142 protein-coding genes, 8 tRNA genes and 2 pseudogenes are annotated in these 179,431 nt (G+C 57.6%); 74 read left to right on the top strand and 78 right to left on the bottom strand.

Features of this window, described 5'->3' with window-relative positions; genetic code table 11:
• Positions 1–10 precede the first annotated feature (10 nt).
• Together AB5Z02_RS10580 and AB5Z02_RS10575 are read right to left on the bottom strand one after the other, a co-directional pair.
• Positions 11–87 (bottom strand) — tRNA-Met (locus AB5Z02_RS10580).
• A gap of 93 nt (positions 88–180) precedes the next feature.
• Positions 181–257 (bottom strand) — tRNA-Met (locus AB5Z02_RS10575).
• Between the two features lie 196 nt (positions 258–453).
• Here AB5Z02_RS10575 and glgX point away from each other — a divergent pair.
• Positions 454–2,517 (top strand): glycogen debranching protein GlgX, encoded by a 2,064-nt coding sequence (glgX, locus tag AB5Z02_RS10570; protein WP_368215971.1) that lies wholly within the window; start codon positions 454–456, stop codon positions 2,515–2,517.
• A gap of 94 nt (positions 2,518–2,611) precedes the next feature.
• On the opposite strand, the gene AB5Z02_RS10565 is transcribed toward glgX, so the two are convergent.
• The 3 genes from AB5Z02_RS10565 to AB5Z02_RS10555 form a co-directional block, all read right to left on the bottom strand.
• Positions 2,612–3,331 (bottom strand): hypothetical protein, encoded by a 720-nt coding sequence (locus AB5Z02_RS10565; RefSeq protein ID WP_368215970.1) that lies wholly within the window; start codon positions 3,329–3,331, stop codon positions 2,612–2,614.
• 198 nt (positions 3,332–3,529) lie between these two features.
• Positions 3,530–5,167, bottom strand: coding sequence for an ATP-dependent endonuclease (locus tag AB5Z02_RS10560; protein WP_368215969.1), 1,638 nt, complete (start codon positions 5,165–5,167; stop codon positions 3,530–3,532).
• A 262-nt stretch (positions 5,168–5,429) separates the two neighbouring features.
• Entirely contained in the window at positions 5,430–6,308 is an 879-nt protein-coding gene (locus AB5Z02_RS10555; RefSeq protein ID WP_005352438.1) for a helix-turn-helix domain-containing protein, read from the bottom strand.
• 173 nt (positions 6,309–6,481) lie between these two features.
• Between AB5Z02_RS10555 and AB5Z02_RS10550 the strand changes: the two genes are divergently transcribed.
• Both AB5Z02_RS10550 and AB5Z02_RS10545 read left to right on the top strand, forming a co-directional pair.
• Complete coding sequence (locus AB5Z02_RS10550; protein WP_236380729.1) at positions 6,482–7,399, top strand: DMT family transporter; 918 nt, start codon at positions 6,482–6,484, stop codon at positions 7,397–7,399.
• A 69-nt stretch (positions 7,400–7,468) separates the two neighbouring features.
• Positions 7,469–8,335, top strand: coding sequence for a LysR family transcriptional regulator (locus AB5Z02_RS10545; RefSeq protein WP_368215968.1), 867 nt, complete (start codon positions 7,469–7,471; stop codon positions 8,333–8,335).
• A gap of 76 nt (positions 8,336–8,411) precedes the next feature.
• On the opposite strand, the gene AB5Z02_RS10540 is transcribed toward AB5Z02_RS10545, so the two are convergent.
• From AB5Z02_RS10540 to AB5Z02_RS10525, 4 genes are all read right to left on the bottom strand, one after another.
• On the bottom strand, positions 8,412–9,188 hold the full coding sequence (locus AB5Z02_RS10540; RefSeq protein ID WP_005333472.1) for a TSUP family transporter: 777 nt from the start codon (positions 9,186–9,188) through the stop codon (positions 8,412–8,414).
• Positions 9,189–9,389: 201 nt separating this feature from the next.
• On the bottom strand, positions 9,390–10,145 hold the full coding sequence (locus AB5Z02_RS10535) for a tRNA-uridine aminocarboxypropyltransferase (RefSeq protein ID WP_368215967.1): 756 nt from the start codon (positions 10,143–10,145) through the stop codon (positions 9,390–9,392).
• 174 nt (positions 10,146–10,319) lie between these two features.
• On the bottom strand, positions 10,320–11,531 hold the full coding sequence (locus AB5Z02_RS10530; RefSeq protein ID WP_005333476.1) for an ROK family transcriptional regulator: 1,212 nt from the start codon (positions 11,529–11,531) through the stop codon (positions 10,320–10,322).
• 132 nt (positions 11,532–11,663) lie between these two features.
• Positions 11,664–13,331, bottom strand: coding sequence for a methyl-accepting chemotaxis protein (locus tag AB5Z02_RS10525; RefSeq protein WP_231720857.1), 1,668 nt, complete (start codon positions 13,329–13,331; stop codon positions 11,664–11,666).
• A gap of 123 nt (positions 13,332–13,454) precedes the next feature.
• Here AB5Z02_RS10525 and AB5Z02_RS10520 point away from each other — a divergent pair, with 123 nt between their 5' ends.
• The 13 genes from AB5Z02_RS10520 to AB5Z02_RS10460 all read left to right on the top strand — a co-directional run bounded on the left by AB5Z02_RS10520 (position 13,455) and on the right by AB5Z02_RS10460 (position 27,828).
• The gene (locus AB5Z02_RS10520; RefSeq protein WP_074045197.1) at positions 13,455–13,910 is read left to right on the top strand and encodes a YchJ family protein; all 456 of its coding nucleotides are present in this window, start codon (positions 13,455–13,457) and stop codon (positions 13,908–13,910) included.
• Positions 13,911–14,153: 243 nt separating this feature from the next.
• A complete protein-coding gene (glpA, locus tag AB5Z02_RS10515) occupies positions 14,154–15,827 on the top strand; it encodes an anaerobic glycerol-3-phosphate dehydrogenase subunit A (protein WP_368215966.1) in 1,674 nt (557 codons plus the stop codon).
• Positions 15,817–17,082, top strand: a complete 1,266-nt coding sequence (gene glpB, locus AB5Z02_RS10510; protein ID WP_368215965.1) for a glycerol-3-phosphate dehydrogenase subunit GlpB — start codon at positions 15,817–15,819, stop codon at positions 17,080–17,082. The genes glpA and glpB overlap by 11 nt, the downstream gene beginning before the upstream one ends.
• Positions 17,083–17,133: 51 nt before the next feature.
• A complete protein-coding gene (gene glpC / locus AB5Z02_RS10505) occupies positions 17,134–18,336 on the top strand; it encodes an anaerobic glycerol-3-phosphate dehydrogenase subunit GlpC (RefSeq protein ID WP_368215964.1) in 1,203 nt (400 codons plus the stop codon).
• Between the two features lie 517 nt (positions 18,337–18,853).
• Positions 18,854–20,296, top strand: a complete 1,443-nt coding sequence (nrfA, locus tag AB5Z02_RS10500; protein WP_368215963.1) for an ammonia-forming nitrite reductase cytochrome c552 subunit — start codon at positions 18,854–18,856, stop codon at positions 20,294–20,296.
• A 53-nt stretch (positions 20,297–20,349) separates the two neighbouring features.
• Entirely contained in the window at positions 20,350–20,949 is a 600-nt protein-coding gene (gene nrfB, locus AB5Z02_RS10495) for a cytochrome c nitrite reductase pentaheme subunit (protein ID WP_368215962.1), read from the top strand.
• A complete protein-coding gene (gene nrfC / locus AB5Z02_RS10490) occupies positions 20,946–21,638 on the top strand; it encodes a cytochrome c nitrite reductase Fe-S protein (protein ID WP_368215961.1) in 693 nt (230 codons plus the stop codon). The genes nrfB and nrfC overlap by 4 nt, the downstream gene beginning before the upstream one ends.
• A gap of 90 nt (positions 21,639–21,728) precedes the next feature.
• Entirely contained in the window at positions 21,729–22,682 is a 954-nt protein-coding gene (gene nrfD, locus AB5Z02_RS10485; RefSeq protein ID WP_368215960.1) for a cytochrome c nitrite reductase subunit NrfD, read from the top strand.
• 149 nt (positions 22,683–22,831) lie between these two features.
• Positions 22,832–24,799 (top strand): heme lyase NrfEFG subunit NrfE, encoded by a 1,968-nt coding sequence (gene nrfE, locus AB5Z02_RS10480; RefSeq protein WP_368215959.1) that lies wholly within the window; start codon positions 22,832–22,834, stop codon positions 24,797–24,799.
• Positions 24,796–25,398: a DsbE family thiol:disulfide interchange protein gene (locus AB5Z02_RS10475; protein ID WP_219263790.1), complete on the top strand. Its 603-nt coding sequence runs from the start codon at positions 24,796–24,798 to the stop codon at positions 25,396–25,398. Before nrfE ends, AB5Z02_RS10475 begins: the two co-directional genes overlap by 4 nt.
• A complete protein-coding gene (gene nrfF / locus AB5Z02_RS10470; RefSeq protein WP_219263789.1) occupies positions 25,395–26,600 on the top strand; it encodes a heme lyase NrfEFG subunit NrfF in 1,206 nt (401 codons plus the stop codon). Before AB5Z02_RS10475 ends, nrfF begins: the two co-directional genes overlap by 4 nt.
• Before the next feature lie 91 nt (positions 26,601–26,691).
• A complete protein-coding gene (locus AB5Z02_RS10465; protein WP_368215958.1) occupies positions 26,692–27,228 on the top strand; it encodes a DUF2268 domain-containing putative Zn-dependent protease in 537 nt (178 codons plus the stop codon).
• 147 nt (positions 27,229–27,375) lie between these two features.
• Positions 27,376–27,828 (top strand): NUDIX pyrophosphatase, encoded by a 453-nt coding sequence (locus AB5Z02_RS10460; protein ID WP_368215957.1) that lies wholly within the window; start codon positions 27,376–27,378, stop codon positions 27,826–27,828.
• Between the two features lie 98 nt (positions 27,829–27,926).
• On the opposite strand, the gene phnX is transcribed toward AB5Z02_RS10460, so the two are convergent.
• The 3 genes from phnX to phnW are packed head-to-tail and all read right to left on the bottom strand — an operon-like array spanning position 27,927 to position 31,337.
• Positions 27,927–28,766 carry a phosphonoacetaldehyde hydrolase gene (phnX, locus tag AB5Z02_RS10455; protein ID WP_368215956.1) on the bottom strand — a complete coding sequence of 280 codons (840 nt, stop codon included), beginning with the start codon at positions 28,764–28,766 and terminating at the stop codon, positions 27,927–27,929.
• The gene (locus tag AB5Z02_RS10450; protein ID WP_368215955.1) at positions 28,759–30,198 is read right to left on the bottom strand and encodes an aspartate aminotransferase family protein; all 1,440 of its coding nucleotides are present in this window, start codon (positions 30,196–30,198) and stop codon (positions 28,759–28,761) included. The genes phnX and AB5Z02_RS10450 overlap by 8 nt, the downstream gene beginning before the upstream one ends.
• Entirely contained in the window at positions 30,195–31,337 is a 1,143-nt protein-coding gene (phnW, locus tag AB5Z02_RS10445; RefSeq protein ID WP_368215954.1) for a 2-aminoethylphosphonate--pyruvate transaminase, read from the bottom strand. The genes AB5Z02_RS10450 and phnW overlap by 4 nt, the downstream gene beginning before the upstream one ends.
• Before the next feature lie 265 nt (positions 31,338–31,602).
• Between phnW and phnR the strand changes: the two genes are divergently transcribed.
• From phnR to AB5Z02_RS10415, 6 genes are all read left to right on the top strand, one after another.
• Entirely contained in the window at positions 31,603–32,310 is a 708-nt protein-coding gene (phnR, locus tag AB5Z02_RS10440) for a phosphonate utilization transcriptional regulator PhnR (RefSeq protein WP_368215953.1), read from the top strand.
• 120 nt (positions 32,311–32,430) lie between these two features.
• Positions 32,431–33,450, top strand: coding sequence for a putative 2-aminoethylphosphonate ABC transporter substrate-binding protein (locus tag AB5Z02_RS10435; RefSeq protein WP_368215952.1), 1,020 nt, complete (start codon positions 32,431–32,433; stop codon positions 33,448–33,450).
• Between the two features lie 271 nt (positions 33,451–33,721).
• Positions 33,722–34,816, top strand: a complete 1,095-nt coding sequence (locus tag AB5Z02_RS10430) for a putative 2-aminoethylphosphonate ABC transporter ATP-binding protein (RefSeq protein ID WP_368215951.1) — start codon at positions 33,722–33,724, stop codon at positions 34,814–34,816.
• Positions 34,813–36,549 carry a putative 2-aminoethylphosphonate ABC transporter permease subunit gene (locus AB5Z02_RS10425; protein ID WP_368215950.1) on the top strand — a complete coding sequence of 579 codons (1,737 nt, stop codon included), beginning with the start codon at positions 34,813–34,815 and terminating at the stop codon, positions 36,547–36,549. The genes AB5Z02_RS10430 and AB5Z02_RS10425 overlap by 4 nt, the downstream gene beginning before the upstream one ends.
• A gap of 18 nt (positions 36,550–36,567) precedes the next feature.
• Positions 36,568–37,974 (top strand): FAD-dependent oxidoreductase, encoded by a 1,407-nt coding sequence (locus tag AB5Z02_RS10420; protein ID WP_368215949.1) that lies wholly within the window; start codon positions 36,568–36,570, stop codon positions 37,972–37,974.
• A gap of 897 nt (positions 37,975–38,871) precedes the next feature.
• Positions 38,872–41,490, top strand: coding sequence for an AAA family ATPase (locus tag AB5Z02_RS10415; protein WP_368215948.1), 2,619 nt, complete (start codon positions 38,872–38,874; stop codon positions 41,488–41,490).
• Positions 41,491–42,234: 744 nt separating this feature from the next.
• On the opposite strand, the gene AB5Z02_RS10410 is transcribed toward AB5Z02_RS10415, so the two are convergent.
• From AB5Z02_RS10410 to AB5Z02_RS10395, 4 genes are all read right to left on the bottom strand, one after another.
• The gene (locus tag AB5Z02_RS10410) at positions 42,235–42,642 is read right to left on the bottom strand and encodes an H-NS family nucleoid-associated regulatory protein (protein WP_368215947.1); all 408 of its coding nucleotides are present in this window, start codon (positions 42,640–42,642) and stop codon (positions 42,235–42,237) included.
• 93 nt (positions 42,643–42,735) lie between these two features.
• Positions 42,736–43,566, bottom strand: a complete 831-nt coding sequence (locus AB5Z02_RS10405; RefSeq protein ID WP_368215974.1) for a DUF6216 family protein — start codon at positions 43,564–43,566, stop codon at positions 42,736–42,738.
• 274 nt (positions 43,567–43,840) lie between these two features.
• Positions 43,841–44,605, bottom strand: a complete 765-nt coding sequence (locus AB5Z02_RS10400; RefSeq protein WP_368215973.1) for a zinc-dependent peptidase — start codon at positions 44,603–44,605, stop codon at positions 43,841–43,843.
• A 76-nt stretch (positions 44,606–44,681) separates the two neighbouring features.
• Positions 44,682–45,119, bottom strand: a complete 438-nt coding sequence (locus AB5Z02_RS10395; protein ID WP_368215946.1) for a GNAT family N-acetyltransferase — start codon at positions 45,117–45,119, stop codon at positions 44,682–44,684.
• Between the two features lie 348 nt (positions 45,120–45,467).
• Here AB5Z02_RS10395 and AB5Z02_RS10390 point away from each other — a divergent pair, with 348 nt between their 5' ends.
• From AB5Z02_RS10390 to AB5Z02_RS10380, 3 genes and pseudogenes are all read left to right on the top strand, one after another.
• Positions 45,468–46,967, top strand: coding sequence for a sodium:alanine symporter family protein (locus tag AB5Z02_RS10390; protein WP_213387817.1), 1,500 nt, complete (start codon positions 45,468–45,470; stop codon positions 46,965–46,967).
• 289 nt (positions 46,968–47,256) lie between these two features.
• Positions 47,257–48,513: pseudogene (locus AB5Z02_RS10385) on the top strand (replication endonuclease); the annotation flags it as partial.
• 395 nt (positions 48,514–48,908) lie between these two features.
• Positions 48,909–51,803, top strand: coding sequence for an SIR2 family protein (locus AB5Z02_RS10380; RefSeq protein WP_368215945.1), 2,895 nt, complete (start codon positions 48,909–48,911; stop codon positions 51,801–51,803).
• 98 nt (positions 51,804–51,901) lie between these two features.
• Here AB5Z02_RS10380 and AB5Z02_RS10375 read toward each other — a convergent pair whose 3' ends face one another.
• The 3 genes and pseudogenes from AB5Z02_RS10375 to AB5Z02_RS10365 all read right to left on the bottom strand — a co-directional run bounded on the left by AB5Z02_RS10375 (position 51,902) and on the right by AB5Z02_RS10365 (position 53,563).
• Positions 51,902–52,153 (bottom strand): ogr/Delta-like zinc finger family protein, encoded by a 252-nt coding sequence (locus AB5Z02_RS10375; protein WP_302245476.1) that lies wholly within the window; start codon positions 52,151–52,153, stop codon positions 51,902–51,904.
• A 58-nt stretch (positions 52,154–52,211) separates the two neighbouring features.
• Positions 52,212–52,738 (bottom strand): annotated as a pseudogene (locus AB5Z02_RS10370) (phage portal protein); the annotation flags it as partial.
• Positions 52,739–52,756: 18 nt separating this feature from the next.
• A complete protein-coding gene (locus AB5Z02_RS10365; protein WP_058057481.1) occupies positions 52,757–53,563 on the bottom strand; it encodes a crotonase/enoyl-CoA hydratase family protein in 807 nt (268 codons plus the stop codon).
• 168 nt (positions 53,564–53,731) lie between these two features.
• Here AB5Z02_RS10365 and AB5Z02_RS10360 point away from each other — a divergent pair, with 168 nt between their 5' ends.
• The 5 genes from AB5Z02_RS10360 to AB5Z02_RS10340 all read left to right on the top strand — a co-directional run bounded on the left by AB5Z02_RS10360 (position 53,732) and on the right by AB5Z02_RS10340 (position 59,987).
• A complete protein-coding gene (locus tag AB5Z02_RS10360; RefSeq protein ID WP_368215944.1) occupies positions 53,732–55,519 on the top strand; it encodes a putative nucleotidyltransferase substrate binding domain-containing protein in 1,788 nt (595 codons plus the stop codon).
• A 2-nt stretch (positions 55,520–55,521) separates the two neighbouring features.
• Positions 55,522–56,148: a 3'-5' exonuclease gene (locus AB5Z02_RS10355; RefSeq protein ID WP_139429650.1), complete on the top strand. Its 627-nt coding sequence runs from the start codon at positions 55,522–55,524 to the stop codon at positions 56,146–56,148.
• A gap of 105 nt (positions 56,149–56,253) precedes the next feature.
• The gene (locus tag AB5Z02_RS10350; RefSeq protein ID WP_005336970.1) at positions 56,254–56,565 is read left to right on the top strand and encodes a DUF485 domain-containing protein; all 312 of its coding nucleotides are present in this window, start codon (positions 56,254–56,256) and stop codon (positions 56,563–56,565) included.
• An 11-nt stretch (positions 56,566–56,576) separates the two neighbouring features.
• The gene (locus tag AB5Z02_RS10345) at positions 56,577–58,229 is read left to right on the top strand and encodes a cation acetate symporter (RefSeq protein ID WP_026035062.1); all 1,653 of its coding nucleotides are present in this window, start codon (positions 56,577–56,579) and stop codon (positions 58,227–58,229) included.
• A 165-nt stretch (positions 58,230–58,394) separates the two neighbouring features.
• Positions 58,395–59,987, top strand: coding sequence for an ABC-F family ATPase (locus AB5Z02_RS10340; RefSeq protein WP_005336974.1), 1,593 nt, complete (start codon positions 58,395–58,397; stop codon positions 59,985–59,987).
• Between the two features lie 193 nt (positions 59,988–60,180).
• On the opposite strand, the gene ppiD is transcribed toward AB5Z02_RS10340, so the two are convergent.
• From ppiD to tig, 6 genes are all read right to left on the bottom strand, one after another.
• Positions 60,181–62,094 (bottom strand): peptidylprolyl isomerase, encoded by a 1,914-nt coding sequence (gene ppiD, locus AB5Z02_RS10335; RefSeq protein WP_368215943.1) that lies wholly within the window; start codon positions 62,092–62,094, stop codon positions 60,181–60,183.
• Between the two features lie 150 nt (positions 62,095–62,244).
• Positions 62,245–62,517, bottom strand: coding sequence for a nucleoid-associated protein HU-beta (hupB, locus tag AB5Z02_RS10330; RefSeq protein WP_005315375.1), 273 nt, complete (start codon positions 62,515–62,517; stop codon positions 62,245–62,247).
• A gap of 240 nt (positions 62,518–62,757) precedes the next feature.
• Positions 62,758–65,112 (bottom strand): endopeptidase La, encoded by a 2,355-nt coding sequence (gene lon / locus AB5Z02_RS10325; RefSeq protein WP_005336976.1) that lies wholly within the window; start codon positions 65,110–65,112, stop codon positions 62,758–62,760.
• A 141-nt stretch (positions 65,113–65,253) separates the two neighbouring features.
• Positions 65,254–66,528 (bottom strand): ATP-dependent protease ATP-binding subunit ClpX, encoded by a 1,275-nt coding sequence (gene clpX / locus AB5Z02_RS10320; RefSeq protein ID WP_005336977.1) that lies wholly within the window; start codon positions 66,526–66,528, stop codon positions 65,254–65,256.
• A gap of 70 nt (positions 66,529–66,598) precedes the next feature.
• Complete coding sequence (gene clpP, locus AB5Z02_RS10315; protein ID WP_005336979.1) at positions 66,599–67,222, bottom strand: ATP-dependent Clp endopeptidase proteolytic subunit ClpP; 624 nt, start codon at positions 67,220–67,222, stop codon at positions 66,599–66,601.
• A gap of 86 nt (positions 67,223–67,308) precedes the next feature.
• Positions 67,309–68,619, bottom strand: a complete 1,311-nt coding sequence (gene tig, locus AB5Z02_RS10310; protein ID WP_005345092.1) for a trigger factor — start codon at positions 68,617–68,619, stop codon at positions 67,309–67,311.
• A gap of 441 nt (positions 68,620–69,060) precedes the next feature.
• Between tig and AB5Z02_RS10305 the strand changes: the two genes are divergently transcribed.
• Both AB5Z02_RS10305 and yfbR read left to right on the top strand, forming a co-directional pair.
• A complete protein-coding gene (locus AB5Z02_RS10305; protein ID WP_005336982.1) occupies positions 69,061–69,495 on the top strand; it encodes a YccF domain-containing protein in 435 nt (144 codons plus the stop codon).
• Between the two features lie 92 nt (positions 69,496–69,587).
• Complete coding sequence (gene yfbR, locus AB5Z02_RS10300) at positions 69,588–70,178, top strand: 5'-deoxynucleotidase (RefSeq protein WP_047436789.1); 591 nt, start codon at positions 69,588–69,590, stop codon at positions 70,176–70,178.
• Between the two features lie 88 nt (positions 70,179–70,266).
• Here yfbR and lolE read toward each other — a convergent pair whose 3' ends face one another.
• The 3 genes from lolE to AB5Z02_RS10285 all read right to left on the bottom strand — a co-directional run bounded on the left by lolE (position 70,267) and on the right by AB5Z02_RS10285 (position 73,530).
• Positions 70,267–71,508 carry a lipoprotein-releasing ABC transporter permease subunit LolE gene (gene lolE / locus AB5Z02_RS10295; RefSeq protein WP_005360064.1) on the bottom strand — a complete coding sequence of 414 codons (1,242 nt, stop codon included), beginning with the start codon at positions 71,506–71,508 and terminating at the stop codon, positions 70,267–70,269.
• Positions 71,508–72,206, bottom strand: a complete 699-nt coding sequence (lolD, locus tag AB5Z02_RS10290; protein ID WP_005336988.1) for a lipoprotein-releasing ABC transporter ATP-binding protein LolD — start codon at positions 72,204–72,206, stop codon at positions 71,508–71,510. The genes lolE and lolD overlap by 1 nt, the downstream gene beginning before the upstream one ends.
• A gap of 88 nt (positions 72,207–72,294) precedes the next feature.
• Positions 72,295–73,530, bottom strand: coding sequence for a lipoprotein-releasing ABC transporter permease subunit (locus AB5Z02_RS10285; RefSeq protein ID WP_323969720.1), 1,236 nt, complete (start codon positions 73,528–73,530; stop codon positions 72,295–72,297).
• 76 nt (positions 73,531–73,606) lie between these two features.
• Between AB5Z02_RS10285 and AB5Z02_RS10280 the strand changes: the two genes are divergently transcribed.
• Positions 73,607–74,182, top strand: coding sequence for a hypothetical protein (locus AB5Z02_RS10280; RefSeq protein ID WP_005351323.1), 576 nt, complete (start codon positions 73,607–73,609; stop codon positions 74,180–74,182).
• Between the two features lie 55 nt (positions 74,183–74,237).
• Positions 74,238–77,705: a transcription-repair coupling factor gene (gene mfd, locus AB5Z02_RS10275; protein WP_368215972.1), complete on the top strand. Its 3,468-nt coding sequence runs from the start codon at positions 74,238–74,240 to the stop codon at positions 77,703–77,705.
• A gap of 100 nt (positions 77,706–77,805) precedes the next feature.
• On the opposite strand, the gene fbp is transcribed toward mfd, so the two are convergent.
• A complete protein-coding gene (gene fbp, locus AB5Z02_RS10270; RefSeq protein ID WP_005336993.1) occupies positions 77,806–78,840 on the bottom strand; it encodes a class 1 fructose-bisphosphatase in 1,035 nt (344 codons plus the stop codon).
• A 383-nt stretch (positions 78,841–79,223) separates the two neighbouring features.
• Between fbp and AB5Z02_RS10265 the strand changes: the two genes are divergently transcribed.
• Positions 79,224–80,840, top strand: a complete 1,617-nt coding sequence (locus tag AB5Z02_RS10265) for a peptide ABC transporter substrate-binding protein (RefSeq protein WP_019445875.1) — start codon at positions 79,224–79,226, stop codon at positions 80,838–80,840.
• Between the two features lie 103 nt (positions 80,841–80,943).
• On the opposite strand, the gene AB5Z02_RS10260 is transcribed toward AB5Z02_RS10265, so the two are convergent.
• From AB5Z02_RS10260 to sixA, 3 genes are all read right to left on the bottom strand, one after another.
• Complete coding sequence (locus AB5Z02_RS10260; protein WP_100653589.1) at positions 80,944–81,861, bottom strand: DMT family transporter; 918 nt, start codon at positions 81,859–81,861, stop codon at positions 80,944–80,946.
• Positions 81,862–82,025: 164 nt separating this feature from the next.
• A complete protein-coding gene (locus tag AB5Z02_RS10255) occupies positions 82,026–82,232 on the bottom strand; it encodes a DUF1107 domain-containing protein (protein WP_005336998.1) in 207 nt (68 codons plus the stop codon).
• A gap of 133 nt (positions 82,233–82,365) precedes the next feature.
• Positions 82,366–82,833: a phosphohistidine phosphatase SixA gene (gene sixA, locus AB5Z02_RS10250; RefSeq protein WP_021230584.1), complete on the bottom strand. Its 468-nt coding sequence runs from the start codon at positions 82,831–82,833 to the stop codon at positions 82,366–82,368.
• Positions 82,834–82,995: 162 nt separating this feature from the next.
• On the opposite strand from sixA, the gene AB5Z02_RS10245 reads away from it, so the two are divergent.
• Positions 82,996–85,782 (top strand): insulinase family protein, encoded by a 2,787-nt coding sequence (locus AB5Z02_RS10245; RefSeq protein ID WP_075115920.1) that lies wholly within the window; start codon positions 82,996–82,998, stop codon positions 85,780–85,782.
• Between the two features lie 331 nt (positions 85,783–86,113).
• Here AB5Z02_RS10245 and AB5Z02_RS10240 read toward each other — a convergent pair whose 3' ends face one another.
• Both AB5Z02_RS10240 and AB5Z02_RS10235 read right to left on the bottom strand, forming a co-directional pair.
• On the bottom strand, positions 86,114–86,761 hold the full coding sequence (locus AB5Z02_RS10240) for a thiopurine S-methyltransferase (RefSeq protein ID WP_005337003.1): 648 nt from the start codon (positions 86,759–86,761) through the stop codon (positions 86,114–86,116).
• 282 nt (positions 86,762–87,043) lie between these two features.
• The gene (locus AB5Z02_RS10235) at positions 87,044–88,414 is read right to left on the bottom strand and encodes a leucine-rich repeat-containing protein kinase family protein (protein ID WP_368215942.1); all 1,371 of its coding nucleotides are present in this window, start codon (positions 88,412–88,414) and stop codon (positions 87,044–87,046) included.
• Positions 88,415–88,735: 321 nt separating this feature from the next.
• Here AB5Z02_RS10235 and AB5Z02_RS10230 point away from each other — a divergent pair, with 321 nt between their 5' ends.
• Both AB5Z02_RS10230 and AB5Z02_RS10225 read left to right on the top strand, forming a co-directional pair.
• Complete coding sequence (locus AB5Z02_RS10230; RefSeq protein ID WP_368215941.1) at positions 88,736–89,500, top strand: SDR family oxidoreductase; 765 nt, start codon at positions 88,736–88,738, stop codon at positions 89,498–89,500.
• A gap of 51 nt (positions 89,501–89,551) precedes the next feature.
• A complete protein-coding gene (locus AB5Z02_RS10225) occupies positions 89,552–90,379 on the top strand; it encodes a bifunctional transcriptional activator/DNA repair enzyme AdaA (RefSeq protein WP_368215940.1) in 828 nt (275 codons plus the stop codon).
• 391 nt (positions 90,380–90,770) lie between these two features.
• On the opposite strand, the gene AB5Z02_RS10220 is transcribed toward AB5Z02_RS10225, so the two are convergent.
• The 6 genes from AB5Z02_RS10220 to AB5Z02_RS10195 all read right to left on the bottom strand — a co-directional run bounded on the left by AB5Z02_RS10220 (position 90,771) and on the right by AB5Z02_RS10195 (position 96,894).
• The gene (locus tag AB5Z02_RS10220) at positions 90,771–91,184 is read right to left on the bottom strand and encodes a hypothetical protein (RefSeq protein WP_194496297.1); all 414 of its coding nucleotides are present in this window, start codon (positions 91,182–91,184) and stop codon (positions 90,771–90,773) included.
• Positions 91,185–91,303: 119 nt separating this feature from the next.
• On the bottom strand, positions 91,304–91,750 hold the full coding sequence (locus AB5Z02_RS10215; RefSeq protein WP_194496296.1) for a hypothetical protein: 447 nt from the start codon (positions 91,748–91,750) through the stop codon (positions 91,304–91,306).
• A 358-nt stretch (positions 91,751–92,108) separates the two neighbouring features.
• Positions 92,109–92,381 (bottom strand): hypothetical protein, encoded by a 273-nt coding sequence (locus tag AB5Z02_RS10210; RefSeq protein ID WP_268011769.1) that lies wholly within the window; start codon positions 92,379–92,381, stop codon positions 92,109–92,111.
• A 379-nt stretch (positions 92,382–92,760) separates the two neighbouring features.
• Positions 92,761–94,350, bottom strand: a complete 1,590-nt coding sequence (guaA, locus tag AB5Z02_RS10205; protein WP_040066364.1) for a glutamine-hydrolyzing GMP synthase — start codon at positions 94,348–94,350, stop codon at positions 92,761–92,763.
• 84 nt (positions 94,351–94,434) lie between these two features.
• Positions 94,435–95,898 (bottom strand): IMP dehydrogenase, encoded by a 1,464-nt coding sequence (gene guaB, locus AB5Z02_RS10200; RefSeq protein ID WP_005360033.1) that lies wholly within the window; start codon positions 95,896–95,898, stop codon positions 94,435–94,437.
• 444 nt (positions 95,899–96,342) lie between these two features.
• Positions 96,343–96,894 (bottom strand): cytochrome b, encoded by a 552-nt coding sequence (locus tag AB5Z02_RS10195; RefSeq protein WP_368215939.1) that lies wholly within the window; start codon positions 96,892–96,894, stop codon positions 96,343–96,345.
• A gap of 290 nt (positions 96,895–97,184) precedes the next feature.
• Between AB5Z02_RS10195 and xseA the strand changes: the two genes are divergently transcribed.
• On the top strand, positions 97,185–98,564 hold the full coding sequence (xseA, locus tag AB5Z02_RS10190) for an exodeoxyribonuclease VII large subunit (protein ID WP_368215938.1): 1,380 nt from the start codon (positions 97,185–97,187) through the stop codon (positions 98,562–98,564).
• 116 nt (positions 98,565–98,680) lie between these two features.
• Here xseA and AB5Z02_RS10185 read toward each other — a convergent pair whose 3' ends face one another.
• The gene (locus AB5Z02_RS10185) at positions 98,681–99,400 is read right to left on the bottom strand and encodes a GntR family transcriptional regulator (RefSeq protein WP_005360030.1); all 720 of its coding nucleotides are present in this window, start codon (positions 99,398–99,400) and stop codon (positions 98,681–98,683) included.
• Between the two features lie 247 nt (positions 99,401–99,647).
• Here AB5Z02_RS10185 and mngA point away from each other — a divergent pair, with 247 nt between their 5' ends.
• The gene (mngA, locus tag AB5Z02_RS10180; RefSeq protein WP_368215937.1) at positions 99,648–101,594 is read left to right on the top strand and encodes a PTS 2-O-a-mannosyl-D-glycerate transporter subunit IIABC; all 1,947 of its coding nucleotides are present in this window, start codon (positions 99,648–99,650) and stop codon (positions 101,592–101,594) included.
• Between the two features lie 86 nt (positions 101,595–101,680).
• Positions 101,681–104,335, top strand: a complete 2,655-nt coding sequence (gene mngB / locus AB5Z02_RS10175) for a mannosylglycerate hydrolase (protein ID WP_368215936.1) — start codon at positions 101,681–101,683, stop codon at positions 104,333–104,335.
• A 170-nt stretch (positions 104,336–104,505) separates the two neighbouring features.
• Here mngB and AB5Z02_RS10170 read toward each other — a convergent pair whose 3' ends face one another.
• Positions 104,506–105,495, bottom strand: a complete 990-nt coding sequence (locus tag AB5Z02_RS10170; RefSeq protein ID WP_058057457.1) for a D-alanine--D-alanine ligase — start codon at positions 105,493–105,495, stop codon at positions 104,506–104,508.
• Between the two features lie 204 nt (positions 105,496–105,699).
• On the bottom strand, positions 105,700–106,308 hold the full coding sequence (locus AB5Z02_RS10165) for a 2OG-Fe(II) oxygenase (protein WP_058057456.1): 609 nt from the start codon (positions 106,306–106,308) through the stop codon (positions 105,700–105,702).
• Positions 106,309–106,658: 350 nt separating this feature from the next.
• On the opposite strand from AB5Z02_RS10165, the gene AB5Z02_RS10160 reads away from it, so the two are divergent.
• Positions 106,659–107,135, top strand: coding sequence for a glutathione peroxidase (locus tag AB5Z02_RS10160; RefSeq protein WP_368215935.1), 477 nt, complete (start codon positions 106,659–106,661; stop codon positions 107,133–107,135).
• 182 nt (positions 107,136–107,317) lie between these two features.
• Positions 107,318–108,721 (top strand): DEAD/DEAH box helicase, encoded by a 1,404-nt coding sequence (locus AB5Z02_RS10155; protein WP_167567691.1) that lies wholly within the window; start codon positions 107,318–107,320, stop codon positions 108,719–108,721.
• 111 nt (positions 108,722–108,832) lie between these two features.
• Here the strand turns inward: AB5Z02_RS10155 and hutW are convergent, their stop codons facing one another.
• A complete protein-coding gene (gene hutW, locus AB5Z02_RS10150) occupies positions 108,833–110,194 on the bottom strand; it encodes a heme anaerobic degradation radical SAM methyltransferase ChuW/HutW (protein WP_368215934.1) in 1,362 nt (453 codons plus the stop codon).
• A gap of 256 nt (positions 110,195–110,450) precedes the next feature.
• On the opposite strand from hutW, the gene AB5Z02_RS10145 reads away from it, so the two are divergent.
• Entirely contained in the window at positions 110,451–112,046 is a 1,596-nt protein-coding gene (locus tag AB5Z02_RS10145; RefSeq protein ID WP_064336256.1) for a methyl-accepting chemotaxis protein, read from the top strand.
• Between the two features lie 126 nt (positions 112,047–112,172).
• Here AB5Z02_RS10145 and aroG read toward each other — a convergent pair whose 3' ends face one another.
• The 5 genes from aroG to AB5Z02_RS10120 form a co-directional block, all read right to left on the bottom strand.
• The gene (gene aroG, locus AB5Z02_RS10140; RefSeq protein WP_042080388.1) at positions 112,173–113,228 is read right to left on the bottom strand and encodes a 3-deoxy-7-phosphoheptulonate synthase AroG; all 1,056 of its coding nucleotides are present in this window, start codon (positions 113,226–113,228) and stop codon (positions 112,173–112,175) included.
• A 220-nt stretch (positions 113,229–113,448) separates the two neighbouring features.
• A complete protein-coding gene (gene aroA, locus AB5Z02_RS10135; protein WP_159158784.1) occupies positions 113,449–114,732 on the bottom strand; it encodes a 3-phosphoshikimate 1-carboxyvinyltransferase in 1,284 nt (427 codons plus the stop codon).
• Between the two features lie 227 nt (positions 114,733–114,959).
• Positions 114,960–116,048, bottom strand: a complete 1,089-nt coding sequence (gene serC / locus AB5Z02_RS10130; RefSeq protein ID WP_368215933.1) for a 3-phosphoserine/phosphohydroxythreonine transaminase — start codon at positions 116,046–116,048, stop codon at positions 114,960–114,962.
• A 225-nt stretch (positions 116,049–116,273) separates the two neighbouring features.
• Positions 116,274–117,200 (bottom strand): electron transfer flavoprotein subunit alpha/FixB family protein, encoded by a 927-nt coding sequence (locus AB5Z02_RS10125; RefSeq protein WP_368215932.1) that lies wholly within the window; start codon positions 117,198–117,200, stop codon positions 116,274–116,276.
• Complete coding sequence (locus AB5Z02_RS10120; protein ID WP_368215931.1) at positions 117,197–117,949, bottom strand: electron transfer flavoprotein subunit beta/FixA family protein; 753 nt, start codon at positions 117,947–117,949, stop codon at positions 117,197–117,199. Before AB5Z02_RS10120 ends, AB5Z02_RS10125 begins: the two co-directional genes overlap by 4 nt.
• A 169-nt stretch (positions 117,950–118,118) precedes the next feature.
• Here AB5Z02_RS10120 and AB5Z02_RS10115 point away from each other — a divergent pair, with 169 nt between their 5' ends.
• The 3 genes from AB5Z02_RS10115 to AB5Z02_RS10105 all read left to right on the top strand — a co-directional run bounded on the left by AB5Z02_RS10115 (position 118,119) and on the right by AB5Z02_RS10105 (position 121,612).
• Entirely contained in the window at positions 118,119–119,762 is a 1,644-nt protein-coding gene (locus tag AB5Z02_RS10115) for an electron transfer flavoprotein-ubiquinone oxidoreductase (RefSeq protein WP_368215930.1), read from the top strand.
• Positions 119,763–120,054: 292 nt separating this feature from the next.
• Positions 120,055–121,002 carry a magnesium/cobalt transporter CorA gene (corA, locus tag AB5Z02_RS10110; protein ID WP_005337059.1) on the top strand — a complete coding sequence of 316 codons (948 nt, stop codon included), beginning with the start codon at positions 120,055–120,057 and terminating at the stop codon, positions 121,000–121,002.
• A gap of 148 nt (positions 121,003–121,150) precedes the next feature.
• On the top strand, positions 121,151–121,612 hold the full coding sequence (locus tag AB5Z02_RS10105) for a DUF2919 domain-containing protein (RefSeq protein WP_231720993.1): 462 nt from the start codon (positions 121,151–121,153) through the stop codon (positions 121,610–121,612).
• Between the two features lie 12 nt (positions 121,613–121,624).
• Here the strand turns inward: AB5Z02_RS10105 and AB5Z02_RS10100 are convergent, their stop codons facing one another.
• Positions 121,625–122,395, bottom strand: coding sequence for a hypothetical protein (locus AB5Z02_RS10100; RefSeq protein WP_231720994.1), 771 nt, complete (start codon positions 122,393–122,395; stop codon positions 121,625–121,627).
• 245 nt (positions 122,396–122,640) lie between these two features.
• Between AB5Z02_RS10100 and AB5Z02_RS10095 the strand changes: the two genes are divergently transcribed.
• A complete protein-coding gene (locus AB5Z02_RS10095; protein WP_005337065.1) occupies positions 122,641–123,192 on the top strand; it encodes a lipoprotein in 552 nt (183 codons plus the stop codon).
• A gap of 195 nt (positions 123,193–123,387) precedes the next feature.
• Positions 123,388–125,385: a hypothetical protein gene (locus AB5Z02_RS10090; RefSeq protein ID WP_231720995.1), complete on the top strand. Its 1,998-nt coding sequence runs from the start codon at positions 123,388–123,390 to the stop codon at positions 125,383–125,385.
• Between the two features lie 84 nt (positions 125,386–125,469).
• On the opposite strand, the gene glgC is transcribed toward AB5Z02_RS10090, so the two are convergent.
• Positions 125,470–126,744 (bottom strand): glucose-1-phosphate adenylyltransferase, encoded by a 1,275-nt coding sequence (gene glgC, locus AB5Z02_RS10085; protein ID WP_005337070.1) that lies wholly within the window; start codon positions 126,742–126,744, stop codon positions 125,470–125,472.
• Between the two features lie 189 nt (positions 126,745–126,933).
• Here glgC and AB5Z02_RS10080 point away from each other — a divergent pair, with 189 nt between their 5' ends.
• Positions 126,934–128,574, top strand: coding sequence for an EAL domain-containing protein (locus tag AB5Z02_RS10080; protein WP_252657003.1), 1,641 nt, complete (start codon positions 126,934–126,936; stop codon positions 128,572–128,574).
• Here the strand turns inward: AB5Z02_RS10080 and AB5Z02_RS10075 are convergent.
• The 9 genes from AB5Z02_RS10075 to AB5Z02_RS10035 form a co-directional block, all read right to left on the bottom strand.
• Positions 128,537–129,031 carry a hypothetical protein gene (locus tag AB5Z02_RS10075; protein ID WP_042055706.1) on the bottom strand — a complete coding sequence of 165 codons (495 nt, stop codon included), beginning with the start codon at positions 129,029–129,031 and terminating at the stop codon, positions 128,537–128,539. The two genes, AB5Z02_RS10080 and AB5Z02_RS10075, sit on opposite strands and share 38 nt — an antisense overlap.
• Positions 129,032–129,206: 175 nt before the next feature.
• Positions 129,207–129,569 carry a DUF2750 domain-containing protein gene (locus AB5Z02_RS10070; RefSeq protein ID WP_236367128.1) on the bottom strand — a complete coding sequence of 121 codons (363 nt, stop codon included), beginning with the start codon at positions 129,567–129,569 and terminating at the stop codon, positions 129,207–129,209.
• Positions 129,570–129,749: 180 nt separating this feature from the next.
• On the bottom strand, positions 129,750–131,054 hold the full coding sequence (locus AB5Z02_RS10065; RefSeq protein ID WP_005337079.1) for an inosine/guanosine kinase: 1,305 nt from the start codon (positions 131,052–131,054) through the stop codon (positions 129,750–129,752).
• Positions 131,055–131,240: 186 nt separating this feature from the next.
• Complete coding sequence (locus AB5Z02_RS10060; RefSeq protein WP_064336267.1) at positions 131,241–131,633, bottom strand: MAPEG family protein; 393 nt, start codon at positions 131,631–131,633, stop codon at positions 131,241–131,243.
• Positions 131,634–131,667: 34 nt separating this feature from the next.
• The gene (gene hemH, locus AB5Z02_RS10055; protein ID WP_368215929.1) at positions 131,668–132,642 is read right to left on the bottom strand and encodes a ferrochelatase; all 975 of its coding nucleotides are present in this window, start codon (positions 132,640–132,642) and stop codon (positions 131,668–131,670) included.
• 98 nt (positions 132,643–132,740) lie between these two features.
• On the bottom strand, positions 132,741–133,385 hold the full coding sequence (gene adk, locus AB5Z02_RS10050; protein WP_005337083.1) for an adenylate kinase: 645 nt from the start codon (positions 133,383–133,385) through the stop codon (positions 132,741–132,743).
• Positions 133,386–133,688: 303 nt separating this feature from the next.
• On the bottom strand, positions 133,689–134,447 hold the full coding sequence (miaE, locus tag AB5Z02_RS10045) for a tRNA-(ms[2]io[6]A)-hydroxylase (protein WP_005346385.1): 759 nt from the start codon (positions 134,445–134,447) through the stop codon (positions 133,689–133,691).
• 205 nt (positions 134,448–134,652) lie between these two features.
• Positions 134,653–136,173: an amidophosphoribosyltransferase gene (gene purF / locus AB5Z02_RS10040; RefSeq protein ID WP_042063846.1), complete on the bottom strand. Its 1,521-nt coding sequence runs from the start codon at positions 136,171–136,173 to the stop codon at positions 134,653–134,655.
• Positions 136,174–136,194: 21 nt separating this feature from the next.
• The gene (locus AB5Z02_RS10035; protein WP_005337086.1) at positions 136,195–136,683 is read right to left on the bottom strand and encodes a CvpA family protein; all 489 of its coding nucleotides are present in this window, start codon (positions 136,681–136,683) and stop codon (positions 136,195–136,197) included.
• 8 nt (positions 136,684–136,691) lie between these two features.
• Between AB5Z02_RS10035 and AB5Z02_RS10030 the strand changes: the two genes are divergently transcribed.
• Entirely contained in the window at positions 136,692–136,868 is a 177-nt protein-coding gene (locus AB5Z02_RS10030) for a hypothetical protein (RefSeq protein WP_155395816.1), read from the top strand.
• 2 nt (positions 136,869–136,870) lie between these two features.
• Here AB5Z02_RS10030 and serS read toward each other — a convergent pair whose 3' ends face one another.
• The 5 genes from serS to lrp all read right to left on the bottom strand — a co-directional run bounded on the left by serS (position 136,871) and on the right by lrp (position 143,786).
• A complete protein-coding gene (serS, locus tag AB5Z02_RS10025; protein ID WP_005351225.1) occupies positions 136,871–138,166 on the bottom strand; it encodes a serine--tRNA ligase in 1,296 nt (431 codons plus the stop codon).
• 306 nt (positions 138,167–138,472) lie between these two features.
• Positions 138,473–139,810: a replication-associated recombination protein A gene (locus AB5Z02_RS10020; protein WP_139411993.1), complete on the bottom strand. Its 1,338-nt coding sequence runs from the start codon at positions 139,808–139,810 to the stop codon at positions 138,473–138,475.
• Between the two features lie 76 nt (positions 139,811–139,886).
• Complete coding sequence (gene lolA / locus AB5Z02_RS10015) at positions 139,887–140,495, bottom strand: outer membrane lipoprotein chaperone LolA (protein WP_041202312.1); 609 nt, start codon at positions 140,493–140,495, stop codon at positions 139,887–139,889.
• 80 nt (positions 140,496–140,575) lie between these two features.
• Positions 140,576–143,092, bottom strand: a complete 2,517-nt coding sequence (locus AB5Z02_RS10010) for a DNA translocase FtsK 4TM domain-containing protein (RefSeq protein ID WP_368215928.1) — start codon at positions 143,090–143,092, stop codon at positions 140,576–140,578.
• Positions 143,093–143,294: 202 nt separating this feature from the next.
• Positions 143,295–143,786, bottom strand: coding sequence for a leucine-responsive transcriptional regulator Lrp (gene lrp / locus AB5Z02_RS10005; RefSeq protein WP_005300047.1), 492 nt, complete (start codon positions 143,784–143,786; stop codon positions 143,295–143,297).
• Positions 143,787–143,936: 150 nt separating this feature from the next.
• Between lrp and ald the strand changes: the two genes are divergently transcribed.
• From ald to AB5Z02_RS09990, 3 genes are all read left to right on the top strand, one after another.
• On the top strand, positions 143,937–145,052 hold the full coding sequence (gene ald, locus AB5Z02_RS10000; RefSeq protein WP_005351212.1) for an alanine dehydrogenase: 1,116 nt from the start codon (positions 143,937–143,939) through the stop codon (positions 145,050–145,052).
• 185 nt (positions 145,053–145,237) lie between these two features.
• Positions 145,238–146,188, top strand: coding sequence for a thioredoxin-disulfide reductase (gene trxB / locus AB5Z02_RS09995; RefSeq protein ID WP_042062225.1), 951 nt, complete (start codon positions 145,238–145,240; stop codon positions 146,186–146,188).
• 62 nt (positions 146,189–146,250) lie between these two features.
• Positions 146,251–147,498: a diguanylate cyclase gene (locus tag AB5Z02_RS09990; RefSeq protein ID WP_005351207.1), complete on the top strand. Its 1,248-nt coding sequence runs from the start codon at positions 146,251–146,253 to the stop codon at positions 147,496–147,498.
• Between the two features lie 108 nt (positions 147,499–147,606).
• On the opposite strand, the gene AB5Z02_RS09985 is transcribed toward AB5Z02_RS09990, so the two are convergent.
• Positions 147,607–148,077, bottom strand: a complete 471-nt coding sequence (locus AB5Z02_RS09985) for a glycine zipper 2TM domain-containing protein (protein ID WP_005337104.1) — start codon at positions 148,075–148,077, stop codon at positions 147,607–147,609.
• A 19-nt stretch (positions 148,078–148,096) separates the two neighbouring features.
• Here AB5Z02_RS09985 and aat point away from each other — a divergent pair, with 19 nt between their 5' ends.
• The 3 genes from aat to infA all read left to right on the top strand — a co-directional run bounded on the left by aat (position 148,097) and on the right by infA (position 149,804).
• Entirely contained in the window at positions 148,097–148,804 is a 708-nt protein-coding gene (gene aat / locus AB5Z02_RS09980) for a leucyl/phenylalanyl-tRNA--protein transferase (protein WP_019445527.1), read from the top strand.
• On the top strand, positions 148,801–149,517 hold the full coding sequence (locus AB5Z02_RS09975; RefSeq protein ID WP_005337108.1) for an arginyltransferase: 717 nt from the start codon (positions 148,801–148,803) through the stop codon (positions 149,515–149,517). The genes aat and AB5Z02_RS09975 overlap by 4 nt, the downstream gene beginning before the upstream one ends.
• 68 nt (positions 149,518–149,585) lie before the next feature.
• Entirely contained in the window at positions 149,586–149,804 is a 219-nt protein-coding gene (gene infA / locus AB5Z02_RS09970) for a translation initiation factor IF-1 (protein WP_005300033.1), read from the top strand.
• Between the two features lie 68 nt (positions 149,805–149,872).
• Here the strand turns inward: infA and clpA are convergent, their stop codons facing one another.
• On the bottom strand, positions 149,873–152,128 hold the full coding sequence (gene clpA / locus AB5Z02_RS09965) for an ATP-dependent Clp protease ATP-binding subunit ClpA (protein WP_005337110.1): 2,256 nt from the start codon (positions 152,126–152,128) through the stop codon (positions 149,873–149,875).
• 59 nt (positions 152,129–152,187) lie between these two features.
• Positions 152,188–152,505 (bottom strand): ATP-dependent Clp protease adapter ClpS, encoded by a 318-nt coding sequence (gene clpS, locus AB5Z02_RS09960; protein WP_005337111.1) that lies wholly within the window; start codon positions 152,503–152,505, stop codon positions 152,188–152,190.
• A gap of 229 nt (positions 152,506–152,734) precedes the next feature.
• Between clpS and cspD the strand changes: the two genes are divergently transcribed.
• Positions 152,735–152,953: a cold shock-like protein CspD gene (gene cspD, locus AB5Z02_RS09955; RefSeq protein WP_005300025.1), complete on the top strand. Its 219-nt coding sequence runs from the start codon at positions 152,735–152,737 to the stop codon at positions 152,951–152,953.
• 117 nt (positions 152,954–153,070) lie between these two features.
• Here cspD and folD read toward each other — a convergent pair whose 3' ends face one another.
• Positions 153,071–153,925 carry a bifunctional methylenetetrahydrofolate dehydrogenase/methenyltetrahydrofolate cyclohydrolase FolD gene (folD, locus tag AB5Z02_RS09950; protein WP_005346435.1) on the bottom strand — a complete coding sequence of 285 codons (855 nt, stop codon included), beginning with the start codon at positions 153,923–153,925 and terminating at the stop codon, positions 153,071–153,073.
• A 213-nt stretch (positions 153,926–154,138) separates the two neighbouring features.
• Here folD and AB5Z02_RS09945 point away from each other — a divergent pair.
• The 8 genes from AB5Z02_RS09945 (at position 154,139) to AB5Z02_RS09910 (ending at position 160,502) form a co-directional block, all read left to right on the top strand.
• Positions 154,139–154,215: transfer RNA gene (locus AB5Z02_RS09945), tRNA-Pro, on the top strand.
• Positions 154,216–154,252: 37 nt separating this feature from the next.
• Positions 154,253–154,329, top strand: a tRNA-Arg gene (locus AB5Z02_RS09940).
• A gap of 52 nt (positions 154,330–154,381) precedes the next feature.
• Positions 154,382–154,457 (top strand) — tRNA-His (locus AB5Z02_RS09935).
• Positions 154,458–154,772: 315 nt separating this feature from the next.
• Positions 154,773–155,483: a two-component system response regulator RstA gene (gene rstA, locus AB5Z02_RS09930; RefSeq protein ID WP_368215927.1), complete on the top strand. Its 711-nt coding sequence runs from the start codon at positions 154,773–154,775 to the stop codon at positions 155,481–155,483.
• Positions 155,484–155,504: 21 nt separating this feature from the next.
• Positions 155,505–156,830 (top strand): two-component system sensor histidine kinase RstB, encoded by a 1,326-nt coding sequence (rstB, locus tag AB5Z02_RS09925; RefSeq protein ID WP_368215926.1) that lies wholly within the window; start codon positions 155,505–155,507, stop codon positions 156,828–156,830.
• A 54-nt stretch (positions 156,831–156,884) separates the two neighbouring features.
• On the top strand, positions 156,885–157,067 hold the full coding sequence (locus AB5Z02_RS09920) for a hypothetical protein (protein ID WP_005337116.1): 183 nt from the start codon (positions 156,885–156,887) through the stop codon (positions 157,065–157,067).
• Positions 157,068–157,218: 151 nt separating this feature from the next.
• Positions 157,219–159,768: a bifunctional lysylphosphatidylglycerol flippase/synthetase MprF gene (gene mprF, locus AB5Z02_RS09915; protein WP_368215925.1), complete on the top strand. Its 2,550-nt coding sequence runs from the start codon at positions 157,219–157,221 to the stop codon at positions 159,766–159,768.
• An 11-nt stretch (positions 159,769–159,779) separates the two neighbouring features.
• Entirely contained in the window at positions 159,780–160,502 is a 723-nt protein-coding gene (locus AB5Z02_RS09910; protein WP_368215924.1) for an AcvB/VirJ family lysyl-phosphatidylglycerol hydrolase, read from the top strand.
• 292 nt (positions 160,503–160,794) lie between these two features.
• On the opposite strand, the gene AB5Z02_RS09905 is transcribed toward AB5Z02_RS09910, so the two are convergent.
• Both AB5Z02_RS09905 and dauA read right to left on the bottom strand, forming a co-directional pair.
• Positions 160,795–160,882 (bottom strand) — tRNA-Ser (locus tag AB5Z02_RS09905).
• Between the two features lie 183 nt (positions 160,883–161,065).
• Entirely contained in the window at positions 161,066–162,802 is a 1,737-nt protein-coding gene (gene dauA, locus AB5Z02_RS09900) for a C4-dicarboxylic acid transporter DauA (RefSeq protein ID WP_368215923.1), read from the bottom strand.
• A 487-nt stretch (positions 162,803–163,289) separates the two neighbouring features.
• Between dauA and AB5Z02_RS09895 the strand changes: the two genes are divergently transcribed.
• The 6 genes from AB5Z02_RS09895 (at position 163,290) to AB5Z02_RS09870 (ending at position 168,205) form a co-directional block, all read left to right on the top strand.
• Positions 163,290–163,365, top strand: a tRNA-Asn gene (locus AB5Z02_RS09895).
• A 4-nt stretch (positions 163,366–163,369) separates the two neighbouring features.
• Positions 163,370–163,445: transfer RNA gene (locus tag AB5Z02_RS09890), tRNA-Asn, on the top strand.
• A 281-nt stretch (positions 163,446–163,726) separates the two neighbouring features.
• Positions 163,727–164,977, top strand: coding sequence for an integrase domain-containing protein (locus AB5Z02_RS09885; protein WP_005361190.1), 1,251 nt, complete (start codon positions 163,727–163,729; stop codon positions 164,975–164,977).
• Between the two features lie 275 nt (positions 164,978–165,252).
• The gene (locus tag AB5Z02_RS09880; RefSeq protein ID WP_139460606.1) at positions 165,253–165,525 is read left to right on the top strand and encodes an AlpA family transcriptional regulator; all 273 of its coding nucleotides are present in this window, start codon (positions 165,253–165,255) and stop codon (positions 165,523–165,525) included.
• Positions 165,526–165,527: 2 nt separating this feature from the next.
• The gene (locus AB5Z02_RS09875) at positions 165,528–166,421 is read left to right on the top strand and encodes a toprim domain-containing protein (protein ID WP_157188046.1); all 894 of its coding nucleotides are present in this window, start codon (positions 165,528–165,530) and stop codon (positions 166,419–166,421) included.
• 80 nt (positions 166,422–166,501) lie between these two features.
• The gene (locus AB5Z02_RS09870) at positions 166,502–168,205 is read left to right on the top strand and encodes a DUF927 domain-containing protein (protein ID WP_368215922.1); all 1,704 of its coding nucleotides are present in this window, start codon (positions 166,502–166,504) and stop codon (positions 168,203–168,205) included.
• 42 nt (positions 168,206–168,247) lie between these two features.
• Here the strand turns inward: AB5Z02_RS09870 and AB5Z02_RS09865 are convergent, their stop codons facing one another.
• The 3 genes from AB5Z02_RS09865 to umuD all read right to left on the bottom strand — a co-directional run bounded on the left by AB5Z02_RS09865 (position 168,248) and on the right by umuD (position 170,957).
• Positions 168,248–168,754, bottom strand: a complete 507-nt coding sequence (locus AB5Z02_RS09865) for a hypothetical protein (protein ID WP_005361211.1) — start codon at positions 168,752–168,754, stop codon at positions 168,248–168,250.
• 519 nt (positions 168,755–169,273) lie between these two features.
• Positions 169,274–170,533 (bottom strand): translesion error-prone DNA polymerase V subunit UmuC, encoded by a 1,260-nt coding sequence (gene umuC, locus AB5Z02_RS09860; protein ID WP_368215921.1) that lies wholly within the window; start codon positions 170,531–170,533, stop codon positions 169,274–169,276.
• Entirely contained in the window at positions 170,514–170,957 is a 444-nt protein-coding gene (gene umuD, locus AB5Z02_RS09855; RefSeq protein WP_139746934.1) for a translesion error-prone DNA polymerase V autoproteolytic subunit, read from the bottom strand. The genes umuC and umuD overlap by 20 nt, the downstream gene beginning before the upstream one ends.
• A gap of 116 nt (positions 170,958–171,073) precedes the next feature.
• On the opposite strand from umuD, the gene AB5Z02_RS09850 reads away from it, so the two are divergent.
• The gene (locus AB5Z02_RS09850; RefSeq protein WP_368215920.1) at positions 171,074–171,262 is read left to right on the top strand and encodes a DUF3283 family protein; all 189 of its coding nucleotides are present in this window, start codon (positions 171,074–171,076) and stop codon (positions 171,260–171,262) included.
• A gap of 659 nt (positions 171,263–171,921) precedes the next feature.
• On the top strand, positions 171,922–173,154 hold the full coding sequence (locus tag AB5Z02_RS09845; RefSeq protein ID WP_216963221.1) for an EAL domain-containing protein: 1,233 nt from the start codon (positions 171,922–171,924) through the stop codon (positions 173,152–173,154).
• Positions 173,155–173,250: 96 nt separating this feature from the next.
• Here AB5Z02_RS09845 and AB5Z02_RS09840 read toward each other — a convergent pair whose 3' ends face one another.
• From AB5Z02_RS09840 to AB5Z02_RS09825, 4 genes are all read right to left on the bottom strand, one after another.
• Positions 173,251–176,880, bottom strand: a complete 3,630-nt coding sequence (locus AB5Z02_RS09840) for a transporter substrate-binding domain-containing protein (RefSeq protein WP_216963224.1) — start codon at positions 176,878–176,880, stop codon at positions 173,251–173,253.
• 3 nt (positions 176,881–176,883) lie between these two features.
• Positions 176,884–177,507, bottom strand: a complete 624-nt coding sequence (locus AB5Z02_RS09835; protein WP_139405446.1) for a response regulator transcription factor — start codon at positions 177,505–177,507, stop codon at positions 176,884–176,886.
• 118 nt (positions 177,508–177,625) lie between these two features.
• Positions 177,626–178,198, bottom strand: coding sequence for a cytochrome b (locus AB5Z02_RS09830; RefSeq protein ID WP_368215919.1), 573 nt, complete (start codon positions 178,196–178,198; stop codon positions 177,626–177,628).
• Between the two features lie 415 nt (positions 178,199–178,613).
• Positions 178,614–179,431, bottom strand: an 818-nt coding sequence (locus AB5Z02_RS09825; protein ID WP_368215918.1) for an Ig-like domain-containing protein, incomplete at its 5' end; no start/stop codon positions are given.

Raw genomic sequence — 179,431 nt, 5'->3', positions numbered from 1 at the left:
ACGAAAGAGTTGGTTGCGGGGGCCGGATTTGAACCGACGACCTTCGGGTTATGAGCCCGACGAGCTACCGAGCTGCTCCACCCCGCGTCCGAATTTTTCTCGAAGTGGCCGAGCAGTAGCCAGTTCGATTTCTCCTTTCCCACCAACCGGTTACACCGGCTTGACTGGTCGGATCTCAGATGGTTGCGGGGGCCAGATTTGAACTGACGACCTTCGGGTTATGAGCCCGACGAGCTACCGGGCTGCTCCACCCCGCGTCTGAGGTCGCCAATAATAGGCGCCAGCGCACAGATTGCAAGTAAATATCTCAAAAAATGTTTATTCGTAGATTAATCGGACAAATAGTGCGGTCATTAGCAGCATCATGCTGTTTTTTCAGGCAATCGAGTCCTTGCCAGGCATCCGGCACTACACTCAATAAGGTGAACACTCCTCATTTTGGGTAGGTAGAATATGCGCATCTCCGCCGGTCACTGCCGTCAGTTGGGGGCCACACCCGACAGTAACGGCGTCAACTTCGCGATCTGGGCACGCCTCGCCAGCCGGGTCGAACTGCTGCTCTTCGCAAGCGCAGACGATGCGACCCCCGAGGTGATACCCCTCTCCCCGCGCCTAAACCGCACCGCCTACTACTGGCATATCCATGTGGAGGGGATCTCGGTCGGGCAACGTTACGCCTATCGCATTCAGGGCCCGTGGCGCCCATATGGCGGCACCCGCTTCGATGCCGAGAAGGTGTTGCTCGACCCTTACGGCCGCAGCATCGAGCTTGGCGCCAATTACGATCGATGGGCGGCGGCCCGTCCAGGCTGCAATCTAGCTTGTTGCGCCAAGAACAAGGTGGTCGATACTCGCCACTACGACTGGGAAGGAGACAAACTGCCCGCTCACTCCCTCTCCCGCTCGGTGATCTACGAACTGCATCTGGGGGGCTTTACCAAGTCCCCGAGCTCCGGGGTCGATCCGGCGCTGCGTGGCACCTATCTCGGGCTGATTGAGAAGATCCCCTATCTGCAATCTCTCGGCGTCACCGCCGTCGAGCTGCTGCCGGTATTCCAGTTCGATCCTCAGGATGCGCCCAAAGGACTCTCCAACTACTGGGGTTACAGCCCCATGTCCTTCTTCGCCCCCCACGCCCAATACGCCTGCGGCGATGATCCGCTGACCGAATTTCGCGACATGGTCAAGGCGCTGCACAAGGCCAATATCGAGGTGATCCTGGACGTGGTTTACAACCACACCGCCGAAGGGGGTGATGATGGCCCCACCTTCTCGTTTCGCGGCATCGACAACGAGGCCTACTACATCCTCGACAACAACCAGAAGGACACCAACTATTCGGGCTGCGGCAACACCTTCAACGGCGCCCATCCGGTGGTGCTGCGGATGATCATGGACAGCCTCCACTTCTGGCGTCAGGAGATGCACGTCGATGGCTTTCGGTTTGATCTGGCTGCCATTCTGTCGCGGGATGAATCGGGTCAGCCGCAGGCCAATGCGCCTACCTTGCGCACCATAGATACCGACCCCAACATCGCCGACATCAAGCTGATTGCCGAAGCCTGGGACGCGGGGGGGCTCTATCAGGTGGGGTCACTGGCCGGCGCCCGCTGGCGTGAGTGGAACGGCCAGTTCCGGGATGATGTGCGCCGCTTCCTACGCGGGGATGACAACAGCGTCACCGCCTTTGTCGAGCGGCTCTGCGGCAGCCCCGACATCTACCACTATCACCACGCCGATCCCGAGAAGAGCATCAACTTCGTTACCTGCCACGACGGTTTTACCCTGTGGGACTGGGCCAGTTACAACAGCAAGCACAACGAGGCCAACGGGGAGGAGAACCGTGACGGCTGCGATCACAACTTCAGCTGGAACCACGGCCACGAAGGGGTGACGGAAGATCCTCAGATCAACGCCCTGCGGATGCGTCAGGCCAAAAACATGATGGTGGCGACCCTGCTCTCGGTGGGCTCCCCCATGCTGCTGATGGGGGATGAGCTGCTGCGCACCCAGCGGGGTAACAACAACGGCTACTGTCAAGACAATGCCACCTGCTGGATGAACTGGCTGCCCAATGCCCGCAGTCAGGAGATGTTCCGCTTTATGAAGGAGCTGATCCAATACCGCAAACACCTGTTCCAGCGCCCGGAGCAGGAGAGCATGCCGCTGTCGCTCACCGAGATCCTGCGCCACAGCGAGATCTGCTGGCACGGGGTCAACGCCGGGCAACCGGATTTCAGCCCCCACTCCCACGCCATCGCCATGTCGGCGCTGTCGAGCGAAACCAAGCTGGCGCTCTATGTGCTGTTCAACGCCTACTGGGAGCCCCTCACCTTCAACCTGCCGAGCCCCCCCAAGGGCGTCGGCGGCTACTGGCGGCGGATCCTCGATACCGCCCTCCCCTCGCCGCAAGATATCTGCACCTTCGGCATGCCGATGGAGGGACTGACCCGGGAGTATCTCGCCCAGCCGCGCAGCAGTTGCCTCTTTATCTGCGGGGCAGACGATTTCTATTGATCGATTGCTGTGAATTGATAGCAGCGATACCTGCAAGCCAGATATGCAAAAGCCCCGAGTGTTGGCTCGGGGCTTTCTCTTTTCAGCACCAGTGTCAGATCAGCTGGTGCAACACGCTGGTAGCGGCGATCTGGGCGATCAACAGGCCACACAGGGAGGTGGAGACCACCACTGGCGCTGTATCACGCTGCAAGTAGAGTGGGCTGAACCAGAGCAGCAGAGAGGCCACCAGCAGCGCTGCCTGGGTCACCACCGCCGGGATCAGGGCATCGAGATTGGCCTCACCCCCTTGCCAGCCCACCAGCACTGCCAGCCAGACAAGGCTGGCCATCGCCCCCACCAGACCGGCCAGCGGCAACAGGGTATTGAATGCCTTGAGACGATGACGGGCCCGCAGCAGCATCAGGTGGGCAAAGGCCGCCCCCAGCATCGCCATCTGCAGCAGACCGCTCACCCAGCCCTGCAGTTGCAGCAGCCCGAAACCATAGACAGCGAGCGGCAACGCAGGTAACCAGAGCAGTGTCGAGGGGACTGAGCGCTTGCCCTCCAGCCGTGACTGAGCCAACGACAAGCCAACCCCGAGCACCAGTGCGGCCCCACCACTCCAGATGAGCCAGCTGGCCGCCTTGGCCTCGACCGCCAACATCAGGGAGAGCGCAGTAATGACCCAGATGGAGAAGAGCTGCTGACTGATGCGCGAGCGCTGGCCAGGGCAGATATCACCGCGCCACAGCACGATACCGAGGGCGATCAGGGCGCCAAGCGCCATCAATCCGGTGAGGGGAAAGAGCCAAAAAGGGAGTTGGACGAACACGACGCCTCCAGCAGTAAAGATTCGAGGTGCGCCACCGGGGCGCCAGAGAGGGGTGAGTATACCCAAACCGGCGGCTATCCCCAATCGCGACAAACAATCGTGGGCAAACAATCCGGGGCAATTTGCTGCCAGCAGAGCCCACCTTGAGGGGCGCCCTGCAGGCAGTTATGCCCATAATAACGGGATACGGTGGTGGCGTTAGCCCTGACCGCGGGCCAGCGCCACCACCCGGGCAAACATCTGGCGGATCACCGGCGGAATATGCTCGGCGCCGAGCCGCTCCGCCTCTTCCACCACCGCCAGCGCCATTCCCGGCTTGCTGCGGTGATGGATCGCCTTGTTGATGATATGACTGGCGCTCCACATGGCGCGCCCGCCCACCCCGGCCTCGCGGCGAAACACAGCTTCAAAACCGTTGTGATAGAGGTAGTGCTCGATGTCGGCGGCAGGGAGCTGAGTCAAGCGGTCCCGCTCCCGCTCTCCCTTGAGCTGGCCCCGGGCCGAGGTGGCATACTTGAGCCCCGCCTCGTCCCCATCGGTCAGCAGGTGCCACTCGATGCCAAAATCCCGCGCCACCTTGATGAGCGGCGACTGGCCGCACTGGGCAAACTCGATGATCCGCACCCCTTCGGCCCGCAGACTGTAACCGCAGATCTGCGCAAGCTCGGAGAGCAGCCAGATCTCGGTCTCCCCCTCCACCAGCAGCCAGCAACGGGCAAACAGCGACATGGGGCGGTTGATCCGCACGTGGAAGGCGATCTTGCGCAGATCGTCGCTGCTGTAACGCTCGCCCCCCAGCTGGTGACAGAGGATATCCTGCTGACGGCGCACCAGCCGCCGCACCTGATTGAGTGGCAGGGAAGAGAGCAGATCTCCCGAGTTGGTGGTGAGCAGCTTCTGACCCGGCAGTTGTTCCAGCAGCCCCCACGCCAGCGCCAGCATGGTTGGGTGCAGCCGGCTCTCCGGATCCTCCAGGATCATGATGGGACGGGCCCCCTCCTCCAGCTCACGGTTGCCACGCGCCTGCAACAAGGTAGCCGCCATCCCCGCCATCGCCAGCTGCAGCGCGCGGTTATCGGCGCGGCGCAGCAGGGTATGCAGGTTGCCCGGATTGCGCAACGTCATGGGGCGATTGATGATATCGCGCTGACTGCGCGGCTTGTTCTTTATGGGGGCCAGGGCGTTGAAGTAGTGATCCATCAGCTGGCGCACCGCCTGCAACGCCTCTTTGAGCTCCGGCTCGCCGATCCGCTGGGGTTCGTCGATCAGCTTGTCCGCCAGCTCGCTCAGGCGATGCTCGGAGAGATCTCCCCACTGCAATGTCTCCACCCCGTTGCGAGCGGTACGGGCGTCCCGCAGCCGGAACACCGGGTTCATGGTGATGAGCATGCAGACCAGCTCGTGGGTATTGGCGATGGGCAGGCTCTTGCCTACCCCGTCGAGAAAGTCGTGAATGGTGAGCACAGAGCCATCCGCCTGCAGCTCGGCGCTGGCTCGATAGTGAATGCGGTGGAATTTGTCCTTGTGCAGCACCCAGGAGGGGCAAAGACGGGCCAGCCGACGGGAGTGCTGACACATCTGGGGTCTGTGCTCACTGAAGGTGAGCACCAGTTGCAAGTGGCGCGCCGGGGCCAATTCGGGATCTTCCGGTTGGTGAAAATCCTCGGCGGTGAACTGATAGGGCTCGGCATCCTGCCCCAGCAGACACCAGAGGGCGCGCAGCAGGCTCGATTTACCCCAGGTATTCTCACCGATCAGCACTGTGGTCTGATCCAGCCCGAGCGACAGGCGATTTATACCGCGAAAACTTTTGACTTCAATACGTTCCAGAAACATCCAGCCATGTCCACATCATTGTGATGGGGCAATAGTGGCAAAGTTACCGGAAAAATCCTATCGCAGGCGGGGCTTTTTCAACGTGAACTGTGAGGCACTGCAGGTTCGGGAGGGGTAACAACAGCGGTGCGATCTTGCGGGGCATTCCAGTGGCTGAACCAGAGATGACGGGTACGGATTTGACGTTTGCGATAATTCAATGGGCATTCCTTTCAATGGATAAGTGGTAGAGAGTACACCTCTTTTGCCCAAAGTCTCAGGGTTATCTGTGACGAGAAGATGACAATTGCGCCCGCCACTGCCCCGGCGTCAAACCAAACGCCTCGCGAAAACGATTGCCGAAATGGGCCTGGGAAGAAAAGCCACACTGACTGGCGATACTGGCCAGCGGCTCGGGGCCAGCCAACAGCTGCTTGGCCCGTTTGAGCCGCAGCCCAAGCAGATAGCGGTGGGGCGGGCAGCCGAGACTCTGACCGAACATGCGGGCAAAGTGATACTCGCTCAGCCCCGCCTGCTGGGCCAGCTCTGCCAGCGTGACCGAATCGGCCAGATGGGCCTGCAGATATTCCTGCACCCGCTTGATCACCACGGGCGCCAGCCCGCCGCGTAGAGGCGGCAGACCGGGAGCCTCCTCGGTGTGGTGGCGGTAGGCGTGGAGGATCAACATCCAGGCGCCGTGGGAGAGTGCTAGCCGATCGACCCCGTGCTGCCACTGAAGCTGCATCAACTGGCGCTGCACCAGCGAAGCCGCCTGCGGATCGTCGATAAAGGTCTTGTCCACCAGTTGCAGGTGGCGCCCCTCCTTGTCACACACCTCCTCGGCGATACGGGTGAGGTGAGCCGGGGTGAAGTAGAGATGAAAGAAGCGAAACTCTTCGCGCACCAGCCACTCGGATCTGTGGTGATCCGGCATGATGCACACCTTGCCGGTGCCGCCGTGGCCACCCGGCCCATCGAGTCGCTCGGTCTGCTCGCCTCCTTGCAGATAGACGCTCAGGGTGTGGTGGCCCGGCTTGTGATAGCGGGTCTGGTCATAGCAGTTGCGCCAACTAGCGACGCCAAGCCCGGGTTCTAGCCAGCAGGCGTCCTCCAGCCGGGCGCCGGTGCTGACCAGTGCATCAAATACCCCTGCTGTTTTCATTCGCCCCTGCCGCCTGTTCCGGTTATGTGTACGGGTTATCCCGCTGCCATCCATCTTACCGACCGCGCCCGCAGATGACAGCGCGTGACGATGAAAAACCGCAAGATGGTGCAATCCAGCCATCAGGGCTCGCCCCATAGTGGGTCATCTCTCCCTGACTCACCGGAACTGTGATGAATCTGATGCTCTATCTTGCCACCGTGCTTATCTGGGGCAGCACCTGGATTGCCATCGCCTGGCAACTTGGCCCCATCCCCATCGAGGTGTCGGTGCTCTATCGCTTCCTGCTGGCAGCGGTTGCGCTGTTTGCCCTGCTCACCGCCAGCGGCCGCTTTCCGCGCCTGCCGTGGCATGGCCAGCGCTATGCGGCGCTGCTCGGTGCCCTGCTCTTTTCCACCAACTTTCTCTGCTTCTACCACGCCACACGCTATATCCCGAGCGGCATGTCGGCGGTGATCTTCGCCAGTGCCAGCATCTTCAACGGCCTCAACCTCTGGCTGTTCGAGAACAAGCGCCCCACCCTGCGCTGGTTGCAAGGCTCCTTGCTGGGGCTCTTTGGCACCCTGTTACTGTTCTGGCCGGTGCTGGCAGATGCGCAATTGGGTGCAAACGGCTGGAAGGGGCTGCTGCTCGCCTGCGGCGGCACCCTCTGCTTTTCGCTGGGCAATCTGGTCTCGGCACGAGGCCAACGCCACGGCTACCACGTACTGCAACTGGTGCCCTGGGGCATGGTTTACGGCGTGGTGCTGTTGCTGGGCTGGGTCATATTGCTCAGGCAGCAACTGGTGGTGCCGACCGATGGCCACTATCTGGCGGCCATGGTCTACCTCGCCCTGTTTGGCTCGGTGATCGCTTTTACCGCCTATCTGACGCTGGTGGGGCGCATCGGTGCCAGCAAGGCCTCCTACGCCACCGTGCTCTTTCCGCTGGTGGCGCTTACCCTCTCCACCTTTTACGAAGGTTTTGTCTGGCAGCCGGTCTCGGTGGCCGGAGTGGTGATCAGCCTCATCGGCAATCTGGTGATCTTCGCGCCGCCCTTGAGCGAATGGCGCATTCGACCGGCCAAGGCAGCAAACGACCCTTGCTCCTGAGCCAGTCAGCCCCTAAGGTAGCGCTGATCAATCTGTGACGATCCTGATGGCGATAAACAAGGGGGCGAGATGTTACTGGAAGGGCTGGAGACGCTGAGCCTGCTGGCAAGTGAAGGAACCATGGCCAAGGTGGCCAGTCGCCTCTATATCAGCCAGTCGGCGGTGAGCAAGCGGATTGCCCAGCTGGAGCAACGCCTTGGCAAGAAGCTGATCGAGCCGGAGGGGCGCCAGATCCGCCTCACCCCGCAGGCAAAGGAGCTGCTTGAGCGAGTGGCCCCGAGTCTGGCAGAGATGAAAGGAGTGCTGGCCGATAGCCAGGATCTGGCGGATCAGAGTCCCCTCCCCATCGCCTGCTCCGAAACCCTGCTGGCCGGTTATCTCGCCCACTTTATGCGCGACTATCTGGAGCGCGATCCCCACCTTGCCCTCTCCACCCACCACACGCCGGTCATTCTGGCGCGGGTGCGCAGCGGTGATGCCCTGCTCGGCATCTGCGCCGGTCGGCTCCCGCCCGGCCATGGCCTCGGCGCCGACCTGCTGCTTGAGGAGCCCTTCTATCTGGTGGGCGAGGCGCAGCCGAGCCTGCCACCAGCCAACACAGAAAGCAGGCGCAAGATCCTCACCATGGATCTGGAGAACCCCTCCAACCGCTACCTGCGCGAACCGCTGGCTGATTTGGGGCTGGAGCCCGCCATGGAGCTCGACTCCTATCTGGCGCTCATCGAACTCGCCAAGGCAGGCATTGGGCCTGTACTGCTCCCCGCTGGCCTGCTGGGGCTGGTGGGAGAACAGGGGGAGACTGCCCGCCCACTGCCCGGACTGGGCCGCCCCCTGCATCTGGTCTACCGACCAAACAGCCTAAAGCGCGAGCGGATCGCCAGGCTGGTGAGCGCCCTGCACCAACACTTTCGCCACCGCAGCGTCACGCCGAGCTAACTGCTCAACCCAGCAGATGTGACAACGGGGCCCGAGGGCCCCGTTAACAATTGCGATGCGGCAAGCAAGGCACACATCAGATCCAGGCAAACAGCTCGGGATACTGGCTCCACACCAGCTTGGCAGACATCAGCAAGGAGACGGTCACCAGCAGCGGCTTGATCAGCTTCACCCCTTTTTTCAGCACCATTTTGGAGCCAAAACGAGCGCCGATAAACTGCCCCAACGCCATGCAAAAACCGACACTCCACACCACCTTGCCACCAAGCGCAAAGAACAGCAGAGAGGCAATATTCGAGGTGAAGTTGAGCAGCTTGGTATGGGCGGTGGCGCGCGCCATGCCAAAGCCTGCCAGCGCCACGAAACCGATGGCAAAAAACGAACCTGTGCCCGGCCCGAAAAACCCGTCATAAAAGCCGACCCCGCCCCCCACCAACAGCGCAAACAGCATGGGAGTCAGACGGCGGGAGCTCTCGGCATCGCTTACCCGCGGCGAGAAGTAGAAGTAGCAGGCAAAGGCCATCAGCAGGAAAGGGAGCAGGCGCTCGAGAATGGCAGCGTCTATGGTCTGCACCGCCAGCGTGCCGATGGCAGCACCAATAAAGGTGCAGATCACCGCAGGCCAGATCATGGCCCACTCCAACAACCCCTTGCGAGCATAGAACCAAGTGGCAGAGAAGGAGCCAAAACTGCTCTGCAGCTTGTTGGTGCCGAGCACCAGCGCGGGCGGCATGCCGGTGGCCAGCAGAGCAGGCACCGTCAACAGGCCGCCGCCACCGGCGATGGCATCGATAAAGCCGGCGACAAGCGCTACACCGAACAGGGCAAACAGGGTAACCAGTTCCAATTCCATCCATAGACCTCACGAGAGTGGGTTGCCCGAAGGGTCGAGCAACCGGATATAACCAAAACGACGTTGTGCGGGGGGGCACAGGCTGTCCGCTATCCTAGCGAGCCACTGACCATGAATCTAACGAAACAGTGGCAGCCAATTGATTCCTGATTTTCATTAATTTGAGCGGCCATGCCCCTGGCCCCCCCCTCAGAAGGCCAGTTAGCAAGCCGTTGAAGCGACGTTCGCTTCCTTGATGGCCGCCAGTGCCTCACAGAGATGCTCCTCATCGGCACCGGGGAAACGGCTGACCCGCCCGGCCATATAGCGGCTGCTGAACAGATTGAACCAGTGCTGCAGTGCCTGCCCCGCCTTGAGCTCTCCCGCTACTTCCAGCACGCAGGCCGCCACTTCGGCGGTGCAGAGGTGCTCCTCGCAGTTGGCGACCCGCATGCCGTAGGTGGAGAGCGTATCGGGTTTGATGGCGAGCACAGGAAAACCGTCCAGATAGGGGCTCTTGTTGAACATCTTGCGCGCCTCCGGCCAGGTGCCGTCGAGCAGGATAAAGAGCGGTTTTTTCCCCGGTGCCAGCGTCACCTCACCGGTCAGGCGGGCAGGCTCCTTCTCGCAAGCGGGAAAGACCACATAGGGCTGCCAGGCGGGATCGGCCAGCAAGGCCAGTAACTCGGGATGGGGCTGGGTGCGCGACCAGAGAAAGGCCCAGGTGGAATCCGGCAACACATCGGCGATGAGGCGACCGGTGTTGGAGGGCTTCATCGGCTCGCTGTCATACATCAGCAGGCAGAAACCGGCCTCCGCTTTGAGCTCGGGGCGCCACTCACAGGCACACCAATCCTCGCGCAGCTGACAGGCCGGACAGCGGGCCAGGGTGCCGCCACGGGCAAGAAACGGTCGGGTAGAGATACTCTTGCGCCAAGCCCGCAGGCGGTTGACGGCGTGATCAGGAACAGGCTTCATCTAGGTTCACAACTGGAGTCAAAACAGGAACGGCAGCGGAGCCAACATGTCATGGCGCCATAGGGCGCGATAACAGGGGGTCTGCCGCAAAAGCGCAAGATTGTAACGAGTTACGCGCTGGCGGAACAGCAATCCCAGCCCCTTTCGCCAGATGCAGAGCCAACTCCTCTTGCCTTACGACTCCTGACAGCTGCGCAGCAGCTCCAGCAACAGGCTGCCATCGCGCAGTGCCTTGTGCACCTGCACCGAGGTGGGCTTGGTGGGATCTTCGTAGAAGTGAGTGGATTCAATCTGCAGCCGCACCAGATATTCGGCGGGCAACTGGCTGGCCAGCGACTGGTGCAACATGGGGAACAGCAGCCGATCGGCACGGGTGATTTCCCCCCCCAGCAGCAGCTTGCCCGGATTGAGCAGGCAGATGAGGTTGGAGAGCACCTTGGAGAGGCGACCCGCCGCCTGATGGAGAATATCCTGACAGAGGCTGTTGCCTGCCAGCGCCAGCTCGCACAGCTCGCGGATGGTGACGCTCTCGGGCAAGTCGTGCTCCTGCATCCGCTCGCGCAGATCCCGGTATTGCGCCTCCAGCGCCTGATTGGTCACTAGCGTGCAGGCACAGCCAAAACCGCCGCAGTAGCAGCGCTGGCCATAGGGTTCGAGCTGCAGGTGGCTGAGATCCCCGAGCAGCGCATTCTCGCTCTCGATGAGTTGACCATTGACCACCATGCCGACCCCGATGTCGTTGTGGACAAACACCAGCACCGCATCGGCACAATTTTTGGCGGCCCCCCACTCCCGCTCGGCCTGGATCCAGGTGCGCACGTCACCGCTCACCAGCACAGGTACCGAGAACGCCTGTTGCAGAGTTGGGCCAAGGGGCCAGTTGCGCAGATCGTAGAAGGGGAAGTGCTTGACCATGCCGGAGTGGCGCTCTACCTGACCCGGCAGACAGAGGGCGATACAGGCCAGACTGAGGGACTTTCTCGGCAAAAACACCTTGATGGCATGCACCAGACTGCCCAGCAGATCGGCGCGCTCCTCCTCGGTAAAGAGGTGGCGCTGGCGGGCCAGCGAGCGGCCGGAGAAGTCAAACAGCGCCATATCCACGTAGCCACGGCCAAGACGCATGGAGAGAAACTGGAAGCGGCGCTCGTTAATGCGCAGCAAGGTCTGACGACGGCCGCGCCCCACCGAACTTTCACCACAGGTGACCACCAGACCCCCATCGAGCAGTTCCCTGGTGATCTTGGTGATACTGGCTGGCGAGAGGCCGGTCAGGCGGGAGAGATCGGTGCGCGACAGCTCCTTGTGCTCTTCCAGGCTGGCATAGACCAGGCCGTAGTTGAGCTGCCGGATCAAATCGATACTACCTTTCACGATCTCATTCATAGGGTATGGGACAAAGGCTGAAAAAAAGAGGCTGGCAATTTTCACACATTATTGGTCAATCCCCAAATAAAGTGCGGCCTGAACCGGGGGTCAGGCCGCATCTTGTGGTTGCCGTCACGGACCATTGCAAGATCAATAACGGAATTGCGAGACCAGTTTGCGCAATTTGTCACCGGTACTGGCCAGATCGCGAGTGGTGCTGTTGGATTCCACCGCCGCGCTGGTCAGCTCGCTGACAATCTGCTGAATGGCCACCAGGTTCTTGTTGATCTCCTCGGAGACCGCGTGCTGCTCCTCGGCGGCGGTGGCGATCTGGATGTTCATGTCGTTGATGGTACTGACCGCCATCACCATGCTGTCGAGGGAGCTGGCTATATGGCTCGCCTCCTGCACCGTCTCCTGGCTGCGATCCTCGCTCGCCTGCATCACCTCCACCGCCTGCTTCACCCCGCCCTGCAGACGTTGCAGCATCTCGTTGATCTCCTTGGTGCTCTGTTGGGTACGACCGGCCAGCGAACGCACTTCGTCCGCTACCACCGCAAAGCCGCGTCCCTGCTCACCGGCACGGGCCGCCTCAATGGCGGCGTTCAGCGCCAGCAGGTTGGTCTGCTCGGCAATGCCGCGAATGACCTCCACCACCGAGCCGATCTTGGCGGTCTCTTGCGCCAGCTGTTCGATAACGCCGGAGGCGGTATGCACCTCCCCCACCAGCCGGTTGATACTGTTGATGGCCCCGCTCACCACCCCCCGGGCGGCGTCCGATTCACGGGCCGCATCGCTGGTTGCTGTCGCGGCATTGGAGGCACTGGCCGCCACCTCCTGCGCGGTGGAGCTCATTTCTGTCACCGCTGTGACCACCTGATCGGTCTCGCGACTGTGACCCTGCATCTGATGGTCATAGTGCTCGCTCAGATGGTGCAACTTGTCGACGGCGCTGAAGAGGTGGTTGCTGGTCTCACCCACCTGACTCACCACCGACTGGATCCGCTCGACAAAGCGGTTGAAGGCGCTGGCCAGCTGGCCAATCTCGTCCTGACTCTGCACCTTGAGACGCTGGGTCAGATCCCCGTCGCCGTTGGCGATATCGTTCAATGCCAGCACCGCATCCGCCAGCGGCTTGGTGACCCGATTGCCCACCACGACGGTCGCCGCCAGGGTGATACCCAGGATCAGCAGGATCACCAGCACACTGCTCTGCAACGAGGCATGCATGTTGTTCTCGCGCTCTGCCCGCAAGGCCGCCAGCTCGTTATCGATATCATCGATATAAAAACCGGTACCAATGGCCCACTGGTATTTGTCCAGCACCAGAGTAAAGGCCAGTTTGGGAGCATCGCGACCGATGGAGGGCTTGGCCGTCCAGTATTCGGTAAAACCATCCCCCTGACGGGCCGACTTGAGGATCTCCTGGATCAGCAACTTGCCCTTGGCATCCTTGTCGTTCCAGCGGTTTTTCCCCTCCAGCTCGGTACGCACCGGCAGCAGTATGGTGTTGCCCTCGAAGTCATAGACAAAGAAGTAGCCATCACTGCTGTAACGCAGCGGCCTGAGCAACTCTTTGACCTTTTGACGATTTTCCGGAGAATCCGGCAGCGCATAAACGGCATCGACGGCGGTTTTGGCCATCATGATGTAACTGCTGAGCAGCGCTTTACGCTCCTTGATGGCATTTTCCCTCGCCACCACCAGATCAGACTCCAGATCGCGCTTGGAGACCATGTAGTTACTGAGATTGACCACCAGGGCCATCAACAGTACGGGGACTGCACCCAGTAACAGGATTTTCTGCTTTAGCGTCATCTTTCACATCCTTGCAGCTGTTTTTATTGGAATTCCTTGCTTACTCATCAGTATAGGTGCTGGTAGGGCGAGCCCAGCTTTCGTTACAATTCCCTTAAACAAATCGGCCAGAACGTGAAAATCATGAATCTTTGTCCTTGCGGCTCAACCCTTTCTCTCGAATTGTGCTGTGGCTCACGTCACAGTGGCGCAGTGGCTGACACCCCGGAGCAGCTGATGCGCTCGCGCTACAGCGCTTTTGTGCTCGGTCTGGGAGAGTATCTGGTCCATAGCTGGCACCCGGCCCACCTTGGCGGTCTCACCGCCGAAGAGCTTTCACGCATCGACACCCGCTGGGATGGTCTCGAGATCATCGCCAGCCAGGGCGGCCCGGAGGATGAAACCGGAATGGTGGAGTTTAAAGCCTGGTTTCTGGAGGGGGATGAGCGTCACTGCCTCCATGAGCGTTCCCGCTTCGTGCGTTATCAGGGGCGCTGGGTCTACACCGAGGGAGAGCAGGATCCGGCTCCCCTCAAAACCGGCCGCAACGATCCCTGCCCCTGTGGCAGCGGCAAAAAGCACAAGAAGTGCTGCGGCTGACGCATCACACACCCTCCAGACTCGTCAAACAGTGACAAGGGGCATCCGATGCCCCCTTTTTTGTGTCTGCCATTCGCCACCAGCCCATCAACAGATGCGATAACAAGCGTGACAAATGTCACATAATGCTCATTAACGCGCGAGCAAATGAGCGTTTGCGAGCACAAATTTGGCCCATATCAAACATTTTCACTCAGAAGTAGGCCACACTGGCCTCATCTGGAAGAGATGAGACGGGCAACAATGAAAAGAATAACTACACAAGTCGTCATCATAGGCGGCGGTGCCACAGGGGCCGGCATCATGCGCGATTGCGCACTGCGCGGCATCGACTGCATCCTGCTTGAGCGCGATGATATCGCCGCCGGCACCACCGGCCGCAACCACGGCCTGCTCCACTCCGGTGCCCGCTACGCGGTGACAGATCAGGAGTCCGCCCGCGAATGCATCCAGGAAAACCGCATCCTCAAGCGGATTGCCAGCCACTGTGTCGAAGACACGGGCGGCCTCTTCCTCACCCTGCCGGAAGATGACATCAATTTCCAAACCACCTTTATGGATGCCTGCGCCCTGGCCGGTATCGAAACTCGCCAGCTCGATCCCCGCGAAGCGCTGCTGCTCGAGCCCAACGCCAACCCGGCGATGATCGGCGCCATCCATGTACCGGACGGTACGGTCGACCCGTTCCGCCTCGCCGCCGCCAACGTGCTGGACGCCAAAGAGCACGGCGCGCGCATCTTTACCCACTGCAAGGTGCTGGGGCTGCTCCGCACGCAGGATCGGGTGCACGGGGTCAAGGCGATCAATACCCGCACCGGCGAAGCGTTCGAGGTGGAGTGTCAGGAGGTGATCAACGCCGCCGGCATCTGGGGCCAGCAAATTTGCGAATACGCCGATCTCGGCATCCGCATGTTCCCGGCCAAGGGCTCCCTGCTCATCATGGATTACCGTATCAACCAGCTGGTGCTCAACCGCGCCCGCAAACCGGCGGATGCGGACATTCTGGTGCCAGGCGATACCATCTCCCTCATCGGCACCACCTCGAGTCGCATCGATTACAACAAGATTGACCAGCTCACCGTCGAACCGGAAGAGGTCGAAGTGTTGCTGCGCGAGGGGATCAAGCTCGCCCCCATCATGGCCCGCACCCGTCTGCTGCGCGCCTACGCCGGGGTACGCCCGCTGGTGGCGGTGGACGGTGACGACACCGGCCGCAATATCAGCCGCGGTATCGTGCTGCTGGATCACGCCGAACGCGATGGCCTCAAGGGGTTCAACACCATCACCGGCGGCAAGCTGATGACCTACCGCCTGATGGCGGAGTGGGCCACCGATCTGCTGGCCAAGAAACTCGGCAACAGCAAGCCCTGCCAGACCGCCGAACTGAGCCTGCCCGGCTCGCGGGATCCGGAAAAGGTCTCCGCTCCCGGTCTCTCGGTGCCGGTCGAAGGCTCCGCCCAGTACCGCCACGGCGAGCGGGTCATCGCCTTCTTCCGTGACAATCCCAAAGCCAACGCCCTTATCTGCGAGTGCGAAATGGTCACCGCAGGCGAAATCGAATACGCCCTGCGCGAGCTGGATGTGGACAACCTCATCGACCTGCGCCGCCGCACCCGTCTGGGGATGGGGCCCTGTCAGGGCGAGTTGTGCGCCTACCGCGCCGCCGGTCTGATGCAGGAGTATGGCAAGGCTGACGGCCGTCAGGCCTGCGTCATGCTGCGCCAGTTCCTGGAGGAGCGTTACAAGGGAACCCGCCCCGTACTGTGGGGCGATGCCCTGCGCGAGGCCGAGTTTACCTACTGGATCTACGAAGGGCTGTTTGGCCTGGGGGAATGGACGGCGCCGCAGCTGGTTGCCGATACCCCATGCGGCCCAACCAGCGAGACCACTCACAAGGAGAGCCGTCATGAAGTTTGACAATATCGTTATCGGCGGTGGCATGGCGGGACTCTCGGCTGCCCTGCGGCTGGTAGAGGCAGGCCAGAAGACCCTGCTGATGGCCTCCGGCCAGAGTGCCCTGCACTTCTCCTCCGGCTCGGTCGATCTGCTCGAAAGCGAGGGGGATCCCCGCGCCGCCCTGCCTGCCTTTATGGCAGCCCATCCGGATCACCCCTACAGCAAGGTGGGGATGCAAAATATCGAAGCGAGCCTGGCCGATCTGCAGCGCCACTGCGCCGAGCAGGGATTGCCGCTGGTTCGCCACGACACCAATCACCAGCGTCTGACTCCCATCGGTACCCTCAAGCGCACCTGGCTCTCCCCCGATACCTGTGCCTGCGTGACCGATGCGCCGATCCCGGACGTGCTGCTGCTGGCCACCCTCGAAGGCTTTCGCGACTTTCATCCGGCACTGGCGGCCGCCAATCTGGCGACCCATCCGCGCTTTTCCCACTGCCGTATTCTGACCGGCGAAATCCGTCTGCCCCAACTGGCCGAATTCAGCCGCAACCCCCACGAGTTTCGCTCAGCCGATATCGCGCGCCTGTGTGACAAGCATCATCTGGTAGCGGACCTGGCCCGCGAGATCAGCCGCATGGTGCAGGAGAGCGGCGTACCCGGCTGCCGCCATATCGTGCTGCCCGCCTGCCTGTCGTTGGGGCTGGTAGGCCCGCGTCTGGCGGAGCTGGAACAGCGTACCGGCTGCACCATCAAGGAGGTGGCCACCATGCCGCCGTCTCTGATCGGAATGAGAATGCAGGAGGCGCTCAAGCGCCGCTTTATGGCCCTTGGCGGCACCTTCCTCACCAGCGAGCGGGTGCTGGGTGCCCGCTACGAAGGTGACCGGGTAGTCGGCGTACATACCCAGAATGGCGATGATCAGCTGTTTGAAGCGGACAACTTTGTGCTCGCCTCCGGCAGCTTCTTCAGCCGCGGGCTGGAGTCCCGTCTGCGTGGCATTCGCGAGCCCATCTTCGATGCCGATGTACTGAGTCTGGAGGAGCGGGACGCCTGGGCCGGTCGTCGGCTGTTTGACCACCACCCTTTCATGGGATTCGGGGTCAAGACCGACGACAAGCTCAGAGTGCTGCGCGGTGGCAAGCCGCTCGCCAACCTCTACGGCGCTGGCAGCGTGCTGGCGCACTATGACCCCATCAAGGAGGGGTCTGGTTCTGGTGTCGCGGTTGCTACCGGCTGGCAGGCTGCCGGCCATATTCTGGGCGCGGCCCAATGATTACTACGTCCCATATCCCGTGTCTTCATCATCGCCGGGAGGAGAACTGACATGCTACTGGATCATGCCAACCAAACTTTCGATCAGTGCATCAAATGCACTGTCTGTACCGCCTACTGCCCGGTGGCCAAGGCCAACCCCGCCTACCCCGGCCCGAAACAGGCGGGCCCGGATGGCGAGCGGCTGCGCATCAAGAGCCCCGAGCTGTTCGATAGCGCCCTCAAGCACTGCACCAACTGCAAACGCTGCGAAGTAGCCTGCCCGAGCGGAGTGCGCATCGGCGACATCATCGCCAAGGCCAAGCATCAGTACAGCGGTTTCAAACCGGGGATCCGCGAGTTCGTGCTCTCCCACACCGATCTGATGGGCAGCATGTCTACCCTGATGGCGCCGGTGGTCAACTTCACCACCGGCCTCAAGCCGATGAAGCTGGTGCTGGACAAGGCGCTGGGGGTCTCATCCCACCGCGATCTGCCCAAATACTCCCAAGGCACCTTCCGCGGCTGGTACAAAAAGCAGAAAGAGACTCAGGCCAGCTTTGCGCGGCAGATCGCCTACTTCCACGGCTGCTATGTCAACTACAACCACCCGCAGCTTGGCAAGGAGCTGGTACAGGTGCTCAACGCCATGAACATCGGTGTGCAGTTGCTTGAGCGGGAGAAGTGCTGCGGCGTGCCGCTGATTGCCAACGGCTTCATGGACAAGGCCAAGCAACAGGCGGCCTTCAACATCAAGCAGATGGAAAACTCCCTGCTGGGCAACGAGATGCCGCTGCTGGCTACCTCCTCCACCTGCGGCTTTACCCTGCGCGATGAATATCCCCACCTGCTGGAGCAGGACAACCACAAGGTGCGGGATCGCATCTCGCTGGTGACCCGCTTCCTGTGGAACGAGTTCTACAAGGGCAACAAACCGGCGATGAAGCCGCTCAATCTGCACATCGCCTACCACACCCCCTGCCACATGGAAAAAATGGGGGGCGTCATCTACACCCTCGAATTGCTGCGCGCCATTCCCGGGGTCAAGGTGACGGTGCTGGAGTCCCAGTGCTGCGGCATCGCCGGCACCTACGGCTTCAAGTCCGAAAACTACCAGACCAGCCAGACCATCGGCGAGGGGCTGTTTGATCAAATCAACCGCCTCTCCCCCGACCTGGTGATCACCGACTGCGAAACCTGCAAATGGCAAATCGAGATGAGTACCAGCTTCCGCTGTGAACATCCGATCCACCTGCTGACCCAGGCGCTGGCCTGAATCCCCCGGCCCTTGCGGCCGCATAAAAACAATCCACGCAGAGATAAACAAAGAGCCGGCAATTGCCGGCTCTTTCATTTCCAAGGTTCCATGGCGCTAGTCGACAAAGGGCGCGACATCGAATAAATATTCAAATTATGAAATATACCAATAAATAGACAAATAACATGTCATATTTTTCACCAACCCTTGCCACATCAAGCGTAGCAATCAATGTCACCTGTCGAAAATGAATAAATCTTGATAGTGCAGCTCAATCAGTTGAGTCAACGCATAATTTAACCAAGGTCTCATTTCCGCACTTTACCTCCCTAGCTAATTGATCTGGCGCAAATCAGCGCCTGATAAATCATTATTCATTTTACCCATTTGGTAATATCCACTTCGAGCAATTGCATAATTTCGTGATTTTTATTCACCAATAACAATGAATCGGCCTGTCTGCTCCCGCACTCTCGGGAGTCTATGTCCACCGCAAGGATGGCGCGGGCCTGGCAATGAGATTGATTCGGGAGTGATGATCGTGAGTTCACACAACAGACAGACCAAACTGGGCCTCGCCGCCCTGCTGCTGACTACCAGCCTTGGCACCAGCGGCTGGGCACTGGCTGATGACGCAACCACCAATGGCAAGATAGAGGCGCGCAGCGAGCTGTTCGCCAAGGATCACGCCGATCAGTTCACCAGCTGGCAAGCCACCAGCGAAAGCAAGGAGCGCACCGACGCGCTGGCGGAAGATCCCAACATGGTGGTGCTGTGGGGCGGTTACCCCTTTTCCAAGGATTACAACAAGCCGCGGGGCCACTTCTATGCGCTGACCGATGTGCGCGAAACCCTGCGTACCGGCGCCCCGAAAACAGCCGAAGATGGCCCCCTGCCCATGGCCTGCTGGAGCTGTAAAGGCCCGGACGTGGCCCGCGTCATCGACGAGAAGGGTGAAGATGGCTACTTCAAGGGGATGTGGGCCAAGGGTGGGCCGGAAGTAGTCAACACCATCGGCTGCGCCGACTGCCACGACACCGCCTCGAAGGAGTTCAAGGAGGGTAAACCTGCCCTGCACCTCTCCCGTCCCTATGCCGATCGGGCCATGACCGCCATCGGCAAGCCGTTCAAGGATCAGGGACGCTTTGATCAGCAGTCCCAGGTGTGCGGCCAGTGCCACGTGGAATACTACTTCAGCGGCCCCACCAAGGCGGTCAAATTCCCCTGGGACAAGGGCACCACGGTTGAGCAGATGGAGGCCTATTACGATGAAATCGGTTTTGCCGACTGGACTCATGCCCTCTCCAAAACCCCCATGCTGAAAGCCCAGCACCCCGAGTACGAAACCTGGCGCGCCGGCATTCACGGCCAGAACAACGTCGCCTGTGTCGATTGTCACATGCCCAAGGTGCAGAACGAGCAAGGCAAGGTCTACACCGATCACAAGGTGGGGAACCCCTTCGATCGTTTCGAGCAGACCTGCCGCAACTGCCACACCCAGAGCAAGGAGATGCTGCAAGGGATCGTCAAGCAGCGCAAAGAGGCGGTGATCGAAACCAAGCTGAAGGTCGAGAAGCAGCTGGTACACGCCCACTTTGAAGCCAAGGCGGCCTGGGATGCCGGCGCCACCGAGGCAGAGATGAAGGATATTCTGCAGGACATCCGTCACGCCCAGTGGCGCTGGGACTACGCCATCGCCTCCCACGGGGTGCAGATGCACGCCCCCGAAGTGGCCCTCAAGGTACTTGGCAGCGCGCTGGATAAAGCCGCTGACGCCCGCACCAAGCTGGCGCGCCTGTTGGCCAGCAAGGGGATCAGCCACGAAATCGCCATCCCCGACATCTCCACCAAGGAGAAAGCGCAAGCCGCCCTTGGCATGGATATGAAGCAGTTCAACAGCGACAAGGCCCAGTTCCTCAAGACCACGGTCCCCGCTTGGGATGCCGAGGCTAAAGCGGCCGGACGGCTGGCACAGTAACGGCGCCTGCGGGCCCGGCGCCAAGTCGGGCCCGCAGCGGATGGAGGCTTCCTATGGGTGATTTAACGATGGATTTTTTACGACTGATGCTGATGGCAGCCATGCTGCTCACCAGCCTGCAGGGTCAGGCAGCCGAGCCGGCAGCTGCCCCTGTTCCAGCTACACATGAGGTGGAATTTTTACGCAATCCCGACAAGGCCTGCACCGACTGTCACAAGGAGCAGAGCGAGGGAATGCACGGCAAGCATGGTCAGGCGACCAATCCCAACAACCTCAAGCCGGTGACCTGCACCAACTGCCACGGCCAGCCCTCCCCCCAGCACCGGGAAGGGGTCAAGGATGTGATGCGCTTCAGCCACAGCCAGAAGGATAAAGAGAGCATCAAGCTTTATCCCATCAGCGAGCAGAATGGCGTCTGCATGAGCTGCCACGAGCCCAAACCACTGCGCGAGGCGCTCTGGGCCCACGACGTGCACGCCACCAAGCTCACCTGCACCAGCTGCCACCAGTTGCATCCGGCCAAAGAGCCCATGGTGGGGATCCCGGAAAAATCCCGCATCAAGCTCTGCGTCGACTGCCACAGCAAGCAGCATGAGGCCAGCAAGGCCCGGCAGGAGCAGTCCAAACCGGCTACCGGCAAGGAGGCCTCATGAGCTGCTCTCGCCGTGACTTTATGGCGGGCATGGGCGCGGGGGCCCTTATCATGATGACGGGGACTGCTAGTGCCAACACCCGCTCCCTTGCCACCACCCTCGCCCATAGCCAGACCATCGACGGGATACGCTATGGCATGATCCACGATGAGACGGCCTGCATCGGCTGCACCGCCTGCATGGATGCCTGCCGGGAGGTGAACAAGGTGCCGGAAGGGGTCTCGCGCCTCGAGATCATCCGCTCAGGCCCGGTCGGTGAATTTCCCGACGCCGAGTACCGCTTCTTTCGCAAGTCCTGCCAGCACTGCGACAACGCCCCCTGCGTCCACGTCTGCCCCACCGGCGCCTCCCATATCCGCAAGGAGGATGGCATCGTCGATGTCGACGCGGATCTCTGCGTCGGTTGCATGTATTGCCTCGCCGCCTGCCCCTATCAGGTGCGCTTTATCAACCCGGTCACCCGAGTGGCAGACAAGTGCGACTTTTGCCGCAAGACCAACCTGGCGGCGGGCAAGGAGCCGGCCTGCGTGGAATCCTGCCCCACCAAGGCGCTGGTGTTCGGCAATCTGGATGACCCGGACAGCCCCATCGCCAAACGGCTGGTGAAGGAGACCACCTATCGCTACAAGCAGGCGCTCGGTACCTCGCCCAAGATGTACCGCGTGCCCAAAGGGGAGATAAAGTCATGACCATGCAAGCGGCGTTTCACTTCCCCTCGCTGGTGTGGGGATTTGCCCCATCGCCATCTACCACGGCAATAACCGATGGAGGGAATGACCATGTGGCATGACGCATTTCACTTTCCTTCCCTCGTGTGGGACTGGCCCATCGCCATCTATCTCTTTCTGCTCGGCATCTCCGCCGGGGCCACCACCCTCTCGGTGCTGCTGCGCCGCAAGGGGGCCGGCAGCGAGAGCGGCATCATCAAGGCGACCGCCATTCTGGCGCCGGTGAGCGTGGTGCTGGGGTTACTGATCCTCATCTTCCATCTGGCCCGCCCCTGGACCTTCTGGAAGCTGATGTTCCACTACCAGTTCGACTCCGTGATGTCGATGGGGGTCATGCTGTTTCAGCTCTACATGGCGGTGCTGTTCGCCTGGCTGGCGGTGGTGTTTCGCGCCGAGATTGAGACCTTGCGTCGTCACCTGCTGCAAGAGAAGTTCGCTTTTGTGGATGGCCTGATTGGCTGGCTCGCCCGCATCGAGCGGCTGCTGGCGCCGCTCTTGCTGCTGCTCGCCGTTCTGCTGGGTGCCTATACCGGCTTTCTGCTCTCGGCACTCAAGACCTATCCGCTCTTGAACAACCCGGTGCTGCCGGTGTTGTTTCTGGTCTCGGGCATCAGCTCAGGTATCGCCTCCACCATCTTGCTGGCGGTGACGCTCTTCAAGGAGAACCATCACAGCCAGGGAGTGAGCTTCGTGCATCGCTTCGAGCGACCCGTGCTGGCGGTGGAGGTGTTGCTGCTGGTCTGCTTCTTTACCGGCCTCTACTTCGGTGGCGGCCAGAAAGAGGTGGCGATGTGGGCCGCCATCGGCAGCGGCTTCTGGGCTCAGGTGTTCTGGCTCGGGGTGGTGGGGATCGGCATGCTGCTGCCCCAGCTGCTGGCCCTGCTGACCCCGGCGCCCCTGCGGGAGAGAAACGGCCATCTGGTGCTGGTCTGCAGCTTGACACTGGTGGGGATCCTGCTGCTGCGCTACTTCGTGCTCTATGCCGGCCAGATGACGGTCGTGTAACCGTATACTCACCGGCGCCAGCCACCTTCGGGTGACTGGCGCTTATTTGTTGCGATGAATTGTTGCTAGGAATGTGGATGTTATCCCCCAGCGCCGGTACGGTTCAGACGCTGCGGCATAACATAGACAAATGCTTGACTGGAGGTTGTGTGCTGGCGGAGCTCGGCTATCTCTCACTGTTGCTGGCGGCGGCACTCTCCTTGCTGCAGGGCACACTGCCTTGGCTGGGATTACGGCTCGCCTCCCCGACCCTGCTGCGCAGCGCCACGCCGCTGGCGCTAATCAATGCCATCCTGCTGTTGACCGCCCTGCTGCTGCTCGCCAGCTGCTTTGGCCAAGATGATTTCACCGTCAGCTATGTGGCCCAGCACGCCAACAGCGCCCTGCCGCTGGGCTTCAAGCTGGCGGCGGTGTGGGGCGGCCACGAGGGTTCCATGCTCTTTTTCGTCTTTGCACTGTCCCTGTGGGGCGCTCTGGTAGCGATTTGTTCAAAGCGGGTCGATCCGCTGATCACAGCTCGAGTACTGACCATCATGGGGCTGATTGTCGGGCTGCTCGGCCTCTATACCCTGATCTTCTCCAGCCCGTTTGACCGCCAGTTTCCGGGGCCGCAGGAGGGGCGCGATCTCAACCCCATGCTGCAGGATATCGGCCTTATCATCCACCCACCCCTGCTCTATCTCGGTTACGTCGGCTTTGCGGTCAACTTCGCCTTCGCCATGGCTGCGCTCCATTCGGGCCGGCTCGATGGCGCCGTTGCCCACTGGAGCCGCCCCTGGGCGCTCGGCTCCTGGGTGTTTCTCACCGCCGGCATAGTGCTCGGGTCCTGGTGGGCCTATTACGAACTGGGCTGGGGCGGCTGGTGGTTCTGGGATCCGGTAGAAAACGCCTCCCTGCTGCCCTGGCTGCTCGGCACTGCATTGCTGCACGCCCTGGTGGTGTGCGAGAAGCGCGGCGCTTACGGCCACGCCGTGCTGCTGCTCTCCATCTTTACCTTTTCGCTGAGCCTGCTCGGCACCTTCGTGGTGCGCTCCGGGGTGCTCACCTCGGTGCACGCCTTTGCGGTCGACCCCAGCCGTGGCCTCACCCTGCTGTTGCTGCTCGGCTTGCTATTGACCTGCGCCCTCACCCTGTTTGCCCTGCGCGCAGACATCCGCGCCCCCTATGCCCGCTTTGGCTTGCTGTCAAAAGAGGGGCTGCTCGGCGCCGCCATCCTGCTGCTTTGCGTGGCCTGCGCCAGCGTGCTGCTCGGCACCTTCTACCCCATGGTGTTCCAGTCGCTTCATCTGGGTTCGCTCTCGGTGGGCGCCCCCTATTTCAATACCATCTTCGTGCCGCTGGCCCTCTGCCTGATGGCGCTGATGACCCAACTGCCGCGCCTGCGCTGGCAGCAGCTTGCGACACATTCCCGACTCAACGCTCTGTTGCCGCCGCTGTTTGGCCTGCTTGGCGGCGGGCTCATTAGCCTTGCCTATCTGGAACAGGGATCGTTTTCCGGTAACTGGAACGGCATCCTCGCCAATATAGTGAGCCTCTGGCTGATGGCCAGCCTGCTGCTCCCGCTCTTGCAACTGACGTCGCTGCGCGAGCTCACCCTCAATCGGTTCGGCAGCTTGCTGACCCACCTCGGGGTGGCGGTGTGTGCCCTTGGCATCGCGCAGGTGAGTCACCACAGTCAGGAGGGGGGCACGGTGCTAAGTGCCAACCAGCCCTACCAGCTCGGTGCCTTCGAGTTTCGCTATGAAGGGCGTGAGCCGGTGATCGGCCCCAACTATACCGCCGAGCGGATCACTCTTAGCGTGCACAAGAATGGTAAAGAGGTGGCGCGGCTGACGCCGGAGCGGCGCCACTACAGCGTGCGCACCATGAACATGAATGAACCGGGCATCGCGTGGGGACTTTTTGGCGATCTCTACGTGGTGCTGGGTGAGAAGATGGGGCCAGATGCCTATGCCATGCGGCTGCACTACAAGCCGCTGGTGCGCTGGATCTGGCTCGGCGGCCTGTTGATGATGGCGGGCGGCGCCCTGCGCCTGCTCGCCCGTCGCCCCTTGCTCGCCTCCCGTTCCGTTACGGTTGGCACCTCCCATCACCAGCTCGGACAGGAGGCGTTATGAGATCCCGCCTGCGCCTCTTTGTTCCCTTGCTGCTGACCCTGAGCCTCGGCGCCCTGCTTTGGCTGGGCCTTGGCAACAACCCCTACAGCCAGGATGAGGCGACGCTCGGCCGTACCCTGCCTGCGTGGCAAAGCAACAATCTGCTGGATGGGAGTCCGATCCAGACTGCCAGCCTCAAGGGCGAGCCCTTTGTCCTTAACGTCTGGGCCAGCTGGTGCGCCAACTGCCGCGCTGAACATCCGCTGCTCAGCGAGCTCGCGGGCACAGTCCCCCTCTACGGTCTCAACTACCGGGACAAGAGGGATGCCGCCCGCGCCTGGCTTATCCAGGCGGGCAACCCCTATCGCGCCGTACTGGCCGACCCCGACGGCAAACTGGCGCTGGAGCTCGGCGTCTACGGCACGCCTGAGACCTATCTCTTTGATGCCGATGGCACCCTGCTCGCCCGCCATACCGGCGAGCTTACCAAAGGGATCTGGCAACGTCAGTTTGCCCCCCTGCTCGACCAGGCGCGAACTGACGCGCAAATGAAGGCCGCTACAACGGCACCCGCAATTGCGTCATCTATTGCAACATCAGCTCGGGAGACACAGCCATGATGCGCCGTTCTCTTGCCTGCACCCTGCTGGCCCTCGGCATGCTGCTGAGTGCAACTGCATATTCCAGCGGGGTCGATACCTATGAGTTTCGCCATCCCGAGCTGCAAAATCGGGCGCAAGAGCTGGCCCGCGCCCTGCGCTGCCCCCAGTGCCAGAACCAGAATCTGGTAGAGTCCAACTCCCCCATCGCCCGGGATCTGCGGCTAGAGATCTACCGCTGGGTGGACGAGGGGCAGTCTGATGAGCAGGTGATCGCCCGGATGACGGAGCGCTTCGGCGATTTCGTGCGCTACGATCCCCCCTTCAAGGCCAGCACAGCGCTGCTATGGGGCGGACCCCTGCTACTGTTGGGGCTGGCGCTGTTGACCCTGTTTCGCCGCCTGACACGCACAAAGGTACAAGCCATCCCTGTCGTTAGAGCAATGATTGAACCCATTCATCAACCTGCGGCCGATCCCCGCAGCGAATTGAATTGGCTGATCATGCATGGGGAGCAGACAGGCCTCTCCCCCGACCAGCCACTCTACAGGGAGCTGAGCGCCGCCCGCCTGGCCAACGCCATCCCGGCGGCTGAGCTGGCCCTGCGCGCACAACTGGCCAGCCAGCATGACAATCGCGGCCGCAATAACCGGCACGGGCGGGCCTTGTTGCTGCTTGGCATCATGGCCATCGCGGCCGTTGCCGCTTTGTATTTCAGCAGCGGCCGTTATCAGGCATGGCAGGATTATGCATCCCGTCCCGATCCGCTGGCGGGGTTGAGCCCGTGGGATCTGCAAGACAAGGAGCTGGGGAGTCTGCATCAGAAACTTCAGCGCAACCCCGCCGATCTCGACAGCTGGGCGGCGCTTGGCCAGCTCTATCTCTATCGGGGCGAATATGACAGCGCCCTGCTCGCCTACCAGCGTCTGGCTCTGCTGGAGGGGGGCGCCAGCGCGGCGACTCAAGCCGCCCAAGCCACCGTGCTCTACTATCAGGCGGGCCAGCAGCTGACTCCCGAGGCAACCCGCCTGCTGGAGAGCGCCCTCAAGCAGGACGCGGGGGAAGTGAGCGCCCTGATGCTGCTCGCCTCCGATCACTTCCTGCATGGCCGCTACAGCCAGGCCATTGCGCTGTGGCAGCAATTGCTCGATGGCGAGCGCCCTCGCATCAACCGGGCTGCACTGATCGAGGCGATCCAGACGGCAAGCATAATGGGCGGGTAACCCCTTGATTGAAGGAGGGTAATCGTGGTGATATGGCGCCGCGACCACGCAAGTGGCTCAGCACTCTCTTTCAATAGACAAGGATGTCTGGATGCAACTCACCCTGTTAAACGACTCGGGCAAATTCGATGGGCTCGATGACACCATTAGGCACGTTTTTGCCGAGACGGCGCACAAATTGAATGCCTTGTTCGATCTCTCCCAACTGGATGTCACCTTCAGCCCTTTTGCCGAGGGGGATGCTCCCGATTCGGGTATCGGTGGCTGGGCCATCAACATGTATCGAATAGAACTCCAGCTTGATCTGGAACGGCCTGATATCAAAGAGGTGATCATCACCGAATTACCTGCCGTGCTGGCCCACGAAGTCCACCATATCGTGCAAAAGAAGAATAAGGTGGAAGCAGAAACACTGGCCGAAAACCTGATTTTTGAAGGACTGGCCTGCTACTTTGAGCAGAGGTTCAATGGTGGCACACTCCCCTCGCTGTTCAAGGAGTCTCATCATCATGACTGGCAATCGCTCCTGGCAGAGATGACGCCCCATCTATCCAGCAAGCAGTTCAACTTTTTAGACTTTTTCTACTGCCGTGATAACCGGCCATTTCCCAAATATGCCGGTTACTGAGTGGGGTTCAATCTGGTGGCCAACTATCTGGCCAAAAATGGCCTGAATGAAATAGAGGTCATGGGCCTACCCGCCGAGGCGTATTTCTATTAACACGCCTTCACACTGTTCGTGGCTATCACAGAGCCCAAACCCGGAGAGAAGATCATGATCCCCATTCGCTGCAAGGCCGTCTCCGGCGTTGCCCTTACCACTGTCGATGGCGAAACAAAATTGCTGGTGATGAAACGGGTCAAGGGGGGCTTCTGGTGCCATGTGGCGGGCACGGTGGAGGCGGGTGAAACCGGCTTGCAGACCATTATTCGGGAGTTTGGCGAAGAGACGGGTATCAGGGTCACCGAGCTCTACAACGGCCAGTATCTGGAGCAGTTTTACGAGGCGAGCCTGAATACGATAGAGATGGTGCCGGTCTTTGTGGTTTATTGCCCGCCCAATCAGGCGGTGACCCTCAACGACGAGCACACCGAATATCGCTGGTGTTCCCTGGCCGAGGCCAAGGCGCTGGTGAGTTTCCCCGGCCAGAAGGCACTCTACGACCATATCTGGCACCACTTTGTCGACAACGCCCCCTCTCCCCTGATGCGGATCGATATCCGCTGACCGCGCACAACTTCCCCCTATAGATGCAACACGCCCCCGGATGGGGGCGTGTTGTATCTCAAGCCAGCCAAGCGCTTTTGTTAGACCCCACCGATGGCCTACGGCCGCTCGCCAGCGGCCAGACGACGGTTGATATCGGCGATAACCGGGGCGATGTCGGCCAGGGTATCAATCACATAGTGTGCCCCCGCCGCCCGCAGTTTGGCCTCGGCCGGTGCGCGCCGGGCGGCGATCTCAGCCTCACTCATGGCGGCAAACTCGTCCCAGGTGGCACCAAATTCGTTGCCGGAAACCGACAGCCCCACCGTCCACATGCCCGCGTTCAACCCTTCGCTGATACCCGGCACGGCGTCATCCACCTTGATGCAGCGATGCACGGCGCTTATTCCCAGCTCAATCACGTTGGCCAGCGCCATCCAGGGGCCGGGGCGACCACCGGCTTTGAGATCGTCGGTGGCGACCCAGTGATCCGGGCGGTAGCCGTGATCGGCCGCAGCAGGTACCAGCGCCTCCATCACCGGACGGGGATAACCGGAGCAGGAGCCGATTTTCATCCCCTGCACCCGCAGAGCGTCCAACACCGGCAGCACACCGGGGATGGGGGTGGCAAAGCGGGTCACGGCGGCAATCTGCAGCGGCATAAAGGTGTGATAAATGTGGTCCACCTCGGCGTGGCTCATGGGGTGGCCAAAGCGGGCCTGCCAGCGCGCATCCACCGAGGGCAGACAGCCCAGCGCGGCGATATGATCCCACTTGCCAAGGCCCATGGGCTGGCGTGCTTCGTCCAGGGTCACGGTGAAGTCATAGGCGCGGGCGAAGGCCTCGACGAAGATGGAGGTGGGGGCGAAGGAGCCGAAATCGACGACGGTACCGGCCCAGTCGAGGATCAGCGCCTCTACGTCGGTGATCGGGTCTACAGCAATCTGCAAGTCAGTCATGGTGGTGTTCCTGTTTCGGTGAAAGTGCGATCTCGCCGAGGGCGCGATCGAGAATGGTGATGGCCCGCACCAGATCGGCGCGGGTGATATTGAGCGGTGGCGAGAGCTGGATGACATTGCCCTGGGAGACCTTGAAGCTGAGCCCCAGCTCCAGACAGCGGTAGAGCAGCCGCTCGGCGGCCTGGCTATTGCGGGTACGACTCTGGTGATCGACCACCAGATCGAGCGCCCAGAGCATACCGATACCACGCACCTGCCCGATCAGCGGGTGACGCTCGGCAAGCGCCGCGAGCTCTGCCGCCATAAAGCGGCCATCCTCCTGCGCTTTTGCCAGCAATCCCTCTTCACGGATGGTAGCGATGGTCGCGAGCGCCGCCGCGCAGCCGATGGGGCTCTTCTCGTGGGTGTAGTGACCGAGCGAAATAGCTGCCGCCTGATTGAAACGGTCGCGGGTGATGAGCGCCGCAAACGGCACCACCCCGCCCCCCAACCCCTTGCCCAGACAGATGATGTCGGGTTCGATGCCGAACTCTTCAAAGCTGAACCAGTGGCCAGTGCGCCCCAGGGCATTGGGGATCTCGTCGACGATCAGCAGCACCTTGTGGCGATCGCAGATCTCCCGCACCCGCTGCCAGTAGGCTTTCGAGGGCACCTGTACATCGGTGTTGCGGATGGGCTCGGCGATAAAGGCGCCTATTCCTCCCTCCTTCTCGATGACGTACTCCAGATAATCGGCGTAGTGCAGGTCATCCCCCTCCCCGCGGTACCAGACACCGCGATAACGGGTGGGCGGCGGGATGCGCTCCACACCGGCCATCAGTGGGCCCATACCGGCGCGAAAACAGGCCTCGCCGCCGACCGAGATGGCATCGAGGGAGGCGCCGTGAAAAGCATCCCACAGGGACACCACCTTGCTGTTGCCGGTAATAAAGCGGGCAAGCTTCAGGGCAATCCCCACCACCTCGCTGCCGCCGGGGGCGAACAGCACCCGGTTAAGATCGCCGGGGGCCAGTTCGGCCAGAGTACGGGCGCAGTCGATGGCAACCTGATGGGAGTAGCGGCGGGGTGCGAACGGCAGATCGGCGAGTTGCTGCAGCACCGCGGCCACCACGTCAGGATGACCGTGGCCCAGCTGATGGACGCTGTTGCCGTGAAAATCGAGGTAACGCTTGCCCGATACGCTGGTCAGCCAGCTCCCCTGCGTGCGCTCAAGCAGATCGAGACAGGGGGTGGAGAGGGCCTGATGGAGAAAGTAGCGGCTATCCTCCGCCAATCCCGCCTGCACCGCCTCGCTCTGGTCAGCCCACCAACGCGCCCGCCCCTCGCCGAGGTTGATATCCCCTTCGCTGTCGGCACGGCCGCTGCCGTGTAGCTTATGGTCATGCAAATCGCGGCCACGCAGATCACGACCCTGAGCCAGCATGCTGGTCATCGCGCGTCCCCTTGCCAGTAGCAGGCGCTGGCCATGGCGGCGAGCAAGCTGCGCACCCGCTCCGGGGTCACGTCGCCGATATTGCCGATACGGAAGCAATCGGCCTGGGAGACCTTGCCTGGATAGATAACAAAACCCTGCGCCTTGAGCCGCTGGTAGAAGTCGGCGAAGCGGTAGTCAGGGTGGGCCGGAGAGTAGAAGGCGGTGATGATGGGAGATTGCCACTGTTCTGGCAGCAGCGGCGCAAAGCCGAACGCCGCCATCCCCGCCACCAGCGTGCGCTGATTCTCGCTGTAGCGCTGATGACGGGCGGCGATGCCCCCCTCCTCGTCCAGCTCGCGCAGGGCCTGGGCAAAGGCAAGCACGGTATGGGTGGGCGAGGTAAAGCGCCACTTGCCCCCCTGCTGCTCCATGGTCTGCCACTGGGCATGCAGGTCGAGGGAGACCGAGCGGGCGCGCCCGGCACAGGCCGCCAACGCGGCGCGGCGAGCGATGACGAAGCCAAAACCCGGCACCCCCTGAATGCACTTGTTGGCCGAGCTGATAAGAAACTCGATGCCAAGGCGTCCCATGTCGATGGGGATACCGCCAAAGCTGCTCATGGCATCGACGATCAGGCGAATGCCGCGGCGCTGGCAGAGCTCAGCTACATCATCGAGCGGATTGAGCATGCCGGTGGTGGTCTCGCAGTGCACCATGGCCAGATGAGTGATCTCGGGGTGGCGCGCCAGCATCGCCTCGATGGCGGCGGGCTCCGGGCGGGTGGTCTCGCCGCAATCGAGCTCGTGGTGGCGCAGGCCAAGGCAGCGGGCCATCTCCCCCATGCGGGCACCGTAGGCGCCGTTGTTGATGATCAGCAGACACTCATCGACGCCTATCGCCGAGCCCAGTACGCTCTCCACCACATAGCTGCCACTGCCCTGCAGCAAGACGGCGCTGTAGTCACTTTCATACTCAGGGCCGGTGGCGAGGCGCACCAGCTCGCGGCGGATGGGCTCCACCACGCCCTGGTTGTAGTCCGCATCCCAGGTGCAGCTGTCTTGCAGCATGGCGGCGCGCACCGTGGCGGTGGTCGAGAGAGGGCCCGGGGTCAGCAGCAGGTAATCGACGGCGGCGGGGGCCGCAGGAATATGGATCATGACTTCGCTCCTTTTGGTATATACCAGAATGAGCGCATTGTGGGTAACTGCCCCGCCAAGGTCAAAGGGGTGGCGCTACGTGCAACAAAAAATTCATTTTCAGCGCCGGGATCGCGATAATCTAGGAAGCCTGAATAGCAGGGGCGATTCTGGTATCTACCAACGCATGTTGATGTTGCCGTGTAACGACCGGGCAGATGACCTGCCCTGTGCCCAGCCCATTGCACAACTCATTGCACAACTTATTGCAAAACCAGGGATTTTCATGAGCAAACCGCAATATCTGCAGATCAAGGATGCCCTCGCCAACCAGATCCTGGCGGGGGGGCTGGCCCCCAACGACAAGCTTCCCTCCGAGCGGCTGCTAGGGGAACTCTATGGCACCACCCGGGTTACCATCCGCGAGGCGCTGGTGCAGCTGGAGGCGAACGGCCTTATCTATCGGGAGGATCGCCGCGGCTGGTTCGTCACCCCGCCGCGCTTTCGCTTGAACCCCAGACGCACCTCCAACTTTCACCAGATAGTGCGTGAGCAAGGAGGAGAACCGCACACCGAGCTGCTGGAGAAAAGCCGCCAGGCGGTGCCGCCCGCGTTGATGGCGCAGTTGCAGCTCAAGCCGTTCGACAGCCTCTTTTTGCTCAAACGGCTGCGCTATGCCAACGGGCGCGCCATCTGCTACTGCGAGAACCACTGCCTGCCTGAACGAGTACCCGGCCTGCTGGAGTTGGATCTCAACGGCAGCCTGACCGAGATCTATCAGGCCCATTACGATCTTCATTACGCCCGCATGCTGGTGCGCTTCTTCCCCACCGCCCTGCCGGATGAAGTGGCCAAGGCGCTGGGGGCTACCGCCGGTCTGCCCGCCCTGCGCCTCGAGCGACTCAACTTCGATCAGCATGGCCGGGTGCTCGACTTCGATCTGGAGTACTGGCGCCACGACAGTCTGGAGATCGAGGTGGATACCCAGGATTAGTCACGGATAAATCAGGAACGGCAAAACGTCACGGGGCTGTCACGGTCACGTCATAAAGATCCCCTAGCCTCTCTCTCGACCAATCTGGTTTATACCAAGACAATTTAACTGGAGAAGAGGATGAAACAGGGAACCCATCTGCTGGCCGCCGCCGTGCTGGCTGCCATGACCACCCCGGCACTGGCCGCAACCGATCTCACCGTCTATACCGCCTTCGAACCGGAGCAGCTCAGCGAGCTGAAAACCGCGTTCGAGCGCCAGCATCCGGATATCAACATCAAGTGGGTGCGTGACTCCACCGGCGTTGTCACCGCCCGATTGTTGGCAGAAAAAGCGCAGCCCAAAGCGGATGTGGTATGGGGACTGGCGGCTACCAGTCTGATGCAGCTCGATCAGCAGCAGATGCTCAATGCCTATGCACCGAAAGGGCTGGATAAGCTCGACAGCCGCTTTCGCGACAGCAAGGCCGAGCCGCACTGGATCGGTCTGGACGCCTTCTTCAGCGCCATCTGCTTCAACAAGGTAGAGGCGGAAAAACAGGGGATCCCGGCCCCCACCAGCTGGGCCGACCTCACCAAGCCCATCTACAAGGGCAAGGTGATCATGCCCAACCCCAGCTCCTCCGGCACCGGTTACCTGAGCGTTGCGGGCTGGCTGCAGACCATGGGCGAGCAGCAGGGCTGGCAATTTATGAACGGCCTGCACCAGAACATCGACCGTTACACCCACTCGGGCTCCGCCCCCTGCAAGTTGGCCGCCAGCGGCGAGACGGTGATCGGTATCTCCTTCGACTTCCCGGCTACCAGCCTCAAGGCCAAGGGTGCCCCCATCGAGGTGGTGTTCCCGAAAGAGGGTTCGGGCTGGGATATGGAAGCCGCCGCCATCATCAAGGGCACTCCCAAGCTGGAAGCCGCCAAACAGCTGCTCGACTTTGCCGCCACCGAACAGGCCAACGCCCTCTACAACAAGTCGTTCGCAGTGGTCGCCATCCCCGATGTAGCCCAACCGAGAGCGGGCTATCCGGCGGATATCAAAGGCCAGATGATCGACAACGACTTTAGCTGGGCAGCCCGCGAGCGTAACGCCATCCTGGCCCAGTGGAGCGCCAGCTTCGACGGCAAGACCGAAGCCAAACAGTAAGCGTGAAGGGCGGCGGTTTGTTCACGCCAGACACACCGCTGCCAATAAACAGCAGTCGAAGGCCAACAGCTGTTGGCCTTCGCTTTTTGGTTTTAACTTCCCGAGTTTGTATTGCCTTCAATTAGCGACGCTTCGCCCATCCACACAGAGCCCAGCCACTTGCTGACAGCCCGATGTCATCTGACTGTCATCAAGCTGTCATCCCCCGATCACCTGACCGTCACACTTCACCCGCAAACTGGTATATACCAAATCAGTAGCGAGTCGAACCATGACCCAGCCCTATCTGGACATTCAACATCTCAACAAGCAGTTCGGTGCTTTTCAGGCCCTTAAAGGGATCTCTCTGACCATTGAGCCGGGGGAGTTTATCTGCTTTCTCGGCCCCTCCGGCTGCGGCAAAACTACCCTGCTCAGAGCCATCGCCGGACTGGATCTGCCAGACAACGGCGAGATCTGGCAAGGGGGGCGCAATATCTCCCGCCTGCCGCCCCAGCAGCGCGATTTTGGCATCGTGTTTCAGTCCTATGCTCTCTTCCCCAACCTGACGGTGGCCCAGAACATCGCCTTCGGCCTTGAGAATCAGGGGCTGGCGCGGGATCTCATCAAGGAGCGGGTCGATCACTGGCTGGGGCTGGTGGATCTCACTGCCCAGTCCCACAAATACCCGAGCCAGATCTCCGGCGGCCAGCAGCAGCGGGTAGCGCTGGCCCGGGCCTTGGCCCTCTCCCCCGGCCTGCTGTTGCTGGACGAACCGCTCAGCGCGCTGGATGCGCTGGTACGCACCCATCTTCGCAGCGAGATCCGCGCCCTGCAGCAGCGCCTTGGCATCACCACCATCATGGTGACCCACGATCAGGAAGAGGCGCTGACCATGGCCGATCGCATCGTGGTGATGGAGGGCGGCCGCATCGTGCAGGTGGGCACCCCGCAGGAGATCTACCACCAGCCTGCCAGCCGTTTCGTGGCAAGCTTTGTCGGTACCATGAACTTCCTCGAGACGCTGGTGCTGAGCCCCAATCAGGTGCGCCTCAACGAACAACCGCTGACACTTGCCAACCAGGCCGCTGCCGGCAGCAAATTGCAGGTGGCGATCCGCCCCGAGGCAATCACCCTGAGTGCGCCAAGCGAGCCGTATCTTGGCCAACATGGCGTTGAAGCAACCATCGATCAGGTGGAGTTTCTCGGCGCCGCCCAGCGACTTATCTGCACCGCCGACACCTATCTGGGCCCGCAGCAAATTCTGGTGGAGCGCCCGACCCACGAGCTGCCCCGCCACGAACAGGGTGGCTGGCGCAGCGGCATGCGCTGCTCGCTGCACTGGCCTGCTGGGGCGATGCAGCTGTTTGAAGGAGAGCGCCCATGACTGCCCCCTTTGCGACCTCCTCCCTGCTGCCACCAGTGACAGCCCGCCAAGTCTCTCGCTGGCAGCGGATCTGTCGCGGCTGGAGCCGGGATCAGCTGCTGCAACTGTTCCTGCTGGTGCTCGGCATCGCCCTGCTCACCGGCGGTCTGCTGCTGCCGCTGCTCACCATGCTGCAAAAGAGCCTGCAGGATGAAAACGGCCTCTGGATAGGCCTTGCCAATTTCAGCGCCTACTTCGACTCCCCTCATCTGGGGCGCACCATCGGCAACACCCTCTGGCTCGGGGTGCTGATCACCGCGCTGGTGGTGACCATCGCCTTCGGCTACGCCTATGCCCTCACCCGTACCTGCATGCCGGGCAAGCCCCTGTTTCGCCTCATCGGCCTTATTCCGCTCCTGATGCCCTCCCTGTTGCCCGCCATCAGTCTGGTCTACTGGTTTGGCAATCAGGGGATCGCCAAGGGGCTGCTCGGCGGCGAGAGCATCTACGGCCCCATCGGCATCGTCATTGGTCTTGGCTTCTGGTGCTTCCCTCACGCCCTGATGATCCTTATCACGGCGCTCGGTCAGAGCGACGCCCGCCTCTATGAAGCCTCCCGGGTGCTCGGCAGCAGCGGCTGGCGCACCTTTGTCACCGTCACCCTGCCCACCGCCCGTTATGGCCTGCTCAGCGCCGCCATCGCCGTCTTCACCCTCACCATCTGCGACTTCGGGGTGGCCAAGGTGATTGGCGGCCAGTACAGCGTGCTGGCCACCGATATCTACCGGCAGGTGATCGGGATGCAGAACTTCTCGCTGGGCGCCGTTGCCAGCGTCACCCTGCTGCTGCCGGCACTCTTGAGCTTTGCCCTGGAGCACAGGGTGCGCAGCAAGATGCAGGAGCAGAGCAGCACCAAGGCGGTGCCCTATCAGCCCAAACCCCATCGGCTGCGGGATCTACTGGCGCTCGGCTGGTGCACGCTGTGGGCCCTGCTGTTTCTGGCGCTGGTGGGCATGGCGGTTTACGGCTCCCTGGTGCAGTTCTGGCCCTACAACCTCGGGCTGACGCTGGATCACTACGCCTTTGACAGCAACAGCGTCTATGGCTGGCAGCCCTTTACCAACACCTTGCAACTGGGCCTCTATACCGCGCTGATCGGCACCGTGCTGGTGATGGTGCTGGCCTGGGCGCAGGAGAAGGGACGCCACTTCGCGCCGCTGCGCCAGCTGCTGCATCTGCTCGCCATGCTGTCGCTGGCGGTGCCCGGCATGGTGCTGGGGCTGGGTTACATCTTCTTTTTCAACGGCAATCCGCTCTTTGGCACTCTCTATGGCACTCTGCCGCTGATGGTGCTCTCCTGCGTCATCCACTACTACACCGTGGGCCATATGACAGCGCTGACCAGCCTCAAGCAGTTGCCCAAGGAGCTGGAGCTGGTGGCCATCTCATTGCGCATTCCGCTCTGGAAGGCGTTCTGGCGGGTCACCCTGCCCGCCTCCCTGCCAGCGCTCTTGGAGATCTTTATCTATCTGTTCGTCAACGCCATGACCACCACCTCGGCGGTGATCTTCCTCTATTCGAGCGACAGCGTGCTCGCCTCCATCGCAGTGCTGAACATGGAGGATTCCGGCGATACCGCCGCGGCCGCCGCCATGGCCACCCTGATCCTGCTGGCCGCCGCCACCATCAAGCTGCTCCAGCTCTTTTTGAGCCGCGCCCTGCTGGATCGCACCCAGCGCTGGCGCCACCAATAACCTTATCGAGGAGTCATCATGTCCACTCTCCCCTTCTGGCTGACCGAGGCGCTCGCCGCCGAACAACCCGCGCCCCCCATCCCCCTGGTCGGCAACCACGAGGTCGATGTCTGCATCGTCGGTGGCGGCTTTACCGGGCTGTGGAGCGCCATCGCCCTTAAACAGGCCGAGCCACACTTGCGCATCATGGTGCTGGAGAAAGATCGCTGCGGCAGCGGTGCCTCCGGGCGCAACGGCGGCTGCCTGCTCACCTGGTCGGCCAAATACCTGACCTTAAAACGCCTCTTTGGCGAGCAGCAGGCCGCCTGGTTGGTACACAGATCCGAACAGGCGGTACACGAGATCGCCCGCTTCTGCGAAACGCACAACATAGAGGCGCAGCTGAGGGTCGAGGGCACCTGCTACACCGCCACCAGCGAGGCCCAGCGCGGCCTGATGGAGCCGGTATTGCGGGAGCTACAGCGAGCCGACCTTAACCAGTGGCTGGCGATTGCGGAGGGTGAACTGGCGAGCCAGAGCGGCTCCCACGTTCATCTGGAGGGGCTCTACAGCCCCCACGCCGGTTCGGTGCAACCGGCGCTCTTGGTGCGCGGCCTGCTGCGGGTGGCGCGGGAGCTGGGGGTCGAGGTCTATGAGCACTCCCCCATGCAACGCCTTGAGGCGGGTCAGCCTGCGCGGGTGCAGACACCGCAAGGTGAGGTGCGTGCCCGCAAGGTGGTGCTGGCCCTCAACAGCGCCATGGTGCAGCACTTTCGCGAGTTTCGCCGCAGTATCGTGCTGGTCTCCTCCGATATGGTGATAACCGACCCCGCGCCGGATGCACTGGCCGCCCAGCAGCTTGCGCATGGCCGCTCCGTGGTGGATGGCCGCACCTTTGTCCATTACTACCGCTCCACCCCGCAAGGGCGGCTGATGCTGGGCAAGGGGGGCAACACCTTCGCCTTTGCCAACCGCCATCTGGCCGAGTTTGATGCGCCGAGCCGTTATCTTGCCCCCCTCACCCGCACCCTGCGCCGCTTCTTTCCGGCACTCAAAGAGGTCCCCATCGCCGCCAGCTGGTGCGGCGCCTCCGACCGCTCGGTGGATGGCCTTCCCTTCTTCGGCCACTGGCGAGGGCAGCCCAATATCGTCTATGGCCTCGGCTACTCCGGCAACGGGGTGGCGCAGAGCTGGATGGGCGGTCAAGTACTGGCAACTTTGGTGCGCGATGAAGTGCGGGAGGAGGACAAGCCGTGGCGCGACTGCGCGCTGGTCAGCGGCCCGCGTGGCTACTTCCCGCCCGAGCCGTTTCGCTGGCTGGGGGCCATGGCGGTGCGCAACGCCATCCGGCGCAAGGAGCGGGCGGAAGATGAGAACCGCCCAGTGGCCTGGTATGACAAACAGCTGGCCAAACTTGCCGATGCAGCGGGCAAGGCGGATAAATAGCCCGGCGATAGAGGGTAACCATTTCTCATACTGTTTCGCCCCACACCCTATTTCTTGAAACTGCCGACCCGAGGGTCGGCATTTTTACAGGTGAAATCTGAGGGAGCATTATCGCCAAGCGTGAGCAGCTGATTGGCCCCAGCGGCGGCAGGATTGAGATAGCGTGATTTGTAGGTTGGCGCAGAGCGTAGCGAAGCCCAACATGCGAGCGTGATTGCGCCAGCCAGAGCAGGATAAACAAGGATGTGGCTAAGCCATAAAACTGATTGACAAGCATATTTCACGGTACAAACGTTGGGCTTCACTTCGTTCAGCACCTTTAGCTCAACATACGAGATATCTCGAAAAGCTGATTGTCCCGCGCACGCTTTTTTCCTTTACTGCCTCACAGTCGAATATCCCAAGCCTTGGATATTGCCGCATCCCCTCGTTATCCCCTCCCCCTTATTGACCTCTTTTAGCCGCTTCAGAACAGCTATATCAGCGCATTAACCGCAAGCTCAGGGAACAAGTGAGCCAGCTTATCGATATGGCCGCTTACAAGATCATCAAGGCAGCCCGCCTTGATGGCTGGGTGCTGCGCCGCAAGGTTGCAGATACGCCAGCTGCAGGCACGGAGGAGGGGGTGAAGGAGCACAGTGAAGCAGGGTTAGGCGAGCCTAGCGAGTTGCCCTCAAGCAGCGCCAGCTGCGCTCCTTGGAGCTCTGGCAATAACTGTACTTAGGGTCATATACCATAGAAATAAAGAGGGACAAAAATTATCTTATAGTCATGGCCTAGTGCAGAATGCTATGCGAATACTCCAATGGGCATTGTTGTGACATGAATCATAAAAAATAATTTAAAATAACAATATGATAGTGACATATAGATAATTATATTAAGAGGTATTGAGTGATGTTAGGGAAAGAATCAATAGTAAAGGATAGCCTTGATTCCGATGTGAGGAGTTACATCAATAAATTGCCTTATTGGTCTCAGTTTGTCGCTAGCAAGGTTTATTTAAATGGGAAATTATCTCAAGATGATTTGAATGTTGCTTACAAACACTTATTGAGCGCACTATCCATAACACCTCAAGAGACCCGCACACCAATAAATATAAAACCAGACTCAGGAATTAAAGGTGAATACAAGAGAGAACTGAAATTAAACAGTTTGAAGGACGTTGATGGGGTAAATGCCCTTTCAGAAAGTCAAGTTATAGAATTTGGGCCAAACCTAACCATAATATACGGGGAGAATGGCTCAGGTAAATCTGGTTATGTGCGTCTATTAAAACAGGTTTTGCATTCAAAGTCCGTAGAGACTATAGAACCAAATATAAACAAAGAACACTTTAAATCACCTAGTGCAAATTTTACCTTTTCTTCTAATACAGAAATCTTATCAAAGTCATACCCAGACGATAATACCACGAATGAGTTCAAGCAATTCTCTGTCTTTGATGGGAAGTGCATAATAAAGCATTTAGCTGAAAAAAACGAATTTGAGTTTCGACCAAGCGGCTTGAGTTTCTTTTCAAATTTCGCCTATGCAATATCACAACTCGAAGATAAATTAAACAGCGAAATATCTTCCAAAAACAAGCAGAATATATATGCAGAGCTATTTGATGGCGACTCTGAAATCAAAAAAGCCATATCAACCCTATCGGCCGAGACGGATATAAAAAAGTTAATAGAGTACGCTCAATTTACAGATGAGCATGCATTGGAAAAACAAGAGCTGACATTAAAATGTGACGTTTTACTCTTACGCACAAGAAATAAGGCGTTAGAAATCGCGACGCTACAAGAAATGAAAGAGCTATTAGGCAAGAGCAAAGCATCACTTGAAAATATTAATTTAAGATTTAGTCATGAAAGATTGGAGAAAATAAACAACCTTATTCTAGATTATAACAAAAAACTAGAAACATCTAAATCTGAGGGCGCAAGTGCTTTTGAAACAGATAAAATCGTAGGGGTCAACACCCCTCAATGGCGAACATTTATTAGCTCCGCTAACAGCCTTGCAGCACTACAACATCAGGAACACCTTAGTTATCCTCAACATGGAGATAATTGCATATTTTGCCAACAAGCTCTCTCTGACGATGCAATAAAACTAATTGAAAACTATTGGAACTTTCTCAAGAGCGAAGCAGAAGAACAAGAAAAAAAAGCTGCTGATGTATTAAAGAAAATAACAGATGACTTTAGCTCCATTAATTTCAATGTATTTCCTGAGTCTCATATTTTAACTGAGTGGTTGAAAAAAAATCATCAAGCAGAATTGGAAAGTATTATAAATGAGCTCAATGCACAAAAAAATCATGCAGACACTATTATATCCGCGTTGCAATCCAAGCGTTTGTTAGAGGTAAGTTCAACATTCCAAACCAATTTTCAATACGATGCCATCCTAATCAAGATTAATACAGCTATTCAAGCTTTAGAAAAAGATGAGGCACTTGTCGAACTAAATAAACTAACAAGTTTAAAAACCGCTCTATTACACAGAGAAAAATTATCTCATCATATTGATAAAATCAAATCACACGTAGATGACATGTGTTGGGTTAATAAAGCGAATATGGTAGACTTTGCTAAGGCAAAAATAACTGCTGCTGAAAAAACCTTATCAAAGAAACACTTTAACAATGAATACATTGTTCTGTTTAATGCTGAGTGTGAAAAGCTAAATGGTGATTTTGGAATAGATATAGATCACACTGGTTCCGCAGGAAAATCGTACCGTCAGCTTAAGATTAAAGGAAAAAAACCGAGCTCCATTCTAAGCGAAGGAGAACAGAAAGTAATAGCACTGGCTGATTTTATTACAGAAATGAGTCTGTCAGAAATCAATAGAGGCATCATTTTTGATGATCCAGTCACATCGCTTGATGACAGAAGGAAGCTACAAATTGCAAAGAGACTTGCTGACGAAGCTGATAGCAAGCAAGTTATTATATTTACACATGACCTGATATTTGTCTCCAACTTAATTAGTTACTGTCAAGATAATGGGAAAGAGCATGTTTGCCATTGGATAGAAAAAAGAAGCGGAATACCAGGGTATGTGTTCTTAAAAAATGCCCCCTCTTATGAGAAGGAATATAGGAATTCAGAACCTGCCTCACGGCATCTGAAACAAGCAGAAAAACCAGATTGCTCACCTGAGACAAGAGAATTTTTATTACGACAAGGATTTACTGCACTAAGAACGTGCTACGAAGTATTAGTTATAAACGAACTATTTTGCAATGTTGTCCAAAGATACAATGAAAGAGTAAGTATGGATAGTTTATCCAAAGTTGCCTTTGATAAGGCACTTGTAGAAGAAATAATGTTAAATTATGGACTTTGCTGCAGATTCATGGAGGGGCATACACATAGCGACAAATACTTACATAAAAAGCCAGATATTTCAGATCTTAAAGATGAGATCAAACGCTATGATGCAACAAAAACAAAAATAAGGGAAAAGAGAAAAGAGAAAAGAGAAAAGAGAAAAGAACTTACGATGGCTTAAATGAATCATAGACAATTATAGTTATTATTTGACGCCGGTGATAAGCCGGTGTCTTTATCTTTATGACTATTTACCTACTATTTAATTCATTCAAAAACAATTAAAACCTAGGGTGAAAATATCTTTTACCACGCTAACACGTCCCAATATTAATATCACCAAGGCGTTGTAGGGCATTAAATTGGTCACTGCGGGTGGAACATCACGAAATCCGCACTCATCCGCTCCCGCCTGCGGGCCTCGTACAGAAAAAATTTTGCAAAAGTAGAGTACCGCAAAACCATAGGCCCAGAGCCCGCCAGCTCTGGGCTTTAGGGCTAAAACTCGAACTGAAAACAATGATCCCTTTTTCACTTTTCTACAGTTCCTAATGTGATTACACAGCATTAGTGAAAATAGTAACTATATGATTTATAGGAATAAAACCTACTTTTCATGGGAATCTCACCCGAGAGGGTCGCGTGAAGAAGTGATGCGTTTGATTTAAATTTATCGATAAAAATCAATGGTTTATTGTGATTTTGCACGACTTAGAACTTTTTCATTTTTGCAAAAATTTGCATTCCGATGAAGTTGAACTGATTCCGGAAAGTCGTGGACAGGGCCAAAGCTGGGCTTTGAGCTGAGGCATTTTTTCGACTCAACGAACAAGCCAGCCGCCAAGCTCAGCGCGGCAGTTGTTGCACACAGCCCCTCCGGACATAAAAATGCCGCCCGTAGGCGGCTTATGAGACAGGCTCGATATTAGATAAGGAAGTCGTCAAGATTCTTACCAAGTGCAACTTGCTCTGCAATAGCCTTTGGCATGCGACCTTGGCCTGTCCAAGTCTTCTCCTGACCATCTTCTTGATACTTATATTTAGCAGGACGAGGAGCACGTTTAGTTTTGCTGCCAGAGCTTGCAGCAACAGGCGATGCACTATCCATCAAATCACGAGGGTCAATGCCTGCATTTTTCAGCATCTCGGAGAATTCAGCCAGTTTGCGCTGATGCTCTACCTGCTCTGCGCGCTCCTTCTCTGTAGACTCCAAACGCTCAATATAAATTTGCTCAAGCTTTTCCTTAGCTTCTTCGAGTTGCTCAAGCGGCAGATCACGCAAATTTGCACGCAGGCTACGGACGTTCAGCAAAACTTTCAAAAACTCACTCATGTAAGCTCCAATCATGGTTATAATTCAGCATCAATATAACATACTGATTCTTACCATCTATACCAAAATTTCCGTTTTACAAAAAATCAGAAACTAATTATATCGGCGTGTTTTCTTGTCCATCATGTATTCGATAAGTCTTGAATAAACCATCTTTCTCGCTCTTTTTGCTCTCAACGACTCATTTGTGCACACGTACATATAAAATGCAAACAGCATAATCACCAAAGCGTGAAACTTAAGGTTTTGTTGAGACTCTATAAGGTCATTAATTTGCAGCACACGTTCTTCATTTTGAAATGACTCACATATCATTTTGTTAAACTCTTCTGGGATATCAGTATTTTTTATACCTTTCTCACAAGATTTTTTGTATATCTTCCACTTTGTCTCACCTTCATAGGGTGCTTGAAAGGAGTATGCAACATTGCTGTTTATCCAGAACCATCCAACATCCTTGTGATTTTTCATTTGTATCAATGCGGCATTGTTAAAGCTAATTGCAAGAATGAATAATGAACAAAACGCCATAACAGGTGCCAACGAGCCAGTAACAGCAATCTCAAACCAACGAACCTTTGTTATTTTCCGTCTTCTCATATCGAGGTTGCGGCCAAGACTCGTCAGCATTTTGAAATTCAATTTAAGTTTATTAACCCATTCATAGAAATCTACAATCTGTTGATGGTTCTCTGCTCTGGTATTGAAAGTGGCATTAAATCTCTCAACATCCTCCCGCTCCTCCCATATCTTGTTAATTTCATCTGAGTTGAAATTTTTCCCTGAGTATAAAATGCTCACAACTTTATTTATTAATGAAAATGAAGAACCAGCTCGTTTATGTATGTATACGCATACACAAAGTATCAATATCAATATTGTTATAATGGAAATAAAGCTTTCGATATTTATTATTGATGACACAGTTACCACCCCAAAAGTTCCACGAGCTACCAATCACTATACTATTCATTAGATTGCAGGGGTTCAATCAGGGCTTTCTACTATATGCAAAACAATCACCAACCCCCTAATAAGAAAAAACCCCGACAATGCGGGGTTTTGAGTTTTTCTCAATGTGGTCGACGTGTGGACATCGGCGAAACAAATCCTTTTGTTTCATATGCTTACATCATTTTTTAAACGCACCCTCGGGTGCCTTTTTGCTATTTCGAATAACCATTCAACCGATCGGTTATCAGGTAAGTGACCCGGCGTCCGTCTCCCCCGCCAGCAAGCGGGTCGCGGGAAAACGCTGCGCGGGATCCTGGCTAAAGAACTGGCTCAGTTGCCGGTATACAGCGGGATAGACCTGCTGCAGCCGCAGCGGATCGGTAAAGAAGATCTCGCAGCTGACGGCAAAAAATTCGGCGGGATGTTCAGCAGCATAGGGATCGATATCGGTCACTTCGTCCCGGTCGAGCTGCTGGCAGAGCGCATCGAAGGCGCTCTGAAAGGCCTGTTGCCACAGCTGGCTGCTCATCGGCCCCGGCAACGGCGGTGCTCCATCCGCCTCACCGCCCAGCATGTCGAGCTTGTGGGCCAGCTCGTGGATCACCAGATTAAAGCCATCCCAGTCGCCATCTTGCTGCAGTTCGCTCCAGGCCAGCACCAGCGGCCCTTGCGGCCAGGATTCACCGGCGTTCTCCTCTTCAAACTCGCTCACCAGCCCGAACTCATCCTGCACCTCCTGACGCCGAGTGACGGGCTCGGGAATGATGATGATTTCGTGAAAGCCGCGATACCAGTCGATACCGAGATGAAGAATGGGCAACGCAGCCTGCAGCGCCAGCACCGCCTGTTGGCGGGGGCTGAGATCTACCCCGATCAGGGTCAGGGTCTTGCGCTTGAGCAGCTGTTGCCCTAACCCGATAAGCGTCGTCTGCTCGGTGTCGCTGAGCCCTTGCAAGATGGGCACTGCCGCCAGCGCCTGACGCCACAATGCCAACTCATCCTCACTCATGGACGTTTGCGGGCGACCACCCAGCCATTTGAACCATCCCAGCACGCCTACTCCTTCTTTTGATGCAAACAACAGGTCACAGCAGTTTGACGAACCGTTTCGGCCGCTCCAGATAATCCTGCGCCAGATAGAAACGGTGGGCCGCCTCGCGCTTGAGACTGCTGGATAGCTCCAGCTGGGCGCAACCTGCGGCCCGCGCCATCGCTTCTGCTCCTTTGAGCAAGGCTGCGCCCACTCCCGCCCCTCTTGCCCCTTCATCGACAACCAGCGCCGAGATCAGGCCCCAAGCTGGTGCAACATGCAGCGGTGCCAGCTTGTGCCACACCAGCACGCCGACCACCTTGTCTGCAAGGGCAGCGAGCAGCACAACGCTCGCGGGATCCGGCGTCAACAGGCGCGCCGTCACGTCAGCGCCTTCGGCAGGATACCCCAATTGGCTGAACAGGTGGGCGATTGCGCTCCCGTCGTCGGCCTCAGGGGGACGGATCGTCAACGTCTCAGGGTCATTTTTCATTGTTGGCCTCATGTTTGCTTTCCATTGTGTTACGCCCGTCACATTGTCTGGCGCAGATCAACAAGGAGGATCTCATCTTTACTCATAGAAAACGCTGCCTGCCATTATCCCCCCACCCTTGTCAATTCACAAATTTGCAACAAGGCAACATTTTTCGCTGGGAAGCACCGATACAACTCGATATGTTACAAGCCATGCATGGCGCGTGTTTGCGCTCTGCTTAACCCCTCAACCTCGCGCTCATTTGTTAACTGGATTGTTAACAAACAGGGCCGAAAACAGTGACAGAGAGCGAGGCCAAGATCTCGCCAAGACAGCGCCACAAACACAACAAAGGAGTTGTTGTACATGAATGAAATCGTCAATGCCATCAATGGTGTAATCTGGAGCCCTGCGCTCATCTACCTGTGTCTGGGGGTCGGTCTTTACTTCTCCCTGCGCACCCGTTTTTTGCAACTGCGTCATATCAAAGAGATGGTGCGCCTGATGTTTGATGGCAAGAGCACCGATGCCGGTGTCTCCTCCTTCCAGGCGCTGGCCATGACCCTGGCCGGTCGTGTGGGTACCGGTAACATCGCAGGTGTGGCCACCGCCATCACCTTCGGTGGCCCGGGCGCCCTGTTCTGGATGTGGATGGTCGCCTTCCTCGGCGCCAGCTCCGCCTTCGTGGAGTCCACCCTGGGTCAGGTTTACAAAGAGAAGATCAACGGTGAATACCGCGGCGGCCCGGCCTTCTATATCGAGAAAGGGCTTGGCATGAAGTGGTACGCCTGGACCTTCGCCATCGCTACCGTCTTCGCTTGCGGCGTGCTGCTGCCGGGGGTGCAGGCCAACTCCATCGGCTCCAGCCTGCAGACCGCCTTTAATATCGATCCGAACGTCACTGCCGCCGGTCTGGCGCTGCTGCTCGGCTTTATTATCTTCGGTGGCGTCAAGCGTATCGCCAACTTCGCCAGTACCGTAGTGCCCTTTATGGCGCTGGGCTACATCATCGTGGCTTGCGTCATCATCGCCCTGAATATCGGCCAGCTGCCGGGCGTGCTCCTGCTGATCTGGAAGAGCGCCTTCGGTCTGGATGCCGGTTTCGGTGCCATTCTGGGTCTGGCCATCATGTGGGGCGTGAAGCGCGGGGTCTACTCCAACGAAGCCGGTCAGGGTACCGGGCCGCACGCCTCCTCTGCGGCGGCAGTGAGTCACCCGGCCAAGCAAGGTCTGGTGCAGGCGTTCTCCGTCTATATCGACACCCTGTTCGTCTGCTCCGCCACCGGCTTTATGCTGCTGATCACCGGTCTCTATAACGTACAAGGGCCGGACGGCGCCGCCATCTACACGGGTATTGCCGGTATCGCAGCAGGCCCGGGCTATGTGCAGACCGCCATGGAGAGCATGATGCCGGGCTTTGGCAGCATTTTCGTGGCCATCGCGCTGTTCTTCTTCGCGTTCACCACCATCGTTGCCTACTACTACATCGCCGAAACCAACATCGCCTACATCAACCGCAAGATAAATCGCCCCTGGCTCACCTTCTTGCTGAAGATTGCGCTGATGGCTGCCACTGTCTACGGCACCGTCAAGACTGCAGATCTGGCGTGGGGCATGGGTGATATCGGGGTTGGCCTGATGGCATGGCTCAACATCATCGCCATTCTGCTGCTGCAAAAGACCGCCTTCACCTGTCTGAAGGATTATGAAGCGCAGCAAGCACAAGGGATTGACCCCGTATTCCACCCGGAGAAGCTCGGCATCAAGAACGCCGATTACTGGGTGGGCAAACGCTCCGAAGAGAACCTGGAGCGGGAGAAATCAGGCCATCAGTTCGAGCCGGATCAGGATCGCAAGACCTCCTGAACCAGAACGACATAAGACATCAATAATAAATGGCAGCCTCGGCTGCCATTTTTATTTATTTAATTTCAAAAAGTTACATTCAAACCAAGGAGTTAAGTGCCACACAAGGGGACACTTTGGGACGTGAAAAGAGACCAAAATTGGCAAAATGTGGACTCTTTTTTCGGCCCATTCTCGAGGAAGATCAAGCTGGTTTAAGATGGTTTTCCAACGGGTTAAAGCGGACAGCGTCATTGAGATAATCCGGTGCAAAGTGGGCGTATGTCATCGTCTGATGAAATATCAAGTGGCCGCCCTCAAACGATGGAACGCCCCCGTTTATGGATTTCGCGTGTGCGAGGCTCACCACGACGGCACCCCGCACTGGCATCTGCTGCTATTTATGCGCCCGGAAGATCGCAACCGGGTGATCGGCATCCTGCAACGCTATGCCCTGACCGATGACCACGAAGAGCTGGTACGGGATATCAAGGGCGCCCCACCCTTTACCGACTTTACTCCCCGCTTTGACTGGAAAGAGATTGCTCCGGCCAAGGGGGATGCCGCGGGCGATATCGCCAAATACATTGCCAAGAACATCGACGGCGCCTACCTGGACGATGACGAAGAGGCGGGTACCGCCGCCGATGAGGGCGCCCTGCATGCCGTCGCCTGGGCCAGTTGGTGGGGCATTCGTACTTTCCAGCAGATTGGCGGCGCCCCGGTCGGTGTATGGCGCGAGCTGCGCCGCATCAGCAATGCCAAGAAGCATGCAGATCTGGTGGGCCCACCCAAGCCCGTGCTGCAAGATCCGCGCTTTGAGGCGGCCCGCTTTGCCGCAGATAACGGCATCTTTCGCTGCTATCTGCACGCCATGGGCGGTGCACTGGCTACCCGCGCCGAACACCCTATCAAGCTGGCCCACCTTATCGAGGAGCAGGCCAACAGCTATGGCGAAGACATCAAGCGCCTGATGGGCATTACCTCCGCTCGCCTGGGCATCAAGACCCGCCTGCAAGGGTGGGAAATTGTGCCCGCCGGCACCCATGAAGCCAGGAAAGCCGCCGAGGCTGCAGCGAGGGGGGTTGGGGTTAAGACGGGCGACAGCCCGGCACCTTGGAGCTCTGACAATAACTGTACGCGGCCAGATCCTGATGCCTTCGCAGACCAGATCATGAAGGAACAATGGGGGTTATCGCCCTTTTCCATCGACCGATTACGGGCTGGCGCCAGCGTCACCGCGGACGGTTTCACCCTCTGGCTGGAGAACGGGCAGGTGCAGTCGAGTCGTTCGCTCCCCAGCGAACCAGATTGGATGCCAGAGGGCTTATGGCCAATAGAACATAACCAGCCGGATGAGTACGCGGTACCGGAAGACGATCAGGACTGGCCGATGCTGGTTGAGCTATGCAACGAGGTTTACCGAGCACAGGGCCACGCCGAGACGCATCGCTGGATCGAGATACTGCCGCAGCCCTATCAGTCAGAGATGTGGCGGGTGCTGGAGGGGCTGGACACCCCGGAGTGGATGCAGGAACAAGGCGACTACAGCGACGAGTGGGGATGAACATGAACAGCAAGCAGAGCGTCAGCAGCGAAGAATACTGCAACCTAGATAACCGGGTTGCCAGCCTCCTGCAGCATCGTTGGCCCAATTTACTGTCGCAACCAATGTTGTAAACATCGAAAGTGTTGGTGCAAAAATGGCTGTCTTCGTTATGCATGCGCCTACTTCGAAGCACCAAGTTGGAACACATGTGGCTACCGTATGATCAAGCCAATCTGAATTTTTGCCACATAAGTCTCATGCAACATAACTTTTTGTAGACAAAGGACCCATTAGGGCATAAAAATGCTTAAATATCAGTTCGTAAACTCGATTTTCAACTTGAGAAAATTAAAAGTGCTGTGATCTCGCTTTTCAACTGCACGGTTATCAACCAAATCCAATCAGGTAGTTTTATGCACTCCGATTTTATTAAAAATATTTACAGAGCAAAAGAAGAACATAGATTAAGTATTTTTGTTGGTGCTGGTGTATCCAAAACAGCAGACTCTAATGGAAAAAGATTTCCAGACTGGGCTGAATTGATTAATGAGTTTCGCGAAACACTTGGTACAGATGACGAGAACGATTACTTAAAGCTCGCACAGTTATATTATTTGAAATTTGGCGAGTTTACATATTATGAAAAGCTAAAATCGTACTTCGACATTGTCATGGAACCATCCATTGTTCATCGTTTAATTATTCAAGCAAAACCACAACACATTATAACTACCAATTGGGACAATCTCCTTGAAAAGGAGGTTTATAATAGCATTGGATTATACGACAAAGTGGTTTCCGATGAAGACCTAACAAAGTCACTACTACCAAATAAACTGATAAAAATGCATGGTGACTTTGAACATCACAACATAGTATTTAAAGAGGACGACTACTTAAATTATGAGTATAACTTCCCTCTTATTGCTAATTACATAAAGGGGGTTTTATCTACCAACTCGATACTATTCCTTGGATATTCATATAATGACAGTGATTTAAAAAGAATAGTTATGTGGCTTAAAAACAATACTAAAGCAAGGCCACCTATGTATCTTGTTACATTCTCCAAAAATCAATATCAAATGAAGTATCTTGAAAACCATGGACTTACAACCATTGTCCTTGATGACAACTTCCTTGGCCCTACAAGCAGTTATTCAGATAGACTTGCTTCATTTCTTGAACGTATAGTTAATTATCGTGATGATAGAGAGTCCAAAAAACAAACACCAACAGACTATATATTGAACAAACTGAATGGGTTAGGAGAGCTAAACCATATTCTTCAATCACACGTTTTAAAATGCTTAGGCAACTGTGGTTTCATTTATGGACCTAACTTGGTATTACTTCAATTCTACGATAAAACAGCTACACATGATTACAATGAAGATTCAAGAAAAATATACCTTGAATTTACCTCCCAATTAGCAACGCTTGACAAAAACGTTATTTCCGATAAAGAAAAATTTAAAATTTCAGAGATATTTAACATCTTATCACGTGCAGGAATATCTGGAATTTCCCTATCAGAAGGAAATGGTGGCACAAACGTTGGATATATTCAGACTTCATATTTCTCCCCCTCAAAAACTCATAGCGAAATTAATGAGATTTTTAATTTTGAGTATCCATCACCACCATCAATTCATGACCCAATAAACAACCACCTTAATAAGGCAATTTTATTTCTTCAATATGGAGACTATCGTGAATGTTTACAAGTCACAGACTCTGCTCTGCGACTGGCTGTTTGGCAAAAAAAATACCCGCAGTTATTAATATTTGCAAAAAACTATAAAAACATACAGCTTTATATGCCAAAAAGCCTAAGTGATGACAGCAAAAAAGATAGTATACCTACAACAAAAAGTGTAATAAGTTCATTATTTAAAGATGTAAGCGAATATTTTTCATCCTTTCCATACAAGATACAAAAGGAGTTGTATTTTTTTTATGAGGCATTGGATGATAACTACTGTAAAGCAGAATCGTATAAGGCTTTCATAGCTTTAGATAAAGAATTAAAAGCACAAGAAATTAGAGAGCGCGGTGGTTTTTCATTCTCTAACACTGAGTTTAAAGCTCAATGCACACACAAAAACATACTATATTTTTTCTTAGGGAATGGTATCGCCGCTAATCTTACCCCAGGATTCTGCGATTTAAACAAGTCATATGTAAAAGCATCATTCTCTCGCCAAACCAGAAGTGAAATAATTCGTTTGGAACATCATGAAATATATTCACTAATAGCATTCTTTTCAACTTCAGAACTTAGGGAACTGCTCAGCAAATACTTTAAAAAAGACAATAACATTACATTATCAATATCAAATGAACACATTGACACCCTTTTATCAAAAACCTTGTGCAATTTGTTAGATGCATCGAGAAAAAACAAAAAACCTAGTTTTCAAAGTTATTTATTCAACTTGATTTACCTATTTTCATACATAAAACTGACACCTGCTCAAATTGACTTAATACTGAAATCCATAAAAGAAATAATAAACTCAAGCTCGTACGGAATTGAAATATACGATGCATTGAATACATTTTTAGGCTTGCAACACAATTTATTTTCAGCTCAATTCAACGAAGGTGAAATAACAAGTATCATTGAGCTTATTGTACTGAAATTCTCACGCGGTTCTGCTACAGGTTATGACAGGCTTGCATTAGAGTACCACACACCAAGAAATTTATATGTGGTGGCTGAAAAACATAACTTCCTTTTTAAGGATACATCAAAAATACATCGTTTGATTGCAGAGTTAAAAATAACCTCTCTCGATAACCAATATAATCTTTCAAAAGGCTTACTTATATTGCTATACAATATCGGAGATGAAAATGTCAAAGGCATATTAACTTCATACTTCAATGAGTTAAATTTTGCAGTTTTAAATAACCCAACATTTGAAGGGGTTAAGCTGCATTTATTCCTGATAGTAAATGATATTATCCAACCGCAAGATTGTGATATCAGTGTACTTGAGCATTTCATGGAAAATGGTGGGAGAGAAATAGAACCATATCGCTTTATTGGGGAATTTGAAAGCTTAATAAATTTCCTGTCAATCAACAAGGGGTTGAAGCAATATGGTGAATTGCTCAGTAAATTAAATCCGCAACACCAATCAATGTTAAACGATGTCACCAATGACATAAACCAGCAGGGCCTAACAGAGAAAGGTAACTCCTTTTCAAAAGCTGAAGCTGAAATAACAAAGGAAGATGACACCTCCCCAAGAGAAAAGGCCGAATCGCCAAAGGAAGATGACTCCTCAGGTTCGAAGTAGCATTCGAGTAGATCATTTTTTGCTATCAACACTAGCAATTTCCGATGTACTTGAAGCAATAAAACTCATCACTTTGAAAAAGAGGAGGGCTGGGGGCGCTATTGCCCCCCCAATCCTTTCAGTACCAGCTGCCGCCCCTCTGGCGTCAGCGACCCCATCAGGCTCAGTACCAGCTGGTTCGTAGTCTTGGCCGAGGGGCTTAGGGTGTGGGCGAACGACAAGGTGGCCACCCAGCTGTGGCCACACTCGGCATCGGTGCACTGGCAGTAGAGATCCGAGACATCATCGCTCAGTCGGTTGGTCTTGGTAATGCGGCCCCGCTGGCCACACACTTTGCAATAAACCCGCATTACGCCCCCTTTTCTATCCAAATCAATAGCCTATCTTGCCACAGCAAGCACTGTTTGTTTATACAGTTGAACAGATATTCTCCCGAAAATCGACCCGCAGGGAGACGGGAGTCCCGCGCTGTTGATGGCATCCTGGATAAGTTCGCACAGCGGCAGCACCTCGTTGCGGGCATAGGTGGCATCGTACTTCTCGGGATCCCCAAGCCCTCCCCCGCCATTAGTTGGGATGATGCCGGCCAGCGCCGCCGGGAAGCGGTGAGAGGTCAGTACATCCTGGGCGGTGATCCCCTTGATAGCCGCGAACTCGTCCTTGGTGGCAATGTCCCCCACCGGGATCAACTTGATGCCATCGGGTTTGCCGTCCGGGATGTTCACGAACATGGAGCGGAAGTTCCCCACCCCCTTGCTGCTCGCAATCATCTCCTTCATCTCCTCCTCGGTGTCGTCATCCATGTTCGGGTCGGTGGCGTAGAAGATGAAGCCCATGTGGGCGCCGTTGAGGAAGTATTTGCGCCGAAACAGGGTGGCATCCTGGTTAAGCAGCGCCGACTGCAAGCCACCCAAGTAGTCGGGCATACCGTAGATCGCTCGTGCAGCTCGCAGTCAGAGCGGATTGCGGCGCGGCCCGAAGGGCAGACGCCAGCGAAACAGGCTGTTAAGGGTGGCCCGCCACTGATTGGGACGTCCCAGGATCTGCTTTTGCAAGCGAGTCTCTTCCTTCAGCATCGCCTCATCGCTGCGGGCCCAAGCCTGGCTGTAGAGCTGCTTGATCCCCGCCAGTGCATCCGGCGATTTGGTGATGAGGGTGCGGGCAAACTCCCGCGCCTCCACCAGCGGATCGGCGCAGACCCGGCTCACCATCCCGAGGGATTTGGCCTCGACGGCATCCAGTTCGCGCCCACTCATGGCCAGCTCCATAGCGGTATCCACTCCCATCAGATTGCGCATGGTGACGCTGCCACTCATGTCGGGGATGATCCCCCACTTGATCTCCATCACCGAGAAGCGGCAATCGGGGGTGCTGAAGCGAAAATCGGCCCCGAGCGCAATCTGCAAGCCACCGCCAAAACAGACTCCCTGGGTCACCGCAATCACCGGCACAGGCAGCTGGTGCCAACCATAAGCAACCCGTTGGGCCAGATTGGTCGCCTCGTCCGCTTCACGCTTGAGGATATCGAGCGCCGCCACCGGCTGTCTCAGCATGGATTTCACATCCAGCCCGGCGCAGAAGGCTCGCCCCTCGCCATGCAGGATCACCGCCCGCAATCCCTTATGCTGAGCGAGTTGCGTCAATGTCTCATCGATGGCGCTGAACATGGCGCGGTCCAGCGCATTGAGTTTGTCACCCCGCGTCAGCATCACTTCGGCAATCCCGTCGTGGATCTCGCACTTGATTCTTGGTTTTTCCATCTCCCTTGTCCTCTCCTTGATCCCTGAAACTGACTCACTGGTCATACCACCACGTTATCAGAGTGTGAACAGGCGGTACAGCTGAGACTAAAGTCGGCTGGTCGCCTCCCCCTCCCTTTGTCACACTGGGAGCTGCATGAGTGCCGCAAGCCAGCAGAGGACGCTGTCATGTCAACCCTGTTCAATTTTGCCAGACCACCGTTCGACAGACTGGATGAGGAGGCGCGCGAGCGGCTCTCCCGTCACCTCTCGCTCTGCTATTTTCGGGCCGGGGATCTGCTGCTCAAGGAGGGGGACGAGCCTCCCGGCCTCTATCTCATCATCAAGGGGGCGGTGGAAGAATCTGCCCCTCACCACCAGTTTGGTGATTACGGGGTCGATGATCTGTTCGACGTGCGCGCCCAGTTTGACGGCCGCTGCCGCCACCGCTTCACCGCGCTGGAAGATAGCCTCTGCCAGCTCATTCCTCGCCACACTTTTCTGGCGCTCTGTGAGCAGGACTCGCAGTTTGCCAGCTACTTCACCGCCAATCTGGCCGAGCGTCAGCGCCAGCAGGAGCAGCGCGAACAGCTGGGTCAGAAGAATCTGGCGGAATTTATCCTGACCCGCATCGAACCCGGCCACCTGCAGGCACCGCTTATCGTCGACAGCAAGCTGTCACTGCTGGCGGCGACCGAAGCCATGGTGAGCAAGGGGACCGATTGCCTGCTCTACCCCGCCCACGATGGCTCCCTCACGCTGGCAACCCGCAAGACCTTGCTCCACGCCCTGACCCTAAAGGGATTGCCGCTGACGGCGCCCCTCTCGGTGCTGACCCCTACCCCGCTGATTGGTCTGCCGCTGGAGAGCTATCTGTTTGATGCCCTGCTGCTGATGACCCGCCATCGCATCAAGCGACTGGTGGTGTGGCGTGGCAACGAGGTGGCGGGGATCCTGCAACTGACTCAGGTGCTGGGGCTCTTCTCGACCCACTCCCACGTGTTGACGTTGCGTATCGCCCGCGCCGACAGCCTGCCGGCACTGGAGGCGGTCGCCCGCGAGCAGCAGCAATTGACCCGCTCGCTGTTTGCCCAGGGGATCCACACCGCCTTTTTGATGAAGCTCATCGCCACCATCAACGAGCAGCTGATCGCCAAAGCCTTTGCGCTGGTGATCCCCCCCGAGGTGCAGGATAAGGTTTGCCTGCTGATGCTGGGCTCGGAGGGGCGCGGCGAGCAGATCCTCAAAACCGATCAGGATAATGCCCTGATCCTGCCAGAGGGGCTGGCATGGCACACCCAGGCAGCCGATCTGGCCGAATTCAGCGCCCTGCTGGAGCGACTCGGCTACCCGCTGTGCCCCGGGCAGGTGATGGTGAACAATCCGGCCTGGGTGAAAACGGGCAGCGAGTGGCAAAGCGCCATTGCCAGCGCCTGTACTACGGCAAAGGAGGATGAGCTGCTCTGGCTCGCCACCCTGGCCGATGCTCACCCCATCGCGGGGGATCGACAGCTCAATCTACCGGTTGCCAGAGCGCTGCGCGAGCAGTTGGCGGACAGGCGGGATCTGCTGGCGGAGATGGTGCGACCGGCGGTGGCCTTCCATGCCCCGCTCACCCTGTTTGGCAGGCTGGAGCAGCCACCGGAAGGGCTGGATCTGAAGCGGGGCGGCCTGTTCCCGCTGGTGCACGGTATCCGCATGCTGGCCCTTGAGGCAGGCATTCTGGAGACCTCGACTCTGGGACGCATCGACGCGCTGGTGGCCGCCGATCGGCTCAGTACCGACTATGGCAGCAATCTCGCAGAGGCGTTCCGGCTCTTTATCCGGCTGAGGCTGCGCAGCCAGCTCAAGGGGGGCAATAGTCGGGTGCAGACAAGCGAGCTTAGCCACAGCGAGCGGGATCTGTTGCGTCAGGCGCTGCATCAGGTGAAGAAGTTCCAGCAGTGGCTCACCTTGCACTTTCGTCTGAGACAATAGCCATGTTGAGCCGTGTTCGACGCTACTGGTATGGCCGCGCGTTCCGAACGGGCGAGTTCGCGCCACTCTTTGCCACCCCACCCGAAGATGAACGGATCGCCCTCGATTTCGAGACCACCAGTCTCGATCCCGAGCTGGCCGAGATCGTCTCCATCGGGGCGGTGCGCATTCAGGGCAACCGGCTGCTGACCGGCGAGGCCCTCGCCATCAAGGTACAGCCACCGGCCAGCCTGACCAGTCAATCTGTGGTGATCCACGGTCTGCGCCATCAGGATCTGCAACAGGGGATGGAGCTGGAAGCCGCGCTGCGCCTGCTGCTTCACTTTATCGGTCCCCGTGAACTGGTGGGCTATCACATCGCCTACGATCTGCGTATTCTCAATCTCGCCTGCCAGAAATTGTGGGGATTGACCCTGCCCCAGCGAGTGATCGAGGTGAGCCAGCTCTATCACGACCACCTCTATCGCCGCTATCCCGATGCGGCTATTGACCTCCATTTGAGTGCCATCTGCAGCCACCTTGAACTGCCATCCCTGCCCGCCCACGATGCCCTTGCCGATGCCACCACGGCCGCGCTCATCTATCTGCGCCTGACCTGCGGCTCGCCGCTCACTTATCCCAAAGTCTAATTGTCGACAAATAACATTTAATTCACATTTTGCTTACATGAGCAGATTGCCTGCTCGTCGGGGTTACCCCATCCACCGCTGACACTCATGTCATGGAGAACTGCAATGGAACAGCAAAGCTATCTGAGGATCCAGCAAGATCCCAACTTCCAGGAGCTGGTCGCCAAACGCCAGCGTTTTGCCTGGGCCCTCTCGGCTCTGATGCTGGGACTCTACCTGGCGTTTATTCTGCTCATCGCCTTTGCCCCCGGTTGGCTCGGCACCCCGCTCAGCGACAGCACCACCGTCACCCGTGGCATTCCGGTCGGGGTGGGACTGATCCTCTCCTCCTTCGTGTTGACCGGCATCTATGTGTTTCGGGCCAACGGCGAGTTTGACGAGCTGAATCAGAAGATCCTCAAGGGAGTGCAGTCATGAGCGCAAAAAGCATGAAAGGCAAGTGGCTGCTGTTGGCCTCACTGGCCTCCTCCCCCCTGCTGGCAGCGGATGCGCTGACCGGCGAGGTACAACGCCAACCCCTCAATGTATCGGCCATCGTGATGTTCGTGGTCTTTGTGGCCGCCACCCTGTTCATCACCTATTGGGCCTCCAAGCGCAACCGCTCGGCTTCCGACTACTATGCGGCCGGTGGCCGTATCACCGGCTTCCAGAACGGTCTGGCCATCGCCGGTGACTATATGTCCGCCGCCTCCTTCCTCGGGATCTCCGCGCTGGTCTACACCTCCGGCTACGATGGCCTGATTTACTCCATCGGTTTTCTGGTGGGCTGGCCCATCATTCTGTTCCTGATCGCCGAGCGGCTGCGCAACCTCGGCAAATATACCTTTGCCGATGTCGCCTCCTATCGTCTCAAGCAGACTGAAGTGCGTACCCTCTCCGCCTGTGGTTCGCTGGTGGTGGTCGCCCTCTACCTGATCGCCCAGATGGTCGGTGCCGGCAAACTGATCGAGCTGCTGTTTGGCCTGCAATACCATGTGGCCGTGGTGCTGGTCGGTATCCTGATGGTGCTCTACGTGCTGTTTGGCGGCATGCTGGCCACTACCTGGGTGCAGATCATTAAGGCAGTGATGCTGCTCTCCGGTGCCAGCTTCATGGCCATCATGGTCATGAAATCGGTCAACTTCGATATCGGTGCCCTGTTTAGCGAAGCGGTCAAGGTGCACGAGAAAGGGATCGCCATCATGAGCCCGGGTGGCCTGGTTGCTGACCCCATCTCCGCCATCTCGCTCGGTCTGGCATTGATGTTCGGTACCGCCGGTCTGCCCCATATCCTGATGCGTTTCTTCACCGTGAGCGATGCCAAAGAGGCGCGTAAATCGGTGTTCTACGCCACCGGCTTTATCGGCTACTTCTACATCCTCACCTTCATCATCGGCTTTGGCGCCATCTTGCTGGTGAGCACCAACCCGGCCTTCAAGGACGCCACCGGCGCCCTGCTGGGCGGCACCAACATGGCGGCAGTCCATCTGGCCAATGCGGTCGGTGGCAGCCTGTTCCTCGGCTTCATCTCCGCCGTGGCATTTGCCACCATTCTGGCGGTAGTTGCCGGATTGACCCTGGCCGGTGCCTCTGCGGTCTCCCATGACCTCTATGCCAGCGTGTTGAAGAAGGGCAAGGCCAACGAGACCGATGAACTGCGCGTCTCCAAGATGACGACTCTGGTGCTGGGCGTGGTTGCCATTGGTCTGGGGATCCTGTTCGAGAAGCAGAACATCGCCTTCATGGTGGGTCTGGCCTTCTCCATCGCCGCCAGCTGCAACTTCCCGGTGCTGTTCCTCTCCATGTTCTGGTCACGCCTGACCACCCGTGGCGCAGTCTACGGTGGCTGGCTGGGGCTGGTGAGCGCAGTGACCCTGATGATCCTGGGCCCGACCGTGTGGGTGAAAGTGCTGGGCCATGCCCAGGCCATCTTCCCCTACGAATACCCTGCCCTCTTCTCCATGGGGTTGGCCTTCGTCGGGATCTGGTTCTTCTCCATCACCGACAGCTCCCAGAACGCCGCCGACGAACATGCCAAGTTCTTGCCGCAGTTCGTTCGCTCCCAAACCGGGCTGGGTGCCTCTGGCGCCACTTCCCACTAACGGGCCGCCATCACGCAAAAGCCGGCTTCATGCCGGCTTTTTTTATTGCCCATCAATCGGCTGCACGCCCCGCTTGCCCCGATCAAGATCACACTTCTCGCTAAAACTTTCGGGGGATCTGTGCCATAATGCGCGCCATTTGACAGACCAATCGGGACACATACCTTGTTAAGTAGCAACAACATCACCATGCAGTTCGGCGCCAAGCCGCTGTTTGAGAACATCAACGTCAAGTTTGGCGGCGGCAACCGCTATGGCCTTATCGGCGCCAACGGCTGTGGCAAGTCCACCTTTATGAAGATCCTCGGCGGTGATCTGGAGCCCACTGGCGGTAATGTGAGCCTGGACGTCAACGAGCGCATCGGTAAGCTGCGTCAGGATCAGTTCGCCTACGAAGATATGCGCGTACTGGACGTGGTCATGATGGGTCACACCGAGCTGTGGGCGGCCATCGCCGAGCGCGATGCCATCTACGCCAACCTCGAAGCGACCGACGACGACTACATGAAGGCCGCCGAGCTGGAAGGTCTGGTCGCCGAGTATGACGGCTATACCGCCGAGTCCCGCGCAGGTGAACTGCTGTTGGGTGCCGGTATTCCCATCGAGCAGCACAACGGCCCGATGAGCGAAGTGGCCCCGGGCTGGAAACTGCGGGTGCTGCTGGCACAGGCGCTGTTCTCCAACCCTGACATCCTGCTGCTGGACGAACCGACCAACAACCTGGATATCAACACCATTCGCTGGCTGGAGCAGGTGCTCAACGAACGTGAAAGCACCATGATCATTATCTCTCACGACCGTCACTTCCTGAACTCCGTCTGTACCCACATGGCGGATCTGGACTACGGCGAGCTGCGCGTCTACCCGGGCAACTACGATGACTACATGCTGGCCGCCACTCAGGCGCGCGAGCGTCTGCTGGCCGACAACGCCAAGAAGAAGGCCCAGATCGCCGATCTGCAATCCTTCGTCTCCCGTTTCAGTGCCAACGCCTCCAAGTCCAGCCAGGCGACCTCCCGCCTCAAGCAGATCGACAAGATCAAAATTGAGGAAGTGAAGGTCTCCAGCCGTCAGAACCCCTTCATCCGCTTCGAGCAGGAGAAGAAGCTCTACCGCAACATTCTGGAGATCGAAGGCCTGTCCAAAGGTTATGGCGAGGCGCCCCTGTTCAAGGGCCTCAACATGATGCTGGAAGTGGGTGAGAAGGTCGCCATTCTGGGTACCAACGGTATCGGTAAATCGACCCTGATCAAGACGCTGGTCGGGGATCTGGCACCGGATACCGGTACCATCAAGTGGTCCGAGAACGCCCAGATCGGTTACTACGCCCAGGATCACGCCGAAGATTTCGACACCGACCTCAACGTGTTCGACTGGATGGCCCAGTGGAAACAGGATAACGAAGACGAGCAGGCTGTGCGCTCCGTATTGGGTCGTCTGCTCTTCTCCCAGGACGACATCAAGAAGCCGGTCAAGGTGCTCTCCGGTGGTGAACAGGGCCGCATGCTGTTCGGCAAGCTGATGATGCAGCGCCCCAACATCCTGATCATGGATGAGCCGACCAACCACCTTGATATGGAATCTATCGAATCCTTGAACCTGGCCCTCGAGATGTACAAGGGCACCCTGATCTTCGTCTCCCACGACCGCGAATTCGTCTCCTCTCTGGCGACCCGCATTCTGGAGTTGAGCGAAGATGGTATCCGCGACTTCGGCGGCACCTACGAGGATTACCTGCGCACCCAGGGCGTAGTGTAACCCCTGCGCAGCACAAGCTAGCAATGAGAAACCGGCACTTATGTGCCGGTTTTTTTATATCTCATGTTTATGGCGACTGATATGGCTTACGGCTGCGCAGCGATCACTGGGAGCTGGGCTTGATTATTCCCCTCGCCCACAGATAAAAAAACGGCTCCATCAAGGAGCCGTTTTCACTGAATTGAACTGACGATTACTCGACGGTCGCTTCCACGCTGGTGAAGTACTCGATCTTGGCCGCTTTACGCAACTCGTCGATCAGAGACTTGTAATCCACCTGGGCTTTGCCCTGACCCAGCTGAGCTTGCAGCATGGCGGCCATGCCGGATGCGGCGGCAGGGACGTTGACCTTGTCCAGCGCAACCACAACGCGGTCACCATTGGTCTCGGCAACCAGAGCCACGCTCGGCTTGCCGTCGATCGGATGGGGCAGCGTGAACGCCTGGGCAATCAGGTTCTGATCCAGCTCGCGATCGAAGCGGGCAACCCCTTTGTGGGTCTCCACTTTCAGACCCAGTGCAGTCAGATCGGCGGTGATGCTCTCACCGACTTTCAGCTTGTCCAGCAGGCCCTGGGCCTTGCCACGGGCCACTTCACTGGCCTTGTCATGCTTGATGGCGGCAATCACCTGCTCTTTCACCTCAGCCAGCGGCTTGACCGCTTTGGGCTTGTGACCAGTGATGTGCAGCACCAGCGCCTTGCCGTCAGCCAGCTCGATCACGTCGGAGTTGGTGTTGTCATCGCGCAGCTGTTCGGAGAACGCCACGGAGAGCACCTTGGGATCGTTCAGCGGAGCCGGAGCAGTCGCCTGGGTGAAGAAATCGGAAGATTGAACCTTCATCCCCATGGCATCAGCGGTCAGATCCAGCGAGTCCGGGTTTTCGAAGCTGTTGTCAGCCATCTTCTGCTGCTCGGCGAAGAATTTCTCCTTGGCCTTGTCAGCTTGCAGACGAGTGATAGTCTCTTCTTTCACATCGGCAAACGGCTTGGTCTGGGCTGCTTCAACCCCCAGCAGCTTGATAATGTGGAAACCGAACGGGCTCTTCACCACGCCGGAGAGATCGCCAGCCTTGTTCAGGGCGAACGCGGCTTTCTCGAAGGCCGGATCCATCACCCCTTTCTCGAACCAGTCCAGCTCGCCGCCTTTTTTGGCAGAGAAGGTATCGGAAGAGTCAGCCTTGGCCAGCGCAGCGAAATCATCACCCGCCTTGGCTTTGGCCAGCACGGCTTCTGCTTTCTGCTCGGCCGCTTTCTCATCCTTGCCAAACGGGATCAGGATATGAGCCACATGGCGACGCTCGGCACGCTGGAACAGATCCTGGTGCTGATCGTAGTAATCCTGGGCATCCTGCTCGGTGACCTTGATATCCTTGGCGAGGTTGGCGGCGTCCAGCAGCAGATAGTCGACCTTGACCTGCTCATCGTTCATGAAACGGGCGCCATTGGTCTTGTAGTACTGCTCCAGCTCGTTGTCGGAGACCTGAACATCAGCCATGTAGTTGGCGGCAGCCAGACGCACCAGACGCAGATCGCGAGTCTGGTTGTAGAGCTTGTCGAGCTGCTCCGCTTCACCCTTGAGGGAGAACTCGGTGCCCAGCAGGGCGCTCATCAACTGTTGACGCACCATGTCCTGACGCAGGGAGTCACGGAACATTTCGGGAGTCATGCCGGCACGACGGATCAGCTGCAGATAGCGGTCATTGTTGAACTTGCCGTTCTCGGCAAAGTCCGGCATGGCCACGATGGCTTGCTTGATCTGTTCGTCACTGATACGCAGACCCAGTTCACGGGCCTTGCTGTCCAGCAGCGCCTGATCGATCAGGCGATCCAGTACGCCACGGCGGAACTGTTTCATGTAATCGGGGTTCGCGGCCAACTGGCTGAATGCCTCTCCCATCTGGGATTCCATGCGGGCGCGCTCGTTACGATAGGCATTTTCCAGTGCCGCAGCACTGATCTCGGTGCCATTGACGGTGGCGGGGGCGGTACGGGCCGGGCCGTTCAGGTAACTACCTACACCAGCCAAGGCAAAGGAGAGGATGATCAGGCCCAAGATAACCTTGGCTACCTTGCCCTGCGCCCCTTCGCGTAGTTTATCCAACATCATGTTTGTACTTATGCTCCCGAACTCGATGGGCGTAAACAATAAAAAGGCGCACCGATTGCGATGCGCCTTGGTCAATCAGTATGAGAGAAGACTCTCTAACTTGTCTGGTCTGCGACCAAGGACGGTAGCCGACGGATATCAGCGACCGACTTAGTTAACAGCGTCTTTCAGGGCCTTACCGGCTTTGAAGGCAGGAACTTTACCAGCAGCGATTTCGATGGTCGCGCCAGTCTGCGGGTTACGGCCTGAACGGGCAGCACGCTCGCGTACAGCGAAAGTACCGAAACCAACCAGAGCAACCTGGTCACCCTCTTTCAGCGCTTCACCAACAGCATCAATGAAGGCATCCAACGCACGGCCAGCGGCAGCTTTGGAGATATCGGCACCGTCTGCAATCTTGTCAATCAGTTGAGATTTATTCACTCTTATATTCCCCTTTTATCAAACACCGCTGCGGCGCTGATTTCCCTGGCCACAACAAGTGGAGGTTTTATAGCAAGCCTCCTGATCAGTTGCAAGTGACAATCTGGCGCAAACCCGCGCCACACAACGCATTGCGACTCATCACGAGTACCCGATCGGTGGTCAAGGCTACTTCCGTTATCGGGCGCATGCAAGCCTTAACCACCCGCCGAATGCGCCAAATTTGCGGCGCATCAACATTTACACGACAGAAACGCGCTCAAACCCCTGTGGATTGTCCTGCAACGCCAATTCCAGCACCTCGTCAATCCAGCGAACCGGATAAATTTCAAGGTCTTGTTTGACGTTTGCCGGGATCTCCTCAAGGTCACGCTCGTTCTCTTTCGGAATAAGCACTCGCTTGATGCCGCCACGGTGGGCTGCCAGCAACTTCTCCTTGAGACCACCGATGGGCAGCACTTCGCCGCGCAAGGTGATCTCCCCTGTCATCGCCACATCAGCACGAACCGGATTACCGGTCAAGCTGGAGACCAGGGCAGTACACATGGCGATACCGGCGCTCGGACCATCTTTCGGGGTTGCACCTTCCGGTACGTGCACGTGGATATCGCGCTTCTCGTAGAAGTCGGCGTTGATGCGCAGCTTCTCGGCACGGGCACGCACGACGGTCATGGCCGCCTGGATGGACTCCTGCATCACATCACCGAGAGAACCGGTATAAGTGAGCTTGCCCTTGCCCGGCATGTTGGTGGTCTCGATGGTGAGCAGATCGCCCCCCACTTCGGTCCACGCCAGACCACACACCTGACCCACTTGATTCTGGTCGGTGGCCTTGCCGTAATCGAAACGCTGCACCCCGAGGAACTCCTTGAGGTTCTCCTGATTGACCTGAACATGCTTGATGCTCTTGTCCAGCAGGATGCGCTTGACCGCCTTGCGACAAATCTTGGAGATCTCGCGCTCCAGACTCCGCACCCCCGCCTCGCGGGTGTAGTAACGGATCACTCCGACCAGGGCAGAATCTTCGATGGTGATCTCGGACTCTTTCAGGCCGTTACGCTGGATCTGCTTGGCAACCAGATGCTGCTTGGCAATGTTGAGCTTCTCATCTTCGGTGTAACCGGAGAGACGGATCACTTCCATCCGGTCCAGCAACGGACCCGGGATGTTCATGGAGTTGGAGGTAGCCACGAACATGACGTCCGACAGGTCATAATCCACTTCCAGATAGTGATCGTTGAAGCTGTTGTTCTGTTCCGGATCCAGCACTTCCAGCAAGGCGGATGCGGGATCGCCGCGCATGTCCGAGCTCATCTTGTCGATCTCGTCGAGCAGGAACAGCGGGTTCTTCACGCCGACTTTCGCCATCTTCTGGATGAGCTTGCCGGGCATGGAACCGATATAGGTACGGCGGTGACCGCGGATCTCCGCTTCGTCACGCACCCCACCGAGAGCCATACGCACATATTTGCGGCCCGTCGCCTTGGCGATGGATTGGCCCAGCGAGGTCTTGCCCACACCGGGAGGGCCAACCAAACAGAGGATGGGGCCCTTGAGCTTATTGACGCGCGCCTGCACCGCCAGATATTCGAGGATGCGATCCTTGACCTTCTCAAGGCCATAGTGATCGGCATCCAGCACCTCTTGCGCCTTGCCAAGGTCTTTCTTGACCTTGGATCGCGCCTTCCACGGCACCTGTACCATCCAGTCCACATAGCTGCGCACCACGGTAGCCTCGGCGGACATGGGAGACATCATCTTCAGCTTGGCAAGCTCGGCCTGGGCCTTTTCACGGGCATCTTCCGGCATGCCAGCCTCTTCAATCTTGCGATTGAGGGCTTCAAACTCATCCGGGCTATCTTCCAGCTCACCCAGCTCTTTCTGGATGGCCTTCATCTGCTCGTTGAGGTAATACTCGCGCTGGCTCTTTTCCATCTGCTTCTTGACGCGAGTACGGATGCGCTTCTCGACCTGCAGCAGGTCAATTTCCGACTCCATCATCGCCATCAGGAATTCGATGCGCTCGGAAACCGAGACGATCTCCAGCACCTTCTGCTTGTCTTCCAGCTTGAGCGGCATGTGGGCCGCCATGGTGTCAGCCAGACGCGCAGCATCGTCGATCGCCGAGATCGAGGTCAGTACCTCGGGCGGGATCTTCTTGTTGAGCTTGATATAGCCTTCAAACTGGCCGATGGCGGAGCGAACCAGCACTTCCTGATCCTTCTCCTCAATGGCTTGGGAGGGGATGTACTGGGCCTCGCAGACAAAGAAATCCTTGTCGTCGATCATCCGCTCCAGGCGGGCACGCTGTCCCCCCTCTACCAGCACCTTGACGGTGCCATCCGGCAGCTTGAGCATCTGCAGAATATTGGCCACTGTCCCGACGGTGAAGATCTCCTCCACCGTTGGCTCATCGGTTGACGCATCCTTCTGGGCCACCAGCAGAACTTTCTTGTCCTGCTCCATGGCCGCTTCCAGACAGCGAATGGATTTTTCCCGCCCCACAAAGAGTGGAATGACCATGTGGGGATAAACCACCACGTCACGAAGAGGCAGGACGGGAATCTCGATGCGTTCTGAACGCTCTAGGTTCATATATGTCCTCTCGGCTTGTTATACCGTTGGCAAAGCGCTTGGCTGAGTATATGGGGGCGCTGAGATGAGATTCAATCGCCGAAACCGTAAAAAGCATGAAAGGGGCAAAAAGCCCCTTCCATTCGATTAAAAATCAGACATTTACTCTGATGCAGCAGCCTGGGTTTCGGGATTTTCGTAAATCATCAAGGGCGCGGAGTCCCCTTTGATCACGGTCTCGTCGATCACCACCTTGCTGACCCCTTCCAGAGAAGGCAGGTCATACATGGTATCCAGCAGCACGGCTTCTACGATGGAACGCAGACCACGAGCACCGGTTTTACGCTCCATCGCCTTGCGAGCAATGGCGTTGAGTGCGTCGTCACGGAACTCCAGCTCGACCCCTTCCAGGTCGAACAACGCAGCGTACTGTTTGGTCAGCGCGTTTTTCGGCTCTTTCAGGATCTGGATAAGCGCAGACTCATCCAGCTCGGTCAGGGTCGCGACCACCGGCAGACGGCCGATGAACTCGGGGATCAGACCATACTTGATCAGATCTTCCGGCTCCACCTTGGCGAAGGTCTCGCTCAGGGTGGCCTTGGCATCCTTAGATTTCACCTCGGCGCCAAAACCGATACCGGTTCCCTTCACGGAACGCTGCTCGATCACCTTGTCCAGACCGGCAAAGGCACCGCCACAGATGAAGAGGATCTTGGAGGTATCAACCTGCAAGAACTCCTGCTGCGGATGCTTGCGACCACCTTGCGGCGGCACGGAAGCGATGGTCCCTTCGATCAGCTTGAGCAGTGCCTGCTGTACCCCTTCCCCAGAGACATCGCGGGTGATGGAGGGGTTGTCCGACTTGCGGGAAATCTTGTCGATCTCGTCGATGTAGACGATGCCACGCTGGGCCTTCTCTACGTCGTAGTCACACTTTTGCAGCAGCTTCTGGATGATGTTCTCCACGTCCTCGCCCACATAACCGGCTTCGGTCAGGGTGGTCGCATCGGCCATGGTGAACGGCACATCCAGCAGACGAGCCAGAGTCTCGGCCAGCAGGGTTTTACCGCTACCGGTCGGGCCAATCAGCAGGATGTTGGATTTGCCGAGCTCCACACCACTGTTTTCGCCGCTGTTGCGCAGACGCTTGTAGTGGTTGTAGACGGCAACGGCCAACACCTTCTTGGCATACTCCTGCCCGATCACATAGTCATCGAGATGAGCGCGGATCTGATGAGGGGTTGGCAGCTCGTTACCATCGCGTTTGGGAGAGATCTCGCGGATCTCTTCGCGGATGATGTCGTTGCACAGCTCGACGCACTCATCACATATGTAGACGGAAGGGCCAGCGATCAGCTTGCGCACTTCATGCTGGCTTTTGCCGCAAAAAGAGCAGTAGAGCAGCTTATCACCCTCACCCTTGCGTTTCTCTGTCATTCAGCAACCTCGTTTTATCAATAGAGGATGGATCGGCCTGTTGAGTTTACAACAGACCGGGACACCCTGCTCAGCTACGCTGGCTCAGGACACCGTCTACCAGACCATAGGCCACGGCCTGCTCGGCGGACATGAAGTTGTCACGATCGGTGTCACGCTCGATGGTAGCCATGTCCTGACCGGTGTGGAACGCCAGGCGCTCGTTCAGGGTATTTTTGATCTTCAGGATCTCCTGGGCGTGGATCTGGATATCAGATGCCTGACCCTGGAAGCCACCCAGCGGCTGGTGGATCATCACACGGGCGTTAGGCAGGCAGAAACGCTTGCCCTTGGCACCGCCAGCCAGCAGGAAGGCCCCCATGGAGCAGGCCTGCCCCATGCAGACGGTGCTGACATCCGGCTTGATGAACTGCATGGTGTCATAGATGGACATGCCTGCAGTCACCGAACCACCCGGCGAGTTGATGTAGATATAGATGTCCTTGTCCGGATTCTCGGACTCGAGGAACAGCAACTGGGCAACCACCAGATTGGCCATGTGATCTTCAACCTGACCAGTCAGGAAGATCACCCGCTCTTTCAGCAGACGGGAGTAAATATCGTAGGAACGTTCACCCTTGGCAGTCTGTTCGACCACGATGGGGACCAGCGCATTGCTGGGAGAATCGGTCATATCGTTATAGTTCTTGTACATAAGGCATTGTCCCTAAAATAAAATGGCCCGAGTGGAGATCACACGAGCCATTATACTTAACAGTCTTGACCTTAAGTCAAATGTTCTTAGGCAGCGGCGCCAGACTTGTTGATCACTTCGTCAAAGGCAACTTCTTTCTCGGTCACTTGCGCTTTGGACAGGATCAGGTCGATGGCTTGATCTTCTACTGCCAGGTTACGAACGCCGTTCAGCATCTGTTCGTTCTTCTGGTAGTACTCGATCACTTCCTTCGGATCTTCGTAGGCAGTCGCCATGGACTCGATGATGCTGTTTACACGAGCATCGTCAGCCTTGATCTCGTTGGTACGGATCACGTCACCCAGCAGCAGGCCTACGCGTACACGACGCTCGGCTTGAGCCTGGAACAGTTCAGCCGGCAGCTCGGGAGCGTTGCCGCCCTGGAAGCCACCGAAGCGCTGCAGAGCCTGCTGACGCAGTGCGTCGATCTCTTGAGCAACAGCTGCTTTCGGCAGGTCGATTTGGTTGGCTTCAACCAGACCGTTCAGAACCTGCTCTTTCACGCTGTTTTTCAGGGCTTGAGCCAGTTCGCGCTCCATGTTCTTGCGCACTTCGGCTTTCAGCTCTTCAACAGAACCGCTTTCGATACCGAAACGCTTCACGAACTCTTCGGTCAGCTCAGGCAGGATCTGCTCTTCAACCTTGATCAGCTTGGAAGCGAACTTGGCTTCTTTGCCTTTCAGGTTTTCAGCGTGGTAGTCAGCCGGGAAGGTCACTTCGATGGTGAACTCGTCGCCAGCTTTCTTGCCCAGGATGGCGTCTTCGAAGCCCGGGATCATACGGCCAGCGCCCAGCACCAGGTTGAAGCCTTCAGCTTTGCCGCCGTCGAACTCTTCACCGTCGATGGAACCGACGAAGTCCATGGTCACACGCATGCCATTGGCAGCGGCAACATCGGCATCAGCCCAAGTAGCGTGCTGCTTGCGCAGGGTGTCGATCATGTTGGCCAGATCTTCATCCTTCACGGTAGCAACCGGCTTCTCGACCTTGATGGTCTCGAGACCTGCAACTTCGAACTCCGGATACACTTCGAAAGTGGCGGTGAATTCAAAATCCTGACCTTCTTTGATCTCTTTCGGATCCATGGTCGGGGCACCGGCCGGGCTCAGTTTGTTTTCGATGATGGCTTTGATGAAGTTGCTCTGCATCATTTCATCAGCAACGCGGGCGTGAGCCATGGCGCCGAACATCTTCTTGATGATGGCAACCGGAGCCTTGCCAGGACGGAAACCGTCGATGCGACGAGTTTTGGCCAGGCCATTCAATTCTTTACGCACAGCGGCGTCTACGGTAGCGGCCGGTACAGTGATGGTAAGACGGCGTTCCAGACCCTGGGTTGTCTCTACAGAAACTTGCATTCTTCTACCTCGTTCAACTCAGCACTGTGTGCTGACCCTTTATTGCCCCTGGGCAAAGCCCGGAGTCTTCCTGTTTATAAAGACAACGATATGTCTTTGTGATGAGAAAATATGACGCGGCATTATAGCGGCGCACTTTGGTCGAGTCGAGCCACACATCCCCCACATTGAGCGGCGTGCAAGCACAATTCGTGCAAAACTGCCCTTTATATGGGGAGAGAGGAGCCCGACTTCAACTATCCGATGGCAATAATTTTGCGTTTGTTCACCTTTTTTCATCCGAACGCCGCTTTATTGCCCATCTTTCGCCGAAAAACAGCCCACCGTTGCGGGCGGCGACTCAATTTGACCAGCCAAATGGCGATTGGGCCAATCAACCATTGCGTCCCTACCCCTCCCTCGTTATGGTGGCAACCAAATTGATGATCTGGAGTCACTCACATGGCCTTTTTCCGCTTCTTGTTCAATCTGCTCTGGTTTGTACTGGGAGGTGTCTTTATGGGCCTGGCCTGGTGGCTGGCCGGTCTTGTCTGCTTTATCTCGCTGGTCGGCATCCCCTGGGGACGTGCCTGCTTCGTGATCGGCACCTTTACCTTCTTCCCGTTTGGCAAGCAGGCCGTCAATCGCAAAACCATGACCGGCCAGAGCGATATCGGCACCGGCACTCTGGGGCTGATTGGCAACATCCTCTGGTTCGTGCTGATCGGCGTCTGGCTGGCCATCGGCCACATCGCTTCCGCGCTGGCCTGCTTCGTAACCATTATCGGTATCCCGTTCGGTATCCAGCACCTCAAGCTGGCGCTGATCAGCCTGGCTCCTATCGGCCAGATGATTGTGACCAACCAGGAGGCGGAATCGGGCCGCTATATCCGCTAAACACGGGAAATGCGCGGGCAGACGCTGCCCTGCAACGAAAAAAAGGGCAGACTAGGGTCTGCCCTTTTTTATTCTCTTTTGTTGAGGCCATCATGTTACCCAGCCACTTTTTCGCCAATCTCGCCCGCATGAAACTCATCTACCGCTGGCCCCTGATGCGCAACATCCAGCCGGAAAACATTGCCGAACACAGCCTGCAGGTCGCCATGGTGGCCCATGCCCTCGGCATCATCAAAAACCGGCTGTTTGGCGGCAGCGTGAATGCCGACCGCGCCGCCGTGATGGCCCTCTACCACGACAGCAGTGAGGTGCTGACCGGCGATCTGCCTACCCCGGTCAAATACTTCAACCCCGAAATTGCCCGCGAGTACAAGAAGATAGAACTGGCCGCCGAGCAGCGTCTGCTTGGCATGCTGCCGCCGGAACTGGTGGAGGACTTTCGCCCCCTGCTCGATTCGGCAGCCCAGGATGACGAGCTGGCCAGGCTGGTGAAAGATGCCGACACCCTCTGCGCCTATACCAAATGTCTGGAGGAGATCAACGCCGGCAACCGGGAGTTCGAACCGGCTCGCAAGCGCCTCGAGGCCATGCTGGCAGCCCGGATGAGCGATGAGATGCGCTACTTTATCGACACCTTCGTGGCCAGCTTCTCCCTGCCACTCGATGAGCTTAACGCTCACTAAGCCAGTCTACATGACCTGAAAAACAGAAGGGCACGCCGGTTTGCACCGGCGGGCCCTTCGTTCTTTATTGCGCATTAGATGCAACGCATCAGTGACCCAGCTCGCGGGACGGTACCAGACCGCTCGCCCGCCAGGCGGGATAGAGTGTCGCCACCAGGCTCATCAGGATGGCGGCGCCCGTCACGATGAGCAGATCCTGCATATGCAACTCGGTCGGCAAAAAGTCGATAAAGTAGATATCCGGATTGAGGAAGCGGTGACCGATGAGCTTTTCGACAACGCTCAGGATCTGGGTCAGCTTGCTCGAAAGCAGCCCACCCAGCAGGGCACCGAGCAGGGCACCGGCCACGCCGTTGACCATCCCCTGAATGACGAAGGTAAGCCGGATCTGGCCGGGGCTCGCCCCCATGGTCTTCAGGATGGCAATCTCGCTGCGCTTCTCGTTCACCGCCATCACCAGGGTGGAGACGATGTTGAAGCAGGCGACAGCCACCACCATCAGCATCACCACATACATGACGGTACGCACCATCTGGATGTCCTGATAGAGGTAGCCTTGGCTGTTCATCCAGCTACGGATGTAAACATGATGGGGGAACTGCTGCGCGGCGGCTACCGTGATGGATTGCGCCTTGAGCACGTCGCTCACCCGCAGGCTGAAGCCCTCCACATCGCTGCCCATACCAGTGATCGCTTGCGCATCGGCCAGATGCATAAAGCCGAGCAACCCGTCGAGCTGACCGCCGATCTCCAGCAGCCCCACCACGGTCAGGGCTTCGCGCCGGGGATTCTTGATCCCGGTCTGATCACCCCCTTGTGGCAACAACAAACCAAGAGTGTCACCCACCTTGACGCCCAGTTTGTCGGCAATGGTCTTGCCAAGGATCACCCCACGCTCACCCGGTTGCAGCTCACGCAGGCCGCGGCCCGTCATGTATTTGCCCGCATCCGACAAATTGGCTTCCAGCTCCGGCAATACCGCGCGCAGTTGCACCCCCTTGAGGGCGGAGCCGTGCTCCAGCAGGCCATTGAGGCGAATGACCGGCGCTGCCGCCTCAACGCCCGGCTGAGCCAGCAGGTAGTCGCGCAGACGGGGCCAATCCGGCAACGGCCGCTCGACGGCGTCCAGCTCACCTTGTGGCACCACGGAGAGCACCCTGTCTTTGAGCTCCCGCTCGAAACCGTTCATGGCGGAGAGGCCCAAGATCAGCGCCATCACCCCGAGGGCGATACCGATCAGGGAAGAGGCTGAGATAAAGGCGATAAACCCGTTGCGACGGCGGGAGCGGCTGTAACGCAGGCCCAGAAAGAGGGGCAGCGGTTTGAACATCAGGCAACCTCCGCCATCACGCCACTCACCAGGGTCACCCGGCGATGGAGCTTGGCCGCCAGGCTCAAGTCGTGAGTCACCACCACAAAGGCGGTGCCCAGTTCACGATTCAGTTCACACAGCAGTTCGTACACCGCGGTGGCACTGGCGTGATCCAGATTGCCGGTAGGTTCATCCGCCAGCACCAGACTCGGTTCGTTGACCAGCGCCCGGGCGATCGCCACACGTTGACGTTCGCCACCGGAGAGCTCGGAGGGACGGTGATTCAAGCGATGGGAGAGCCCTACCCTACCCAACATTTTGGTCGCCTTTTCGGTGGCAACCGCCACCGACTCACCGGCGATCAGCAGCGGCATTGCAGCATTTTCCAGCGCACTGAACTCGGAGAGCAGGTGGTGGAACTGGTAGACAAAGCCCAGCTCGCGGTTGCGAAAGCGAGCCTGGGTACGGCTGTCCCAATGGTGGATATCCTCCCCCTTGAACAGCACGGCGCCGCTGGAGGGGTTGTCGAGGGCCCCCATCAGATGCAGCAGAGTGGTCTTGCCGGAGCCGGAGCTCCCCACCACCGCCAGCATTTCGCCGGGCGCGACGCAGAGATCGATCCCCTTGAGCACCTGAGTCTCCAGCTCCCCCTCTTTATAGACATGATTGAGCGCCTGGCAGCGCAGCAGAGGTTCACGGGATACGGCTTCATTCATAACAGGGGCTCCACTTGCCTCGGTAACAACGCTGGCACCCGCAACTACGGGGGCACCAGTCACAACAGAAGATGCATTATTCACGGCATTACTCATAACGCAGCGCCTCGGCCGGTTTCACCCGCGCGGCGCGGGCCGCCGGGTAGAGGGTGGCACTGAAGCTCAGCAGCACAGCACCCAGCAAAATGGTGATGACCTGAGCCGGCTCGACAATCACCGGCAGGCCACTGCCGCCCGCCGCCATATAGAGGTTGAGCCCCACCGCATTGAGCAGAGGGTTGAGACCCAGGGAGAGCGCAAGGCCCGCCAGTCCGCCAAACAGGGCGCCAATCACCCCGCTGGAGGCGCCGAGCACCATGAAGATTTTGACGATCCCCGATTCACTCATGCCCATGGTGCGCAGGATGGCCACTTCGCCCTCCTTGTCCGTTACCACCATCACCAGCGCGGAGAGGATGTTGAAGGTAGCGACGGCGATGATCAGCACCAGCATCAGCCCCATCATCCGTTTTTCCATGGCGACCGCCTGGAACAGCTCGCCCCGCTCGCGGCGCCAATCCTGCCAGACCAATCCGTCAGGCAACGGCGTCTTGATCACCTCGTCAGCGGCAAAGGGATCATCGAGCCAGAGGCGAATGCCACCGACGGTTTCTGGCGGCAGACGCAGCAGTCGCTGGGCATCCCCAAGCGCGATCAGCGCAATCTGGTTATCTACATCGGCGCCGACCCCGAAGATGCCGGAGACGGTAAAGAGGCGCTGGGCCGGTACCCGGCCAAACGGGGTGAAGCGGGTCCCTTCGGTCAGGATCAGGCGAACCTGATCGCCAATGGAGACATTGAGGCGGCGTGCCACCCCCTGCCCCAGCACGATGCGGTAGTGACCGGCCTGCAGGGTATCGAGGCGCCCCCCCAACATCTGGCTATGGAGGATGTCATCCTTGGGCCACTTCGCAGGGTCAATCCCCTGCACGCTCACCCCGGTCAGCTGGCCGGGGCTTTGCAGCATCCCTTCGCTGTCGAGCATGGGGGCAGAGGCAACCACATGGGGTAATTTGGCCAGATCAGGCAAGCCTTGCGGGTTGGCATCAATACGGCCAGCCTGATTGGTCACCACCACATGGGGGATCACCCCGAGGATACGCCCTTTGAGCTGCCCTTCGAAACCGTTCATCACCGAAATGACCACCATCAGGGCGGCGACCCCGATGGCGATGCCAAAGGTAGAGAACAGGGAGATAAATGAGACGAAGCGATTGCTGCGCTTCGAGCCTGCATAACGCAGGCCGATGGCCAGCGAAAGGGGCTGAAAAAGTCCGGTCTTCAAGGATATGTACGTTGCCAACAAAATAAGATACCGGATAATAAAGGGAAACCGTCCATGACAACAAGGGATAGCCTCCATGCAGGAACAGTTCTTCAGCGTCACTCATGCCACGCCGGTCAATGTGATCCCCATGCCGGCCGACTTCCACCTCCCCTCTCTGGAGGAGCTGGACGCTGAGCTGCCGGAGCCCTTTCGGATCTCTTCGGCCATTACCTCCATCGATCTGGTGACCACTCGCCTGCTGCGCAACCAGAACGAGTCGATGCACGATCTGATCGAGATCGTCAATCAGCAGTCCCGCAAGATCGACATGATCATGGGCTATGTGCTCTCCCTGCAGGACCATCCGGAGCAGCGCTTCCACACTCTGCGCTTCGGGGCTGGCCAGCTCACCTACCTGCACCCCTATCATGATCACGGTGATGCACCGCATCTGCACCAGATCGTGCGCCTCAAGATCTTCCTGCGGGAAGAGGCGGCCGCCATCTACTGCTATGGCCAGGTCAAACAGCTCGACGGCGGTGAACATGGCACCCATGTGCAGCTCGACTATGTGCGGATCCGCGAAGATGACCGTGAACTGCTGGTTCGTGCCAGCCTCCACGTGCAATCGAAGCAGCTCAAGCTGCGTGCCCAAGAACGTCAGCGCTAACCAGAGCGAACGTCGCGATAGATAACGTCAACGTTAAAAGAATCGAACCATGCCAATGACACTCCCCGCCTTGCCCGCCAAAGCGGGCCAAAAGATCACGCTCGGCCAGCTGGTCGGCAGCAGCCTCTCGCTGATTGCAGCCCGTCTCACCAATGAAGCCAAGGGGCCGGTACTGCTTATCACCGCCGATACCCCGAGCGCCCTGCGCCTGGAGCAGGAGCTACAGTACTTGTTGGCAGACAAGCAGCTAGCCGATCAGTCCGCCCCCGTATTGTTGTTCCCCGATTGGGAGACCCTGCCCTACGACACCTTCTCCCCCCATCAGGACATCATCTCCCAGCGGCTCGAGACTCTCTACAAGCTGCCGCAGATGAGCAAGGGGGTGTTGATTGTCCCCATCTCCACCCTGATGTTGCGCTGCGCCCCCCGGGTCTATCTCGACAAATACAGCCTGATGGTGAAGGCCGGTCAGCGCCTCAATCTGCAACAGCTGCGCGGGCGCCTCGCCGAGGCGGGTTACGTGGCAGTGGATCAGGTGCTGGAACATGGCGAATTTGCCGCTCGCGGCTCCCTGCTCGATCTCTTTCCCATGGGCAGTAGCAGCCCCTATCGCATCGACTTCTTCGACGATGAAGTGGACTCCATCCGCCCGTTCGATCCCGAAACCCAGCGTTCCAGCGAACCGGTCAAGACGGTCAGCCTGCTGCCCGCCCGGGAATACCCTACCGACGAGGCGGCCATCGAGCTGTTTCGCGGCCAGTTCCGCGAGCAGTTCGAGCTGTCGCGGGCCGAGGGTTCCGTCTATCAGGAGGTGAGCAAGGGACGCTGGCCCGCTGGCATCGAGTATTATCTGCCGCTCTTCTTCAACCAGACCGCCAGCCTGTTTGACTACCTGCCGGAAGAGACCCTGCTGCTCACCGTGGGGGATATCTACCCCGCCGCCCAGCGTTTCTGGAACGATATCGGCCAGCGCTATGAAGACAGACGCTGGGACAACACCCGCCCACTACTGCCACCGGCCCAGCTCTATCTGCCGGTGGAGCAGCTCTTTGCCTCTCTGGGCCAATATGGCGCGGTGCGGCTGCAAGAGGCCGCCACTGCGGGCGATGCTGGTCAGCACGATCTGCCTATCTCGGCCCTGCCGGATCTGCAACTCGATCACAGCAAGGAGCAACCCCTGCTGGCGCTCAACCAGTTCCTGCAAGGCTTTGCCGGGCGCACCCTGTTTGCGGTGGAGTCGGAAGGACGGCGTGAGGTGCTCGGCGATCTGCTGGCGCGTATCTCGCTGCAACCTAAAGAGTTCCCCTCCCTCGACGCCTTTATGGCGAGCCCGGATCGCCACGGCCTGCTGGTGGCACCGCTTGAGCGTGGCTTCCTGTGGCAGGAGGTCGGTCAGGATCCATTGGCGCTGATCACCGAGACCGAACTGCTGGGCGGCAAGGTGCGCAGCAAACGGGCGCGAGAGAAGAGCAAAAACTTAAGCTCCGATGCGGTGATCAGAAACCTGGGCGAGCTGACCCAGGGTCAGCCGGTGGTCCATCTGGATCACGGGGTCGGCCGCTATCTGGGGCTCGAAACCATCGACGCCGGTGGTCTGCCCACCGAGTTTTTGACCCTCGAATATGCCGGCGGCGACAAGCTGTTCGTGCCGGTTACCAGTTTGCACCTTATCAGCCGCTACACCGGATCGGATAACCCGCCCAGCCACAAGCTCGGCGGTGAAGCCTGGAGCAAGGCGCGGCGCAAGGCGGCGGAGAAGGTGCGCGACGTGGCAGCCGAGTTGCTGGATGTCTACGCTCATCGCGCCGCTCGCGCCGGTTTTGCCTTCAAGCACGACAAAGAGGCCTATCGCCAATTTGCCGCCAGCTTCCCGTTCGAGGAGACCGACGATCAGCTCAACGCCATCAATGCGGTGCTGGGGGACATGTGTCAGGCCAAGAGCATGGACCGACTGGTGTGCGGCGACGTGGGTTTCGGCAAGACCGAAGTGGCTATGCGGGCGGCGTTTGTGGCCGTGCATGGCGGCAAACAGGTCGCCGTGCTGGTGCCCACCACCCTGCTGGCGCAACAGCACTACGACAACTTCCGCGACCGCTTCGCCAACTGGCCGGTGCGGGTCGAGGTACTGAGCCGCTTCCGCTCCGCCAAGGAGCAGAGCGCTGTGATGAAGGAATTGGCCGAAGGCAAGGTGGATATCATCATCGGCACCCACAAGCTGCTCGGATCCGAACTCACCTTCAAGGATCTGGGACTGCTCATCGTCGATGAGGAGCACAGATTCGGGGTGCGCCAGAAGGAGAAGATCAAGGCGCTGCGGGCCGATGTGGATATCCTCACTCTCACCGCCACCCCTATTCCGCGCACCCTCAATATGGCGATGTCCGGCATGCGGGATCTCTCCATCATCGCCACTCCGCCCGCCAAGCGGCTCGCCATCAAGACCTTTGTCCGCCAGCACGAACCGGCAGTGGTACGCGAGGCGGTACTGCGGGAACTCAAGCGTGGCGGTCAGGTTTACTATCTGCACAACGATGTCGAGAGCATCGAGAAGTGCGCAGCCGACCTGGCGGAGCTGGTGCCAGAGGCCCGCATCGGCATCGCCCACGGCCAGATGCGCGAGCGCGACCTTGAGCGGATCATGTCCGACTTCTACCACCAGCGCTTCAACCTGCTGGTCTGCACCACCATCATCGAGACCGGCATCGACGTGCCGAGCGCCAACACCATCATCATGGATCGGGCGGATCATCTCGGTCTGGCCCAGTTGCACCAGCTGCGGGGTCGGGTTGGCCGCTCTCACCATCAGGCCTATGCCTACCTGCTCACCCCCCATCCCAAGCTGATGACCAAGGATGCGGCCAAGCGGCTGGAGGCGATCGCGTCGCTTGAAGATCTCGGCGCCGGTTTTGCGCTGGCGACCCACGATCTGGAGATCCGTGGCGCAGGCGAACTGCTCGGCGACGATCAGAGCGGCCAGATTGAATCGGTCGGCTTCACCCTCTATATGGAGATGCTGGAGCAGGCGGTCGAGGCACTGAAAAATGGCAAGGAGCCATCGCTGGAGCAGCTGATGAGCCAGCACACCGAGGTGGAGCTGCGCCTGCCTGCGCTGCTGCCGGATGACTATATTCCGGACGTCAACATGCGCCTCTCCATGTACAAGCGGATCGCCAGCGCGGCAGACGAGCAGGAGCTGCGGGAGCTGAAAGTGGAGCTGATCGACCGCTTTGGCCTCTTGCCGGAGGCAACCAAAACCCTGCTGGAGCTGGCCGCCTTCCGCCAGCGTGCCACCGCCCTTGGCATTCGCCGGGTGGAGATGAGCGAGCGCGGTGGCTATCTCGACTTCACCCAGGAGACCAAGGTCAATCCGGCCTATCTGGTCAAGCTGCTCTCCAGCCAGCCAAGGGTCTACAAGATGGATGGGCCGACTCGGCTGCGTTTCCAGGTGCCGACCCAGGATCGCGCCATGCGCCTGAAACTGGTGGATGGTTTGCTGGCTGATCTGGCCAACAACAGCCTGTGAATCTCTGCAACGCTAGCGGCGAGCCAGACAGATAACGCCAACTAAAACGGGAGCCATACCGGCTCCCGTTTTTTATTTGCTATCTGACTACTGCGTACGTTCAGCCCTGGTTGGCTGGATCCTCATGGGCGGAGAACTCGCGCATAAAGGCCTCGGCCCGCTCCACCATCTTGGTCGAGCCAACAAAGTAAGGGGTACGCTGGTGCAGCGCGGTGGGCTGGATATCCATGATCCGGCCAAAACCGTCGGAGGCCTTGCCACCAGCCTGCTCTACCAGAAACGCCATCGGGTTGCACTCATAGAGCAGCCGCAGCTTGCCGTTCGGGGAGTTGGTGCCGGACGGATAGATGTAGATGCCGCCCTTGAGCAGGTTGCGATGGAAATCGGAAACCAGGGAGCCGATATAGCGGGAGGTGTAAGGTCTGTGGGTCGCTTCGTCGCGCTCCTGGCAATATTTGAGGTACTTCTTCACCCCGTCCGGGAACTTGATGTAGTTGCCCTCGTTGATGGAGTAGATCTTGCCCTCTTCCGGAATGCGGATGTTCTCGTGGGAGAGGCAGAAGCAGCCGATGGAAGGATCGTAGGTAAAGCCGTTAACGCCAAAGCCGGTGGTGTAGACCAGCATGGTGGAGGAGCCGTAGACCACATAACCGGCGGCGACCTGACGGTTGCCCGGTTGCAGAAAGTCCTCCAGCGTCACCGGCGAACCCTGCGGGCTCAAACGGCGGTAGATGGAGAAGATGGTCCCGACCGAGACGTTGACGTCGATATTGGAGGAGCCATCGAGCGGGTCGATCAGCACCACATACTTGGAGTTTTTGGAGAGCGGCGAGTCAAAGGCGACGAAGTCCTCTTCCTCTTCCGAAGCCATGCCGCACACCTCGCCGCGCGCTTCCAGCGCCGCCTTGAAGCGTTCGTTGGCGTAGACATCCAGCTTCTGCTGCACCTCGCCCTGTACGTTTTCAGCGCCCATGGAACCGATGATATCCGCCAGTCCCGCCTTGTTGATCTCCCGGTTCACCACCTTGGCAGCAAGGCGGATCGAGCTGAGCAACGAGGTCAGCTCGCCGGTCGCGGTAGGATAATCCGCCTGCTTTTTGACGATGAACTCACCCATGGTGATCATGTTTCGCATTTTTGTTCCTTTAGATCGCATCCGTTGGCATTGAAAACGTTTGCAGGCATCGGCAAAAAAAAATGCCGATCACCGGCGGCCTTGATTTGTAACCTAATGTAACGTCTGTTTTTTGTTTTTGCAGCGAATTAAGCGGCCTATTAAATAGGCTATTTCGCCTCATGTTATGGTAAAAGGCGCGTTTTATTCGGTTTCAATCGATAACTTTCGGCCTCTTAATTCGTGGCAATAACCTGTGGCAAGCCATGAGCTGACTGGCCTTGAGTCATTAAAGATGGAGTCTGATGGGCCTGCCGTCCCCTCAGCCATTGCCTCTTGAGATCCGATCGCCAATCCAGCACACTGATTTCGCTTTGGAAGCAAATAAAACTCAAGGATTATCAATGAACAAGACTCTCATTGCCGGCATGGTAGCCGGACTGTTTGCCCTTCCCGCCTGGGCTGCCCAGGTGCCTGCCGGTACCAAGCTGCTGCCGGATGCCCAACAAATCTACGTGACCAATATCGGCACCGAACCCACCACCATCGACCCCCAGCTGGTAGAAGAGACCGCCGGTAGTGCCATCGTCAACGATCTGTTTGAAGGGCTCTATGAGCTGGATAATACCGGCAAGATCAAGCCAGCAGGTGCCGTCAGCTACGACATTGACAAGACAGGTACCGTCTACACCTTCAAGCTGAGGCCCGAGGCCAAGTGGTCAAACGGTGAACCGGTCACCGCCGCCGATTATGTCTACGGCTGGCAACGGGCGGCCGATCCCAAGACGGCCTCCAACTACGCCTGGTTTATCGAGTTGACCGGAGTGGTCAATGCAAGCGAGGTGACCCAGGGCAAGAAGAGCCCGTCAGAGCTCGGGATCAAGGCGCTCGATGACCACACCCTGCAGGTCACCCTGAAAAATCCGGTCCCCTTCTTCCTGAAGACGCTTGCCCACTACACCACGTTCCCGGCCCCCAAGGCCACCATTGAAAAGTTCGGTAAGGATTGGGTCAAACCGGGCAATATCGTCTCCAACGGTGCCTTTGTGCTCAAGGAATGGACCCCCAACGAGCGGCTGAGTGCCGAGCGCAATACCCACTACTGGAACAACCAGCATACCGTCCTGAACAAGGTGGTCTATCTGGAGATCGTCTCGGAAACCGCCGCCTACAACCGCTATCGCACCGGTGAACTGCACTACACCACTTATCCGCTGGAGCAGTACAAACAGCTCAAGAGCAAGAGCCCGGAAGAACTGGTCAGCGTCCCCACGCTGGCCAGCTATTACTATGTCTTCAATACCCAGCGCAAACCGTTCGATGACCCGAAAGTACGCAAGGCGCTCTCGCTCGCTATCGACCGAGAGACCATCACCGACAAGATCCTGGGACAGGGACAAATTGCCGCATATAGCTTCACGCCCCCCATTGTGGACGGTTTTGAATTGAAAAAACCGGCCAGCCAGCTGCAGAGCAAAGAGGAGCGGATCAAGCAAGCCAAAGCCCTGTTGGCCGAAGCGGGATATGGCCCGGACAAGCCACTCACAGTGGACATTCTCTACAACACCAACGAGAGCCACAAAAAGATTGCGCTGGCCGTCTCCTCCATGTGGAAACACAACCTGGGGGTCACTGCCACCCTCAACAACATGGAGTGGAAGACCATGGTCTCGGCACTCAACGAGGGGGATTTCGGGGTTAGCCGCTATGGCTGGAACGGGGACTATAACGATGCCTCCACCTTCCTCGATATCATGACCTCCAGCAGCAGTGCCAACAGCGGCAAGTGGTTCAACAAGGAGTACGACGCCCTGCTGGCCAAGGCCCACGACTCGCTGGATCCCGCTGAACGCAATGCCCTGTATCAACAGGCAGAGGCACTCATTGATGCGGATGCCCCCATCGCCCCCATCTATTTCTCGGTCAAATCAAGGTTGCTCAAGCCTTTCGTGAAAGGCTATCCCCACCTTAACCCGCAGGATGTGGTCTACAGCAAGGAGCTCTATCTGGTTGCCCAGTAACCGGCTAGGAAGATGTAACCATAAAAAAGCGCCTGCATTGCTGCAGGCGCTTTTCATTGGCGGCCAAGCAGGCCATTGGGCCTACTTACACCTTCACGCAAGATTACTCTTCGGGACAGGGTGCCAACACCACCCGACGGCGACCCATCACCACCGGACGCACCAGCAGCTGTGCCAGCAAGACACCCAGCAGGGTCAGACCGCCCCCGATCAGGTGATAGCTGGTCAACCGCTCACCCAGCAGGGTGATGGCAAGGCCAGCCGTCATCACCGGCAGCAGGTTCATAAAGATGGCGGTACGGTTGGCACCGAGCAGGGCGATACCCTGCATCCAGAGCCAGGGCGAAAGCGCCGAAGTGGGGATACCGGCATAGAGGATCAGCCACAGGGCCCGGCCATCCGGCCACTGGCCATCCATCAGCAAAAAGAAGGGGGTCAGGATCACCACACTGCAGATCACCTGACCGTAGAGCAGCGACCAGTTGTCGAGCCCCAGATCCCACTTCTTGAGCAGCACGCTGTAAAGGGCATAAGTACCGGCCGAGATCAGCATATAGACAGAGCCGATATGAATGCCTTGGGTAAACAGCCGGGTCGGATCCCCCTGCCCCAGCAAGATAGACAAGCCGAGGATGGAGAGCAGCGCCCCCAGCACGGCGCCCCAGGTGGGCCGCTCGCGCAGCAGCCAGATACTGAACAGCACGGTCAGCAGCGGCGTCAGTCCCATCATCAACCCCATCTCGGTAGCCCCTAGGGTTTGCGCCGCGTAGTACCCAAAAGTCTGGTTGAGCACCATGCCCAGCGAGGCGAGCATGGCGATCTGCCAAAGGCCAGCGCGCAGACGGGCACGCGCACGCCATACCCGACGGGCCAGAAACGGGCTTAATACCAACGCAGCCACCACCCAGCGCGACCAGGCCAAGGCTGCCGGGGACAACACACCAACCGCCAGTTTGCTGACGATGCCATTGCCAGCCCAGATGGCAATGCAGGAGAAGGGAAACAGAAAGGCAAGGGGCATGAGAGGATCCAGACCGAAGAGACAACAGCGGGCCAGTATAGAGGGCGATGGGAGAGAAACAAAGGTGTGGGCCTGAACAGCCACGCGGTGAACGCCAGCCGCCAGAAACAAATATGCCCGCAAAAGTGCGGGCATATCAGTGCAGAAACAGGTTCAGAAGCGCATCACGCGGCATCCATGTGCAGTCTGGAGATCAGCTCGTTGACCTCGGTGACTGTCTGGCGATGGGGAATATCCGCCGGATTCGGCATCAGCAACAAACCGGATTGGAAATCAAACCGCCCCCGACCATGGATGTAAATCCGACCTTTAAAGAAGGTTTTGACATGCTTTGCCACCATCAGTGGCAGGTACTTCTTGAACACTCTCATCGTTTGCAACCTCTTGCAGTTGTATCCGTATGACAGCAGCTTCTGCGAATTAATTCCGTAAAATATTTATAAAAATCCGGAAAACTCGCCCATCTCTTCCCAAAAAATTCAATCTATAACTTTTTATTAACTTTTAGCCTATTGTATGCGGCCCTTCGAGCCAGAGCAAGGCTCCTTTGCCATCGTGCCACTCGATACAAGCGATCCCCGAGGTGGCGAACATGGGTGCTCCTGCTGCCGGGCAGAGGCTTTGCACCAGATAACCCACCAGCGGCAGATGGCTGACCATCAGGATCTGGTCATGTTGTTCAGCCAGAGTGGTGAGGTAGCTGGCCACGAAAGCGGGATCACCGTACGGGGTAATGTCGCCACTCTCTTCAACGGCTGCTGCGTCAGGTAATTCACTGCATATGGCTTGCCAGGTCTGGCGTGCCCGCAGATAGTTGCTGTGGATCACCCGATCCAGCGGGCCAATCAGCTGAGGCGCCAGCCAGCGGGCCATCTGGATAGACTCTTCAATACCCTGCTCGGTCAATGGACGCTGTTCATCTGTTTTCGCATTCATGCCAGCCTGGCCATGACGCATGATATAGATCTTCATTACAACCTCGCCCAACGGGCCTGTTTTGATAGCCGGGGGATCTTACCCCGCCACGGGTGTGGAAACAATTGCGCTACCTCTCAGAAAAGGGTTTGCCTGACGGGATAGCGGGGTCGATAATCATGTTTAAATTCAAATAAATCCAACGTGAGTCACACGCCAATGAGCCCATATGCCAGTCCCAATGACCATCGGCAATACCATTTTCTGGAGCTGGCCAACCGGCTCAGGGTCTTGTTGATTTGTGATCCCGACACCGACAAATCCGCCGCTTCTCTGGCGGTCAATACCGGCCATTTTGACGATCCCGCCGACCGGCAGGGAATGGCCCATTTTCTGGAGCACATGCTGTTTCTCGGCACCTGCACCTACCCCAAGCCTGGTGAGTACCAGCAATTTATGAGCCGTCATGGCGGCAGCAACAACGCCTGGACCGGTACCGAGTTCACCAACTTCTTCTTCGAGATCGACAACGGCTTCTTCGAAGCGGGGCTGGATCGCTTCTCCCAGTTCTTTATCTGCCCCACCTTTGATCCGGAGTGGGTGGACAAGGAGCGCAACGCGGTCGACTCCGAGTATCGCCTCAAACTGCAGGACGACATGCGCCGCAGCTATCAGGTACATAAAGAGACAGTCAACCCGGCGCACCCCTTCTCCAAGTTCTCGGTGGGCAACCTCGATACCCTGGCTGATCTACCGGGACGGGATCTGCGCTCCGACCTTATCCGTTTTTACGAAAGCCACTACAGCGCGGATCGCATGGCGCTGGTGATGATCTCGCCGGAATCCATCGATACCCAGTTGCAGTGGTGCTGTCGCTACTTTGCTCCCATTTTGAATCGCAATTTGGGAACCCCGACTCTCACCATGCCACTCTACCGGCTCGACGATCTCGGCGTGCGCATCCACATCAATCCGGTCAAGGAGACCCGCAAGCTGTCGCTCAGCTTCCCCTTGCCCAATGTGGACGAGTTTTACGACAAAAAGCCCCTCACCTTCCTGAGCCATCTGATTGGTTATGAGGGGGATGGCAGCCTGCTCTCTCTGCTCAAGGCGAAAGGCTGGGTCAACCAGCTCTCGGCGGGCGGTGGCATCAGCGGCGCCAACTTCAAGGATTTTGGCGTCAACTTCGGCCTCACACCTCTGGGCCTTGAGCATGTGGACGACATCCTCGCCGCCCTGTTTGGCTATCTGAAACTGATTGGCTGCGAAGGGCTGCAGAGCTGGCGCTATGACGAAAAACGGACCGTGCTCGAATCGGCGTTCCGTTTTCAGGAGCGCGGCCGCCCCCTCGATACGGTGTCGGGGTTGGTGCTCAACCTCTTTAGCTACAAACCTGAGGATCTGCTCTACGGCGACTACATGATGCGCGAATATGACGAGGGGCTGATCCGCCGCTTCCTCGCCAAGCTCACCCCGCACAATTTGCGTATCACCATCACTGCGCCGGAAGTGGCGACCGATCGGCTGGCCCGCTGGTATCAGACCCCCTACAGCGTGGCGACTATTACCGAGGCCGAGAAAATTCGCTGGCAGCAGAGCGAGCCGGATCCGGCGCTGGCGCTGCCCAAGCCCAACCCCTTTATCAGCAGTAGACTCGATCCGCGCACACCCGAGCTTGCCGCCGACATGCCCGCCTGCCTTATCGATCGCCCCGGTTTTCGCCTCTGGCACCTCCATGAGCACCTGTTCAGCGTGCCCAAGGGCAATCTCTACATCTCCATCGACAGCGAACATGCTGTCAAAAATCCGCGCAATATCGCCATGGCGCGCCTCGCCGTGGAGCTGTTGGCCGACCATCTCAACGCCCTCACCTATCCGGCGGAGCTGGCGGGGCTGGGCTATCAGATCTATGCCCATCAGGGGGGCTTTACCATCAACCTGAGCGGTTTTGCCGACAAGCAGCCGCTGTTGCTCGACATGATCCTCGGCAACCGCACCCTGGGGTATCCGGATCCTGGTCGCTTCGCCGAGATCAAGGAGCAGCTCATCCGCAACTGGGACAACCAGTCCAAGGCGCGCCCCATCTCCCAGCTCTTTAACCAGCTCACCAGCCTGTTGCAACCGAACAACCCGCCGTTCGAGCAGTTGCTGCGCCACCTGCGCACCGTCGAGCTGGAGGAGATGCCCGGCTTCGTGGCCCAGCTGTTTGGCGAGGTGCATGTCGAGGCGCTGGTGCATGGCGACTGGACTGCCGCCGAAGCGCTGGAGCTGGCCGCCCTGATGGAGCGCCACCTGAGCGATATCAATGGCACCAGCAGCAAGCCGAGCGGCGAGACCCGCCGCCCGCTCATCTCCATTCAGGACAGAGGCACCCTTATTCGCGAGCAGGGTTGCGATCACGAAGACTCGGCACTGCTGGTCTACTACCAGTCCCGCACCACCCGGGCGCGGGATCTCGCCTGCTTTACCCTGGCGAACCACATCATGTCCTCCACCTTCTTCCACGAGCTGCGCACCCGCCAGCAACTGGGTTATGTGGTGGGCGCCGGTAACCTGCCCCTCAATCGCCATCCGGGGCTGATTTTCTATATCCAGTCGCCGGTGGCGGGGCCGCAGATCCTGCTCGATGCGGTGGAGGAGTTTATCGACCTCTTCCCGCTCGCCATGCTCGAATTTACCGAGCAGCAGTGGCAGGAGAGCAAGGCGGGGCTGCAAGCCCAGCTCAGCGAGCGGGATGCCAATCTGCGCAGTCGCGGCCAGCGGTTGTGGGTCAGTATTGGCAACAAGGACCTGGGGTTCGATCAGCGGGAGCGGGTCTGCGACGAGGTGGGCAAGTTGAGCCGCGCCGACCTGGTGCGCTTTATCACCCAGCTGCGATCGCGCACCTCCGATCGGCTGATCCTCTGCAGCTATGGTCAGGGGCACGAACATGACGAGCGGATCACCGGCCAGTTTATCGACGATCCACGGGCATTTCGGCTCAATGCCGCCACCTTCGAGGCCTGATCAGGCCTCGACATCCCCCGTTTTTCCTGCCCACGGCAAATAGCAGACAATAAAAAGCCGACCCATCAGGGTCGGCTGGAAAAACCATAACAATTGCGACCAAAGCCGCCAAAAGTGAACATGAGCGTGAAAATCAGACACTGAGTTGCTGATCAGCAAGCGGGAAAGACCCGATACTCGCTTTGCAATGCCAACAGTGATTGAGAAACAGCCTCATATTAGGCACTCCCCCCATCAGTCACGTTGATCTACGTCAAAGGAGGTAGCGAAGAGCTTGCAGCTCGATGATTTGTCGGCGCAGATCACCCTTTGACTGCCCGTTAGCTGCCCGTTAACCACGGCGAACCAGCCGGTAGGCCACCTCATCGAAGTAGGAGAGCTGACCCGACAGCACCCGCGGGTGATCCACCTCGGCGGCGCGCCCCAGCACCTCGATACGAAAATCGCGCTCAAACAGGGCTCGCACCTCCATCTCACCCACCGAGAAGGGGGGCTGACTCTGCTGCTCCGGCTGATATTCAAGGGTCACCAGCAGGATCTGGCCGCCGGTCTCGACCAGCGAACTGATCAGGGCTGCATACTGGCGGCGCATCGCGGTCGGCAAGGCGATCAGCGCCGCGCGGTCATAGACCAGCCTGTAACGGCGACCCAGACTGGGGGCGGCGAAAAAATCCCCCTGAAAAATGCGCAGGCTGTCCACCTGATGGCACTGATAAGGGCCCACCTCGCTCACGGTCGCGGCGAGCTGGTTTTCACTGAAGAACTGGCTGACGGCAAGGCTCGATAGCTCGAAACCGTCGACCGGATGGCCCTGAGCGCTCAGCCAGAGCATGTCGCGGGATTTGCCACACAGGGGAACCAGCACCGGCTCGTCCGCTTGCTGGGCTGACCACCAGGATTGCAGCCAGTGGTTGAAGTCCGCCTGATGAAAGCCAATCCGGTTCTCTTCCCAACGCTGATGCCAAAACGCAGCTTCCATCGTTATTACCCTTCTGTACTAAAGATGCCTCAATATCACAACTTAACCGGCACCGCGCAACCCTCTGCCCTTCCCTTTTTGCCACGCTGCCTCTGCGTGTTATCGGGCGAATGGCGGGACGTCACCTTTCCGTGCGCCTCGCTGTCGCAATGGGCGCTATTGGCTGTGCTTATGACGGGCAGAGGTATACCAACCCATGCAAAACGTCATGGGTGTATGGCGATGAATGAATAAAATGAATGACGTTGGCAGGCCAAAACGTGCCTGCCAACGCCAGAAAGATCACGACAGCGTGGCGCGAGCGGCCGCCAGCTGACGCTCGATATAAGCAAAATCGGGACGATCGGCGGGGAGTTCCGAGAGGCAGGCCGCTTTGAGCTGATGCAACCCATCAAGCGGTGAGTCTTGCGTATCGCAATGGGCCAACAGCTCCTCCAGCAAGCAACCAAAGGCGCGCACTTCCAGTCGCTCAAGGCCCACGGCCCGCTCGCGGTTGCTGCGGCCATATAAGGAAGCGGCGCCAAAATCCCCCAGCAGGGCGTGGGCCGGGGCGCCAGGCTCACGGGCAAAGAGGATATTGTGGCCGTAGAGATCCCCGTGCATGATGCCCGCGCGGTGCAGATGGCCCGCCACCGAGGCGATGCCATGGGCCATCGCCAGCGCATCCGGCACACTCAGATGCAGATCCTCGGGATAGACATCCCGGGTGCAGGAGTCCAGGCTCGGCGGCCCCGCCATGTTGATAAAATCTGGGTCTATCAGCGCCATTACCAGCGCCGGAATGCCGGAGGGGTGATCCGCCACCTTGCCTATCACCTTGATAAGGTTGGGATGAGTGCCCGCCGCCAGCGATGCCGCCATCTCGCAGCGGGGAAGCCCGTCGCTGGTCACCGCCCCCTTGAACAGCTTGACCGCCACCTGACTGTCATCGCCTCTGTCGCTCGCCTGAGTCACTTCATCTGCAGGATTACCCACAAGGGTGGCGCGATGGATAACGCCGGATGCTCCCTGCCCCAGCAGCTCGCCCAGCGCCAGCGTCTCCCAGGCAATCGGCGTGACATGGGCATCATCGATGGCCCGCGCCTCCTCCCCTTCGCTAAAGGGGTTGCCGGAGTAGGCAAGCCATGAAAGGCGAGGCAGCGACAGCAGCCACTCGGGGAAGCGTTCGATGCGGTTGGCGGCGATACGCAGCAGCTCCAGATTGCGGCAGTTGGCAAGACTTGCGGGCAGCTCGCGCAGGCGGTTGCCCGCCAGCATCAGCTTTTGCAGAGCGTCGCACTGGCCCAGCTCGTCCGGCAGACTTTCAATCTGGTTATCGGTCAGGATCAACCAGCGCAAACCGGCGGGCAGCGCCCTGGCCGAGACGGTGGCAATCCGGTTGGCCTTAAAACCCACCATAGTAAGCGCCGGACAGCGTCCCAGCACCTCGGGCAGCTCGGTAAAGCGGTTCTCGGAGCAGAAGATAATGCGCAGTTTGCTGAACCCGGCCAGCTCGTCAGGGAGTGCGCTTAGCTGGTTGCCGGTCAAATCCAGCACCTCCAGCGTCTCTTTCAGGCTCAAAATCTCGCTGGGGAACTCCGTCAGGTTTTCACAAAGCTTCAAATGGCGGGCACAGCACAGTTCACCTGCGCGCAGCTGTTCCAGAGTATGCATAACCGTTTCTCAATCCTGATGATCTGCCTGATGGCACAGTGACCATCAACGCGCGCCGAACCTGGATCCGGCGATTTTAAAGGGGGGCATTATAAAGAATTTGGGGCGCAGTTCGCCCCTTTTGTTGCCGCGAAGGCCTGTTTCGACATGTAGCAAAACGACTTGGGGACAAAGAGAGCAAGATTCGGGTCGTCCCGGCGAGGAGCGGTTGCCATAGTGGGGGCCAAACCCAAGTCGGTTGGAACCTATTGGGGTTCCAATCCACAACCAACCCTGTGAGCCACTTAGCTGGCGCACAACACACTCAGCGAGGGAACTGCCATGTCATTACTGTCCAACAAGGTCGCCATCATCACCGGCGCCAGCTCCGGCATCGGTCGCGCCAGCGCCATCCTGTTTGCCCGCGAAGGGGCCTGCGTCGTCGTCGGCGCCCGCCGCCAGCCCGAACTGGATCTGCTGGTGGAGGAGATCCGCCATGAGGGGGGCCAGGCGGTAAGTCTGGCGGGAGATGTGAAAAGCGAGAGTTACGCCCGCGACCTTGTTGATCTCGCGCTAACCCGTTTCGGCGGGCTCGATATCGCCTTCAACAACGCAGGTACCACAGGCACGCCGGGCAGCGTAGAGGAGCTTGAACTGACGCAGTGGCAGGAAATTCTGGATACCAACCTCACCAGCGCCTTTGTGGGAGCCAAGTACCAGATCCCCGCCATGCTGGCGCGTGGCGGCGGCTCGCTTATTTTTACCTCTACCTTTGTCGGCCATACCCTGGGGCTGCCCGGCATGGCGGCCTATGCGGCGAGCAAGGCAGGCCTCATTGGCCTGACCCGGGTGCTGGCTGCCGAGTATGGGGCACAAGGGGTGCGGGTCAACGCCCTGCTGCCGGGGGGTACCGACACCCCCATGGGGCGGGCTTTTGCCAATACGCCAGAGAGCCTCGCCTTTGTGCAGAATATGCATGCCCTCAAACGGCTGGCCCAACCGGAGGAGATCGCCCGCTCGGCCCTTTATCTCGTGTCCGATGCATCCAGCTTTACCACCGGCATTGCGCTGCTGGCCGATGGTGGGGTATCAATTTGTCGCACATGACCTTGTCGCCCCCAAGACCCTGCGACCGCAAACTTATCGTGAGAGCGCCTTATGTCTGATTACGCCCGCATCGCCGATGCCATCCGTTTTATCGCAAGTCAGGTGGAGCGCCAGCCCACTCTGGACGAGATAGCGGCGCATGTTCACTTAAGTCCCTTTCACTTCCAGCGGCTGTTCAGCCGCTGGGCCGGAGTGACGCCCAAACGCTATCTGCAGGTGCTGACCCTGGAGCGGGCCAAGGCGCTGCTGCAGGAGTCGCGTCCGCTGCTTGAGGTGGCCGATACCCTGGGCCTTAGTAGCGGCTCGCGGCTCTACGATCACTTCGTGCAGCTCGAAGCGGTGACGCCGGGCGAGTACAAGCAGCGCGGGGCCGGGTTGGTTATCGATCACGGGGTGCACGACACCCCTTTCGGTCAGGCATTCGTCGCCCTGACCCAACGGGGGGTGTGCAACTTCTCGTTTCTCGATGACCAGACCCCAGAGACGCCGCTGGCCGCCCTCGCCCACAGCTGGCCTGAGGCAACGCTGCAAGAAGCGCCATCACGCACCCAAGGGGTCATCAACACCATGTTCGATGGCAGCAAGGCGCCGGATCGCCCCATCTCCTTGCACGTGAGCGGTACCAACTTTCAGATCAGCGTCTGGCGGGCGCTGCTGCAGATCCCGCCCGCCAAGGTGGTGAGCTACGCCCAGGTGGCGAGCGCCGTCGGCAACCCCAAAGCCGCCCGCGCCGTGGGGCTGGCGGTGGGCGCCAACCCCGTCGCCTTGATGATCCCCTGCCACCGGGTCATCCAGCAAAACGGCAAACTCGGCGGCTATCACTGGGGCGAGACCCGCAAACAGGCGATCCACGCCTGGGAAGCGGCGAGGTATGAGTAAAGGTGGCTTTTTTCAGCCCGCCTGATGAGGAAAACAGGCATCTTGGTAGTGAGTCAGCAGACAATCAGGCAACGCCGGACAAGCGGGCGGCGATATAAAACGGGGAGATCAGAAGAATCGGGGCGCAGATCGCCCCTTTTGTTGCTTTGGCAAGGCATGGCGCTCAGCCGCCCCCCCAGCGAATTGACGAATAGACGTAGGGTGCAATAAGCGCAGCGCACTGCACCGTTTGCTGAGTATTTCTCATTCAAGGGAGCAGAGATTAAATTAGCGGTGCAATTTCATTGCACCCAACAGCATTAGGCTATGGTAATGCTTGGCAAAATTTGAGTAAAGAAGCAGAACTTAGTCAAAATTTAGCAGTCTCACTTGAACGGCTTGTTATGTGTCCTTAATACTTGGTAGCTTTTATCAGTGGTGCACCATTTCCTTTTGTAATATCGAGAATTTCACAAGTTATACGATAAAACTTGGGTAAAATACCAGGAACATTTTTATATGCACCATGATCATTCAGCGACCTTATATCAGGAAACTCACCCCAACGGTTTTTGTTGGTTATATATTTATTGGCCTCTTTTTGACTTTTAAAGCCTTGAATATTATAAATATTCATATAACTTTTTATTTGTTCTATTTCATTGTTAGACAAACTATATTTATTTGCGATATCAGTGTAATCAAATAGCGCCAGCCGAGATTTAACAGAACTATCATGGCCGTACACTGCCAGCCAATCATCCATAAAATCTGGATCACTAGCGCATCCTCCAAATGCTTCACAAAAATCCTGATAATCACTCATCTAGCTATTCCTACAGCATATTAAAAATATGTACATAACGATTAAGCTAACGGACTATTAAAAGCGAGGCTCTTGGCGATTAGCTATTTGCGAGCAGCAATTGAGCGCATTGTTAGTGCCTACTCGGGCTTCCCTTCTATTGGTTGTGATCGCCAATCTGCGTACTCATGAGCACATGCGGGACATACATGGATGTGGCGGTTCGTCGCCTTTTTAATTAGAGGACGCTTTTTATGCTCAATTTCCCAGCATTTTAGACAGTGCGCAATCCCATGTGGATTTCCTGCTTCGTCCACTTCATAAAATGCATCGATATGTCGAATTAAAGAATCTTTACTTTGAAAAGCACTCTCCAATTCTTCAATCTTTTTGTCCTTCTGCGCGATCGTTTCATGGATTTCTGCTAATTCCATTTTTACATCAGCTAAAGCACCAACTAAATCTGCTAGTTTTAACTTGAGTTCCGCTTTTTCCAGTGAGAAGTCACTGTCTTTGAGAAAGCGTGCAATGTCGGTAGCAGTTTTAATTCCGTTTAAAGCTGTGGTGATCAATGTCATATCTGGCATGGCTGCCTCCAAAAAGAATAACGTAGATCTAAGGGTACTCCGCCTGCATCGCAGGGCATCCGCCCCTCCAATTTACTGCTTTTGAGCCACGCGAAGTCTCTGTTCTGATTCATTGGTGACTTCAAAGAGGTCATATCCAGACGGATATCCTAGCGAGCAAGACAGATAAGCAAAAGCAGATGATGATAGTTTCCTGAGCAAGATCAACAAATTAATCAATAAGTACAAATACTGGCCACATATCAGCAGTGCCGGAGCATAGATAAAGAAAAGACGCCCTAAGGCGTCTTTCTTTTATCTGGAGTCTGGAGCTAACCGGTTGAGAGCTTTCCCCCTCCCCGCCTTGCCCCGCACCCAATCAGATCGGGGTGATGGAGGTGATATGGGCATCCCCGTCCAGTGATTTGAAGATCTGCACCACGGCTTCGCCATGGATCGGTTTGGCAAGCGGCACAGTACTCTTGCACTTGAAGCGGTAGTTGGTGCCAGCCACCACCTGGGTGGAGACTTCAAAGGGGGTGTATTGTACCCCGACAAATCCTTTCAGCGCCTGATCAAATACCGCCTGATCCTCGGCGGTCAGCTTGTGATATGCGGTCCATCCACCCACCAACACTGCTTGTTCTGACATATCAAACTCTCCGTGCTCTATGATCCCGACTCGTTTGGCCGTTCGGGCTGCGCCCCGTTGATTCAAGTGGTTTCCGGTCTCCACCGGGGTGCCATCACTGCCGGTTGGCGCGATGACGATGAGCAAATTTGCGCAGCTATCTGCACCTGGATCAGCCCTCCCCCTTGCCACAAGCCGCTGTTGACAGCGGGCTCAATTGGCATGAGAGAGCCTAGTGCGGGATGGCAAAAATGCCCCTGTCACATATGACAGGGGCAAGGTGGCGAAAAAGCTGCTCGAAAAAAGAAGATATGTGGCGCAAACGATTGAAAAAAGAAAAGACGCCTCAAGGGCGTCTTTTTGCATTTTTATGCTCGAAGGGCAGAAGGGCGCGAGCCGCTTATTCCCATTCGATGGTTGCGGGCGGCTTGCCGGAGACGTCGTACACCACGCGGGAGATACCGTTGATCTCGTTGATGATGCGATTCGATACGTGACCGAGGAAGTCGTACGGCAGGTGAGCCCAGTGGGCGGTCATAAAGTCGATGGTCTCGACGGCGCGAAGCGCAATGACCCAGTCATATTTGCGACCATCGCCCATCACACCAACGGAGCGCACCGGCAGGAACACGGCGAACGCTTGGCTGACCTGGTTGTAGAGGTCGGCTTTGCGCAGCTCTTCGATAAAGACCGCATCGGCGCGGCGCAGAATATCGCAGTACTCTTTCTTCACTTCGCCAAGGACGCGCACGCCCAGACCCGGACCCGGGAACGGGTGACGGTAGAGCATGTCATAGGGCAGACCCAGTTCGAGGCCAACGCGGCGCACTTCGTCTTTGAACAGCTCGCGCAGCGGCTCGACCAGACCCATCTTCATCTCTTCCGGCAGGCCGCCGACGTTGTGGTGAGACTTGATGACGTGGGCTTTGCCGGTCTTGCTGGCAGCGGATTCGATAACGTCCGGGTAGATGGTGCCTTGTGCCAGCCACTTGGCGTTTTTCAGCTTTTTCGCTTCATCATCAAACACTTCGACGAAGACGCGGCCGATGATCTTGCGCTTGGCTTCCGGCTCGTCCACACCGGCCAGGGCAGAGAGGAAGCGCTCTTCCGCTTCAACCTTGATGATGTTCAGACCAAAGTGATCGCCAAACATCTCCATCACCTGCTCGCCTTCGTTCAGACGCAGCAGACCATTGTCAACGAAGACGCAGGTCAGGCGATCGCCGATGGCGCGGTGCACCAGCATGGCGACCACGGAGGAGTCGACACCGCCGGAGAGGCCGAGAATCACTTCATCGTCACCCACCTGCTCGCGGATGCGGGCAACGGCGTCGTCAATGATGGTGGCCGGGGTCCAGAGGCATTCGCAGCCACAGATGTCTTTGACGAAGTGCTCCAGCATGCGGGCACCCTGACGGGTGTGGGTCACTTCCGGGTGGAACTGCACGCCGTAGAAGCGCTTGGCTTCGTTGGCCATGGCCGCGTGCGGGCAGGTCGGGGTCTGGGCGATGGTGGTGAAGTCGGCCGGAATGGTGGTGACCTTGTCACCGTGGCTCATCCAGACATCCAGCAGGGCATTGCCGTTGTCGGCGATGGCATCTTCGATGTTGCGCAGCAGCGCACTACTCTTGCCAGCTTCGCCCAGCACTTCCACCTTGGCGTAACCGAATTCACGCTCGGTAGAGGATTGCACCTTGCCACCCAGCTGCTCGGCCATGGTCTGCATGCCGTAGCAGATGCCGAACACAGGGACACCGGCGTTGAACACATACTCGGGGGCGCGCGGGCTGCCCGCTTCGGTGACAGACTCGGGGCCGCCGGAGAGGATGATGCCGCTGGGATTGAATTCGCGGATCTGCTCTTCGGTTACGTCCCAGGCCCACAGTTCGCAGTAGACGCCGATTTCGCGCACACGGCGGGCGATCAGCTGGGTGTACTGGGAACCGAAGTCGAGGATAAGGATACGGTGCTGGTGAATGTCTTTAGTCATTTTATTCCTGCATCAGGCTGATGTTGTCACAAAGGGCACGGGATAAAAAAAGGGTGGAAAAACGGGGCGCAGGGCCCCGTTTTATCAGCCCATCCGATAGTTGGGGGCTTCTTTGGTAATGGTCACATCGTGGACGTGGGACTCTTTCATCCCGGCGCCGGAGATGCGCACGAACTCTGCCTTGGTGCGCATGTCGTCGATGGTGGCGCTGCCGGTCAGGCCCATGGAGGAGCGCAGGCCGCCCATCTGCTGATGGATGATCTCTTTGAGGCGGCCCTTGTACGGCACGCGACCTTCGATGCCTTCCGGCACCAGCTTGTCGGCGGCGTTGTCGGTCTGGAAGTAGCGGTCGCTGGAGCCTTTGGACATGGCGCCCAGGGAACCCATACCACGGTAGGATTTGAAGGAGCGACCCTGATAGAGCTCGATCTCGCCCGGCGCTTCTTCAGTACCGGCGAACATGGAACCGACCATGACGCAGCTGGCGCCCGCGGCAATGGCCTTGGCGATGTCGCCGGAGAAGCGGATACCGCCATCGGCAATCACCGGAATACCGGTGCCTTCCAGCGCATCAACGGCGTCGGAGATGGCAGTGATCTGGGGCACGCCCACGCCTGTCACGATACGGGTAGTACAGATGGAGCCCGGGCCGATACCGACCTTGACGGCGTTGACACCGGCAGCTGCCAGCGCCTTGGCGCCCGCGGCGGTCGCCACGTTGCCACCGATAATCTGCAGATCCGGATAGGCGTCACGAGTAGCCTTGATGCGATCCAGCACGCCCTGGGAGTGGCCGTGGGAGGAGTCGATCAGCAGCACGTCAACACCGGCTTCCACCAGCGCGGCGACGCGCTCTTCGTTGCCAGCACCGGCACCGACCGCAGCACCGACCCGCAGACGCCCCTTGTCATCTTTACAGGCATGGGGCTTGCGCTCGGCTTTCTGGAAATCTTTAACGGTGATCATGCCCTTGAGTTTGAAGTCGGCGTTCACCACCAGCACTTTTTCGATACGGTGCTTTTGCATCAGGGCAACCACCTCTTCGCGAGGGGCCCCTTCACGCACGGTGACCAGACGATCTTTCTGGGTCATGATCTGTTCAACGGTCTGGGAGAGGTCAATCACGAAGCGCACGTCACGGCCGGTGATGATACCGACCAGCTGATTGCCGTCAGTCACCACGGGGTAACCGGCGAAGCCATTCTTGTGGCTCAGCTCCTTGATTTGGGCGATGGTCATGTCAGGGCGCACGGTAACGGGGTCAGTGACCACGCCGCTCTCGTACTTCTTGACCTTGCGCACTTCGGCAGCCTGCTGCTCGATGGACATGTTCTTGTGGATAAAGCCGATACCGCCTTCCTGGGCCAGTGCGATAGCCAGACGGGCTTCGGTCACTGTGTCCATGGCAGCGGAGATCATCGGGATGTTCAAGCTGATGGCGGAGGTCAGCTTGGTACGCAGATCGGCAGTATTGGGAAGAACTTCGGAGTGGGCGGGAACCAACAGTACATCGTCGAAGGTTAACGCTTCTTTGGCAATCCTGAGCATGGCAATATCTCACCGTTGAGGAAGTGGGGGTGTAAAATATTGCCGACGAAGTTTACTCACGCATTGGTCACTGGTAAAGAAGTTTTTTGAATTTTTTATGGCATAGCCCTCTTTTAGGCGGCCAAAACGCCAAAAAACCAAGATTATCAGTACGAAAAGCGCCATTTCAGGGCAAAAGAGTTGGCTAGCCGGTGATTTATGCAAAACCGGTAGGTGCCGACGCAGCGCAACCCCCATGCAAAGGGATGATCGACAGGGGCTCAGGGGGCAAGCGGCCTCTGACCACCCTCCCCTTGTATTGTGTCCTTGTATTGTCTCTTGCCCTCGCGGCGACCACTCGCACCGGTATCATTCTCTTCTCAATGTCCTTTGCTCGGTCTGGATAATAAATTTCGCCCGCTGCCAATATATATTTTCTGGCACAACAAGGGTTGCCTATCTTTATTATTTTCGCCCCACCATCCGCAGAAATGTATTATCTTTATCCAGCAGATGATGTTTCAACGCCCCGACAATGTGCACCAACAAAAATGCCAGCATGACATATGGCAAATAAATATGGATTGTGTGGGAAATATCCCGAACGGATTCACTGAATGGAATCACGTTGGCAGGATCATGAATATCTGGATTCATCGGGATAATAGACCAGCCAAATATCGCGACACCTCGGCCAGCCGCTGCGGAATAACAGAGACCGGACACCGGAATAAGCAGCGTTGAAATCAGCAAACCCCAGTGGATCGCCCTGGCTGCCAATGCCTCGTAAACAGGATATTGACGCACAGGCTCAGGCCACCCTCTAACAAGGCGGAGAATGGCGCGGGGCAGGATCAAGATCAGTGCAATCACCCCCAGAGATTTATGCAGGGCATAGAGACCCCATATTTCAAATTTCACCATCAGATAACCGACAAGGGTCAGGCCAATCATCAGCAAGGCAACCGACCAGTGCAGCAAACGGGTCGTCAAAGTTAAGTGGGTTGAGGGATTCATAAGCTACTCCAAACAGGGGGCGAGTAAACGTTGGTCAAGATGGTGGCGCCGTGAACATCAGCAACACCTGAGAGATCAACGGCATCTAGGCAAGCCGCGACTTGGCCAGATGCAGGCAAGCACGAGGGCTTTTATCGGGAGCCATACTGCCTGCCCGAATAAACGGCAGCGTTTCCAATCTTGCTTTTCTGCTGCTGGCGCCTCCTGCTTAGCGCCCTCCCCCTGTTTCGGGTTAAGATAGCGGCCATCGTTTTATCCCGGCCCCGCCGGAGCAGACCACAGGTACGCCTTTGAACCGATTTACCCCATCCAGTGCGGCGAGCGGCCGCGAGCAGCAGGTCTTTACTGTCACCCGCCTCAACAGCGCCGTGCGCATGATCCTGGAGCAGGATCTGGGGCTGGTGTGGCTGACCGGCGAGCTCTCCAATCTGGCGATGCCAAGCTCCGGCCACTGGTACTTCTCCCTCAAGGACATGTCGGCGCAGGTGCGCTGCGCCATGTTCAAGGGCAACAACCGGCGGGTGGCCTTCCGCCCGCAGGATGGCATGCAGGTACTGGTGCAGGCGCGGGTCTCCCTCTATGAGCCGCGCGGCGACTACCAGCTGATCATCGAGTCGATGCAGCCGGCGGGCGATGGCGTGCTGGCGCTGCGCTTTGAAGAGCTCAAGCGCCGCCTCGGCGCCGAGGGGTTGTTTGACGAGAGTCGCAAGCGGCCGCTGCCCCGCGAACCGCGGGCGGTGGGCCTTATCACCTCCGCCACCGGCGCGGCTTTGCACGATATGCTCACCGTGCTCAAGCGGCGTGCGCCGGATCTACCAGTCTTTATCTACCCGACTCAGGTACAAGGCAGCGCTGCCATCAGCCAGATCGTCGCGGCGATCGCCAAAGCGAACCAGCGCGCCGAGGTGGATGTGCTGATCGTCGGGCGTGGCGGCGGGTCGCTTGAAGATCTCTGGTGCTTTAACGAAGAGGCGGTGGCGCGCGCCATTGCCCACTCCGCCATACCTGTGGTGAGCGCGGTGGGCCACGAGGTGGATGTCACCATCAGCGACTTTGCCGCCGACTTGCGCGCCCCTACCCCATCGGCTGCTGCCGAGCTGGTGGCGCCAGATCAGAGCGCCCGTGCCCAGCGTCTGGTTCACCTCAAACAGCGACTGCTGCAGGCGATGAGCCGCCAGCAGACCGCCGCCCGCCACGATTTCATCCTGCTGCAAAAGCGGCTCGACCATCAGGATCCGAAGCGGCGGCTGGAGCAGCAGTCCCAGCGCCTCGACGAGCTCTCCACCCGTTTGCAACAGCTATTGCGCCAGCGGCTGCATCAGGGTGAGCGGCGCCTCACCAACCTTGAGCTGCGCCTGCAGGGCAAGAGTCCGGAGCGCCTCTTGGCAGCTGGCAAGCGCCGCCATCAGCTGGCCGAGGAGCGGCTCTATGCCCTGATTGCCAAGCGGCAAGATCTTGCTAGTCACCGCCTCGCCATGCTCACCGCCCGCCTCGACGGGGTGAGCCCGCTCGCCACTCTGGGGCGCGGCTACTCCATCACCCGCACTGCGCGTGGTGAAGTCATCAGCCGCGCCGATCAGGTCAACAATGGCGATCAGCTCATCACCACCCTGGCGCAAGGAAGCCTGCAGGTGCGGGTCGAGGAAGTTATCAAAGACTCTGCGCAGTAGGTCGGCTGCATCAAACCACCAGCCAATCTGCTATTCAGCCTGGCAATCAGCCAAAAACAAAGGCCACCACCGTAAACACGGTGGTGGCCTTTTTTATCTCGGGTGCTGGCAACCGCTCACCCCTTGGTACGGCGCGCCACCAGAGTGAACTTGTAGTCATCGCTCTTGAAGAAGTTGCGACTGAACTCGAACACGGTGCCATCTTGCAGGAAGCCACGGGAGACCTTCTCGATAATGGGCTTGGCAGGATCGATACCGAGCGCCTCCACCACCTGCGCCGAGGGGAGCACCGGAATGATCTCCTGCTCGCTGCGGTCGATCACCAGCTGCTTCACCTCTTCGATGTAGTGGTACTTGGAGCCCTGCATCACCGCGTAGCTGAGATCGGGGAAGAGGGCGAGCGGCATCCAGGTCTCCTCCAGCGTCACCGCAATCTGGCGAATAAAGCGCACCCGCTTGACGTAGTAGACCAGCGCCCCTTCCAGCAGATTGAGCCGCTCGGCCAGTTCGCTGCTCGCCTTGATCACCTCGAAGGCGAGAATGTCGCTGTGGGTCTCGGCCGCCGGATCGGTCACCTTCTCATAGAGGCTGGTGAGCTGATAGATGTCGTAGTTCACCTTCTCCTGCCGCACATAGCTGCCGCTGCCCTGAATGCTCTCGATGACGTTGAGTTCGGTCAGCTGCTTGAGAGCCTGACGCACCGTCACCCGGCTCACCCCAAACTGCTCGCGCAGCTCGGCTTCGGTGGGCAGGGCATCGCCGGGGGCCAGCTCCCCTTGCGCAATCCACTGCTGGATGGTGTCGGCTATCTGGCGATACATGGGTTTTTTCGACACGAAAGGCCACCTCGTCGGCTCTGCACCATGATAAATGGAAGAGGCGCCATTCTACCCCATTTGCCCGGCAGACAAAACGGCTCGGCCTCATTTGACCTAACAAATCACCTTGAACAAACAATACAAAAATAATACAAATAACGAATTGTATGATATCACTCACAAAAATCAGTCGGCCGGTTTGTTAGCATCGCTGTCACTTTCACCATGACGGCTTGCTGGCAAGCCAACCTGACAGAGGATCATCATGAATCTGACCAGTCTTACCGGCCCCCATCTCATCACGTTGCAAACCCGGTTTGCCGATCGGGATGCGGCCATTCATGCCCTGGCTGATCGGCTCGATCAGGCCGGCAAGCTGCACGACAAGGCTGCCTTTCTGGCTGCTGTCATGGCCCGCGAGGCACAGGGCCCCACCGCCCTTGGCGAAGGGCTGGCGGTGCCCCACGGCAAGTGCGATGCGGTGCGTGAAGCGGCCTTTGCCGTCGCCACCCTGAGCGAGGAGCTGGGCTGGGAGGGGATCGACGGCCCCGAGCCGGTCAACCTGATCTTCATGCTGGCGATCCCGACCGATCAGGCGGGCTCCACCCATATGCAGCTGCTCACCACCCTCACCACCGCCCTGGTGGATGACGATACCCGCGAGGCGGTGCTGGCAGCCCAAAGTGCCGAGCAACTGATGGCGCTGCTTGATGGTGAGGGGGATAGTGGCAAGCTACCAGAAAAAGAAGATAAATCAGATACAAATAAACCCACAGTGGTCTGTGTCACCGCCTGCCCGGCGGGGATCGCCCACACCTATATGGCCGCCGAGTATCTGGAAAAGGCGGGGCGCAAGCTGGGTATTCGGGTACTGGTCGAGAAGCAGGGTGCCAACGGCATCGAGGATCGCTTGCCGCAAGAGGCGCTCGATGCTGCGGTAGCCTGCATCTTCGCCGCCGAGGTGGCCATCAAGGAGCAGGAGCGTTTTTCCGGTATCCCCCGGATCGAGACGCCGGTGGCCGAGCCCATTCGCCATGCCGAGCGGATCCTCAATGATGCGCTGGAAGCGGCCAAGGCCGGTCGCACCGCCCCGACGCCCAACCCCAGCCAGAGCGATGCGCCGACCGGCAAAAAGGTGGGCCTCAAGACCGAGCTCAAGCAGGCGCTGCTGAGCGGCATCTCCTTTGCCGTGCCGCTGATCGTGGCGGGCGGTACCGTGCTCGCCGTCTCTGTGCTGCTGGCCCAGATCTTCGGCCTGCAACATCTGTTTGATACCGAGAACTCCTGGCTCTGGATGTATCGCAAGCTGGGCGGTGGCATGCTGGGCACCCTGATGGTGCCGGTGCTGGCGGCCTATACCGCCTACTCGCTGGCAGACAAACCGGCGCTGGGCCCGGGCTTTGCGGCGGGGCTGGCCGCCAACATGATTGGCTCCGGTTTTCTCGGCGGTGTGGTCGGTGGTCTTATCGCCGGTTACCTGATGCGCTGGGTCAAGCAGCATGTGCGTCTGAGCCCCAACTTCAACGGCTTTCTCACCTTTTACCTCTATCCGGTGATCGGCACCCTGGTGGCGGGCAGCCTGATGCTGTTTGTCATCGGCCAGCCGGTAGCCTGGCTCAACAACAGCCTCACCGAGTGGCTCAATGGCCTCTCCGGCACCAATGCGCTGGTCCTGGGCGCCCTGCTCGGTTTTATGTGCTCGTTTGACCTGGGTGGCCCGGTCAACAAGGCGGCCTACGCTTTCTGCCTCGGCGCCATGGCCAACGGGGTCTACGGCCCCTACGCCATCTTCGGCGCGGTCAAGATGGTCTCGGCCTTTACCGTGACCTTCTCCACCCTGCTGGCGCCACGCCTGTTCCAGACCTTCGAGATCGAGACCGGCAAGTCGACCTGGCTGCTGGGGCTGGCAGGGATCACCGAGGGCGCCATTCCAATGGCCATCGAAGATCCAATCCGGGTGATCGGCTCCTTCCTCGCAGGCTCGGTGGTCACCGGCGCCATGGTGGGAGCCATGGGGATTGGTCTCTCCACCCCGGGGGCTGGCATCTTCTCCCTCTTCCTGCTCCACGATGGCGGCCACGGCGCCCTGATGGCTGCCGCCGTCTGGCTTGGTGCGGCGCTGGTGGGCACCCTTATCTCCACTGTGGTGCTGATCGGCTGGCGCCGTCACGCCATGCAACGCGGCACCTATCAGGTGGTTGCCGCAGAGTAAGGCTCATCTTCACCACCACTTTTTCAACAGACTATTTTTCCGCACGGCAGGCAAGGGCCGCCGTGCGTCAGCAAAGGATCATTGTCATGACAGTTTCACGAGTTCACATCACGCCGCACATGCACTGGGATCGGGAGTGGTACTTCACCACCGAGGAGTCCCGCATCCTGCTGGTCAACAACATGGCGGAGATCCTGGCGCGGCTTGAATCCGACCCTGACTACAAGTTCTATGTGCTCGACGGCCAGACCGCGGTGCTGGAGGATTACTTCGCCATCCAGCCCGAGAACAAGGCCCGGGTGAAGGCGCTGGTGGAAGCGGGCAAGCTCATCATCGGCCCCTGGTACACCCAGACCGACACCATGCAGGTGAGCGGCGAGTCCATCCTGCGCAACCTGCTCTACGGGATGCGCGATAGCCTCAGCCTTGGCGAGCCGATGAAGATCGGTTACCTGCCCGATTCGTTCGGCATGTCTTCCCAACTGCCCCACATCTTCAACGGCTTCGGGATCGATCGTGCCATGTTCTGGCGCGGCTGCTCAGAGCGTCACGGTACCGACAAGACCGAGTTCCTCTGGCAGAGCAACGATGGCAGCGAGGTGACCGCCCAGGTACTGCCGCTCGGCTACGCCATCGGCAAGTATCTGCCGGAAGATGAAGCGGGCCTGCGCAAGCGGCTCGAATCCTACTTCGAGGTGCTGGAGAAAGCCTCGGTCACTCAGGATATCCTGCTACCCAACGGCCATGACCAGATGCCGCTGCAACAGAACATCTTCGCCATCATCGACAAGCTGCGGGAGATCTACCCCCAGCGGGAATTCCACATGAGCCGCTTCGAGCAGGTCTTCGAGCGCATCGAGGCGTGCCGCGATCAGCTGGCCACCCTCAAGGGGGAGTTCAACGACGGCAAATACATGCGGGTACACCGCACCATCTCCTCCACCCGGATGGACATCAAGCTGGCCCACGCCGCCATCGAGAACAAGATCGTCAACATCCTCGAGCCGCTGGCGAGCATCGCCTGGGCGCTCGGCTTTGAGTACCACCACGGGCTTTTGGAGAAGATGTGGAAGGAGATCATGAAGAACCACGCCCACGACAGCATCGGCTGCTGCTGCAGCGACAAGGTGCATCAGGAGGTGATGACCCGCTTCATTCTGGCCGACGACATGGCCGAGAACCTGATCCGCTTCTACATGCGCAAGATTGTCGACAACATGCCGGTGGCACTGTGCGAAGACGGCATGCAGGTGGCCGACAAACTCTGCCTGTTCAACCTGATGCCCTTCCCCCGTCAGGAGGTGATCAATACCAGCATCCGCATTCGCGCCCAATCCTTTGCACTGCGCGATGAAGCGGGCCAACCGGTCCCCTACTTCATCCGCGCCAGACGCGAGATTGACCCGGGTCTGGTGGACAGACAGATCGTGCACTACGGCAACTACGACCCCTTTATGGAGTACGACATCCAGCTCTGCCATCCGCTGCCCTCCATGGGTTACTGCACCCTGCATATCGAGGGCAACCAGCCGGGAGTGGAGCAGCTGGTGACGGCCAGCGGCGAGCTGCTGGAGAACGATTTTTACCGCATCGCCCTCAATAACAACGGCACCTTGCAGATCCTGGACAAGCTGCGCGGCACCACGTTCGATCAGGTGCTCACGCTCGAAGAGGGCTCCGATGATGGCGACGAGTATGACTACTCGCCATCGCGCGAGGAGTGGCTGCGCTACTCCACCGAGTTTGCGGTGACCCGCGAAGTCACCCATCAGGCATGGCAGAGCATCGCCACTCTCAAACTGCGTATGGCCTTGCCTGCCAACCTCGCAGAGCGGGCCAACCGCCAGTGCAGCGGCCACCTCGATGTCACCTGCCGCATCACGTTGGCGCATCAGAGTCCGCGCATCGATATCGAGCTGGAGCTCGACAATCAGGCCGATGATCACCGGGTGCGGGTGCTGATCCCCACCCCCTTCCCGAGCGACACCGTGGTCTCCGACAACCAGTTTGGCTGCATCACCCGCCCCACCCGCGACAGCGCCATGGCGAACTGGGAGGCAGAGGGGTGGAAAGAGGCCCCCATTCCGGTCTGGCAGCTGATGAACTTTGTCGCCCTGCAAGATGGCAAGCAGGGGCTGGCGGTACTGAGCGATGGTCTGCGCGAATTTGAGGTGATCGGCGAGCAGTGCGACACCCTGGCACTCACCCTGCTGCGCGGGGTCGGCGTACTCGGTAAAGAGGAGCTGCTGCTGCGCCCGGGTCGCCCCTCCGGCATCAAGCTGCCCACCCCGGACTCCCAGGTGCGTGGCAAGCTCAGCTGCCGTTTCAGCCTGCTGGCGTTTGCCGGTGATCACATCAGCGCCAACGTGATGCAGGCGGCGCGCAGCTACCTCACCCCGGTGCGCTGCTACAACAAGATCCCGTTCGATGCCATGAAGCTCAACAAGGCGAGCTTCACCACTCCGCTCCACTTCAGTCTGCTCACCATGGATCCCTCCGGTCCGGTGCTGAGTGCCCTGAAAAAAGCCGAGGATGAAGAGGCGCTAGTGATCCGGGTCTACAACCCGAGCGAGCAGGCTGTGCTGAAGGGTGGCAAAGTGACCAGCCAGCACACCTTGAGCGACTGGCAAGCGGTGCGGATGGACGAGCAGCCCCTGCCCCTTGAACTGGCCGCTGGCGAGTTTGGCGAGCTGGCGCCGTGCCACTCCCGCAGCGTGCGCTTTCGGGTGGCTCGCGGCTAACCGCCTGTAACACCCACAGGTAGCAACAGGCGGGGAAGAGTCATCCCCTCCCCGCCTGTTTATCCCTTCAAGCTGGCCTGCCCCGCTTGATAAAGACATAAAAAAATCCCCGCCGATTGGCGGGGATTTTTTATTGGGTTCTGCTTCATCCCGCGAGCGGGAGAGCACGCTTAGCTGGCCTTGCGCAGGATCTGCTCAAGGTAGTCGGCGAAGCGGTGACCGTGATGCTCCAGCAGTTTCGGGAACATGGAGATGGAGGTCATGCCCGGGAAGGTGTTGATTTCATTCAGCAGGATCTCCCCCTCCTCGGTCAGGAAGAAGTCGATGCGGGAGAGATGGGTCAGTTTCAGCTGACGGAACGCCTTGAGGGCATACTCGTGGATCGCATCGGCCTGCGCCTGGGTCAGCCCCTCGGCACGCAGTGCAGTCTCGGTATGGCTGGCGCTGCTGTACTTCTCTTCATAGGTGTAGAACTTGTCCTGCGGCACGCAGATCTCGCCCGGATAGGTGGCCACCAGCTCGTCACCGTACTGGTAAACCGCCACTTCCAGCTCGCGCGGCTTGACCGCTTTCTCGATCAGAACCTGCTCGGAGTAACCGAAGGCGTCGGCAATGCCCTTTACCAGATCCGCTTCGTTGCTGGCGGAGTAGCAGCCAACGGAAGAGCCCTGGGAAGCGGCCTTGATAAAGACCTTGCCCCACTTGGCCAGCGCGGCTTTGGCCTCGGCGAGCGCCGCCTCATTTTGCTCGGTCAGGAACAGGTACGGGGTGTTGGGAATACCGATGGCGGAGAGCCACAGCTTGGTGCTGATCTTGTTGAAGCAGATCTTGCTCGCCTCGGCATCGCAACCGAGATAAGGCAATCCGGCCAGCTCGAGGAAGGATTGCAGATCGCCGGTCTCACCCGGGTAGCCGTGGATGCAGGGCACCACGTAATCCACCGGACGGGCCACGCTGTCGAACGAAAGCAGCTTGTCGAGCCCCAGCTTGCACTCGCGGCCATCGGCACTGAGCCAGCGATCGGCGAACATCTCGACGCGGGTCACTTCGACACCGGGCAGAAGGCCCAGTTGTTGCTCGAGGAAATTGGCGCTGCGCAGAGAAACCTCGTGCTCGGAGCCACCGCCGCCGCACAGCAGCAAGACATGCATGTTCTTCATTAGATGTGATCCCTTGGGAAAAGCGGCCTCGTCATGACCATTTGATAAGCCAACCACCATAAAAACCGGACGAAGCCAGATACGAACATAAGTGCGCGCAAGTGTAGCAAGGGAGATCAACCCTTGTCAGCTGATGGGAGACCCATGACCCCACTTCTTGCAGTGAAAAGTCTTCCCTGTGTCAAAATCGGGACACATTGCCCCTCAGCGCGGGGGATCGACCCTTCCCATGCCGTTGCCATTGACCCGAAACCAGCCGGCAATGCTGTAGCGCTCACGATTGGCAGGCAGCACCTCGTGGGGAAACTCCTCGGAGAGAAACATGACCAGCCGCCCCCCCTTGGGGCTGACATCCATCAGAAACTGCTCCTTGTCGTCATACATGCGCAGCACTCCACCCGCTTCGGGCAGCCAGTCGTTGTTGAGGTAAAACACGGTGGTAAGACGGCGGTTGGAGCGACCGGCAAAGGCATCCCGATGGGTGGCGTAAAAATCCCCGCTGCGATAGCGGGCGAAGTGGGCCTCGTAGTCGAACAATCCCAGCATCAGCATCCGGTTGGCGGCAAGACGCAGGGACTCCATCCGGGCGAGGTAGTCGGCCACCGGCGCACCGAGGGAGGGCTCCAGCCAGTGGATCTGGTCACGGCGAATGTCGGGATTGCCCTGATGCAGGGCGTCACGGCCGATCCCGGCCGGTTGCCATTCGCCTGGCAAACAGGCTTTGAGGGCATCCACCTCGGCGGCGGTCAAAAAATCATCCACTATCACCCATCCCCGAGTGTAAATGGCATCCATGGCAGCTTGATAGTCCAAGATTGGCTCACAATGAGTGGAGAGAGGGCGCTTTGTAGCGACTTACCGGCAAAGTCACAAACCGGTTTGCTTCTCTTGAGAAGTCCCAACATCAATACGCGAGTTGCTGCCCGCCTCCCCGCGTTTTTGTCGCCAGTTGTGATCCCGCTCTGCCAAGGAGCGTATTGGCTGTCGAAACTGTGATGACCCTTGCAATCGGGACGAGGAGGCGCCGCGGCCTCCTTGCGGTACCAAGAGCCAGCCGATACCGTATCCGCATCGCCATGTTGCTGTTCATCCGGCGCTTGTCTCTGTCACCGACCGAACCACTCACGGCACAACCCGCGCATCACCCACGAAAGGACCTTCTTATGCCTCTGCCCGATCTCACTTTGCAACGACTGGATGGTACCCCCTACCCGCTGACTCAACTGGCGGGCAAGGTGGTGCTGGTGGTCAATGTGGCCAGTCGCTGCGGCTTTACTCCCCAATATGAAGGGCTGGAAACGCTCTATCAGGAGCTCGGCCCCAAGGGGCTGGTGATTTTGGGCTTCCCCTGCAACCAGTTCGGTCAGCAGGAGCCGGGGGATGCGGACGAGATCGCCCGCTTCTGCTCCCTCGACTATCCGGTCACCTTCCCCATCATGGCCAAGTGCGATGTCAACGGTGAGCATGCCCACCCCTTCTACCAGTGGCTCAAGCAACAGAAACCGGGCTTTCTTGGGCTGGAAAACGTCAAATGGAACTTCACCAAGTTCCTGATAGACCGCGATGGCAACGTGGTGGAGCGTTTCGCCCCCCAGGCCAAACCGGAGAGTCTGGCCGAGCTGATCCGCGAGATACTCTGACTCTCCTGAGCCATTTTACGCCACTGCGCTGAACGATTGTATGGCGGCCGGTGCGACAGCTACTGCGCAGCGGCCGCTCTTTTGCTATATTACGGCCCCGTTATCTTTTCCATATCGTGGCTGGCCCCAACATGCTGGCTGCCCGTTGAGCCAAAGGCTCATCTCAGGAGTTTCTCTCGAACATGTCATTCAACGAACTGGGTCTGTCTCCGCATATTCTGCGGGCCGTCAAGGAGCTGGGTTACGAACAGCCAACCCCCATCCAGCAGCAAGCGATTCCGGCCATTCTGGCCGGTCAGGATGTGCTCGGCGGCGCTCAGACAGGCACAGGCAAAACGGCCGGTTTCACCCTGCCGATGTTGCAGCGTCTGCTGGCCAACCACGGTCGTGGCCGTCGTCAGGTGCGCGCACTGGTACTGACCCCGACCCGTGAACTGGCGGCACAGGTGGGCGAGAGCATCATCAAGTATGCCCACCACCTGCCGTTCAAGACTCTGATCGCCTATGGCGGTGTCAGCATCAAGCCCAATCTGGACGCCATCAAGCTGGGGGTGGACATTCTGGTCGCCACCCCGGGCCGTCTGCTGGATCTGCTGACCCAGGGCGCCCTGACCCTGAGCCAGCTGGAAGTGCTGGTGCTGGATGAAGCGGATCGCATGCTCGACATGGGTTTTATCGTCGACATCCGCCGCATCATGAAGGCGCTGCCTGCAGAGCGGCAAACCCTGCTCTTCTCTGCCACCTTCTCAAACGACATCAAGGCGCTGGCCGATGATCTGCTCAATGATCCCACCCTGATCGAGGTGGACCCCAGCAATACTGCCGCCGAGCAGGTGACCCAGCGCATCATTCAGGTAGATCGGGAACGCCGCCGCGAGCTGCTCTCCCACATGATTGGCCGTGGCAACTGGCAGCGGGTACTGGTGTTTGTTCGCACCAAGCAGATCGCCGACCGCCTCGCCCAGCAGATGCAAAAAGATGGTCTCAATACCGTGGCGATCCATGGTGACAAGAGCCAGGGAGCCCGCAACCGGGCGCTGGCCGATTTTCGCAGTGGCGAGGTGCGGGTGCTGGTGGCGACCGATATCGCCGCCCGCGGTCTGGACATCGATCAACTGCCCTACGTGATCAACTTTGAACTGCCGCAGATGGCGGAGGATTACATCCACCGTATCGGCCGTACCGGCCGCGCCGGTCGTGGCGGCGAGGCCATCTCGCTGGTCAGCCAGGACGAGCTGGGTCAGCTCAAGGCGATCGAAGCCCTGATCGGCCAATCCCTGTCCGTGGAGATCCTGGAAGGGTATGAGCCAAGCGGCAAGCCGAGTCGCCAGACTCTGCCGGGCAGCAAGCCGGTACAGAACCCGCCTCGGTCTCGCGGTCATGCCAACGCCAAGAGCAGCAATGCCAAGGGCAAGCCAGCCGCGGGCAAGGGCAAAGCCAAGGGTGACGCCAGCAAAAATCCCGCCCAGTCTCCTCAAAACAAGTCCCGCAAGCGGGAAGTGGTGGGCGAGGATATCGGCTTTGCGCCGATGCGCCGTCTGCCCAAAGCAATGCGCGACAGCTATCAGGAGAGCAGCGACGAGTAAGCTCGCGCGACGCTAACTGCCAAGCCAAAAGAGGGAGCCTGCAAGGCTCCCTCTTTCGTTATGGATCGCTCGGAGCCATGCAAGTGCTCCGTGCAAATGCTCCGCTCGGGCTCAAACCAGCGAATGGCGTACCGCGGCAGTACCATGGCTGGGCGGCGCTGAACCATCGAGCGGATTGAGCTGCAAGAACTCGAACAAGCCAGCCTGCATATTGACGTTCCAGAAGCGGCCGGCGAGGGTGAGTTGCAACCGTGCGTTCTCGATCTCGGCCAGCCCGTGCTGCTGCCAGGCGGCAAAAAGCGGCATCAGATGGGTCAGCAAAGGCGCTGGCAGACGATCCAGCGCCAGCACGCCACTGTCGAGGGCGCCACGCAGCAGACCGTCCATCCTTGCATTGGGATTGCGTCCCATCACCATCCCGGGCGCCCGCTTGCCACTGGCCAACGCGTCATGCCAGGGGGCCAGATCCCGTCCATACATCAAGCCGTGGCCAAGAATGCTGCCCCCAGCACCGGCGCCAAAGGGGAGGATCTCCGCACCGCGCTTGGCCATCTGGTTATAACGACTCTGCTCGGCCGGGCTGCGCCGCCAGTGACTGCAAGAGAGACGCTCCCAGCCGTGAGCTTCCAGTTGCGCCCCGCCATAGGCATACATGGCCGCCCGCTGCTGGCCATCGGCGAGCCAATCCAGAGTGCCCTTCTCCTGCGCCCGCTCCAGATTGGTGCCCTGCATGGCGATGAGCTGGTAGAGATCGACCCCGTGTACACCACTCGCTATCACATCGCGGATATCCTGCTGCCACACGGCATCATCCTGACCGGGCAGACCAAAGATGAGATCCGCCACGATCACAGCCGCATCATCCCGGGTCAGATCACCCAGACGGGTCAGCAGCGTCTCCCTGTCATCGAAACGGGCCGCCTGCTGACGCACCCGGGTATCAAAGCTCTGCACCCCGAAGGAGAAGCGGTTAAAGCCCCCCGCCAGCGCCACCTGCCATTTCTCATCATCAAAGCCGTTGAGCCGCCCCTCCAGCGTCACCTCGGCATCGGCCGACAACGGAAAACGGCGGATCACGGCGGCCAGCATGGCCAGCTCGTCGGCGCTCATGTCGGTCGGCGTACCGCCCCCTACATAGACGGCTGAAAACGGCATGCTCTGCGCCAGCGGGGTGTCAGCCGCCTGCGCAAGAGAGGTACAGAGGGCGTTGACATAGCGGTTGATCCGCGCCGGATTGGCGCCATTTTCAAAGAAATTGCAGAAGCTGCAGCGCTTTCGGCAAAACGGAATATGGATGTAGAGGGCACGCTCCTCAGCTTCACTCTCTCGCTGCCACCAGCTCTGCCAGCCAGCCTCATCCAACGGGAAGGGGCGCATCCCTCCCCGACTGGCGTGAGCCGAGGTCTTGGCGCTAAAAGCAAACTTGAGGGGATCCGGCGTGGCAATACCGGTCATGGAAGGGGTCAGATTCATGATGGTCACTATTATCAGCAAATAATGACAATGATAACGATTATCGTTACTGGCATTTTGTTCTGGATCAACCCGAGGAGCAGCCCCCCTCCCGAAAGGCATTTTGGCAACCTGTATTACCGATCTGCTTAACAGATTATTTACTCAAGAGTGGTTATCGTGTGCCGATAGAGAACCATCTCCCGCCGTTTCTTCGTCTACGATCAAGATGATACGGGATCACATAACAACACCAAGCGCATGGAACTTGCCCAAAATGCATAACCTCTCCTTGAACTGGAAAATATTCCTCCCTCTTGCGCTGGTCATCAGCACCACCTTTGGCCTCTGCTTCGAACTCTCCGCTTGGCTGCAACGGGATCTCGCCATCCGGCTGGCAGAGGAGAAAGTTGAGAGCATGGCCAACACCTATATGGATCAGGTGAACGTGCTGATGATGACAGGTGGCATGGCCAACCGGCAGATAGTGCAGACCAAACTCAAGAGTGAAGCGGGCATCGTTGAGGCCCGTCTGGTGCGCGCGCCGGCCGTCAGCAACCTGTTTGGCCCGGGTCACCCGGATCAGAAAGCGCAGGACCCCCTCGATGAGCGTGCCATCAATCAGGGCGAAGCCATCCTGGAGCAGCAGGGCAACCGGCTCACCCTGATCAAACCGTTCAAAGCCTACAAGGAGTATCGCGGCACCCAGTGCCTCACCTGTCACCAGGTCAATGAAGGAACAGTGATGGGGGCAGTGCGGATCAGTTATGACCTCAGCCACACCTTCGGCGAGATCCGCCACAACAACCTGATCCTGAGCGGCAGCCTGGCCGCCGTCTTCAGCATTGGCTTCGGCTTGCTCTGGTGGGTATTGCAACGCTACGTGAAACACCCACTGCGCCAGCTGCAGCTCACCATGATCCGGATGGCCAAAGAGCGCGACCTCGCCCTCCCCTTGGTCAATCACAGCCGGGATGAACTGGGCCAGATGACCCGCGCCGTCAATGACATGGTGCAGGGATTCCGCCACAGCCTGCAGGAGGTGGAAGGGGCGACCCACCAGCTCTATCAGGAGTCGAACCAGATCCGTCAGGTCGCGACCCAGACCGAAAACTCGGCCCGCCAGCAAGAGGGGATGACCACTCAGGTTGCCGCCGCCGTCAGCGAGCTGGCCGCCAGCTCTCATGAAGTGCGCGAACATGCCCGCCACAGCGCCGAGCTCTCCGCCCTCACCAATCAGGATGCCGCCGACACCAGCCGCCTCGCCCAGCACTCCATCACCGATATGGGCGAGATGTCGGCAGAGATTGATCGGGTGGATCAGGTGATCCAGCAGCTCGACAGCCGTTGCCTGGCGGTTGACGGTGTGCTCGAGGTGATCAAGGGGATTGCCGATCAGACCAACCTGCTGGCCCTTAACGCTGCAATTGAAGCGGCCCGGGCAGGTGAGCAAGGCCGTGGCTTTGCGGTGGTGGCCGATGAAGTACGGGCCCTATCCAACCGCAGCCGCGCCGCCAGCGAAGAGATCTCCCAGATGATCGCCGCCCTGCAAAATGAAGCCCAGAGCGCAGTTACGGTGATCGGGGATGCAAAAAGCAAAGCCGATGAGAGCATCAGCAAGACCGAAGCGACCCTGGCAGCCATGCAGAACATCATCGAGCGCATCGCCCGCATCAACGACCTCAACGCCCAGATGGCCCAGTCGGCCGAAGAACAGGACAGGGTCTGCCATGAGGTAGACAGTTCGGTGAGCGATATTCGCAACACCTCCAACGACACCCTGGGTCAGGCGCACGCCGCCAACCTCGCCAGCATTCAGCTGGTAGAGCAGTGCCAGAAACTGGAGGCGCTGCTGAAAACCTACCGCTGGTAATCCACTTCACATATGAAAAAGCGCGACCCGAGGGTCGCGCTTTTGCTTTATGGATTCGATTTGGCCGAACGGCATCGTTGATGTTCCAGCGGCGCGTTGACCATTAACAGCGCCACCGGGATGGTTTTAGCGGGCGTTACGGGTTGCGACGGCATCAGCCAGGTTGCGCAGCAGCACTTCGGTATCAGCCCAACCGATGCAGGCATCGGTGATGCTCTGGCCGACGGTGAGTTCACACCCTTCCACCAGATCCTGACGACCTTCCACCAGATGGCTCTCCACCATCACACCAAACACCGCCTTGCTGCCGGCACGCAGTTGGCCGGCCACATCCTCGGCCACCACCATCTGGTTCTTGAACTGCTTGCTGCTGTTGGCATGACTAAAGTCGATCATCACCTTCTGCGGCAGACCGGCCTTCTCCAGCCCCTTCACAACTTCGCTGACATGGGCGGCGCTGTAGTTCGGCTCACGACCACCGCGCAGAATGATGTGACAGTCCGGGTTGCCGCGGGTCGCCACGATGGCGGAGTGACCGTATTTGGTGACCGACAGGAAGTGGTGCGGCGCACTGGCAGCGCCAATGGCATCGATGGCAACCTTGATGGTGCCGTCAGTGCCATTCTTGAAGCCCACCGGACAGGAGAGACCGGAGGCCAGCTCGCGGTGTACCTGGGATTCGGTGGTACGAGCACCGATCGCGCCCCAGCTCATCAGATCCGCCACATATTGCGGGGTGATCATGTCGAGGAACTCGGAGGCAGTCGGCAGCCCCATGTCGTTGAGATCCAGCAACAGCTTGCGACCAATGCGCAGACCATCGTTGATCTTGCAGCTATTGTCGAGGTACGGATCGTTGATCAGCCCCTTCCAGCCCACTGTGGTACGCGGTTTTTCGAAGTAGACCCGCATCACGATCTCCAGCTGATCTTTCAGCTCGTCGCGCAGCGCCTTGAGGCGCTTGCCGTACTCCAGCGCGGCAACCGGATCATGGATGGAGCAAGGACCAATCACCACCAGCAGACGATCATCTTCGCCGGCCAGGATATTGTGAATGGCCTGACGGGATTCAAAAACGGTGGACGAGGCAACCTCGGTAGCCGGAAACTTCTCAAGCACCGCAACCGGGGGTAATAACTCTTTGATTTCACTGATACGAACGTCGTCGGTTTGATGCTGCATGACAAGGCTTCCTGCTAGATGACTGCGATTAGGAAATCTCAACATAGCCCGCGACAGGGCATGTGTAAATAGGAAATTACAGCAATCACAAAACTATTTTATATATCAATCTTGCAAGTTATTGAAATGATGCTAAGCGAAATGGAAGTGCGGATAAGCAAGGCAAAAAGGCCCGCTCAGCGCGGGCCCGAAGCGTCGGTGATGACGGGTTTGTCAGTGATCAGCCACGCTGGCTGATACTGGCCAGCTTGTCGAAGTAATCCGGGAAGGTCTTCGAGGTGCACTTGGGATCATTGATGGTGACCGGGGTATCCGACAACGCCACCAGCGAGAAGCACATGGCGATACGGTGATCGTTGTAGGTATCGATATCGGCATGCTTAAGCTGGGTCGGTGGGGTCACGGTGATAAAGTCATGCCCCTCCTCCACTTCGACGCCCAGCTTGCGCAGCTCGGTCGCCATGGCGTGCAGACGATCGGTCTCCTTCACCCGCCAGTTGTAGATATTGCGAATGGAGGTCGGCCCCTCGGCAAACAGCGCGGCAACCGCGATGGTCATGGCCGCATCGGGAATATGGTTCATGTCCATATCCACTCCGTGCAGCGGTGCCTGCTCCGCCTCGATAAAATCATCGCCCCAGGTGATGCGCGCGCCCATCTTCTCCAGCACGTCGGCGAAGTGGATATCACCCTGAATGCTGTGCTTGCCGATACCGGTGACTCGCACCTTGCCCTTGATGGCACCGGCCGCGAGGAAGTAGGAGGCGCTGGAGGCATCTCCTTCCACCAGAAAATCACCCGGGCTGATGTAGGTCTGGTTGCCCTTGATGTAGAACAGCTTGTAGTTGTCGTGCTCGATGACCACCCCGAACTGCTTCATGATGTGCAGAGTGATGTCGATGTAAGGCTTGGAGACCAGCTCCCCCTTGATGTGGATCCGGGTATCACCGGCAGCCATCGGCGCCGCCATCAAAAACGCGGTCAGGAACTGGCTGGAGACGGAGCCATCGACGTGCACATCGCCGCCCCACAGCCCCTTGGCATCCACCACCAGCGGCGGATAACCATCGTGTTTGAGGTACTGGATATGGGCACCCGCTTCACGCAGGGCATCCACCAGATGGCCGATGGGACGCTCTTCCATGCGCGGCTCGCCGCCCAGGGTATATTCACCTGAGCCGAGGCATAGCGCGGCGCAGAGCGGTCGCATGGCAGTACCGGCGTTGCCGAGGAACAGATTGACCGGCTCTTTCACCGCAAAGCTGCGACCCAGACCCTGCACGGTACACTCGGTCTTGTCGGCGGAGAGCTTGTACTTGACCCCGAGTTGGGTCAGCGCAGCCAGCATATGACGAATGTCATCGCTGTCGAGCAGGTTGGTCAGACGGGTGGTGCCACGAGCCAGCGCCGCCAACAGCAGCGCACGGTTAGAGACACTCTTGGAGCCGGGCAGATTGACCTCACCGGCCACACGAGAAATGGGTTCCAAACGCAACGAATTCATAGACTTCCTGTGCTATCTCAAAAATAAACGCCTGTCCGGACGTTAACAGCCTGCGTCCCGCTCGGCAAGGGCACTTTCAGGGGAAATCGCACGGCAAACGCCAGCGCGCTGGTTCTGTTGAAAAAAAGACGCCGGGGTATCTCCGGCGTCTTGAATCAATGCAATAGCTGGAAGCGGCTCACGGGTTGTCACGAGAGTCCGCCAGCAAGCACGTGGGTACTATCTTCTCAGCCGTGGCGCTTGGCAAAGCCATCCATAAAGCTGACCAGCGCCTTCACCCCCTCCAGCGGCATGGCGTTGTAGATGCTGGCGCGCATGCCACCGACAATGCGGTGTCCTTTGAGGGCCAGCAGGCCAGCCGCTTCCGATTCGGCCAGGAACTGCTTGTCCAGCTCGGCATTTTTCAGCTGGAACGGGATGTTCATCCGCGAACGGCAGCTGACATCCACCTGATTGCCATAGAAGCTCGACTGATCGAGATAGTCATACAGGAAGTCGGCCTTCTCCTTGTTGCGTGCTTCCATCGCCTCGAGGCCACCCTGTTCTTTCAGCCACTCGAACACCAAGCCAGCCAGATACCAGGCGTAGGTGGGCGGGGTGTTGAACATGGAGTCGTTCTTGGCAGTGAGCTTGTAGTCGAAAATCGAGGGGACATCGGCTCTGGCCTGATCCAGCAAGTCATCGCGCACGATGGCGATGGCAAGCCCGGACGGCCCGATATTTTTCTGGGCACCGGCATAGATGATGCCAAAGCGGCTCACATCGAGAGGACGGGAGAGAATGGTGGAGGAGAGATCCGCCACCAGCGGCACCTCGCCAGTGGCCGGGATGTCGAACATCTCGATGCCGTCAATGGTTTCGTTCGGGCAGTAGTGAACATAGGCCGCATCGGCGCGAAACGCCGGGGTCGGCAGCAGGTGGGAGAGCCCCTGCTCGTTCTTGGCAACCCCCTGGAAGGTCTGGATATCGCCATACTTTTTGGCTTCATCCACAGCGCTCTGGGACCAGACACCGGTCAGCAGGAAATCCGCCTTCTTGTTGGCGCCGCCCAGCAGGTTCATGGGCACGGCGGAGAACTGACCGCGGCCGCCACCGTGCATGAAGAGCACCTTGTAGTTGTCCGGCACCGCCAGCAGCTCGCGCAGATCCGCTTCGGCCTTCTCGGCAACCGCCATGTAGGGCTTGCCGCGATGGGAAAGCTCCATGACCGAGGCTCCCAGCCCCTGAAAATTACAAAATTCGCGCTGGGCGCGCTCCATGACTTCAACCGGCAGCATGGCGGGGCCGGCGCAGAAGTTGTAAATCTGTTTGCTCATGACGCTTTCCGTGAGTGGATGAGAGTAATCGATGACTTGTCAGGTTTTACACAAGAGCCGCCACAGGATCAAAGGCTTTTTGGGAGCAGGCTCAACCTTTTACCATCACTCTGCATCCCCCTTGCAGTAGAAAAAGCCCTGAACGGGTCAGGGCTTGCAGGGAACATGCACAGAAATGGCGGGCAGAGCGCATAAACGACCACAGCTCAGCCATTTCTGACAAATTTACAGTTTGGCGGTGAGCTCAGGCAGCAGGGTGAATAGATCCCCCACCAGCCCGTAGTCCGCCACCTGAAAGATGGGGGCGTCGCTGTCCTTGTTGATGGCCACGATCACTTTCGACTCCTTCATCCCCGCCAGATGCTGGATGGCGCCCGAAATACCGACCGCGATATAGAGCTCGGGCGCCACCACCTTGCCGGTCTGCCCCACCTGCAGATCGTTGGCGACATATCCCGCATCAACGGCGGCCCGCGATGCCCCCACCGCGCCGCCCAGCTTGTCGGCCAGCGCCTCAATCATAGCAAATTGCGCCTTGGAGCCCAGCGCCCGACCACCGGAGACCACCACCCGGGCGGCTGTCAATTCGGGCCTGCTGGAGCGCACCGCGCGGCGCTCGACCAGCCGGGTACGGCCAGCGAATTCGGGCACGGCCAAGTGCTCGATAAGAGCCTGTCCGCCCGTCGCCGCCTTGGCAAACGCGGTGGCCCGCACCGTCATCACCTTGACGGGTGCCGAGCTTGCCACTCTGGCAATGGCATTGCCCGCATAGATGGGGCGCAGGAAGATGTCGCTGCTCTCGATAGCCGTCACCTCGGAGAGCATCTCCACCCCGAGCCGAGCCGCGACCTGTGGCAGCAACGCCTTGCCCATGGTACTCGCCGCCATCAGACAGTGGCTGTAACCTTTGCACCAGCTGGCCAGCAGCTTGTCCACCCCATCCAGCAGCCCGTCGGCCAGCAGGGGATGTTCGGCAAGCAACACCTTGTCGACGCCGCTGAGGGCTGCCGCCTGTTCACCCGCCTCGGTCAGCCCCTGCCCGAGCAACAGCAGGTCGACCTGACCGCCGATGGCTCCGGCGGCGGTGACCAGTTGTGCCACGTTGTCGGCCAGATGACCCTGATGATGTTCGGCAATGATCAGCACGCTCATGGCAGCACCTTCGCTTCGTGTTTGAGTTTGTCCACCAGCTCGTCCACCGAGCCCACCTTGACCCCGGCGCTGCGGGCTGGCGGTGCCATCACCCCGAGCAAACGGGTCTGATTGGCCACCTCAACGGCGAGTGTCGAGAACGGAGCGCTATCAAGCGGCTTGCGCTTGGCCTTCATGATGTTGGGCAGCGAGGCAAAACGCGGTTCATTCAAACGCAGATCGGCGCTCACCACCGCAGGCAAAGGCATGCCCAGGGTCTCGAGGCCACCGTCGATTTCGCGGGTCACCAGCAGTTCCCCCGCTTCCACCTTGAGGGCTGACGCGCAGGTCGCCAGCGGCCAATCATTGAGAGCAGCCAGCATCTGGGCCACCTGATTGTTGTCTGAATCGATGGATTGCTTGCCGAGCAGCACCAGATCCGGCAGCTCCTGCTCACACACCTTGTGCAAGGCGCGGGCGACAGTCAGCGGGGTGAGCGTCTCATCGGTGACATAATGCAGCGCCCGATCCGCCCCCAGCGCCAGCCCATGGCGCAGTTGCTCGGCGGCAGCGTCCGGGCCAAAGGTCACCACCACCAGTTCGCTGGCAACCCCGGCTTCCCGCAGCCTGACTCCCTCCTCCACCGCAATTTCACAAAAGGGGTTGATCCCCATCTTTACATTGGCGAGCTCCACGTCGGAGCCGTCTCCCTTCACCCGGATCTTGACGTTGTAGTCGACTACCCGTTTGATCGCGACCAGCAGCTTCATGGGGTCATGCCTCGTCTCTTTGGATTGAATTCATTAGTGTGCCTCTGCGTTTGTTGCAGTACGCTCTTCCCTGATTTTTTGCTTTTTCTTGCTCAGTTTTGCTTACAACTGCTTTACGTTTACGTAAACTACCAGCATTACCCTAGGCCAACCAGAGCGCAGAGGCAAGATGGAACGGGAAGCAATGGAATTTGATGTCGTCATCGTCGGCGGCGGTCCGGCGGGGCTCAGTGCAGCCATCGCCCTGAAACAGCAGGATGCCACTCTCTCTGTCTGTCTGCTGGAGAAAGGGGCGGAAATTGGCGCCCATCTGCTCTCCGGCGCCCTGTTTGATCCCGTCGCCTTGCAAGAGCTGCTGCCGGATTGCTGGCAGCAAGCGCCGCTCGGCGTGCCGGTCAACGACGATCAGCTGCATCTGCTGCAAAGCGAGCAACGCTCCCTGCAACTCCCCGCTTGGGCGGTGCCGCCACGGATGCACAATCAGGGTTGCCATGTGGTCAGTCTGGGCAATCTCTGCCGCTGGCTTGGCCAACAGGCGGAAAAACTGGGAGTCGAAATATACCCGGGATTTACCGCCAGCGAACTTATCATGGAAGCGGGCCGGGTCAAGGGGGTGATCACCGGCGATCTGGGGCTGGATCGGGCGGGCAATCCGAAAGCAGATCATGTGCCCGGCATGGCGCTGCTCGGCCGCTACACCCTCTTTGCCGAAGGGGCCCGCGGCCATCTCGGCAAGCAGCTGATCGCCACATTCAATCTGGCAAGCCCTGCCCAGCCCCAGCACTATGCCATCGGCTTCAAGGAGCTGTGGCTACTGCCAGCAGGTCAAGGCAAAGCAGGACAGGTGCTGCACGGCAGTGGCTGGCCCCTCGGCAAGCAGGGGAGCGGCAATAGCCACGGCGGTTTCTACCTCTATCACATGGAGGGGGATCAGGTGGCAGTCGGGCTGATTGTCGATCTCAACTACCAGAATCCCTGGCTCAGCCCGTTCGACGAATTCCAGCGCCTCAAGCATCACCCGCTTATCGCCGGCGTGTTGCAAGATGGGGAGCGCATCAGCTATGGCGCCCGCGCCATCACCAAGGGGGGCTGGCACGCCCTGCCCCGCATGCACTTCCCGGGCGGCCTGCTGATCGGTTGTGATGCGGGCACCCTCGACTTTTCCCGCATCAAGGGGATCCACACCGCCATGAAGTCCGGCATGCTGGCGGCAAAAACCGTCGCGATGGCCCTGCGAGGTGGCGATGAAGGGGGCCGGGATCTGGCCCAATATGGTGACGAGCTGCACCAGAGCTGGCTGGCCCGCGAACTCAAGGCGGCGCGCAACTTCGGCGCGGCTCTTCATCGCTATGGTCCCTGGTTGGGCGGTGCCTTCAACTGGCTGGAGCAACGGCTGTTTGGCGCAAACTCGCCCTTCAAACTGCTCGATAAGGCTCACGATTACCGTCAGCTGCGCGTGGCCAGCCGCTGCGAGCCCATCCATTACCCCAAACCCGATGGCAGACTGAGCTTTGACAAGCTCTCGTCTGTGTATCTGGCCAACACCAGTCACGACGAGGATCAGCCTTGCCACCTCAAGCTGCAGGACGAGCGCATTCCGGTCGAGGTCAATCTGCCCACCTGGGCTGAACCCGCCCAACGCTACTGCCCGGCCGGGGTGTTTGAAGTGCTTGAAATGGAAGGCGCGGCCAAACTGCAGATCAACGCCGCCAACTGCATCCACTGCAAAACCTGCGATATCAAGGACCCCAGTCAAAACATTATCTGGACGCCGCCACAGGGGGGATCCGGGCCCAATTATCCGAATATGTGATGAAGCGGGGCAGCGGCAACAAGCAGCCCCAGCTGCCCCTCCCCCAGCCAAAGGCGGGTTCTACCCCGCATAGCCGCTCAGGTGATCCGACCTCGCTGTTTTTTTGAACAAACAAGCTGAATCCCTGATGAATAGCCCCTGACAAGCGCGGCGCGCCCCTGTATAGTTCGCCGCATTCAGGTTTTCCATCGGCCCGATCTGCTTATCCACGGGATCGCCTTCTGCAGCGATCTAAGGCCGCATGACCTGTGCAACCATCCCTGATTACCCATGACTTTTTAAGGGGGGACAGATGATCACCGCCTACATTCTCAACAACAAGGTGCTGGACATAGTCACGCTCGGGCCTGACGACATAGTACCTGACAACACGGTCTGGCTGGATGCCTACAAGCCGGACACGGCAGAGCGAGAATGGTTGACGGGCCTGTTCCTGGAAGAGGTCCCCGACAAGGAAGAGCTCGACGACATCGAAGCATCCGCCCGTTTTTACTGGGATACCGATGGTCTGCACATTCACTCCCTGTTTCCCCAGCGGATCGGTCGTGACACCAAGGGTGTCCACGTCTCCTTTACCCTGCGCAACAACCTGCTGATCAGCATTCGCGAAGATGACATCGGGCTGGTGCGCCTGCTGCGCCACTATATGCGCCAGGATCGGCTGGAGGTGGAGGATGCCCTCGACATCCTGCTGGAGGTGCAGAACCTCAAGGTGGAGTACCTCTCCGACCTTATCGAAGATGGTTACAAGACCTTGGAAAACACCGCCGATCAGATCTTCGAGCCGGATCAGATCAACCCCATGCTGAAAGAGTTGATGGCACAGGAAGAGGCCAACGGCCAGATCCGTCTCTCTCTGCACGATACCCGCCGCGCCCTGCGTTTCCTCAAACGCAGCCTGCGCCAGCGCATGAGCCTTGAGCAGAACAAGTGGATCGACGAGATGCTGCACGACGTGGAGTCTCTCTTGCCCCACACCCAGTTCCTGTTCGACAAGATCAACTTCCAGCTGGAGGCCTCCATGGGGGTGACCAATCTGGAGCAGAACAAGGTGATCAAGATCTTCTCGGTAGCCGCCGTGATCTTCCTGCCGCCGACTCTGATCGCCAGTATCTACGGCATGAACTTTGGCCGCATGCCGGAGCTCGCCTGGGAGTATGGTTATCCCATGTCACTGGTGCTGATGGTGATGTCATCGCTCGGCACCGGCCTCTTCTTCAAGCGCAAAGGCTGGCTGTAACGCCGCCGACGCGCACCGCGATATCTGAAGAAACGGATTGGGGGGCATGGCCCCCCGATTAATTTGCGCCACGCCCAACGCCTTGCAAAGGACGCTTCGTCGCCCCATATCCCTTCCATCACTCAATTCAAGTGGATAACGGGCAACCATGACCCTCTACCCCGAACACCGATATGACGATCACGGCCAGTTGCGCCCGCCCCTCTGGTTCTGGCCCATCGCCCTGTTGCTGACCCGCTCGGTCTGGCTCTTTTTGATGGCAGGGGTCACCCGTGAGAGCGGCAGCGAGATCCTGACCCTCTTTTATCCGGATAAGATCACCCTCTACATCAGCCTGCTGACCGACGTGCCCGCTATGCTGGCGTTGCTCGCCTGTGGGGGCACCTATCAGCAGACCCTGAGTATTCGTGCCAGACTCCGGCGCCACAGCCCGCTGCTGCTGCTCTGCTCTGCCGTCAGCGGTCTGCTGATGCAGTTGCACAGCCTCAATCTGCAGAAGTGGTCATTCAGCTGGCCCACCGCACTGGTGCTGGTCGCCAGCCTCTGGGCGCTCTGGTACCTGCTGCGCAGTCGCCAGCTACGGGAATATGCCGCAGATCAGCCCCACTGACGGGGCTGACACCTATTGACGAGTGACCCGGATCTGCAGGGTCTGGCGCTCGCTCTGGCTGCCTCGCCCGCCCTGTAGCTGGGTGCCGAGGCTACTCCCCTGATCCGCTGAGCTGGTCGAGAGCTCCCCCACCGTCAGCCACTGGCCCGGGGCCCCGCTCACCTCGGTGGCACTCTGCCCACGATTGATGGTGCCCTGATCCAGCCTCGCCTGTTCGCTGCTCAGCGCAATCTGCACCCGATCGCCAATCAAGGTGGCCGTGGCATAGAGGCCGTTCACCAGCGGCATCATCCCCACCACGGCGCCCCCGTTCCACTGATAGAAGGTGACCGGCTGATAGGAGCCCATCTGCAGCAGCACGGGACGGCCCGACAGCCCGCGCACCTGCCAGCTGTCGTTCTGGCTGCGCTGGTACTGCCGGGCGTTGCCATCGACCAGCCACTGCCGTTTGGCCTCGTCGCGACTGATTGAGCCCCCCAGTTGCTGACCGCTGGCGGCACCATCGACCCGCCACTCGATAAGCAGGCTTTGCGGTGGCTGGTTGATCTGCGCCAGCGTGGCTTCGGCCTCCTGCAGCTGGGCTGGCGTCCCGCTCAGCACCAGCTGATTCCCCATGGCGCTGACCCCAAGCTGGGGATAGATCTCCTTGAGGGTCTGCACCGCCGCCTGCGCCTCGAAGACCGGGATCACTTTCACCTCGGCCCACAGCGATGGGCTCCAGAGTCCCATCATGCAGCCAAGCCACAGCAGCGCCCTGCGGCCAACCTTGCCCATCCGAACCATTACGCTCTCCTCGTTCTCTGTGCTCTTCTCGCACTCTGTTCTCTTCTCTCTGCTTAAGGCGTAGACCTACGCCTGCAGCCAACAGCTCAGCCCTATTCCGCTCACCCGTCGATGATGAACCCTGCGGTTGCCAAAAAACAATCGGGAATGCAGCAACTCCGTGATTTCCCACGGTATGAGGCTCTCATTCCACGCCCGTTATCGCGTAAGATAGCGCCATCATAGTTGCCCAAGCGGAATCCATCATGTTGAAACAGCTGTTGTTACTCCCCCTCGCCCTGCTGCTGGGGGCCTGCTCCCTGACCCAGTACAACGTCAGCGAGGCCGAAATCAACCAGTACCTAAAAGATCAGGTCTCTTTTGAAAAACAGCTGGGGATCCCCGGTATCATGTCGAGCAAGATCCGTCTGGATGAGATGCAGAGCCGTATCGGCCGCAAACAAGCAGATCGCATCGAGCTGGACGCCGCTGGCGACCTGCAGGTGAGCAGTCCACTTGGCAGCCAGCAGATGAAGATCCGCTTTGCCCTGAGCGCACGCCCGGACTATGTGGCCGATCAGGGCGCCATCTATCTGCGCGATCTTGAGCTGGTCTCGGTCAAGACTGAGCCGGCCGATATCGGGGCTGCCCTCACCCCGCTGCTGCCCACCTTCAATCAGTCCCTTTCCCTGTTCCTGTCGCAGACGCCGGTCTATCGCCTCGACAGCAGCCGCAAGAACGAAGCCAGGATCAAGGAGAAGGTCGAAGCCCTCAAGGTAGAGCCGGGCCGTCTGGTCATCCCGTTCAAGCTGCTCTGATCCCCGCCGCACTGGCACTTTCAGCGCGCTCAACAGATAACCGTCCTATTCGACAGCGCACATCCGGTTTAACGTGCAGCCGAATGGGGCGGTTTTTTACTTCTCAAGTCCCCTTCAACACAGCATAATGCAGACCATTCTCATTTAGATTCGTTATGAGAAGCGTCAATAATAAAACCAATGGTGAGAAGGGACATGAGAAAAACCGTACTGGTTCAGGCGATTGCCTGCGCACTGATCAGCGGCGCCGCACACGCTGCCGTCAAGGTCGAAGACAAGACATTCAATACCGCCGCCAACATGCTGGCCTATACCGAATTCGAGCTCTCCGGTGAGCCGCTGGCCGAAGCGCTGGGGCTGGATCTGGACGTGCTGGATGCCAACCGTGCCGATGAGCCGACCCCGTTCGACTTCGCCGCCGGCATCGAATCCTACGAATACTCCGAAGAGGCGATGTACGCCCTCAACTACCAATCCGGCATGGGTCCTCATCTGGTAAACGGGCCGCAAAACCTGGCCCGTGGCGGCACCATGGCCTCTCTGGGGCAACGGGTGCTGGCCATGGCCGATGCCGTTGGCTTCCCGGCTGATGAAGTGCCGCAGGGCATGTATCCCCTCTCCCTGCCCTACGCCTCCGCCAATCCGGAGTTTGCCCAGGCCGTCAACGCCACCCCGGTCAATGGCGATCAGATCACCATCAAGACCGCCAAAGGGACCGAGAAAACCGTCAAGACCCAGGTGCCAGCCTACTTCCGCGACTACAGCACCCTGCGCTGGAGCGGCAGCGACAACCTGCTGGTGCCCGCAGCGGTGGGCGGCATCCTGCTCAAAGAGGTGATGTGGTCGCAAGACTTCCTCGGCGGCATGCACGTGGCCGAGACCGATGAAGAGGTAGAAGCCGCCTCCGCCACCATGGATCAGGATGGCAAGCACAAGCTCGGCGTCTCTGCCGCCGATGGCTTCAACGGCATGATGCTGACCGAGCAGTCCATCGACAAGCTGGCCATCATGCAGAACCAGCTTGGCTTCGATGGCAAGCAACTGGGCGCCAAGATCACCCCGCAGTACGAACCGGCCAAGGGCGTGATTTACTTCCCCCATCAGGTGAAAGTGACCGAAACCAACAACAACGATGCCGGTGCCATCGGCAAGCTGGAGGTGGTGGATGGCTCCGCCCAGCTGCGCGATGCCTGGATGATGCTGTGGCCACTCTCCGAGTTCTATGCCTTCAGCGATCAGCGCAGCGCCAACACCAACCAGAACCCGGCCTTCCACGCCGTGTTTGACGGCGCGCCGTTTGCCGCAGCACCGGCTGCCAACAAGGCCAATGACCTGGGCAAAGCGGTCGCGGGCAGCGATGCCTTCTCGCTGGCGATCAATCTCTCCAACCTCACCTTCAAGAACCTGGCAGCCCTGCACTTTGATACCAAGGCTGGTACCCTGGTCGACAGCTGGCAGGCAGGCAAACAGGGCAAGCACGTCACCACCTTTGACGCCGCTTACGCACTGGTCGCCCTGCAGATCTTCCAGCGCGCTCAGGATGCGCTGCCGGTCGGTTACGCCGCCGGTGACAATGGCGAGCTGAACCTCAAGACCAAGCAGGGTCAAGAGGCGCTCGACTTGATCCGCAAACAGGCCGATTTCATCTTGGCCAACCTCAAGGGCAAAAATGGTCTGGTGCATGATGGCATCACGCTAGGTGGCAAGCTCGATGCCAGCCACTCCATTGATGCGCAGTTCGCCGCCATCCGTGGTCTGACTGCCGCCTTCCTAGCGACCTCGGATGCCAAGTACCGCACTGCCGCCCGCGAGCTGTTCATCGCTGCCGACAAGGCCTACTTCAATGCCAAGGCGGGCACCTGGCTGGCTGGCAAGCAGGGTGAATACACTCCCTGGACCCAGGCTGCCATCTCCGGCGCCCTGCGCTCAGCCATGCTGAACCTGCGCAACGAAGGGGCCGAGAAGGCGCCCGAGCTGGAGCTGGCCAAGCTGACCGGTCAGTACGTCAGCTGGTTCCGTGGCACCGTCAACGGTGGCATGCAGATGGCCGAGTGGATCGGTGACTCCGGCGAGAACATCATCGAAGGTGCCGGCAGCGACACCGATGAAGATGGCGTACCGCAAGTGACCGCCGCCGGAGGCAAGCACGGCACCGCCATGGTGATGGCCGCCAAAGCGGTGGTTAGCGAATAATCTTCGTCATTCACCAGCATGAAAAAGGGAGCCAAATTGGCTCCCTTTGCATTACAGCGTCTGACACAGTTTCAAGGGCTTTCCTCAAACCAGCTTGTCCAGCATCTCCTTGGTCACCAGCACAATCCCCTGTTCGGAGCGGTAGAAGCGGCGGCTATCCTCATCGGCATTCTCGCCCACCACCAGCCCATCGGGCAGCACACATCCCTTGTCCACCACCACCCGGCGCAGACGGCAACCGGCGCCAATCTCGACCCCGGGGAAGATGATGGCCTGATCCAGGGTGCAGAAGGAGTGCACCCGCACATTGGTAAAGAGCACCGAGTTGAGCACAAACGACCCGCTGACGATGGTCCCGCCCGAGAACATGGAGTTGATGGTCATGCCATGCTGACCATTGCGATCCTGCACGAACTTGGCCGGTGGCGTCAGGGTCTGGCTGGTCCAGATGGGCCAGTTCTGATCGTAGATGTCGAGCTCGGGCAGCACGGAGGCGAGATCCATGTTCGCTTCCCAGAAAGAGTCCAGCGTACCCACGTCACGCCAGTAGGGCTTTTGCCCCTCGCGCGCCCCGACACAGGACATGTTGAAGGGGTGAGCAAATGCCATCCCCTCCTCCACGATGCGGGGGATCACGTCCATCCCGAAGTCGTGTTTGGAGTCCTGATTGTGAATATCCTCCTCCAGCAATTGATAGAGGTACTCCGCCTCGAAGATATAGATCCCCATGGAGGCCAGCGAGCGATCTTCACAACCCGGCATGGCGGGCGGATTGGCCGGTTTTTCGACGAAGGCGCGGATCTTGCGCTGCTCGTCGATATCCATGATCCCGAAGGCGGATGCCTCGGCCCGCGGCACCTCGATACAGGCGACCGTAACCTTGGCACCGAGGCGCACATGGTCGAGCAACATGGCGGCGTAATCCATCTTGTAGATGTGATCCCCCGCCAGCACCACCAGGTATTTGGGGCCGTAGTCACGGATGATATCGACGTTCTGATAGATGGCATCGGCGGTGCCGCGATACCAGTGCACCTCGTCCACCCGTTGCTGGGCAGGGAGCAGGTCGATGAATTCGTTCATCTGGTAACGCAGGAAGGACCAGCCCGATTGCAGGTGACGCAGCAGGCTGTGAGATTTGTATTGGGTGACTACACCAACGCGGCGGATCCCCGAGTTGATACAGTTGGAGAGCACAAAATCAATGATCCGGAATTTGCCACCGAAATGGACGGCAGGCTTGGCGCGGTTGTCAGTCAACTGCTTCAGGCGACTACCACGTCCACCCGCCAGCACCAGTGCCATACTCTGGTTCAATAATTGTCGTGCTTTGGCACTATTTTCGGGCTCTAACAACATGATTTACCTCTGCCTTGTTTGATCTATTTTCAACTCATCTTCGCCTGTTTCGGCACCTGTGAAAGTGGTTTCACTCACATTTAACCGATCTCAATTGACCCTTTTCACCGAGTTGCGAGGAATAGCATGCTTTGCTCCGCCAGCTTGGTTAAAATTCCCCCACAAAGCAGCCACTTCAAGGATGACAAGATGGTTCACAAGCTCGGACGTACCCTCTTTCTGATCGCCACCATAGTGACCATACCCCTGCTGCTCCTGCAAGCAGTTTGGCTGGCCCTTCAGAGCACACCGCTCACTTTGGTCATTATTCTGGCCACCACACTGCTTGGCATGATCCTGCTGTTGATGCTGGCCATCCGCACCATGGATGGCATGCTCCAGCATCAGGAGCTCACCTGGGTCAAGGCGATCAGAGGGCGGGATCCCTCACAACTCGATGAGCCCGCCTCCCAGGAGGTGCTGCAACAGCTGCTGGAGCAGTTCGAAAGCGCCGAGCAGAGCGCTCATCGCCAGCTGACCGAGCTCAGCAATCTGGCCACCACCGACGAGCTGACCCAGCTACTCAACCGCCACGCGTTTCGCCGCGACATGACCGAGTTACTGCAGCGGGATCAGGACACCCAGACCGCGACCCTGGTGCTGATCCGTGCCACCGAGCTTGGCAAGATCAACGCCCAGCGCGGCTTCCAGTCTGGTGATGCCTACATCAAGGACATGGCGGCTCTTATCAAGCGGGTGGTAAGCCGCTTCCCGGGCAATCAGGTCTACCGCATTTCGGGGGCTGATTTCGCCGTGCTGGTGCAACCGGTGGCCAATATTCCTCCCCATCTGCTGGGGCAGGATTTGAAGGTGGCCTTCGATCACTATCAGGATCAGCACGAGCTGGAGAGCACCGGTTACTCTGGGCTGACCAAGCTCAGCAGCGGCCAGAAGATCGAAGCCGTGCTGGCCAGAGCGGATCTGGCGCTGGCTCGCGCCCAGACCGAAACCATCAACGGCTGGGCCATCCAGCAGGATGACAGCGCCTCCGATCTGCAGGGCCAACACCACTGGCGCGACGTGCTGACCGACGTGCTGGCGCAGGAGCGCCTCAGCTTTACCTATCAGCCAATCCAGCCCCTGCACCGCAGCATGCTGGCCTACAACGAGATCTACACCCGCTTCAGCGGCAATGACGGCACCGCCCTGCCCACCGACACCCTGTTTGCCATGGCACAGCGGCTGGATATGGTGATGCGGCTGGAGCAGTTGGTCATTACCCACATCATGCGCCAGTACCGGGCCTTTGGTGCCAACCAGAGTCGCTGGGGGATCAACCTCTCTCCCAACCTGCTGCAAAATAGCGCCTTCCTGATCTGGCTTGACCGCCAGCTGCTCAAAGATCCCAATACCAGCGCCAATCTGGTGTTCGAACTGGATGAAGAGCATCTGGAACGCAACCTGACCGGCGCCAAGCGGGTGTTTGAACTGCTGCGCCGCAACGGCAGTCGCTCGGCGATCGCCAATTTCGGCAAGGGGATCGGCTCCTTTACCCTGTTTCGCGAGCTCAAGCCCGACTACATCAAGCTCGATCCTGCCCTGATCACCGGATTGGAGCAGGATCAGACCAACCAGCAGTTCGTGCGGATGATCGTCGATGTATCACATCGGATGGGGTGCCAGGTGATTGCAGAGGGGGTAGAACAGCTTGGCCAGAAACAGCTGCTGCAGGGGATGTACGTGGATGGTTTGCAGGGCTATCTGATCGCCCGGCCGCAACCGCTGCGACCGGATATCAGCCAGCTGGGGCTCTTTACTGAGGATGCTTCAGCTTCAAAAGGGTCAGAATGATGTCATTGAGCTGGCGATAGCGCTCCAGCTCTTTCTGATCGTAACGGGTCGCCAGCGTGGTAGGATTGTGGCGGTTTTTGAGGTAACGGTTGATCTGCAACCGGTTGAACCCCGCCACCTGATAGACCTGGCCAAGCAGGGTATTGAGTTCATCGTGCTCCAGACCTGCTCTGGCCAGATAGTCCCCATCGGCGGGACTCTCGGTCTGGTGACTCCACTTGCCAATGCGACCGCTCTCTTGCAGATAGCTGAGCCACTGCTCGATATAGAGCGGTTTACACCCCGCCAACAGGTTGAAAAAGCCCACCGCATCGCAACGACAACCGCTCAGGAGCACGACCGCCAGCTGATCATCATCGCACTGGAAGGTCACTGGCCCGGCTTGCGCCCAATCCAGCGCCTGTACCCGAATGCTGGCCTTCTCACCCGCAGCTCCCGTTACGTCGAATACAAACATGGCGCTCCTCCCTTGGCAAAAGGTTGATGATGGACCATCCCCCTGACAGGTGCAAAGGCAAATCGGCTATTAACTCATCAATCTGGATATTCGACCATAAAAAAGACCGGTATCCTCACGAATACCGGCCTTTATCTTGATGGCCTGTACGTTCAGGCCATCAATGGAGGCGCTTTCAGGCGTCCAGTTCAACCAGTGCCTTGGCCAGCTCGATGGGCTCGAGCTCCTGACCTTCCAGATCGGAGTTCCAGTTCGGGCCGACCAGCACATCATCTTCATCCAGATCGTTGATCCAGATATCGAGAAACTCTTCCAGATCGATCACTTCCGGCTCGTAATCGGCCCACTCGTCGACGCAGTGCAGACGGGCGTCCTCTTCGGCAGACCAGAGCGGCATCACGTCGGCATCTTCAAATTCGGCGGAGCGGCAGACGACCCAGTCTTCCCCATAGCGCAGACCCCACACCTGACCCGACTCGCGGACTTGTTCGATAAACAGTTGGAAATTGGCGTCAAGGTTGTCGTTAAGCATGCTCATGGGATTCTCTCTTTCTTTCGGGTGCTGCGGCATTGTCGGGCGACAATACGATGGCCAAATGGTGTCGCAAAAGTGACATGGACTCAAGCATATTGGGGTTATTCCGGGAAAAAAGCCGGGATAACCCATATTTGCCTGCAAAAACGCCTCCCGATGGAGGCGTCTTGCAGATTCAGGAGATCAACGCTCCCAGTAAACCTCTTCCAGGCTGTCCTCTTTCTCCGGCAAACCGCGGGAGAGACGGGGGCTGCTCTGGGCCAACACCTCGTAGCTGACGCGGTTGGCGTATTTGCACACCTGGGCCAGTGAGGAGTAAGTCAGGAACTCGGAGATGTGCTTGGCGGAGTTGGGCACATTCATCCGGTGATAAGAGTTGGCCACCATGTCGTGCAGCACAGCGGAAAGTGCGCCATCCCCTGCCCCGTTGGTGTTCTTGATCTTCTCCGGGCCACCCATGTACGGGGAGATGTGGGAGTAGATGCGGGCCGGTTTACGGCACTTGGCGCGGGCCATCGGGCGGCTGAACTCATACATGTTGAACTCGGGGATAACGCCCGGCAACAGGGTATGAGTGGTCTCGCGCTTGTAGTCCTCGTCGGTATAACTCGCCATGTAGAGGCCGATGGGGCCAGCAGTACAGAGCACCATATCGGCCCAATCCAGCGCCTTGTCGGCCGCACCGAGCGGATCTGCGATGCCGGTCAGGGCTTCACCTTCGTCTTCGTTCATCGCCAGCACAGTGACGTTTTCGGCAATGAAGTCTCGCCACCACTGGGGGTTTTCGTCGATGACGAAACGGGTGCCCAGGGTCAGCACCACGGGAATACCGGCCTCGCGGGCATAACGCACCGCGGTCATGGCCGCCTCTTTCATCGGATCACCATCGTCACCACGTACCAGATAGGCGGTGATCACCAGGGCAGACGCCCCTTTGATCACATCCTCCGGAATGTGCTGCACATCCAGCTGGTTCATCTTGCCGGCGTTGATACCGAAGCTGCGCTCGCCGCACTCGGTAATGAAAGTGAAGCAACGGCCGATGGGGCCATCCACCGGCTGCAGATAGTCCAGATTGACGCGGGAAGATGTGTTGCACAGATAACGGTAGGCGTAGCAGCCGATACGAATATCCTGACTCATCACACCCAGCAGGATGGAGTGGGAGTCGGCCAGTACCGAGTAGTTGTGTACCGTGTTGCCAATGGTGCCACCGGCAAACTCGCTCACTACCATGTTGTTGGCCTTGAGCTCGTCATAAATCCGTTCGGCCACGTCGTCATTGATGACGACGGAGTGCCCCTTGCTCAGACCATAACGGGTCAGAAAGTCTTCATCCACATGGGCTTCAATATCAACCAGGGTCTGATCAATCCCGACGACGTAGGCTTTGCCCAGCTCGGTTAACAGGGGATTTTGCGGAACCAGGGGATCGCGTCTGTCGACAGGGAAGTAGTGTTTGGACTTGCGCTGACCGGGAAATTTCATGGCAATGTTCTGTGCTCTGGGGGAAAGAGGGGCGGGATTTTAACACAATCCGCAGCCCCGAAAAGTCGCCCTGTTTAAATAATGGAGTCAGTATAGACAAGGCTTGCAAGGAAAAACGTTTGCCTTTTCACCATAAAAAAACCACCCTGCCCGGGGTGATTCCATAGCATAAAAAAGCGTCGGTTTTCAGGCGGCCGCCATCCCCTGCAACAGGGCCAGCAGCGAGAAGAGGCCGAGGGCTAGCCAGAACAGCAAGGTGCCCAGAAAACGGGGCACATTGGGGGCTTTGGGGATCTGGATGCCAATGGCATGCAGGATGCGGCCGACCAACAGCATGGCGCCACCGGCATGCAGCCAAAGCGCACCGGCACCGGATAGCTCGCACAGCGCCATCAGCAGCAGGGTCAGCGGCACATACTCGGCAAAATTACCGTGGGCCCGGATCGCCGCCAGCAGCTCGGGGGCCTCCCCCTGCCCTATCATCACCCCGAACTGGGCGCGGCGTTTGACCACCCAGAAGGAGAGCCCCAGAAACAGCAGCCCAAGCAGGCCTGCGTAGATCAGCGTGATATGTACCATGACTCGACTCCTTGTTTGACTGACTGCCGGTCACTCATGCCAATTCGCGGCAGATGAGCGAGACCATCATCCTGATGTGGGCCTGATCGCTGTTGAGGGCCGGAATATATTCAAACCGCTCGCCACCGGCCTCCATGAAGCTCTCCCGATTCTGTACCTGAATTTCCTCGAGGGTTTCGAGGCAGTCGGCGGCAAAGGCAGGACAAATCACATCGAGCCGCTTGATGCCCGCAGCTGGCATACCGGCGATGGTCACGTCTGTGTAGGGCTTGAGCCACTCCTCCTTGCCAAAGCGGGACTGGAAACTGGCCGTCCACTGCCCGGCCTCCAGCCCGAGCGCCTCGGCCAGCAAGCTGGCGGTATGGCGACACTGGTGACCATAGGGGTCCCCTTCGTTCTCGTAGCGCTCGGGAATGCCGTGGAACGACATCAGCAGGTGATCACCCTGACCGTGCTGCTCCCAGTGACGGCGCACGCTCATGGCCAGCGCCTGAATGTATTCGGGGTGGGCGTGATAATCACGAATGAGCCGTACCACCGGCAGATTGCGTTCTCTCTTCATCGCCTTGCCCCAGGCATCGAAGACCGAGGCGGTGGTACTGACCGAATATTGCGGATAGAGCGGCAACAGGATCACCCGGTTGACCCCTTTGGCCTTGAGCGCCTGCCAGCCATCATTCACTGACGGGGAACCATAGGTCATCGCCAGCTCCACCGGCACATCGACGCCCTCCCGCTTGAGCTCCTGCTCCAGCGCAGCACGCTGCTGCTTGCTTATCACCATCAGCGGCGAGCCCTGCTCGGTCCACACCTGCTGATAGAGCTTGGCCACTTTGGGCGAGCGCGTCGGCAAGATGATGAAGTGGAGCAGCGGACACCAGAGGTAACGGGGCAGGTCCACCACACGGGGATCGTGCAGGAACTGGCTGAGGAACGCTTTGACGGCAGCGGTGGTCGGTGCGGCTGGGGTACCCAGATTGACCAGCAATATTCCGGTTTTCGTGGTCACGTTGGCTTCCTGTCTATCTGTCATTATGCAAAAAGGGCCCGACAGGGCCCTTCTCTTTATTTATCTGATGGCACGGGAAACTGTGCCGGCAGCAAAGATCAGCCCAGAATGGTGGCAAGCTGCTTGCTGACCAGATCAACCGGCTGGGTGCCGTCGATCTTGACGTAACGGGTGTGGCCCGCTTCCGCCTCTTTGCCGTAGAAACCGATCAGCGGCGCAGTCTGCTGATGATATACATCCAGACGCTTGCGTACTGTGGTCTCTTCGTCGTCGGCGCGGATCACCAGATCTTCACCGGTCACGTCATCCTTGCCTTCCACTTTCGGCGGGTTGAACACCACATGGTAGGTACGGCCGGAGCCGGAGTGAACGCGACGGCCGCTCATGCGCTTGACGATCTCTTCGTCCGGCACATCGAACTCCAGCACGAAATCAACCACGACACCGGCGTCCTTCATGGCTTGCGCCTGGGGAATGGTGCGCGGGAAACCGTCCAACAGGAAGCCTTTGGCGCAGTCCGGCTGAGCGATGCGCTCTTTCACCAGACCGATGATGATGTCGTCAGAGACCAGCTGACCTGCGTCCATCACAGCTTTGGCTTTCAGACCGAGCTCGGTGCCCGCTTTGATCGCCGCACGCAGCATGTCGCCGGTAGAGATCTGGGGAATACCGTGTTTTTCCATGATGAACTGAGCCTGGGTACCTTTGCCGGCGCCCGGAGCCCCCAACAGAACAATGCGCATACACGCTCCTATTGATTGGTTATTCAAATCTTGCGAAGGCAAAAAAGTACACGGTTTCGCCCGTTTCTACAAGGGTGAGCCACTTGAATGAGCACTTTATCACCACAATAACCGGCTGATCGAACAGGATTTCATCGCAAGGGGAAGACGCAAAAATAGCCAGGGATTCAGCATAGAGCGCCAAAAGCAGGAAGGAGGTACGACAGAAAAAAAGATCCCGGCTCAGGGCCGGGAATTGCGCTCAAAAGTAACTACTTGTCGCTCGTAGTAGGAACAGGGCAATAGTAGTTTGCCCCCTGTGCGTCAACAACTGTCAGATGTGACAGGCAGGCCGCTATGAAACCGGAACTGCGGATCCGGCGAGCAGATTAGCTCGGCTTCCAGCTTGCCAAAGAAGGCCACCCGCTCGCTGATATCCTCCCCTGCGTACTGTTCGGCCAGGCTCAGGTAATCCTGATAGTGGCGTGCTTCGGAGCGCAGCAAAGAGACATAGAAGCGGCTCAACTCCTCGTCCAGATGGGGGGCCAGCTTGGCAAAGCGCTCGCAGGAGCGGGCCTCGATATAGGCGCCGATGATCATCTTGTCGACTATGGTGGCCGGCTCATGGGTGCGCACATGCTGCATCAACTGGCGGGCATAGCGGGAGGCCGTCACCGGTCCGTATTCGATGCCGCGGGCCTGCATGATCTCCAGCACCTGCTCGAAGTGGTGCAGCTCCTCCTGAATGAGTCGCACCATGGGAAACAGCAGTGGATTGCGCTCCAGCTCGGCAAAGACGGTGCGATCAGACTCCCCCATGCTGCGTTTGCCCAGGATCTCGGCCTTCTCCGGAATGGCATCCAGCTCACGATAAAACTCCAGCTTGGGCAGCAGATGGCGCTTGCCCTTGGGCAGGCAGTAGCGGCGCACCAGACTGTGGGCAGTGAGTGCAGCCTTGGTCTCGCAGTTGGCGTGATCGATGAGCAGGGTCGGTAAACGGGCCGGATCCCGCGCCATCTCTACCCACTCATCCGGGGTCTCGCACTGCAAAAACTGGCGCACTGGGGCTAACAGATCATCCATCTGAACTCTCGTCTCTTAAAAGCGTATCGGTCATATATGTTGCAGCCTATGCTAGCGGATCCCACTGGCCATGCCCATATCCGGCAAGATAAACGGATGTTTTTCAAACAGATACCCCCTACCCCTTCTGCCCGTGCAAGGTAGAAACGACAATGGGGGCCACTGGCCCCCATCTCGCTATCCCATCCGGCAAAACCGCAAACGTTTAACTGCCTTCGTTAAAAATTTCCAGATTGCTGGTGCCTTCCTGCCATTCACGCACCGCTTTGGTGTCATCGTTGCGCAGGGCATTGAGGTGATCCAGATAGGACTGGTCCACGTCGGAGGTGACGTAGTGGCCATTGAACACCGAGGTCTCGAAGTGACGCAGATCCGGGTTGATCTCCCGCACGGCGGCTTCCAGATCTTCCAGATCCTGGAAAATCAGACCGTCAGCGCCAATCAGCTTGCACACCTCTTCTACTTCACGGCCGTGGGCGATCAGCTCGTTGGCTGTGGGCATATCGATGCCATAGACGTTGGGGAAGCGAATTTCCGGCGCCGCCGAGGCGAAGTAGACCTTGGCTGCCCCCGCTTCACGGGCCATCTGGATGATCTGCTCGGACGTGGTACCACGCACGATGGAATCGTCCACCAGCAACACCTTCTTGCCCTTGAATTCGGAGCTGATGGCGTTGAGCTTGCGACGCACCGACTTCTTGCGCTGGGTCTGACCCGGCATGATGAAGGTACGGCCGATGTAGCGGTTCTTCACGAAGCCCTGACGGTATGGCAGATCCAGGGTGTGAGCGATCTCCAGCGCCACGTCACAGGAGGTCTCGGGGATGGGGATAACCACATCGACGTCGAGATCTTCCCACTCGCGGGCAATCTTCTGACCCAGCTTGCGACCCATGTTGAGGCGGGCGGCGTAGACCGAGACCTTGTCGATGCACGAATCGGGACGGGCGAAATAGACATATTCGAAGATACAGGAGCTCATCTGCGGGTTCTCCGCACACTGCTCGGAGAAGAGCTGGCCCTGCTCGGTGATGTAGATGGCTTCACCCGGCGCAATATCCCGCACCGTCTCGAAACCGATGGCGTCGAGCGCCACGCTCTCGGAGGCGAGCATGTACTCCACCTGGCCAAGCTCGTCCTGACGACGACCGAGGATCAGCGGGCGAATGCCGTTGGGATCACGAAAACCGATGAGACCATGACCAATCACCAGCGAGACCACCGCATAAGCACCGCGGATCTGCTGATGGGTTCTGCGCACCGCAGCGAAAATATCTTCGGGGCGCAGGGCCATCTTGTCACAGCGATCCAGCTCGTGGGCCAGCACGTTCAGCAACACTTCCGAGTCGGAGGTGGTGTTGATGTGACGGCGGGCGACCTTGAACTGCTGCTCCTTGAGCTCCTTGGCGTTGGTGAGGTTGCCGTTATGGGCCAGCACCATGCCGTAGGGCGAGTTCACATAAAAAGGTTGGGCTTCAGCGGCACTTGAGCTACCTGCGGTGGGATATCTGACATGACCTATGCCGATGTTCCCTTGCAGACGCTGCATGTGGCGCACTTCAAACACGTCCTTCACCAGGCCATTGGCCTTGCGTTGCCGGAAGTTTCCACTATCTATGGTCACGATCCCGGCGGCATCCTGTCCCCTGTGCTGCAACACCGTCAAGGCGTCGTAGAGGGCCTGATTGACGGGGGTGGTGCCAACTATACCGACAATACCACACATGTCTTTGCTACCTCGAAGTCACTATACCTGTTTAAGAAAACTGGATGAGTTCAACATGAACCCGAAAAACCACTGGATCACCGGCTTGAACTCCGGCACCAGCTTGGACGCCACCCACCAGTCGCTCTGGGAGAGGCTGGTGAAGGTATCCATGAAAAAAAGCAGGGCACTGACGATCAGCACCCCGCGAATTGCACCGAAACAGACCCCCAGCACCCGGTCGGTACCGGAGAGACCCGTCTTGTCCACCAACAGGCCCACCACATAGTTGACCACGCTGCCGAGGATCAGGGTCGCCACAAACAGCGCCGCGATGGCCAGACCGTTGCGAACCAGCGCGTCGGAGAAGGAGGTGAAATAGACGGCGAGATCGGGATAGAAATGGCTGGCAATAAAGAAGGCGACGAACCAGGTGACAAGAGACATGGCCTCCTTGACGAAGCCGCGCACCAGGCTGATGAGAGCAGAGAAACCGACGATGCCGATGATGGCGTAATCAATCCAGACCATAGAAAAAGATGTCCTGCGAAATTGCGGCGCAGTCTAACAAAAACGATTGCGCATTGCTTGATAAAAATGTGTTAACTGTTCAAAGCGACGCCGAGAAGCCGCATTTTTTCAGCACTAAAACGGTTGATCGGCGCCAGAATGCACAACGCCATGGCAATGCCATGGCGTTGTGGTCAGCGGCGTGAGCTTACCCGATGTGGGTCAGGCCACCCATGTAGGATTGCAGCGCAGCCGGGATGGCGATGCGGCCATCTTCCTGCTGGTAGTTCTCCATCACGGCAACCAGGGTACGACCCACCGCCAGACCGGAACCGTTCAGGGTGTGCAGCAGTTGCGGCTTGCCGTCGATGCGCACGCGAGCTTGCATGCGGCGCGCCTGGAAGTCGGTGCAGTTGGAGACAGAGGAGATCTCGCGGTAAGTGTTCTGGGCCGGCAGCCACACTTCCAGATCGTAGGTCTTGGAAGCGCAGAAGCCCATGTCACCGGTAGAGAGCGCCATCACGCGATATGGCAGCTCCAGCAGTTGCAGCACCTTCTCGGCGTGACCCACCATCTCCTCCAGCGCATCCCAGGATTTCTCCGGGTGAACCAGCTGAACCATTTCAACCTTGTCGAACTGGTGCATACGGATGAGGCCACGGGTATCACGACCGTAGGAACCGGCTTCAGAGCGGAAGCAGGGGCTGTGGGCGGTCATCTTGATCGGCAGCTCTTGGGCGTCAAAGATCTCGTCACGGGCCATATTGGTGAGCGGCACTTCGGAGGTCGGGATCAGAGAGAACTTGCGCAGCTTGCCCTCTTCTTCCCCTTCACCTTCGATACCGGTATTGAACAGGTCCTGAGCAAATTTCGGCAACTGGCCGGTGCCATAGAGGCTGTCCGGGTTCACCAGATAGGGCACGTAGCACTCGGTGTAACCGTGCTGCTGGGTGTGCAGATCCAGCATGAACTGAGCCAGGGCACGGTGCAGACGCGCAATCTGCCCCTTCATCACCACGAAACGGGTACCGGAGAGTTTGACGCCGTTTTTGAAGTCAACGCCCTTGGCCGCTTCGCCCAGATCGATGTGATCGCGTACCGGGAAGCTGAACTCGCGCGGGGTACCCCAACGGCGCACTTCCACGTTGTCGTTCTCGTCACGGCCCACCGGAGTGGTCTCGCTCGGCAGGTTGGGGATGGCGTCGGCAATGGCTTTCAGCTGAGCCAGCAGGGCATCCAGCTCGACCTTGCTGGTTTCCAGCTCGTCGTTGATCTTGGTCACTTCGGCCTTGAGCGGGGCAACATCTTCACCACGACGGGCAGCTTCACCGATGGATTTGGAGCGGGCGTTGCGCTCGGCCTGCAGCTCCTGGGTACGGGACTGCAGATCCTTGCGTTTCTCTTCCAGAGCGTTGACAGCCGCTACGTCCAGAACGTAGCCACGTGTCGCCAGACGAGCGGCAGCCTCTTCGATATCGCTGCGCAGATATTTGGGATCCAGCATGGTTTACCTACTTTTTTAAAATGGGATCTGGGCCTGAGTCGTCATGACGGGCTGGGAAACAGATCCGGAAGTTAACATCGGTTGGCGCACCCCAATCGTCTTCAGAATCGGGCCTTAACAATCAGGCCTTCGAGATCAAGAAGATGGCGCAAGGCCAAGACAAGCGGGGTCAGACGGGCAGTGTAGCAGACCGCCCCCCCGCCCGAACAGGGACTATTTGTGTCGTTTTTACCGACTTTGGCACGCAAACCGTCCTGCATATTCAAACGCCTGACCAATTTTCAGCCATGCGAGGTAACAAAGGGGCTATTTGCCCCGTTGCTGCGGACTTTGCCTGTCCAGTTCATGGAGGTAATCGAGCTTCTGGCCAATCTGCTTTTCAAGGCCGCGATCGGTGGGCTGGTAGTACTGCTTGCCCGCCAGCTCGGGCGGGAAATACTGCTCGCCCGCAGCATAGGCGCCCGGCTCATCATGGGCATAGCGATACTCGGCGCCATAGCCCAGATCGCTCATCAGCTTGGTCGGCGCATTGCGCAGGTGCACCGGCACCTCGAAGTCAGGGAGGTTTTTGGCATCATGAAGCGCCGCCTTCCAGGCGGTGTAGACCGCATTGCTTTTCGGGGCACAGGCGAGATAGACGATCGCCTGGGCGATGGCCCGCTCCCCTTCCGCCGGACCGATCCGATGGAAGCAATCCCAGGCCGACAGGGCGACCTGCATGGCTCGGGGATCGGCATTGCCCACATCTTCCGAGGCAATCGCCAGCAAGCGGCGGGCTATATAGAGGGGATCGCAACCGGCGCTCACCATGCGGGCGTACCAATAGAGCGCCGCATCCGGCGCCGAGCCGCGAATGGATTTGTGCACCGCAGAGATGAGGTCGTAGAAGTGATCGCCTCCCTTGTCGAAGCGGGCCACGTGCTCCCCCACCACGGCAGCGAGCAGGGCACTGTCGATCACCCGCACTCCAGTGCTGTCGGTTTCGGCCATATCGGCCAACAGTTCCAGATAGTTGAGGGATTTACGCCCGTCCCCATCCACCGCCTTGGCCAGCGCCTCTTTGACACCGGGGGCGAAGGTAAGTGCCGGATCATTGAGACCACGGGGATCGGTCATCGCCTGATCGAGCATGGCGAGAATATCGCTCTCCTCCAGTCGCTTGAGCAGATAGACCCGGGCTCGTGAGAGCAGTGCGTTGTTGAGTTCGAACGAGGGGTTTTCGGTAGTGGCGCCGATAAAGGTGATGGTGCCATCTTCGATGTGAGGCAGGAACACATCCTGCTGGCTCTTGTTGAAGCGGTGCACCTCATCCACAAACAGGATGGTGCGCACTCCTCGCCAGCTGTTCTCTTTGGCCTTGTCGATAGCGGCGCGGATCTCCTTGATGCCGGAGGTGACCGCAGAGAGTCGCTCCACTTCCGCCTGACAGTAGTGAGCCATCAGCTCCGCCAGCGTGGTCTTGCCGGTACCGGGCGGCCCCCACAGGATCATCGAGTGGCAGTGACCCGCCAGAATGGCTTTGCGCAGGGGCTTGTCAGCCCCCAGGATATGTTGCTGACCGATATACTGGTCGAGGTTTTGCGGCCGCATCCGGGCCGCCAGCGGACGAAAGTCCGACGAGAAATCCAGCGACAAGTTACTCATCTGTATTGACCACCCAGCGTCACGCCACTCACCTTTGACTGGCGCAGTGGCGAGCAATCCAACGACCGTTTGCTCATTAGCGCTGATCGTCCAGCTCGACCCCCTTCGGGATCTTGAAAACAAATTCGTTGCCCTTGAGCACCGGCTTGCGGTTGAAGCTGCTCAGGGTGAATTCACTCCACTGCCCTTGCGCCTCTTTCACATCGAAACGACTGATGTTGTCTTGTCTGTCGAAGGTGACACGGAAGGAGGCGATCAGCTCATCCTTGTTACGGCTGGTGACGGTATAGACATCGCCCTGCTGGGTCACGTCATAGTTCTTCCAGAACTTGTCGTCATTGCCGGCAATCAGAATAAAGGGGGTGTTGAGCACCGCATCTTTCAGCTTGAGGGCGGTGACCTGCTCGACGAAGGGATCATAGACCCAGACATCCTGACCATCTGCCACGATCAGGCTCTCGTCCGGCGAAGTGGTGTGCCAGTTGAAACGGTTTGGCCGCTGCACCAGCAGGTCGCCGCTGGCCTTTTGCAGCTCCTTGCCCTTGCTGTCATAGACGGTCTGGGCAAATTTGGCGGAGAAGAGGCTCACCCCCGCCAGCTTCTGTTTGAGATCGCTGGCCGCATCGGCCCACACCTGGCTGCTGGCCATCAGCAGCACGGTACCCATCAACAGTTGTTTTTTCATCACGCTCTTCATAAAGACGCTCTCGATAAAAGGCCACGCCCGCGGAGGGCATGGCCAGGGATAGTATGAAACGGTGAGGCTTAGTCCCGCACCGGCGGCGGTGCCAGCACGTCGCGCTGACCATTGCCACCCGGTGAGCTGACGATGCCCTGATTCTCCATCTGCTCGATGAGACGGGCTGCCCGGTTGTAACCAATCTTGAACTTGCGCTGGACGCTGGAGGTCGAGCCACGGCGGGACTCCACCACAAAAGCGACCGCTTCATCGAACAGGGGATCCAGCTCTTCATCGCCACCACCGCCATATTCGCCGCTGCCACCTTCGCCACCCGACTCACCGGAGAGGATCTCCTCGATGTAGTTCGGCTCGCCGCGCAGTTTCCAGTCTGCCACCACCTTGTGCACTTCGTGATCATCGACGAACGCACCGTGTACCCGGGTCGGGTTGGAGGTACCGGCTGGCATGTAGAGCATGTCGCCCATACCGAGCAGAGATTCGGCGCCGCCCTGATCGATGATGGTGCGCGAGTCGATCTTGCTCGACACCTGGAACGAAATACGGGTCGGGATGTTGGCCTTGATAAGACCGGTAATGACATCCACCGACGGACGCTGGGTCGCCAGAATAAGGTGAATACCGGCGGCCCGCGCCTTCTGGGCGATACGGGCGATCAGCTCTTCCACCTTCTTGCCGACGATCATCATCATGTCGGCAAATTCGTCCACCACCACCACGATGTGGGGCAGTTTCTCCAGCTCCGGCGGCATCTGATCCATGGAGTCACCCGGGCGCCACAACGGATCCAGCAGGGGTTCCCCCTCCTCGATGGCGGCCAGCACCTTGTCGTTGTAGCCCTTGAGGTTGCGCACCCCGACTGCCGACATCAGCTTGTAACGGCGTTCCATCTCGCCCACACACCAGCGCAGGGCGTTGGCGGCGTCCTTCATGTCGGTCACCACCTCGGTCAGCAGGTGCGGGATCCCTTCGTAGACCGAGAGTTCCAGCATCTTGGGGTCGATCATGATGAAGCGCAGGTCATCGGGGGAGGACTTGTAGAGCATCGAGATGATCATGGTGTTCACCCCTACCGACTTACCGGAACCTGTGGTACCGGCCACCAGCAGGTGCGGCATCTTGGCCAGGTTCACCACCACCGGCTCCCCTGCGATGTCCTGACCCAGGCCCATGGTGAGCGGGTTGCGGCTATCGCGGAAGGCATCGCAGTCGAGGGTTTCGCGCAGGTAAACGGTCTGACGCACCCGGTTGGGCAGCTCGATACCGACATAGGTCTTGCCCGGGATCACCTCAACCACCCGCACGCTGCTGGCAGACAAGGAGCGGGCCAGATCGCGCGAGAGGTTGGTGATCTTGCTCGCCTTCATGCCCGGCGCCAGATCCAGCTCGAAACGGGTAATAACCGGGCCCGGATAGACGCCGACCACCTTGGCCTGCACGTTGTAGTCGGCAAGCTTGGCCTCCACCAGACGGCCCATGCGATCCAGCTCATCCTTGCTCATCATCTGAGTCTTGGCTGGCGGTCTGTCCAGCAGTTCGATACTCGGCAACGGCGGCAGCATAGATTGCGGACGACGCTTGGGCTTGGTCGGTGCGACTGCAACAGGTGCGGCGATCTCGTCGTCCCCTTCGGCCCACGGCAGATCCAGATCGTCCTCATCATCGTCATCGGCCACAGCCAGTACCGGCTGACGGCGCCCATTGGCAGCCGCCACCGCACGTTTCGGCTTGGCAGCCGGAGCCGGCTCGTCCTCTTCATCATCAAACTGGGGATCGAACTCGAAGGTATCGTCGTCGAGTTCCGGCAGCCACTCTTCGGCAGCAGCCTTCTGATTCTTGGCCTTGGGCTTGCGAGTCCAGCTGGTGTGCGGCTCATCTTCCTCGTCATCAAACGCGATGGCCCCTACCCCGCCTTCCAGCAAGGGATCCGGCCCCTCGTTGCGGGGTTGACGCCAGCCACCGGTCAGCCAGCGGCCGAGGGTGGTCGGGAAGTGGTAAACAGCACTGACAGAACCGGTACAGGCCGCGCCGATCTGCTCGACGATGGTGAGCCAGGACCAGCCGGTAAACAGGGTGATCCCGGTTGCCACGAAGCAGAGCAGCATCAGGTTGGCCCCGACGCCGCCAAACAGCGGTACCACTGCAGAAGCGATCACATCCCCCACCAGACCACCAGCGGAGAAGTTCTGCATATCGTTGAAGTTCATGCTGGCAATGGCCGACATGCCGAGCACGGTCAGGATAAAGCCGATGATCCGCACCCCCAGGGTGAGGTAATCCACATCAAGCAGCCGGCTCGGACGCCAGAAGAGACTCCAGCCCAGCAGTACCACCAGCGGCGGCACCAGATAGGAGAAGGCACCAAAGGTAAACATGGTGATGTCGGCGAGCCAGGCACCGGCACTACCGGCGAGGTTCTTCACCTCCCCTTGCCAGGAGGTCTGGGACCAGCCGGGATCAGCGGGATGATAGGACAACAGGGCAAGCAGAAGATAAGCAGCCATCAGGGTGATGGCGATCAAGACGGCTTCGAAGATCCGTTGTGTACCTGATAAAGGAGTAAACAGCTTTTTATCGGCCAAACTCCGGCTCCTTTCTGAAAACATGTAATGCAGGAAATAAGGGGGCCTAGTATCCCCGAAAAGCCCATCGATTGTCAGCCAGAGCCTGATGGGACGGGGCCATATTTGCAATTATCTTTACAAGAAGAAACGAGCGGACCGGCCGCTCGTTTCTGACTGTCATGGTGTCTCATATGGAAAAGATACCACGGCATAACCTGCTTTATCGGGTGCTGATCACCAGACGACTGCTCTGCTTGACCTCTTCCATCACCACATAGGTGCGGGTGTCATTGACACCGGGCAGACGCAACAGGGTTTCCCCCAACAGACGGCGGTAAGCCGACATGTCGCTGACTCGGGTCTTGAGCAGATAGTCGAAGTCACCGGAAACCAGATGACACTCCTGGATCTCTTCGAGTACCTGAACAGCCTTGTTGAACTGTTCAAACACATCAGGCGCCCCGCGATTGAGGGTTATCTCTACAAACACCAGCAGAGATGCGTCCAGATAATGAGGGTTCAGAATAGCGGCATATCCTTCGATATAACCTTGTCGCTCGAGGCGACGAACCCGTTCCAGACACGGTGTAGGACTCAGGCCAACTCGCTTGGACAACTCAACATTCGAAATCCTGCCATCCTTTTGCAGTTCATTAAGAATGTTGCGGTCAATCCTGTCCAAATCCTTTAGCCGACTCTTAGCTTCCATCATTTTATTCCATCCTTTGGCTATTTTTTGGTAAGAATCACCAGTCATTTTATAATTATGGTCACAAATCCTGTCAATACCTGAATATACTAGGCGCAAATGTTGGTTAACATTTTGGCAACATGAAACACCAATCTATAGACGAGGGATAGCATGATTATCGGTGTACCTAAAGAGATAAAAAACCATGAATACCGCGTAGGCATGGTTCCGGCCAGTGTACGTGAACTGACAGCACGAAACCATACTGTTTTCGTCCAAAGCGGTGCCGGAAACGGCATTGGCTTCAGCGATGCAGATTATATCGCTGTTGGAGCCGAAATTTTGGCCTCTGCAGCAGAGGTTTTCGCCAAAGCCGAGATGATCGTCAAGGTCAAGGAACCTCAGCCTGTCGAATGTGCCATGCTGCGCCCGGGTCAAACCCTGTTCACCTATCTGCATCTGGCGCCAGACTTGCCCCAGACCGAAGCCCTGCTGAAAAGCGGCGCCATCTGTATCGCCTATGAAACCGTCACCGACGGCCGTGGCGGCCTGCCCCTGCTGGCCCCCATGTCAGAAGTGGCCGGACGCATGTCTATTCAGGCGGGTGCCCAGGCGCTGGAAAAATCGCGCGGTGGGAGCGGTGTGCTGCTCGGCGGCGTACCCGGTGTCGAACCGGCCAAGGTGGTGATCATCGGCGGCGGCGTGGTCGGCTCCAATGCGGCTCGTATGGCCATTGGCCTGCGCGCAGATGTGACCATCCTCGACAACAACGTCGATACCTTGCGTCGTCTTGATAACGAGTTCCAGGGAGCGGCCAAGGTGGTCTACTCCAACAGCGAGACGCTGGAGCGCCATCTGCTGGCGGCCGATCTGGTCATCGGCGGCGTGCTGGTACCGGGTGCCACTGCGCCAAAACTTGTCCGCCGTGACCACATTGCGCGCATGAAGCCGGGTTCTGCCATCGTCGATGTGGCCATCGATCAGGGCGGCTGTGTGGAAACCTCCCACGCCACCACCCACCAGGATCCGACCTATATTGTCGATGAGGTGGTTCACTACTGTGTCGCCAACATGCCGGGGGCAGTGGCCCGCACCTCGACCGTGGCGCTCAACAATGCCACCCTCCCCTTTATTATCAAGCTGGCCCAGCAAGGGTATCGTCAGGCACTGCTGAACGATCCCAACCTGCTGCACGGGCTCAACGTGATGGAGGGCAAGCTCACCTGCAAGGAAGTGGCCGTGGCGCATGGCCTTGCCTACACGGATCCCCTGACCCTGCTGAACTGATCTGCGCTGGCCTGCGCCAGTTGGAGATGAGTGAAAATCCGCCCGCGATGGGCGGTTTTTTTATTCCTTTATTTTGCATGTCACCCCTTGTGAACACGATTAGTGCAATCGACTCACCAGCCTTTGACCCCGGATCACGAATTACCTACAATCGCGCAAACTCATCACATCCCGGAAATGACATCATGAGCCAAGTCACTCACAGCAAATTGCTGATCTTAGGGTCAGGCCCGGCCGGTTACACCGCGGCCGTCTATGCCGCCCGCGCCAACCTCAATCCCCTGCTCATCACCGGCATGCAGCAAGGGGGTCAGCTGACCACCACCACCGAAGTGGAGAACTGGCCAGGTGATCCGGAAGGCCTGACCGGCCCTGCCCTGATGGAGCGCATGAAAGCCCATGCAGAGAAGTTCGATACCCGCATCCTGTTTGATCACATCAACAGTGTCGAACTGACTCAGCGCCCGTTCCGTCTCAAGGGCGACAACGGCGAATACACCTGCGATGCCCTGATCATCGCGACCGGCGCCTCCGCCAAGTATCTGGGTCTGCCCTCCGAAGAGGCCTTCAAGGGTCGCGGCGTCTCCGCCTGTGCCACCTGTGACGGTTTCTTCTACCGCAATCAGGAAGTGGCGGTGATCGGCGGCGGCAACACCGCAGTTGAAGAAGCCTTGTATCTGGCCAACATAGCCAAGAAGGTGCACCTGATCCACCGCCGCGACGAATTCCGTGCCGAGAAGATCCTGATCAAGCGTCTGCACGACAAGGTTGCGAGCGGCAACATCGTGCTGCACACCCACCAGACCCTGGACGAAGTGCTGGGCGATCAGATGGGGGTCACCGGTGTGCGCCTGCGCAACACTCAGGACAACAGCACCAGCGAGCTGCCGCTGATGGGCGTCTTCATCGCCATCGGCCACCAGCCCAATACCCAGATCTTCGATGGCCAGCTGGAGATGCAAAACGGCTATCTGAAGGTACGTGGCGGCCTCGACGGTTTTGCCACCCAGACCAGCATTGAAGGTGTCTTCGCTGCCGGCGACGTGGCCGACCACAACTACCGTCAGGCGATCACCTCTGCCGGTACCGGCTGCATGGCAGCCCTCGATGCCGAACGCTACCTCGACGCGCAATAAACAAGCGTAGTTGTGATATAAGGCATACCAGTCGGTATGCCTTTTTTATTTAAAGGAGTCTAATGAAACAGAAGATATTGATTGTCGAAGATAGCCTGACCATCCGCCGTATGCTGACTCAGGCCATTGCCCAGCAAACTGGCCTCGAGATTGACGCCTTCGATACCCTCGAAGGTGCCCGTCACTGTCGGGGAGAGGAGTATGTGGTCGCGCTGGTGGACTTGACCTTGCCGGATGCGCCCCGTGGCGAAGCGGTCAACGAGCTGCTGGCTCGAGGTTTGCCGGTGGTGATCCTCACTGCCGACATCAGCGAGGATAAACGTGCCGCCTGGCTGGAAACCGGCGTGCTGGACTATGTGATGAAGGATTCGCGCCACTCGCTGCAATATGCCGTCAGTCTGGTGCACCGCCTCTATCTCAACCAGTCCATCGAAGTGCTGGTGGTCGATGACTCACGCACCTCCCGTCACCGCACCATGGCCCAGTTGCGCAAGCAGTTGTTGCAGGTGCATGAGGCCAGCCATGCCCGTGAAGCGATGGCGATGCTGGAGCAACACCCGGACATCCGGCTGGCACTGGTCGACTACTATATGCCGGATATCGATGGCATCAGTCTGGTGCGGATGCTGAGAGAGCGTTACAGCAAGCAGCAGCTCGCGATTATCGGGATCTCGGTCTCGGACAAGCGCGGTCTCTCTGCTCGCTACCTCAAGCAGGGCGCCAACGACTTTCTCAACCAGCCGTTCGAGCCGGAAGAGCTGCAGTGTCGGGTCAGCCACAATCTGGAAGCGCTCGAGCAGTTCAACAGCATTCAGGAGTCAGCCAATCGTGACTACCTGACCGGTCTCTACAATCGGCGCTACTGGTTCAACGAAGGGCAAAAATGGTTTGAAGAACATCAGCGCCAGCAGACGCCTCTGGCACTCTGTGTGCTCGATGTGGATCACTTCAAGCAGGTCAACGATCACTGGGGCCATGCCATCGGCGATCAACTGCTCTGCCATCTGACCCGGCTACTGACCCAGTTCTTCCCCGATGCCATGATCGCCCGGTTTGGCGGAGAGGAGTTTGCCATGATGGTGCCTCACTGTACCGTCCCCGTGTTGATCAAGCGTCTTGAAGGGCTGCGTCAGCAGCTGCGCCAGCAACCTTTGTCACCGGAAACCCCGCTCTTTGTTCGCGCCAGTTACGGCGTGATCAGCGTCGGGCGGATATCCATGGACGAGGCGCTGAGCGTAGCGGATCGGCTGCTCTATCAGGCAAAGAACACCGGTCGCGACAAGATAGTCTCTCAAGAGACAGCTATCTGAATCCTCAGGGCATCAGTCCCGTGTATTACCGCCCGACAGACTTTCCAGCAGGAGAGTCTGCGGGTTCCTTTCCTGCCACAGTCTCCCCATCACAATGACTATCGAAAGTCAGTAAGTCTTGTCGACCCGCACCCCATCATCGAAGTAGAGAATGCGCACCTTGTCCCCATTGGCAAAGACCATGGCGGGATCATAATCCTGGATCACGTTGATAAGGGCATTTTGCTCGTTGCGGATCAGCAGCTCCACCAGCTTGTTTTCCACCACGGTTCCCCCGGACTGGTATTGCTGCGCAGCCGCAGCACCTGCGAGCGCGCCGACGGCGGTGGCGATTTCACGGCCATGACCGCCGCCAAACTGGTTCCCCAGCAGGCCGCCCAACACAGCCCCTCCCAGCGTCTTCCAGCCAGAGTGCTCGGACTCCAGGATCTGGCGCTGGGTAATATTGCGCACCGTTTCGACCTGACCAAACACCACCTGATTGACTGGCCGCGCAGTATTGCGCTGGTAGACCTCCGCCCCGGCGGGCGCCGTGACAAAGCAGAGCAAGCTGGATACTATCAGGATAATGGCCTTCATCTATGAACCTCGTTGCCTTATGTCTCGCTATCTTACCCAACTGGATGATGAGCTTTGCTGGTTTCCCGACCCCAGCCATGCGCTGGAAGAGCCCAACGGCTTGCTGGCGATCGGCGGGGATCTCTCCCCTGCCAGATTGCTGGCAGCTTATCACAAGGGGATCTTCCCGTGGAATGAACCCCACCAGCCAACCCTGTGGTGGTCACCGGATCCCCGCGGGGTGATCCGTCCCGACCAACTCCATGTGGGGCGGACACTGCAGAAGATTATCCGCCGTACCCCATTCGATATTTCCGTCAATCGCGCCTTTAATGAAGTCATTACCGCCTGCGCCGCCCCTCGTCGCACTGCCGATGGCACCTGGATCAGCCAGCCCATGATCGAGGCCTACCAGCAGTTGCACCGGCTGGGTCATGCCCACTCTATCGAGATCTGGCAGGAGGGAGAGCTGCAAGCGGGACTGTATGGCCTATCTATCGGCCGACTGTTTTGCGGTGAATCCATGTTCAGCCGGATTGATAACGGCGCCAAACTTGCCATGGTGGCACTCTGTCGCCACTTCGCCCGCCATCGCGGCGCCCTCATCGATTGCCAGATGCAAAACCCGTTTCTGGCGACCCTGGGTATCGAGGAGTGGCCAAGGGCCCGTTTTCTGGCCGAACTGGCACGCCTTGGCCATCAACCACTATTGGCTTCCTGCTGGCAAGAGGGGGAAATCAGCCTATGACTGAAGAAGTGATCCTAAAAGTAGGGCTGACTCCCAAGCATCCCTGCAGTTATCTGGACCATGAACAGGAGCAGCTGCTGGTGCTGATGGATCACAATCTGCTCAACGCCAACGGCTACGAGAGATTGTTGACTGCCGGTTTTCGCCGCAGTGGCAACGACATCTATCGCCCCCACTGCCCGGCGTGCCATGCCTGCCAGTCCCTTCGTATTCACAGCGAACGCTTTCGTCCCAGCCGCGGCCAGAAGCGGATCCGCCAGCTCAACAGGGATATCGAGATCGTCCTGAGCTATGATGACAAACCCGAGTATTACCTGCTCTACGAACGCTATATCCGCGAACGCCATCACGATGGCAGCATGTATCCCCCCAACCGCAGCCAGTATCGCGGGTTTCTCCATTGTGACTGGATGCCGCCACTCTATTTGGAAATGCGCAAGGAGGGCCGTCTTATCGGCGTGGCCACCACAGACCTGCTACCCCACTCCTTGAGCGCTATGTACACCTTCTTCGATCCGGATTATGCCGATCGCTCCCTGGGCACCTTTGCCATCCTCTGCCAGCTCGATCTGGCCAAGCGAACAGGGCGAAGCTGGCTCTATCTTGGCTATCTGGTAGAGGCGTGTCGCAAGATGAATTACAAACGCAATTACCTCCCTCATGAGCTGTTAATTCAGGGGGAATGGAAAAATATCGACACCAAGCCCGAGTAAACTTTACACATAGCCTTAAATCCGGCATGATCCAGCGGTTTTTTGTTGTGGCTTATCAAGAGGATTCAATGGCTAAAGAAGACAGTATTGAGATGCAGGGCACTATTCTCGAAACCCTGCCCAATACCATGTTCCGTGTGGAACTGGAGAATGGTCACGTGGTTATCGCTCATATTTCAGGCAAGATGCGCAAAAACTACATTCGTATCCTGACTGGAGACAAAGTAACGGTAGCACTGACTCCCTACGATCTCTCCAAGGGACGTATTGTTTTCCGCTCTCGCTAAGCCAGGAATTCAGCAAAAAACCCCAACCTTTCGGTTGGGGTTTTTTGTCGTTTTCTGATCACTGACGCTTAGTGGGAAACAGCTTCAACATTGACCTGAAAATCAAAGCTGAGGCTGTCATTTACCAACTCAACCTTCACAATTCCCCCGTCAACCAGTGAACCAAACAGGATCTCGTTGGCCAGGGGTTTCTTGAGGTGCTCCTGGATTACCCGACCCATCGGTCTGGCCCCCATGGCTCTGTCATATCCCTTCTCTGCCAACCAGTGGCGGGCACGCTCGGACACCTCGAGAGAAACTCCCTTCGCATCCAGTTGAACCTGCAATTCGACAATGAACTTGTCGACCACCTGATGGATCACCGTCATATCGAGATGGTTGAACCAGATGGTGTGATCAAGCCGGTTACGAAACTCCGGACTGAAGGTCTTGTTGATCACCGCCATGGCATCGTGGCTCAAATCCTGTTGCTGGAAGCCAATCGATTTACGCTGGGTCTCCTGCACACCGGCGTTGGTAGTCATGACCAAAATCACGTTACGGAAATCCGCCTTGCGCCCGTTGTTATCGGTCAAGGTGCCGTTGTCCATCACCTGCAACAGCAGATTGAATACGTCCGGGTGAGCTTTCTCAATTTCGTCAAGCAACACAACGGAATGAGGATGCTTAATCACCGCATCGGTCAGCAACCCCCCCTGTTCAAAACCGACATAACCGGGAGGCGCGCCAATCAGGCGAGATACGGTATGGCGTTCCATGTACTCGGACATATCAAAGCGCAACATCTCGACACCCAGCGCCTTGCCCAACTGCTGGGTAACCTCTGTTTTACCGACACCGGTAGGACCGGCAAACAGGAAGCAACCAACCGGGCGACGCTCGTTGCCAAGTCCGGAGCGTGACAGGCGAATCGCATCGGTCAGCACCTCGATGGCTTTATCCTGCCCAAAGACCACCATCTTCAGATTGCGCTCCAGGTTCTTCAGTACTTCTTTATCTGAAGAGGAGACTGATTTTTCCGGAATGCGGGCGATCTTGGCCACAATGGACTCAATTTCCTGCACATTGATCACTTTCTTGCGCTTGCTCGCAGGCAGCAACCGTTGACCGGCGCCCGCCTCGTCGATCACATCGATCGCCTTGTCGGGTAGGTGACGATCATTGATGTACTTGGCAGAGAGCTCGGCAGCTGCACGGATCGCCTTGGCGGTATAGCGTACGCCGTGGTGGGCTTCGTAGCGACTCTTGAGCCCCATCAGGATGCGCGTGGTGTCATCGATAGTCGGCTCGACAATATCGATCTTCTGGAAGCGACGGGCCAGCGCACGGTCTTTCTCGAAGATTTGGGCGTACTCCTGATAAGTGGTGGATCCCACACAGCGGAGCAAACCATTGGAAAGCAGCGGCTTGATCAGGTTGGCCGCATCCAGCTGACCACCGGATGCCGCACCGGCACCAATGATGGTATGGATCTCGTCGATAAAGAGGATGGCCCCTTCCTGACGCTCAATCTGCTTGAGCAGTACCTTGAGGCGCTTCTCGAAATCACCACGGTATTTGGTGCCCGCCAGCAGAGAACCCATATCCAGCGAATAGATGGTACTGCCCGCAATCACCTCGGGGACATCCCCCTTGACGATGCGATAGGCCAGACCTTCGGCAATGGCGGTTTTGCCCACGCCCGCTTCACCCACCAGCAGCGGATTGTTCTTGCGACGGCGGCAGAGCACCTGAATGGTACGATTGAGCTCCTGATCACGGCCAATCAGCGGATCGATGCGCCCTTCCAGCACCAGCTGGTTCAGGTTGGTGGCAAAGCTTTCGATCTGGGCGGCCGAAACATCATCATCAGACTCGGGATTGTTATTGCTGCCGAGATCCGGCTTGCTGTCCTTGCGCACCCCGTGGGATAGGAAATTGACGACGTCGAGACGGCTGATCTCGGCTTTTTTCAGGAAATAGGCAGCTTGTGACTCCTGCTCACTGAAGATAGCGACTAGCACGTTGGCGCCGCTGACTTCGGTATTGCCGGAGGATTGCACATGGAAGACGGCACGCTGCAACACGCGCTGGAAGCCCAGTGTCGGCTGGGTTTCACGATCTTCATCATCGCGCGGTATGAGCGGAGTAGTTTGGGTGATGAATGCGCGGATCTCCTTGCGCATTTGCTCAACATCGGCACCACAAGAGCTCAGCGCCTCATGGGCTGAACTGTTATCCAGAAGGGCTAACAACAGGTGCTCGACGGTCATGAATTCGTGGCGCTCGTCACGAGCCAGTTTGAAAGCCTCGTTTAGCGTCTTTTCTAGATCTTTATTCAACATAGGCACCTCCCCTAGTACAGCTACAATGTGGTGTCACACTCGCCATCAAGTCATCAGATTCAAGCCTTTTCCATAGTACAGAGCAGTGGATGTTCGTTGTTACGTGCATAGGTGTTGACTTGGACTACCTTGGTTTCGGCGATCTCTGCGGTAAACATGCCGCAGACACCCTTACCACTATAATGCACACTCAGCATGACCTGAGTCGCCTTGTCCAAATCCATACCAAAGAACTTTTGCAGCACCTCCACCACAAACTCCATGGGCGTGTAGTCATCGTTGTTCAACACAACCTTATACATGGGTGGCGGCTGCAGCTTTGTTTTCTCTGCTTCTGCAATCTCTTCATTAGCAAAGAGTTCTTTCTGCTTGCTCATAATCGCGCTTTGGTACCTCTAGATTACTACCGTCTAACACAAGGTTGTCAATAGACTTGTTAACCAGATCACATCAGCTGTTAACAACTTCTTGACTCGCTCAAAAGTTAGACTAGATTGGTTACTTGCTAATCTGTGCCCGTCTGCTATGGGCCCATGTCCCTAGTTATAAAGGGCTGGCGCAGGTTACTCAACGACTTCTGGGTAATCAATAAAAGGATGTAGAAGTATGGCAACCGGCACAGTTAAGTGGTTTAACAACGCAAAAGGATTTGGGTTTATCTGTCCGGAAGGGGGCGGTGAGGATATCTTCGCTCACTACTCCACGATTCAAATGGAGGGCTACAAGACCCTGAAAGCGGGTCAGGCTGTCAATTTTGAACTGCAACAGGGGCCGAAAGGAAATCACGCCTCTGTGATTGTGCCAAACGAAGCACAAAATATGTAAATAACACCCGTTGGATAAATAAAAAACCGGTTCCTCTCTGAGCAACCGGTTTTTTATTGTCAGATTTCTGGCGAGTCCTGCCTCCTCAAGGGATCACTGTGTTATCACCAACCATGATCAGTCGTGATATTCACTGCAGGCGATCAGGGTATTTTCCATCAGGCTGGCGACCGTCATCGGGCCCACGCCACCGGGTACCGGGGTAATGAAGGAGGCATGGCTGCGCGCCGTCTCAAACTCCACATCCCCGACCAGCGAGCCATCAGCCAGGCGGTTGATGCCCACATCGATCACCAGCGCCCCCGGTTTGATCCACTCCCCAGGGATGAAGTTGGGCTTGCCGACTGCGACAACCAGCAGATCGGCACGGCGTACCTGATCTTCCAGATCCCGGGTAAAGCGGTGACAGGTCGTGGTTGTGCAGCCCGCCAGCAGCAATTCGAGAGTCATGGGACGCCCCACTATGTTGGACGCTCCCACCACAACCGCATGCAGACCATGTGTCTTCACGCCGGTGGTCTCGATCAGCGTCATGATCCCTTTCGGAGTGCAGGGGCGCAGCGCCGGAATACGTTGTGCCAGACGGCCGACGTTATACGGGTGGAATCCATCTACATCCTTGTCAGGCTGGATCCGCTCCAGCACCTGAGTGGTATCAAAGTGATCCGGCAACGGCAGCTGAACCAGAATGCCATCTACGTGGCTATCCGCATTCAACTGGTCGATCAGCGCCAGCAGCTCTTCCTGACTGGCAGTTGCACTCAGATCATAGGAGCGGGAGAGAAAACCCACCTCCTCGCACGCCCGACGTTTGCTGCCGACATAGACCTGAGAGGCGGGATCCGCCCCCACCAGAATGACTGCCAGCCCTGGAGCCCGTTTCCCTGCCGCCAACCGCTGTTGGACTTGCGCCGCGACCTGGCTGCGAATCGTTTGCGCAACCTGTTTTCCATCTATGATTTTGGCAGACATCGTTCTCCACTCACCATGTGTTCAACTGCCGCGCATTGTCGCATTTTTTTAGCCGGGATGTTAGCGGCAGACGCACGCCATACCTGTAGCGGGTAATAAGTAGGCACTTGAATTTACTGGGGGAAAAAGTCGTTGACGCTGCCCCTTACGCTTGGCTATGATGCCCGCCCGTTGCCCAGTACGACTCATGTCGATATGCTGGTCAGGGATTTTCGGTGATTAGCGCAGTCCGGTAGCGCATCTGGTTTGGGACCAGAGGGTCAAAGGTTCGAATCCTTTATCACCGACCATGTTCATCGACTCGTCCTTAAGACGTGTTGATACAAAGCGCCCTTAGCTCAGTTGGATAGAGCAACGGCCTTCTAAGCCGTGGGTCGCAGGTTCGAATCCTGCAGGGCGCGCCATTGATGTTCCCCAATCCTTCTGGATTGGCGAGCGTTGATGAAAATTTCAGTGGTGGCTGTAGCTCAGTTGGTAGAGTCCCGGATTGTGATTCCGGTTGTCGTGGGTTCGAGCCCCATCAGCCACCCCATTATTCTGTCGATAATCGCCGCCAGGGGATGTACATCGACTTGGTGCAGTGACCTTCTGGTCTACACCACAAAAAAACCGGCCTTGGCCGGTTTTTTTGTTTTTACGCCCGACAGCGCCTTGCCTTGTCTACAAGGCCATCATCCTCTAGATCGATAAACGCGGCTCTGCCCATTTGTCACGATGTGCGCCTCCCCATCGATACACACAGCCACACTCCCCCACGCACCAGCCTGCCCGGTTCTTTTTCTGTATTTCCCAAGCGCCATTGATATGCTGATCGCTCTTCTCTACGGCTTTCCGTTGGAGCTTTTCTATGCAACGCATTCTTTTTGTCGAAGATGATCCCGAGATTGGCCAGCTCATCAGCAGTTGGCTCGGTCGCCACGATATGGACGTGATCCTCGAGCCCAGAGGAGATCTGGCACTGGCCCGGGTCGAGGCCGAACAGCCCGATCTGGTGCTGCTCGATATCATGTTGCCGGGGCAGGATGGCATGTCCCTCTGTCGGGATCTGCGGCCGCGCTTCGACGGCCCCATCGTAATGCTCACCTCGCTGGATAGCGACATGAACCAGATCCTGAGTCTGGAGCTGGGCGCCAACGACTACATCCTTAAAACCACCCCGCCCCCCGTGCTACTGGCCAGACTGAGGGTGCAGTTTCGCCAGCACCAGCAAGCATCAACCCAACCGGCAGCCACCAGCAGCGTTCCCCAGCAACTGCAATTTGGTCTGCTGCGGGTGGATGGCCCGGGGCGAGATGTGCGCCTCGATGGCGAGAGCATTGCTCTCTCGACCGCCGACTTTGATCTGCTGTGGGAGCTCGCCTGCCACGCGGGCCAAATCTTGAGTCGGGAAGCCCTCTTTCGCAGCTTGCGCGGCCGGGAGTACGACGGTCAGGATCGCAGCATGGATGTGGCCATCTCCCGCCTGCGCCGCAAACTGGGTGATAACCCCGACAACCCGACCCGGATCAAGACGGTGCGCCAGAAAGGCTACCTCTTCGTCCCCCACGCCTGGGAATAACCCTCTTTCGGGAGCACCGCCATGCGCCGTCTCTTTATCCAGTTCTATCTGTTGCTGATCGGCTGCTTCACCCTGGCCATCCTGCTGGTGGGCGTGGTCTATCAGGTGACCGCCGAACGGGCGGGTGATCGCTATCTCGAACGCATGATGCAGGGCTCTCTTGGCCTGTTGACCGGCGAGTTGGCAAGAACCCCGCCAGAGCGCTGGCCCGATCGACTGGCCGAGCAGAGCAGTCAGTTTACCCTCCCCCTCAAGATCGGCGAGCTGGTGCGCCAGCCGCTGGCCAGCGAGGATCAGGCCTTTCTGGCCGCCGGCAACATTGTCATCGTCGAGGAGGATGACACCTTCCTGCAGCGCATCCCCGATACCGATCGGGTGCTGATTGTCGGCCCGGTTCCCTACCTCTCCTACCTGCACGAGCTGCACTGGGTCGATGTGGGGCTCTTGCTGGTGATCGGCCTCTCTCTCGGCCTGCCCATTCTGCTCTGGTTGCGTCCCCACTGGCGCGGCTTGCAGCAGTTGGAGCAAACCGCACGTCGCGTAGGCGATGGGGATCTCTCCTGCCGAACCAATCTGCCACCGGGCAGCAGTCTGGCCCGGGTGGGACGCACCTTCGATCAAATGGCGACCCAATTGCAGGCCATGATTGCCAGCCGCAAGCAGCTGACCGATGCCATCGCCCACGAGTTGCGCACCCCGCTGGTCCGGTTGCGCTATCGGCTTGCCATGCTCGATCCTGCCCCTGCCGAGCAGGAGCAGCAGGCGCTGGAGCGAGATCTGGGAGCGCTGGACGCCCTGATCGAAGAGATGCTCACTTACGCCAAGCTGGATAGACCCGAACTGCCGTTGCAGCGGGACGAGCTGGAGCTCAGTCACTGGGCACAAGCGCATCTCGGCGACTGGCAAGCGCTGGCACCCGAGAAGAGGCTCACCCTCGATCTGCCGCCACGCCACATGCCCTGGTGCGGCGATCAGCGTCTGCTGACCCGCGCGGTGGAGAACCTCATCGGCAATGCCCTGCGCTACGCCGAGAGCGAGGTTACCCTCTCCATCTCGCGGCTGCAGGAGAACTATCTGCTGGAGGTGAGTGACGATGGGCCGGGGATCGATCCGGCGCTGGCGCCCCAGATTTTCGAACCATTCGTGCGCCTTGATCAGAGCCGGGATCGTCGCACCGGCGGCACCGGACTGGGGCTGGCCATCGTGCGCAGCATTGCCCGTCATCACGGGGGGGATGTGGCGCTGCTGGCCAGTGACCACGGCGCCCGCTTCTGCCTGACCCTGCCTGTACATTTGGATACAAACCGTCACCAACCGCTCACTGAAGGGCCGCCGCAACCGTCATAGGATGACTGTCATGGAGAACGCTCCATAACATCAACCCGAATAAGGAAATTGAACATGAAAAAGATCATTCCCCTGACCCTGGCTGCCGTCTTCGCCCTCACCTCCGGTTTCACCATGGCGGCCACCCCGACCAAGACAGCCACACCGCAGGCGACCCAGACCAAGGTGGTGAAAAAACACCATAAAGCCACCCACGCCAAGACCCCTGCCGTCAAAGTCGCGCCGAAAACCAAGTGATCCAACTGGTCACTTGATAGCACCAAGGGAGGCTGACGCCTCCCTTTCCATCTCTTCCCGAAATTTTCCTGACGAGCGCCTCCCTCGTCCAAACCGGATCCACGACCCGGCTCCCTTTGCGGGAAACGGTCAATGACCACAGGAACATGGCATGTGGCGTCATCTGCTTAAATGGCTCGGCCCCTTGTGCAGCTTGCTGCTGCTCGGCACCGCACTGACCGTGCTGTATCACCTGACTCAGGCATGGCACTGGCACGATATTCGTGTGGCCATCTGGTCCCAACCCCTGCCGCGACTGGCGGGCGCCCTGTTGCTGACCCTGCTCAGTTATGGTTGTCTCTGTAGCTATGACATGCTGGCGCTCCATGCGCTGGGCAAGCGCCTTCCCTGGCAACAGGTCAGCATCACCTCCTTTATCGCCTACACCTTCTCCAACACCCTGGGATTTGCCCTGCTGACCGGTACCTCGGTACGCTATCGCCTCTACTCCGCACTGGGGCTCGCCACCGGAGAAGTGGCCCGCGTGGTGCTGTTCTGCTCCATCACCTTTTTCCTCGGCCTGCTGGCGTGGGGAGGTGGCGCCCTACTGACCTGCGATGTATCACAGTTGCTGCCTGACTGGCCGCAATGGGCAGATACCCTGCTCAGGCTGGCGGGCGTCATGGCTCTGCTGTTGGTGGCCTGCTACCTCTGCTGGCCCACACACCGTCTCTCCTGGCGCGAACACAGCCTGATCCTGCCCGGCTTCAAGGTTCGTCTGTTGCAGCTGTTGGTCGCGCTGGCCGACTGGATGGCCGCCGCCGCCGTGCTGTTTGTGCTGTTGCCTGCAGATAGCGTCCCCTACCCTGTGCTGCTCAGTGCCTTCGTGCTGGCCAGCTTCCTCGGGGTACTGGCCCACGTGCCGGGCGGGATTGGGGTGTTCGAAGCGAGCATGAGCCTGTTGCTGGCTAACTATCTGCCAACCGACAAGCTGCTCGCCTCGCTGCTGCTCTATCGCTGCATCTATTACCTGCTTCCCTTTCTCTGTGCCCTGCTGCTCTTTGCGAGTCAGGAGATGCTGCAACAAAAAGCGCGCTGGCAGCGGCTACAGGGGCTGATGAGCGCAGTGCGCGAATTTCTTCCCGCCCTTATCAGCATGGGCACCTTCGCCGCCGGCAGCCTGCTGCTCTGCTCGGGGATGATCCCGACCATGCGCAGCCACATTGAAGTGTGGCTGCAGGTGTTGCCGCTCCATCTGCTGGAGCTCTCCCACGTGCTCGGCAGCGTGAGCGGTATCCTCCTGATCCTGCTGGCTCGCAGCCTCTATCGCCGTCACGACGCCGCGTTTCGCATCACCCAGCTGCTGCTGGCTCTGGGGATCGCCTTCTCGCTGCTCAAGGGCGGTGACTGGGAGTCAGCCCTGCTGCTCGGCAGCTTTCTGCTCATCATGACCCCCTGCCGCTCCCTCTTCTATCGCAAGGGGTCGCTGCTCTATCCCCAGTACACCCCGGGCTGGCTCATTTCGGTCGGCGCCGTGTTGCTGGGAGCGCTGTGGCTGCTGCTCTTCTCCTACCGTCAGGTGGTGTATGACCACGCCCTCTGGTTCCACTTCTCGCCCCACGGTGGGGCTGCCCGCGGCCTGCGCGCCATGGGGAGCGTGGTGGCCGTGCTGGCCGTGGCCGGGGTTGCCCAGCTGCTTGCGCCGCTGCGCGTAGTCGGTGAAAAGCCGGACAAGGAGACGCTGGCGCGCGCTCACGAGCTGGTGGTGCGCGAAGGGGGGATCCACGGCTATCTGGCCCAGTTGCAGGACAAGTCACTGCTGTTCCACCCCGCCGGCGACGCCTTCCTGATGTATGGCATCGAGGGCAACAGCTGGATTGTGATGGGGGATCCCGTCGGTCGCCCCGAGCAGATCGAAGAGCTGCTCTGGCAATTTCGCGAGCGGTGCGACGAGCACGACGCCAATCCGGTCTTTTATCAGGTGTCGGCCCGCTATCTGCCGCTCTATCTGGAGCTGGGGCTGATCCCCTTCAAGCTTGGTGAAGAGGCGATGGTCGATCTGGCTACCTTCGATTTGGCTGGCAGCCGGCTGCGCAACCTGCGCCAGAGCCACGCCAAGGGCAAACGGGAAGGGTTGACCTTCGAGGTGGTCGAGGCAAGTGCCGTGGCCCCCCTGCTGCCCAGATTGCAGACCGTCTCCGATACCTGGCTGCAGAGCAAGATGGGCAAGGAGAAGGGCTTCTCGGTCGGCCGCTTCGAGCCTTACTACCTGACCTTGAGCCCGGCTGCGCTGGTGTGGCACGAGGGGCAGATCGTCGGCTTTGCCAACCTCTGGGTGAGCGACAACAAGGAGATGCTCTCCATCGATCTGATGCGCTACAGCCTGGATACCGGCACCGCCCCCATCATGGATTTTCTCTTTGTCGAACTGCTGCTGTGGGGCAAGGCGCAAGGGTACGCCAGCTTCAATCTGGGGATGGCCCCCATGTCCGGCTTCAACGATCACCCGCTCAACAGCTACTGGGCCCGCCTTGGCAATACCCTGTTTGTGCGTGGCAGCCGTTTTTACAACTTTCAGGGGCTCAGACGCTACAAGGAGAAATTTTCGCCCCGCTGGGAACCCCGCTACCTGCTCTGCAGCAGCAAGCTGGTACTGCCCAGAACCCTGACTCACCTGATCACCCTGATTAGCCGCGGCCCGCTGGGGCTGATCAAGAAATAGGAGCATGGCCAATGAGAGCCCTGATATTGCTGTTACTCAGTCTCGTACTGCCCGTTTCGTCTTTTTCGGCGCACGCCGCCCCGGTCAAGGATGACCTGAGCCTGATTGAGCTGCCGGTCAAGCAGCCATCCGACGCCCCCATGGTGATCTTTCTCAGCGGGGATGGTGGCTGGGCGGCCCTCGACAAGGGGTTGAGCGCCCAGTTTCAGCTGCACGGCATGCCGGTCGTGGGCTGGAGCTCCCTGACCTACTACTGGAAGAAGAAAACCCCGGAGCAGGTGACCGCCGATCTGGAGCGGATCCTCGATGATTACCAGACTCGCTGGCAGCGCCCCCGCTGGCTGCTGGTCGGCTTCTCGTTTGGTGCCGAGATTGTCCCCTTCGTCATCAACCGGTTGCCGGAGCACTATCGTCAGGGGCTGGTCGGGGCCGTGATGCTCTCCCCCTCCACCAGCTCGGATTTCGAGATCCACGTCAGCGACATGCTGACCCACAAGGCACGCAGCTACCCGACCGAACCTCAGGTGAAGACCATTCGCGATCTACCGATGCTCTGCCTGCAAGGAGCCGATGATGATGACGGCGACCGCCTCTGCCCCCGTCTCAACCAACCCAACGTCACCAGCATCACCCTGCCGGGAGGACATCATTTTGACGATAACTACCCCCAGCTCTATCAGGCAATCACCAAGCATCTGAACCTGCCCCCGGATCCACTGACTGTGGAGTATTAACCCGTATCACCACGGAATGCCTTTTAAGTACCGAGCAGGGCAAATCAGCGAGCAATGAAAAGGGCCTCTCTTGCGAGAGGCCCTTGTACTGAATCGGGTGGAAACTTTAAAAGGATCGACCAATGGCTTGGCCGTAGCGTCAAAGTCACCGAGGCTTTTCACTGCGATTGTCCAAGCGGTTCAGCCAGATGCTGGGCTATCAACAATGAGGATTTGCAGTCCTATGCTAACAACCGCTCGGGATTGCGCCATAAAACAAAAGCCCTGATGTTTCCATCAGGGCTTTGCAATGTGGCGGTGAGGGAGGGATTCGAACCCTCGATACGTTGCCGTATACACACTTTCCAGGCGTGCTCCTTCAGCCACTCGGACACCTCACCAAATTTTTGCTCACTGCTTTATGTGCTTGAGCTGCACATTCACTGGCGGACCATGCCGCGGCGACGGGGCGTAATGTAAGGGATACGATGGCTTTTGGTCAATGCAATTTTTTACTTTTTGCGTTCGTTTGCTCAATATCCGAACCAAGTGACCAAAAATATGCCGTTTCGTATCCCTTTCAATCAATTTACTGCCGCTTCGTGCAAATGTTCACCTTTGAGCGCCTCTTCCAGCGAGCCGTAAAATTCCAGCTTGCCGGGCTGCGGCCGTACCTTGGCGCGTGCCAGGGTCTTGAGCGGTTGGAACTGCAACTCGGCCACCCGCAACTCGACACCGGCTTTAGCCATCTGCTTGCCAAAGTGGAGGAAGGCAGACAGGCCGCCCGCATCGAGGATGGAAACCGCCTCCATCTGCAACACCAGCACCTTGTGCCCTTTCACTTGTGATTCCAGCTCGGCAAAGACCCGTTCGGCCGCTGCGAAGAAGAGCGGGCCGTTGATCTTGTAGAGCAGGCCATTGTTCGGCACCTCATGGGCATAGCGCTTGTGCTCGGCCAAATCGTGCAGTTTGGTCATCTTGGCGATTTCGCGCATAAAGAGCAGGGATGCCAGGATCACCCCGAAAGTAATGGCGATGACCATGTCGAAAATGACGGTGAGCGACAGGCAGACCAGCAGCACCAGCACATCGGATTTGGGGGCGCGACGGATCAGCTCCACCACCTTGTGCGCTTCACTCATGTTCCAGGCCACGATGAGCAGCAAGGCAGCCATGGCCGAGAGCGGCAACCAGGAGAGCCAGGGGGCCAGCACCAGAATGGCGGCCAGCACCACCAGCGCATGGACGATCCCCGAGATGGGGGACGTAGCGCCGGCACGCACGTTGGCGGCAGAGCGGGCGATGGCAGCGGTAGCGGTAATGCCGCCAAAGAAGGGGGCGAAGATGTTGCCAAGCCCCTGCCCCACCAGCTCGGCGTTGGAGCTGTGTTTGCGACCGGTCATGCCATCGAGCACCACGGCGCAGAGCAGCGATTCGATCGCCCCCAGCATCGCCATGGAGAAGGCGGCAGGCAGCAGCCGCTCAACAGCCGCCAGGTTCCATTCAACTGGCAAGCCATCCGGTCCGGGCAAGGCCCAGGGCATCACCAGGGTCGGCGCGATGGGCGGGATCCCCATCCCCTGGGTGCCATCAGCCAGGGTATAGCTGAACTTGCTGCCGATGGTGGCCACATCCACCCCAAAGTAATGGAGGCCAAAACCCAGACCTACTCCGACCAGCACCGCAGGCAGGTGGCCGGGCACAGGCAGACGCAGGCGTGGCCAGAGCAGCAGCACGGCCAGTGTTGCGACCCCCACCAGGGTATCGCCCCACTGCAAGCTTGGCAGGGCGGCGGCCAGCGCTTCGACCTTGCCCAGATAGGTTTCCGGCATCTCGGGCACGCTTAGGCCAAAGAAGTCCTTGATCTGCAAGGTGGCGATCACGATGGCGATACCACCGGTAAAGCCCAGCGTCACTGACGGGGGAATGTACTCGATAAGGCGGCCAAGACGGGCCATCCCCATCGCCACCAGAAAGAGGCCTGAGATAAGCGTCGCCATCAACAGACCGCCAACCCCGAACTGCTGGGCGACCGGGTAGAGGATCACTACAAAGGCAGCGGTCGGGCCGGAGATGGAGTAACGGGAACCACCGGTCACGGCGATCACGATACCGGCAATGATGGCGGTATAGAGACCGTGTTGCGGCGGTACACCGCTGGCGATGGCCAGTGCCATGGCGAGCGGGATGGCGATGATGCCCACCGTCACACCGGCGATAAGATCACGGCCGAAGCGGGCCATGCTGTAGGGTTCATCAATACAGGACTGGCGTAAGGCTATGGCGAGCTTCACGCTATTTAAAGAGGCTTGCTTGTGCATGTATATCGTAATACCAGAAGAGGGAGATAAAGGCCGGAGAGATCCGGCGCCCGATCATCATCAAGGGCCGGCAGGGCTGTCGACGCGGCGATGGTATCCTGCGTAACCTTACTCCAGACCGGCCATTTTTTCGATGGGCAGGATCAATGAAACGCGCGCTCACCCATTATTTGGCCTATTTGCCGCCAAATCGCCGATCTTTGCTCCTGCTCTCCCCCTTTTTGCCACAAAGATTACCATTTGAGCCTCATCTGGTTGCCAGCACGTTCGCGACATCATGCTGTCATCATCAGGTTGATGCGAACCGAACCAATGCCCCCTGCGCCGGTTGGGGGGAACGACGGCAAGGGACTGATTGTGCTGAAAATAAACCGCAAAGCGCAACTTTTGGGCAAACAGTCCGAAAATCCGGTTTTCGGGAAATTCGCGGGTTGACACCCGCCGCCCTGGTCATTAATATTCGCCCCGTCTTAACGAGACAGGCAATTCCTCCTTAGTTCAGTCGGTAGAACGGCGGACTGTTAATCCGTATGTCACTGGTTCAAGTCCAGTAGGAGGAGCCACTTTTCCCTCGTAGTTCAGTCGGTAGAACGGCGGACTGTTAATCCGTATGTCACAGGTTCAAGTCCTGTCGAGGGAGCCAAATACTGTTCCGAGAAGGAACGAGAAAGACCAGAAACCCGCATTCCGAAAGGCTTGCGGGTTTTTTGTTGTCCGAAATAGTTCGGCGAAGTTCGCCAAGAACCGGGGTCATTGGTACCATGAATGGTACCAGCGAACACCAACGCCAATTTTCATTGGCGCTTCTCGTTGTATTAGTGTCATGGTTGATGCTGGTACCACGAGCACAACTCGTGGTACCAAAACAAGGCAAACATAGTCAACGCTGGTACCAAGTCAGTCATCATCAAGGAGGATAATGAGATGGCTAAAGATCTGCTGAGCGACAGCAAAATCAAGGCGGCAAAGCCCAAAGAAAAGGACTACACCCTGTCAGATGGTGAAGGGCTACAATTGCGAGTCTCTGTGCAAGGTTCCAAACTTTGGGTGTTCAAGTACTATCGGCCCGCAGATAAAACTCGGACCAATATGAGCTTCGGCTCTTATCCCGAAGTTCCCCTCGCCAAGGCTCGAGAACTAAGGCAAGGCGCCCGCAGCCTTCTAGCTCAAGGCATCGATCCGAAAGCTCACCGAGATGAACAAGCTCAGGCTGCGGCTGACCAACAGGCAGCAAACTCAGCAACCTTCGAGCGTATGGCGGCTAAGTGGCTCGAACTCAAAAGTCATTCTGTTACCCCTCGCTATGCGTCTCATGCCTGGCGAACTCTGCAACTTAATATCCTTCCCCACATTGGTTCACTACCCATCGATCAGATCCGGGCACCACAAGTTATTGAGTTGCTTCGTCCGCTCGAAGCGCAGGGCAAGTACGAAACAGTGCACCGTCTGTGCCAACGAGTTAATGAAATTCTCGACTACTGCGTAAACCACGGTCTGCTTAATGCGAACCCATGTACTGCCATACACAAAGTATTCAAGAAGCCCGCTGGGCAACACATGCCAACCATCAAGCCATCCGAACTACCTCAGCTCATGGCTGATATAGCTAATGGCAGCTTGAGTAATACGACGCGTGGTCAGATCGAATGGAGTCTTCATACGCTGGTACGCCCGAGTGAATCGGCCGGTACTCGCTGGGATGAGATCGATTTTGACGGCAAGGTATGGAACATTCCGGCCGACAGGATGAAGATGTCTCGTCCGCACCGAGTCCCGCTAACGGATCAAGCTATAGCTCTTCTTGAGTTCATGAAGCCCATTAGTGGACATCGTCCATTTGTATTCCCCGGGGATCGAGACCCTCTTGGCCACATCAACCCACAAACTGCAAATGCGGCACTTAAGCGGCTTGGGTATGGGGGACGTCTAGTTGCACATGGCCTACGCTCTCTTGGGAGTACCATTCTGAACGAGCACGGCTTCAACCCCGATGCCATCGAAGCCGCCTTGTCGCATGCTGACGAGAACGAGGTTCGCCGCGCTTATAACCGCTCAGATTACTTTGACCAAAGGGTGACGATGATGAAGTGGTGGAGTGAGCATATAGAGCAGGCAAGTCATGGCCATGTGCCCCTCTCCTCTGTCAAAAAGACCGTGAGTCTTGTACACCGCTAACCCCGTTCTTCCCCCTACCTTCCAATGCCAGTCATCAACTTGACTGGCATTTTTTATTCCCCCCTTTATGACTGAGCATCTTGCTGGATGCCTTCTTGTTGGCGTCGTCAATGCATTCCAAAAACAAATAAAATATCACCACTTAATGAAAATAATTCATATAAAAGTGGTGTTCTAGTAGGACGATAGCATTTGCGGGTCGGTGGTTTACTGAGCGCACTGTACGGCCCCGGACCATGCCGTACCTTGACGAACCGCTACGCAAGGAGCTCAGTATGAAAACTAAAAGCACTCGTTCGACTCATATCAAAGAGGCCGAGCACCTCCACGCAGCCCCACATGCCAAGCCGCTCTCATCCACTGAACCCTCCTTTCGCTTCTTGGATATCAAAGAAGTGCTGGCTTTAATCCCTGTCAGCAAGACAACGTGGTATGACGGTATTCGGAAGGGAATCTACCCGAAAAAGTGCAGCCTCGGTGGTCGCCGCGTCGCTTGGCGCAGCTGTGATATCGAGGACTTGATGCAGAAGTTGGTCGGGGGGATGTAACCATGACCACCGCCCTCTCCTTGGAGGACTCAATGATTGCCATGGGCGTGAAGCCATCACGCGCATTGAGCCCTACACCTGGTCAGGTCCTCCGCTTTCATATTCAAGGGGACCGCCCAGGTACACGCAATGGTTGGTTGATCACCGACGAGTTGGGTAATCACGCCGCTTTTGGCTCGTGGAAGACGGGAATAAAGTGTGTATGGCGGCCAATCGGACCCGCAATACCAAGCTATATACGTGCCCAACTCACTCAGCAGGCAAAAGCTGCTGAGGCAAATCGGCTTGCCGAGGCCCAAGCAAAGGCGCTCAAGGAAGCCAAAGAGATCTGGGGGGCAGCCGAGCCCCCATACCAACACGCTTACCTTGCACGCAAACAAATCTCAGGGGTCGGTGCTCGTCAGTTTGGTAACCGGTTGATAGTACCGGTCTTCAATGCACGCTCCCAGTTGTTGAGCTTGCAAGACATTGATGAAAGCGGGAATAAGCGCTTCCATCGGGGTTTGTCACTCAAGGGCGGGTTCTTACTCCTTGGCCCTTCACCCAAGTCCGACGCCCCCGTATTGCTTTGCGAAGGCTATGCAACCGGGGCCACGCTGTTTGAGAACCTCGGCATACCGGTCGCCATTGCATTTTCTGCCGGTAACCTGCTCGAGGTCGGCCGTATCATTCGCACGCTCTATAGCAGCAGCAAGCTGTGGGTGTGTGCAGACAACGATCATGCCACTGCTGGCAACCCCGGACTAACCAAAGCGCGTACAGCAGCATATCAACTGCACGGCCGCTTGATTGTGCCACCGACCATCCCCGGTATAACCGACTTCAATGACCTCTTCTGCCTTAACGGCAAAGCCGCACTGTTCGCGAGTGTTGAGGCCGCTCCTCCAGCCCATTAAATCCGGTGTCACGGCGTCACTGTGTCACAAACACCAACGAGACCGGATCGTTCAACCAACTTTATACAAAGGAATATCTCATGAATACAAGGCGTTACGAGCTGAAGGTTGAGCCCTTCCAGTTAGGTCCCATTGAGTTTCAAGATGGACTCTACTGTGTCACCACTGACAAAGGTCAAGACGATGTGTGGAGCAGGATCGGTGCTCCACTCTGGGTAATCGCCAGCGGGAGCGACACTGCGGGTCTAGGCTGGGGCATACAGGTCAACTGGTATAGCCCGGATGGCCGGCCGCAGGAGGCGTTTATTCGAGATGTTCACCTGCTGTCTGACGGACGCGAAGCGTTGATGAAGCTGATGGACGGAGGCTATCGCTTCAACTTGGGTATGAAGAGACAGCTGATTGACTATCTCAACTCGAAGCCCACTGACAACACGCGTATTCGGCATGACCGGCTAGGCTGGATCCCGGATACCCACATCTTCATGTTTGGAGATGGGGCTGTGGGATATGCCAATGCGGTCAAGTATATCTATACCGGTCATACCCCAATACAATCCGACGTGGCAGGCACCTTGGACGAATGGCGTGATGAAGTTGCGGCGCTGTGCCTTAGCAACAGCCGCTTGCTATTAAGTACCTCGCTTGCTTTCGCTGGCCCCTTGCTGCGCTTGACCAATCAGAGCAGCTTTGGCGTCCATCTGGTGGGGCCATCCTCAATCGGCAAGAGCACCGCCATGCTGGTTGCAGCCAGCGTGCTCGGCAAGCCTGCCAACAAGATCCAGACTTGGAATGCTACCAAGGTGGGATTGGAAACCACCGCGGACTTGTGCAACGACAGCACCCTCTTTCTGGACGAGATCGGGCAGGCAGACCCTCATGTTCTGGGCGACACCATCTACATGCTGGCCAACGGTGAAGGACGAGCTCGTGCCAATGCCGATCTGTCGCGCCGTGCCAAACTACAATGGCGAACAACCTTCCTCAGCAACGGGGAAGTTGACTTGGAGCACAGCCTCGCCTCGGTCGGTAAGCGTCACAAAGCTGGCCATGATGTCCGCATGATCAATATTGAGGCCGATACCGACCGCCATGGCATCTTCGAAGAGTTGCATGGCCATCCGAGTGGAGCCTCCCTCTCCAAGACCCTCGCAGAACGTACTACCCGGTATCATGGCGTTGCCTTCCGCTCTTTTGTTGAAGAGCTGACCTTGGACATCGATGGTGCTCAGGCATTCGTTGACGAGCATCGCGCTGACATGATGCGACGGCTTGGAGCCAAAGAGTGTGATGGCCAAGTGCAAAGGGTGGCCGATGCATTCGGATTGATATCGGCTGCAGGTGAGTTGGCCAACCGCTTCGGGATCACAGGTTGGCCTGCGGGTAGTGTAGCAGCCGTTGTCGAGCAACTATTCCGCAAGTGGCTCGCAAAGCGTGGTACAAGCGGATCCCTTGAAGAAGCAAACATTATCGAGCAGTTGGTCGAGCTACTCGAACGCCGCAGAGGGCAGTTCCTTGCCGATGGGCCGAATGTCACGAAGCTGGGAGAGACTTACGGCTACACGACCTCTCTCGAACTGCACCTCTATGTGGATGGGTTTAAACAAACCTTCATCGGTTTTAACGCCAACTATGTCCATAAGGTGTTGCGTAAACACGGCATCCTCACACATGGCACCGGCCGCGACCTGCCCCGACACAAGAAATCCAGGGTGTATCAATTGTCGTTGGACAAGATAGCGGACGCCCACGACAGGCTGTTGTCGGAACAAGGAGGAGAGTAAACAACAGGGGCCGCAGAACGCGGCCCCTTTTCTTGTTTGTGGTTAGTGTAGAGGTGATTGTGGTTCGTCAGCCCCCTCCTCTTCAAGCCAATGCTGCCGCTTGTGTGTCAGTTGAGCGACCAGCTCTTCCTGCGACCATACCCTCTCTCGCAGGTCGGTCTCGACTCGCCCTCGCAGTTGCTCAAAGAAATATTCATCCGCGATGGCCATCAGATAGGCCAGCTCCAACACCTCATCACCGTTGAGCGAGACACGACGAGCCTTTCGCTTGGCACTCACGCTCACCTTCTCTTCCCGCTGGCTGTGACTAACATGGAGCCCAAGGAGAGACGGGTTCAGACCGGAGATGATGCGCTCGCTCAATCCCCACTTGATGCTATCCATCAACGGCTTGCCCAGAATGCCCCCTGTTGCCACCGTCAGTGACGCGACAAACAGGCTGAAGTCCAACAACTCCTCCTTGGTCAGCTGACCGTTATCCAGCATCCGCTGGATCGACCGACCCGACTTGCCAAAGAGTCGCTCTATGAGATCGAGATTCACTTTCATGATGATGTCCTTTGGTTTTGGCACTATTGCCGCCCCAAGATTTAAGTCCCCCTTTAGGGGGACAAATGGCCATCAAATGCAATTGATATTTATTCCCATCAAGTTGAGTGTAACTTCATAAGTTCATGAGAGATATTGGGCCACAGGTCGATTGATGCGGCCCTGCTCGACGGGATCTCGAATGCACTGCCCCTCCTCTAGGTCATGCCAAAGATGGGGTTCGTTTCCTATTATAGGAAACGAACATTCTAGCAATTTCAATTGGTTACCATACCTAGCAGCGGTCATAACAGCACACTCACCCGCAAAGGATGAGTCGAGGGTGAGTGTGGATATCGGTTGCACAAGGGAGAAAAACCGGTACCGACGGGGTGGTGGGGATGGGTCAAATCAAGATGGGGGGGCGGGAGGTGTCCCCGCCGCCGCGCATGTGGAATGTGTCACCAGGGCCCGTCTACATTCGCAGCACTTTTCCAAAACGTCCTACTACAGCCAAGTAGCTGCTTCATTGTGTCTTGGTTACCTCGCCACCGGCAGGTCCTCCCAGCGGGTGGTGTAGCAGGGGCTCAGGTGCTCTTGTCGCATCATCCACTCAAGCGACCCCGTGCCTTGGCTGGCAAAGCCTACTCGCCCCAATCCCTTGGCTTTGATCTGGTCCATCACGGCCATCAGCGCGTCCGATTGAGCGGAGGACGGGGCAAACAGGTCAGCCTGTTGCTGCCCCTTGGGGGTGAACTCACTCAGCATGACCCCACCCTTCTGATAGCGGTAACCGTCGCGCCAAATCTGCGGTAGCAGCACGTTCACTTGCTGCAGCAGCAACCGGGTATCATCGCTAGGGCAGACCAGCCGGATGCCCGCCTGCTCACTGTAGTAAGGGGCTCGTTCATCAAAGGGGCTGGTTCGCACGAACAGGTGCACCCGCTGGCAACACATCCCCTCGGCCCGCAGCTTCTCGGCTGCGCGAGCCATAAAGCCTGACAACGCTTGGGCCATTTCTCCACGGTCAGTCACTCGCTCACCAAAGGAACGGCTCGAGAGGATCTGCAGCTTCGCCGCCGGTTCAACGGTCAGCTCTGCGCAAGGCAGGCCACGCAGCTCCTGTACGATCCGCTCGACCACCACGCCGTATTGGGCGCGTAACCCTTTGGCATCGATAGCCACCAGGTCAGCCACGGTGTTGATGCCTTGTGCCACCAACTTGGCCCCCAAGCGCCGTCCTATGCCCCACACCTCGTCCACCGGGGTGATAGCCATCAGCCGGGCACGGCGCAGCTCGTCACGCAAGTCCACGACGCCACCCGTGGCAGGCCACTTCTTGGCTGCATAGTTGGCCAGCTTGGCGAGGGTCTTGGTGGGGCCTATCCCAACCCCTACCGTGAGGCCGGTCCACTGCCACACTCGCTGCCGGATCTGTTGTCCATAGGCTCTCAGGTCCCCGGCAAACGACTCCGACAGTGACAGGAAAGCTTCATCGATGGAGTAGACCTCCAGCTCGGGGGCCATGGTCTCCAACGTGCTCATCACCCTGCCAGACATGTCTCCATAGAGCGCGTAGTTGGAGCTGAATGCCACACCGCCATGCGCCTCGAACTGCTTGCGGATCTTGAAGTAGGGCCCGGCCATCTTGATACCCATCGCCTTGGCTTCGGGGCTGCGCGACACCACGCATCCATCGTTGTTGGAGAGCACCACGATCGGGCAGCCACGCAGCTCAGGGCGAAACAACCGCTCACAGCTGGCGTAGAAGTTGTTTACATCAACGAGCGCTATAGCCATCACGCAGCCTCAGATTGCCAATCACATGGGTGACCACTCCGAACAACTCCAGGGAGAGGCTCATACAAGGGTCGATAGGCGAGAACGCCGGATTGGCTGGCAACAGCCGCAACCTCGGCTTGAGCTGCAAGGTCTTTACCGTGAAGCCGCCATCGAGTAGTGCAATCACCACATCACCATGGCGCGGGGTGAGGCTCTTATCGACCACCAGCAAGTCACCGGGAAAGATGCCGACCCCGGTCATGCTCTCCCCCTCGGCACGCAGATAGAAGGTTGCTGCAGGGTGGGCCACGCAGTGGGTGTTGAGGTCCAACTTCCCTTCCAGATAGTCGCTGGCTGGGCTGGGAAAGCCGCAAGAGGCGCGGTGCAAAAACAGCGGGATGGTCACCTCGGCGGGTGATGGGTCTGGGGTTAACAACTTCATGGCAACAACACCTGTATTTATATACAGCCATTATAGCGCACCACCTTTGAACCAGCGCAAGTCCCGCATGCCAGTGATGGCATACCATGGCGCCAACAAATAACAAAGAGGCCAGTATGAGTCACAATCTGTGTGCCCTACCGAAAGAACAGCAAGAACGGGTCGAGGTCGAGAAGGCCGCCGCATATGCGGTATGGAAGGAGCGCAACGGTCACTTGGTCAGCGCAGAAAGCGAAGCGAACCAACATCAAGGTGAACTGGGTCGCTACTTCCTTGAAAAGGTCGCCTACTTCAAGTCTCGCTGACCTTATCAACATGTTCATCGGTGGCTATGCAGGTCACCGCATTCCAAACAACTTAACGAGGTACGTATTGTAACGGCATTGGGGTTTACAAGTCTCAAGTCGTAGTTGTCATTGAAGGCTGCCAGCTGAAACTCTCGATACCTGATGTCAATGAACTCCACGATGACGGGTGTGATGTCATAGACATCGTTTTAAATTCCTTCTAGATGACTCACATTGTGCACACATGCCCCTATTACTCGCTATATGTGTACCTTTAAGTATTCCCTAATGTAACGAAAAACCGAACCTATACTAATAACAAAGCCAATAAAAAATACAATTCTCCAATAATAAAACAGCTTCTCTTTGGAGGACTAATCAGATGAGTCACCACTCTCTTATTAAAGTAAATAATACCGCAACAATAACTAAATAATCAGGCATCAACACGGTAGGAAATTAAAATAACACCAAAACACATGATTAATTAAAATTTCATGTGCTCATTGAAAATTCATGGTCACCATCTTGTATAGTTAAGGGGGCCCATCCCCTCAAACGCACTTCTTCATACAACCTGCTAAAATAGATAACAAGGCCAAGTCATTCATAAAAATCAGCTTTATTGAGAATCATTCAACACCATTCATGAATCATTTCAAGAGGAGAACAGCAAAATGGAGGCTCATATCTGGAACAATAAAGACAATTTGGTTCTCTTGATTGTAGAAGACTACGCGCTTCACCGCACCATACTGGTCAGTATGCTTAGCAACATGGGTTTCCAACATATTTTAGAGGCAGAGGATGGGTTTGATGCGCTGGAGGTTTGTGAACAAAACTGCGTCGACATTCTGTTCTGTGATCTAAGGCTCCCAGGAATGGATGGCATGGCACTACTACGAAGACTTTCCTCTAAAGAATTTAAAGGAGGAATCATTCTTTCTAGTGTGCTAGAGAACGATGTGGTCGATGCAGTATTGCGAATGGGAGCAGAATTTGGTCTGCAAATATTAGGTAAAATTGATAAACCGACCAACCCTTCTCAGCTAGAAGCATTAATCGGCCGTTGGTCACCAGTATTAACCGTTTTATCCGATAAGAAACAAGAGCCACGAATTACCAATATTGACCTGGAATATGCGATTCAGCATGGACAGATACACCCATGGTATCAACCCAAGGTTGACTTTTTCACTAGTGAATGGTGTGGCATTGAAGTGCTTGCTCGGTGGCTTCATCCAACATATGGGATGATACCACCGGATCTATTTATACCACTGGCAGAAAAACATGATCTAATGCACCCACTTACCGAGATGATTATTCGTGATGCCCTTTCACAATACCATCAGTGTGCCAAAGGCAAACCATCATTAAATATGGCTCTAAACTTATCGGCTAGTTCAATTACTGATAAAAGCTTGAGTAATTTTCTGCTACTACATTGTGGATTGAACCAGATCCCCCCTCAGAAAATCACTCTGGAAATTACGGAAAGTGCGTTTACTGAAGATATCGGTCAAGCACTTGAAGTATTAACACGGCTAAGAATGCATGGGTTCGGTATTTCTATTGACGATTTTGGCACAGGATACTCATCACTACAGCAGCTGGCTTTGCTCCCTTTCACCGAGTTAAAACTTGATCGTACTTTTGTCGATCACTGCCATAACATGCCATCACATCTAGCTATCATAGAAACAAGTATCAAGTTGGCCAATAACCTTGGACTAAAAACAGTGGCCGAGGGCGTAGAGAATATAGATACGTGGCAAATTCTAAAAAAACTGGGCTGCGATATATGTCAAGGTTATATTGCAGGAAAAGCGATGCCATATCATGAATTGAGTGGTTGGCATCTAAATTGGAAAGCCAAGTCAGTAACGTTAAATTCTGGATTCGAGTAAACTTAAAATAAAAAGACCCCTTGCATTTTTAATCCAGGGGTCTGAAAAATACCTCAATTATAGTATGAAGATTTAAATCACCCTTCATTTCTTCTCTTATTCAATTACGCCTTTACTCTCCTGCCAATATAAAATCCCCTGTTTTACTTGGCCATAAATATCATTAACCTGATCCAGCGATCTCGGCATAGACCCACTCAAATTGGGTGCTTGTTCCCACTCGGTGCAACATTCAACAAGTTGATCAGCACCGATGATCCTTGCACCACCTTTGATTCTGTGCAAATAATCGAGAAAACGCCGGCTATCATTATCGTTACTAGCCAATGTCAACATAGCGATATCATCATCCGTAGCCTTCAAGAACTCTTGTAGCAAAGGCAACATAAACTGGGTATTTCCGGCTGCTAATCCCCCAAGCACCTGGTCAATCCGTTCAGCTATTGCTGCACTAGTCGTCACTTGTGCATCATTACCCGATGGTCGTGGATCATGCTTGGCAAGACAATCTCGAATCTGATCCAGACTGACAGGCTTGAATAAACAATCATCCATGCCTACTTCGATCGCATGCTGGATCTGCTCTTGTCTCGCATCGGCGGTCAACCCAATAATAACTGTCCGTTCTCGTTGCTCGTCACGCTCTTGCTGACGATAGCGCTCAGTAAAATCAAGGCCATTTATATCCGGCATATTAAAATCGGTAATAATGAAATCGAAGCGTTGATCCACTAACTGCTGTAAGGCATCCCGACCGGACTCAGCCATCGTAACCTCGTGCCCTAAAAAGGTCAGTTGTTGATTCACCAACAATCGATTAGTTGGATGATCATCGATAATCAGAATTCGACTGCTGCGGGTGGCAATAGCTGATATGTCACTCAACGTCGGGAGTGATGGCCGCACCATAGCAGAACTGCCAACTATTGGTAACCGCAGTGATATCAGGACCCTTGTACCTTGACCCGGTTCGCTCATCAGTTCGAGACGCCCCCCCATCATTTCGCACAGGGTACGACAAATCATCAAACCGAGCCCGGTACCAGAACGATACTCATCTTGGGACTGTTCTACCTGACTGAAAGGTTGAAACAAACGAGTTTGATCATCCTGGCTTATCCCTATCCCGGTATCCGTAACGTTTATCGTCACTACACACTCGTCATCCTCGCTTAATAGTGTAAGAGCAAGATCAACGCCCCCTCTATGGGTGAACTTAATCGCATTGCTGATCAAGTTTGATATGATCTGTTTGTAACGCATCGAGTCGATCAAAACCGTCTGTTCATCATCGATGGAACATGTGAGGTAAAGCCCCTTTTCTCGTGCATTCGCTGAGAAAACATTAATTACTGAGCGGCTAAGTTCAGCAATATTATGAGGAGCAGGAGATAGCTCAAGCTTGCCTGATTCAATTTTTGATACATCAAGGATATCCCCAATCAATCCCAGCAATTCTTTCGAAGACTTGAGTGCAATTTCGATTGAATCATTCGCCTGTGCACTAATACCACCTTTACGAAGGGTCAATTCAAGCAAACCGATTATTGCATTCATTGGTGTGCGAATTTCATGACTCATGGTCGCAAGAAATGTTGTCTTGGCCCTATTAGCATATTCTGCACGTTGTGAGGCTTCTGCCAACTCCTCCATCAAGCGATGACGTTCACTGATATCTAGCCAACCACCAATAATACCACTGACTTCATCGGATAGATCATGATAGATATGCAACCAATAATAAACATGAAAGGCTCGACCATCCGCAAGTTTCAATAAGTGATCATTATTATAACTAACCCCATTTTCATGAAGCTTACGGTAAATCTCTCGAAGATCTTCTTGTGATTGTTCCGATATCGGCAGGTTGGCAATATTTGTGCCTAACATCCGCTCTTTTTCAACCCCAACAAAGCTACAGTAGCTTTTATTACATAGTATGAAGTTGTTATCTTTATCTCGAGCGAATACAGGATGCGGAATACTGTCAACCAGATCGTCCATGAATTTAAGCTGTTGCTTTAGCGCGAATTGAGCACGCTTTCTTTCATTGTTTTGGCGGCGCAAGATCAATGCCCATGACACCACTATCAATAGCGTGACGGTTGCTGCAACAATCTCCAGCCAGAATTGATGAAACACATCATTCAAGGTCAATATATCTTGCTTGGCGCTGACTCGCCAACGACTGGATAATACTTCCAGTTCATCTGGTGGAATTGATGCAATAACTTTATCCAATATTTCAATCAGCGCACGATTATCTGGCCGTGTTGTGAAGGCCGCTGCCACCGGCTGTGAGTCATAAAGTTCCCCTCCCACAGCAAGTGAATCGGTATGATTACTGTTAATGAAATATTGAGCAGGCCGCAATGGCACAATCGCAGCGTTACATAGCAGATTGGCAACGCAAGCCAATGCATTGTCGTACTTGTCAAAATAGGTGACTTTCAGATTATCGGATTGGTACTCTTCAACCAATTTTTCCGCTACGGTACTCTTTACCAACGCTAACGGACCATCATTTAGCACACTCTCAACATCTGAATACTTATCGTAATTTTCCTTTCTGATCACATAAACCAACGGATCCAACACAATCGCTCTGCTGAAAACCAAAGGCTGGCTATATTTTCTATTGGGGCTGCTAATGGTCACATCAGCATCACCGGATTGCACAGCATCCAACTGATCCCGCAAGTTAGTCATGACCGCCAACTTGACATTAATCCCGAGCCGTAGCCGAATTGTTTGTATCAGGTCAGCCAAGATGCCTCGAAAATAGCCATCCTGATCGACGAATCCCATCGGCGGGATCCGGTCATTGACTGCCAAGGTGATCTCTTTCTTTTGCGCCAGAAATGCCTTTTGGGCAGCGGTCAGATTGAGCGACTCACCAACCAGCGACACCCCACCTCCAGCCCAGCGTTGATAAATAGCGTTGATAGATGTAGCCGGAATGATGTCGATGGCTTTGTTGATTAATTGCTGGAGGAGTTTGTTTTCGGGAGAGAGGGCAAATGAGAAACCGTAAGAGTTGAATGGTATCGTTTTTCCGAATTCAACATTCTCCAGATAGAATTTGTTGACTAAAAAGTTCCCAGATAACAAGTCGATCAAAACCGCATCATTTCTTTTGTAGGCCACACTGGCCAAGGCACTGTAACGCCCTGAATAATGAATGACTTTTTTATCATTGAACAAGGTGTTGAAAAATTCGTCTGGTAGGTAATCTTGTGGCACCGCAACAGATTCAACGTCATCTACCTGTATGCCCTGGCGAATAAAGAGCACAGGGGTGTCGCTAATATAGGGCTTGGTGAGTAAAAAACCCTGAAAAGATTCATAGGTGTTTGCGGAACCAATAAAATCTACTTCTCCACGCCTGATTGCCTGCAATGCAGCAGAGCGTGTCTCATAGCGCTTGGCGATGACAGGGATGCCAAAGGTGGCAGAGAGCAACCCCACGATGTCTGCCGTAACCCCTTCATAGTCACCGGACATCAGAGATATATCGAGAGGTGGATTGTCGGGGGCAGGCACGGCCAACACCAACTGCTTTTTATTGTGCAGCCATGTCTGTTCGGCGGTATTAAAGGGCGTCACGGCTCGACTGACAGGGACTGGCTCACGGGAAAATATTGGAATTATGGTCTGATCCGTTTTTTCTGAAGCGACAACAGTGGAGCAAGTGATAAAAAAAAATAGCGTCAAGATTTTTTTCATGGCTCAGACCAGATTATGGCGTTTGGCAAAGTTAAGTAGATCGACAATATTGTTGAGCTGTAACTTGGTCATCAGCCTTGTTTTATAGGTACTAATTGTTTTTTCACTTAATACCAAATCGTTGGCAATTTTCTTGTTATTATCGCCTCTTGCCAAAGCCATCAGCACACTCATCTCACGCATTGAAAGCGTCTTCAATACCTCTGCACTGTCGATATCTGACTTGCCGGCAGCATCAAAGCGAAGGGCTTGGTCAAATAACACATAGCCAGCCAGCACCTGCTCCACCACAGAAGAGAGCTTGGTGAGATCATCAAGCTTGGAGACAAAGGCGGAGACCCCCAGTTGAACACAGCGGGTTTTGACGTGGTCGCTGTCATGGGCACTTAACACGATAATTCTTGGTGACATGGCCAGCTCGTGGCAGCGCTTGATTACATCAAAGCCATCGATACGGGGAATATTGATATCGAGCACCAGGATATCGGGCGCTTGCTGGCGGATCTGCGCCAGAGCATCGATACCATTATCAAATTCACCCGAGATCTGGTGGCCCTTACTTTTTAACAGGATGCCTACGGCCATTCTGATAGCCGGATGGTCATCCACAATCATGATCGTTGCCATGCGATTCCTTTATCAAGCCAATAGTAAAGCCAGTAAGTTATTGATTGTAACCTAGAACATTATCGATAAGGGGGCAAGTCAGCAGTCGGATGGTACCTGCCGACCTGTGGTACAACACTTAGCGCAACAACATTCTGGTCAAGAGATTGTGCCCCTTGAACCGGTGCACCATCACAGCAGTGATATGCAGCAGCACCACGGCCATCATGGCAAAGGCCAGAACACTGTGGCACTGCAACAAGAGCTGGTAGATGGTGTTAGTGGCCGCTTGTTTGGGATCACCCAACTCAACGAGGTTGGGCAGGGTCAGCCACTCTTGCCAGAACAGGCGCAGTTCGTATCCTTTGGCGTTGGCGGTGGCCCACCCCAGCAGGGTCAGAAGGATCACCCCGTACTGCAAGAACAGATGCACCGCCTTTTCAAGAGCGTGCTTGAGCGGATGATCCGCATTGATTGAACGGGGTCTCTCAGCGCGGTGACTTAGGGAATTGCAGATTCGCACCACAGTCGCCAGCAGTAAAAAGAAACCGACCGTCTCATGGCCGATAAATGTGGCAAACACTGTATCTTTGGTAAAGGGGAGATGGAAGGTTTTAACACTCCAATAAAAAAGAGAAAAAAATATAACCATTGTCATCAAGATAGCTATAAGCCAATGAAAAACAATCATTGTGCCGTGATATTTTTTCACCAACATAAACTCCACCAATTACATTATTACTAACCATAAAAATGAATATACTGCAATGATATTTAAATCAGTCAATTCCTACTATCTAAATGAAACTCAGTAATAACCCCCTATAAATGACAGCAAATTAATTACAGAATTAAAAACAGCACGATTATCTTTAATAGTAGACCGTTCCTAAGTTATTGGTCTTTGACATTACCATACCTCTATTTCTTCAAGCTCTAGCTATACCTACCTTTTACGAGTTTAGCATAACGAAATAATTCGTAAGCACCGTTGAATAACCAGGGCAGCGTTGTTTATTGTTTCAATTAATCTTCCTGTTTGTTTAGTGCTTGGTGTTGGCAGCCCATCAGTAGATGGGCAACCTATTTATGACAAGACGATTTACGAGACCTTCATCTCCTGACCGTCACTGTGCGGTGACGTGAACACGGAAGGTGTAACCCTGATCCGCACCGGTCGTTGTGTAGCGATCAAAGGAGCCGATATCGCTCCAGTTCACGCCATCATTGGTACGTTGCCACTGGTAAGTCAGCCGTGAACCGCCAGTCAGTTGCTCATCACCCCGGCCGGTTTGTCCGTCAACCTCTCCTTCCAGGCGCACATGGGCATAGAGGATAGTACCCACCGGAGCATAAGCCGGTACATCGTTACCACTCTGGTCAGTCACCCGCACACCATCGCTTGCGATCTGCCCAGCAGCAAAGTTCACATCAGCCTGTTGGCTGGAGCCCAGCAGGGATGCGGTTACAGTAACGCTGGCAATCCCGGTATGTCTCACCTCGATGCGGGCAATACCGTTCACATCAGTGATGCTGGTTGTTCCCGAGAGGCTGCCGGCAGTGGTGGTCCACTCGACGGTCACACCGGCTTTCGCATTGCCCGCAGCATCGACTACTGCCACTTGCAACTCGTTACTGTCAATACCATTCGCTACAGCGTTATTACGTACCACAGTCAGGCTGTTATCACTCAACTTCATACCACCATTAAGCGGGTCGTTCGGGTCGAGCGGATTGCTGCCGTTGTCTACTTCGGTCTTGTCATCAATGCCGTCACCATCGGTATCCTTGTTCTCCGGATCGGTACCGAGCTGGCTTTCCTGACCGTTGGTCAGGCCGTCACCATCAAGATCCCCGTCCGGATCAGCCACCGGGTCGTTCGGGTCGAGCGGATTGCTGCCGTTGTCTACTTCGGTCTTGTCATCAATGCCGTCACCATCGGTAT

The organism is Aeromonas sp. R2-3, from assembly GCF_040908375.1.
Lineage (GTDB): Bacteria > Pseudomonadota > Gammaproteobacteria > Enterobacterales > Aeromonadaceae > Aeromonas > Aeromonas veronii.
This window is presented reverse-complemented; position numbering and strand designations above follow the sequence as displayed.

Excerpts from the sequence above, each read along its gene's own strand:
- hutW (WP_368215934.1), bottom strand. The coding sequence starts at position 110,194 with ATGAATCTGACCCCTTCCATGACCGGTATTGCCACGCCGGATCCCCTC.
- phnX (WP_368215956.1), bottom strand. The coding sequence starts at position 28,766 with ATGACTGACTTGCAGATTGCTGTAGACCCGATCACCGACGTAGAGGCG.
- aroG (WP_042080388.1), bottom strand. The coding sequence starts at position 113,228 with ATGCAGCATCAAACCGACGACGTTCGTATCAGTGAAATCAAAGAGTTA.
- AB5Z02_RS10555 (WP_005352438.1), bottom strand. The coding sequence starts at position 6,308 with ATGAAAACAGCAGGGGTATTTGATGCACTGGTCAGCACCGGCGCCCGG.
- AB5Z02_RS10355 (WP_139429650.1), top strand. The coding sequence starts at position 55,522 with ATGTTGAGCCGTGTTCGACGCTACTGGTATGGCCGCGCGTTCCGAACG.
- AB5Z02_RS10115 (WP_368215930.1), top strand. The coding sequence starts at position 118,119 with ATGGAACGGGAAGCAATGGAATTTGATGTCGTCATCGTCGGCGGCGGT.
- aat (WP_019445527.1), top strand. The coding sequence starts at position 148,097 with ATGTCTCGCTATCTTACCCAACTGGATGATGAGCTTTGCTGGTTTCCC.
- AB5Z02_RS09985 (WP_005337104.1), bottom strand. The coding sequence starts at position 148,077 with ATGAAGGCCATTATCCTGATAGTATCCAGCTTGCTCTGCTTTGTCACG.
- AB5Z02_RS09845 (WP_216963221.1), top strand. The coding sequence starts at position 171,922 with ATGGAGGCTCATATCTGGAACAATAAAGACAATTTGGTTCTCTTGATT.
- aroA (WP_159158784.1), bottom strand. The coding sequence starts at position 114,732 with ATGAATTCGTTGCGTTTGGAACCCATTTCTCGTGTGGCCGGTGAGGTC.
- AB5Z02_RS10235 (WP_368215942.1), bottom strand. The coding sequence starts at position 88,414 with ATGCATACTCTGGAACAGCTGCGCGCAGGTGAACTGTGCTGTGCCCGC.
- AB5Z02_RS10035 (WP_005337086.1), bottom strand. The coding sequence starts at position 136,683 with ATGGTCTGGATTGATTACGCCATCATCGGCATCGTCGGTTTCTCTGCT.
- rstA (WP_368215927.1), top strand. The coding sequence starts at position 154,773 with ATGCAACGCATTCTTTTTGTCGAAGATGATCCCGAGATTGGCCAGCTC.
- glpA (WP_368215966.1), top strand. The coding sequence starts at position 14,154 with ATGAAAAGAATAACTACACAAGTCGTCATCATAGGCGGCGGTGCCACA.
- rstB (WP_368215926.1), top strand. The coding sequence starts at position 155,505 with ATGCGCCGTCTCTTTATCCAGTTCTATCTGTTGCTGATCGGCTGCTTC.
- AB5Z02_RS10155 (WP_167567691.1), top strand. The coding sequence starts at position 107,318 with ATGTCATTCAACGAACTGGGTCTGTCTCCGCATATTCTGCGGGCCGTC.
- fbp (WP_005336993.1), bottom strand. The coding sequence starts at position 78,840 with ATGCGAAACATGATCACCATGGGTGAGTTCATCGTCAAAAAGCAGGCG.
- AB5Z02_RS10345 (WP_026035062.1), top strand. The coding sequence starts at position 56,577 with ATGAAAGGCAAGTGGCTGCTGTTGGCCTCACTGGCCTCCTCCCCCCTG.
- miaE (WP_005346385.1), bottom strand. The coding sequence starts at position 134,447 with ATGGATGATCTGTTAGCCCCAGTGCGCCAGTTTTTGCAGTGCGAGACC.
- AB5Z02_RS10100 (WP_231720994.1), bottom strand. The coding sequence starts at position 122,395 with ATGGTTCGGATGGGCAAGGTTGGCCGCAGGGCGCTGCTGTGGCTTGGC.
- mngA (WP_368215937.1), top strand. The coding sequence starts at position 99,648 with ATGAATCTGACCAGTCTTACCGGCCCCCATCTCATCACGTTGCAAACC.
- glpB (WP_368215965.1), top strand. The coding sequence starts at position 15,817 with ATGAAGTTTGACAATATCGTTATCGGCGGTGGCATGGCGGGACTCTCG.
- dauA (WP_368215923.1), bottom strand. The coding sequence starts at position 162,802 with ATGCACAAGCAAGCCTCTTTAAATAGCGTGAAGCTCGCCATAGCCTTA.
- purF (WP_042063846.1), bottom strand. The coding sequence starts at position 136,173 with ATGTGTGGTATTGTCGGTATAGTTGGCACCACCCCCGTCAATCAGGCC.
- AB5Z02_RS10020 (WP_139411993.1), bottom strand. The coding sequence starts at position 139,810 with ATGAGTAACTTGTCGCTGGATTTCTCGTCGGACTTTCGTCCGCTGGCG.
- AB5Z02_RS09850 (WP_368215920.1), top strand. The coding sequence starts at position 171,074 with ATGAGTCACAATCTGTGTGCCCTACCGAAAGAACAGCAAGAACGGGTC.
- AB5Z02_RS10105 (WP_231720993.1), top strand. The coding sequence starts at position 121,151 with ATGACCCTCTACCCCGAACACCGATATGACGATCACGGCCAGTTGCGC.
- lolD (WP_005336988.1), bottom strand. The coding sequence starts at position 72,206 with ATGAATGAAGCCGTATCCCGTGAACCTCTGCTGCGCTGCCAGGCGCTC.
- mfd (WP_368215972.1), top strand. The coding sequence starts at position 74,238 with ATGACACTCCCCGCCTTGCCCGCCAAAGCGGGCCAAAAGATCACGCTC.
- AB5Z02_RS09840 (WP_216963224.1), bottom strand. The coding sequence starts at position 176,880 with ATGAAAAAAATCTTGACGCTATTTTTTTTTATCACTTGCTCCACTGTT.
- glgC (WP_005337070.1), bottom strand. The coding sequence starts at position 126,744 with ATGTTGTTAGAGCCCGAAAATAGTGCCAAAGCACGACAATTATTGAAC.
- AB5Z02_RS10280 (WP_005351323.1), top strand. The coding sequence starts at position 73,607 with ATGCAGGAACAGTTCTTCAGCGTCACTCATGCCACGCCGGTCAATGTG.
- AB5Z02_RS10365 (WP_058057481.1), bottom strand. The coding sequence starts at position 53,563 with ATGGAAAAACCAAGAATCAAGTGCGAGATCCACGACGGGATTGCCGAA.
- AB5Z02_RS10170 (WP_058057457.1), bottom strand. The coding sequence starts at position 105,495 with ATGAAGAACATGCATGTCTTGCTGCTGTGCGGCGGCGGTGGCTCCGAG.
- AB5Z02_RS09990 (WP_005351207.1), top strand. The coding sequence starts at position 146,251 with ATGAAACAGAAGATATTGATTGTCGAAGATAGCCTGACCATCCGCCGT.
- mngB (WP_368215936.1), top strand. The coding sequence starts at position 101,681 with ATGACAGTTTCACGAGTTCACATCACGCCGCACATGCACTGGGATCGG.
- AB5Z02_RS09975 (WP_005337108.1), top strand. The coding sequence starts at position 148,801 with ATGACTGAAGAAGTGATCCTAAAAGTAGGGCTGACTCCCAAGCATCCC.
- AB5Z02_RS10030 (WP_155395816.1), top strand. The coding sequence starts at position 136,692 with ATGTCCTGCGAAATTGCGGCGCAGTCTAACAAAAACGATTGCGCATTG.
- AB5Z02_RS10305 (WP_005336982.1), top strand. The coding sequence starts at position 69,061 with ATGGCCTTTTTCCGCTTCTTGTTCAATCTGCTCTGGTTTGTACTGGGA.
- lrp (WP_005300047.1), bottom strand. The coding sequence starts at position 143,786 with ATGATGGAAGCTAAGAGTCGGCTAAAGGATTTGGACAGGATTGACCGC.
- AB5Z02_RS10435 (WP_368215952.1), top strand. The coding sequence starts at position 32,431 with ATGAAACAGGGAACCCATCTGCTGGCCGCCGCCGTGCTGGCTGCCATG.
- AB5Z02_RS10220 (WP_194496297.1), bottom strand. The coding sequence starts at position 91,184 with ATGAGTGATTATCAGGATTTTTGTGAAGCATTTGGAGGATGCGCTAGT.
- AB5Z02_RS10550 (WP_236380729.1), top strand. The coding sequence starts at position 6,482 with ATGAATCTGATGCTCTATCTTGCCACCGTGCTTATCTGGGGCAGCACC.
- AB5Z02_RS10560 (WP_368215969.1), bottom strand. The coding sequence starts at position 5,167 with ATGTTTCTGGAACGTATTGAAGTCAAAAGTTTTCGCGGTATAAATCGC.
- mprF (WP_368215925.1), top strand. The coding sequence starts at position 157,219 with ATGTGGCGTCATCTGCTTAAATGGCTCGGCCCCTTGTGCAGCTTGCTG.
- clpS (WP_005337111.1), bottom strand. The coding sequence starts at position 152,505 with ATGAGCAAGCAGAAAGAACTCTTTGCTAATGAAGAGATTGCAGAAGCA.
- lolE (WP_005360064.1), bottom strand. The coding sequence starts at position 71,508 with ATGTTCAAACCGCTGCCCCTCTTTCTGGGCCTGCGTTACAGCCGCTCC.
- AB5Z02_RS10530 (WP_005333476.1), bottom strand. The coding sequence starts at position 11,531 with ATGAATGAGATCGTGAAAGGTAGTATCGATTTGATCCGGCAGCTCAAC.
- AB5Z02_RS10245 (WP_075115920.1), top strand. The coding sequence starts at position 82,996 with ATGAGCCCATATGCCAGTCCCAATGACCATCGGCAATACCATTTTCTG.
- AB5Z02_RS10195 (WP_368215939.1), bottom strand. The coding sequence starts at position 96,894 with ATGAATCCCTCAACCCACTTAACTTTGACGACCCGTTTGCTGCACTGG.
- nrfF (WP_219263789.1), top strand. The coding sequence starts at position 25,395 with ATGATGCGCCGTTCTCTTGCCTGCACCCTGCTGGCCCTCGGCATGCTG.
- yfbR (WP_047436789.1), top strand. The coding sequence starts at position 69,588 with ATGTTACCCAGCCACTTTTTCGCCAATCTCGCCCGCATGAAACTCATC.
- AB5Z02_RS10260 (WP_100653589.1), bottom strand. The coding sequence starts at position 81,861 with ATGCCCCTTGCCTTTCTGTTTCCCTTCTCCTGCATTGCCATCTGGGCT.
- AB5Z02_RS09870 (WP_368215922.1), top strand. The coding sequence starts at position 166,502 with ATGAATACAAGGCGTTACGAGCTGAAGGTTGAGCCCTTCCAGTTAGGT.
- AB5Z02_RS10430 (WP_368215951.1), top strand. The coding sequence starts at position 33,722 with ATGACCCAGCCCTATCTGGACATTCAACATCTCAACAAGCAGTTCGGT.
- AB5Z02_RS10540 (WP_005333472.1), bottom strand. The coding sequence starts at position 9,188 with ATGGAATTGGAACTGGTTACCCTGTTTGCCCTGTTCGGTGTAGCGCTT.
- umuC (WP_368215921.1), bottom strand. The coding sequence starts at position 170,533 with ATGGCTATAGCGCTCGTTGATGTAAACAACTTCTACGCCAGCTGTGAG.
- AB5Z02_RS10475 (WP_219263790.1), top strand. The coding sequence starts at position 24,796 with ATGAGATCCCGCCTGCGCCTCTTTGTTCCCTTGCTGCTGACCCTGAGC.
- AB5Z02_RS09880 (WP_139460606.1), top strand. The coding sequence starts at position 165,253 with ATGAAAACTAAAAGCACTCGTTCGACTCATATCAAAGAGGCCGAGCAC.
- trxB (WP_042062225.1), top strand. The coding sequence starts at position 145,238 with ATGAGCCAAGTCACTCACAGCAAATTGCTGATCTTAGGGTCAGGCCCG.
- AB5Z02_RS09835 (WP_139405446.1), bottom strand. The coding sequence starts at position 177,507 with ATGGCAACGATCATGATTGTGGATGACCATCCGGCTATCAGAATGGCC.
- AB5Z02_RS10460 (WP_368215957.1), top strand. The coding sequence starts at position 27,376 with ATGATCCCCATTCGCTGCAAGGCCGTCTCCGGCGTTGCCCTTACCACT.
- AB5Z02_RS10215 (WP_194496296.1), bottom strand. The coding sequence starts at position 91,750 with ATGCCAGATATGACATTGATCACCACAGCTTTAAACGGAATTAAAACT.
- nrfB (WP_368215962.1), top strand. The coding sequence starts at position 20,350 with ATGGGTGATTTAACGATGGATTTTTTACGACTGATGCTGATGGCAGCC.
- infA (WP_005300033.1), top strand. The coding sequence starts at position 149,586 with ATGGCTAAAGAAGACAGTATTGAGATGCAGGGCACTATTCTCGAAACC.
- clpX (WP_005336977.1), bottom strand. The coding sequence starts at position 66,528 with ATGACAGAGAAACGCAAGGGTGAGGGTGATAAGCTGCTCTACTGCTCT.
- folD (WP_005346435.1), bottom strand. The coding sequence starts at position 153,925 with ATGTCTGCCAAAATCATAGATGGAAAACAGGTTGCGCAAACGATTCGC.
- serC (WP_368215933.1), bottom strand. The coding sequence starts at position 116,048 with ATGAGCAAACAGATTTACAACTTCTGCGCCGGCCCCGCCATGCTGCCG.
- AB5Z02_RS10230 (WP_368215941.1), top strand. The coding sequence starts at position 88,736 with ATGTCATTACTGTCCAACAAGGTCGCCATCATCACCGGCGCCAGCTCC.
- clpA (WP_005337110.1), bottom strand. The coding sequence starts at position 152,128 with ATGTTGAATAAAGATCTAGAAAAGACGCTAAACGAGGCTTTCAAACTG.
- AB5Z02_RS10145 (WP_064336256.1), top strand. The coding sequence starts at position 110,451 with ATGCATAACCTCTCCTTGAACTGGAAAATATTCCTCCCTCTTGCGCTG.
- tig (WP_005345092.1), bottom strand. The coding sequence starts at position 68,619 with ATGCAAGTTTCTGTAGAGACAACCCAGGGTCTGGAACGCCGTCTTACC.
- AB5Z02_RS10080 (WP_252657003.1), top strand. The coding sequence starts at position 126,934 with ATGGTTCACAAGCTCGGACGTACCCTCTTTCTGATCGCCACCATAGTG.
- ald (WP_005351212.1), top strand. The coding sequence starts at position 143,937 with ATGATTATCGGTGTACCTAAAGAGATAAAAAACCATGAATACCGCGTA.
- AB5Z02_RS09875 (WP_157188046.1), top strand. The coding sequence starts at position 165,528 with ATGACCACCGCCCTCTCCTTGGAGGACTCAATGATTGCCATGGGCGTG.
- lon (WP_005336976.1), bottom strand. The coding sequence starts at position 65,112 with ATGAACCTAGAGCGTTCAGAACGCATCGAGATTCCCGTCCTGCCTCTT.
- serS (WP_005351225.1), bottom strand. The coding sequence starts at position 138,166 with ATGCTGGATCCCAAATATCTGCGCAGCGATATCGAAGAGGCTGCCGCT.
- AB5Z02_RS09920 (WP_005337116.1), top strand. The coding sequence starts at position 156,885 with ATGAAAAAGATCATTCCCCTGACCCTGGCTGCCGTCTTCGCCCTCACC.
- nrfD (WP_368215960.1), top strand. The coding sequence starts at position 21,729 with ATGTGGCATGACGCATTTCACTTTCCTTCCCTCGTGTGGGACTGGCCC.
- AB5Z02_RS10255 (WP_005336998.1), bottom strand. The coding sequence starts at position 82,232 with ATGAGAGTGTTCAAGAAGTACCTGCCACTGATGGTGGCAAAGCATGTC.
- AB5Z02_RS10225 (WP_368215940.1), top strand. The coding sequence starts at position 89,552 with ATGTCTGATTACGCCCGCATCGCCGATGCCATCCGTTTTATCGCAAGT.
- AB5Z02_RS09885 (WP_005361190.1), top strand. The coding sequence starts at position 163,727 with ATGGCTAAAGATCTGCTGAGCGACAGCAAAATCAAGGCGGCAAAGCCC.
- AB5Z02_RS10420 (WP_368215949.1), top strand. The coding sequence starts at position 36,568 with ATGTCCACTCTCCCCTTCTGGCTGACCGAGGCGCTCGCCGCCGAACAA.
- phnW (WP_368215954.1), bottom strand. The coding sequence starts at position 31,337 with ATGATCCATATTCCTGCGGCCCCCGCCGCCGTCGATTACCTGCTGCTG.
- AB5Z02_RS10090 (WP_231720995.1), top strand. The coding sequence starts at position 123,388 with ATGAGAAAAACCGTACTGGTTCAGGCGATTGCCTGCGCACTGATCAGC.
- AB5Z02_RS10160 (WP_368215935.1), top strand. The coding sequence starts at position 106,659 with ATGCCTCTGCCCGATCTCACTTTGCAACGACTGGATGGTACCCCCTAC.
- AB5Z02_RS10410 (WP_368215947.1), bottom strand. The coding sequence starts at position 42,642 with ATGAGTGAGTTTTTGAAAGTTTTGCTGAACGTCCGTAGCCTGCGTGCA.
- AB5Z02_RS10425 (WP_368215950.1), top strand. The coding sequence starts at position 34,813 with ATGACTGCCCCCTTTGCGACCTCCTCCCTGCTGCCACCAGTGACAGCC.
- AB5Z02_RS10535 (WP_368215967.1), bottom strand. The coding sequence starts at position 10,145 with ATGAAGCCTGTTCCTGATCACGCCGTCAACCGCCTGCGGGCTTGGCGC.
- AB5Z02_RS10525 (WP_231720857.1), bottom strand. The coding sequence starts at position 13,331 with ATGACGCTAAAGCAGAAAATCCTGTTACTGGGTGCAGTCCCCGTACTG.
- AB5Z02_RS10390 (WP_213387817.1), top strand. The coding sequence starts at position 45,468 with ATGAATGAAATCGTCAATGCCATCAATGGTGTAATCTGGAGCCCTGCG.
- phnR (WP_368215953.1), top strand. The coding sequence starts at position 31,603 with ATGAGCAAACCGCAATATCTGCAGATCAAGGATGCCCTCGCCAACCAG.
- umuD (WP_139746934.1), bottom strand. The coding sequence starts at position 170,957 with ATGAAGTTGTTAACCCCAGACCCATCACCCGCCGAGGTGACCATCCCG.
- AB5Z02_RS10395 (WP_368215946.1), bottom strand. The coding sequence starts at position 45,119 with ATGAAAAATGACCCTGAGACGTTGACGATCCGTCCCCCTGAGGCCGAC.
- glgX (WP_368215971.1), top strand. The coding sequence starts at position 454 with ATGCGCATCTCCGCCGGTCACTGCCGTCAGTTGGGGGCCACACCCGAC.
- AB5Z02_RS10520 (WP_074045197.1), top strand. The coding sequence starts at position 13,455 with ATGAATCTTTGTCCTTGCGGCTCAACCCTTTCTCTCGAATTGTGCTGT.
- AB5Z02_RS10125 (WP_368215932.1), bottom strand. The coding sequence starts at position 117,200 with ATGAGCGTGCTGATCATTGCCGAACATCATCAGGGTCATCTGGCCGAC.
- guaA (WP_040066364.1), bottom strand. The coding sequence starts at position 94,350 with ATGACTAAAGACATTCACCAGCACCGTATCCTTATCCTCGACTTCGGT.
- AB5Z02_RS10380 (WP_368215945.1), top strand. The coding sequence starts at position 48,909 with ATGCACTCCGATTTTATTAAAAATATTTACAGAGCAAAAGAAGAACAT.
- AB5Z02_RS09865 (WP_005361211.1), bottom strand. The coding sequence starts at position 168,754 with ATGAAAGTGAATCTCGATCTCATAGAGCGACTCTTTGGCAAGTCGGGT.
- cspD (WP_005300025.1), top strand. The coding sequence starts at position 152,735 with ATGGCAACCGGCACAGTTAAGTGGTTTAACAACGCAAAAGGATTTGGG.
- glpC (WP_368215964.1), top strand. The coding sequence starts at position 17,134 with ATGCTACTGGATCATGCCAACCAAACTTTCGATCAGTGCATCAAATGC.
- adk (WP_005337083.1), bottom strand. The coding sequence starts at position 133,385 with ATGCGCATTGTTCTGTTGGGGGCTCCGGGCGCCGGCAAAGGTACCCAG.
- guaB (WP_005360033.1), bottom strand. The coding sequence starts at position 95,898 with ATGCTCAGGATTGCCAAAGAAGCGTTAACCTTCGACGATGTACTGTTG.
- AB5Z02_RS10360 (WP_368215944.1), top strand. The coding sequence starts at position 53,732 with ATGTCAACCCTGTTCAATTTTGCCAGACCACCGTTCGACAGACTGGAT.
- AB5Z02_RS10070 (WP_236367128.1), bottom strand. The coding sequence starts at position 129,569 with ATGAGCATGCTTAACGACAACCTTGACGCCAATTTCCAACTGTTTATC.
- AB5Z02_RS10065 (WP_005337079.1), bottom strand. The coding sequence starts at position 131,054 with ATGAAATTTCCCGGTCAGCGCAAGTCCAAACACTACTTCCCTGTCGAC.
- AB5Z02_RS09910 (WP_368215924.1), top strand. The coding sequence starts at position 159,780 with ATGAGAGCCCTGATATTGCTGTTACTCAGTCTCGTACTGCCCGTTTCG.
- AB5Z02_RS10265 (WP_019445875.1), top strand. The coding sequence starts at position 79,224 with ATGAACAAGACTCTCATTGCCGGCATGGTAGCCGGACTGTTTGCCCTT.
- AB5Z02_RS10075 (WP_042055706.1), bottom strand. The coding sequence starts at position 129,031 with ATGTTTGTATTCGACGTAACGGGAGCTGCGGGTGAGAAGGCCAGCATT.
- AB5Z02_RS10060 (WP_064336267.1), bottom strand. The coding sequence starts at position 131,633 with ATGGTACATATCACGCTGATCTACGCAGGCCTGCTTGGGCTGCTGTTT.
- AB5Z02_RS10210 (WP_268011769.1), bottom strand. The coding sequence starts at position 92,381 with ATGTCAGAACAAGCAGTGTTGGTGGGTGGATGGACCGCATATCACAAG.
- corA (WP_005337059.1), top strand. The coding sequence starts at position 120,055 with ATGATCACCGCCTACATTCTCAACAACAAGGTGCTGGACATAGTCACG.
- AB5Z02_RS10095 (WP_005337065.1), top strand. The coding sequence starts at position 122,641 with ATGTTGAAACAGCTGTTGTTACTCCCCCTCGCCCTGCTGCTGGGGGCC.
- AB5Z02_RS10465 (WP_368215958.1), top strand. The coding sequence starts at position 26,692 with ATGCAACTCACCCTGTTAAACGACTCGGGCAAATTCGATGGGCTCGAT.
- AB5Z02_RS10120 (WP_368215931.1), bottom strand. The coding sequence starts at position 117,949 with ATGAAGCTGCTGGTCGCGATCAAACGGGTAGTCGACTACAACGTCAAG.
- AB5Z02_RS10375 (WP_302245476.1), bottom strand. The coding sequence starts at position 52,153 with ATGCGGGTTTATTGCAAAGTGTGTGGCCAGCGGGGCCGCATTACCAAG.
- lolA (WP_041202312.1), bottom strand. The coding sequence starts at position 140,495 with ATGAAAAAACAACTGTTGATGGGTACCGTGCTGCTGATGGCCAGCAGC.
- sixA (WP_021230584.1), bottom strand. The coding sequence starts at position 82,833 with ATGAAGATCTATATCATGCGTCATGGCCAGGCTGGCATGAATGCGAAA.
- nrfA (WP_368215963.1), top strand. The coding sequence starts at position 18,854 with ATGATCGTGAGTTCACACAACAGACAGACCAAACTGGGCCTCGCCGCC.
- AB5Z02_RS10545 (WP_368215968.1), top strand. The coding sequence starts at position 7,469 with ATGTTACTGGAAGGGCTGGAGACGCTGAGCCTGCTGGCAAGTGAAGGA.
- nrfC (WP_368215961.1), top strand. The coding sequence starts at position 20,946 with ATGAGCTGCTCTCGCCGTGACTTTATGGCGGGCATGGGCGCGGGGGCC.
- AB5Z02_RS10450 (WP_368215955.1), bottom strand. The coding sequence starts at position 30,198 with ATGACCAGCATGCTGGCTCAGGGTCGTGATCTGCGTGGCCGCGATTTG.
- AB5Z02_RS10400 (WP_368215973.1), bottom strand. The coding sequence starts at position 44,605 with ATGAGTGAGGATGAGTTGGCATTGTGGCGTCAGGCGCTGGCGGCAGTG.
- ppiD (WP_368215943.1), bottom strand. The coding sequence starts at position 62,094 with ATGATGTTGGATAAACTACGCGAAGGGGCGCAGGGCAAGGTAGCCAAG.
- AB5Z02_RS10240 (WP_005337003.1), bottom strand. The coding sequence starts at position 86,761 with ATGGAAGCTGCGTTTTGGCATCAGCGTTGGGAAGAGAACCGGATTGGC.
- AB5Z02_RS10415 (WP_368215948.1), top strand. The coding sequence starts at position 38,872 with ATGTTAGGGAAAGAATCAATAGTAAAGGATAGCCTTGATTCCGATGTG.
- clpP (WP_005336979.1), bottom strand. The coding sequence starts at position 67,222 with ATGTACAAGAACTATAACGATATGACCGATTCTCCCAGCAATGCGCTG.
- AB5Z02_RS10350 (WP_005336970.1), top strand. The coding sequence starts at position 56,254 with ATGGAACAGCAAAGCTATCTGAGGATCCAGCAAGATCCCAACTTCCAG.